The sequence below is a fragment of the Streptomyces sp. NPDC053048 genome, from assembly GCF_044547045.1.
In the GTDB taxonomy this organism is placed as follows: domain Bacteria; phylum Actinomycetota; class Actinomycetes; order Streptomycetales; family Streptomycetaceae; genus Streptomyces.
In genome coordinates, this window is record NZ_JBITZS010000009.1 from 55,947 (window position 1) to 284,820 (window position 228,874).

195 protein-coding genes, 1 tRNA gene, 2 pseudogenes and 1 riboswitch (1 of these 199 running past the window's edge) are annotated in these 228,874 nt (G+C 72.5%); of the genes and pseudogenes, 85 read left to right on the top strand and 113 right to left on the bottom strand.

Annotated elements, in window-relative coordinates; translation table 11 throughout:
- Positions 1-222: 222 nt before the first annotated feature.
- Positions 223-1,638 carry an amidase gene (locus ACIG36_RS24040; protein ID WP_399932288.1) on the bottom strand — a complete coding sequence of 472 codons (1,416 nt, stop codon included), beginning with the start codon at positions 1,636-1,638 and terminating at the stop codon, positions 223-225.
- Positions 1,639-3,574: 1,936 nt separating this feature from the next.
- Between ACIG36_RS24040 and mycP the strand changes: the two genes are divergently transcribed.
- The 7 genes from mycP (at position 3,575) to ACIG36_RS24075 (ending at position 12,937) form a co-directional block, all read left to right on the top strand.
- Complete coding sequence (gene mycP / locus ACIG36_RS24045; RefSeq protein WP_399931371.1) at positions 3,575-4,777, top strand: type VII secretion-associated serine protease mycosin; 1,203 nt, start codon at positions 3,575-3,577, stop codon at positions 4,775-4,777.
- A gap of 70 nt (positions 4,778-4,847) precedes the next feature.
- Positions 4,848-5,285, top strand: a complete 438-nt coding sequence (locus ACIG36_RS24050; RefSeq protein ID WP_399931374.1) for an SseB family protein — start codon at positions 4,848-4,850, stop codon at positions 5,283-5,285.
- Positions 5,282-5,854, top strand: coding sequence for a hypothetical protein (locus ACIG36_RS24055; RefSeq protein ID WP_399931377.1), 573 nt, complete (start codon positions 5,282-5,284; stop codon positions 5,852-5,854). Before ACIG36_RS24050 ends, ACIG36_RS24055 begins: the two co-directional genes overlap by 4 nt.
- Before the next feature lie 15 nt (positions 5,855-5,869).
- Entirely contained in the window at positions 5,870-10,690 is a 4,821-nt protein-coding gene (locus ACIG36_RS24060) for a putative T7SS-secreted protein (RefSeq protein ID WP_399931380.1), read from the top strand.
- Positions 10,687-11,043, top strand: coding sequence for a hypothetical protein (locus tag ACIG36_RS24065; protein ID WP_399931383.1), 357 nt, complete (start codon positions 10,687-10,689; stop codon positions 11,041-11,043). The genes ACIG36_RS24060 and ACIG36_RS24065 overlap by 4 nt, the downstream gene beginning before the upstream one ends.
- Before the next feature lie 128 nt (positions 11,044-11,171).
- Positions 11,172-11,735, top strand: a complete 564-nt coding sequence (locus tag ACIG36_RS24070; protein WP_399931386.1) for a GNAT family N-acetyltransferase — start codon at positions 11,172-11,174, stop codon at positions 11,733-11,735.
- A gap of 11 nt (positions 11,736-11,746) precedes the next feature.
- Positions 11,747-12,937 carry a DUF1266 domain-containing protein gene (locus ACIG36_RS24075; protein WP_399931389.1) on the top strand — a complete coding sequence of 397 codons (1,191 nt, stop codon included), beginning with the start codon at positions 11,747-11,749 and terminating at the stop codon, positions 12,935-12,937.
- A gap of 12 nt (positions 12,938-12,949) precedes the next feature.
- Here the strand turns inward: ACIG36_RS24075 and ACIG36_RS24080 are convergent, their stop codons facing one another.
- A complete protein-coding gene (locus ACIG36_RS24080; protein WP_399931392.1) occupies positions 12,950-13,591 on the bottom strand; it encodes a GNAT family N-acetyltransferase in 642 nt (213 codons plus the stop codon).
- 358 nt (positions 13,592-13,949) lie between these two features.
- Between ACIG36_RS24080 and ACIG36_RS24085 the strand changes: the two genes are divergently transcribed.
- Together ACIG36_RS24085 and ACIG36_RS24090 are read left to right on the top strand one after the other, a co-directional pair.
- Complete coding sequence (locus tag ACIG36_RS24085) at positions 13,950-14,333, top strand: PadR family transcriptional regulator (protein ID WP_399931395.1); 384 nt, start codon at positions 13,950-13,952, stop codon at positions 14,331-14,333.
- On the top strand, positions 14,330-14,911 hold the full coding sequence (locus tag ACIG36_RS24090; RefSeq protein WP_399931398.1) for a hypothetical protein: 582 nt from the start codon (positions 14,330-14,332) through the stop codon (positions 14,909-14,911). The genes ACIG36_RS24085 and ACIG36_RS24090 overlap by 4 nt, the downstream gene beginning before the upstream one ends.
- Positions 14,912-15,161: 250 nt before the next feature.
- Here the strand turns inward: ACIG36_RS24090 and ACIG36_RS24095 are convergent, their stop codons facing one another.
- From ACIG36_RS24095 to ACIG36_RS24105, 3 genes are all read right to left on the bottom strand, one after another.
- Positions 15,162-15,677: an RICIN domain-containing protein gene (locus ACIG36_RS24095; protein ID WP_399931401.1), complete on the bottom strand. Its 516-nt coding sequence runs from the start codon at positions 15,675-15,677 to the stop codon at positions 15,162-15,164.
- A 108-nt stretch (positions 15,678-15,785) separates the two neighbouring features.
- The gene (locus ACIG36_RS24100; RefSeq protein WP_399931404.1) at positions 15,786-16,211 is read right to left on the bottom strand and encodes a DUF6255 family natural product biosynthesis protein; all 426 of its coding nucleotides are present in this window, start codon (positions 16,209-16,211) and stop codon (positions 15,786-15,788) included.
- On the bottom strand, positions 16,097-16,426 hold the full coding sequence (locus ACIG36_RS24105; RefSeq protein WP_399932345.1) for a hypothetical protein: 330 nt from the start codon (positions 16,424-16,426) through the stop codon (positions 16,097-16,099). The genes ACIG36_RS24100 and ACIG36_RS24105 overlap by 115 nt, the downstream gene beginning before the upstream one ends.
- A gap of 120 nt (positions 16,427-16,546) precedes the next feature.
- Between ACIG36_RS24105 and ACIG36_RS24110 the strand changes: the two genes are divergently transcribed.
- Both ACIG36_RS24110 and ACIG36_RS24115 read left to right on the top strand, forming a co-directional pair.
- Positions 16,547-17,380: a helix-turn-helix domain-containing protein gene (locus tag ACIG36_RS24110; protein WP_399931407.1), complete on the top strand. Its 834-nt coding sequence runs from the start codon at positions 16,547-16,549 to the stop codon at positions 17,378-17,380.
- The gene (locus ACIG36_RS24115) at positions 17,370-17,642 is read left to right on the top strand and encodes a DUF397 domain-containing protein (RefSeq protein WP_399931410.1); all 273 of its coding nucleotides are present in this window, start codon (positions 17,370-17,372) and stop codon (positions 17,640-17,642) included. Before ACIG36_RS24110 ends, ACIG36_RS24115 begins: the two co-directional genes overlap by 11 nt.
- On the opposite strand, the gene ACIG36_RS24120 is transcribed toward ACIG36_RS24115, so the two are convergent.
- A complete protein-coding gene (locus ACIG36_RS24120) occupies positions 17,626-18,204 on the bottom strand; it encodes a hypothetical protein (RefSeq protein WP_399931413.1) in 579 nt (192 codons plus the stop codon). The genes ACIG36_RS24115 and ACIG36_RS24120 overlap by 17 nt on opposite strands.
- Positions 18,205-18,390: 186 nt before the next feature.
- Here ACIG36_RS24120 and ACIG36_RS24125 point away from each other — a divergent pair, with 186 nt between their 5' ends.
- Both ACIG36_RS24125 and ACIG36_RS24130 read left to right on the top strand, forming a co-directional pair.
- Positions 18,391-19,905, top strand: coding sequence for an alpha/beta hydrolase (locus tag ACIG36_RS24125; protein WP_399931415.1), 1,515 nt, complete (start codon positions 18,391-18,393; stop codon positions 19,903-19,905).
- Between the two features lie 18 nt (positions 19,906-19,923).
- On the top strand, positions 19,924-20,532 hold the full coding sequence (locus tag ACIG36_RS24130) for a flavodoxin family protein (protein ID WP_399931418.1): 609 nt from the start codon (positions 19,924-19,926) through the stop codon (positions 20,530-20,532).
- A gap of 15 nt (positions 20,533-20,547) precedes the next feature.
- Here ACIG36_RS24130 and ACIG36_RS24135 read toward each other — a convergent pair whose 3' ends face one another.
- The 8 genes from ACIG36_RS24135 to ACIG36_RS24170 form a co-directional block, all read right to left on the bottom strand.
- On the bottom strand, positions 20,548-20,766 hold the full coding sequence (locus ACIG36_RS24135) for a hypothetical protein (RefSeq protein ID WP_399931421.1): 219 nt from the start codon (positions 20,764-20,766) through the stop codon (positions 20,548-20,550).
- A 73-nt stretch (positions 20,767-20,839) separates the two neighbouring features.
- Positions 20,840-22,432, bottom strand: coding sequence for a methylmalonyl-CoA mutase (locus ACIG36_RS24140; RefSeq protein WP_399931424.1), 1,593 nt, complete (start codon positions 22,430-22,432; stop codon positions 20,840-20,842).
- A 181-nt stretch (positions 22,433-22,613) separates the two neighbouring features.
- Entirely contained in the window at positions 22,614-23,678 is a 1,065-nt protein-coding gene (locus ACIG36_RS24145) for a hypothetical protein (protein WP_399931427.1), read from the bottom strand.
- Complete coding sequence (locus ACIG36_RS24150) at positions 23,678-24,325, bottom strand: RNA polymerase sigma factor (protein WP_399931431.1); 648 nt, start codon at positions 24,323-24,325, stop codon at positions 23,678-23,680. Before ACIG36_RS24150 ends, ACIG36_RS24145 begins: the two co-directional genes overlap by 1 nt.
- A gap of 34 nt (positions 24,326-24,359) precedes the next feature.
- Entirely contained in the window at positions 24,360-25,484 is a 1,125-nt protein-coding gene (locus ACIG36_RS24155; RefSeq protein WP_399931434.1) for a DUF4328 domain-containing protein, read from the bottom strand.
- Between the two features lie 306 nt (positions 25,485-25,790).
- On the bottom strand, positions 25,791-26,357 hold the full coding sequence (locus ACIG36_RS24160; protein WP_399931437.1) for a hypothetical protein: 567 nt from the start codon (positions 26,355-26,357) through the stop codon (positions 25,791-25,793).
- Between the two features lie 119 nt (positions 26,358-26,476).
- Positions 26,477-28,579 (bottom strand): glycosyltransferase, encoded by a 2,103-nt coding sequence (locus ACIG36_RS24165; protein WP_399931440.1) that lies wholly within the window; start codon positions 28,577-28,579, stop codon positions 26,477-26,479.
- A gap of 156 nt (positions 28,580-28,735) precedes the next feature.
- Positions 28,736-30,382, bottom strand: coding sequence for a glycoside hydrolase family 20 protein (locus ACIG36_RS24170; protein WP_399931443.1), 1,647 nt, complete (start codon positions 30,380-30,382; stop codon positions 28,736-28,738).
- A 311-nt stretch (positions 30,383-30,693) separates the two neighbouring features.
- Here ACIG36_RS24170 and sdhC point away from each other — a divergent pair, with 311 nt between their 5' ends.
- From sdhC to ACIG36_RS24195, 5 genes are all read left to right on the top strand, one after another.
- Positions 30,694-31,074 (top strand): succinate dehydrogenase, cytochrome b556 subunit, encoded by a 381-nt coding sequence (gene sdhC / locus ACIG36_RS24175; RefSeq protein WP_399931446.1) that lies wholly within the window; start codon positions 30,694-30,696, stop codon positions 31,072-31,074.
- An 8-nt stretch (positions 31,075-31,082) separates the two neighbouring features.
- Positions 31,083-31,559, top strand: coding sequence for a succinate dehydrogenase hydrophobic membrane anchor subunit (locus tag ACIG36_RS24180; protein ID WP_399931448.1), 477 nt, complete (start codon positions 31,083-31,085; stop codon positions 31,557-31,559).
- Between the two features lie 32 nt (positions 31,560-31,591).
- The gene (gene sdhA / locus ACIG36_RS24185; protein ID WP_399931451.1) at positions 31,592-33,346 is read left to right on the top strand and encodes a succinate dehydrogenase flavoprotein subunit; all 1,755 of its coding nucleotides are present in this window, start codon (positions 31,592-31,594) and stop codon (positions 33,344-33,346) included.
- Complete coding sequence (locus ACIG36_RS24190) at positions 33,346-34,113, top strand: succinate dehydrogenase iron-sulfur subunit (protein ID WP_399931454.1); 768 nt, start codon at positions 33,346-33,348, stop codon at positions 34,111-34,113. Before sdhA ends, ACIG36_RS24190 begins: the two co-directional genes overlap by 1 nt.
- A gap of 172 nt (positions 34,114-34,285) precedes the next feature.
- A complete protein-coding gene (locus ACIG36_RS24195; RefSeq protein ID WP_399931457.1) occupies positions 34,286-35,074 on the top strand; it encodes an alpha/beta fold hydrolase in 789 nt (262 codons plus the stop codon).
- Between the two features lie 66 nt (positions 35,075-35,140).
- Here the strand turns inward: ACIG36_RS24195 and ACIG36_RS24200 are convergent, their stop codons facing one another.
- Positions 35,141-35,611 carry a peptidoglycan-binding protein gene (locus ACIG36_RS24200; RefSeq protein ID WP_399932292.1) on the bottom strand — a complete coding sequence of 157 codons (471 nt, stop codon included), beginning with the start codon at positions 35,609-35,611 and terminating at the stop codon, positions 35,141-35,143.
- Positions 35,612-35,984: 373 nt separating this feature from the next.
- Here ACIG36_RS24200 and ACIG36_RS24205 point away from each other — a divergent pair, with 373 nt between their 5' ends.
- On the top strand, positions 35,985-37,148 hold the full coding sequence (locus ACIG36_RS24205) for a cytochrome P450 (protein WP_399931460.1): 1,164 nt from the start codon (positions 35,985-35,987) through the stop codon (positions 37,146-37,148).
- Positions 37,149-37,365: 217 nt separating this feature from the next.
- On the opposite strand, the gene ACIG36_RS24210 is transcribed toward ACIG36_RS24205, so the two are convergent.
- The 4 genes from ACIG36_RS24210 to ACIG36_RS24225 all read right to left on the bottom strand — a co-directional run bounded on the left by ACIG36_RS24210 (position 37,366) and on the right by ACIG36_RS24225 (position 40,331).
- The gene (locus tag ACIG36_RS24210) at positions 37,366-38,631 is read right to left on the bottom strand and encodes an APC family permease (RefSeq protein ID WP_399931463.1); all 1,266 of its coding nucleotides are present in this window, start codon (positions 38,629-38,631) and stop codon (positions 37,366-37,368) included.
- Positions 38,628-38,786, bottom strand: a complete 159-nt coding sequence (locus tag ACIG36_RS24215) for a hypothetical protein (RefSeq protein ID WP_399931465.1) — start codon at positions 38,784-38,786, stop codon at positions 38,628-38,630. Before ACIG36_RS24215 ends, ACIG36_RS24210 begins: the two co-directional genes overlap by 4 nt.
- 136 nt (positions 38,787-38,922) lie before the next feature.
- Positions 38,923-39,813, bottom strand: coding sequence for a hypothetical protein (locus tag ACIG36_RS24220; RefSeq protein WP_399931468.1), 891 nt, complete (start codon positions 39,811-39,813; stop codon positions 38,923-38,925).
- Between the two features lie 182 nt (positions 39,814-39,995).
- Entirely contained in the window at positions 39,996-40,331 is a 336-nt protein-coding gene (locus ACIG36_RS24225; RefSeq protein WP_399931470.1) for a hypothetical protein, read from the bottom strand.
- Between the two features lie 121 nt (positions 40,332-40,452).
- Between ACIG36_RS24225 and ACIG36_RS24230 the strand changes: the two genes are divergently transcribed.
- A complete protein-coding gene (locus ACIG36_RS24230; protein WP_399931473.1) occupies positions 40,453-41,295 on the top strand; it encodes a Scr1 family TA system antitoxin-like transcriptional regulator in 843 nt (280 codons plus the stop codon).
- Positions 41,280-41,618: a DUF397 domain-containing protein gene (locus tag ACIG36_RS24235; RefSeq protein WP_399931476.1), complete on the top strand. Its 339-nt coding sequence runs from the start codon at positions 41,280-41,282 to the stop codon at positions 41,616-41,618. The genes ACIG36_RS24230 and ACIG36_RS24235 overlap by 16 nt, the downstream gene beginning before the upstream one ends.
- A gap of 106 nt (positions 41,619-41,724) precedes the next feature.
- Here the strand turns inward: ACIG36_RS24235 and ACIG36_RS24240 are convergent, their stop codons facing one another.
- Complete coding sequence (locus ACIG36_RS24240; protein WP_399931479.1) at positions 41,725-42,465, bottom strand: alpha/beta hydrolase; 741 nt, start codon at positions 42,463-42,465, stop codon at positions 41,725-41,727.
- Positions 42,466-42,849: 384 nt separating this feature from the next.
- Positions 42,850-43,107: a hypothetical protein gene (locus tag ACIG36_RS24245; RefSeq protein WP_399931482.1), complete on the bottom strand. Its 258-nt coding sequence runs from the start codon at positions 43,105-43,107 to the stop codon at positions 42,850-42,852.
- A 507-nt stretch (positions 43,108-43,614) separates the two neighbouring features.
- Between ACIG36_RS24245 and ACIG36_RS24250 the strand changes: the two genes are divergently transcribed.
- Both ACIG36_RS24250 and ACIG36_RS24255 read left to right on the top strand, forming a co-directional pair.
- Positions 43,615-43,884: a hypothetical protein gene (locus tag ACIG36_RS24250; RefSeq protein ID WP_399931485.1), complete on the top strand. Its 270-nt coding sequence runs from the start codon at positions 43,615-43,617 to the stop codon at positions 43,882-43,884.
- A 205-nt stretch (positions 43,885-44,089) separates the two neighbouring features.
- On the top strand, positions 44,090-44,518 hold the full coding sequence (locus tag ACIG36_RS24255) for a hypothetical protein (protein ID WP_399931488.1): 429 nt from the start codon (positions 44,090-44,092) through the stop codon (positions 44,516-44,518).
- 22 nt (positions 44,519-44,540) lie between these two features.
- Here the strand turns inward: ACIG36_RS24255 and ACIG36_RS24260 are convergent, their stop codons facing one another.
- Together ACIG36_RS24260 and ACIG36_RS24265 are read right to left on the bottom strand one after the other, a co-directional pair.
- Positions 44,541-46,106: an ABC transporter substrate-binding protein gene (locus ACIG36_RS24260; RefSeq protein ID WP_399931491.1), complete on the bottom strand. Its 1,566-nt coding sequence runs from the start codon at positions 46,104-46,106 to the stop codon at positions 44,541-44,543.
- Positions 46,107-46,247: 141 nt separating this feature from the next.
- Entirely contained in the window at positions 46,248-46,529 is a 282-nt protein-coding gene (locus tag ACIG36_RS24265) for an SCO4848 family membrane protein (protein ID WP_399931495.1), read from the bottom strand.
- On the opposite strand from ACIG36_RS24265, the gene ACIG36_RS24270 reads away from it, so the two are divergent.
- A complete protein-coding gene (locus tag ACIG36_RS24270) occupies positions 46,429-48,036 on the top strand; it encodes a D-alanyl-D-alanine carboxypeptidase family protein (RefSeq protein ID WP_399931498.1) in 1,608 nt (535 codons plus the stop codon). The two genes, ACIG36_RS24265 and ACIG36_RS24270, sit on opposite strands and share 101 nt — an antisense overlap.
- Positions 48,037-48,049: 13 nt before the next feature.
- Here the strand turns inward: ACIG36_RS24270 and ACIG36_RS24275 are convergent, their stop codons facing one another.
- The 3 genes from ACIG36_RS24275 to trpS all read right to left on the bottom strand — a co-directional run bounded on the left by ACIG36_RS24275 (position 48,050) and on the right by trpS (position 50,730).
- On the bottom strand, positions 48,050-48,937 hold the full coding sequence (locus ACIG36_RS24275; RefSeq protein ID WP_399931501.1) for a YihY/virulence factor BrkB family protein: 888 nt from the start codon (positions 48,935-48,937) through the stop codon (positions 48,050-48,052).
- A gap of 95 nt (positions 48,938-49,032) precedes the next feature.
- Positions 49,033-49,629: a 2'-5' RNA ligase family protein gene (locus ACIG36_RS24280; RefSeq protein ID WP_399931504.1), complete on the bottom strand. Its 597-nt coding sequence runs from the start codon at positions 49,627-49,629 to the stop codon at positions 49,033-49,035.
- Positions 49,630-49,716: 87 nt separating this feature from the next.
- A complete protein-coding gene (gene trpS / locus ACIG36_RS24285) occupies positions 49,717-50,730 on the bottom strand; it encodes a tryptophan--tRNA ligase (RefSeq protein ID WP_399931507.1) in 1,014 nt (337 codons plus the stop codon).
- 124 nt (positions 50,731-50,854) lie between these two features.
- Between trpS and rocD the strand changes: the two genes are divergently transcribed.
- Positions 50,855-52,060, top strand: a complete 1,206-nt coding sequence (rocD, locus tag ACIG36_RS24290) for an ornithine--oxo-acid transaminase (RefSeq protein ID WP_399931509.1) — start codon at positions 50,855-50,857, stop codon at positions 52,058-52,060.
- A gap of 15 nt (positions 52,061-52,075) precedes the next feature.
- On the opposite strand, the gene ACIG36_RS24295 is transcribed toward rocD, so the two are convergent.
- Both ACIG36_RS24295 and ACIG36_RS24300 read right to left on the bottom strand, forming a co-directional pair.
- Positions 52,076-53,278, bottom strand: coding sequence for a glutathionylspermidine synthase family protein (locus tag ACIG36_RS24295; RefSeq protein ID WP_399931512.1), 1,203 nt, complete (start codon positions 53,276-53,278; stop codon positions 52,076-52,078).
- A gap of 10 nt (positions 53,279-53,288) precedes the next feature.
- A complete protein-coding gene (locus tag ACIG36_RS24300; protein WP_399931514.1) occupies positions 53,289-53,654 on the bottom strand; it encodes a hypothetical protein in 366 nt (121 codons plus the stop codon).
- A gap of 266 nt (positions 53,655-53,920) precedes the next feature.
- On the opposite strand from ACIG36_RS24300, the gene ACIG36_RS24305 reads away from it, so the two are divergent.
- Both ACIG36_RS24305 and ACIG36_RS24310 read left to right on the top strand, forming a co-directional pair.
- Entirely contained in the window at positions 53,921-55,417 is a 1,497-nt protein-coding gene (locus tag ACIG36_RS24305; RefSeq protein WP_399931517.1) for a flavin-containing monooxygenase, read from the top strand.
- Complete coding sequence (locus ACIG36_RS24310; RefSeq protein ID WP_399931520.1) at positions 55,414-56,814, top strand: MDR family MFS transporter; 1,401 nt, start codon at positions 55,414-55,416, stop codon at positions 56,812-56,814. Before ACIG36_RS24305 ends, ACIG36_RS24310 begins: the two co-directional genes overlap by 4 nt.
- Here the strand turns inward: ACIG36_RS24310 and ACIG36_RS24315 are convergent.
- Together ACIG36_RS24315 and ACIG36_RS24320 are read right to left on the bottom strand one after the other, a co-directional pair.
- Positions 56,774-57,961, bottom strand: coding sequence for a cytochrome P450 (locus ACIG36_RS24315; protein WP_399931522.1), 1,188 nt, complete (start codon positions 57,959-57,961; stop codon positions 56,774-56,776). The two genes, ACIG36_RS24310 and ACIG36_RS24315, sit on opposite strands and share 41 nt — an antisense overlap.
- Before the next feature lie 110 nt (positions 57,962-58,071).
- Positions 58,072-59,493 carry a PLP-dependent aminotransferase family protein gene (locus ACIG36_RS24320; RefSeq protein WP_399931525.1) on the bottom strand — a complete coding sequence of 474 codons (1,422 nt, stop codon included), beginning with the start codon at positions 59,491-59,493 and terminating at the stop codon, positions 58,072-58,074.
- Between the two features lie 47 nt (positions 59,494-59,540).
- Here ACIG36_RS24320 and ACIG36_RS24325 point away from each other — a divergent pair, with 47 nt between their 5' ends.
- The gene (locus ACIG36_RS24325) at positions 59,541-60,053 is read left to right on the top strand and encodes a carboxymuconolactone decarboxylase family protein (RefSeq protein WP_399931528.1); all 513 of its coding nucleotides are present in this window, start codon (positions 59,541-59,543) and stop codon (positions 60,051-60,053) included.
- Between the two features lie 55 nt (positions 60,054-60,108).
- On the opposite strand, the gene ACIG36_RS24330 is transcribed toward ACIG36_RS24325, so the two are convergent.
- From ACIG36_RS24330 to ACIG36_RS24385, 12 genes are all read right to left on the bottom strand, one after another.
- Positions 60,109-61,083, bottom strand: coding sequence for an ABC transporter substrate-binding protein (locus ACIG36_RS24330; RefSeq protein WP_399931530.1), 975 nt, complete (start codon positions 61,081-61,083; stop codon positions 60,109-60,111).
- A 1-nt stretch (position 61,084) separates the two neighbouring features.
- Positions 61,085-63,106, bottom strand: a complete 2,022-nt coding sequence (locus ACIG36_RS24335; protein WP_399931533.1) for an ABC transporter permease — start codon at positions 63,104-63,106, stop codon at positions 61,085-61,087.
- Entirely contained in the window at positions 63,103-64,257 is a 1,155-nt protein-coding gene (locus ACIG36_RS24340) for a glycine betaine/L-proline ABC transporter ATP-binding protein (protein WP_399931536.1), read from the bottom strand. The genes ACIG36_RS24335 and ACIG36_RS24340 overlap by 4 nt, the downstream gene beginning before the upstream one ends.
- The gene (locus ACIG36_RS24345) at positions 64,254-65,789 is read right to left on the bottom strand and encodes a GMC family oxidoreductase (protein WP_399931539.1); all 1,536 of its coding nucleotides are present in this window, start codon (positions 65,787-65,789) and stop codon (positions 64,254-64,256) included. The genes ACIG36_RS24340 and ACIG36_RS24345 overlap by 4 nt, the downstream gene beginning before the upstream one ends.
- 85 nt (positions 65,790-65,874) lie before the next feature.
- Positions 65,875-67,383, bottom strand: a complete 1,509-nt coding sequence (locus ACIG36_RS24350) for an aldehyde dehydrogenase family protein (RefSeq protein WP_399931542.1) — start codon at positions 67,381-67,383, stop codon at positions 65,875-65,877.
- Positions 67,384-67,539: 156 nt separating this feature from the next.
- Positions 67,540-68,439 carry a hypothetical protein gene (locus tag ACIG36_RS24355; RefSeq protein ID WP_399931545.1) on the bottom strand — a complete coding sequence of 300 codons (900 nt, stop codon included), beginning with the start codon at positions 68,437-68,439 and terminating at the stop codon, positions 67,540-67,542.
- Between the two features lie 13 nt (positions 68,440-68,452).
- Positions 68,453-69,001, bottom strand: coding sequence for a hypothetical protein (locus tag ACIG36_RS24360; RefSeq protein WP_399931548.1), 549 nt, complete (start codon positions 68,999-69,001; stop codon positions 68,453-68,455).
- Positions 68,998-70,590 (bottom strand): hypothetical protein, encoded by a 1,593-nt coding sequence (locus tag ACIG36_RS24365; protein ID WP_399931551.1) that lies wholly within the window; start codon positions 70,588-70,590, stop codon positions 68,998-69,000. Before ACIG36_RS24365 ends, ACIG36_RS24360 begins: the two co-directional genes overlap by 4 nt.
- A 241-nt stretch (positions 70,591-70,831) precedes the next feature.
- A complete protein-coding gene (locus ACIG36_RS24370) occupies positions 70,832-71,821 on the bottom strand; it encodes a malate dehydrogenase (RefSeq protein WP_399931553.1) in 990 nt (329 codons plus the stop codon).
- 178 nt (positions 71,822-71,999) lie between these two features.
- Positions 72,000-73,124, bottom strand: coding sequence for a helix-turn-helix domain-containing protein (locus ACIG36_RS24375; RefSeq protein WP_399931555.1), 1,125 nt, complete (start codon positions 73,122-73,124; stop codon positions 72,000-72,002).
- 460 nt (positions 73,125-73,584) lie between these two features.
- Entirely contained in the window at positions 73,585-74,487 is a 903-nt protein-coding gene (locus ACIG36_RS24380) for a helix-turn-helix domain-containing protein (RefSeq protein ID WP_399931558.1), read from the bottom strand.
- Positions 74,484-75,290: a helix-turn-helix domain-containing protein gene (locus ACIG36_RS24385; protein WP_399931562.1), complete on the bottom strand. Its 807-nt coding sequence runs from the start codon at positions 75,288-75,290 to the stop codon at positions 74,484-74,486. Before ACIG36_RS24385 ends, ACIG36_RS24380 begins: the two co-directional genes overlap by 4 nt.
- 327 nt (positions 75,291-75,617) lie before the next feature.
- Here ACIG36_RS24385 and ACIG36_RS24390 point away from each other — a divergent pair, with 327 nt between their 5' ends.
- Positions 75,618-76,058, top strand: coding sequence for a hypothetical protein (locus ACIG36_RS24390; RefSeq protein ID WP_399931565.1), 441 nt, complete (start codon positions 75,618-75,620; stop codon positions 76,056-76,058).
- Between the two features lie 155 nt (positions 76,059-76,213).
- Here ACIG36_RS24390 and ACIG36_RS24395 read toward each other — a convergent pair whose 3' ends face one another.
- The 3 genes from ACIG36_RS24395 to ACIG36_RS24405 all read right to left on the bottom strand — a co-directional run bounded on the left by ACIG36_RS24395 (position 76,214) and on the right by ACIG36_RS24405 (position 79,043).
- A complete protein-coding gene (locus ACIG36_RS24395; protein ID WP_399931568.1) occupies positions 76,214-77,437 on the bottom strand; it encodes an NADP-dependent isocitrate dehydrogenase in 1,224 nt (407 codons plus the stop codon).
- Between the two features lie 174 nt (positions 77,438-77,611).
- Positions 77,612-78,184 (bottom strand): DUF3017 domain-containing protein, encoded by a 573-nt coding sequence (locus ACIG36_RS24400; RefSeq protein ID WP_399931570.1) that lies wholly within the window; start codon positions 78,182-78,184, stop codon positions 77,612-77,614.
- A complete protein-coding gene (locus tag ACIG36_RS24405) occupies positions 78,174-79,043 on the bottom strand; it encodes a bifunctional methylenetetrahydrofolate dehydrogenase/methenyltetrahydrofolate cyclohydrolase (protein WP_399931571.1) in 870 nt (289 codons plus the stop codon). Before ACIG36_RS24405 ends, ACIG36_RS24400 begins: the two co-directional genes overlap by 11 nt.
- A gap of 138 nt (positions 79,044-79,181) precedes the next feature.
- On the opposite strand from ACIG36_RS24405, the gene ACIG36_RS24410 reads away from it, so the two are divergent.
- Positions 79,182-79,775, top strand: coding sequence for an RDD family protein (locus ACIG36_RS24410; RefSeq protein WP_399931574.1), 594 nt, complete (start codon positions 79,182-79,184; stop codon positions 79,773-79,775).
- Between the two features lie 98 nt (positions 79,776-79,873).
- Here ACIG36_RS24410 and purH read toward each other — a convergent pair whose 3' ends face one another.
- Positions 79,874-81,427, bottom strand: coding sequence for a bifunctional phosphoribosylaminoimidazolecarboxamide formyltransferase/IMP cyclohydrolase (gene purH / locus ACIG36_RS24415; protein ID WP_399932296.1), 1,554 nt, complete (start codon positions 81,425-81,427; stop codon positions 79,874-79,876).
- Positions 81,428-81,507: 80 nt separating this feature from the next.
- Positions 81,508-82,125 carry a phosphoribosylglycinamide formyltransferase gene (purN, locus tag ACIG36_RS24420; protein WP_399931577.1) on the bottom strand — a complete coding sequence of 206 codons (618 nt, stop codon included), beginning with the start codon at positions 82,123-82,125 and terminating at the stop codon, positions 81,508-81,510.
- A gap of 252 nt (positions 82,126-82,377) precedes the next feature.
- Between purN and ACIG36_RS24425 the strand changes: the two genes are divergently transcribed.
- Positions 82,378-83,139: a hypothetical protein gene (locus tag ACIG36_RS24425; RefSeq protein ID WP_399931579.1), complete on the top strand. Its 762-nt coding sequence runs from the start codon at positions 82,378-82,380 to the stop codon at positions 83,137-83,139.
- 873 nt (positions 83,140-84,012) lie between these two features.
- Here the strand turns inward: ACIG36_RS24425 and ACIG36_RS24430 are convergent.
- From ACIG36_RS24430 to ACIG36_RS24455, 6 genes are all read right to left on the bottom strand, one after another.
- Complete coding sequence (locus ACIG36_RS24430; protein WP_399931582.1) at positions 84,013-85,854, bottom strand: DUF6350 family protein; 1,842 nt, start codon at positions 85,852-85,854, stop codon at positions 84,013-84,015.
- 360 nt (positions 85,855-86,214) lie between these two features.
- Entirely contained in the window at positions 86,215-87,099 is an 885-nt protein-coding gene (gene sucD, locus ACIG36_RS24435; protein WP_190064657.1) for a succinate--CoA ligase subunit alpha, read from the bottom strand.
- Between the two features lie 20 nt (positions 87,100-87,119).
- The gene (gene sucC / locus ACIG36_RS24440) at positions 87,120-88,298 is read right to left on the bottom strand and encodes an ADP-forming succinate--CoA ligase subunit beta (protein WP_399931584.1); all 1,179 of its coding nucleotides are present in this window, start codon (positions 88,296-88,298) and stop codon (positions 87,120-87,122) included.
- A gap of 285 nt (positions 88,299-88,583) precedes the next feature.
- Entirely contained in the window at positions 88,584-89,807 is a 1,224-nt protein-coding gene (locus tag ACIG36_RS24445; protein ID WP_399931587.1) for a VWA domain-containing protein, read from the bottom strand.
- Positions 89,808-89,827: 20 nt separating this feature from the next.
- Positions 89,828-92,203: a DUF5682 family protein gene (locus ACIG36_RS24450; RefSeq protein ID WP_399931589.1), complete on the bottom strand. Its 2,376-nt coding sequence runs from the start codon at positions 92,201-92,203 to the stop codon at positions 89,828-89,830.
- Positions 92,200-93,294 (bottom strand): AAA family ATPase, encoded by a 1,095-nt coding sequence (locus ACIG36_RS24455; RefSeq protein WP_399931592.1) that lies wholly within the window; start codon positions 93,292-93,294, stop codon positions 92,200-92,202. Before ACIG36_RS24455 ends, ACIG36_RS24450 begins: the two co-directional genes overlap by 4 nt.
- Before the next feature lie 133 nt (positions 93,295-93,427).
- On the opposite strand from ACIG36_RS24455, the gene ACIG36_RS24460 reads away from it, so the two are divergent.
- Together ACIG36_RS24460 and ACIG36_RS24465 are read left to right on the top strand one after the other, a co-directional pair.
- The gene (locus ACIG36_RS24460; RefSeq protein WP_399931594.1) at positions 93,428-94,831 is read left to right on the top strand and encodes an SWIM zinc finger family protein; all 1,404 of its coding nucleotides are present in this window, start codon (positions 93,428-93,430) and stop codon (positions 94,829-94,831) included.
- A 96-nt stretch (positions 94,832-94,927) separates the two neighbouring features.
- Positions 94,928-96,601 carry a DUF5691 domain-containing protein gene (locus ACIG36_RS24465; RefSeq protein WP_399931597.1) on the top strand — a complete coding sequence of 558 codons (1,674 nt, stop codon included), beginning with the start codon at positions 94,928-94,930 and terminating at the stop codon, positions 96,599-96,601.
- Between the two features lie 123 nt (positions 96,602-96,724).
- On the opposite strand, the gene ACIG36_RS24470 is transcribed toward ACIG36_RS24465, so the two are convergent.
- A complete protein-coding gene (locus tag ACIG36_RS24470) occupies positions 96,725-97,138 on the bottom strand; it encodes a cobalamin B12-binding domain-containing protein (RefSeq protein ID WP_399931599.1) in 414 nt (137 codons plus the stop codon).
- Positions 97,139-97,516: 378 nt separating this feature from the next.
- Between ACIG36_RS24470 and ACIG36_RS24475 the strand changes: the two genes are divergently transcribed.
- Entirely contained in the window at positions 97,517-98,413 is an 897-nt protein-coding gene (locus ACIG36_RS24475) for an esterase/lipase family protein (protein ID WP_399931601.1), read from the top strand.
- A gap of 197 nt (positions 98,414-98,610) precedes the next feature.
- Positions 98,611-100,296, top strand: coding sequence for a peptidoglycan DD-metalloendopeptidase family protein (locus ACIG36_RS24480; protein WP_399931603.1), 1,686 nt, complete (start codon positions 98,611-98,613; stop codon positions 100,294-100,296).
- Positions 100,297-100,341: 45 nt separating this feature from the next.
- Here the strand turns inward: ACIG36_RS24480 and pcrA are convergent, their stop codons facing one another.
- Positions 100,342-102,837, bottom strand: coding sequence for a DNA helicase PcrA (pcrA, locus tag ACIG36_RS24485; protein ID WP_399931606.1), 2,496 nt, complete (start codon positions 102,835-102,837; stop codon positions 100,342-100,344).
- A 94-nt stretch (positions 102,838-102,931) separates the two neighbouring features.
- Positions 102,932-103,285 carry a hypothetical protein gene (locus tag ACIG36_RS24490; RefSeq protein WP_399931609.1) on the bottom strand — a complete coding sequence of 118 codons (354 nt, stop codon included), beginning with the start codon at positions 103,283-103,285 and terminating at the stop codon, positions 102,932-102,934.
- Between the two features lie 272 nt (positions 103,286-103,557).
- Between ACIG36_RS24490 and ACIG36_RS24495 the strand changes: the two genes are divergently transcribed.
- On the top strand, positions 103,558-104,628 hold the full coding sequence (locus ACIG36_RS24495; RefSeq protein ID WP_399932299.1) for an NlpC/P60 family protein: 1,071 nt from the start codon (positions 103,558-103,560) through the stop codon (positions 104,626-104,628).
- Between the two features lie 48 nt (positions 104,629-104,676).
- On the opposite strand, the gene ACIG36_RS24500 is transcribed toward ACIG36_RS24495, so the two are convergent.
- The 4 genes from ACIG36_RS24500 to ACIG36_RS24515 all read right to left on the bottom strand — a co-directional run bounded on the left by ACIG36_RS24500 (position 104,677) and on the right by ACIG36_RS24515 (position 109,570).
- Entirely contained in the window at positions 104,677-105,792 is a 1,116-nt protein-coding gene (locus ACIG36_RS24500; RefSeq protein ID WP_399931612.1) for an alpha/beta hydrolase, read from the bottom strand.
- Between the two features lie 94 nt (positions 105,793-105,886).
- A complete protein-coding gene (locus ACIG36_RS24505; RefSeq protein WP_399931614.1) occupies positions 105,887-106,570 on the bottom strand; it encodes a LuxR C-terminal-related transcriptional regulator in 684 nt (227 codons plus the stop codon).
- Positions 106,567-107,847, bottom strand: a complete 1,281-nt coding sequence (locus tag ACIG36_RS24510; protein ID WP_399931617.1) for a PspC domain-containing protein — start codon at positions 107,845-107,847, stop codon at positions 106,567-106,569. Before ACIG36_RS24510 ends, ACIG36_RS24505 begins: the two co-directional genes overlap by 4 nt.
- Positions 107,848-107,929: 82 nt before the next feature.
- Positions 107,930-109,570 (bottom strand): protein kinase, encoded by a 1,641-nt coding sequence (locus ACIG36_RS24515; protein ID WP_399931620.1) that lies wholly within the window; start codon positions 109,568-109,570, stop codon positions 107,930-107,932.
- A gap of 146 nt (positions 109,571-109,716) precedes the next feature.
- Between ACIG36_RS24515 and ACIG36_RS24520 the strand changes: the two genes are divergently transcribed.
- Both ACIG36_RS24520 and ACIG36_RS24525 read left to right on the top strand, forming a co-directional pair.
- Positions 109,717-111,135, top strand: a complete 1,419-nt coding sequence (locus ACIG36_RS24520; protein WP_399931622.1) for a PspC domain-containing protein — start codon at positions 109,717-109,719, stop codon at positions 111,133-111,135.
- Positions 111,122-111,376, top strand: coding sequence for a hypothetical protein (locus ACIG36_RS24525; protein WP_399931625.1), 255 nt, complete (start codon positions 111,122-111,124; stop codon positions 111,374-111,376). Before ACIG36_RS24520 ends, ACIG36_RS24525 begins: the two co-directional genes overlap by 14 nt.
- On the opposite strand, the gene ACIG36_RS24530 is transcribed toward ACIG36_RS24525, so the two are convergent.
- The 5 genes from ACIG36_RS24530 to guaA all read right to left on the bottom strand — a co-directional run bounded on the left by ACIG36_RS24530 (position 111,369) and on the right by guaA (position 116,596).
- Complete coding sequence (locus ACIG36_RS24530; RefSeq protein WP_399931628.1) at positions 111,369-111,860, bottom strand: DoxX family protein; 492 nt, start codon at positions 111,858-111,860, stop codon at positions 111,369-111,371. The two genes, ACIG36_RS24525 and ACIG36_RS24530, sit on opposite strands and share 8 nt — an antisense overlap.
- Positions 111,861-112,014: 154 nt before the next feature.
- Complete coding sequence (locus tag ACIG36_RS24535; protein WP_399931631.1) at positions 112,015-113,031, bottom strand: Ig-like domain-containing protein; 1,017 nt, start codon at positions 113,029-113,031, stop codon at positions 112,015-112,017.
- 176 nt (positions 113,032-113,207) lie between these two features.
- Entirely contained in the window at positions 113,208-114,014 is an 807-nt protein-coding gene (locus tag ACIG36_RS24540; protein ID WP_399931633.1) for a class II aldolase/adducin family protein, read from the bottom strand.
- 246 nt (positions 114,015-114,260) lie between these two features.
- The gene (locus ACIG36_RS24545; RefSeq protein ID WP_399931635.1) at positions 114,261-114,812 is read right to left on the bottom strand and encodes a carboxymuconolactone decarboxylase family protein; all 552 of its coding nucleotides are present in this window, start codon (positions 114,810-114,812) and stop codon (positions 114,261-114,263) included.
- 179 nt (positions 114,813-114,991) lie between these two features.
- Positions 114,992-116,596 carry a glutamine-hydrolyzing GMP synthase gene (guaA, locus tag ACIG36_RS24550; protein ID WP_399931637.1) on the bottom strand — a complete coding sequence of 535 codons (1,605 nt, stop codon included), beginning with the start codon at positions 116,594-116,596 and terminating at the stop codon, positions 114,992-114,994.
- 314 nt (positions 116,597-116,910) lie between these two features.
- On the opposite strand from guaA, the gene ACIG36_RS24555 reads away from it, so the two are divergent.
- Positions 116,911-117,198, top strand: a complete 288-nt coding sequence (locus tag ACIG36_RS24555; protein ID WP_399931639.1) for a chorismate mutase — start codon at positions 116,911-116,913, stop codon at positions 117,196-117,198.
- Between the two features lie 570 nt (positions 117,199-117,768).
- Here the strand turns inward: ACIG36_RS24555 and ACIG36_RS24560 are convergent.
- The 4 genes and pseudogenes from ACIG36_RS24560 to ACIG36_RS24575 form a co-directional block, all read right to left on the bottom strand.
- Positions 117,769-119,550: a GMC oxidoreductase gene (locus ACIG36_RS24560; RefSeq protein WP_399931642.1), complete on the bottom strand. Its 1,782-nt coding sequence runs from the start codon at positions 119,548-119,550 to the stop codon at positions 117,769-117,771.
- Between the two features lie 16 nt (positions 119,551-119,566).
- Complete coding sequence (locus tag ACIG36_RS24565) at positions 119,567-121,180, bottom strand: succinic semialdehyde dehydrogenase (RefSeq protein WP_399931645.1); 1,614 nt, start codon at positions 121,178-121,180, stop codon at positions 119,567-119,569.
- A gap of 58 nt (positions 121,181-121,238) precedes the next feature.
- Positions 121,239-122,874 (bottom strand): annotated as a pseudogene (locus ACIG36_RS24570) (serine/threonine-protein kinase).
- Between the two features lie 52 nt (positions 122,875-122,926).
- The gene (locus ACIG36_RS24575) at positions 122,927-124,525 is read right to left on the bottom strand and encodes a serine/threonine-protein kinase (RefSeq protein WP_399931647.1); all 1,599 of its coding nucleotides are present in this window, start codon (positions 124,523-124,525) and stop codon (positions 122,927-122,929) included.
- A 140-nt stretch (positions 124,526-124,665) separates the two neighbouring features.
- Here ACIG36_RS24575 and ACIG36_RS24580 point away from each other — a divergent pair.
- Positions 124,666-124,738, top strand: a tRNA-Arg gene (locus ACIG36_RS24580).
- Between the two features lie 139 nt (positions 124,739-124,877).
- Positions 124,878-126,056, top strand: coding sequence for a winged helix DNA-binding domain-containing protein (locus tag ACIG36_RS24585; protein ID WP_399931649.1), 1,179 nt, complete (start codon positions 124,878-124,880; stop codon positions 126,054-126,056).
- 36 nt (positions 126,057-126,092) lie between these two features.
- Here the strand turns inward: ACIG36_RS24585 and ACIG36_RS24590 are convergent, their stop codons facing one another.
- Both ACIG36_RS24590 and ACIG36_RS24595 read right to left on the bottom strand, forming a co-directional pair.
- A complete protein-coding gene (locus ACIG36_RS24590) occupies positions 126,093-127,397 on the bottom strand; it encodes a M64 family metallopeptidase (RefSeq protein ID WP_399931652.1) in 1,305 nt (434 codons plus the stop codon).
- A gap of 132 nt (positions 127,398-127,529) precedes the next feature.
- A complete protein-coding gene (locus tag ACIG36_RS24595; RefSeq protein ID WP_399931655.1) occupies positions 127,530-128,861 on the bottom strand; it encodes an alpha/beta fold hydrolase in 1,332 nt (443 codons plus the stop codon).
- A gap of 78 nt (positions 128,862-128,939) precedes the next feature.
- On the opposite strand from ACIG36_RS24595, the gene ACIG36_RS24600 reads away from it, so the two are divergent.
- Positions 128,940-130,322: a helix-turn-helix domain-containing protein gene (locus ACIG36_RS24600; protein WP_399931658.1), complete on the top strand. Its 1,383-nt coding sequence runs from the start codon at positions 128,940-128,942 to the stop codon at positions 130,320-130,322.
- Positions 130,323-130,365: 43 nt separating this feature from the next.
- On the opposite strand, the gene ACIG36_RS24605 is transcribed toward ACIG36_RS24600, so the two are convergent.
- The gene (locus ACIG36_RS24605; RefSeq protein WP_399931661.1) at positions 130,366-131,211 is read right to left on the bottom strand and encodes a DUF4344 domain-containing metallopeptidase; all 846 of its coding nucleotides are present in this window, start codon (positions 131,209-131,211) and stop codon (positions 130,366-130,368) included.
- Between the two features lie 188 nt (positions 131,212-131,399).
- Between ACIG36_RS24605 and ACIG36_RS24610 the strand changes: the two genes are divergently transcribed.
- Positions 131,400-132,065 (top strand): response regulator, encoded by a 666-nt coding sequence (locus ACIG36_RS24610; protein WP_399931664.1) that lies wholly within the window; start codon positions 131,400-131,402, stop codon positions 132,063-132,065.
- A complete protein-coding gene (locus ACIG36_RS24615; protein WP_399931667.1) occupies positions 132,062-133,216 on the top strand; it encodes a sensor histidine kinase in 1,155 nt (384 codons plus the stop codon). Before ACIG36_RS24610 ends, ACIG36_RS24615 begins: the two co-directional genes overlap by 4 nt.
- A gap of 67 nt (positions 133,217-133,283) precedes the next feature.
- Here ACIG36_RS24615 and ACIG36_RS24620 read toward each other — a convergent pair whose 3' ends face one another.
- Positions 133,284-133,658, bottom strand: coding sequence for an STAS domain-containing protein (locus ACIG36_RS24620; protein WP_399931670.1), 375 nt, complete (start codon positions 133,656-133,658; stop codon positions 133,284-133,286).
- Between the two features lie 385 nt (positions 133,659-134,043).
- Here ACIG36_RS24620 and ACIG36_RS24625 point away from each other — a divergent pair, with 385 nt between their 5' ends.
- Together ACIG36_RS24625 and ACIG36_RS24630 are read left to right on the top strand one after the other, a co-directional pair.
- The gene (locus ACIG36_RS24625) at positions 134,044-134,610 is read left to right on the top strand and encodes a sigma-70 family RNA polymerase sigma factor (RefSeq protein ID WP_399931673.1); all 567 of its coding nucleotides are present in this window, start codon (positions 134,044-134,046) and stop codon (positions 134,608-134,610) included.
- Positions 134,607-135,782, top strand: a complete 1,176-nt coding sequence (locus ACIG36_RS24630; protein ID WP_399931675.1) for an anti-sigma factor family protein — start codon at positions 134,607-134,609, stop codon at positions 135,780-135,782. The genes ACIG36_RS24625 and ACIG36_RS24630 overlap by 4 nt, the downstream gene beginning before the upstream one ends.
- A gap of 33 nt (positions 135,783-135,815) precedes the next feature.
- On the opposite strand, the gene purU is transcribed toward ACIG36_RS24630, so the two are convergent.
- The 4 genes from purU to ACIG36_RS24650 all read right to left on the bottom strand — a co-directional run bounded on the left by purU (position 135,816) and on the right by ACIG36_RS24650 (position 140,903).
- Positions 135,816-136,679, bottom strand: coding sequence for a formyltetrahydrofolate deformylase (purU, locus tag ACIG36_RS24635; RefSeq protein ID WP_399931677.1), 864 nt, complete (start codon positions 136,677-136,679; stop codon positions 135,816-135,818).
- Between the two features lie 48 nt (positions 136,680-136,727).
- Positions 136,728-137,171 carry a hypothetical protein gene (locus tag ACIG36_RS24640; RefSeq protein WP_399931680.1) on the bottom strand — a complete coding sequence of 148 codons (444 nt, stop codon included), beginning with the start codon at positions 137,169-137,171 and terminating at the stop codon, positions 136,728-136,730.
- A 105-nt stretch (positions 137,172-137,276) separates the two neighbouring features.
- A complete protein-coding gene (locus ACIG36_RS24645) occupies positions 137,277-138,908 on the bottom strand; it encodes a hypothetical protein (RefSeq protein WP_399931683.1) in 1,632 nt (543 codons plus the stop codon).
- A 606-nt stretch (positions 138,909-139,514) separates the two neighbouring features.
- On the bottom strand, positions 139,515-140,903 hold the full coding sequence (locus tag ACIG36_RS24650) for a transcriptional regulator (protein WP_399931686.1): 1,389 nt from the start codon (positions 140,901-140,903) through the stop codon (positions 139,515-139,517).
- A gap of 352 nt (positions 140,904-141,255) precedes the next feature.
- Here ACIG36_RS24650 and ACIG36_RS24655 point away from each other — a divergent pair, with 352 nt between their 5' ends.
- The 3 genes from ACIG36_RS24655 to ACIG36_RS24665 all read left to right on the top strand — a co-directional run bounded on the left by ACIG36_RS24655 (position 141,256) and on the right by ACIG36_RS24665 (position 144,530).
- Positions 141,256-141,924: a bifunctional DNA primase/polymerase gene (locus tag ACIG36_RS24655; protein ID WP_399931688.1), complete on the top strand. Its 669-nt coding sequence runs from the start codon at positions 141,256-141,258 to the stop codon at positions 141,922-141,924.
- Between the two features lie 198 nt (positions 141,925-142,122).
- Positions 142,123-142,914, top strand: a complete 792-nt coding sequence (locus ACIG36_RS24660) for an ABC transporter ATP-binding protein (protein ID WP_399931691.1) — start codon at positions 142,123-142,125, stop codon at positions 142,912-142,914.
- The gene (locus tag ACIG36_RS24665) at positions 142,911-144,530 is read left to right on the top strand and encodes a transporter (protein WP_399931693.1); all 1,620 of its coding nucleotides are present in this window, start codon (positions 142,911-142,913) and stop codon (positions 144,528-144,530) included. Before ACIG36_RS24660 ends, ACIG36_RS24665 begins: the two co-directional genes overlap by 4 nt.
- Positions 144,531-144,596: 66 nt before the next feature.
- Here ACIG36_RS24665 and ACIG36_RS24670 read toward each other — a convergent pair whose 3' ends face one another.
- From ACIG36_RS24670 to ACIG36_RS24680, 3 genes are all read right to left on the bottom strand, one after another.
- Positions 144,597-146,012 carry an FAD-dependent monooxygenase gene (locus ACIG36_RS24670; protein ID WP_399931696.1) on the bottom strand — a complete coding sequence of 472 codons (1,416 nt, stop codon included), beginning with the start codon at positions 146,010-146,012 and terminating at the stop codon, positions 144,597-144,599.
- Between the two features lie 127 nt (positions 146,013-146,139).
- Complete coding sequence (locus ACIG36_RS24675) at positions 146,140-147,048, bottom strand: alpha/beta fold hydrolase (RefSeq protein ID WP_399931700.1); 909 nt, start codon at positions 147,046-147,048, stop codon at positions 146,140-146,142.
- Positions 147,049-147,518: 470 nt separating this feature from the next.
- Positions 147,519-148,211: a metal-dependent transcriptional regulator gene (locus tag ACIG36_RS24680; RefSeq protein ID WP_399931703.1), complete on the bottom strand. Its 693-nt coding sequence runs from the start codon at positions 148,209-148,211 to the stop codon at positions 147,519-147,521.
- A gap of 165 nt (positions 148,212-148,376) precedes the next feature.
- Here ACIG36_RS24680 and ACIG36_RS24685 point away from each other — a divergent pair, with 165 nt between their 5' ends.
- Positions 148,377-149,132: an SIS domain-containing protein gene (locus tag ACIG36_RS24685; RefSeq protein WP_399931706.1), complete on the top strand. Its 756-nt coding sequence runs from the start codon at positions 148,377-148,379 to the stop codon at positions 149,130-149,132.
- Positions 149,133-149,160: 28 nt separating this feature from the next.
- Here ACIG36_RS24685 and ACIG36_RS24690 read toward each other — a convergent pair whose 3' ends face one another.
- Positions 149,161-150,525: a PAS domain-containing protein gene (locus ACIG36_RS24690; RefSeq protein WP_399931709.1), complete on the bottom strand. Its 1,365-nt coding sequence runs from the start codon at positions 150,523-150,525 to the stop codon at positions 149,161-149,163.
- 410 nt (positions 150,526-150,935) lie between these two features.
- Positions 150,936-151,610: a pyridoxamine 5'-phosphate oxidase gene (gene pdxH, locus ACIG36_RS24695; protein WP_399932300.1), complete on the bottom strand. Its 675-nt coding sequence runs from the start codon at positions 151,608-151,610 to the stop codon at positions 150,936-150,938.
- Positions 151,611-152,027: 417 nt separating this feature from the next.
- Between pdxH and ACIG36_RS24700 the strand changes: the two genes are divergently transcribed.
- The gene (locus ACIG36_RS24700) at positions 152,028-153,128 is read left to right on the top strand and encodes a citrate synthase 2 (RefSeq protein WP_399931712.1); all 1,101 of its coding nucleotides are present in this window, start codon (positions 152,028-152,030) and stop codon (positions 153,126-153,128) included.
- 182 nt (positions 153,129-153,310) lie between these two features.
- Here the strand turns inward: ACIG36_RS24700 and ACIG36_RS24705 are convergent, their stop codons facing one another.
- On the bottom strand, positions 153,311-153,949 hold the full coding sequence (locus ACIG36_RS24705) for a TetR/AcrR family transcriptional regulator (RefSeq protein ID WP_399931715.1): 639 nt from the start codon (positions 153,947-153,949) through the stop codon (positions 153,311-153,313).
- 204 nt (positions 153,950-154,153) lie between these two features.
- On the opposite strand from ACIG36_RS24705, the gene ACIG36_RS24710 reads away from it, so the two are divergent.
- The 5 genes and pseudogenes from ACIG36_RS24710 to ACIG36_RS24730 all read left to right on the top strand — a co-directional run bounded on the left by ACIG36_RS24710 (position 154,154) and on the right by ACIG36_RS24730 (position 158,302).
- Entirely contained in the window at positions 154,154-154,915 is a 762-nt protein-coding gene (locus tag ACIG36_RS24710; RefSeq protein ID WP_399931718.1) for a hypothetical protein, read from the top strand.
- Positions 154,916-154,999: 84 nt separating this feature from the next.
- Entirely contained in the window at positions 155,000-155,731 is a 732-nt protein-coding gene (locus ACIG36_RS24715) for an SDR family oxidoreductase (protein WP_399931721.1), read from the top strand.
- Positions 155,732-155,796: 65 nt separating this feature from the next.
- The gene (locus tag ACIG36_RS24720; RefSeq protein WP_399931724.1) at positions 155,797-156,783 is read left to right on the top strand and encodes a DMT family transporter; all 987 of its coding nucleotides are present in this window, start codon (positions 155,797-155,799) and stop codon (positions 156,781-156,783) included.
- A gap of 110 nt (positions 156,784-156,893) precedes the next feature.
- Positions 156,894-157,118, top strand: a pseudogene (locus ACIG36_RS24725) (aldo/keto reductase); the annotation flags it as partial.
- Between the two features lie 155 nt (positions 157,119-157,273).
- On the top strand, positions 157,274-158,302 hold the full coding sequence (locus ACIG36_RS24730) for a hypothetical protein (protein ID WP_399931727.1): 1,029 nt from the start codon (positions 157,274-157,276) through the stop codon (positions 158,300-158,302).
- A 27-nt stretch (positions 158,303-158,329) separates the two neighbouring features.
- On the opposite strand, the gene serC is transcribed toward ACIG36_RS24730, so the two are convergent.
- Positions 158,330-159,448, bottom strand: coding sequence for a phosphoserine transaminase (gene serC / locus ACIG36_RS24735; RefSeq protein ID WP_399931730.1), 1,119 nt, complete (start codon positions 159,446-159,448; stop codon positions 158,330-158,332).
- A gap of 132 nt (positions 159,449-159,580) precedes the next feature.
- On the opposite strand from serC, the gene ACIG36_RS24740 reads away from it, so the two are divergent.
- The 7 genes from ACIG36_RS24740 to ACIG36_RS24770 all read left to right on the top strand — a co-directional run bounded on the left by ACIG36_RS24740 (position 159,581) and on the right by ACIG36_RS24770 (position 170,437).
- The gene (locus ACIG36_RS24740) at positions 159,581-162,415 is read left to right on the top strand and encodes an FAD-binding and (Fe-S)-binding domain-containing protein (protein ID WP_399931733.1); all 2,835 of its coding nucleotides are present in this window, start codon (positions 159,581-159,583) and stop codon (positions 162,413-162,415) included.
- Between the two features lie 69 nt (positions 162,416-162,484).
- Positions 162,485-164,209 (top strand): acyclic terpene utilization AtuA family protein, encoded by a 1,725-nt coding sequence (locus tag ACIG36_RS24745; protein ID WP_399931736.1) that lies wholly within the window; start codon positions 162,485-162,487, stop codon positions 164,207-164,209.
- Positions 164,206-165,810, top strand: coding sequence for an acyl-CoA carboxylase subunit beta (locus ACIG36_RS24750; RefSeq protein WP_399931739.1), 1,605 nt, complete (start codon positions 164,206-164,208; stop codon positions 165,808-165,810). The genes ACIG36_RS24745 and ACIG36_RS24750 overlap by 4 nt, the downstream gene beginning before the upstream one ends.
- The gene (locus ACIG36_RS24755) at positions 165,794-167,935 is read left to right on the top strand and encodes an acetyl/propionyl/methylcrotonyl-CoA carboxylase subunit alpha (RefSeq protein WP_399931742.1); all 2,142 of its coding nucleotides are present in this window, start codon (positions 165,794-165,796) and stop codon (positions 167,933-167,935) included. The genes ACIG36_RS24750 and ACIG36_RS24755 overlap by 17 nt, the downstream gene beginning before the upstream one ends.
- Positions 167,932-169,083, top strand: a complete 1,152-nt coding sequence (locus ACIG36_RS24760) for an acyl-CoA dehydrogenase family protein (protein WP_399931745.1) — start codon at positions 167,932-167,934, stop codon at positions 169,081-169,083. The genes ACIG36_RS24755 and ACIG36_RS24760 overlap by 4 nt, the downstream gene beginning before the upstream one ends.
- 17 nt (positions 169,084-169,100) lie before the next feature.
- The gene (locus ACIG36_RS24765) at positions 169,101-169,832 is read left to right on the top strand and encodes an enoyl-CoA hydratase family protein (RefSeq protein ID WP_399931747.1); all 732 of its coding nucleotides are present in this window, start codon (positions 169,101-169,103) and stop codon (positions 169,830-169,832) included.
- Positions 169,820-170,437: a TetR/AcrR family transcriptional regulator gene (locus ACIG36_RS24770; protein WP_399931749.1), complete on the top strand. Its 618-nt coding sequence runs from the start codon at positions 169,820-169,822 to the stop codon at positions 170,435-170,437. Before ACIG36_RS24765 ends, ACIG36_RS24770 begins: the two co-directional genes overlap by 13 nt.
- A gap of 1 nt (position 170,438) precedes the next feature.
- Here ACIG36_RS24770 and ACIG36_RS24775 read toward each other — a convergent pair whose 3' ends face one another.
- The 8 genes from ACIG36_RS24775 to ACIG36_RS24810 form a co-directional block, all read right to left on the bottom strand.
- Positions 170,439-170,699 (bottom strand): DUF397 domain-containing protein, encoded by a 261-nt coding sequence (locus ACIG36_RS24775; protein WP_399931752.1) that lies wholly within the window; start codon positions 170,697-170,699, stop codon positions 170,439-170,441.
- Positions 170,677-171,534, bottom strand: a complete 858-nt coding sequence (locus ACIG36_RS24780; protein WP_399931754.1) for a Scr1 family TA system antitoxin-like transcriptional regulator — start codon at positions 171,532-171,534, stop codon at positions 170,677-170,679. The genes ACIG36_RS24775 and ACIG36_RS24780 overlap by 23 nt, the downstream gene beginning before the upstream one ends.
- Before the next feature lie 116 nt (positions 171,535-171,650).
- Positions 171,651-172,640: an aldo/keto reductase gene (locus tag ACIG36_RS24785; protein ID WP_399931757.1), complete on the bottom strand. Its 990-nt coding sequence runs from the start codon at positions 172,638-172,640 to the stop codon at positions 171,651-171,653.
- 198 nt (positions 172,641-172,838) lie between these two features.
- Entirely contained in the window at positions 172,839-173,420 is a 582-nt protein-coding gene (gene thpR, locus ACIG36_RS24790) for an RNA 2',3'-cyclic phosphodiesterase (protein ID WP_399931759.1), read from the bottom strand.
- Positions 173,421-173,483: 63 nt separating this feature from the next.
- The gene (locus ACIG36_RS24795; protein WP_399931761.1) at positions 173,484-174,854 is read right to left on the bottom strand and encodes an MFS transporter; all 1,371 of its coding nucleotides are present in this window, start codon (positions 174,852-174,854) and stop codon (positions 173,484-173,486) included.
- 27 nt (positions 174,855-174,881) lie between these two features.
- Positions 174,882-175,331: a MarR family winged helix-turn-helix transcriptional regulator gene (locus ACIG36_RS24800; protein WP_399931763.1), complete on the bottom strand. Its 450-nt coding sequence runs from the start codon at positions 175,329-175,331 to the stop codon at positions 174,882-174,884.
- A gap of 68 nt (positions 175,332-175,399) precedes the next feature.
- Positions 175,400-176,977, bottom strand: a complete 1,578-nt coding sequence (locus ACIG36_RS24805) for a serine/threonine-protein kinase (RefSeq protein ID WP_399931766.1) — start codon at positions 176,975-176,977, stop codon at positions 175,400-175,402.
- A gap of 200 nt (positions 176,978-177,177) precedes the next feature.
- Positions 177,178-178,656: an NCS2 family permease gene (locus tag ACIG36_RS24810; protein WP_399931770.1), complete on the bottom strand. Its 1,479-nt coding sequence runs from the start codon at positions 178,654-178,656 to the stop codon at positions 177,178-177,180.
- Positions 178,657-178,877: 221 nt separating this feature from the next.
- Here ACIG36_RS24810 and ACIG36_RS24815 point away from each other — a divergent pair, with 221 nt between their 5' ends.
- The gene (locus tag ACIG36_RS24815; RefSeq protein ID WP_399931773.1) at positions 178,878-179,150 is read left to right on the top strand and encodes a DUF2530 domain-containing protein; all 273 of its coding nucleotides are present in this window, start codon (positions 178,878-178,880) and stop codon (positions 179,148-179,150) included.
- Between the two features lie 628 nt (positions 179,151-179,778).
- The gene (locus tag ACIG36_RS24820; RefSeq protein WP_399931775.1) at positions 179,779-182,139 is read left to right on the top strand and encodes an HAD-IC family P-type ATPase; all 2,361 of its coding nucleotides are present in this window, start codon (positions 179,779-179,781) and stop codon (positions 182,137-182,139) included.
- Positions 182,140-182,478: 339 nt separating this feature from the next.
- Here ACIG36_RS24820 and ACIG36_RS24825 read toward each other — a convergent pair whose 3' ends face one another.
- Together ACIG36_RS24825 and ACIG36_RS24830 are read right to left on the bottom strand one after the other, a co-directional pair.
- Positions 182,479-185,694: a sacsin N-terminal ATP-binding-like domain-containing protein gene (locus ACIG36_RS24825; RefSeq protein WP_399932303.1), complete on the bottom strand. Its 3,216-nt coding sequence runs from the start codon at positions 185,692-185,694 to the stop codon at positions 182,479-182,481.
- A gap of 507 nt (positions 185,695-186,201) precedes the next feature.
- The gene (locus ACIG36_RS24830) at positions 186,202-187,089 is read right to left on the bottom strand and encodes a DUF3027 domain-containing protein (RefSeq protein WP_399931778.1); all 888 of its coding nucleotides are present in this window, start codon (positions 187,087-187,089) and stop codon (positions 186,202-186,204) included.
- A 326-nt stretch (positions 187,090-187,415) separates the two neighbouring features.
- Between ACIG36_RS24830 and ACIG36_RS24835 the strand changes: the two genes are divergently transcribed.
- From ACIG36_RS24835 to ACIG36_RS24850, 4 genes are read left to right on the top strand one after another with little or no spacing between them, the layout of a single operon-like run.
- The gene (locus ACIG36_RS24835; protein WP_399931781.1) at positions 187,416-188,870 is read left to right on the top strand and encodes an MFS transporter; all 1,455 of its coding nucleotides are present in this window, start codon (positions 187,416-187,418) and stop codon (positions 188,868-188,870) included.
- Between the two features lie 26 nt (positions 188,871-188,896).
- Positions 188,897-189,373 carry a DUF2771 domain-containing protein gene (locus ACIG36_RS24840; protein WP_399931784.1) on the top strand — a complete coding sequence of 159 codons (477 nt, stop codon included), beginning with the start codon at positions 188,897-188,899 and terminating at the stop codon, positions 189,371-189,373.
- An 11-nt stretch (positions 189,374-189,384) separates the two neighbouring features.
- Positions 189,385-190,116, top strand: a complete 732-nt coding sequence (locus ACIG36_RS24845) for a futalosine hydrolase (protein ID WP_399931787.1) — start codon at positions 189,385-189,387, stop codon at positions 190,114-190,116.
- Positions 190,113-190,964, top strand: a complete 852-nt coding sequence (locus ACIG36_RS24850) for a 1,4-dihydroxy-6-naphthoate synthase (RefSeq protein ID WP_399931790.1) — start codon at positions 190,113-190,115, stop codon at positions 190,962-190,964. Before ACIG36_RS24845 ends, ACIG36_RS24850 begins: the two co-directional genes overlap by 4 nt.
- 65 nt (positions 190,965-191,029) lie before the next feature.
- Here the strand turns inward: ACIG36_RS24850 and ACIG36_RS24855 are convergent, their stop codons facing one another.
- Positions 191,030-191,413 (bottom strand): cold-shock protein, encoded by a 384-nt coding sequence (locus ACIG36_RS24855; RefSeq protein WP_399931793.1) that lies wholly within the window; start codon positions 191,411-191,413, stop codon positions 191,030-191,032.
- Positions 191,414-191,640: 227 nt separating this feature from the next.
- Between ACIG36_RS24855 and ACIG36_RS24860 the strand changes: the two genes are divergently transcribed.
- Positions 191,641-191,889, top strand: coding sequence for a hypothetical protein (locus ACIG36_RS24860; RefSeq protein ID WP_399931796.1), 249 nt, complete (start codon positions 191,641-191,643; stop codon positions 191,887-191,889).
- Here the strand turns inward: ACIG36_RS24860 and ACIG36_RS24865 are convergent.
- Positions 191,856-192,512, bottom strand: coding sequence for an HAD family hydrolase (locus ACIG36_RS24865; RefSeq protein WP_399931799.1), 657 nt, complete (start codon positions 192,510-192,512; stop codon positions 191,856-191,858). The genes ACIG36_RS24860 and ACIG36_RS24865 overlap by 34 nt on opposite strands.
- A gap of 145 nt (positions 192,513-192,657) precedes the next feature.
- Between ACIG36_RS24865 and ACIG36_RS24870 the strand changes: the two genes are divergently transcribed.
- Genes ACIG36_RS24870 through ACIG36_RS24880 form a run of 3 tightly spaced genes read left to right on the top strand, consistent with a single transcriptional unit; the run spans position 192,658 to position 195,574 of the window.
- The gene (locus ACIG36_RS24870) at positions 192,658-193,689 is read left to right on the top strand and encodes a FecCD family ABC transporter permease (RefSeq protein WP_399931802.1); all 1,032 of its coding nucleotides are present in this window, start codon (positions 192,658-192,660) and stop codon (positions 193,687-193,689) included.
- The gene (locus tag ACIG36_RS24875) at positions 193,686-194,756 is read left to right on the top strand and encodes a FecCD family ABC transporter permease (RefSeq protein ID WP_399931805.1); all 1,071 of its coding nucleotides are present in this window, start codon (positions 193,686-193,688) and stop codon (positions 194,754-194,756) included. Before ACIG36_RS24870 ends, ACIG36_RS24875 begins: the two co-directional genes overlap by 4 nt.
- Complete coding sequence (locus ACIG36_RS24880) at positions 194,753-195,574, top strand: ABC transporter ATP-binding protein (RefSeq protein WP_399931808.1); 822 nt, start codon at positions 194,753-194,755, stop codon at positions 195,572-195,574. The genes ACIG36_RS24875 and ACIG36_RS24880 overlap by 4 nt, the downstream gene beginning before the upstream one ends.
- 19 nt (positions 195,575-195,593) lie before the next feature.
- Here the strand turns inward: ACIG36_RS24880 and ACIG36_RS24885 are convergent, their stop codons facing one another.
- Complete coding sequence (locus tag ACIG36_RS24885) at positions 195,594-196,532, bottom strand: hypothetical protein (RefSeq protein WP_399931811.1); 939 nt, start codon at positions 196,530-196,532, stop codon at positions 195,594-195,596.
- A 143-nt stretch (positions 196,533-196,675) separates the two neighbouring features.
- Here ACIG36_RS24885 and ACIG36_RS24890 point away from each other — a divergent pair, with 143 nt between their 5' ends.
- The gene (locus ACIG36_RS24890) at positions 196,676-199,126 is read left to right on the top strand and encodes a helicase-associated domain-containing protein (RefSeq protein ID WP_399931813.1); all 2,451 of its coding nucleotides are present in this window, start codon (positions 196,676-196,678) and stop codon (positions 199,124-199,126) included.
- Positions 199,127-199,162: 36 nt separating this feature from the next.
- Here ACIG36_RS24890 and ACIG36_RS24895 read toward each other — a convergent pair whose 3' ends face one another.
- From ACIG36_RS24895 to ACIG36_RS24905, 3 genes are read right to left on the bottom strand one after another with little or no spacing between them, the layout of a single operon-like run.
- Entirely contained in the window at positions 199,163-200,653 is a 1,491-nt protein-coding gene (locus tag ACIG36_RS24895) for a PTS transporter subunit EIIC (RefSeq protein WP_399931815.1), read from the bottom strand.
- A 50-nt stretch (positions 200,654-200,703) separates the two neighbouring features.
- A complete protein-coding gene (gene murQ, locus ACIG36_RS24900) occupies positions 200,704-201,639 on the bottom strand; it encodes an N-acetylmuramic acid 6-phosphate etherase (RefSeq protein WP_399931818.1) in 936 nt (311 codons plus the stop codon).
- A 43-nt stretch (positions 201,640-201,682) separates the two neighbouring features.
- On the bottom strand, positions 201,683-202,588 hold the full coding sequence (locus ACIG36_RS24905; RefSeq protein ID WP_399931821.1) for a MurR/RpiR family transcriptional regulator: 906 nt from the start codon (positions 202,586-202,588) through the stop codon (positions 201,683-201,685).
- Positions 202,589-202,651: 63 nt separating this feature from the next.
- Here ACIG36_RS24905 and ACIG36_RS24910 point away from each other — a divergent pair, with 63 nt between their 5' ends.
- A complete protein-coding gene (locus ACIG36_RS24910) occupies positions 202,652-203,014 on the top strand; it encodes a hypothetical protein (RefSeq protein ID WP_399931824.1) in 363 nt (120 codons plus the stop codon).
- Positions 203,015-203,032: 18 nt separating this feature from the next.
- Complete coding sequence (locus ACIG36_RS24915; protein WP_399931827.1) at positions 203,033-203,308, top strand: DUF4031 domain-containing protein; 276 nt, start codon at positions 203,033-203,035, stop codon at positions 203,306-203,308.
- On the opposite strand, the gene ACIG36_RS24920 is transcribed toward ACIG36_RS24915, so the two are convergent.
- Positions 203,287-204,555: a Cmx/CmrA family chloramphenicol efflux MFS transporter gene (locus ACIG36_RS24920; protein WP_399932306.1), complete on the bottom strand. Its 1,269-nt coding sequence runs from the start codon at positions 204,553-204,555 to the stop codon at positions 203,287-203,289. The two genes, ACIG36_RS24915 and ACIG36_RS24920, sit on opposite strands and share 22 nt — an antisense overlap.
- An 84-nt stretch (positions 204,556-204,639) precedes the next feature.
- On the bottom strand, positions 204,640-205,284 hold the full coding sequence (locus ACIG36_RS24925) for a hypothetical protein (protein WP_399931830.1): 645 nt from the start codon (positions 205,282-205,284) through the stop codon (positions 204,640-204,642).
- 58 nt (positions 205,285-205,342) lie between these two features.
- On the opposite strand from ACIG36_RS24925, the gene ACIG36_RS24930 reads away from it, so the two are divergent.
- On the top strand, positions 205,343-206,041 hold the full coding sequence (locus ACIG36_RS24930) for a copper homeostasis protein CutC (protein WP_399931833.1): 699 nt from the start codon (positions 205,343-205,345) through the stop codon (positions 206,039-206,041).
- Positions 206,042-207,017: 976 nt separating this feature from the next.
- Here the strand turns inward: ACIG36_RS24930 and ACIG36_RS24935 are convergent.
- The gene (locus ACIG36_RS24935) at positions 207,018-209,096 is read right to left on the bottom strand and encodes a HelD family protein (RefSeq protein WP_399931836.1); all 2,079 of its coding nucleotides are present in this window, start codon (positions 209,094-209,096) and stop codon (positions 207,018-207,020) included.
- A gap of 280 nt (positions 209,097-209,376) precedes the next feature.
- Here ACIG36_RS24935 and ACIG36_RS24940 point away from each other — a divergent pair, with 280 nt between their 5' ends.
- Positions 209,377-209,517 (top strand): hypothetical protein, encoded by a 141-nt coding sequence (locus ACIG36_RS24940; protein ID WP_399931839.1) that lies wholly within the window; start codon positions 209,377-209,379, stop codon positions 209,515-209,517.
- A gap of 23 nt (positions 209,518-209,540) precedes the next feature.
- Here ACIG36_RS24940 and ACIG36_RS24945 read toward each other — a convergent pair whose 3' ends face one another.
- From ACIG36_RS24945 to thrC, 5 genes are all read right to left on the bottom strand, one after another.
- Complete coding sequence (locus ACIG36_RS24945; protein ID WP_399931842.1) at positions 209,541-211,187, bottom strand: DNA repair helicase XPB; 1,647 nt, start codon at positions 211,185-211,187, stop codon at positions 209,541-209,543.
- Between the two features lie 184 nt (positions 211,188-211,371).
- A complete protein-coding gene (groL, locus tag ACIG36_RS24950) occupies positions 211,372-212,994 on the bottom strand; it encodes a chaperonin GroEL (protein ID WP_399931845.1) in 1,623 nt (540 codons plus the stop codon).
- A 406-nt stretch (positions 212,995-213,400) separates the two neighbouring features.
- A complete protein-coding gene (locus ACIG36_RS24955; protein WP_005486335.1) occupies positions 213,401-213,607 on the bottom strand; it encodes a cold-shock protein in 207 nt (68 codons plus the stop codon).
- Between the two features lie 435 nt (positions 213,608-214,042).
- Complete coding sequence (locus tag ACIG36_RS24960) at positions 214,043-214,318, bottom strand: MoaD/ThiS family protein (RefSeq protein ID WP_399931847.1); 276 nt, start codon at positions 214,316-214,318, stop codon at positions 214,043-214,045.
- A 68-nt stretch (positions 214,319-214,386) separates the two neighbouring features.
- Complete coding sequence (thrC, locus tag ACIG36_RS24965) at positions 214,387-215,712, bottom strand: threonine synthase (protein WP_399931850.1); 1,326 nt, start codon at positions 215,710-215,712, stop codon at positions 214,387-214,389.
- Positions 215,713-215,729: 17 nt separating this feature from the next.
- Positions 215,730-215,872: riboswitch (SAM riboswitch) on the bottom strand.
- A 219-nt stretch (positions 215,873-216,091) separates the two neighbouring features.
- Between thrC and ACIG36_RS24970 the strand changes: the two genes are divergently transcribed.
- Both ACIG36_RS24970 and ACIG36_RS24975 read left to right on the top strand, forming a co-directional pair.
- Positions 216,092-217,039 (top strand): glucosyl-3-phosphoglycerate synthase, encoded by a 948-nt coding sequence (locus ACIG36_RS24970; RefSeq protein WP_399932309.1) that lies wholly within the window; start codon positions 216,092-216,094, stop codon positions 217,037-217,039.
- 41 nt (positions 217,040-217,080) lie between these two features.
- Positions 217,081-218,556: a trehalose-6-phosphate synthase gene (locus ACIG36_RS24975; RefSeq protein ID WP_399931852.1), complete on the top strand. Its 1,476-nt coding sequence runs from the start codon at positions 217,081-217,083 to the stop codon at positions 218,554-218,556.
- 8 nt (positions 218,557-218,564) lie between these two features.
- Here ACIG36_RS24975 and otsB read toward each other — a convergent pair whose 3' ends face one another.
- From otsB to ACIG36_RS24990, 3 genes are all read right to left on the bottom strand, one after another.
- The gene (gene otsB / locus ACIG36_RS24980; protein WP_399931854.1) at positions 218,565-219,404 is read right to left on the bottom strand and encodes a trehalose-phosphatase; all 840 of its coding nucleotides are present in this window, start codon (positions 219,402-219,404) and stop codon (positions 218,565-218,567) included.
- Positions 219,405-219,479: 75 nt separating this feature from the next.
- Complete coding sequence (locus ACIG36_RS24985; protein ID WP_399931857.1) at positions 219,480-219,740, bottom strand: DUF3263 domain-containing protein; 261 nt, start codon at positions 219,738-219,740, stop codon at positions 219,480-219,482.
- A 10-nt stretch (positions 219,741-219,750) separates the two neighbouring features.
- Positions 219,751-221,013 (bottom strand): ABC transporter substrate-binding protein, encoded by a 1,263-nt coding sequence (locus tag ACIG36_RS24990; RefSeq protein WP_399931860.1) that lies wholly within the window; start codon positions 221,011-221,013, stop codon positions 219,751-219,753.
- Positions 221,014-221,217: 204 nt separating this feature from the next.
- Here ACIG36_RS24990 and ACIG36_RS24995 point away from each other — a divergent pair, with 204 nt between their 5' ends.
- The 5 genes from ACIG36_RS24995 to ACIG36_RS25015 all read left to right on the top strand — a co-directional run bounded on the left by ACIG36_RS24995 (position 221,218) and on the right by ACIG36_RS25015 (position 226,466).
- On the top strand, positions 221,218-222,141 hold the full coding sequence (locus ACIG36_RS24995; protein WP_399931863.1) for an SIS domain-containing protein: 924 nt from the start codon (positions 221,218-221,220) through the stop codon (positions 222,139-222,141).
- 194 nt (positions 222,142-222,335) lie between these two features.
- On the top strand, positions 222,336-223,334 hold the full coding sequence (locus ACIG36_RS25000) for an ROK family protein (RefSeq protein ID WP_399931866.1): 999 nt from the start codon (positions 222,336-222,338) through the stop codon (positions 223,332-223,334).
- A complete protein-coding gene (gene nagA, locus ACIG36_RS25005) occupies positions 223,334-224,488 on the top strand; it encodes an N-acetylglucosamine-6-phosphate deacetylase (RefSeq protein WP_399931868.1) in 1,155 nt (384 codons plus the stop codon). Before ACIG36_RS25000 ends, nagA begins: the two co-directional genes overlap by 1 nt.
- Positions 224,489-224,607: 119 nt before the next feature.
- A complete protein-coding gene (locus tag ACIG36_RS25010) occupies positions 224,608-225,522 on the top strand; it encodes a 1-phosphofructokinase family hexose kinase (RefSeq protein WP_399931871.1) in 915 nt (304 codons plus the stop codon).
- Between the two features lie 95 nt (positions 225,523-225,617).
- Positions 225,618-226,466, top strand: a complete 849-nt coding sequence (locus ACIG36_RS25015) for a class II fructose-bisphosphate aldolase (protein WP_399931873.1) — start codon at positions 225,618-225,620, stop codon at positions 226,464-226,466.
- Here the strand turns inward: ACIG36_RS25015 and ACIG36_RS25020 are convergent.
- A complete protein-coding gene (locus ACIG36_RS25020) occupies positions 226,463-227,410 on the bottom strand; it encodes a CBM35 domain-containing protein (RefSeq protein WP_399931876.1) in 948 nt (315 codons plus the stop codon). The genes ACIG36_RS25015 and ACIG36_RS25020 overlap by 4 nt on opposite strands.
- Before the next feature lie 143 nt (positions 227,411-227,553).
- On the bottom strand, positions 227,554-228,874 hold the 3' portion of the coding sequence (cdgB, locus tag ACIG36_RS25025; RefSeq protein WP_399931880.1) for a diguanylate cyclase CdgB. Its footprint extends 434 nt past the window's final position; the window shows 1,321 of its 1,755 coding nt (coding positions 435-1,755); its start codon lies beyond the right edge, outside the window; it ends in the stop codon at positions 227,554-227,556.

Below are 228,874 nucleotides of genomic sequence, written 5' to 3' on the forward strand. Positions count from 1 at the left end.
GTTTCCGGCTGAACCCACAGCGAACACAAAATTCACCCGCTTGAGTGAGCTGCCTGGGCGAAACGGCCTTCGACTCGCCCGCCGCTGTACTGCAGCGCCGACAGGTGGTCCAGCCGCCCGCGGTCCTCACAGTGTGGCCGGGCTCGCGCCTGAGGCGGCGTCCTTGCTTTCGAAGGCGCCTACGCCGCACCGGTCCACGTCACGAGGTTCTGACACGGATTCTCACCGTGCAGGCGGGCCGGGCCATTTCTCGTACCACTGCTGATCGGCCTCGAGTTGGGCGGCGAGTGAGATGAGCAGTGGCTCGCTGCCGTCGGGCCCGAGGAGCTGGGCGCCCATGGGCAGGCCGGTGGCGGTGAGGCCGGAGGGCACACTGAGGGCGGGCCAGCCCAGGACGTTCCACGGCCAGGCGTACGGGCAGGCGGCGATCATGCGGGCGTTGGTGTCGCGGCTGCCGATGCCGGTCAGGTCCCCGGTGCGCAGGGGCGGTACGGCGGTGGTGGGGGTGAGCACGGCGTCGAAGCGCCAGAACATCTCGCCGATCCGGCGGCGCAGCGGCGCCTCCGCCGCCCGAGCGGCGCGCAGCGCGCCGCCGCCGAGCAGCCTTCCACCGCGTACGTTGACGCGCGTACGGGCGTCCAGCAGCGCCTGGTCGGGGACGCGCTCGGCCCAGTCGCGGACGCCGGCCATGGAGCGCGGCACGAAGGTGAAGCCGATCGGCCCGTAGCGGGGGTCCTCCTCGACCACGTCGTGGCCCAGGACCTCGAGGCGTTCGGCGACGCGGAGGGTGGCGTCGCGGACGACGGGGTCGAGCCAGTGCCGGACGGCGGCGAAGGCGGGGCGCAGCGACAGCGCGATCCGCAGCCGCCGCCGTGGTTCGTGTCCGGCGGCGGCGAGGATGTCGACGGGGGGCGGCCGGTGCAGGTCGCCGGAGTGCGAACCGCTGGCGGCCTGGAGGAGGAGCGCGGCGTCGGCGACGGTGCGGGCCAGGGGTCCGTCGCAGGTGATGCCGCGGAAGGCTTCTCGGTAGGGCCAGGTGGAGATGCGTCCGCGCTGGGGTTTGATGCCGACGAGGTGCGTCCAGGCGGCGGGTATGCGGATGGATCCGGCCCCGTCCGAGCCGAGGGCGGCGGGCACGAGCCCGGCGGCGACGGCCGCGGCGGAGCCGCCGGACGAGCCGCCGGGACTGTGCTCGAGGCTCCAGGGGTTGCGGGTGACGCCGAAGGCGGGGCCGTCGGTGACGGGCCATTGCCCGAGTTCGGGGGTGTTCGTCTTGCCGACGACGATGGCGCCGGCGGCACGTAATCGCCGTACGGCCTCGCTGTCGGCCCGCTTGGGGGCGAAGTCGCCGGGGCACCCGAAGGCGGTGGGCTCGCCGGCCACGTCCATGTCGTCCTTGACGGCGAGGGGTACGCCGAGGAGGGCGGCCCGTTCCCCGGCGGCGAGCCGCTTGTCGGCCTCGTCGGCCTCCCGGAGCGCGGCCTCGGCCCGTACCCGCCGGAAGGCGTTGAGGGTGGGCTGCGTATCGGCGATGCGGCGCAGGGACCGCTCGACGAGCTCCCGCGAGGAAACCCGCCGTTCGGCCAGCGCCCGCACCTGCGCCCCGAGCCCTTCGAAGTCTCCCCGCTCCCCGCTCATGAAACCGGTCACCCGAGCCCCTTCCGCTGCGCTCGAACACACGTTAACGGGACGTGAGTTGCAGGGACACAGGGCAGGGGGTCGGTGGGATGTGAGGTGTGTGTCACGAGGTGTGTGTCATAGGGCGTCAGTAGGCTGTGACGGGGAGTGAAGAGGGGGGAGCGTTCGATGACCACTATGCCGACTACTACGCCGACCACTACGCCGTGGGGGCAGGGGCAGGGGGGCGGGACATCACCGGGTCGGGCGATACAGGGCCCGGGGATACAGGGTCCGGCGCTGCCGAGGCCGTCGTCGAACGGGCTGATCATCGCGTCGGACTTCGAGTCGAAGTCGCTCGAGGAACTGCGGGCGATGGTGGAGCACGCGGACGTGGCGCGCACGAGCCGGATGTCGGCACGACTGACGGCCGCGGCGACGCTGATCACGCAGGTGGGTGACGAGCTCAAGCGGCACATGTCGGAGGTGACGTGGGAGGGCGAGGCCGGTGATGCCTTCCGCGCCTGGGGCGCGGACATGGCGAACGCGACGCTGCGCCTGGGCGAGCTGAGCGGCAGCGCGGGGGCGTGGATGCTGCGTGCGGCGTCGACGCTGTCGGAGGTGAAGTCGGCAATGCCGGCACCGGGCCCGTCGGCGGAGGCACGGGCGACGCTGGACGCATACGCGTACGCGCGGGCGCACTCGGGGCAAGTGGGGCAGGTGGGGACGGTTGCTTCGCCGCTGACGCCGGACGGGGGCGGGAACGGGGGCTTGCAGCAACCGTCCGGCCCGACGCAACGCGAGGCGTACGAGGCCCAGCAGCGCCTGGAGGGCGACAGGGCGGAGGCGGCCCGGCTGATGCGGAAGCTTGCGGGGTCGTACGCGTGGTCGGCACATCAGATGGGGGTGGCTCCGCGGCCTACGTTTCGGCCTATGCCGGATCATTTGGTGCCGCCGCCCGCAGGGGAGCGTGACGGCGTCACCGTCGAGCCCGGCTCGGTAGGCGCTGGCTCGCCCACACGGGCAGGCAGTGCGCAGCAGCCTGATGCGCGCTCAGCCACCTACAGCGAAGGCCCGGCTCAAGCCAGGCCTGATTGGGATCTACCCGCTCCATCGGTCAGCATGCCGGAACAGCGGCCAAGTCGGACGAACACCATGATCGATGGCGGTGCAGCACTGCCTCAGATGCCGCCTCCGGGCGGGGCACCAAGCCTCCCGGGAGGTGGCGGAGGTGCTGACACCGGACCAGCCCCCTTCCCGGGATCCGCTGTACCGCCGATGCCCACGGGCAGCACGGATGTGTCACGCGGCCGAGGAGGTCCTCATGGCCTCCCCGGCGCAGGCCGATCCGTAGTTCCGGTTCCCGGCCATGCGTCCACTGGTCCGGGCGCCGGGACGACCGGCAGGTACCCCAGTGCTGGTGGACGGAGCCCGGGGCTGCCGCATGACGGCATCGTCGGTGGACGTCCTGTGCCACGCCCCACGGGGCAGGTCGGCGGCGGCGTTCCCCGGGGCACGGTAATCGGGACTGAGCCGACGCAGGGGCAAGCGCGTCCCGCCATGGGCCCCCTTCCCGGCGTCGCAGGACCTCCGGGAACCGCCGGCGGCGGGGCCGGTCCTCGAGTCACGCGGCGTGTGGCTTCCGAACCCGGGGGAATCGTCGGGGGCCGTCCCCAGCAACGTACCGGGGAGGCCGGCGACCGGCCGTTCACTCCGGGTGGGGCAGGACTTGTACGCGACACACCGCAAGTCGACGGTGCCCGTGGGAGCCACTCCGCGCACAGCAACACCGTGCCCCCGCAAGCAGCGCACGGCACAGCCCCACAGCACGCGCGACGCAGTCAGCGTCCCGGCTATCTCGTCGAGGACGAGGAGGCCTGGTCGTACGGTAACCGTCGCGTGGTACCTCCGGTGATCGACTGAGCTCATGCCGAAGCGAGGAACAAGAGGACAACGCATGCGTGACAGCGGTAGCGCGGGAGTCGGCAGAAAGGCAACCGTTCTCACGACCCTGACGGTTTTGCTGACCTTGGGGACCGCGGCGCAAGCCGACATTCGATCACGCCAGTGGCATCTCGATGCGATGAAGGCGGAAGAGATGTGGCAGACCAGCAAGGGAGAAGGAGTTACGGTTGCCGTCATCGACACCGGGGTAGAGGCCACACTGCCCAACCTCCGTGGCAGGGTCCTCGAAGGACGGAACTTCTCCGCTCGGCCGGGTGGCGCGCAAGTCGACCCGCACAACCATGGGACACGTATCGCCGAGTTGATTGCCGGCACTGGTGCCGGTGAGCACAAGGCGTTCGGCTTGGCGCCGGGAGCCGTGATCCTTCCGCTACGCGTCGCAAGCGGCACCGACTCCGCCAATGCGGCAGCCGCCGCGCAGGCCTTCACCGAGGACGTCAGCGCTGCGGTCCGCTACGCGGCCGACTCTCAGGCACGCGTCATCAACATCTCAATGGGCACACGCACGTCGAGCGAACAGCTCGCGGAAGCCATTCGTTATGCAAATGCGAGAGGCAAGCTCATATTTGCCAGCGTCGGAAACAGTGGCGACAAAGCAAACGAAGTCGAATACCCGGCAGCGCTGCCAGGCGTAGTCGGTGTCGCAGCCGTAAACCGTGCGATCAGCGCAACGGAGGAGTCCCAGCGCGGACAGCAGGTGGACCTTGCCGCACCCGGCGAGGACATGGTGGCTGTCTGCGCAAACGGAACCGACATCTGCGTAAGCCACGGCACCAGCGACGCCACCGCCCTGGCCTCCGCCTCCGCCGCGCTCGTCTGGTCGGCACACCCCGACTGGACGGCCAACCAAGTGCTCCGCGTCCTCATCAACACCGCCGGCGGGCCCAAGAGCGGTGAGAAGCGCAGTGACACGATCGGCTACGGCGTGGTCCGCCCCCGCATCGCCCTGCAGAACCCCGGCGACCCCGGCCCCGCCGACGTCAGCCCACTCCCCGAGCTCGCGGCAAAGCCGCGCCCCACCCCGTCCCGCGCCACAGGCGGCATGACGCGAGCCGACACTGACAAGGACTCAGAGTCCGCCAACGGCGGCACCGTACTCGTGGCGGCCGGCGTCGCCACCGCCATCGCACTGGCCGCCGGAGCAACGGTGCTCGCCGTGCGACGGCGCAAGGCAGCGGCGGTCCCACCCAGGTAGGTGTTACAGGCGTTACCCTCCAACGCACCCATTTCCTCCGAAGGTCGACAACACGATGACGCCTGCCCTCTTGAACGAGATCGACGCGCTGTACGCGGAGGCGGCCCGCCCGGCCGCGCTCATCGGTGAGTTCCGCCGTACCCCGGTGCTGGTCCCCCTGGACGAGGCAGGCGGCCTGTGGTCGGTGGAGTGGGACGGCATCCGCTGGCTGTGCGCGTTCTCGGACGAGACCGCGCTGGCGCGGTTCGCGGTGGCGCGAGGGCTGACGGCCGAGGGGGCGTGGGAGTACCGGTCGGTGCTGGGTGCCCGACTGCTGGACGTGGTGGTCCCGGCCGTGGACGGCCCCACGGGCGTGGCACTCGACGTCGGCGGCGAGCGGCCGGCGCTGTTCCCGCCGGTGCGCGGCATCGTGCCGGACGAGGTGGCGCTGGACGCCGAGATGAATCGTTTCTCCACCCAGAACCAGAACAACGAGGCCACGACCGACGAGAAGGAAGGGCACCGGTGAGCGGAGGCAAAGGCGGCATACACGCCGGCAAGGACGCCCTGGACGGCGTAGCCAAAGGCATCAACGGAGCGATCGGCGAGCTCAAGGAGATCGGCACCGCCGGCTCCGCGGCAGTCGGCCGCGGCTTCGCCGACCTCGCACTCTCCGGCGTGGAGACGGGCCACGACGGCCTGACGGCCGCCTTCAAGACGTTCTGCGAGCGCTGGGAGTGGGGGGTCCGGGCGCTCGTCCAGGACGGAAGCCAGTTCGCGGAGCGCGTGGGTCTGGCCGCCGGTTACTACCAGGAGGCCGACCGGTACGTGAAGGACACGGTCAAGGTCGTCGCCAACGCATCCTTCGGCAACCCGCACCTGACGGAGGAGCAGGTCGAGGGCATGCGCATGAAGGACGTACTGGCCGACAACCCGGTCACGCAGATACGCGACGCCGACTACAGCGGCGACTCGTTCGCGAAGACGGCCAAGGACGCCAAGGAAACCTGGTCGAGGACGGCGAAGGACATCGACGGCACCCCGAACACGGCGGGGCTGGCAGTCCACCTGGGCAGCAAGATCGAGGACTACGACTAAATGGGCAACGAGTAAATGGGCAACGACGTCTGGGACATCGCCGCCAAGGCCGTCAACAAGGTGGGCGCGGCGGCCGAGGAGACCTTCGACAAGGGGAAGAAGGCTCTCGGCGAGGCCGTCGACAAGGGCACGGACGTCGCCGCGGCCGGACTGCACAAGGTCGGCGCGGACGACGCCGCCGACGCGGTCGAGCACTGGGGCGACCGCACCGCCTCCGATCTCGGCGCACATGTGCGCGAGCATCAGCTCGGCGAGACCGACAACCCCAAGGAGCTCGTCCGCGGCGACGCCAAGCAGATCGACGCCGCCGCCAAGCACCTGCGCAATTTCCAGAAGGCCTTCGACACCACACACACCGCCCTGCTCAAGGTGCGGGCGACAGACGGCTGGAAGGGCGAGGGGGCGGACGCGTTCACGGCGAAGTTCGTGGAGCAGCCGAAGAAGTGGGCCGAGGCGGCCGACGCGTGCGAGGCCGCGGCCGGTGCGCTGGAGGCGTACGCCCACACCGTCACCTGGGCGCAGGGCCAGGCGAAGGAGGCCATCCGCCTCCACAAGCGTGGCAGGGACACCGAGAGGAAGGCCGTCGAGGCGTACAACCGCCAGGTCGACGCCTACAACGCCTCCCTCGCCGAGGCCGCCCGCAACTGTCAGGCCCCCGGCCCCGCCCCCACCAAGCCGAACAATCCCGGCAAGTCGGACTTCGACGAAGCCGAGCGAATCCTGGCCGAGGCCCGCAAGCAGCGCAACACCGCGGCGGGCGAGGCGAAATCAAAGGTCGACGCGGCCGTCACGAACGCCCCGCAGAAGCCGTCCTTCACCAACCGCATGAAGGCGACCACCGCCGACCTGCGCGACGGCGGCGCGGTGGAGGTCCTGCACGTGGGCGGTGGCGCACTGCGCGCGGTGACGGACATGACGAAGGCGGCCCGCAGCCTCAACCCCTCCGACCCCTACAACCTCTCCCACCCCGCCCAGTACCTGAGCGCCGTCTCGAACGCCACCGCCGGGATGCTCTCCCTCGCCTCGCACCCCGAGCGCGTCCCCGCCACCCTGGTCGGCGAGGGCTGGGGCAAGGACCCGTCCGAGGCCGGCGGCCGCCTGGCCGGCAACGTCGCCCTGGCCCTCCTGACGGGCGGCGGCAGCGCCGGCGCCGCGGCCGGCGAACGCGCGGCGATCGCCGGGGCCCGGCGGGGCGCGATCGAAGGGGCCGAGGGAGCGGCGGCCAGGACCGGGGCCGCGGCCAGATCCGAAGCCAGATCCGGAAGCAGATCCGGAGGCAGCCCCGGAGGCAAGGAAGCCGCCTCCAAGGAAGCCGCCTCGGCGGAGAAGCCGCCGACCCCCGCACGCCAGTCGGCCAACGAGAACCCGAAGGGGAACACGCGCGACGAACAGTCCGTGTGCGCGGACGGCACGGACCCGGTCGACCTGGCCACGGGCCACATGTACCTCCCGCAGACGGACGTACATCTTCCCGGTTCGCTGCCGCTCCGCTTCTTCCGTCAGGTGCGGTCGAACTACCGGGCGGGCCGCTGGCTGGGCCCGTCGTGGGCCGGCACCGCGGACCAGCGCCTGGAGATCGACGCGGAGGGTGTCGTCTTCGTCTGCGAGGACGGCATGCTCCTCGCCTACCCGCACCCCGCGCCCGGCGTCCCCACCCTCCCGGCGGACGGCCCGCGCTGGCCGCTGGAGCGCACGGTGGACGGCGAGTACGTCGTCACCGACCCGCTGCGCGGCCTGACCTGGCACTTCGCCCCGTACGACGACGAACTGGCCCTGCTGGAGCAGATCACCGACCGCAACAGCCACTGGATCACCTTCGAGTACGCGGCGGACGGCACCCCCACCGGAATCACCCACGACTCCGGCTACCACATCCGCATCACCACCGACATCGACACCGGCCGCATCACCGCCCTCCACCTGGCGGACACGGAGCTGGTCCGCTACGGCTACACCGACGGCCATCTCACCGAGGTCTTCAACTCCTCCGGCGCCGCGCTGCGATTCGCGTACGACGAGCACGGCCGCGTCACCTCCTGGACCGACCGCAACGGCAGCAGCTACCGCTACGCCTACGACGACCGCGACCGCTGCGTGTTCGAGTCCGGCGTCGACGGCCATATGCGGGCCGTCATCGAGTACGGCGATCCGGACCCGGAGTCGGGACAGCGCGTCACCAGCGTCACGGACGCCCTCGGCCACACCACGCGTCACGTCTTCAACGACGCCCTTCAGCACATCGCCCGGACCGACCCGGCCGGCGCGGTCACCCGCATGCGCTGGGACCGCTACAACCGCCTCCTCTCCCACACCGATCCGCTCGAGCGGACCACGGAGTACCGCTACGACGACACCGGTCGGCTGACGGCCGTCGTACGCCCCGACGGGCGCGCGGCCACGGCCTCGTACAACGACCTCGGCCTGCCCGAGACGGTGACGATGCCGGACGGATCGGTCTGGCGGCACACGTACGACTCCACGGGCAACCGCATCTCGACCACGGACCCCACGGGTGCACTCACCCGCTTCACGTACGACAGCCACGGCCACCCGACCTCGGTGACCGACGCCCTCGGCAACACCTCGCGCCTGCGGTGCAACGCGGCCGGGCTGGTGACCGAGGTGACCGACCCGCTGGGCGGGCTGACCACCTACCGCCGCGACGCCCTCGGCCGGGTGACGGCCGTGGTCGACGCGCTGGGCGCGACGACGCGCATGCGGTGGTCGGTGGAAGGAAAGCTTCTGCGCCGGGTCGAGCCGGACGGTGCGGAGGAGACGTGGACGTACGACGGCGAGGGCAACTGCACGACGCACACCGATGCGCTGGGCGCGACGACGTCGTACGAGTACACCCACTTCGACCTGCTCGCCGCGCAGACGGGCCCGGACGGGGTGCGTCATGAGTTCACGCACGACGCGCTGCTGCGGCTGACGCGGGTCACCAACCCGCAGGGACTGACGTGGGAGTACGCCTACGACGCGGCCGGCCGCCTGGTCGGGGAGACGGACTTCGACGGCCGCGGCCTGCGGTACACGCACGACGCGGCGGGCCGGCTGACGGCCCGGACGAACGCCGTGGGCCAGACGATCACCTATGAGCACGATGTGCTCGGCCGGGTGGTGGCGAAGGACGTGGCGGGCGAGGTCACGACGTACGCGCACGACGCGGCGGGCCGTCTGCTGGAGGCGGTGGGTCCGGACGCGACGCTGGTCTACAGCCGGGACCGGCTCGGCCGGGTCAAGTCGGAGACAACGAACGGCCACACGCTGGCGCTGACGTACGACGGCGTGGGACGCAGGGTGCGCCGGGTGACGCCGATGGGCGCGACGAGTGAGTGGACGTACGACGCGGCGGGCCGCCGCACGAGCCTGTCGGCGTCGGGGCACATGTTCGACGTGGAACACGACGCGGTGGGGAGGGAGATCGCACGCCACTTCGGGAACGACGTCACGCTGCACCACGGGTGGGACGAGGCAGGCCGCCTGACGAGTCAGCGACTGACGTCCGGAACGACGCCTCTGCAGACCCGCTCCTTCACGTACCGCCGTGACGGCTACCTGACGGCCGTCAACGACCGCACGTTCGACGTGGACGCGGCGGGGCGGGTCACGGCGGTGAACGCCCCTGGCTGGCAGGAACGGTACGCCTACGACGAGGCGGGCAACCAGACGCACGCCACCTGGCCCACGACCCACCCGGGCAAGGAGGCCCAGGGCTCCCGCGACTACACGGGCACCCGCATCACGCGCGCGGGCGGCATCCGCTATGAACACGACGCGCAGGGCCGCGTGGTCCTGCGCCAGAAGACGCGTCTCTCCCGCAAACCGGACACGTGGCGCTACGAATGGGACGCGGAGGACCGCCTGCGGGGTGTGACCACCCCGGACGGCACGAGATGGCGCTACCTGTACGACCCGCTGGGCCGCCGCACAGCCAAGCAGCGCCTGGCGCCGGACGGCACGGTGGCGGAACGAACGGACTTCACGTGGGACGGCCCGACTCTCACCGAACAGACGACGGTCTCGGCCACCCTCCCGAACCCGGTCACCCTCACCTGGGACCACGACGGCCTGCGCCCGGTCGCCCAGACGGAACGAATATCGTCGGCGGACGCCGCGCAACGCGAGATAGACAGCCGCTTCTTCGCCATCGTCACCGACCTGGTGGGCAGCCCGACGGAACTGGTCGACGAGCAGGGCGACATAGCCTGGCGCACCCGCTCAACCCTGTGGGGCGCCACAACCTGGCCGAAGTCCAGCAAGGCCTACACCCCTCTCCGCTTCCCAGGCCAGTACTTCGACCCGGAAACGGGCCTCCACTACAACTTCCACCGCCACTACGACCCGGAGACGGCCAGATACACGTCCCCGGACCCACTGGGGCTGGCACCGGCGCCGAACCCGGCGGCTTATGTCGACAACCCACATACGTGGTCGGACCCGTTCGGGCTGGCGCCTTACCACGAACGGGATGGGTCAGATGGGCCGGCCAATGCGGCTAACGGCGAGCGATTGCGGCAACAACTGCGCGAGGAGGCAGGACCCGTAGGGTCGATACAAGGCATCGAAGACATCATGGACAATCCGCAAGTGCTCAGCGGCGGGGTGACTCCCGATGAGGTGCGCGGCGCTCTGGTGAATAGGCCGGGTTGGCGTGAGGAAACCCTAGGAAAGGGCGATCACGCAGGCCAGGGATGGGTGCTTCGCGAGTACACAGAACGCGGCCATGAAACCGGCCGAATGCTCCGATGGCATCCCGGCGGAGGGCATCACGGAGATGGAGCATACTGGCGAGTGAAGGGATGGGAAGGCGATTTGGGAGGCATTATCCGATGACCGAAGAGCACCGGGCGGAAATCGCAGTAAGGCTGCTAAAAAAGGCACTCGAGCTGCTGGCTTCGGACGCAGAGGCGCAGACTCGATATGTGCATCACCTGCGCATCGATCCAGATGAAATGGCGTTGGAGTTCGACGACGCTTTCCGGCGCGTCGTCGGCCTCTCAGACATGGGCCTTCTCCCGGACAGCGTACTGACGACAGTCCTCCCAATTGACGAACATTTGCAGCGAATGACCGGTTCGCGGCCGGAGGTCTGGACCGTAGCCGGCCTGCAGAATTCTCCGGACTGGCAAGAGCTGCGCTCACTCGCCAAGGAAGCAATGGAGGACATCTCGGCTATGGAGGTGTAGCAAGCACGAAACCTCCAGCCTCACAGCGGGGAGATGCGGACCGCTGCTGGCTGACCACCTGCCACTTGTGAGCAGATCGACACGGCCAGGCAATGGCAGCGCTACGCCCCGCCCCGCACACTCACTGGATGCGTGAAGTGATCGAAGCCTTCGGGCTGACCCTGCGGCCCTGGGGCGGCGACGACGCCGCCTCCGTCGCCGACGCCTACACCGAGCCCCTAATGCGGTGGCAGGCGCCGCAGCCCGTCGAATCCGTCGACGATGCGCGGGAGTGGATACGGACGCGGTCCCGGCAGTGGAAGAGCGGGGAAGCCTACGCCTTCGCCATCGTCGACAGCAGCGGCATCACGCTCGGCAACGTCACCATCGGCGCCGTCGATCGGCGGCATTCCACCGGGTGGGTCTCCTACTGGACCACCGCCGCCGCCCGCGGGCGTGGCATCGCCACCCGGGCCTGCCGGGCCGCCTCCCGCTGGGCCTTCGACGACCTCGGGTTGTTCCGGCTCGAGCTCGGGCATCGGGTCAACAACCCCGCCTCCTGCCGCGTCGCCACCGCTGCCGGCTTCGCCGCCGAAGGCATGCAGCGGCAGAAGCTCCTCTACGACGGGGTCCGGTACGACGTCGAAACGCATGCCCGGCTGGCCACGGACCCGGAGCCGGGCGACCCCTCGGTGGCCCGCCCCACCCCTTAAGGTTGCCGATCATGGGGATACCGGAGCCGGCGACGGCGCCATCGTGGGCGGCGCCCAGTGAGGTCGAGCAGCGGCTGTACGAGGCCAAGGGGCGGGGCGACTGGGGGGCGTACTTTGATGTGCTCGCCGGCGCCAACCTCTACCACGCCATGTCCCGCGCCTTCGCCGACGCCAACCCCGGAAAAGTCCGGGCCGGCGTCTACTGGGAGCCCCGCATGGGGGTCGAGTGCTACGCCTACTTCACCCAGGGCATGCTTCCCGCCCCCGTCGAGGATCCCGTCTTCTATTCCGACACCCTCGACGAGCTCGTCGACTACTGGCCCCGCCCCGACGCCTGGCTCGCCGTCAACCCCGGCACGCCCTGCGAGGCGTTCTTCCCCGCCACTCCCGCGCACCGCGCCGTGTGGAAGGAGCACGCCGACCGTGCGCCGCAGACGCCGCCGAAGGCGGTGCGCACGCTGTGGGTCGGCGGGCCGTTGCACGGGCCCGTCGCCCATGGGCTGGCCTGCGGCGCGTTCCTGATGGTGAACAACAACGAGCCGTGGAACGCGATGGCCTACCACGGACACGGCTACACCACCGAGCTGCGGACCCTCGAACGCTGGTGGGGCGTCACCGATCGCGCCAAGTGGCAGGAGTATCTCGAGGAACTGCTCCGCGGCGAGATGGTCAGCTCGGTCTGGGAGTTCGTTCTCGAAGTTCGGCGCTCCATCGGGCGACAGTACGGCGGTCCCGTCGAGGTCGCGCACTGGCGCGAGGTCACCGAGCGCGTCATGCGGCGCAACGCCGCCGAGTCCCCCTCGCCCACCAACCCGGACGCCGAGATCGCGCGCGTCCAGCAGCTCATCGGGCGCATCACCCGCTACGAGGCCCGCTTCCGCGCCGACGGGCTCCTCGCCGACGGCAAGTACGTCCGCTCCGTGCTCGCCTGGGACTACGGGCGCGCCTCCGGAATGGCCCGCTGGGGCGTGGGGGCGCGGTTCGGCAGCGTGGCCGAGGCCGAGGCCGCCGTCATCCGCGCCGGACGCGTCAGTCAGGCCACCTACAACTCCTGGGCGGACTTCTCCGCCGGCTACGTCCTCGGCCGCTGCCTCCACTTCGACGACGAGGAGTTCGGCAACTGGTACCAGGGCGTCCTCGAGGCCCACCGCCTGCTGTTCTCCGACCCGCAGAGTCCCTGGTTGAACATTCCCTGGAAGTAGCCCGTCCGACGGTCACACCCCGAACAACCCCAGGCACCCCTCCAACCCCTCCACCCGCACCGGAACCCTCCGGTGCTCCTCCCACGACGCCCGGTCCAGCCGCAGTCGCCGGAACGTGCGTGCCTCACCCCGCACCGCCGCCCTCAGCAACCCGTCCGGGCGGTAGCCGAGCTTGCGTGAGACGGCCAGCGAGCGCGTGTTCTCCGCCGTCGCGGCCGAGGTCACGCACACGGCCCCCAGGCCCTCGAAGGCCAGGTGGGCCACTGCCGCACGCATCTCCGTGCCGATGCCGCGGCCCTGGTGGGGCAGGCCGAGCCAGGAGCCTGTCTCGGCCTCGCGCGTGATCGCGAAGTCGGACGCGGTCAGGTCCTGCCGGCCGACGACCTCGCCGTCGCACAGCACCGCCAGGCTCAGCGTCCACCGCTCCGGGCTCCACTCCGCGACGGTGCCGAGTACATGCTGGAACGTGGCGCGGGCTCGCCCCTCGGGCGTGGTGTCCGTCCACGGGACGATGAACGGCATCTCGGCCGCGTCGTGAACACCGCCGGCGGCCACCGCCGCCAGTGCGTCGAGCGTCGCCACATCCGGAAGGCGCAGCTCAAGGCGCGGCGTCGTGATGCGCAGCCCGTACAGGGGCCAGAAGCGCGTGTCCATGAAGAGAGGGTGCCGAACGGACCGCGACCGGGTCGAACGGATTACGCGGAACGGTGGGGTGGCCTTGGCCCAGGCGCCGTGGCCACCCCGACCGCATGGGCATCGCCGGGTACCGCGACAGTCCACGTCGATGCCGGCTACATCAGCACTCGTATAGCGGCTCCCTCCGGTAGAGCCCCCCGCACGTGATGTCAAGAGGACTTGCCGGAGAACGACGTGGATAGGCCTCTATGTCGACATATTCATACCTTTGGATCAGAGATCGCCCGCCGGGCGCCCCACCGGCCCGCCACCGACCCCATACCTTGCGCCGCAAGTATCTTGCGTCGCATAACAACGACCCACTACCTTGTACCGCATGACAAAGGAGCCGCCCGCCACCGGCGACCAGCGACGCACTCAGCTCCTGCGCGGCGTGCTCGACCTGTGCCTGCTGTCGCTTATCGCCGAACGCCCCCGGTACGGGTACGAGTTCGTGGAAGCGCTGGCCGGTAACGGGCTCGAGCTCGTCAGCGAAGGCAGCATCTACCCGCTGCTCGCCCGCATGGAACGAGCGGGAATCATCTCCTCCTACCGCGCCCCGTCCGCCAGCGGCGGCGCCCCGCGCAAGTACTACCGCCTGACCGCGGCCGGACAAGCCGAACTCGCCACCGGCCGCGCCGTCTGGCACGCCTTCACCGGGCACGTGACCCGGATCCTGAACGACGACACCGAATCCATCACGGGGGACAGCACGCCATGACGAACGCCGCCATGACGAACGAGCGGATACTCGCCGTCTGCCGCAGCAATTGGGAGTACCGAGGCATCGACGAGGCCTCCGTCCGCGAAATGATGGACGAGCTCTCCGCGCACCTGGAGGACGCGGCCGCCGCCGGCCGGACGCCGCAGGACGTCGTCGGCAACGACGTCAAGGCATTCGCCGCGTCCTGGGCGCGCGCCCGCGCCTCGTTCCCCCGCCGCGCGCTGCGCACGCTGTCGCTCGCCTGCTGCATGATCGGCTGCGTACTGCTGATCTCGTGCCTGGTCCACTGGACGGCTCACCTCCCGGTGACCGCCGACCGCCTGGTCTTCTACGCCGTCCTCACGGCCGTCACGGTCACGTGGGAGATACGACGCGGCACCCTGGGCCTGGCCGGAAGCTGGGGAATCGCCCTCGTCGCCGGTCTGCCCGCCGTACTGCTCACCAACTGGCTGGCCGGCGACGAGGCACTGTTCACGCTCCCCCTCTGGTTCCTCCCGGTGCTCCTGCTCCCCGGTATCCCCTACCTGATCGCCGACGAACGCGCCAAGAAGGCCACCGAGCCCGCCACCGACTGACGGCTCAAAGGGCACCTGTGGCGGCTTCGAGCAGTGGAGTCAGCGCGGTGCCGACGAGGCGCATGACGGCACCGAGGGGCTGGGTGACCAAGAGCAGCATGATGTCTCCTTGCACGGTGGTGAGTTGGTTCCGGCAAGGGCTTCCCCGGGCTTGATCACTCCAGACGTGTCCTCCCCCGTACGGGGTGCGCTGTATCGATACTCCGCCCCTTAGTTCGGCATCACCTCGGGCCTGGGGTCAAAAGACACGTCAGGTGGTGTGCCACTGCTGGTGAGAGCCCAGGTTGCAGTCCCACATGATGACGGAAGCCCCATTCCACCAGTTGGCGTTGCCGATGGTCAGGCACCGGTTGTACACCGGGTTGCGCAGCCGGGCGCCGTCCCAGACCCACTGCTGCGGGGCTCCGCCGTAGCAGTCCCACATGTTGAGAGCGGCGCCGTTCTCGGCATTGCCCGCGACGACGTCGAGACACTTGCCGTTGAGGTCGCTGCGGATCGTCAAGCCGTCCCAGTACCAGCGCTCGTTCGAGCCTCCGTGGCAGTCCCACATGCCGACCAGCGCGCCGATGCCGGCGTTGCCCGCTCTTATCTCCAGGCATCTGTTGTTCATGTTCGAGGCGATCATGAATCCGACCTTGACCCGCGGCTTGGCGGGCTGATCCGAGGCCGCAGACGAGGCTGAGGCCGGGGTCGAGGTCGCGAAGAGGGCGACCAGCCCCAGCCCCGCGGCCGCCAGCAGCGATCCCAACCGTCGTGACGTACTCACAGGTACCTCCAAGGCGGGTGCACGTGCTTTCGTCGTCGTCGACGCTACGAGCCGGAGCCCGCCGCCGGTGAGACGAAATCGCGCCTCCCGCCTCACCGGTTACGCGCTTCAGGTCGCGAAGCAGGCCCCGTGCGCAGCCCGGCACGTGCGCCGCCGCAACGGCGACCACGACGGCCTGGGCAGATCCGCCTCCTTCCGCCCCCACCGGATACCGCGCGGCAACCGCTCCGCCACGAACCGGGCTGCCGCCCGGTCCCTCGCCAGCAGCGCGGCAGGGCTCGGCTTGATCGTTTCCGGCAGTCCTGGGGGCCGGAGAGCCCCGTAATCCTCGAACCGGCGCGTCCCACACCTGTCGCAGCGCCAAACGCCGTCCGCGCCCTGCGACCACCCCGCATGATGCGGGCAGTTACGAACCGCGCTCACCACCCGTGCACCTCCCGCACATGCCGTCGCACCGCGACCGTCGCCTCCACGGCCGCCCACTTCTCCCCACCATCCACAGCCCGCCGCTGAGCAGTCCGCAGCACCACACACTCCGCGCACCCCACGGCCGCCTCCCGCTCCGCACGCGTCGCCAGCCGCAGCCACTTCGGCGGCACCTCCCACTCCCGCCCACCACCCGGGTGCCTCAACTGCACCCGAGGCCCCACGATCCCCATCACCTGGGCCAGCGTCCCGCTACGCGTGTCGATGACGTACGAGCCTTCCCGGTACGTCATCGCCTCCTGCGGGGTGGTGTTGTCGTGCACGTCCGTTCCCTTCGGGCTTCGTTCTTTACAGACTGTGCCCAGATGGTTGCCGTGCGGGGTTAGTCTCCGGAAGGGGGTTCAGCCCTCCAACGCCGCCGTCAAGACCGGGAGTTAGCCACTATGGCCAAAGACGCCAGTGCACAAGGACCGTCCATCGCCCGGAAGGCCTACGGAGAAGAGCTGCGGATCCGTCGCGAGGCCGCGAACCACACCCAGCAGTCGCTCGCCGACGCCGTCGTCTGCTCGCCGTCGATGATCGCCCACATCGAGGCCGGGCGGCGCAAGCCGCGCGTGGAGGACGCCCGGCGGCTGGACAAGGAGCTGGGGACGGACGGTTTCTTCGAACGCTTCCTGCCGACGCTGAGCCCATCGCGATTCGCCGCGCACTTCGCGCCGCTGGTGGAGCTGGAGAAGCAGGCCACCTGCATTCGGGAACACGGGGCCGCCCTCGTCCCCGGTCTCTTGCAGATCGCACCCTACGCTCGCTCGGTCTTCCGCATGGGGCTGCTGAATGTGACAGCAGCAGAGGTTGACAAGCGAGTTGGAGAGCGGCTGGAGCGAGCGCACATTCTCGCCGATCCGGGAGGACCGGCCATGTGGGTACTTCTTGACGAACATGTGCTGCGCAGGGTGGTCGGCGGACGGGCCGTCATGGCCCAGCAACTGCGCCACGTTGCGCAGCTCGCCGAGAGCGGTCGCATCCGGCTGCATGTGCTCCCCTTCAGCATCGGCAGCCATGCGCTCACCTCAAGCCCGTTGTCCCTGTACACGTTCGACGACGCCCCTCCCTTGGCGTACGTTGAGGGTGTCAGGACGGGACAGGTGTACGACGACCCGGCGAGGGTCGCTCAGTGCCGAGCCGCCTACGACCTCGCACTGGGTGATGCGCTCTCCTCCCAGGCGTCACTGGCCCTTATCACTTCAGTCGCGGAGGAATATGAGCATGCACTCTGAGAGGCCCATACCGGAGTGGCGCAAGTCGAGCTACAGCGGTGCGGGGGACGACGACGGCGGCGACAACTGCCTCGAAGCCCTGGCAGCGTGGCACAAGTCCAGCTACAGCGACGTCGGTGACGACCAGGGCGGCGACAACTGCCTCGAGATCAACGACCTCTCCCTCACTCACATCCGCATCCGCGACTCCAAGCACCCCCAAGGCCCCATCCTGACGCTCCCCTCGTCAAGCTGGGCCACCCTGCTCACCGCCCTACGGTAGGTGGCCCTGCGGTAGGTGGCCCCGCGGTGAACCGCTCGACCATCTCGTTCAGCCGGTTCAGCTCCCGCCGTGCCGCCTCCACGTGGCCCAGGTCCAAGGCCATCGTGGCCCGCCCCTGTACGTACCAGAGGTCCTCGCGCTCCTGCGCCGCGAGCCCGGGGAGGCGCGTCAAGGTCGTCGCCCTGAGGCCGAGGGACATCCGGAGCAGGCCCAGGTCGTCGTCCCGTACCTTCACGCTCAGCTGGTCGCGCACCTCGTCCTTGACGTAGTCGCGGACCTGCGAGTCGGCATCGCTCGGGCGCGGTGCGCGCGGGTAGTGGGGGTGGTCGGCCCATTCCGCCGCCTCGGACTCCAGGTCGGCCAGGCAGCGGCGCGCCACGTCGAAGCTGTCGTCCTCGAGCGACTCCCGCACGATCTCCACCGTGTCGGCCAGCGCCTCCCGCGCCTCCGCGTCCGTGCGGTACCGCGGTCGCGACGCCAGGAAGCTCGCCAGCACGTCGACGCGCTTGCTCACCTCGTTGCGCTGCCACGTCTTCTCCATCAGGCGGCAGATCCGTGCCAAGTCGTCACCCTTCCATCCCGTACCCGGCCCGCCGTCCGGCGGCGGCCCCGCACCCTACCCCAGCCATCCGCCCCTGACCTGCGAATTTCCGCCCCACCCTGACGTCACCCCGGGGTGCTGCCCCCACCGCCCCTAGGTGGCTCACCGGATAGCCACACGCACCCCGCCCCAACCACCATTGCTCCCATGGCACTTACCGCACTTACCGCATCTCTCACCAAGCGCAAAGCCCTTCTGCTCACCCTCTCCACCGCCGCCGTGGCCGCCGGCCTCGCCGCCCCGGCACAGGCCGCAGGACCTGCCGCACCCGCCCTCACCTGGAAGCCCTGCCAACCCGGCTCGGCCATCGAGTGCGCCTCCCTCCCCGTCCCCCTCGACTACCGCAAGCCCGGCGGCCCCCACCTCGACCTCGCCGTCTCCCGCCTCCGTACCGACCGGCCCGACGCCCGGCGCGGCACGCTGCTCGTCATAGCCGGCGGGCCCGGCAGCTCCGGCAACGAGAAGCTGGCCAGGAAGGGGGAGGAACTGCGCAAGGAGACGCGCGGCGCCTACGACATCGTCTCCCTCGACCCGCGTGGCGTCGGCGGCAGCACGAAGGCCGACTGCAAGCTCGGCGAGGACGACCTCGAGATCACGCACCTGCGCGCCTGGCCGGAGCCCGACGGTGGCATCGGTGAGAACGTCACCCGGTCGCGCCGCATCGCCGAGGCCTGTGCCCGCAACGGCGGTGAGACCATCCGCTCGTTCTCCACCGCCAACGAGGTCCGCGACATCGACCGCTTCCGTCAGGCGCTCGGCGAGGACAAGCTGTCCGCCTGGGGCTCCTCGTACGGTACGTACGTCGGGGCCGTGTACGCGCAGAAGTACCCCACCCGCACCGACCGTTGGGTTCTCGACAGCAACGGTGACCCCGACCCGCGCCGCGTCGAGCGCGGCTGGCTGGCGAACATGTCGGGCGCGGCCGACGACCGGTTCCCGGACTTCGCCAAGTGGGCCGCCGACCCCGCCCGCGACGCAAAGCACCGCGTCGCGGAGCGGCCCGAGGACGTACGGCCGCTGTTCCTCTCCCTCGCCGCGAAGCTCGACCGCGTCCCCGAGCGCGCTGCCGACGGTACGGACCAGCTGACCGGCAACCGGCTCCGCCAGGCGCTTCAGATGGCGCTGTACAACGACAACGCCTTCCCGCGTCTCGCCGAGCAGATCGTCGCCGCCCGCGCGGCCGGTGACCGGCCCCTCCCCTTCCAGCCCCTGCGCGTCTCGTCGACCGAGGCCGCCGTCCAGTTCGGTGTGCTCTGCAACGACGTGCGCTGGCCGCGCTCGCTCCCCGACTACGCCCGTGACGTGGCCGTCGACCGTGCCCGGCACCCGCTCACGGCCGGCATGCCGGTGAACGTGACGCCCTGCACCTTCTGGCCGTACGACCCCACCGACAAGCCCACCCGCATCACGTCCGAGGGCCCGTCCAACGTCCTCATGGTGCAGAACCTGCGCGACCCCGCCACCCCGCACCGCGGCGCGCTGAAGATGCGCGAGGCGTTCGGCGACCGGGCGCGGATGGTCTCGGTCGACGCCGGGGGCCACGGCGCCTACCTCGGCGGCGGCAACGCGTGCGGCGACGGCGCCGTCACCGAGTTCCTCACCACCGGTCGGCGTCCCGCCCGCGACGTCCTCTGCACCGCAGCCGGAATGGACACGAAGTGATCGCAGTTGTACGCGGTCATGACCGACGCGAACGAAACGAACAACACGAACGACACGTACGATCCTGAACAGCCCGGCACCAACCGGAAGTTCCTCTTCCTCCTCGGCAGCGCCCGCCACGACGGCAACACCGAGACCCTCGCCCGCCAGGCCGCCGCCCAGCTCCCCCCGAACGTGGAGCAGCGGTGGCTGCGGCTGCGCGACGTCCCGCTGCCCGCCTTCGACGACGTCCGGCACACCGGCGACCGTCCTCTCCCCACCGGCAACGAACGGCTGCTCCTCGACGCCACCCTCGAGGCCACCGACCTCGTCATCGCCTCACCGCTCTACTGGTACTCGGTCTCGGCCGACACCAAGCTCTACCTCGACTACTGGGCCGGGTGGCTGCAGCTGCGCGAGGAGCTGCGGTTCAAGGCCGGGATGCGCGGCAAGACCATGTGGGCGGTCACCGCGATCAGCCACGACGACTCGTCGAAGGCCGACCCCCTGCTCGGAACGCTCCGCCTCTCCGCCGAGTTCATGGGCATGCGCTGGGGCGGCGGCTTGATCGGCCACGGCAACCGGCCCGGCGACATACACGCCGACACCACCGCCCTCACCGCCGCCAAGACCTTCTTCGCCGGGTAGCGGTAGCGGCAGCGGTCAGAACAGCTGCTGCTGCCCGTCCATCGGCGGCTCCTCCGGGTCGAACAGCCGCGGCTCCGTCGCCAGCAGCGGCGCCGAGCGGCGCGAGCCGGGGCAGGAGACCAGCTCGTACGAGAACGCGGGGCGGCGGCCCGGCGGGTCGTGGCGGGCGAAGCGGCCGCCGACGACCGCGATCTCTCGGGTGCATACGGGGCAGGCGCGGCGGGGTGAGGACATACCTCCCAGTGTCCCCCACCCCACCGACAGCCCAGCACGCTCCCATCGGAATGCCTGCGCCAGGAGGCTTCCGTCAGAACGCCTCCGTCGGCTCGTACGAGCCCCACACCTCCCGCAGCGCCCCGCACACCTCTCCCACCGTGGCCCGCGCCCGTAGCGCGTCCTTCATCGGATGGAGAACATTCCCCTCCCCCGTCCCCTCCGCCGTCTTCCTCAGCTCGCCCAGCGCCGCCGCCACCGCGCGCCCGTCCCGTTCCTCCCGCAGCCGGGCCAGCCGTTCCCGCTGCCGGACCTCGATGAGCGGGTCCACGCGCAGCGGCTCGTACGGCTCCTCCTCCGCCAGCTGGAAGCGGTTGACGCCCACGACCACGCGTTCGCCGGTCTCCGTCTCCTGCGCGATCCGGTACGCGTTGCGCTCGATCTCGGCCTTCTGGAAGCCCTGCTCGATGGCCGCCACGGCACCACCGCGGTCCTCGACCCGCCGCATCAGGTCGAGGGCCGCCTCCTCGACCGCGTCCGTCAGCGACTCGACCACATAGGAGCCGGCGAACGGGTCGACCGTCGCCGTCACGTCCGTCTCGTAGGCCAGCACCTGCTGTGTGCGCAGTGCCAGGCGGGCGGCCTTGTCCGTCGGCAGGGCGATCGCCTCGTCGAAGGAATTGGTGTGCAGCGACTGCGTGCCGCCCAGTACCGCCGCCAGGCCCTGCACGGCGACGCGCACCAGGTTCACCTCCGGCTGCTGGGCCGTGAGCTGCACGCCCGCCGTCTGCGTGTGGAAGCGCAGCATCAGCGACTTGGGGTTGCGCGCACCGAACTCCTCGCGCATCACCCGTGCCCAGATGCGCCGGGCCGCCCGGAACTTGGCGACCTCCTCCAGCAGCGTGGTGCGCGAGACGAAGAAGAACGACAGCCGCGGCGCGAAGTCGTCGACCTCCATGCCCGCCGCCACGGCCGTGCGGACGTACTCGATGCCGTCCGCCAGCGTGAAGGCGATCTCCTGCGCGGGCGAGGCGCCGGCCTCGGCCATGTGGTAGCCGGAGATGGAGATGGTGTTCCAGCGGGGGACCTCGGCCCGGCAGTACCGGAAGATGTCGGCGGTCAGCCGCAGCGAGGGCTTCGGCGGGAAGATGTATGTGCCGCGGGCGATGTACTCCTTGAGCACGTCGTTCTGGATGGTGCCCGTCAGCCGCTCGCCGGGCACCCCCTGTTCCTCCCCCACCAGCTGGTACAGCAACAGCAGCAGTGCCGCCGGAGCGTTGATGGTCATGGAGGTGGAGACCTCGTCGAGCGGGATGCCGTCGAAGAGGACCCGCATGTCGTCGACGGAGTCGACGGCCACGCCGACCTTGCCGACCTCACCGCTCGCGATCGGCGCGTCAGAGTCGTGGCCCATCTGGGTGGGCAGGTCGAAGGCGACGGACAGGCCGTGCGAGCCGTGCTCGATGAGCTGCCGGTAGCGGGCGTTGGACTCGGCGGCGGTGCCGAAGCCCGCGTACTGGCGCATGGTCCAGGGGCGGCCGGTGTACATCGTGGGGTACACGCCCCGCGTGTACGGATACGCGCCCGGCTCGCCGAGCTTCTCGGCGGGATCCCAGCCGGCGAGGGCTTCGGGGCGGTAGACGGGCTCGATGGGCGGTCCGGATTCGGTCGACCGGGGCTCGGTCATGGGGTGCCTCCCGCGCGCTCCTTGGCGGAACCTCCGCTTCGGACTGTAGCGCCGCGGAGGGGCGAGGAGTGGGGGGCGCGGGCAGAGCCGGGGGAAGAGCCCCGCCCGCGCCGATGCGCAGAGCCGACGGTATGGGGGGAACTCCGGCTCGTGCGCAGCCGATGACCAGTCGGCTCACTCCCTACAGCGCCGGTGTCCCCGAAAACGTCACACCAGTGGCCGACAGGGGGTCCGGGGTGCTCGTGTGCAGGCGGCTGCGGGAGCGCGGGAGGCGTGGAATGTCCCGCTTGTCGCCGTCGGCGCCGCCCAGGGAGTCGTCCTGTTCGTCGCCGTCGAGGGCGCCCAGCAGCCGCTCGCAGTACGTGCGGACGGCCGCCGCGCCCTCGCCGGCGCTGCGCTCGAGGGTGCGCAGCCCCTCCTCGTCGAGGCCCTTGCCGCCGGGCAGCCGCTTTCCGTTCGTCAGGAACTCGCGGCACAGGCGGGCGGCCCAGGTCTGGCCGGTGCTGCCGGTGCTCTCCTCGCCCTTGCCGGTGCCGCTGGTCCTGCCGCCGTCGGTGCCGGTGCCCGGGGTCGCCGAGGAGCGGCCGGGGCCGGTCTCCTTGCCGCCGGGCGCGGAGGGGGCGCCCTTGCCGGGCTTGCCGGAGCCGTGCGGCTGCGGGCTCTCGCCGGGGCGCCTGCCCTCGGTCGCGCCGGGGGCGGGGGTGGCGCCGGAGTACGGGCTGTCGGGGCCGAGCGTCCGGGTGCCCGACCCGTCGGCGGCGACCACGCTCTTGGAAGGGTTCGGTGCCTTGGCGGCGCGGCCGAAGGGGCTGGGCAGGACGCCCGCACCGGCGGCGACCGCGACGCCGCCCACCGCACAGCCGGCCAGGGTGAGCGCCAGCACGGTTCTCATGGGGCGGTTCAGGAACGAGCGGATGGCACCGACGGTCCTGCCGGCAGCCGGCGAAGCCGCCGATGCCGGCGTAGGCGCCGACGATGCGCGCGCTGCGCGGAATGCCGCTACCGCGGCCTCCTCGCCGGGCAGCGGGACATCATCGGAAACGGGCCCGGAAACGGGCGCGGGGACGGCGAGGGAACGGAGCGCCGCCTCGAGCCGTTCGGCCACGATCCCGGCGTCCGCCGCGTCCTTATCGGCGTTGTCGCCGCCCATGTCGTTCTCGCTGCCGTGACCGGCGACGGAACCGCCGCGCAGCAGCCGCTCCACGGCGTCGTCATCCAGCCAGTCGTACCGGTGGTCGTCCGCCATCACATGTCCTTCTGCGTCCGCGCGCGCAATTGCGTCACACCGGCAGAAGCGTTCGATCCGCTCGTGCCGGTACGTGGCTGCCGCTGTCCGGGAGTCGTGTCGCCGCCGACCAGTTCGGCCAGTCGGCGCAGGCCGCGGTGCGCGGCGGTGCGCACCGCGCCGGGGCGCTTGCCCAGCACTCCGGCCGCGCTCTTGGCGTCGAGGCCGACGACCACGCGCAGCACGACGGCCTCCGCCTGGTCCTGCGGGAGCTGGGCGATGAGGGCAAAGGTCTGCCCGGTGCCGAGGGCCTCCAAGGCCTCTCCGGCGGTGTCCGCGTCGGCGGCCCGGCTCGCGAGTTCGCTCTCGTCGCCGCCGATGGCCGGTCGCCTGCCGCGCATGCGTATGTGGTCGAGCGCGCGGTTGCGGGCGATACGGGCCGCCCAGCCGCGGAACCGGTCGGCGTCACCGGTGAACCGCTCGATGTCGCGGGCTATCTGCAGCCACGTCTCCGAGGCCACGTCCTCCGCTTCGGCGTCGCCGACCAGCGTGCGCACGTACCCGAGGAGGCGGGGATGCACGGCCCGGTAGACCATGCGGAATGCCGTCTCGTCCCCACCCTGTGCCGCGCGCACCGCGACGGTCAGCTCAGCGTCGTCCCCCTGCACGCTCTCATCCTGCACCACGCACCGTGCCCATGGTTCAGGAGCCTGCCGGCCCGCTGCCGAAAGGATTCTGCGGGGGCTGCGCGCCCGGCGGACCGTACGGCGCCGACCAGCCCTGAGCCGGGGCACCGCCCGGCATGCCCGGGGCACCCGGCACACCCGGAGCAGCCCCGTACGGCATCCCACCGTAGGGCGCAGCCCCGTACGGCATCCCGCCGTACGGCGTCCCACCACCCATGGGCGGGGCGGCGGCCGGCGGACCGGCCACCGCGCGCTGCTCCTGCATCTGCGTCAGCTGCCGCACGACGAGGATGGCGAGGACTCCGGCGGCCGCACCCAGCAGCATCGCCAGCCCGCTGATGGTGAGGGCGTTCTTCAGCCCGTCCGCCGCGTCCTCCCAGCCGGTGCGGTCGAGCGTGCCGGACCGGAACTTCTGCTTGGCGTCCGCCTTCGTCGTCGCCTCCATGCCCATGCCGACGAAGCTGACGACGGTCGACGCGATCCACAGCGTCCACCACGCGTTGAGCAGCCCCTTGGGCGCGCTCTGCGGTCCGGCCGGGGCACTGGCCCGGTAGATGTCGTTCGCCATCTGCTTGGGGAACCAGAGGCTGACGACCGGCGTGAACCACGAGCCCACCGCCCAGCCGCTGCCGAAACGGTGCGTGCCGGGCGCGAAGACCTCGGCGTTGAGCCGGGTCCGGCGGAACCAGATGACCCACAGCACCGCCGTGACGATGCCGATGAGGGCGCCGACGACGGTCATCGCCAGGTCGAAGTCGTCCGCCGCGTCGGCCTTGTCCATCGTGGCCTGCGAGATGCCCTCGTCGAGCATCGCCTGGATCGCGCTGCGCTGCTGCCCGATCGCCGCGAGCGACAGCAGGGACACCAGGACCGACGCGCCGAGCAGCACGATCACGGCGATCCGGACACCACGCCGCAGGTCGACCCCGCCGACCGGCATCGGCACGGGCATCCCCATCGGTGGGGCCATCGGCATCCCCGTCGGCGCGGCCATCGGTGCCGCCGTCGGCGCCCCGGCGGCCGGGTACGGGTACGCCGGTGCCGCCGGCTGCTGCTGGGCCGGCTGCTGGTACGCGCCGCACGCGGCGCACCGGCCGTCCGGTCCCACAGCGGTGGCGCGGCACTGACCGCACGGATACATCTGTCTGACCCCCAGGGTGACGGCCCGGATCCCGGCCGCAGGGAAAACGTCTACGAGCGGGTGATACTACGCGGCCCCGCCGACACCGCCGCCGGCCTGCGCCTACCCATCGGTATCACTCGTGGGTGAACCGGTCTTCGCCCCGGCGTTTGCCTCGGTGTGACGAATTTTCGATTCCCGGCGCTGTAGGAAGTGCGTGCCTCACCAGGGTTCGCAGCGGACGGGCGGCCGGGGCCTCTCCTGTGGGGGGTGGCGGCCCCGGCCGGCCTCCGTCCGTACCGCATCACGGTCAGCCTCACCGACCGGCTACCGATCGGCCGGCTGCTCCACCGTCTCCACCATCCCCAGCCGCGCGAGCAGTTCGTGGAAGAGGTTCTCGACCAGCGGCTCGGGGTCGGCGGCCAGTACTCCCGCCAGTTCGTCCGCATCCGCCGCGTGTCCGGCCGCCGCCGCCCAGGCGGCGCAGTGGGCGGCCGCCGCCTCGGGGGTGGGGAAGAGTTCGTCCAGGCCGAGTTCGGTGTCGGCCATGTAGCGGGCGAGCGGGGTGCGGCCCAGGCAGGCCGACCAGCCGGCGTCGTCGGCATCATCGCCCGGCCGGTGTGTGCCGCCGATGACCGCGCAGTCGCTCTCCATGACGTAGGCGGCCAGTGCCGGTGCGCCGGTCTCGTCGGCGAGCGCGCGCACCAGCGCGTCCACTCCGGCGGGCTCGGGCGGGCCGGGGTGCGTCCACAGCCGCCAGCCACCGGCGAAGGTGCGGACCGTGCGGACCGTGCGATCCGGTCCCGGACACCCGCGGTCCGAGGCGAGGACCGGACACTCGGCGAGTGCCCGGTCGCCGCCCCGGCCGACTAATAAGTAGCCCCAGAAGCCCATGAGCGCTCTCCCTCTGTCTGTTTCTGACTTTTTCTGTCCGCGAAACAAACGGCTCTGGGTCTTACAGCGCGCCAGGCTTCTCTTGCGTCACACCAGCCACGGTCGGCCGGCGGACCTCGTCACGCGTCGTCGCTCTCCACGTCCTTCACCGTCACCGTCAGATCGTTCGTCACCGTGAAGTACGGACGCAGGCGCACCGCCCCGCGCGTCACCGCCGGGAAGGTGTCGATGCCCTTGCGGTCGGCGAAGTCGCCCGCCAGACGGCCGAGGCGCACCAGCGCGGCACCGGCCGCCGGGCGGACGTACAGGTCCCACAGGTCCTGCTCCTCCTCGGTGCGGACCCGGCGGCTCATCGGCTCGTGCGGCAGGAAGCCGGTGCCGTTCTCGACGGGCGCCCGGACGTCGCCGGTCTCGCCGTCGCCGCCGCGCAGACGGGCGATCAGTTCGGCGCCCTCGGCCAGCGTCGTGTGCCCGGCGGCCGCGAGGGTGACCATCGTCCCGTCCTCGCTCACCCGCACCTCCACCGCCTCGACGTGGTGGGGGCGCAGCCAGGTGCGGACGGCCAGGAAGCCGTCGCTGGTCCCGTAGGGCACCCAGGCGGACACACCCTTGTCCGTCTGCTGGAGGGGCAGGCCGAGCAGGGCCTTCTGCTCGACGAGCACGGCCGCCAGCCGGCGCCGCGACTTGTCGCCGGAGCGTTCGACGTAGGTGTCCCAGCGGCCCTCGGACATGACGTGCGCGCCGCGCTCGATGCGGGCCTCGACCCACTGGCCCGGCTGGGGCCGCTGCGGCGGCAGCGGCACCCGCACCGCCTCCTTGCCCTTGCTGCCCCGGTGGCGCAGCAGGACGTGGGTGTCGGCGGCGGTCAGCTGCTCGGCGCGCAGGCGGACGAGCAGGGAGCCGTCGGCGTCGACCGCGCAGCGGGCGTCCGGGTGGGTGACGTCGCCCTGCGGGGCGGGGGCTGCGGGCCGGCGCTCCTTGCGGCCGACCCCGAGCAGGCCGCGCAGGAGACCGCCCTTCAGCCCGCCCTTCTTCGCCGCTCCGGCGGTTTCGGCGATGATGCCGGGCCGCAGTTCCTCGAACAGCTCCTCGTAGCGCTGGGCGATGGCGGACGGTTCGTACCGGTGTGCGGAGTTACGGGCGGCCGCGCCCAGCCTCGCGCGCAGCTCGGCGTCGCCGGTGAGCCTGAGCAGGGCGTCGGCGTAGGCGTCGACGGCGTCGGAGTCGTCGAGCGGCACCAGCAGGCCGTCCGTGCCGTCGGTCAGGATCTCGCGAGGACCGTAGGGGCAGTCGGTGGCGATGACGGGCAGCCCGGCGTGCATGGCCTCGACGATCGTCATGCCGAAGGACTCGGCGTCGGAGGCGACGGCGGCGACGGCGCCCTTGGACCATTCGGTCTCGATGGGCGAGCGGGCGCCCATGAGCGTGATGCGCTCGTAGAGGCCCAGCTGCTCGATCTGCTTGCGCAGCTTGGGCTTGGCGGGGCCGCGGCCGTAGATGCGCAGGTTCCAGTCGGGGCGTTCGCCGGCGACCTTGGCGAAGGCGGCGATGAGGCGGTCGTAGCGCTTGACGCCGACCAGGCGGCCGGCGGAGACGATCGTCCTCGACGTGCCGTCGGAGGGGGCGGCGGCCGGGGCGGGGACGGCGTTGGGGATGGAGAGGATGCGGGCGTGGGCGCCGGGCAGGGCGTCGCGGTAGTGGCCGGCGTCGGCCTCGGAGACGGTGGCGAAGGCGTCGAGGGCGGCGATCGCCGGGTCCATCACGGCGTGCAGCTCGGGTACGTGGGCCTCGTGGGTGAGGTGTTCCTGGCCCAGGCGCAGGTAGGGGCGGTCGGCGCCGTAGCGGGCGAGGTAGCCGATGAGCTTGGGGCGGGTGGCGATGACGACGTCGGCGTCGGTGACGGCGAGGTGGGCGGCGACGCGGTGGTCGGTCAGGGCCGTGGCGGCCATGCGGCCGTTGTCGATGCGCTCGTCCCGGAAGAGCTCGCTGGGCTGCTGGTTGAGGGGGTCCTCGTGCTCGTCGTGCTCGGTGCCCTCGCGCAGGTCGACGAGGGGGGTCAGGCGCACCCGGGGGTCGATGGCCAGCTCGGGCTCGTCCACGGGCCGGTTGACGCTGATGATCCGTACGTCGTGCCGGTCGGCGAGGGCGGCGGCGAGGTTGACGGTCGAGCGGATGGTGCCGCCGATGCCATACGCGTTGTGCAGCAGGAATTCGATCTTCATCGGGCCCTCGTTCAAGTGCGCGTTCCAGGCGCGGCGCGCGGGCGCGCACACCGCCGTACAGCCGCGAGTGCGCCGCGTTGCGCTCCGCAAGCTTCACATCCGGAGGTTAGGGCATCTCCTGGGACGCGTCCGATGCGTCGGGCCGGGCCCTTCGGCTCAGCGGCGCACGCGACCGGCCAAAGCGGAGAAATCGGCCCATGTCCGCTGCGGTACGGCCGGGTCCCACAGCCGCTGGGCCACGGCGGCCAGCGGCAGCCGGATGCCCGCGGCGACCTGCTCGGCGCTCTGGGCGGCGGGCCGGTCGCACCACACGGCGAGCCGGCCGCCGGGCACCCGGTCGGCGCCGGTGGGCCCGGTGGGGACGGGCTCGGTGCCGCGCAGCACGGCCGGGGACCACTGCCGGTAGATGCGCTCGCCGGTGGGGTAGCGGAACTGGTTGGGCTCGCCGAGTACGTAATAGAGGTACTCGTCGTTGAGGTTGACGACCGTGCGTCCCTCGTTCAGGTACTCCTGGGGAGGACGCGCCCCGAGTTCCTTGCCCGTCCAGTACTCGACTTGGATGGATTTGTCGGGCGCGATGACCCCGCCCCGGAAGAATCCGTCGTTCCAGGCCTTGGGCGTCTTGCCGAAGGAGCGCACGAGCGCCGCCCGCTCGTTGAGCCAGCCCGTCGCCAGGTCCTGCACGCGGCCGCGGGGGCCGTACTTCTGCAGGGCCAGCCGGGCCAGCGCCGGGTAGGAGGCCTCGGGGTTCCTCGCCATCAGCGCCTGGTACTCGTCGGAGCCCAGGTGGAACCAGGGGCCGGGGAAGAGGGGCGCGAACTCGCGGATCAGGTCGTCGACGATGCGGGCGGACTGCGGATTGGCGACGTCGACGGCACCCCGGGCGGCCCTGCCGGAGGCGTCGCGCAGCTGGAGGGCGGGGTGGGCGGCCATGACGGCCCCGAGGTGGCCGGGCGAGTCGATCTCGGGGACGACGGTGATGTGCAGGGCGCGGCCGAGGTCGACGATGCGGCGCAGCTCGGCCTTGGTCAGGTGCTGCGGGGAGACGACCTCGGGGTGCGAGGAGGACTCGATGCGGAAGCCCTGGTCGTCGGAGAAGTGCAGGCCGAGCTGGTTGAGCTTGAGGTCGGCCATCTCGCGCAGCCGGGCCTCGATCCAGCCCGCGCTGAAGTGCTTGCGGGCGATGTCGAGGTTGAGGCCGCGCTGCGGCCGGTCGGGGCCGTCGCGCAGGACCCCCTCGGGCAGGCCGCCCGCGGTGCGCACGGCCTGGACGAGGGTGCGGGTGCCGTAGAAGACGCCCGCGTCGTCCGGCGCGGTCACGGTGGCGCGGCCGCCCTGGACGGCCAGCTCGTAGGACTCGGGGCCGCCGGTCTGGCCCTCGCGCACGGCCAGCTCGACGTCGCCGGCGCGGGCGGGCCCGGCGGCGGTGGTCAGCCGGAGGTCGGCGGCGAGCCTGCGGGCCTCGTCGGCGGCGGGCCCCTGGGGGTCGGCGACGACGCGGGCGCCGGGCGCGGGCCGCCAGCCGGGGCCGGGGCGCTGGTTGTAGGTGCGTACGGAGGGGACGGTGGCGGGCTTGCCGGGCGGGACGGGCGCGCGCGGGGTGGCGGCGGGGGCGCCCGGGGAGACGGAGGAGGGGGCGTCGGACGCCTGGGCGGAGCGGGCGTCGTCGCGTCCGGGGCGGTCGCCGGAGCCGTCGCGGGGACAGCCCATGAGGGTCATGGTCGCCAGGAGGGCGCAGGCGGCCACGGTCCCCCGAATGGCCGAAGCGCGGGAGATCCTTGCGGGGCCTTGCGTCCGTCCCATGGAGCAAACCTCCTCTTTAGCGCCTTCAAGGTGCTTTAAGGGCGAAGATATTGCTTTTCCTCCCCAGTACCCCCATGTCGCAACCGGACACGCCGGTACTTTCCGGACAAGGTTCCCGGCGTGGACCAGGAGGCCTAGGCCGTACGTGCCTGTTTGATCACACCTGCCCACCCCGGGGGACCGAACCGACAAGGCGTCGCTACGATGGCCAGGGCCGGTGGACCGTACCCGGCCGGGCCCGACCGACAGTGCAGTCCTATTGGGTAGAAGACTGGCGGCCAGCCCCAATCCCCGCTCCCGGAGGGTTTTCCGTGCCGGCTGGAACGCTGTACCGCGGCCGGGAAGGCATGTGGTCGTGGGTGGCTCACCGAGTCACCGGCGTCCTCATTTTCTTCTTCCTGTTCGTGCACGTCCTCGACACCGCTCTCGTCCGCGTCTCGCCCGAGGCGTACGACGACGTCGTCGCGACGTACAAGACGCCCATCGTCAACGTGATGGAGTACGGCCTCGTGGCCGCCATCCTCTTCCACGCGCTCAACGGCCTGCGGGTCATCGCCGTGGACTTCTGGTCCAAGGGACCGCGCTACCAGAAGCAGATGCTCTGGTCCGTGGTCGGTGTCTGGGCCGTACTGATGGCAGGCGCCTTCTACCCCGTGCTCCAGCACACGCTGCGCACGCTGTTCGGGAGCTGAGACGCGAGATGTCCGCTGAAACCACCCCCGCCGTGAGCGACGCCGGCGACGTGTCGCTGTACGACGTCGACAACCCGGCTCCGGTCATCGAGGCGCCGCGCAAGCGCACCAAGAAGACCCCGAAGTCGACCCGCACGAACTTCGAGCTGTACGGCTGGCTGTTCATGCGCCTGTCCGGCATCGTGCTCGTCGTCCTGGTGCTCGGCCACCTGCTGATCCAGCTCGTCCTCGACGGCGGCGTCAGCAAGATCGGCTTCGCCTTCGTGGCCGGCCGCTGGGCCTCGCCGTTCTGGCAGGCCTGGGACCTGATCATGCTCTGGCTCGCCATGCTGCACGGCGCGAACGGCCTGCGTACGGTCATCAACGACTACGCGGAACGGGACAACACCCGCTTCTGGCTGAAGATGCTGCTGTACACCGCCACGGTGTTCACCGTCCTGCTGGGCACGCTGGTGATCTTCACCTTCGACCCGAACATCCGCTAGGCCACGGGCTGAGGGACTGAGGTAACCCACTCATGAAGATTCACAAGTACGACACGGTCATCGTCGGCGCCGGCGGTGCCGGCATGCGCGCGGCCATCGAGTCGACCAAGCGCAGCCGCACCGCGGTGCTCACCAAGCTCTACCCCACCCGCTCCCACACCGGCGCCGCCCAGGGCGGCATGGCCGCCGCCCTCGCGAACGTCGAGGAGGACAACTGGGAGTGGCACACCTTCGACACGATCAAGGGCGGCGACTACCTGGTCGACCAGGACGCCGCCGAGATCCTGGCGAAGGAGGCCATCGACGCGGTCCTCGACCTCGAGAAGATGGGCCTGCCGTTCAACCGCACCCCGGACGGCACCATCGACCAGCGCCGCTTCGGCGGTCACAGCCGTAACCACGGCGAGGCCCCGGTCCGCCGGTCCTGCTACGCCGCGGACCGCACCGGCCACATGATCCTCCAGACGCTGTACCAGAACTGCGTCAAGGAGGGCGTGGAGTTCTTCAACGAGTTCTACGTCCTCGACCAGCTGATCACCGAGGTCGACGGCGTCAAGAAGTCGGCCGGTGTGGTCGCCTACGAGCTGGCCACCGGCGAGATCCACGTCTTCCAGGCCAAGTCGGTCATCTACGCCTCCGGCGGCACCGGCAAGTTCTTCAAGGTGACGTCCAACGCCCACACCCTGACCGGTGACGGCCAGGCCGCCTGCTACCGCCGCGGCCTGCCCCTGGAGGACATGGAGTTCTTCCAGTTCCACCCGACGGGCATCTGGCGCATGGGCATCCTGCTGACGGAGGGCGCCCGCGGTGAGGGCGGCATCCTCCGCAACAAGGACGGCGAGCGCTTCATGGAGAAGTACGCGCCGGTCATGAAGGACCTCGCGTCCCGTGACGTCGTCTCGCGCTCCATCTACACGGAGATCCGCGAGGGCCGCGGCTGCGGTCCCGAGGGCGACCACGTCTACCTCGACCTCACCCACCTGCCGCCGGAGCAGCTGGACGCCAAGCTCCCGGACATCACCGAGTTCGCGCGGACGTACCTGGGCATCGAGCCCTACACGGACCCGATCCCGATCCAGCCCACCGCGCACTACGCCATGGGCGGCATCCCGACCAACGTCGAGGGCGAGGTGCTGGCCGACAACGACACCGTCGTCCCCGGCCTGTACGCCGCCGGCGAGGTCGCCTGCGTCTCGGTGCACGGCGCCAACCGCCTGGGCACCAACTCGCTGCTCGACATCAACGTCTTCGGCCGCCGCGCCGGCATCGCCGCCGCGGAGTACGCGCAGAAGGCCGACTTCGTCGAGCTGCCGGAGGACCCGGCGCAGCTCGTCGTCGACCAGGTCGAGAACCTGCGCGCCTCCACGGGCAAGGAGCGGGTCGCCCAGCTGCGCAAGGAGCTGCAGGAGACCATGGACGCCAACGTCATGGTCTTCCGCACCGAGCAGACCATCAAGACGGCCGTCGAGAAGATCGCCGAGCTGCGCGAGCGCTACAAGAACGTGTCCGTCCAGGACAAGGGCAAGCGCTTCAACACGGACCTTCTGGAGGCCATCGAGCTGGGCAACCTGCTCGACCTGGCCGAGGTGATGGCCGTGTCCGCGCTCGCGCGCAAGGAGTCCCGCGGTGGTCACTACCGCGAGGACTACCCCAACCGCGACGACGTCAACTTCATGCGCCACACCATGGCGTACCGCGAGGTCGACGAGGACGGCAAGGACTCGATCCGCCTCGACTACAAGCCGGTCGTCCAGACCCGCTACCAGCCGATGGAGCGTAAGTACTGATGGCTACCCCGACTCTCGAGAAGGCCGACGCCGGGGCCTCGGCCTCGGAGGTCTCGCCGTACATCACGGTCACCTTCCGCATCCGCCGGTTCAACCCGGAGGTCTCCGCCGAGGCCACCTGGCAGGACTTCGAGGTCGAGATCGACCCGAAGGAGCGCGTCCTCGACGGTCTCCACAAGATCAAGTGGGACCTGGACGGGTCGCTGACCTTCCGTCGCTCCTGCGCGCACGGCATCTGCGGCTCCGACGCGATGCGCATCAACGGCAAGAACCGCCTCGCGTGCAAGACGCTGATCAAGGACATCAACCCCGCCAAGCCGATCACGGTCGAGCCCATCAAGGGCCTGACGGTCCTGAAGGACCTCGTGGTCGACATGGAGCCGTTCTTCCAGGCGTACCGCGACGTCATGCCCTTCCTGATCACCAAGGGCAACGAGCCGACGCGCGAGCGCCTGCAGTCCGCCGAGGACCGCGAGCGCTTCGACGACACCACCAAGTGCATCCTGTGCGCCGCGTGCACGTCCTCGTGCCCGGTGTTCTGGAACGACGGCCAGTACTTCGGCCCGGCGGCGATCGTCAACGCGCACCGCTTCATCTTCGACTCGCGTGACGAGGCGGGCGAGCAGCGCCTGGAGATCCTGAACGACAAGGACGGCGTGTGGCGCTGCCGCACGACCTTCAACTGCACGGACGCCTGCCCGCGTGGCATCGAGGTCACCAAGGCGATCCAGGAGGTCAAGCGAGCGCTGATCACCCGGCGCTTCTGACCCTTCGGATCGTTCGGCCTTCGGGTCGTTCGGCCGTTCGGCATTCACGGCGAGGGCCCGCTTCCCACCTTCGGGTGGGAAGCGGGCCCTCGCCGTGTTCTACCGGGTACCGGGTACCGGGTACCGGTGGGACTTGACCTTGACATTGATGTCATGCGGCAACCTCGTGCCCATGACGCAGACGCAGATTCCCGCACTGTCCACCACGGTCACCGGCTCCGGCCCCGGCCTGCTCCTCGCGCACGGCGCGGGCGGCAGCATCGAGGGCAACTACGCGCCGATCCTTCCGGCCCTGGCCGCCCGCCACACCGTCGTCGCCCCCGACTACCCCGGCTCGGGCGGCACCCCGCGCGTGACGGGCGAGCTCACCGCGGACGCCCTCGCCGACGCGATCGTCGCGGAGGCGGACCGGGCCGGGCTCGAGACGTTCACGCTGATCGGGTACTCGCTGGGGACGCTGGTCTCGGTACGGGCCGCCGCCCGCCACCCCGAGCGGGTGCGGGGGCTGGTGCTCACGGCCGGACTGGCCCGTCCGGACAACCGGACCCTGGCCTCGCTCGACCTCTGGCAGAAGCTGCTGGCCGACGGCGACCTGCAGGCCTTCGCCCGCTTCGTCGCGCTGTCCGGCTTCAGCGAGACGTTCTACAACGCCGTGCCGCGCGAGCAGGTCGGCGCGTTCCTCGACCTGCTCGCCGCGGGCGTCCCGGCCGGCGCGTCCGAGCAGGCGGGCGCCGTCCGCACCGCCGACACCACCGGCGACCTCGCGGGCATCTCCGTCCCCACCCTGGTCATCGCCCCGCTCCAGGACACCCTCGTCTCCCCCGCCAACTCCCGTTACCTGGCGGACCACATCGCCGGCGCCGAGTACGCCGAGATCGACACGGGCCATGTACCGATGGCCGAGCGGCCGGAGGAGTGGGAGAAGCTGATCACGGACTTCCTGGGGCGGCACGGATTGTGAGGCGGTGTCAGGTGGTGCAGCGGTCGAGCGGCGCGCGGTCAGGGGCAGCGCGCCGCTCGGCAGCGGTCAGCTTCGGGAGTCGAAGCCCGGCTTCCCGTTCGCGAACCGCTTGAACGCGGCCTTGGTTCCCGATCCGGCATCACCGTCGATCTCGCCGGTGTAACCCCAGTGGGTCTTCAGCAGCCGCTGCAGCGCCTTCACCGTTCCGCTTCCGACTATTCCGTCGATTTCGCCGGTGTAACCCCAGTGCTTCTTGAGGCCGCGCTGAAACGCCTTCCAGCTCTCGGTGCCCAGTTTCCCGTCACGCTCGCCGGTGTACCCGTGGTGCTTCCTCAGCCAGTCCTGCACCTTCCTGGCTTCATCGGCATTCAGCCCGAGGTTGACCACCGCGAACGGGACGGCGGCCTCGGCGCTCACCGCCGGCTTCGCGGCCGGCTCCGCCGCGAAGGCGGCGCCCGCACCGGCCAGGGTTCCGGCGGCGATTCCGACGACGGTGGTGACACTGACGAGAGTCCTCGTCACAACATTCGGTCGCATTTCGTTCCTCTTCGGGGTCGTGGGCGGCACTCGACGCGACTCGCACGCGATCGTTCGTCCGTCGCGTCGATGTCACGAACAGAAGCTATCCGTGGGCCGTCCGGCCGTCGTCAACCGCTGAGTTGACCCTCGCGAAGCCGACAACCGGCATCCGTCTCCATCAGCCGTGGTAGCGGCAGTGGTTGTACAACTCTCGTGGTATTCCGGACCGTTTCGAGCTCAGCGCAGCATGAGAAACGTTGGGCCATGCGGGTGGTGTCGCGCCGAAACGCTACCCAATGGCATGAAAAAAGCGGAACTTTCCAATCAGTGGGCCTGAACGGCCCGTCGGTTGTGCTGGACAGCGCCTGGCGAACGGCCAGGGAGGTGCTCGATGAGCATGGTGGAGATGCTCAGATTCCGCCGGGATCCGCTGGGGTTCGTCGAGGAGTTCTCCCGCCGCAGTCCGTCAGGCGTGTTCCGGCTTCCGTGGGGCGCCTGGTGCGTCGGCGATTCGGAACTGGCACTCGCGGTGCTGCGCGATCCGGCCTTCAACAAGGGGATGGCCCCTTTCTTCGGCGACCTGTTGCCCTCACGTTCCGCCCAGGTCGACTTCGGTCACGCTGTACGCAACCTGGTGCGCGCGCGTATGCCCGAGTACCGGGACAACATGGCCAGGGCAGTGGCCGAAATGCCCGCCGTCAGTCGGTGGCCGGCAACCGGGACGGTGCTCGTGTACCGGTCCACGGCGGATCTGCTGCTGTATCCCCATGCCTCGCCGACGTTGCGTTCGTCGATGGAACAGGCCGTACGCGTCGGCACGTTGATCCGCGCGCCCCACATGTGGCAGCGCGCACGGGTGGAAATGCGGCGCCCGAAACTGAAGCCGGCCGTGATCGAGGAAGTGACGGCCCGCCGAAAGGAGGGCATTCCCGCCGGCGAGCCACGAGACCTGCTGGATCTTCTGATCCGCGCGTGCCCCGACGAGATCACCAGTGATGCGCTGGCAGACCTGTACTTGCTGATGTTCCTGTCGATCGTGGGAACTGTCGGCCACTCGGTGGCATGGTCGCTCCTGCTGGCCTGCCTCCACAGCACACCGGATTCCTCGTGGCCATGGCCCGCCGACTGGATCGTCCGCGAGGCCGCACGGCACCGTCCGGTGGTCTGGATGGTCGGCCGCTCGGTACCACGCCCCACCGAATTCGCCGGGGTGCCCTTCCAGCGCGGCGCGATCCTGTCCGTCAGCCCCTACCTCCTGCACCACGACGAGGACCGCTGGACGCTGCCCGGCCTGTTCCGGCCCGCCCGCTGGGCCGAACCGGGTGAACACGGCCCCTACCTTCCCTTCAGCACCGGCCCGTTCACCTGCGCCGGCGCGGCCGTCGCGCAGGCGATGATCACCGATGCCGTGGCCGCCCTCGCCAACCGTGCACGCCTGACCGTCACGGGCGGCGACCTGCGCCCGTTCGTGACCAACGCCGCCATCTGTCGGCCCTTCGCTCTCCACCGCACCACCACAACCCGGTGGAGACCCGCGCACAAGGGAAGGAGGTGAACGACCGTGATCGCTGTTATTCGCCGCGTCGTCAAGAACACGCCGGCGTACGACTGGTACTTCGTCGGAATGAACTGGTACATCGCTGGTTGATACAGCACCAATTGAGGTGACCTGCACGCCGCACGACAGGGCGTGCAGGTCACTTGCCAGAGCTCCTTCTTGGAGTGTCCGTCGCATATGGCGACGTCCGACCGCGGCCGGGCGCCGCGCGGCCTCAGGGCGCGGCGTTCCGCGCGGTGTTCCGTACGGCGTAGACGGCCGCCCCCGCCGCCAGCACCGCCGACCCGGCGACGACCGAACCGGCCGGCAGGGTGAAGGCCAGCAGCAGACAGCCCATCAGGCCCACGACCGGGACGGCACGCGGCGGGCGGCCCTCGGCCGGGCTGAGGGTCCAGGCGGCGGCGTTGGCGATGGCGTAATAGACGAGCACGCCGAACGACGAGAACCCGATCGCCCCGCGCAGATCGGCCGTCCCGGCGAGCACCGCGACGACCGCGCCGACGGCGATCTCGGCCCGCTGCGGAACGCCGAAGCGCGGATGGACGGCGGCCAGCGCGTGCGGCAGGTGCCGGTCCCGGGCCATGGCGAGCGTGGTCCGGGAGACGCCGAGGATCAGCGCCAGCAGCGAACCGAGCGCCGCGACCGCCGCCCCCGCCCGCACCACCGGCGCCGACCACGCGGCACCGGCGGCGGTGACGGCCTCCGCGAGCGGCGCGGCGGAACGGGCGAGCCGATCCGGGCCCAGTACGGACAGGACGGCGACGGCCACCGCCACGTACACCACCAGGGTGATGCCCAGCGCCAGCGGAATCGCCCGCGGAATGGTCCGCGCCGGGTCGCGGACCTCCTCCCCCAGCGTCGCCACGCGCGCGTACCCGGCGAAAGCGAAGAACAGCAATCCTGCCGCCTGCGGCACGCCGCCCCAGTCGGCGCCCTCGCCGCCGGTGATGCCGGTTCCGGTTCCGGTTCCGGTCAGGCACAGAACTACGACAGCGGTGAGGACGGCCAGCACCACCGCCACGATCAGGCGTGTGAGCCACGCGGACTTCTGGACGCCCGCACAGTTGAGCACCGTCAGCGCCACCACGGCCCCGACAGCCACCGCGTGCGCCTGCGCGGGCCAGACGTACGAACCGACCGTCAGCGCCATCGCCGCACACGACGCGGTCTTGCCGACCACGAAGCCCCACCCCGCCAGGTAGCCCCAGAACGGGCCCAGCCGCTCCCTACCGTAGACGTAGGTGCCGCCGGAAGCGGGGTAGCGGGCGGCGAGCCGGGCGGAGGACGTGGCGTTGCAGTACGCCACCAGGGCGGCGAGGGCGAGGGCCGCGAGGAGGGCCGATCCGGCAGCGGCGGCGGCCGGGGCGAGGGCGGCGAAGACACCGGCGCCGATCATCGCGCCAAGGCCGATGACCACCGCGTCCGTCGTCCCCAGACGCCGCCGCAGTCTCGTGCCGTCCTCGGCCGTTCCTCCGCTCACTCCCGGTCCGCCGAGGTGCCGTCCCCGTCGTAGCCGACAGTGTTGGCGGCCTGCTCTTCTTCGGTGATCTCCGTGGCCCATCCCTCGGGCGGCTCCTGGTACGGGCTGCAGGCCCCGCAGGCGGCACACGTCCACCGGCCGTGAATGCCGTGCACGACAGCCCCACAGCCCGCGCACGTGTCGGTCGTGTAGTACGGCGGCTCACCCGGCGAGGCGGGAGAAGGCCACGGATGTTGGTCCATGCCCTCAGACTGCCACGGGCGGGCGCACGACGGGCGGTCTCGTGCGCCGTCAGGCGCTGCTCGCGCCGAGACTCAACGCTTCGCGGACCATGGCCATGCCGCGCCGTGTCGCGGCGACGGCGCCGGAGGTGTCGTCGCCGGGCGGCGCCCCCGCGGCCTGCTCGCAGCGGCACTCACGGCACGCCGTCTCCTCCGCCAAGGGCCGGAACAGCCGGCCGCAGCCGCCGGAGCAGGCCTGAAGCGGCTGGGGTGGGGCGACGGGCGGCACGGAGGCCGGGGCCGCCGGATCCGGCATCTTGCGCAGCAGCCGATCGCGGAGGATCCCCTTGGCGGACCGGACCTGAGCGGGAAGCCCCGCGGTCAGGTCCTCGCGCATCTGCCCGAGGGACACCCCGCGCCGGAGCCATTCCGCTGCCAGCGGGGCGAGTTGGGCGACGTCACGGCTCGACAGCCGCAAGCGACGGTCCCCCCGCGTGACGGCGACGAGCGCCTGCGCGCCGCGTTCGGCGAGCGGATCGTCGCCGACGGGCTGGAGGGGAGGGTGGGTCGTATTCTCCCCCTGGTTGTCTTCAGGGGTTTGATGGCCGACGGCCGGGCCCTCCGGCTCACCGACAACCGGTTCCGGAGCAGTCGGCGGAGCAGGCGGCGACCCACCGGGGCGCACGGACGTCGCCTCCTCGGGGGTGAGAGGCGTGTTCGAGACGAGCTGAGTGGTACGCCACCGGCCACCGGGGCCTTGCTCGCGCCACTCGTGGAAGTAACCCTCGGCGATCAACTCCCGCTTGGCTCGCATGAAGGCGGCCTTCTTGATCCCGGCGCGGCGGGCGGCCTCTGAGAGGGAGATATCGACGTCCGAGGGGAGGGAGAGCGAGTAGAGGAGGAGGTGGATGGCGTTGGAGGAGAGCCGGGGGTGACGGATGATGTCGTACGGAACTTGCATGAAGTACCGCCTGGGGCCGTTAGCATGCTGGTGCATCTCGTAGAGGTCCGATCTCCGCGTGGGTGTAGACCCCCTTCACCGGTGGCAGCCGGGGTTGGGGGTCGCTTGTGCGTAAACGTAGTGGACGCGCAAGCCTGAACGAACGGCTCCGGACCTCCAACACCCGTACGATTGAAGTTCGTTCAGGAGTGCAACCTTCGCTGGTGCTGGCCCATGCTCCATGCGAGCGCGGCGGCCCCTTCCCGATCGCCCGCGCGCTGGGCGGTGGCCCAGTCCCGCTTGATCGTCCGGCACTCCTCGCAGGACTGCGGCCTGTTCCGTCGCGCCGGATAGGCCTTGAGCGCATCGGTGATCAGCCGCGCCTCGTCCTCCCGCAGCGCGCTCAGGAACGTCACGTACGCCTGCCCGTAGGTCGGCGGCTCGGGCACGACCTGTACGGAGTACCCGTGCGTGCGGAGTGCGTCGTGCAGCTCGACGGCCACGCGGGCGGCGGTCTGGCGAATCGTCTCTGAGTCCATGGGCTCGATACCTCGGTCGTGTTCTGTACGTTCCGGATTCGGTTCCCAGCCTCGAGGTAGGGAGCTACGCTCACCAGGGGTAACGGTTTTCGGCCTTACAAAGCGAAAACGGGTGACAACGGTGCCACCACCGAAGGAACTTGACCCGTCGGCGTCATTGGCAGCGCTGTACGGGACGAAGCTGCGCAAGCTGCGCGTACGGGCGGGCTGGACGCAGCGGGAGCTGGGGGCTCAGGTCCCCATCGCACACAACAGGATCGCCCAGTTCGAACTGGGCAAGGAGACGCCGCCCAAGGACATCTCCGACCGCCTGGACAAGCTGCTGGGGGCGGACGGCGATCTGACCGACCTGTGGTTTCACGTCGACCGCTTCCCACCGACCGACGCGTTCCTGAAGTACCGGGAGTACGAGGCCAAGGCGATTGCGGTGCACAAATACCTGGCGCACCATATTCCCGGCCTGCTCCAGACCGAGGCCTACGCTCGGGAGGTAATGAGCAAAGAGCTGCCTTGGTTCACTGCGGACGAGGTCGAGGAAAAGGTCGCTGCGCGACTCGCCCGACAGGCCATCCTCGAGAGGGCTTCCCCTCCCCTGTACTGGGTTGTACTCGATGAGACCGTGATCCGTCGTTCGGTCGGCGGACCTGCTGTCATGCGGCAGCAGTTGGCACACCTGCTGGAGGCATCAACCGCCCCTAACGTCGAGGTGCAGGTGCTGCCGTTCGCTGCCGGCTGCCACGCTGCGATGGGCGACTCCGTGACCTTGTTGTCGTTCGACAACGCTCCCGACGTGGCATACCTCGAAGGTGGCGCTTCCATGACGCGGCTGGTCAAGGAGCGCCGGGCAGTGGCGAGACAGTCGCATCGTTATGATCACGCGCATGCAGCGGCGCTCTCACCGGCCCTCTCCAGCAGATGGATCGAAAGAGCAATGGAGGAATTCGGCACATGCGAGCCAACCTGAGCAACGCCGTCATTTGGCAAAAGTCGAGCTACAGCAACCCCGACGGGGGCGCGTGCGTCGAGGTGGGCGAGGCCGCATGGCGTAAGTCCAGCTACAGCAACCCCGACGGGGGCGAATGCGTCGAGGTGGGCGAGGCCGCATGGCGTAAGTCGACGTACAGCGCAGGCCAGGAGGACTGCCTGGAGGTGGCCGACAACATACCCAGCGGCACCGCCCCTGCCCCGGTCCCGGTCCGCGACAGCAAGCGTCCGGCCGGCCCTGCCCTGCTCTTCCAGGCCGAGGCCTGGTCCGCGTTCGTGGCGACCGTGAAGAAGACGCGCTAGCAGCTGGCGGTCCACGTGTGGGCCTCGGCAGCCTCCGGTCGGCCTGAGAGGCGGCCGATGTCAAGAGGGGCGTTCACGCCCGGAATCACGCTCAGCTACCTGCTGGTCAGGCGGCGTTGCGGGCTGCTTCTTCGATGAGGTCGGTGACCGGGCCGGGCTGGGAGGCCAGCGAGGCGTGGCTGGCGTCGAGTTCGATGGTCTTGCGGGGGTTCATCCGCTGGGCCATGCGGCGTTCGTTGTCGGGGTGGATCATGCGGTCGGCGGTGGAAACCTGGTACCAGACCGGCTTGGCACGCCAGGCCGGGGCGGTGACGGTGTCGCCGAAGGTCGAGCCGAGCGGGGCCTTCTGGGTGACCGCCATGACCAGGGCCTCGTCCACGGACAGGTCCTGGGCGAAGCTCTCGTGGAACTTGTCCTGCTTGATCCACAGGTAGCCGTCGGAGTCCGGGGCGAGGTTCTCGAACGCGGCGGGCGGCCTTTCCTGGCTGATCTGCCCCGGGCTCTCGCCCGTGTCGGGGGCGAAGGCGGCGACGTAGACGAGCCCGGTGACGTTGGACAGGTCGCCCGCCTCGGTGATGACCGCGCCTCCGTAGGAGTGGCCGACCAGGAGCACCGGGCCATCGATCTGCCGGACCATCTTGCGGGTGCGTTCGGCGTCGTCGGCCAGCGAGGTCAGCGGGTTCTCCACGGCGTGCAGGTCTGTGAAGCCGCGCTTGTTCAGCTCGATGATGACCTGGCCCCAGTGGGCGGCACCGCCCCAGAAACCGTGCACCAGAACAACCGCCGGCTTGCCCGCCATCGCCATCACACCAATCCGCTCGCCCCCTGCTCCGGTCTGCCGTTCCACGCTAAGCACACCAGGGCCAGGGCGCGAGCGCAGACGACTGGCACCGCGCGTAGGCCGCGCAGATCAGCTCCGGCGAACGCCCAGATCCTCACGGCCGGCTCCTTCACCGCCGCCTCCAGCCGCCCCAACGACATCCTCATCCGCTGGAGCAATGGCAACTTGAGCTACTACCCCGGCGTGGATGCGAACGGCACGCACGGCGAGGTCCAGCTCGTCGGCTGACCGGCCGCTGAAGGACGGAAGGGCCCTGCTGGAACCGGACGGCAGGGCCCTTCGCTGTCGGGCGGCACTGCTCATCCTTCGGCGCGTCCTCACGGCATGCGCAACAGAGCTACGGAATCGCGCTCCTGCACCGTCTTCCACACTCGGCGAGGCCGACGGACGTCAGACCATCCATAGCTGACGGACCGACTTGCCGTCACGGGACTTGAGCAGAACCTCGCTGCCGTTCGCCGTCTCCCGTTCCACGAGATCCAGCAGGGCCACCGCGCGGCGGATGGTCTCCGTGATCGAGATGCCCTTTTGCTCCTTGTACCATCGGAGCTTCGTGGCTGTCTCCGCGTTGATGTTCACGCTCAGCCGAGTGATCTGCGTATCGGTCGTCGCCGCCGTGGTGGGCGTGTCGGTCGAGTTCTCGGGCATGCCAGGGCTCCCAATTCGAAGGTTCACGAGACCCGGGCACAACGATGTTCGGGCTCCACCCACCCCGTCCAACAGACTTGGGTCACCCCGAACAGATACGTGCGCACGAGTCGACATCCATTGCCGCACACATGAACGAGGCAACCCCATTGCCCCGTTCGGGCGTGGTCTCCCCCATGAACAACCACAGCCACCACGGCACCGGCGGTCACGCCAGCCGGCTCGGACTTCACAGGGCAGCTAAGTGACCCATCAGACCATTCCCTTCAGCCGGACTGGACCTAACGCGTTCCCTCACGCTCCCACCGAAGACACTCCATGTCAAGCGAATCTGCATGTAATGAGCCTTGGATGCAGTCAGGATGTGCTGAGGATACACATCCGATGTGGATTTTGTACTGAGCGCGGTCACACCAGATGCGGTAGACTGCCCCAGGCAACGCTTGGGGGTATCTGCGGCACCGTCATCCCTTCGCCCTCGGGCGAACCTCGGAGGGGGCACCACGCGTGAGGATCTGCGAGAACGCCACGGTGGGGGGCTACCTCACGCCCTTCCACGAGTGGCACAACGCCTGTCAACTGCTCCAGGTACACCAACCCGCCACCGACGTCGGGGCGTTCATCGGCCCGAACGACCCGGACCCCTCCCTGAACGGCGAAGTGCTGCTCCGGGAGGAGGAAATGCCGCTTCCCGACGTCGAGACGTGGAAGATCGGGCCCCCGATCCCCGTCTGCCACTGCGTCCCCGGCCAGCGAAAGGAATGCGGCCACGCATGACGGAACCGCCTCGACTGCCCCCGCACGACGACGAGTTATGGGAGGACGAGGCGCCTTCCGCCGACGTGCCCGTCTGGACGCTCGGACCCCCGACCCCCTGGCCGCCGCCCGATCAGCAAGCCCCCCTCCCCCGGCAAGCCCCTGCTCGACCCGCTCACGAAGCCCCCGAAGCTCCCCAAGCCCCCGAAGCAGAGAGATGATGCCCGTGCCGAACGCTGGACCGGACGATCTGATCGAGGACGAGATGCCCGACGGCCAGGGCCTCGACACCGGCTTCCTCCGGGAGCTCATACCGGCCTCACCGGCCTCACCGGCCGCACCGGCCCCTCCGGCCGGCCGCACGCTCGGGGAGTTCGAGGAGGACCTCCAGCCGAACACGACGGTCCGCGACGACCAGGTCGTGGGCTCGAGGGAACGTCGGATGCACGAGACCCGGCGCACCCTGGCCGTCGGGCTCCTATGGCTCGTCGGGCTCCTCTCCGGCATGCCCACCCTGGCCCTCGTCCTCGGCCACTGGACCCACTTCAAGAGTGACGACTACCGCGAGATCAGCCTCGTCATCACCCCGATCGTCGCGCTGGCCAGCGCCGCCTTCGGCTTCTTCTTCGCCAGCGACGAGCGCAACCGCTTCTGATCCACGCCACGCATCGCCCCCCTCACATCCGCTTCAGCCGCCACAGGCGCCACATCCCCGTCCCGTCCGACAGGTACTGCGTCCCCGAGATCGACTTCCGGCTCACCGCGTAGTCCTTCTTCTGCCACAGCGGCACCAGCGGTACGTCCTCGGCCACGATCTTCTGGATGCTGCGGAAGTCGGGCGAGACCCTGGCCCGCTGGTCCATCTGCTGGGTGGCGCGGATGAGGGATTCGATGCGGGGGCTCGTGTACCCCGTGTGGAGGGCGTTGCCGGCGCCCACCAGCGGGGTCGTGAACGTGTCCGGGTCGGGGAAGTCGGCCACCCAGCTGATGGTGTACGCGTCGTAGGCACCGCGCGCGTAGCCCTCCTGGAACTCCTTCCAGCCCACGTGGCGCGTCTCCACCCGGAACAGGCCCGTCGCCTCGAGCTGCTTCTTCAGCAGGGCCGCCTCCTGGTCCGTGGCCGCGCCCCTCGAGTAGGCGAGGCCGAAGCGGACCGGGACGCTCACACCCGCGCGGCGCAGCAGGCCCGCCGCCTGTTCCGGGTCGGGGTTGGGATAGGTGTCGTAGAAGGACGTCGTGTGGCCGGTGAGGCCCTGGGGGATGAGGGAGTACAGGGGTTCCACCGTGCGCAGGTGGACGTCCCGGGCGAGCGCGCTGCGGTCGACGATCGCGGCGATCGCCTGCCGCACCGCCGTCGTCCGCATCGGCGAGCCGTCGCGCAGGTTGAACACCAGCGCGCGCATGTTGGCCGCGGGTGTCTCGCTGACCCGGAAGGCCGTCTCCGTCGGCGAGAGCCCGGCCAGGTCGGCGGGCGGCAGCTGGCGGCCGACCACGTCGAGGGACTTGTCCTGCCAGGCCTGGCTCAGCCGGCCCGGGTCCGCGAAGTAGCGGACCGTCACCTCGCTGCCCGCCCGCTTCATCACGCCCTGGTAGCGCTTGTTGGGCTTCAGTTCGGCGGTCGCGCCCGTCGTATAGCCGCTCAGCACGAACGGACCCGAGCCGTCCACCTCGTCGCCTGCGCGCAGCCGGTTCGCCGGGTAGGTCTCGCTGTCGACGATCGAGCCGCCACCGGTGGCGATCTTGAACGGGAAGGTGGCGTCCGGCACCTTCAGCCGGAACGTCACCTTGTCGCCCGCCGCCGAGGCGTCCACCGACCGCAGGGTCTCCAGCAGGGACAGCGGACCCTGCTTGGACCTGATCCGCACGATGCGGTCGAAGGAGAACTTCACGTCCTCCGCCGTCAGCGCGTGCCCGTTGGCGAACGTCAGGCCCGGCCGCAGCTCGCAGACGTACGTGCGTAACCCCTCCCCCTCGAAGCCGCACCGCCGGGCCGCGTCCGGCACCGGGGCGCTGGACCCCGGCGAAAAGGTCAGCAGCGATTGGTAGATGTTGCTGTAGAGCGCCCAGGAGCCCGCGTCGTAGGCGCCCGCCGGGTCGAGGGCGCTGACCGTGTCGGTCGTGCCCACCGTGATCGGCCCTTGGCCGGATCCACCCCCCTCCAGGACCCCGCAACCCCCGACGGACCCCACCAGCAGCGCCGCCGCCAGGACTGTCGTTCCCACCCGAATCCGGACACCACGCATCGCCTGCGCCCCTCCCGCCCAGTGATGCGCATCACCGTAAACAAGCGAACGCGCGTACGTCCCGGGAATCGGCCAAGTGATCGCCAGCCGTGGTGCGGGAGGGCAGTGCGTACAGGCGGGGCGGGCCGCCCGGCCTGTCCGTTATGAGGTGCGCCGCAACGCCCGCACCCCACGCAACCCGATGATCCCGACAGCCGTCCCCAGAAGAAACGAGGTGATCGCGAGCAGCAGGTGCACCCAGAAGTAGCCGGTGGGCTCACCCGCGTCGTCGAAGGCGAGGCCGCTGCCGTCCTTCCAGAGGTTCTTGACGAAAGTGATCCAGATGAACCAGCTCCACACCCCGAAGGCGAGCAGGAACCAGGACACGGGACGCGAGAGGGTCGCGGGGGTTCGCGGGGCCGCTTCCCCGGAAGAATTCACCATGGGTTTCAGTATGCGTTTCCCCGCCCGCACTGGTCCTATCGGGTCCTCGACGCAGGCCGGCAGTGAGGCGCCGTCACAGGTCACGGGGCGTGGCGGTACGTTCACCAGCGTGCCGACGAAGACTTCGACTCCACCGCGTTCCGCCGCGCGGTACTCCGCGACGCGCCGCCGACGCCACCGCACGGTCACCACCGCCACGGCGCTGGCGGCCGGCGCCTCGCTGCTGCTCCCCCTGGCGACCGCCGCTCCCGTGCTCGCCGCCCCGTCCCCGAGTCCCAGCGCGAGCCCCAAGGCGAGCGCGAGCCCGGCGGACGGCAAGGGCAAGCCGCCCAAACGACCGCCCGCCAAGATGTCCACGGTGGGCGGCGAACTGCTCGGCAAACCCGGCACCCAGGTCCGCCTCGGCCCGGGGGCGCCCGCGCTCCCGGACGAGCTCAGCGGCGACTCGTGGCTGGTCGCCGACGCCGAATCCGGCGACATCCTGGCCGCCCACAACGCCCACTGGCGGCTGCCGCCGGCCTCCACCCTCAAGATGCTCTTCGCCGACACCCTGCTGCCGAGGCTGCCCAAGAACCAGCAGCACAAGGTGAAGCCCTACGAGCTCGAGGGCATGGGCGAGGGCAGCAGCGCGGTCGGGATCAAGGAGGACTCGACGTACTCCGTCCACGACATGTGGCTCGGGGTGTTCCTCCGTTCGGGCAATGACGCGGTGCACGTGCTGTCGTCGATGAACGGCGGCATCAAGCAGACCGTCAAGGACATGCAGGACCACGCGGAGAATCTGCAGGCCTTCGACACCAACGTCGTCACGCCCGACGGCTACGACGCCGACGGGCAGGTCTCCAGCGCCTACGACCTGACGCTGTTCGCCCGCTCCGGGCTGCAGAAGGCGGACTTCCGCGAGTACTGCTCGACGGCCGTCGCCCAGTTCCCGGGCGAGGAGAAGCCGGGCAAGAAGCGCGAGACGTATCCCATCACCAACACCAACCGCCTGCTCACCGGGCAGGGCGTGCCCGCCTACAAGGGCATGGCGGGCGTGAAGAACGGCTCCACCACCAACGCCGGCAACACCTTCACCGGCGTCGCCCAGCACGACGGCCGCAAGCTGCTGGTGACGGTCATGAACCCGGACATCAAGGAGCCCCACCAGATCTACAAGGAGACCGCGAAGCTGCTGGACTGGGGCTTCGAGGCCGCGGGCCATGTGAAGCCGGTCGGGGTGCTGGTGGCGCCCAAGAGCGGGGCCGACAAGTCCGGCGGCGGGAAGGGCGGCCAGGGCGGGCAGAGCGCCCAGGCGTCGGTGGCCGGTGGCGGCGGTGACGGCATGTGGACGGCCGTCGGCATCACGGGCGCGGCGCTGGCGCTGCTGGCGGCGGCCGGGTACGTCGTCAACCGCCGCCATCCGCTGCCCGCCCGCGTCGCCCGGCACCGCTCGCCGACGCCGGCCACCAAGCCCGACGGGGACAAGGGCAGCGACAAGGGCGGCGGGGAAAAGCCGAAGGACTGACCGCCCTGAGGGGCTACGACTCGCTGTGCCGCGTGTCCGCGTCGAGGAGGTCCGCCTCCTCACGGTCCGCGCCGGTGGCCGTCCACGCGGCACAGTAGAGCGTCAGCTTCGCCGTGAAGTTGATCCACAGCAGCAGCGCGACGGGCGTGCCGAACGCGCCGTACATGCTCTTGGCCGCGACCCCTTGCAGATAGCCGCTCAGCAGTAGCTTGAGCACCTCGAAGCCGACCGCGCCGAGCAGCGCGCCGACCACGAGCCGGCGGCGGGCGGGGAGCACACCGGGCAGGCGCGACAGGACGAAGCCCATCATCAGGAAGTCGGCGAGCACGGCGGCGCAGAACCCCGCGGCCGTCAGCAGCCCGCCGACGTCGCCCAGACCGGCCTTCTCGACCACCCAGCCGGCGGCGGCCGACGCGAACGCCGAGCAGGCGGCCGACAGCAGGAACACCCCGCCGAGGCCCACCAGCAGCGCCGCGTCCTTGAGCCGGAGCAGCACGGGGTTGCCGGGGTCCTCCTCGAGCTCCCACACCGCCCGCAGGCACTCGCGCAGCGAGCCCACCCAGCTGACGCCCGTGAACAGCAGCAGCGCGCCGGCCACGATCCCCACCGTGCCGGCGTTGTCGGTGAGGCTGCTGAGGTCGAGGCTGCCGGAGATGCCGGGCACCTGTTCGGTCAGCCGGCGCTCCAGGTCCCGCGTCTGCGCCTCGGTGAGTATCCCGGCGGCGACGGCCGCGCCCAGCGTCAGCAGAGGGAAGAGCGCGACGAAGCTCGTAAAGGTGATCGCCGCGGCCAGCCGGGTCCACTTCACCCGGTCGAGGGTCTCGTACGAGCGCCACGCGTGCGTGCGGGCCGCCTTCTCGATCAGCGGGCCGATCAGAGGGAGCCGGGTCAGCCAGTCCATGATCCACACCTACCATTCCGCGGGCAGGTGTACGCCTCACCCGGGCGGGTGGTCCCGAGCGCCGGGCCGGCGGCCCCGAGAGCCGGGGCCGTCCGTCAGAGGGACGGCGCCGGCGGGCGCGCCACGCCCGTCTGGCGGGGCACGGCCGGGGGTGAGCCGTCCACCTCAGTCCGTCCGAAAGGGAAATCCCGCTCCAGCCGCCAGACGCCGTCCGGGCCCTGCTCGTACAGCGCGAAGCCGTGGATCGTCCAGGCCGCCTCGTAGTCCGCGAGCTCCGCGTAGGCCCGATCCATGGCGTCCTCGGGGATGCCGTGGGCGATCGTGACGTGCGGGTGGTACGGGAACTGCAGCTCCCGGGCCACCGGCCCGGACGCGTCCCGCACCCGCTTCTGCAGCCAGGTGCAGGAGGCCGAGCCCTCGACCACGTTGACGAACACCACCGGCGACAGCGGCCGGAACGTACCCGTCCCCGACAGCCGCATCCGGAACGGCCGGCCCGCCGCCGCGACCTCGGCGAGGTGGGCCTCGATCGCGGGCAGCGACGAGGCGTCCACCTCCGTCGGCGGCAGCAGGGTGACGTGCGTGGGAATGCCGTGGGCGTGCGGGTCGCCGAAGCCCTCGCGGCGCTTCTGGAGGAAGCTTCCGTACGGCTCCGGGACCGCGATCGAAACGCCGAGCGTTACGGTCCCCACTGCGTTCTCCCTCCTGTGCGCCTGTCGTCCCCGTGGTCAGTGTGACGGCTGCGCCGCGTCCACTGCCAGATCACCTATCCGGATGGCTCAGTGCTTCGCGGGCAGGAAGCCCAGCTTGTCGTAGACCTGGGCCAGCGTCTCGGCGGCGACGGCACGGGCCTTCTCCGCGCCCTTGGCCAGGACGGCGTCCAGCGTCTCCGGGTCGTCCAGGTACTCCTGCGTCCGGGCCCGGAAGGGGGTGACCCACTCCACCATGACCTCGGCCAGGTCGGTCTTGAGCGCGCCGTAGCCCTTGCCCTCGTACTTCTGCTCGAGGTCGGCGACGGTGGTGCCGGTGAGCGTGGAGTAGATGGTGAGGAGGTTGCTGACGCCCGGCTTGTTCTCGGCGTCGAAGCGGATGACCGTGTCGGTGTCGGTGACCGCGCTCTTGATCTTCTTCGCCGAGACCTTGGGCTCGTCCAGCAGGTTGATCAGGCCCTTGGCCGTCGCCGCCGACTTGCTCATCTTGGCGGTCGGGTCCTGCAGGTCGTAGATCTTCGCCGTCTCGCGCACGATGTGCGCGGCGGGGATGCGGAAGGTCTTGCCGAAGCGGCCGTTGAAGCGCTCGGCGAGGTCGCGGGTCAGCTCGATGTGCTGGCGCTGGTCCTCGCCGACCGGGACGGAGTCCGCCTGGTAGAGGAGGATGTCGGCGACCTGCAGGATCGGGTAGGTGAACAGGCCGACGGTGGTGCCCTCGGCGCCCTGCTTGGCGGACTTGTCCTTGAACTGCGTCATCCGGGAGGCCTCGCCGAAGCCGGTGAGGCAGTTCATCACCCAGCCGAGCTGCGCGTGCTCGGGGACGTGGCTCTGGATGAAGAGGGTGCAGCGGTCCGGGTCCAGGCCGGCGGCCAGCAGCTGGGCGGCCGCGATGCGGGTGTTCGCCCGCAGCTCCTTCGGGTCCTGCGCCACGGTGATCGCGTGCAGGTCGACGACCATGTAGAAGGCGTCGTGGGTCTCCTGCAGGGCCACGTACTGACGGACGGCACCGAGGTAGTTCCCGAGGTGGAACGAGCCTGCGGTGGGCTGGATACCGGAGAGAGCGCGCGGACGATCAAGGGCCATGCCCTCATTCTCTCAGGTGCGGAACCGGACTCGGTTCAGCGGTGGGGATGCGGTGCGGAAAGCGGTGTAGAAAGACGGCAAGCAGCATGCCCGGACTCGCCCGACCGCAGGAACGGAGCACACGTTGACAGCCACGGAACGCAGCATCGCCGCAGCCGAGGAACACAGCGCGCACAACTACCACCCGCTCCCCGTCGTGATCGCGACCGCGCACGGCGCGTGGGTGACCGACATCGAGGGGCGCCGCTACCTCGACATGCTCGCCGGGTACTCGGCGCTGAATTTCGGCCACGGCAACCCCCGGCTGATCGACGCCGCCAAGCAGCAGCTCGACCGGGTGACGCTGACCTCGCGCGCCTTCCACCACGAGCGGTTCGCGGAGTTCTGCGCGGCGCTGGCGGAGCTGTGCGGCATGGAGATGGTGCTGCCGATGAACACCGGCGCCGAGGCGGTCGAGACGGCGGTGAAGACCGCGCGCAAGTGGGGCTACCGCGTCAAGGGCGTACCGGACGGCCGCGCGAAGATCGTGGTCGCCGACAACAACTTCCACGGCCGCACCACCACGATCATCAGCTTCTCGACGGACCAGGAGGCGCGGGCGGACTTCGGCCCGTACACCCCGGGCTTCGAGATCGTTCCTTACGGCGACCTGGCCGCGCTGGAGGCGGCGGTCGACGAGCACACGGTGGCCGTGCTGCTGGAGCCGATCCAGGGCGAGGCGGGCGTGCTGGTGCCGCCGGCGGGCTATCTGGCGGGCGTGCGGCGGCTGACGAGCGAGCGGAACGTCCTCTTCATCGCCGACGAGATCCAGTCCGGGCTCGGCCGCACCGGCCGGACCTTCGCCTGCGAGCACGAGGGCGTGGTCCCGGACATGTACGTGCTGGGCAAGGCCCTGGGCGGTGGTGTGGTGCCGGTGTCGGCGGTCGTCTCGTCCCGGGACGTCCTGGGCGTCTACCGCCCCGGCGAGCACGGCTCCACCTTCGGCGGCAACCCGCTGGCGTGCGCGGTGGCCCTGGAGGTCGTCGCGATCCTGCGCACCGGCGAGTACCAGCAGCGCGCGGCCGAGCTGGGCGAGCACCTGCACCACCAGCTGAACCTGATGGCGGGCGCCGGCTCGGTGACCGCCGTGCGCGGGCGCGGCCTGTGGGCGGGCGTCGACATCGACCCGCACAGCGGCACGGGGCGCGAGATCTCGGAGCGGCTGATGGAGCGCGGGGTGCTGGTCAAGGACACCCACGGCTCCACCATCCGCATCGCCCCGCCGCTGGTGATCTCCAAGGAGGACCTGGACTGGGGCCTGGACCAGCTGCGGGCGGTGCTGGCGGGCTGAACCGGCTGACGGGCCCTAGAGGATCACGTGCGGTACGAACCGCGCGTACTGGTCCGTGACCAGCCCCGACGACTCGCGGATGCCCAGGCCCGCCGACTCGTCCTCGACCACCCAGGCGCCGAGCACGACGTGGTTGCCGTCGAAGTCGGGCAGCGGGGCGAGCTCCTGGTAGCAGCAGGGCTCGTCCCGCACGACCGGGTCGGCGCCGGCGGCGTGGATCGTGACGCCCGCGCCCTCGCGGCCCAGCAGCGGCTTGGCCACGTAGCCGCTCGTACGGGCCAGTTCGCGCGGGCCGTCGAGGTAGGCGGGCAGCAGATTGGGGTGGCCCGGGTAGAGCTCCCAGAGGACGGCGAGCAGGGCCTTGTTGGAGAGCAGCATCTTCCAGGCGGGCTCGATCCACAGCGTCGAGCCGGTGCCGCCGCCGTTGTCGAGCGTCTCCAGGGCGCGCGGGCCGAACGCGTCGGTGGCCAGCCACTCCCAGGGGTAGAGCTTGAAGCAGGCCCTGATGAAGCGCAGCCTGGTGTCGACGAACCGGCCGGAGAGGTGGTCCCAGCCGATGTCCTCCATCGAGATGGCCTCGGTCGCGATCCCGGCCTGCTCGGCGGTCTCCTGGAGGTAGGCCACCGTCATCAGGTCCTCACCGAGTTCGTCCCCGGCGGAGTGGGCGAAGTGCAGGGGCGCGCCGGGCGGGAGCAGGGCGGCCTGACGCTTCCAGGCGTCGACCAGGCGCTCGTGCAGGGAGTTCCACTGGTCGGCGTGAGGAACACCGGCGAAACGTTCCTCCATCCAGAACCACTGCGGTCCCGCCGCCTCGACGAGGGAGGTGGGGGTGTCGGCGTTGTACTCCAGCATCTTGGCCGGGCCGCCGCCGGGACGTCCGTCGTAGCGCAGGTCGAAGCGCCCGTAGAGGGAGGGCAGTTCCGCGCGCCGCCGCCAGGACTCGGCGACCAGGGCCGCCAGGCGCGGGTCGGTGATGCCGAGGTCGGCGAAGCGGTCGTGCTCGACAATGTGCGCGGCGGCCGCCAGGCACATGGCGTGCAGCTCCTCGACGACCTCCTCCAGCGCCTCGATCTCGGGGAGGGTGAAGGAGTAGTACGCGCTCTCGTCCCAGTACGGGCGCAGCGAGCCGTCGGGCTGCCGGGAGAGGGGGTAGATCAGCCCCTGCTCCTCGACGGTGGCCTGCCAGCCGGGGCGGGGGGATATCCGGTGTCGCCGCATCGTCGTGCGCTCAGCCGCCGCTCGAGGACGAACAGCCGAAGCCGCCGCGGTCGACCGCCTGGCTCTTGCTGAAGGTGCCGCTGTCGGCGAATCCGCCCTTGGAGCCCGACTTGCCGGAGCCGTAGTACCAGCGGCCGGAGGAGCCGCCGCTCGATCCCGTCGACCCGGAGCCGGAACTGGAACTGGACGTGGTGCCGCCGCTCTTGCAGGCCTTGGAGTCCAGGACCTTGTAGCCGCGGTTGACGTCGTAGCTGTTCGGGTCCACGCACCGCTTGTCCGGCTCGGAGCCGCAGGCGGTGAGGGTGGCCGCGAGCACGCCCATGCCGCCGAGCACGACCGTGCTGGACCGCAGTCGCCTTTTTTCCTTTTGTGCCATGTGTGACGCCCCCGTCGCGAATGAAGTCCACACACCCTAAACCCCGGTTCGCCGCCGCCGGTTTCCGGCCGGTCCCGGGCTTGTCCCGGACCTGTCACGGTTTGGTGCTTCACCTCGCGCCGCGCCGCCGGTGGAGTGTGCGCCGCCGGTGGGCGCTGTCCGGGCGCCCGGGGACGGCTCCCGCGCGCGGGTTCGCGCCCTGACGGCGGCCCTCCGGTTGCCTCCACACTGAGCGCACCGGCCCGTAGCCGAGGGAGCGGAGCGCGATGTCTCCTCAGCCTGAGCACGCACAGGGTGCCCGTACGGGCAGGGATGTACGGATCGTCGTGATCGGCGCCGGACTCTCCGGCATAGGCGCGGCGGTGCGGCTGCGTCAGGAGGGCTTCCACGACCTCCTGGTGCTGGAGAAGGCCCAGGAGCTCGGCGGTACATGGCGGGACAACACCTATCCCGGATGCGCCTGCGACGTCCCGTCCGCGCTGTACTGCTACTCCTTCGCCCCCAACCCCGGCTGGAGCCGGACCTTCGCGCACCGGCGGGAGATCCACGACTATCTGCGGGCGACCGCCGGACGGTTCGGGGTCGCGGAGGCCCTGCGGTGCGGCGTCGAGGTGCTGCGGGCCCGGTGGGACGGGACCGGCGGCCGCTGGCGCCTGGAGACGACGGGCGGTCCGTACAGCGCCGCCGTGCTGGTCCTGGCCACCGGCCCCTGGCACCGCCCGCTGTGGCCCGACGTGCCGGGGCTCGAGAGCTTCGCGGGGCCGGTGGTGCACACGGCGCGGTGGGACCATTCCGTCGACCTCACCGGCCGGCGGGTCGCCGTCGTCGGGAGCGGTGCCTCGGCGGTCCAGGTCGTCCCCGCGATCCAGGAGCGGGCGGCGGCCGTCCACCTCTTCCAGCGCACCGCCCAGTGGCTGCTGCCCAAGCCCGACTTCCCGACCTCGCGCGCGTTCTCCTGGTGCCTGCGGCGGGCTCCCGCCGCCCAGCGCGCGCTGCGGGCGGTGCAGTACGGGGTGCAGGAGGGCTTCGGCTACGCCTTCCGGCACCCGGCGCTCGTACGGCCCCTGCAGGGCGCGGCCCGTGTCCACCTGCGCCTGGCGGTCCCCGACCGGCGGCTGCGCCGGGCGCTCACCCCGGACTACCGCCTGGGCTGCAAGCGGCTGCTGACCTCGAGCGACTACTACCCGGCGCTCGCCCGGCCGCACGTCCACCTGCACCCCACCGCTCTGGCCGCCGTGGAGAAGGACCGGCTGACCGGCGCCGACGGCACCAGGGCCGAGGCCGACGTCCTCGTCCTGGCCACCGGCTTCCGGATGGGCGAACTGCCGCTGGCCTCCGGCGTGCACGGCGCGGACGGCCGCACGCTCCACGAGACGTGGGGCGACGGTCCGCAGGCGTACCTCGGCACGTCCGTGGCCGGGTTTCCCAATCTCTTCCTGCTCCTGGGGCCCAATCTGCTGTCCGGTGCCAGCTCGGCCGTCACCGTCGTGGAGGCGCAACTGGCCTATCTGGCGGGGGCGCTGGCCCGCCTCCGCCGGGGCGGGCACGTCTCCTTCGACGTCCGCCCGGCCGTCCAGGCCTCGTACAACGCCGCCGTGCAGCGGGCCCTGCGCACCACCGTCTACAACTCCGGCGGCTGCTCGAGCTATTACCTCCGTTCCGGCGGACGCAACACCTTCTGCTGGCCCTGGTCCACGGGGCGGCTCACCCGCCGGCTGAGCCGCTTCGAGCCGGGCGACTACACCTGGTCCGGCGGACCGTGATCGTGCTGATGGTCCCGCTGATGCTGGTCCTGTTCATCGCGAACCTGGACCAGACGATCGTGGTGACCGCCGTCCCCAGCATCGGCAGGGACCTGCACGACCCGGCGTTCGCCCCGTGGATCGTGACCGGGTACATGCTGACCGGCGCGATCACCACGCTGGTCTTCGGCACGATCGGCGACCTCTACGGGCGCAAGAAGATCTTCCAGTTCTCCATCGTGGTCTTCCTGATCGGCTCGCTGCTGAGCGGCACGGCGCGCAGCGTCGCCGCGCTCAGCCTCTTCCGCGCGCTGCAGGGCATCGGGGGCGGCGGGCTGAACTCCCTGGTGATGGCGATCACGGCGGAGCTGGTGCCGCCGCGCCAACGGGCCAAGTACCTGGGGCTGCTGGGCGCGGTCGCGACCCTCGCGCTGGTCGCCGGACCGCTGCTGGGAGGCGCGTTCTCCGACGGCCTGTCCTGGCGCTGGATCTTCTACGTCAACCTGCCGATCGGCGTGGTGGCCCTCGTGGCGGTCCACACCAGGCTGCATCTGGCCCACCGCGTCTACAGCGGAAGGCTCGACGTCCTCGGTGCGGTGACGGTCACGGTGTTCACCACCTCCGTGATGCTGTTCACCACGTGGGGCGGCCACGAGTACGCCTGGACGTCGGGCGTCGTCCTCGGGCTGATCGCGCTCGGCCTGCTGTCGCTGGCCGCCTACCTCCGGGTGGAGCGGCGGGCGGCCGCACCGCTCACGCCGCCGAGCCTCTTCCGCTCCCCCGTCTTCGACCTGGCGGCGGCCCAGTTCCTGGTCTCCACGCTGGTGCTCGTCGTGGCGATGCTGTTCGTGCCGATGTTCCTGCAGAGCGTGCAGGGCAAGTCCGCGTTCACCGCGGGCCTGTACGAGATTCCGCTGCTGCTGGGCGTCGTGGCGGCCACGGCGGTGTCCGGCCCGCTGATCACGAGGACCGGCCGCTACAAGGCCTATCCCGTGGCCGGGTCGGTGCTGACGGGTGCCGCGATGTGGTCCGTCAGCCGCGCCGACGGCAGTACGGGCCCGGCCGCGCTGGCCGTGGCCCTGACCGTCGCGGGGGTGGGCATCGGCTGCTGTGTGCAGGTGGCCCTGCTGGCCGGGCAGAACGCGGTCGAGCAACGCCACCTGGGCGCCGCCACCGGCACCCTGAACTTCTTCAAGAGCCTCGGCGGGGCCTTCGGCGCGGCGCTGTTCGGCGCGATCCTCACCGCGGGCCTGGGGGCCGGGCAGCCGACCCCCGCCGAGCGCGTCGACGCCTTCCGGACGGTCTTCTTCTGGACGGTCCCCTTCATGGCGCTGGCCTTGGTCCTGGCCCTCGCGATGAAGGAGAAGCCGCTGCCCGTCACCACAGGACAGGAAGCGTCACCAGGCCGCCCCCGGTGAGCCGGTCCGTGTGCCAGGGCAGCGTGTCCGGCGGAGCCGCCGGCCGCAGGCCCGGCAGGCGGCACAGCAGCGCGCCGAGGACCACCTCGAGCTCGACCGTGGCCAGGGCCATGCCCAGGCAGGTGTGCGGGCCGTGGCCGAAGACGATGTGCGTGTTGTCGGTGCGCCGGATGTCGAAACGGTCGGGCTCCGCGCAGCACGCGGGATCACGGTGGGCGGCCCAGATGAGGGGCATCACGCCGTCCCCCCGGCGGATCGTCACCCCGCCGAGTTCGAGGTCGCGGCGCGCCACCAGGATGCGGAACATCGGTGCGCGCGGCTGGAAGCGGAACAGCTCCTGCACGGCGTCCGGGACAAGTTCGGGCGTCGCGCTCAGCGTCCGCCACTGATCGGGCCGGCGCGTCAGCTGCCAGACGGAGGCGGCGATCGCGGTGGCGGTGGTCTCGTACCCGGCGACGAGGACGGCGAGGGCGAGTTGGGTGAGCTCGGCGTCGGTGAACCGGTCCTCGCCCTCCCCCGGCGCCAGCCACTCGCTCAGCAGGTCGGGGCCCGGCCGCTCGCGCTTGGCCGCCAGGTGTTCGGACAGGTACGACAGCAGGGCAAACAGCGCGTCCATGGAGTCGTCCTGGCTCATGGCGCCGAACGTCGTCAGCCGGTCCGCCCACCGGCCGAACACGGCGGAATCGCTCTCGGGGATGCCGAGGATCTCGCAGATGACGGCAATGGGCACGGGGAACGCCACGCCCCGCACCAGGTCGCCCGGAGGCCCGGCCGCCACGAAGGCGTCGACGACCCTGCCGGTGATCTCCTCGATGCGGGGCCGCAGGGCGGCCACCCGGCGCGGCGTCAGCGGGCGGACCGCCAGCCGGCGCAACTGGGCGTGCGGGGGCCCGTCGAGCAGGAGCGTACGGTCGCGCAGGGCGCCGCCCGCCAAGGGGGCGCCCTGCGCCTCCGACTCCGGGTCGTAGGCGGTGATGTCGCGCGCCAGCAGCGGGTGGGCCAGCGCCGTGCGCACCTCGTCGTAGCCGGTGACGGCCCAGACCACCTCGCCGGTGGGCAGCCGCGTCCGGAAGACGGGCGCGCGGGGCAGCGGCAGCGGCCCGCCCGCGAAGTCCTGAGCCGGGAAGTCGCACACCTCTTCGCTCATCATTGCCCCCTGCTGCTCGCGTTTGCCCTGGTTTCGGCGGTCGGGGCAGCACTACCCAGCAGGAACGTTCAGGTACTCGGCCCCGAACGTTCGGCCGGCACGTTCCCGCCTCACTCCCCCGTCCCCGACAGCGTCCGCACCAGCGCGTCCAGGACACCCGTGAAGGCGTGGTCCGGCGGGGTGCCGTAGGCGGCGATCAGGCCGTCGCGGGCCGGCGGGGCCTCCGGGTGGCGGTAGCGGCTCAGGCCCTCGACGGCCAGGCCCTGCCAGGCCGCCGCCTTGAGCGTGCCGCGCTCGGTGCCGTCAGGCAGTTCGAGCACGGCGTGCAGGCCCGCGGCGATGCCCGTGACGCGGACGTGCGGGGCGTGCTCGGCGAGGACGGACACCAGCTGGTCGCGGCGGCGGCGGTAGCGCAGGCGCATGGCGCGCAGGTGACGGTCGTACGCGCCGGAGTCGATGAACTCCGCGAGGGTCAGCTGGTCGAGGGCGCCCGACTGGTACTCACCCATGCCCTTGACGGTCAGCACCTCGTCGACGAGGTCCTCGGGCAGCACCATCCACGCGAGCCGCAGGGCGGGGGCCAGGCTCTTGCTCGCCGTGCCGAAGTAGACCACCCGCTCGGGGTCCAGGCCCTGCAGGGCGCCGACCTGCTGCCGGTCGTAGCGGAACTCGCCGTCGTAGTCGTCCTCGAGGATCAGCCCGCCGGTGCGCGCGGCCCAGCCGACGACCGCCGCGCGCCGGTCCGGGTGCAGGGCCACGCCCATGGGGAACTGGTGGGCGGGGGTGAGCAGGACGGCCCGCGCGGCCTTGAGGGCGGCCAGGTCCTCGGTGCGCGTGCCGCGTTCGTCCAGGCCGAGCGGCGTCGTGCGCAGCCCGGCGCGGTCGATCACCTCGCGGTGGAACCACAGCCCGTACGACTCCACGCCCATCTCGCGCACCCCGCGCCCCCGCAGGACCCTGCTCAGGACCGCCAGCCCCTGCATGAACCCGGCGCACACCACGATCCGCTCCGGGGTGGCGCGCACGCCGCGGGCCCGTGCCAGGTAGTCGGCGAGGACGGCCCGCAGCTCGGGCCGCCCGGCCGGGTCGGCGTAGCCGAAGGCCGAGTTGGGCGCGGCGGTCAGCGCCCGGCGCGCGGCCGACAGCCAGGCGGCACGCGGGAAGGAGGCGACGTCGGCGGTGCCGGGCATCAGGTCGTACGCGGCCTTCGGCCGGGCGCGGGCGGGGCGCGGGCCACGGGCGGGAGCGCTCGCGCGCGGTGTCCCGGTGCGCTGTGCGACGCGGGTGCCGGAGCCCTGGCGGGCGGTGAGCCAGCCCTCGGCGACCAGGTCGCCGTAGGCCTCGGCGACGGTGTTGCGGGCGATGCCCAGGTCGGCGGCGAGGGTGCGGGAGGACGGCAGCCGGGTGCCCGGGGTGAGCCGGCCCGTCCGTACGGACTCCCGCAGCGCGCGGGTCAGGCAGGCGCGCACGCCACCGGGACCGGTGAGGTCGAGATGCAGGTCAGAGCCGGAAGTGGCCCACTTTTCCACCATGGAAATGGACCATACCGGTGGGCTACCGGATCCGTAGGGTCGTAGGCATGACGACGAACGAGAACACGAACACCACCGGCCAGTACGTGCCCGAGCACACCCCCCGCATGCAGCTGCCGAACCTGGCCCCCGACGTCTACAAGGCGATGATCAAGCTGGACTCGGCGGCCAACAAGGGTGTCGACCCCGTGCTGCTGGAGCTGGTGAAGATCCGCGCCTCGCAGATCAACCACTGTGCCTTCTGCCTGGACATGCACACCAAGGACGCCCTGGCGGCGGGCGAGAGCGTCGAGCGCATCATCCAGCTGAGCGCGTGGGAGGAGTCGAAGCACTTCTACACCGCGAAGGAGATCGCGGCGATCGAGCTGACCGAGGCGATCACCGTCCTGACGGACGGCTTCGTCCCGGACGAGGTCTATGCCAAGGCCGCCGAGCAGTTCGACGAGACCGAGCTCGCGCACCTCATCTCGGCGATCATCGTGATCAACGCCTGGAACCGCATCGCCGTGACCACGCGCGGCGTCCCGGGCCACTACAAGCCGGGTTCCCTGAAGCACTGATCGTCGAGCGGGAGGCGGCCGGAGGCAACAGGGGTGCCGCCGGCCGCCTGCCGTGCTACTTCAGCCAGGCCTTCCAGACGTCCGGGTGCTTCTCGACCCAGCGCTTGGCCGCCTCGTCCGCCGAGAGCCTGTCCTCGGCGATCATCTGCGCCACCTCGTTCTGGTCCGCCTTCGACCAGGTGAAGTTCTTCAGGAAGCGGGCCGCCTTGCCGCCCTTCTTCGTGAACTCGGTGTTCAGGAACTTCTTCAGCGGCGTCGTCGGATACGCGCAGTCGACCGTCGACGGGTCCTCCGCGCCCTTCTCGGCGCAGGCCTCGGTGTGCTCGGGGAGCTTCACCTCGACCATCGGAACCTCGTTGAACAGCCACTGGGGCTCGTACCAGTACGTCAGGAAGGGCTTCTTCTGCTTGGCGTACTGCTGGATCTGGGTGATCTGGGCGGCCTCGGAGCCGGCGAAGACGACCTGGTAGTCCAGGTTCAGGTTCTTCACCAGCGCCTTGTCGTTGGTGACGTAGGACGGCGAGCCGTCCAGCAGCTGCCCCTTGCCGCCGCTCTCCGGGCCGCGCAGCTGCGCGGCGTACTTGTTCAGGTTCTTCCAGTCCAGGACGTCCGGGTGGGCGTCGGCGAAGTACTTGGGCACCCACCAGCCGATGTGGCCGGTGACGCCGATACCGCCGCCGTCCGTGACGGTCTTCTTCTGCTTGACGTAACGCTTCTCCTGCTCCGGGTGGCCCCAGTCCTCCAGGATGGCGTCGACGCGGCCCTGGCTGAGGGCGTCCCAGGCGGGGACCTCGTCGACCTGGACGGTGTCCACCCGGTAGCCCAGCTCGTGCTCCAGCAGGTACTGGGCGACGGCCGCGTTCGCGCGGGCGCCGACCCAGGACTGCACGGAGAGGGTGACGGTCTTCGCGCCCGCCGCGTTGGCGTACGGCGAGGACTGCTTGGTCATGTCGGCCGCGCCGCAGCCCGTGGCCGTCGCCACGAGGGCGACGACGGCCGCGCCGGTGAGCACCTTCGTGCGCAGCAGCATCTCAGTCCTCCTTCGTCTTCGTCGGCTGTGTGACCCGGTCGAGCATCAGCCCCAGGCAGGCGATCGCCGTACCGGCCATCAGCCCGGTGGCCAGGTCGCCCTGCGCCAGGCCGAAGACCACCTCGTAGCCGAGCGCCCCGCCGCCGACGAGGCCGCCGATGATGACGACGGACAGCACCAGCACCACGGCCTGGTTGACCGCGAGCAGCAACTCCGCGCGTGCGAGCGGGAACTGCACGTGTCGCAGCTGCTGCCCGCCCGTCGCGCCCAGCGAGCGGGCCGACTCCAGGGCGGCCGGGTCGGCCTGCCGCAGCCCCTGGCTGACGATGCGGACGACGGCCGGCAGCGCGTAGACGATCGCGGCCGCGGCGGCCGGCGCACGGCCGATGCCGAAGAGGGCGACGACCGGGATCAGGTACACGAACTGCGGCATGGTCTGGAAGACGTCCAGGACCGGCCGCAGCAGCCGCTCCACCCGCGGGCTGCGGGCCGCGGCGACCGCGATCGCGATGCCCAGGACGAGCGTGACGGCCACCGCCGCCAGCACCTGGGACAGCGTGTCCATGGCGACGGTCCAGCGGCCCAGCACGCCGATCGCGGCCAGCGACAGGACGGCCGTCAGGGCGGTGCGCCAGGTGCCGATCGCCCAGGAGAGGGCGGCCACCAGGACCAGCGCGCCCCACCAGGGGAGGCCCTGGAGGCCGTCGCGCAGGGGGTCGAGGACCCAGGCGGTGTAGTGGGCGGCCCAGTCGGCGGTGCCGCCGAGGCCTGCGGGGAGGCCGGTGTAGAGGTGGTCGACCATCCAGTCCTTGGCGTTGTTGACCGGGGTCGCTATCGCGACGGTCCAGGTGTCGGGCCAGGACGTGCCCGTCAGGCGGCCGAGGGCTGCGACCGCCGCGATGGCTGCGGCCCACGTGGTTGCCGTTCGGGTGCGGGTCCGTTTCCGGTTGTGCCCACCCTCCCCCAGCCTTCGGCCGGGGGTGCCCCCATCGCCCTGCGGAACGACTGCCCACAACCGGCGCGGGGACGCCGAGCCCGCCGTCGTCCGGTCGAGGACGATCGCCAGCAGGACGATCGGGATGCCTGCTGCCAGGGCGCTGCCGACGTCGACCGTGGACAGGGCCTGGTAGACGCGGTCGCCGAGGCCGTCGGCGCCGATGACCGAGGCGATGACCGCCATCGACAGCGCCATCATGATGCTCTGGTTGACGCCCAGCAGCAGCTCGCGGCGGGCCAGCGGCAGCCGTGCCGTCAGCAGTCGCTGGCGGCCGGTGGCGCCCAGCGAGTCGACCGCCTCCAGCACGCCCTTGTCCGTGCCGCGCAGGCCCAGGGCCGTCAGCCTCGCCATCGGCGGGGCCGCGTAGACGACGGTGGCCAGCACGGCCGGTGCCACGCCGATGCCGAAGACCAGCACCACCGGCAGCAGATAGGCGAAGGCCGGCAGCGCCTGCATGGTGTCCAGCACGGGGCGCAGCGCCCGGAACGTACGGTCCGACAGCCCGGCCGCGAGGCCCAGCAGCGCGCCGACCGCGACCGAGGCCGCGACGGCGACGATCATCAGCGCGAGGGTGCGCATCGTCGGCACCCACATGCCCAGCAGCCCGCACACGGCGAACGACGCGAGCGCGGTCACGCCCGCCCGTACGCCCGCCAGCCGCCAGGCCAGCAGCGTGGCGCCCGCCGTGACACCGGCCCAGCCGAGGGCGAGCAGCACCACGTACACACCCCGCACCGCCGCGATGATGGCGTTGCTGATGTGCCCGAAGAAGTACAGGAAGAGCCAGTGGCTGTCGCGGTTGTCGATGATCCAGTCGTTGGCCCGGCCCAGCGGGCCGGCCAGGTCGACGGTCAGCGCGTCCGGCCAGGCGCCGCTGCCCCAGCGGGCCGCGGCGAGCGGCGCCAGCACGGCGGTGGCGGCGCCGAGCAGCAGCAGCTTGCGCGCCACGGGCCGCCGCCAGGCGGCGCGCAGCGGGCCCGGCGGCGCGGCCGCCTGGTGGGGGACGGTGGTGGTGACGCTGCTCATGCCACGGCCTTCTTGAGGGAGTGCACCCGGCCGGGTATCCGGTCGAGCCCCGCGACGATGTTCAGCAGGGACTTGAAGTCGACGATGCCCAGGCACCGTCCGGCGTCGACGACCCGGGCCGGGCCGCCGGTGCGGGCCACGGTCTCGATGGCGTCGGCGACGGTCGTCGCGGGGGTGAGCGCGGGCCCGGACTCGGCCTCGCCGGCGCTGCGCACCGGGCGCATGGCGCGGCGGACGGTCAGGACCTGCTCGCGCGGCACGTCCCGGACGAAGTCGCGGACGTAGTCGTCGGCCGGGGAGCCGACGATCTCCTCGGGGGTGCCGCACTGCACGACGCGGCCGCCGCGCATCAGGGCGATGCGGTCGCCGACGCGCAGGGCCTCGCTCAGGTCGTGGGTGATGAAGACCATCGTGCGGCCCTCGTCGCGGTTGAGGCGTACGACCTCTTCCTGCATGTCGCGGCGGATCAGCGGGTCGAGGGCGCTGAACGGCTCGTCGAACAGCAGCACCTCGGGGTCGGCGGCCAGGGCCCTGGCCAGGCCGACGCGCTGCTGCTGGCCGCCGGAGAGCTGGCCGGGGCGGCGGGCCTCCATGCCCGCCAGGCCGACCTTCTCCACCATCTCGGCGGCCTTGGCGCGGCGTTCGGCCTTGCCGACGCCCTGGATCTCCAGGCCGTAGGCGACGTTGTCGAGGACGGTGCGGTGCGGGAGCAGCCCGAAGTGCTGGAAGACCATGGCGGCCCGGTGCCGGCGCAGGTCGCGCAGGGCGCCCTTGTCCATGCCGCGCACGTCCTCGCCGTCGATGGCGATCGTGCCGGCGGTGGGCTCGATGAGGCGGGTGAGGCATCGGACGAGCGTGGACTTGCCGGAGCCGGAGAGGCCCATGACCACGAAGCACTCGCCGGGGCGGACGTCGAAGGAGACGTCGCGGACGGCGACAGTGCAACCGGTGCGCTCGCGCAGCTCCTCGGGGGACAGGCCGGCCAGCTCGCCGCCGGGCACGCGCTCGGCCTTGGGGCCGAAGACCTTCCACAGGTTGCGGACGGAGAAGACGGGCGGCCCGGCCGGGCCGTCCACCGTGGTCGTGGCGGCCGCGGCCGCCTGCTGCGCGTTCCTGCCCACTGGGCCGCCTCCGGTACTGGTGCCGTTCACTGGACGTCACCTCCGTTTTCGGAGCCTGCTGCAAGCAGTTCGGCGCACTTCTCCCCCACCATCAGCACGCCGATCATCGGGTTGACGGCCGTCATCGTCGGGAAGACCGACGCGTCGGCGATACGGATACCGTCCAGCCCGCGAATGCGCAACTGCGGGTCGACGACGGCCAGTTCGTCGCCGACGGCGCCCATGCGGCAGGTGCCGGCCGGGTGGTAGACGGTGTGGGCGACCTTGCGCGCGTACTCGCTGAGGTCCTCGTCCGAGGTGATCTCCGGGCCGGGGCAGACCTCGCGCTTGAGCCAGCCCGCCAGCGGCTCGGTCTTCGCGATCTCGCGGGCGAGGCGGATGCCGTCGACGAGCGTACGGGCGTCGTAGTCCTCCTCGTCCGTGAAGTAGCGGAAGTCGAGGGCGGGCTTGACGGCCGGGTCGGCGCTGGTCAGGTAGAGCCGGCCGCGGCTGCGCGGCTTGGGGATGTTGGGGGTCATCGACACGCCGTGCTCGGGCTTCTCGTAGCCCAGGCGCTCGGGGTTGTCGGTGAAGGGGATCTGGTAGAAGTGGAACATCAGGTCGGGGCCGCCCGCCGCCGGGTCGCGCTGCACGAACAGGCCCGCGTCGGAGTCCATCGCCGAGTTCTCGGGGATCGGGCCGTCCGTCTCCCACACGATGACCGACTCGGGGTGGTCGAGCAGGTTCTCGCCGACGCCCGGCAGGTCGTGGACCACGGGTATGCCCAGCGCGTCCAGGTCGGCCTTGGGGCTGATGCCCGAGTGCAGCAGCAGCCGCGGGGTGTCCACGGCGCCGGCGCACACCAGCACCTCGCGCCGCGCCTCGACGAGGACCTCCTCGCCGTCCTTGGTGCGCACCCACACGCCCGTGGCGCGGGTGCCGTCCAGCTCCAGCCGGTACGCCCAGGTCTCCAGCATCAGGTGGAGGTTGGGGCGGTCGAGGAAGGGGTGGAGGTAGGCCACCGAGGCGGAGGAGCGCCTGTTGTCCTCGGGGTGGTAGGCGAGGTCGAAGAAGCCCACGCCCTCGTGGAAGGGCTTCCTGTTGAAGCCCTCGACGCGCGGCACGTCGGCCGCCTGCAGCGCTGCCTCGACGAAGTCGCGGGCGATGGCGTTCCGGTCCTTCTCGTCCACCGGCACGATGTTGTTGCGCAGCCGGGCGAAGTAGGGGTCCATCGACTCCGCGTCCCAGCCCTCGGCGCCCGCCTCGGCCCACTCGTCCCAGTCGCCGGGCAGCGGCTTGAAGGAGATGAGGGTGTTGTGCGAGGAGCAGCCGCCCAGGACGCGGGCGCGGCTGTGCCGGATGTGGGAGTTGCCGCGCGGCTGCTCGGTGGTCGGGTAGTCGTAGTCCAGGTCGCCGCCGAGCAGGCCGAGCCAGCGGCGCAGGGTCAGGACGTCCTCGCGGCCGACGTCGGTGGGGCCGCCCTCGATGACGGCGACGCTCACGTCGGGGTCCTCGGTCAGGCGGGAGGCGATGACGGAGCCTGCGGTGCCGCCGCCGATGACGACATAGTCGTGGAGGGACATGATGGGGGTGAACTCCTTCTGCGGGCAGGAACGTTGCTGCGGCAACGTGCGCGGTGGCGCGGGGGCCGGGCGGTGTGCCGCGGACTCAGCCCGCGAACCAGCGCACCGGCTTCGGCTCGAGGTTCTGGTAGACGTGCTTGGCCTCGCGGTACTCGGCCAGTCCGGACGGGCCCAGCTCGCGCCCGACGCCGGACTTGCCGAAGCCGCCCCATTCCGCCTGCGGGAGGTAGGGGTGGTAGTCGTTGATCCACACCGTGCCGTGGCGCAGCCGGCCGGCGACGCGGCGCGCACGGCCCGCGTCCTTCGTCCAGACCGCGCCCGCCAGGCCGTACTCGGTGTCGTTGGCCAGCGCCACCGCCTCGTCCTCCGTGTGGAAGGTCTCGACGGTGAGGATGGGGCCGAAGGTCTCCTCGCGGACGACCTTCATCTCGCCGTGGCACAGGTCCAGCACGGTCGGCGCGTAGAAGTAGCCGGTCGCCGGACGGACGTCACTGGGCTCGGGGCGGCGGCCGCCGCAGCGCAGGGCCGCGCCCTCGGCGAGCGCGAAGGACACGTACGCCTCGGTCTTGGCGAGCTGCTGCGCGGAGACCAGCGGTCCGCACTCGACACCCTTCTCGGTGCCGCGCCCGAGCCTGATCCGCTCGGCGCGGCGGGCGAGTTCGGCGACGAAGCGGTCGCGCACGGACTCCTCGATGATGAGGCGGGAGCCGGCCGAGCAGACCTGGCCGCTGTGGATGAAGGCGGCGTTGAGGGCCTGGTCGACGACGGTGTCGAAGTCCTCGTCGCTCGCGCAGGCGTCGGCGAAGACGACGTTGGGGTTCTTGCCGCCGAGTTCGAGGGCGACCTTCTTGACGGTCGGCGCGGCGGCGGCCGCCACCTTGGTGCCGCTGGCGAGGCCGCCGGTGAAGGAGACGAGGTCGACGTCCGGGTGCTCGGCGAGCCGGGCGCCGACGGGGTCGCCCGCGCCGGTGACGAGGTTGGCGACGCCGTCCGGCAGTCCGGCCTCGGCCAGCAGCCGGACCAGGTGCACGGTGGACAGCGGGGTGACCTCGCTGGGCTTGATCACGAAGGTGTTGCCGGCGGCCAGGGCCGGGGCGATCTTCCAGCTGGCCTGCAGCAGCGGGTAGTTCCAGGGCGTGATCAGCGCGCACACGCCGACCGGCTCGTGCACGACGACGCTGTGCACGGTGTCCGAGCCGGCGTCGACGACGCGGCCGGGGCCCTCGGCCACCACCAGGTCGGCGAAGTAGCGGAAGGCGTCGCGTACGCAGTCGACGTCGATGCGGCCCTCTTCGAGGGTCTTGCCGGTGTCCCGGCTCTCGGTCAGCGCGATCTCCTCGCGGTCGCGCTCGAGGAGGTCCGCCACACGGCGCAGCAGCGCGGCCCGCTCGGCGACGGGCGTGCGCGGCCAGCGGCCCTCGCCCCCGTCGAACGCGCGGCGGGCGGCGGCCACGGCGGCGTCGGTGTCCGCCACGCCGCCCTCGGAAACGATGGCCAGCGTCGTGGCGTCCGCGGGGTCGAGGACCTCCCGCTGCGCGCCGGACGCGGCGCCGCGCCACACCCCGTCGACGTGGATGGTCTCGACTGACGACATCACTTGTGCCCTTGCCTTCCGGTGACGAACGGTCGCGTCGCCGGTGCGGACCGCGAACGGCCCGGCACCGGCAACGGGACGCCCCTAACCAGAGGGGGAGAACCTATGCCTCCTTTTTCACGAAGAGTGACGCGAGTCACTCTGAGTCGCTGCTGCCTAGCCCGAGCAGTAGCCGGTCGGGCAGAAGGAGCCCGTCACCGCCCGGTAGGTCTGCAGCGTCGTCGACCGGTCGTACCCGGGTCCGGCGACCAGCAGCGCGTATTTGCGCCGGTCGGGCGCGGTACGGGCCTGGAGGACGACGTGGCGGGTGGAGTAGTCGGCGTGGGTGTAGGTGTACTCGTACTCGCCGGCGTCCCCGCTCAGCCTGCTGAGGCGGATCTTCCGGTAGTCGCGGTACTTCGAGACGTACTTCTCGGTGGCCAGCAGGGAGTCGTACGGCGTCGTCTCCGGGCCCTGGAGCGCGAAGACCTGGATCAGGCGGCGGCCGTCGGACGACTTGTAGAACACGCTGGTCCCCTCGGTGCTGCGCGTCCACCCCGTGGGCACGTCCAGCCGGAATCCGGCGGGATCCACGGTGCGTACGTACCGGCCCGTTCCTGTGGTGGGGCCGGTGGTGGGACTCGGGGCGGGGGTGTAGCCGCCGCCCGACGTCGTGCCGGACGTCGTGCCGTAGGTGGAGCCGTACGACGATCCATAGGTCGACCCGTACGTGGAGCCGTAGGTCGATCCGGAAGAGGACCCGTACGTCGACCCGGACGAGGACCCGTACGTCGACGGGCCGGGGCTCGGGGAGGCGGTGGCGCTGGGCGTCCCGTAGATGCCGCTGTCGCCGTCGGGGTCGTCGTCGCCGCGTACGAGGGCCCAGATGCCGGTGCCGATGGCGGCGGCCAGCACCACGCCGGCGACCGCGCCGGCCAGGATCGACGCGTGCGAGGGGCCGGTGGGCGGTGGTTCGGGCGGGGGCGCGAGGGTCACCTCGGGCTCACCCGCGGAAGGTGTTGCTCCGGTCGGTGGTTCGTCCACCCACTGCTGCAGGTCGGCGTCCCAGTAGCTCATGTGCCTCGCCGCCTCACGTCAGTAACTGGCTGATCGCCTGGGCGACGGCGGCGGCGGACGCCAGCGCCCCGATGGCCGTGGCGCCGTCGGTCAGCAGCTCGCGCACCCGGCTCAGGCGCGCACCGCGGGTGCGGCCTTCCCGGCGGGCGTCCTCCTCCAGGCCCGTCAACTCGTCGTCGAGCTCGGCCAGCCGCTCGGTACGGGCGAACCGGGGCAGGTCCTGCCGCAGTTCCCCCACCGCCGTGAGCAGCTCGGGCGGGACCGTGAGCAGCCGGCGGGAGGCGTCGACCGCGCGGGCGTCCCGGCCGGTGGCGGCCGCGCCGCCACTCATCTCGCCGATGACGATGCCGCCGGGGCCCGGGGCGGGCACGGGCGGGACGGGGTGGTGCGTGCCCTCCTGCGGGGCGGGCGCACCGGTCCGTTCGGAGCGGTCCTCGGCCGTGGCGCCCGGACCGCTGGCGGCCGCGCCGCCGGTCATGCGGCCGATGGAGATGCCGCCGGAGCCACCGGAGCCACCCTCGGCGCCGGATTTTCCTCGTTCGTGCTGTTCGTCCGTCGTCATCGTCCCCCGCTTCCGGTGAGGTTCTTGGCCTCGGCACCCGCGCCCGTGGCGACGGCCCCGCCGCTCATCGAGCCGATGAAGATGCCGCCCTCACTGATCTGCACGATCTGCTGCTCGAACTGGTCCGTCTCGTAGCCCTGCGAGCGCAGGGCGTCGCGTACGCCGCTGGCGATCCGGTCCTGGACCGTCTTCACATAGCGGCTGATGTCCATCTCCTGGAACAGGGACACCTCCTGCACGCCGCCCATCTCCCGTACCGAGCCGGCGGGGCCGTCCGGCACCGCCCGCCGCGGATCGGCGAGCCAGGTGCGGAAGCCGGAGGCGGCCGAGCGCACCATGGAGATCGCCGCCGCGAATCCGGCGGCGGGCGCGGACAGCAGCGCGCGTACGCCGTCGCGCAGGATGTCGTCCTCGCCGCGCGACGCGATCACGTCGACCGCCCGGAACTCGGGCCGGACGGGCGCCAGGACGTGCGGGGCGACTTCCAGGACGAGCATCCCGCCCTGGGTGTGCACCCTGGCCAGCACGGAGACGACGACCTGCTCGTCCCACGCGCCGACGCGCACGCGCAGGAAGTAGCGGCGGGCCTCGCCGCCCTCGTTGACCGACTCGGCCAGGTGCCGCTGTACGGTCTGGTCGTCGTACGCCACGCCGGTCCGCCGCGGCCCGACGGGGAGGTAGACGAACTCCTCGATCTCCAGGTCCTTCAGCCGGTCCCGGCTGGTCGCCGCCGCGGCCTCGCGCAGCGCCTCGAGGCGGGGCCGGATCAGCTCGACGACGGTGCGCCCGGTGAAGGGCGCGGGCCCGCTCGCCGCGCCCTCGCGCTTCTTGAGCTCCAGCGCGAAGGACCACGGCTCGTAGGGCACGCCCATGCCGATGAACGGCCGGTAGGCGTCGTAGATCGTCAGCCCCGCGTACTGCTCGCGGTCGATGGACCGGGCGATGCGCTGGTGGTACGCGGTGGTGGGCATCGCCCGGGGCCGGGCGCGGAAGGCCTCGCGGCTCAGCTCGTTGCGCATCACCTCCGCCACACGCTGGCGGTGCAGCCACACGGGCAGCACCAGCAGCAGCGGGAAGATGACGCCGACCCAGTTGTTCGCCCCCTGGGACAGCGCCCAGAAGGTGAACACCCAGTAGCCGAGCGTCAGCAGGGGCAGCCCCACGGGCAGCAGCGCGCGCAGGGCGGCATTGCCCTTGAGGGCCTGGCGCAAGGTGCGCTTGTCGACGACGTACGGGGCCGAGCCGCGCCCGGCGGCGGCGTGCGCGGCCCAGTGCACCAGACAGACGACGGCGTAGGCCGCGGACCAGATCGGCACCGGCACCCCTTCGGGGGTGGACGCCCAGTCGACGGCGATGAAGCCCACCCACAGGGCGAGCAGGAGCAGTGCGGTCAGCGTGTCCTGACCCCGGGCGCGCAGCGCGTGTGCGAGCACCGGCACGACGTCCACGCCCAGCGAGGGCGCGATCGGTCGTTCTTCATGTTCCACCAGCTCTTCGATGACCCGGCGGCGGAACTCGATGTCGAGGTAGGTCCCCGCGCAGAGTAACCGTGTGGCCTCTGTCGGGGACTCGTGGGCGGACTGACTCATCTCGATCCCCCGATCCGTCGAACTCGCTTTCGGTTACACGAGTTGACGTATTTTCGGAAGACCTCAGAATAAGCCACGGGGGCCGCGGGTGACCCCTGTCGTCCCGAGACTGTTCGCCGGATCGGACCCTCGTCGCACACGCGAACGCCCCCGGCGGCTCATTGGCCGCCGGGGGCGTTCGCGTGTGCGATCAGGCGATCGGATCAGTGATCGGATCCGATCCGGTCAGGTCACGCTCCGGTCAGATGAGGCCGAGGCCGCGGACCGCGTCGCGCTCCTCCTCGAGCTCCTTGACCGAGGCGTCGATGCGGGCGCGGGAGAACTCGTTGATCTCCAGGCCCTGGACGATCTCGTACTTGCCGTCCTTCACGGTGACCGGGAAGGAGGAGATGAGGCCCTGCGGGACGCCGTAGGAGCCGTCCGAGGGGATGCCCATGGAGGTCCAGTCGCCGTCGGCGGTGCCGTTGACCCAGGTGTGGACGTGGTCGATGGCGGCGTTCGCGGCCGAGGCGGCCGAGGAGGCGCCACGGGCCTCGATGATCGCGGCACCGCGCTTGGCGACGGTCGGGATGAAGGTGTCGGCCAGCCACTGCTCGTCGTTCACGACCTCGGCGGCGTTCTTGCCCGCCACCTCGGCGTGGAAGATGTCCGGGTACTGGGTGGCGGAGTGGTTGCCCCAGATCGTCAGGCGGCGGATCTCGGAGACGGCGACGCCGGTCTTCTTGGCCAGCTGCGAGATGGCGCGGTTGTGGTCCAGACGGGTCATCGCGGTGAAGCGCTCGGCCGGCACGTCCGGGGCCGCCGCCTGCGCGATGAGGGCGTTGGTGTTGGCCGGGTTGCCCACGACGAGGACCTTGATGTCGTCCGCGGCGTGGTCGTTGATGGCCTTGCCCTGCGGCTTGAAGATGCCGCCGTTGGCCTCGAGCAGGTCGCCGCGCTCCATGCCCTTGGTGCGGGGGCGGGCGCCGACCAGCAGCGCGACGTTGGCACCGTCGAAGGCCACGTTCGGGTCGTCGGTGATCTCGATGCCGCGCAGCAGCGGGAACGCGCAGTCGTCGAGCTCCATGGCGGTGCCCTCGGCGGCCTTCAGGCCCTGCGGGATCTCCAGCAGGCGCAGCTTGACCGGCACGTCCGCGCCGAGGAGGTGACCGGAGGCGATGCGGAAGAGCAGCGCGTAGCCGATCTGACCGGCCGCGCCGGTGACGGTGACATTGACGGGAGTGCGGGTCATGGCGATCTCCTGCTGCGAACTGAGGTGGGTGTCCCTGCCCAGGTGTGTCGATCTCTCTTGGTGTCAAGAGATCCGGCGCCAGGCTATCCGACCGCGCACCCCCCGCACCGCCGACCCGGTGTGGGACGCCTCACCGTCGCCCCGCCGTCACCTCACCGCCGCCTCGCCGCCCGGACGCTCAGCCGGTGGGGCCCGGCCGCGCCGACGCCGCCGGGCGCGGCACCGTGCAGCCCTTGCGCCCCGACATCAGCGCCGCGCACGCCGACGCCTGGCCCGGGTCCGTCACGGCGATCATGCGCGTGTGGCCGTCGGCACCGCGGTCGACCGTGCCGCTCTCCGTCCGGGACTGTCCGCCGGTGGTGCTTATGCGCAGAATGTCCCCCGGCGCGGCCTGGGTGATGCGGGCCCAGGCGGCACCGCAGACCTTGCTGTACCGCACCTCGAGGTAGGAGGTGCCGACCGTCGCCGAACCGGCCGTGGTGGCGTGGCTGCCGCCGCAGCCCATGGTCTCGGGGTCCTTTCCGGCGCAGTCGCCGCCGGAGCACTTCACGCCCTCGGGCACCTGGGCGGCCGGGCTGTTCACGCTCGGCGTGGCCACCGCCCCGTGCGCGACCTTGCCCTCGTCCCCCGCCCCGAGCAGCAGCACGCCCGAGGCGACGACGAAGAGGGCACCCACGGCGCCCACGGTGAACAGCACGGCGTTGCGGCGGGTGCGCCCGGAGTCCCTGGGGGGAGCGAGGGGGATCGCCTTCTCCCGGACGTCCGGCGACTCGCCGGGCGGCCTGGACAGACCCGGCAGGGGTGTGGCCTCAGGACCGTCGGTGGGCCCCGCGGATGCGGGGCCCGGCCTCGGCTCGCCGCCCTGACGCCCGTCGCCGGTCTCCCGCGCCGCGGCACTCTCGCTGCGCAGGGCGGTACGGATCCTCCCCGCCGCCCGCTGCCCCTCCGCCTCGGGCGACGGCCCGAACTCGCCCAGCGCCGCGCGGGCCTCGGCGACCCTGATGGCCTCCATCGTCACGTCGTGCCGCAGCTCGGAGCGGCTCCAGGCCCGTTCGGCCAGCTCCCACAGCGTGCCCAGATGCCCGACGTCGGTACCCGTGGCCTCGGCCAGCGCCTCCGCCGCCCCGCGCGGCGGCAGCAACCGGCCGTTGAGGTAGCGCTCCCAGGACGTCTTGCTGTAGCCGGTGCGGTCCGCGACGGCGGCGATGCTCAAGCCGCTGCGCTCGACGAGTCTGCGCAGCTGTTCGGCGAACTCGCGCACCTGCGGATCGAGTTCTTCCGGTAGCGCCCTCCAACGAGGCATTGCCCTCCCCCTGTCCCCCGGTACGAGCGGTCGTCTTCCCCCACGTGGCCGGGCGTCCCTGCACAGCCTCGTCATCGGCTACCCACGGGGATGCCCGAAAGCAGCATGTCAGTTCCCAATGGGGCGGCGCACGGTGGCATTTGAGGTTGATCAAGCTCTCGGGGCGCACGCCCCTGGGAGCGCGTCCGGCGCCCCCGCCCGCCGACCGCGCGCCCACCGCGCGTCACCGCTCGGTGACGCGCCTCGCCGAGCTGATACGGAAGGGCGACCTCGTACCGGAACGGTCACCTCCGCGCCACAGGGCCGCTGCGGGCCTTGATCACGTCTCTCGCGGTCATGATCCTCGACGGTGAACGGCGGCCCGTCCTCCCACGGGGGTGGAGGACGAGCCGCCGGCTCTCCTCCACCCCGTTACTACCCATTTGCACGGTTCCATACGCTGCCCTTCGCGCGGCAGCCGTCACCCGCCGCGCGTGGAGGGGGACATGGACGCCGGCGGGGCGAAGCATTCCGGCTCCCCGCCGTCGGCGAGCCTGAGGCAGACCCGGGCCCGGTAGGGCTCCTTGGTCGCCGTCATCGAGGTCACCAGATACATCTCCGTGTCCCGCTGGCTGGCGGCCTTCACCTCCTTGGTGTCGGAACCCGGCAGCAGCAGCTCCACCCGGTCGCCCAGGCGCAGGGCCGTGCCCTTGCCCCAGACGGTGCCGCACGTCCTGTTGTAACGGAGCTCGAGCCGCTGCCCGCCTGCCGTTCGGCGCTTGAGCAGCGTGACCGTCTCCGTGATGCACCCCATCTCCGTGGGGTTCGCCGCCTCGCACTGCTCGTCCCTGCAGGCGGGCTCCCACGTCTGCGGATAGGGGGAGGTGGCGGCAAGCCTGTCGGGCTGCCGGTCGCCGGACGCCGTCCACCCGCCCGTCAGGAAGAGCGTCACGGTCACGGCCACCACGACCACGGCGGCGCCGGACAGCACGTACGCCCTTCTGGCGCGGGCGAACGCCCGCCACGGGCTGTCGTCCGCTGCGTCCCTGGGCTCTTCGGCCTCCCCGGCCGACTCCGGTGCCCCGGTTGCTCGTTCGGCACCCGCGGCTGCAGGAGCCGAACCGGAACGTCCGCTCCACGCCTGCTCCGCCAGCTCCCACAAGGCCAGCAGCCGCCCGGACGGCTCGTCCGCCAGCCGGCACAGCGCGTCCACCGCCTGCCGCGGCGGCAGCTTCTTGCCGTTGAGGTAGCGCTCCCACGACGACTTGCTGTACGGGGTGCGCTCGCCGAGCGCGGCGAGGCTCAGCCCCGTGCGTTCCCTCAGTTCGCGCAACTCGGCGGCCAGCCGGGCGCACTCGACCGGAACAGGCCGTTCACCACTCACCGGCGCAGCTCCCCCCAGGTGTCCGGCCCGACGATGCCGTCGACCACCAGGCCGCGGTCCTTCTGGAAGGCCTGGGCGGCCTTCTTGGACCGCTCGCCGTAGGAGCCGTCGGGGATGCCGGGGTCGAAGCCGTGGTGCTTCAGCAGGCACTGGGCCTCGAGCACCTCCCAGCCCGAGCTCTTGAGGTCCATGAGCGTGGTGCGGGTCGCGCTGTACCCCGCGCCCAGCTGCCCGTCCCGCCGCTCCACGTCGCACGCCCGCGCACGGCCCTGCACGAAGACGAAGGGGGTCTGCGCGTTGCCGGCGGGGGCCTTGGCCTTGTCCCCGGCCCCGTCGTCCTGCCACGGCTTGGTGACCAGCAGCACCGCGACCAGGGCGGCCGACAGCGCGACGACGGCCCCGGCGAGCACCCAGGTCGTCAGCCGGGCCCGCTCCCGGACGGGCTCGTCCGGGCCATCCGGGCGGTCCGGCTCGTCCTCGCCCACCCCGTCGGCCATGTCGTCGCCCAGGTCGTCGTGGTCGCCGAAACCGTTCTCCTCCGGCCATGCCTCGGCCGCGACCTCGTGGAGCACCAGCAGCCGGGTGGTGTCGCCGCCGCACACCCGCGCGAGCTCCTCGACGGCCTCGCGCGGCGGCAGCTGCTTACCGTTGAGGTACCGCTCCCAGGACGAACGGCTGTAGGAGGTCTTGGCCGCCAGTGAGGCCAGGCTCAGCCCACTGCGGTCCTTCAGTCTTCGGAGCTGTACGACCAACTGCCGCACTCGCTCGTCGAGCGATGCGGGTAATTCCTTCCAACGCGGCATGTTCCACCCCATACGCGTCACAAAGCCCGTGAGGCGGCGAGCCTCCTATGCCGCACATGATGGCGAGGCACGCCCACCGGTTCCGCTCGCCGCGGGCGGCGACCGCGACTTCCGGCCACCGCCGGTGCGGGCACGCCGTCCCACGACGTCGTCGTGGGACCCGCCGTCTCCGCAGGTCACGGGGTGGGACGTCCCAGCTTGACCCAACTCCCGGGGATTGCCTGGCGGATGCAGAAGTGGCGCATCAGAGTCAGTCCTGCAAGCCGGGCGGCGACGCGGTCCACCCCGCGTCGCCGGCCGTCACCACAACGGGGAGGAACCGAACCCATGAACATTCGCAGGAGCGTCGTCGCCGCGACCGCGACCGTCATGCTGGGCAGCGGGCTCGCGATGGCGGCCCCGGCCACGGCGGCCCCGGCGGCCCCGGCCGCGGACAGCGTCTCGGCCCAGGTCCAGGACAGCTGGACCAAGGTCTGGCAGTCCACCATCTCCGGCGACTACATGGCGTCGCACGGCAAGTGGTACTCGCAGGGCTACAAGCAGCCCAACGGGAGCAGGATGGCCCGGGGCGTCTTCACCTGCTGGGGCGGCGGCGAGGCCACGCTGACGGTCTGGAACATGGACACGGGCAAGAAGGGCAAGAAGACGCACCGGTGCGACGGTGTCCGGCACCACACGCCGGTCGTCGGCTACCAGAACGGCGAGACCGTCAAGCTCCTTCTGAAGGGCAAGAAGAAGACCAGGGTGGAGGCGTGGGCCGGCCGCTGAGAGCCCGGCCTCGCGGCCGCCGCTGAGCGGCCGTGACACCCCGGCGGCCCGTCCTCTCACGGGGGAGAGGACGGGCCGCCGTCACGCGCGCGTGGCCGCGCGAACGGTCACACGTACGCGGCCGCGAACGGTCACGCGTACGCGGCCGCGAACGGTCACACCGGCGCGGCCATCTCCCGTTCCAGGCCGGCCTCCAGCGCCTCCAGGAACTGCTCCGTCGTCAGCCACGGCTCGTCCGGGCTGACCAGGACCGCCAGGTCCTTCGTCATCCGGCCGCTCTCCACCGTCGCGACGCACACCTTCTCCAGCGTCTCGGCGAAGCGGACCACCTCGGGCGTGCCGTCCAGCCTGCCGCGGTGGGACAGGGCCCGGGTCCAGGCGAAGACGGAGGCGATCGGGTTGGTGGAGGTCTCCTTGCCCTGCTGGTGGCGGCGGTAGTGGCGGGTGACCGTGCCGTGCGCGGCCTCCGCCTCGACCGTGCGGCCGTCCGGGCTCATCAGGACGGACGTCATCAGCCCCAGCGAGCCGAAGCCCTGCGCCACGATGTCGGACTGGACGTCGCCGTCGTAGTTCTTGCAGGCCCAGACGTAGCCGCCGGGCCACTTCAGCGCCGCCGCGACCATGTCGTCGATCAGGCGGTGCTCGTACGTCAGGCCCCTCGCCTCGAACTGCGCCCTGAACTCGGCGTCGAAGACCTCCTGGAAGAGGTCCTTGAACCGGCCGTCGTACTTCTTGAGGATCGTGTTCTTGGTGGACATGTAGACGGGGTAGTCCCGCGACAGCCCGTACCGGAACGAGGCGCGCGCGAAGTCGCGGATCGACTCGTCCAGGTTGTACATCGCCAGCGCGACCCCGGGGCCCGGGAACTCGTACACCTCGAGCTCGACCGGCTCCGGGCCGTCCTTCGGGGTGAAGGTCATGGTGAGGGTGCCCGGACCGGGGACCTTGAGGTCGGTCGCGCGGTACTGGTCGCCGAAGGCGTGGCGGCCGACGACGATCGGCTCGGTCCAGCCCGGGACCAGGCGCGGCACATTGCGCATGATGATCGGCTCGCGGAAGATCACCCCGCCGAGGATGTTGCGGATGGTGCCGTTGGGCGAGCGGTACATCGCCTTGAGGCCGAACTCCTCGACCCGCGCCTCGTCCGGGGTGATCGTCGCGCACTTCACCCCCACGCCGTACCGCTGGATGGCGTGGGCGGCGTCGACCGTCACCTGGTCGCCCGTGGCGTCACGGTGCTCGATGCCCAGATCGAAGTACTTCAGTTCGACGTCGAGGTACGGCAGGACCAGCCTGTCCCTGATGACCTGCCAGATGATGCGGGTCATCTCGTCGCCGTCGAGCTCCACGACGGGGCTGGCAACCTTGATCTTGGTCATGGGCCGGAACGTCCCTCCGCGCTGGGGTCTCCCGCCGGGAGACAGGGCGCCGCCCCCGGCCCGCGGGACGGCACCCCCACGGGACGGGGAAGGATCATCTCGCCGTCAAGGTACTCGACGGCCGACGCCCCGGCGGGGCGGCCGGACGCGCCCGTCCGGGCGTCACCGCACGCGTCACTGCACGGTGAAGTGCAGGACGTCGTCCAGGAACGGGATCTTCAGCCACGCGTGCGGTTGCGCCATCAGGGCGAGGAGGACAATCGCCGCCCCCAGCCCGCCGTACGTGAAGATGTCCGTGAAGCGGGACCGCACGGCCAGCATGCCCACGTCCGGCAGCGCCCAGCGCAGCACCGCCCCGCCGATCATGGCCAGCCCGATCAGGAGCGTGCCCACCCGGAACGCGTCGAAGGCGACGACCAGCAGGCCCAGGCCCGTGACGCCCAGCACCGCCAGCAGCGGCCACTGGCGCGCCGGCGCCGGGGCGTCCCCGGGCGCGGCCCGCCCGCCGCCTTCGGGGCGGGCGGTGTCCCGGGTGACCTGCGGGGGGCGGCGCGACGACCGGCCGGGCTTACCGGCTTCCGGCTCGGACGTCCTACCGGCCTCCGGCTCGGATCCCGGCTCGGATGCCATATCGGCTTCCGGCCCGGACGCCTTACCGGCTTCCCGCCCGGCGTGCGGCCCGTCCGGCCCGTCCGGCCTGTCCGGCCCGTCCGGGCCGCCCGGCTCCACGGGCGACTCAGCCGGCATCGGCGATTCCGGCTGCGCGCTCGGCGGCCTCGACCACGTTGACCAGCAGCAGCGCCCGGGTCATGGGGCCCACGCCGCCCGGGTTCGGGGAGATCCAGCCCGCGACCTTGGCCACGGCCGGGTCGACATCGCCCATGATCTTGCCCTCGCCGTCACGGCTGACGCCGACGTCCAGGACGGCCGCGCCCGGCTTGACGTCCTCCGGCTTGATCAGGTGCCCGACACCGGCCGCCGCGACGACGATGTCGGCCTGGCGCAGCTGCGCCGAGAGGTCACGGGTGCCGGTGTGGCAGAGGGTGACCGTGGCGTTCTCGGTCTTGCGGGTCAGCAGCAGGCCGATCGAGCGGCCGACGGTGATGCCGCGGCCGACGACCACGACGTGCTTGCCGTTGAGCTCCACGCCGTGGCGGCGCAGCAGCTCGATGATGCCGTTGGGGGTGCAGGGCAGCGGGCCGGTCTCGTTCAGCACCAGGCGGCCCAGGCTCATCGGGTGCAGACCGTCGGCGTCCTTGGCCGGATCCATCAGCTCCAGGACGCGGTTGGTGTCGATGCCCTTGGGGAGCGGGAGTTGGACGATGTAGCCGGTGCAGTCGGGGTTGTCGTTGAGCTCGCGGACGACCGCCTCGATCTCCTCCTGCGTGGCGGTCTCCGGCAGCTCGCGCTGGATCGAGCCGATGCCGACCTCGGCGCAGTCACGGTGCTTTCCGGCCACGTACCACTTGCTGCCGGGGTCTTCGCCGACGAGGAGGGTGCCGAGGCCCGGCGTGACGCCCTTGGCCTTCAGCGCCTCCACGCGGGTGGTGAGTTCGGACTTGATCGCGGCCGCGGTGGCCTTGCCATCGAGAATCTGGGCGGTCATGTGCCCATCCTCGCGGATGGGGCGGTGTTGGTTCCACTCAGGTCACGCGCTCACGTTCCTGAACGCCCGGCACGGTCGTACGACGGTATGCCTACGATGACCGCCGCAGAGATCGCGCCACGCCGCCGAAGGAACCATGTGATCATTCCGCCCCCGAACCAGCCCGGCCAGTACCCGTCCTACCCGTCCCAGCCGCAGCAGCCCTACGGCTACGGATACGGCCCCGGCCAGGGCCCGTACGCCATGCAGGACCCGTACGCCGCCCCGCAGCGGCCGCCGCTGGCGGAGTGGGGCGCGCGGGTGTGCGCCAACCTCGTCGACGGGCTGATCGGCGCGGCCGTCCCGATCGTCGGGTTCATCGTCGCCGGCGTCATGATGGCGATGGCGACGGACTGCAGCCCGAGCGGCCTGTGCCAGCGCGACGAGGGCCTGGACGCGGCCGCGTCGGTCGTCTGGATCCTCTCCGTGGTCGCCGCGGTCGCCGCCCAGGTGTGGATCATGTACGCGCAGGGCAGGACAGGTCAGTCGCCCGGCAAGAAGGCGCTGCACATCGCCGTGCTCCGGGAGCGCGACGGCATGCCGATCGGCTTCTGGATGACGTTCGTGCGCAACCTCTGCCACTTCTTCGACGGCATCACCCTCTACCTCGGGTACCTGTGGCCGCTGTGGGACCGGAAGCATCAGACGTTCGCCGACAAGATGGTCGGCACGGTGGTCGTCCGGACCCGCTGACCGCGCGTGCCGCCCGCCGCGGAGGCCGCGCCCCGGGGAGTTCCCGGGGCGCGGCCTCCGTGTTCGTCTGCCGTGTTCGTCTGCAGAAGAAGAACCCGTCAGTGGAAGAAGTGGCGCGTGCCGGTGAAGTACATCGTCACGCCCGCCGCCTTCGCGGCCTCCACGACCTGCTCGTCACGGACCGAACCGCCCGGCTGGGCCACGGCCTTGATGCCGGCCGCCGTCAGCACCTCGAGCCCGTCCGGGAAGGGGAAGAAGGCGTCCGAGGCCGCGTACGAGCCGCGGGCGCGCTCCTCGCCCGCACGCTGGACGGCCAGCTTCGCGGAGTCGACGCGGTTGACCTGGCCCATGCCCACGCCGACCGTCGCGCCGTCCTTGGCCAGCAGGATGGCGTTGGACTTCACCGCGCGGCAGGCCCGCCAGGCGAAGGCCAGCTCGGCCAGCTCGTCGGCGGACAGCGCCTCGCCCGTGGCCAGCGTCCAGTTGGCCGGGTCGTCGCCCTCGGCCTGCAGGCGGTCGCGCTCCTGCAGCAGCATGCCGCCCTCGATCGGACGGGCCTCCATCGGCTGCTGGGGGGCGTCGGGGCAGCGCAGCACGCGGATGTTCTTCTTGCGCGCCAGCACCTCGACGGCGCCGTCCTCGTAGGCGGGGGCGACGATGACCTCGGTGAAGATCTCGGCGACCTGCTCGGCCATCGCCACCGACACCGGGCGGTTGACGGCGATCACGCCGCCGAACGCGGACAGCGGGTCGCAGGCGTGCGCCTTGCGGTGCGCCTCGGCGACGTCCGCGCCGACCGCGATGCCGCACGGGTTGGCGTGCTTGATGATCGCGACACAGGGCAGGTCGCCGTGGTCGTGCGCGGCACGGCGGGCGGCCTCGGTGTCGACGTAGTTGTTGTAGGACATCTCCTTGCCGTGCAGCTGCTCGGCGTCGGCGAGGCCGCCGCCCCCGCTGACGTACAGCGCGGCGGGCTGGTGCGGGTTCTCGCCGTAGCGCAGCACGTTCCTGCGCTCGTAGGTGGCGCCCGCGAAGGCCGGGAAGCCCTGGCCCTCCTCGTCGGCCGCGTAGCCGGCCGCGAACCAGTTCGCGACCGCGACGTCGTAGGCGGCCGTGTGCCGGAACGCCTCGGCGGCCAAGCCCTTGCGGGCGGCGAGGTCGAAGCCGCCGTCGGCGACGGCCTTGAGCACGTCGTCGTAGCGCTCGGGGTTGACGATCACCGCGACGGAGGGGTGGTTCTTGGCCGCGGCGCGGACCATCGAGGGGCCGCCGATGTCGATCTGCTCGACGCACTCGTCGGGCGTGGCACCCGAGGCGACGGTCTCCCGGAACGGGTAGAGGTTGACGACCACCAGCTCGAACGGCTGCACGCCCAGCCCGTCGAGCTGCTCGCGGTGCGCCTCGAGGCGCTGGTCGGCGAGGATGCCCGCGTGCACGCGCGGGTGCAGGGTCTTCACCCGGCCGTCCAGGCACTCGGGGAAGCCGGTCAGCTCCTCGACCTTGGTGACCGGGACGCCGGCGGCGGCGATCCGGGCGGCCGTCGAGCCGGTCGAGACGAGCTCGACGCCGGCGTCGTGCAGGCCGCGGGCCAGCTCCTCCAGGCCGGTCTTGTCGTAGACGCTGACCAGCGCCCGGCGGATGGGCCGCTTCATGGCCTCGGCGGCCTGGGCAGCCTCGGCGGCCTGGGCGGTCGTACCTGTGGCGGTCGTACCTGCGGCGGTACCTTCGGCGGTCACGAGATCCGTACCTTTCGTCCCTCAATGCGATAGCCGTGCCGGGCCAGACGCCCCACGACTTCGACGAGCAGCTGTCGCTCGACTTCCTTGATCCGCTCATGGAGAGCGGCTTCGTCGTCCTCGTCCCCGATCTCGACCACGCCCTGGGCGATGATCGGGCCGGTGTCGACGCCTTCGTCGACGAAGTGGACGGTGCACCCGGTCACCTTCACGCCGTACGCGAGCGCGTCGCGTACGCCGTGGGCACCGGGAAAGCTGGGGAGCAGGGCGGGGTGCGTATTGACGATCCGCCCGCCGTAGCGCGCGAGGAATCGCTTCCCCACGATCTTCATGAAGCCCGCGGAGACCACGAGGTCCGGCTCGTACGCGTCCGTGGCCTCGGTCAGCGCCTGGTCCCAGGCGTCGCGCGTGGGGTGGTCCTGCACCCGGCAGACGAAGGTCGGCAGCCCGGCGCGCTCGGCGCGCTCGAGGCCGGCGATACCGCTCCGGTCGGCGCCGACGGCCACGACACGGGCTCCGTAGCCGTCCGGGTCGGCGGCGATGGCGTCCAGCAGGGCCTGCAGGTTCGTACCCGAACCCGAGACGAGCACGACGATGCGGGCGGGGGCAGCCACAGCAGGGCCCTTTCTCGCGGGTGGCGCGGTTTGTATGGTCGTACGAGACCGAAGGGTCGCCGAATACGGGGGACTCTACGAAGCCGCCGACCGCCAGCAACGATACCGGCACACGTCACCGCCCCCACGGGACGGGGGCGGGCCCGGAAGGTAGCGTCGGGAACCGGACCCGGCGGGCGGCGCGGGAAAACCGGGCGCGGCGCCGTACGCTCGAGGTGCAGGACGACGAACCAAGGGGAAGACACACTCCACATGCCGGACCGACGCCGCCACGCGGCTCACCGCCCTTCGCTGCCCGCCACCGCCGTCGTGGTGCGCGAGCGCCAGTCGCCGCCGTCCGCCGCCCCGGAGGAGCGGGACAACCCCTTCGCGGCGCCGCCCAAGGGGCAGCCGGACCGGCCCTGGCAGCCGCGGACGCCCTCCGGCGGCGGAGAAGGTGACGGCGAGGGCGGTCCCGGTCCCGGCCAGGGCGGCGACCAGCGGCCGGTGTGGGGCAGCCAGTGGAGCAGCCGGCAGCCGGGCCGCCAGGACGGCGGCTGGGGCGGCGGCCAGGGCGGCGGCGGAGGCCAGGGCCCCGGCGGCGGCCCCGGAGGCGGGCTCCGCTGGGATCCCACGGATCCGGCGCAGCGCCGTGCCCGCTATGCCCTGCTCGCGGGCATGTGGGGGTTCTTCTTCGCCCTCTTCAGCATTCCCCAGGTGGCGCTGCTGCTGGGCGCGCTCTCCCTCTACTGGGGCGTCAGCTCCCTGCGCGCCAAGCCCAAGCCGCGCGACCCGGACTCCCCCGCCCCGGCGGCCACCCCTGCGGGCGGCTTCCGCCCGCAGACCACGGCGGCGGTGAGCGGCCTGGTCACGGGCGGCCTCGCGCTGGCCATCGTCGCGGCCACGTTCGCCTTCCACCTCGTCTACCGCGAGTACTACACGTGCGTGGACGACGCCCTGACCCAGACCTCACGGCAGGCGTGCGAGAACCACCTGCCGAAGCAGCTCCGTCCGCTGCTGGGCAACCAGGACTGAGGGGCGGGCCGGCCGCGCCGGCCGGGGGCCGGGGGGCCGGGGCGGACGGGCAGGTGTGCTGGGCGGGCCTACGGGCGGACCGTCAGGCGTACGGACGTGCGGGCCTGCCGGCGTGCCGGCGTGCGTCCGCACGCGGCGGGACGCAGCCGAGCGAGCGGCTCCGGCGGAGCGGGCAGACCCGGCGGCCGGGGAACATGCGGCTCCGGCTGGACGGCCGGGGCCCGGCGGAGCGTACGGCTTCGCCGGGACAGCCGGGGCCCGGCGGAGCGGTATGGCTCCGGAACGGCCCAGGGCCCGGCAGAGCGTACGCCTCCGGAACGGCCAAGGCCCGGCCGGCCGTACGGCTCCGGAACGGCCAGGGCCCGGCCGTACGGCTCCGAAGCAGCCAAGGCCCAGCGGGCCGTACGGATCCGGAACGGCCAAGGCCCGGCCGGCCGTACGGCTCCGGAACGGCCAAGGCCCGGCAGGCCGTACGCCTCCGGAACGGCCGGGGCCCGGCGGGCCGTACGGCTCCGAAGCGGCCAAGGCCCGGCCGGCCGTACGCCTCCGGAACGGCCAAGGCCCGGCCGTACGGCTCCGAAGCAGCCAAGGCCCAGCGGGCCGTACGGATCCGGAACGGCCAAGGCCCGGCCGGCCGTACGGCTCCGGAACGGCCAAGGCCCGGCAGGCCGTACGCCTCCGGAACGGCCGGGGCCCGGCGGGCCGTACGGCTCCGAAGCGGCCAAGGCCCGGCCGGCCGTACGCCTCCGGAACGGCCGGGGCCCGGCGGGCCGTACGGCTCCGGAACGGCCAAGGCCCGGCCGGCCGTACGGCTCCGAAGCGGCCAGGGCCCAGCGGGCCGTACGGCTCGGAAACGGCCAGGGCGGCGAGCCCTCAGCGGTCGTCCCTTGCCGGCAGGGTCAGGTCCCGTGGGACGAAGTCCGGCATGAGGCCGCCCCCGGAGTCCTTCAGCGCCGCCCACCGCACCCGGCGGGACGCCGCGTCGTGCCACGCCGGCACCGGCGCCTCGGCGAACGCCGCTCGGGCGGGGCGGCTCGAGGAGCGGGGCTTGCGCCGCGCGCCCTTGCGCCGCCGCGGCTTCCACCAGCGGCGGCGGCCACCGCGGCGCGGCGTCGCCGCCGACGCCTCCGGCTCGCGCTCGCTGTGCGGCGCCGGCATCACGGGCAGCGTCTCCGGTTCGTAGGCCACGGGCTCCGGCGGCAGCGCGGGCGCCCCGCCCACGCCGAAGCCGAACCACGCCGCCACCGCCCGCCACCAGGACCGCGACGGCTCGTGGTGACCCGGCTGCTCCGCACCGGTCCCGGCGGAAGCCGCGGCCTCGGACGGGACGCCGGGCGCGGACGACGCGGCATGCGCGGTCGGCGCAGTCGGTGCGGTCGTGGCGGTCGTGGCGGCTGCAGCGGCCGGTGCGTCAGGCACTTCCGCCGCGGCCGGCGACGCCGACTCCGCCGGCGGTCCCACCGCCAGCCCCAGCAACTCCCCCACCCGCCGCCACCCCGTGAGCCCCGACCCCTCGCGCACCGTCGCTCCCAGCCGCCACCGCACCAGCATCGCGCCCGGCAGCCCCACCGCGGCCGTGCAGGCCGCCGCGGCCGCGCCGGTGCGCCACCAGCGCGGGCCGAAGCCCGCGAGCGCGGCGTTGCCGAGTGGCCCGGAGGCCGCGTACGCGAGCACCGTCATCACCACCCCGCACAGCAGCGCCCCCAGCACCGCCGTCACCGCCGAGTCCAGCCAGCCCGGCAGCGGGGCGGAGTCGTCGCCGGGCCGTCGGCGCACGGAGGCGAAGGCCACCGCGACGCCCGCCGAGGCCGCCAGCGCCGCCCCGGCCGCCAGCACGAACGGGCCCGCCTCGCCGGGCGACGGCACAGCCGCCAGCAGCGGGAAGCGCGGCACCAGAGGCAGGCCGGGTGCCGCCACGAGCGGCGCGACGACGCTGCCCGCGCCGACGGTGAAGCCGGGCCCGAGCCCGTACGCCACGGCCCAGATCATGGCGTTGGGCAGCAGGGCGGCGCTCAGCAGCCCGACCGCGATCCGGCCCGACCAGCGCGGTGCCAGCTGGGTGAACGCATCCTCGGCCACGCCCGCGTGCAGGGCCAGTGACACCGCGACCAGCAGTGCGCCGCCGCCGAGCAGCACGACGGTCGCCGCGGCGGCGGCCCGTACGACGCCCGCCAGGTGGGCGCCGGTGAACCAGCGCCGGACGGCCTCCGGCACCGCCCGTTGCACGGACGGCGGCGCGGGCAGCCCGGGGCGTCCGGCCGCCGTCCACACCCCGGCCGCGATGAAGGCGCCCGCGACCAGCGGCAGATACAGCAGCACGCTCAGCGGCGCCGGCCGCACCGGCGCCGACCACGCGTACAGCACGGCCGCCAGGGCCACGAGCAGGTAGCCGCCGAGCATGGCGGTGAACGCGGTGCGCGGCGCGGGCCCCGGATCGTCGGGCGGCGCCCCCTCGGCGGGCTCGAGCGCGTGCCGGGCGGCGCGGTAGAGCAGGGTGCACGGCACCAGGGTGAACAGCAGGGGCGTCAGGCCGATGGGGACGGGCTCACCGGTGACCGCGTCGTCGCGCACGAGGTCGGCGCCGTGGGCCAGCAGCCAGAGGTCGGCCGCCACGCGCAGCGCGCTGGCGGGGCCGCCGTCCGGGTACGGGGAGGTGATCCACAGCGCCAGCACGACCATGGCGAAGGCGCCCAGCCCCAGACCCGCGGCGAGCATCCCGCCGAAGAACACCGTGCTCGTCGCGGACGGCCCGCTCACCGCGGGCCGCTCGCGCGACGGCGACAACGGCGAGGGCGGGGGCGACGACGACGGCGAAGACGGCGACGACGGGCCGTGATCGGCGTAGTGGCTCACGGGGCCATGCTGCCAAGAACGTGGCTTTTGTGTGGGGAGTTGTCACATGCCCGTCGTGTCGTTTGCGCCGGATGTATGCGCTTGTGCACCTGTACGGGCGTGTGGGCCCGCGGCCCCGCGCAGGCGGACAGCGGCGCGACGCCCGCGGGATACGGGCGTGGGCCCGCACCCCGAAGGGTGCGGGCCCACGTCGTGGAGCCTTGGCATCCGCCTGAGGTGGCGTCAGCCGGCCAGCGCGGCGCGCGCGAGGCGGGCGGTCTCGGACGGGGTCTTGCCGACCTTCACGCCCGCGGCCTCCAGGGCCTCCTTCTTCGCCTGGGCGGTGCCGGACGAGCCGGACACGATGGCGCCGGCGTGGCCCATCGTCTTGCCCTCGGGCGCGGTGAAGCCGGCCACGTAGCCGACGACCGGCTTGGTGACGTTGGCCTTGATGAAGTCCGCGGCCCGCTCCTCGGCGTCGCCGCCGATCTCGCCGATCATGACGATCAGGTCGGTGTCGGGGTCGGCCTCGAACGCGGCCAGGGCGTCGATGTGCGTGGTGCCGATGACCGGGTCGCCACCGATGCCGACGGCGGAGGAGAAGCCGATGTCACGCAGCTCGTACATCATCTGGTAGGTCAGCGTGCCCGACTTGGACACCAGACCGATGCGGCCGGGCTTGGTGATGTCGCCCGGGATGATGCCGGCGTTGGACTGGCCCGGGGTGATCAGACCGGGGCAGTTCGGGCCGATGATGCGGGTCTTGTTGCCCTTGGACTTGGCGTACGCCCAGAAGGCGGCCGAGTCGTGGACGGCGATGCCCTCGGTGATCACGACGGCCAGGCCGATGCCGGCGTCGATGGCCTCGACCACGGCGGCCTTGGCGAAGGCCGGCGGCACGAAGACGACGGTGACGTCGGCGCCGGTCTTCTCCATCGCCTCGGCGACGGAGCCGAAGACCGGGACGGCCGTGCCGTCGAAGTCGACCTCGGTGCCGGCCTTGCGCGGGTTCACGCCGCCGACGATGTTGGTGCCGTCACCCAGCATGAGCTTGGTGTGCTTCATGCCCGTGGCACCGGTCATCCCCTGGACGATGACCTTGCTGTCCTTGGTGAGGAAGATAGCCATGGTTGTGGAGTCCTCGTCCCTTACTTAGCCGCAGCCAGCTCGGCGGCCTTGTCGGCCGCGCCGTCCATGGTGTCCACGCGCTGCACCAGCGGGTGGTTGGCGTCGGACAGGATCTTGCGACCCAGCTCCGCGTTGTTGCCGTCGAGGCGCACGACCAGCGGCTTGGTGACGTCCTCGCCCTTGTTCTTGAGCAGCTCGAGGGCCTGGACGATGCCCTTGGCGACCTCGTCGCACGCGGTGATGCCACCGAAGACGTTGACGAAGACGGACTTGACGTCCGGGTCGCCGAGGATGATCTCGAGACCGTTGGCCATGACCTCGGCGGAGGCGCCGCCACCGATGTCGAGGAAGTTGGCGGGCTTGACGCCGCCGTGGTTCTCACCGGCGTAGGCGACGACGTCGAGGGTCGACATGACCAGACCCGCGCCGTTGCCGATGATGCCGACCTGGCCCTCGAGCTTGACGTAGTTCAGGCCCTTGGCCTTGGCGGCCGCCTCGAGCGGGTTGGCCGCGGCCTTGTCCTCGAGCGCCTCGTGCTCCGGCTGGCGGAAGTCGGCGTTCTCGTCGAGCGAGACCTTGCCGTCGAGGGCGATGACGTCGCCATTGGCGACCTTGGCGAGCGGGTTGACCTCGACGAGGAGCGCGTCCTCGGCGACGAAGGTCTTCCACAGGGTCACCATGACCTCGGCGACCTTCTCGGCGACCTCGGCCGGGAACTTCGCCTGGGCGACGATCTCGCGGGCCTTCTCGATGGTGACGCCCTCGTTGGCGTCGACCGGCACCTTGGCGAGCTTCTCGGGGGTCGTCGCGGCGACCTCCTCGATGTCCATGCCACCGGCGACGGAGGCCATGGCCAGGAAGGTGCGGTTGGTGCGGTCGAGGAGGTACGAGACGTAGTACTCCTCGAGAATCTCCGGAGCGGTCTCGGCGATCATCACCTTGTGGACCGTGTGGCCCTTGATGTCCATGCCGAGGATGTCCGTCGCGCGGGCGACGGCCTCGTCCGGGGTGCCGGCCAGCTTCACGCCACCGGCCTTGCCACGGCCACCGACCTTGACCTGGGCCTTGACGACCGACTTGCCGCCGAGACGCTCGGTCGCGGCGCGCGCCCCCTCAGGCGTGTCGATGACTTCACCGGCCAGCACCGGTACACCGTGCTTGGCGAAGAGGTCCCTCGCCTGGTACTCGAACAGGTCCACGCGCGTCCGTCCCTTTTCCATGGATATCGCGGTTCGTTGTCTGCGCGGGCGTGCCGCGGGGCGGCGTGAGGACGCGATCTCCGCAGAGGTCCGGGGGTAGTCCCCCGGGATAGCACGGGCGAGGGCGGCACACGTTCACCGTTGACGCGGCATGTCCGTCTCGCAGGTTATCCCCGTGGGAGGGAGGTCCCTAAATCGCAGGTCACACTCTGGCCGTGATTACGCTCACAGAACGGGTCACGATCCGCTACCGGGCCCGTACGCTCCCGGGCGCCCGGCGGCGGGTCAGGCCGCCGCGTCGGGCACCGGCAGCGGGCGCTTCTCGAGGGCGGCCGCCATCACCTCGGGGAAGAGGTCCGGGGTGCAGGCGAAGGCGGGCGCGCCGAGGGCGGCCAGCGCCGCCGCGTGCTCCCGGTCGTAGGCCGGAGCGCCCTCGTCCGACAGGGCGAGCAGGGTCACGAACTGCACCCCGGACGCCTTCATCGCGGCGACCCGCTTGAGCATTTCGTCGCGTATCCCGCCCTCGTACAGATCACTGATGAGGACGACAACGGTCTCGGCCGGCCGGGTGATGCGGGACTGGCAGTAGGCGAGCGCGCGGTTGATGTCCGTGCCGCCGCCGAGCTGGGTGCCGAAGAGCACGTCGACCGGGTCGGTCAGCTGGTCGGTGAGGTCCACGACGGCGGTGTCGAAGACCACCAGCCGGGTCCGCAGGGCCTGCATGGAGGCCAGGACCGCGCCGAAGACGGAGGCGTAGACGACGGAGGCGGCCATCGACCCGGACTGGTCGATGCACAGGATCACCTCCTTCTTCACCGCCTGGGAGGCGCGCCCGTAGCCGATCAGGCGCTCGGGGACGACCGTGCGGTATTCGGGCAGGTAGTTCTTGAGGTTGGCCCGGATGGTGCGGTCCCAGTCGATGTCGCGGTGCCGGGGGCGGCTGACGCGCGCCGAGCGGTCCAGGGCGCCGCCGATCGTGGCCCGGGTACGGGTCGTCAGGCGCTTCTCGAGGTCCTGGACGACCTTGCGGACGACGGCCCGCGCGGTCTCCTTGGTCGTCTCGGGCATCGCCTTGTTGAGCGAGAGCAGCGTGCCGACGAGGTGGACGTCGGCCTCGACGGCCTCCAGCATCTCCGGCTCGAGCAGCAGGGCGGACAGCCCGAGCCGGTCGATGGCGTCGCGCTGCATCACCTGAACGACGGACGCCGGGAAGTACGTGCGGATGTCCCCCAGCCAGCGGGCGACGTTCGGCGCCGAGCCGCCGAGCCCGGCCCGCCGCGGGCCGGAGCGCCCGCCGCCGTCGCCCGGACGACCGGAGCCGTAGAGCGCCTCGAGGGTGCGGTCCATGGCGGCGTCGGTGCCGGCGAGCGCGCACCCGGTGCCGTCGCCGCCGCCCTCGCCGCCGAGGACCAGCCGCCAGCGGCGCAGCCGCTCGGCGGCCGGGTCGGTGGTGAGGGCGGCGGGGGGTGAGGTGGTGGATGCGGTGCCGGTCGAGCTGGTGGGTGTCATGGGTGTCGTCGTGGCCATGGTCATCGTTCCGTTCCCCCTGTGTGTGCCATGCCCAGCAGCAGGCGCATCGTCGGCAGCACGGCTGCCGCGCGTTCCTCGTCGAGGACGGCCCCGAAGCCGCCCGCCGCGCCGCCGCCCGTCGCCGTTCCCGCCGCGCCGGGACCGCCCCGGCGGATCTGTTCGCCCAGCGTGCGGCGCACTCCCGGCTCGAACGCGGCGAAGGTGCGGCGCAGCAGGGGCAGTACGTCCGTGAAGGCGCCGGCCGGGACGCCGGTCAGCCAGGTGTCGACGAGGGCGAGCAGCCGCTCGTCGTGGACGAGCAGCATGCCGCCGGAGCCTCCGCTTCCGACGAAGCCCTCGATCCAGACGGCCGCTTCGGCCGGTTCCGTGCCGGGTGAGAGGGCGAGGCCCATGAGGCGGGCGGCCTCCTCGTCGGCGAGCCGCCCGTCGTCGAGCAGCAGGCGCGCGGCCCGTCCCCGGATTCCGCCGGGCAGCCCGTCCCGTTCGGCGAGCACCTTCAGCACCGCGGCCCAGCGCTCGCGCATGCCGGGCCCGGCCGGGTCGCCCGGTTCACCGGGCGACGCGCCGGCCTCCGCCAGGAGGGCGACGGCCTGGTGCACGGCGTCCACATGAGTGCGCATCTGTGCCGCCGCGTCCGTGTCGAGGCCCGAACAGGCTGCGGGCAGGCCGACGAAGACGCGTTCGGCGAGGCCCGCGGCCACGTCCGCGAGGGCGGCGGTGTCCGTGCGGCGCACGTCGCCGTAGCGGACGGAGCGGACCAGGGCGGGCAGGGCCTGGGCGAGGTGGCCGACGTCGGAGTCGAGCGCGGCGCGGTCGGCGAGGGTGCGCATCACGACGGGCAGGGCGTCGGGGAGCCCGCCGAGCAGGCACTGCTCGGCGAGGGCGGTGACGTCGGCGAGGGCGGTGGCCCCGAGCGCCAGGGACTCCGCCTTGGCGGTGGCCGCGCCCTCCACCGTCGTGCCCCACACCCCGGCCTCGGCGAGCCGTACGGACAGCTCGGGCTCCCAGCACAGCCGCCAGGTCTCACGGAAGGTGCCGAGCCCGGCGCGCGAGCGCGTCGGCTCGCCCCAGTCGACGCCGAGCAGACGCAGCCGGTGCAGCAGCCGGCTGCGGGCGGCGTCGGTGTCCTTGCGGAGGTCGAATTCCCAGTCCTTGAAGGCGGCTTCGGGCTTGAGGCGCAGGGTGCGCTGGAGGCGGGTGAGGTCGCGCTGCAGGGGCGAGGCGGGGGCGGAGTCGGGGACCTCGCCGAGGGCGTCGCCGATGACGAGCCGGTCCTGGACGAGCGCGAGCGGCACGTCCGAGCCCTCGCACATCACCGCGCGGATCGCGTCGGTGGTCTCCCCCAGCCCGGCGAGCGGCCGGCCGCGCATCGTGGCGAGCGTGTCCGCGAGGCGGACGGCCTCGATGACGTGGGCGGAGGACACGGAGTGGTCCTCGGCGCGCAGCAGCCGCGCGACCTCGGTCATCCAGCGCTCGACGGGCCGGTCGGGGGCGCGGAAGAGGTGCCCGTACCAGCCGGGTGAGGTGATCCCGGCGCCGTAGCCGCTGCGGCGGGCCAGCCGCCGGTGGGTCCAGGGCACCCAGCCGATCTCCGTCTTGACCTTGGGCAGCCCCTTGAGGGCCTGCCGGTCGGCGGCCACGGTCCGCTTGGCGGTGAGGGCGGGGACGTGCCAGGCGCCGCAGACGACGGCGATGGCGTCCCCGAACTCGCGCCGCGCCTCGCGGAGCCGGAGCCGCATGTGTGCCTCGCGCACGGTGTCCCGCTCGGCCCCGGGGCCTGCGTCGGCGGCGTTCTCGCCGAAGGCGGCCCGCAGTTCGGCCATGGCCTCGGCGATGGCCTGGAACGGGGCGAGCGCGTCGCCGCCCGCCGGGCCGCCGGCGCGGCGGTGCTCGACGGCGTCCTCCCACCACATCTCGGGGTCGTCGTACCCGGCGGCCGCGGCGAGCGCGGCCAGCGGGTCGAGGCGGGGTGCGGCGGGCTCGTTCTCCTCGCCGTCGTCCTCCTCCGGCGCGGATTTCTCCTCCGGCGCGGCGTCGTCCCGTTCGCGCAGCGCGAGCGTGTTGGCCGCGGGCAGGTCGATGAAGCGGACCGGCACCTCGTGCTCGAGGGCCCAGCGGATGGCGGCCCACTCCGGGGAGAACTCGGCGAAGGGCCAGAACGCGGCCCAGCCGGGGTCGTCGGCGGCGTGGGCGAGCAGCGCCACGGGCGGGCGCATGCCCTCGTCCGCGGCGAGGTGGACCAGGGCGTCCGCCTCGGGCGGCCCCTCGATCAGCACCGCGGCCGGCCGGTGCTGCTCGAGCGCCGCCCGCACGGACCGGGCGGAGCCCGGCCCGTGGTGGCGGACCCCGAGCAGCACCGGGGCGGGCGCGCTCACGCCGACACCTCGCGGCAGGCGCGGTAGAAGTCCTTCCAGCCGTCGCGCTCGCGCACGACCGTCTCCAGGTACTCCTGCCAGACGACACGGTCCGCCGCCGGGTCGCGGATCACCGCGCCGAGGATGCCGGCGGCCACGTCACCGGCGCGCAGCACGCCGTCGCCGAAGTGCGCGGCGAGCGCGAGGCCGCCGGTGACGACGGAGATGGCCTCGGCCGTGGAGAGCGTGCCCGAGGGCGACTTGAGCTTGGTGCGGCCGTCGGTGGTGACGCCGTCGCGCAGCTCGCGGAAGACGGTGACGACGCGGCGGATCTCGTCGGTGCCGTCGGGCGCGGCGGGCAGGTCGAGGGAGCGTCCCAGCTGGTCGACGCGGCGGGTGACGATGTCGACCTCCGCCTCGGGGGTGGCGGGCAGCGGCAGCACCACCGTGTTGAAGCGGCGGCGCAGGGCGCTGGAGAGCTCGTTGACGCCGCGGTCGCGGTCGTTGGCGGTGGCGATCAGGTTGAATCCGCGCACGGCCTGCACCTCCTCGCCCAGTTCGGGGATGGGCAGGGTCTTCTCGGACAGGACGGTGATCAGGGTGTCCTGGACGTCGGCCGGGATGCGGGTGAGCTCCTCGACCCGGGCGGTCATGCCCTCGGCCATGGCCCGCATGACGGGGCTGGGCACGAGCGCCTCGCGGCTGGGCCCGTGGGCCAGCAGCCGGGCGTAGTTCCAGCCGTAGCGGATGGCTTCCTCCGCGGTGCCGGCCGTGCCCTGCACGAGCAGGGTGGAGTCGCCGCTGACGGCGGCGGCCAGGTGCTCGGACACCCAGGTCTTGGCGGTGCCGGGCACGCCGAGCAGGAGCAGGGCGCGGTCGGTGGCCAGGGTGGTGACGGCGACCTCGACGACTCTGCGCGGGCCGACGTACTTCGGTGTGATGACGGTGCCGTCGGGCAGGGTGCCGCCGAGCAGGTAGGTGGCGACGGCCCACGGCGACAGACGCCAACGCTCGGGCCTGGGGCGGTCGTCGGCCGCCGCCAGTGCCTTCAGCTCGTCGGCGAAGGCGTCCTCCGCGTGCGGTCGCAGGGCTTCGGTCTCGATTCCGGGCACGGTCACAAGTCCCCCTCGTCGTGCAGTTCCGGGTTACGTGGACCACCCTGCACCACCCCACTGACAATCCCGCCCGGCGGGATGAATCCGCAGGTCAGGGCGATTGTCAGTGGGGGGTCCTAACGTCGTCGGCATGAATCGCCAGGGGGAACGCTGGACGGCGGAGCAGGTGCTCGCACTGGCTCCTGACGCCGCATCACGCAAGGCGGGCGCCAAGCTCGCGGCGCCCGGCCCGTGGTCGGGCTCGGGCGCGCACACGGACGGGGACGCGAGCGCGGTCTGGGGTGAGTGCAAGGGCAGCGGCAGCAAGCCGTACCGGACGGTCGTGGATCTGACGGGGCAGGACGGTCCGGGCTTCCACTGCAGTTGCCCGAGCCGGAAGTTCCCGTGCAAACACGCGCTGGGTCTGCTGCTGTTGTGGACGGAGGGGGAGGCGTCGGTGCCGTCCTCGGCCGGTGGCCCGCCCGACTGGGCGGGGCAGTGGCTGGAGCGGCGCCGACAGCGGGTCGAACGGGCGGCGGGCGCGGGGCCCGGTGGGGGCGGGGCGCAGGCGCCGGCGGACCCGGAGGCGGCGCGCCGCCGTGCCGAGCGGCGCGCGCGGCGGATCGCCGAGGGCGCCTCGGAGTTGGAGCAGCGGCTGGCCGATCTGCTGCGGGGCGGGCTCGCGTCCGTCGAGGGGGCGGGGTACGGGCAGTGGGACGAGACAGCGGCCCGCATGGTCGACGCGCAGGCACCGGGACTGGCCGCGCGTGTACGGGAGTTGGCGTCGGTTGCGGGGGCCGGGTCCGGGGCGGGGACGGACTGGGCCTCGCGGCTGCTGGAGGAGTGCGCCCTGCTGCACACCCTCAGCCAGGGGTATCTGCGGGTGGAGCGGCTGCCGGAGGCGCTGGCCGCGACGGTCCGCACGCGGGTGGGCCTCACCTCGGACGCCGCCGGCCTGCTGGCCTCGGTCCCGCCCGTGCGGGACCACTGGCTGGTGCTGGCCCAGCGGGACAGCAACGACGGCCGCCTGGTCACGCGCCGCATCTGGCTGCACGGCAGGAGTACGGGCCGGATGGCGCTCGTCCTCTCCTATGGGGCGGCCGGGCGCGCGCCCGAACTCTCCCTGCCCGTGGGCCTCGCCCTCGACGCCGACCTCGTCTTCCACCCGGCCGCCCGCCCGCTGCGCGCGGTGCTGGGCACCCGGCACGCGGCGCCCGCGCCCAGCCCCGCCCCGCCGCCGGGCGGTGACACGGCGGCGGCGCTGGGCGCCTACGGCGAGGCGCTGCGGGACGATCCGTGGCTGGAGAGCTGGCCGGTGATGCTCTCGGCGGTCACTCCGGTGCCCGACGCCGGGGGCAGCGGCTGGCAACTGGCCGACGCGGACGGCGAGTCGGCGATACCACTCGATCTACGCGGTGGCGGCGGTGGTGACGGTATGGGGCTGTGGCAACTGACGGCCATATCCGGCGGGAGGCCGGTGCCGGTCTTCGGCGAGTGCGGCCACCGCGGCTTCACTCCGCTGACGACATGGGAGCCGGAGCCGGTCGCGCTCTGACACGCGCCCGGCGCGACCCGCGCGGCGCGCGCCGTTCGTCCGCCCGCGCCGTTCATCCGCCCTCGGGGGCGGCCACCGCACACGAAGGGCAAGCTCATGACCAGTACCACCCTCACGGGTTCCGCCGCCTGGGACGACCTCGTCACCACCGCCCTGCTGGGCACCGAGCGGCGCACGGTGCCCGTTCCGTCCCGGCCGGGGCAGGACGCCGCCGGGGCGCTGCTCGACGCGGCCGCGCTGCGGACCGTGCAACGGCGGGCGGCGCTGCTGCCGGTCCCCTCGCGAACGCCACCCGAAGCAGCGCCGGGGGACGACCGACCGGCCCTGCCGCAGGCGGCGCGGCGGCGGCTGGCCCTGCTGCTCGCCGACCGGGCCGCGCCCGGCGGCGGAGGCCGCCGGGGCAGCGCCCCCGATCTCACCGAGCTGCTGCCCCAGTGGCTGGCGGCCGCCAACGAGCACGGCTACCGGGCCCCGGCGGCCCTGCTGCCCGCACTGCTCGAGGCGGCTCGGGCCCGCAGCGATCTGCGGCCGGCGGCACTGGCCCTCGGCGGGCCGCGGGCGCTGTGGCTGGCCCGGCTCAACCCGCAGTGGAAGTACGCGCTGCGCGGTTCAACCACCGGCAGCACTCCGGGGGCGGCCGCCGTGGGCGCCCACGATCCCGAGGGCGAGCAGCGCGTCTGGCAGGAAGGGCTGTTCGCCGAACGGGCCGCGCTGCTGGCGGCCGTGCGGCGTCGCGATGCCGGCGCCGGGCGGGAGCTGCTGGCGTCGACGTGGGCGAAGGAGCGGGCGGAGGACCGGCTGATGTTCCTCGACTCCCTGCGCGCCGAGCTCTCACCCGCCGACGAGCCCTTCCTGGAGCAGGCGCTGTCCGACCGCAGCCGCAACGTCCGGGCCACGGCGGCGGAGCTGCTCACCGGACTCCCCGGGTCCGCCCTCGCGGACCGGATGGCCGGGCGTGCCCGCGCCTGCGTGGCGCTGGACCGCACCCATGGCTCGGGGCCGCGCGTGGTCGTCGAGGCGCCCCACGAGTGCGACGGCGCGATGCAGCGGGACGGCGTGGTGGCCAAGCCCCCGTCCGGGCGGGGTGAGCGGTCGTGGTGGCTGAGCCAGCTGGTGGAGGCGGCGCCGCTGGGCATCTGGTGCGAGCGGCTGGGGGTGGGCCGCGCGGCGGAGGCCGTGGCGCTGCCGGTCGCCGACGGCTGGCAGCCGGACCTGCACGCCGCCTGGTGCCGGGCGGCCGTCCGGCAGGGCGACGCCGAATGGGCACGGGCCCTGCTGGGCCCGGCCACGTCGCCGCCCGCCCCGGCGAGCTCGTCGTGGCTGGACCCGGCGAAGCTGCTGTCCGCGCTGCCGGCCGGGGAACGGGCCGGATGGGTGGCGGAGTTCGTCGCCGCGCACGGCCTGTCGGAGGCGTTCCGGCTGCTGGGGGTGTGCGCGGTTCCGTGGGCCGAGCCGCTGGGCCGGTCGGTGGTGGACGCCCTGGACGCCGCACGGGAGGCGGGCGGCTACCCGTGGAGCTTCAGCGGGGTGATGGGCCTGGCCGAGCGCTGCCTGGACCCGGCCCAGGCCGACCGCCTGGAGATACTCACTGCCGTCCCCTGCGACCCGGCGGACGACGGCGCGTCGGGCGGCACGGGGGAAGGCACGGCGGGCGGCGCGTCCACCGGCGCGGCCGGCTACTGGACGGAGGCGTTCCAGCGCCTCGTCGGCACGCTGCGCCTGCGCGCGGCAATGCGGGCGGAGCTCGCCGGAGAGCGGGAAGTCGGATAGCCGGGTAGTCGGGTAGTCGGGTAGTCGGGTATCGGGCTGTCCGGACAGCCCGCACGGCCGGGACGCGCCCCGCGCCCGGCCGACCGTCCCGGCCCCCGGCCGTCCAAGGCCCGGCCGGAGGCCCTACGCTCCGGCCGTCTGGCGGACGTTGGCGTTGACCCACTCCACGATCGACGTGGTCGTCGCCCCCGGGGTGAAGATCTCCGCGACGCCCTGCTCCTTGAGCGGCGCGATGTCCGCTTCGGGGATGATGCCGCCGCCGAAGACCTTGATGTCGGCCGCGTCGCGCTCGTGCAGCAGCTCGATCACCTTGGCGAAGAGCGTGTTGTGGGCTCCGGAGAGGATGGACAGGCCGATCGCGTCGGCGTCCTCCTGGATCGCGGTGTCGACGATCTGCTCGGGCGTCTGGTGGAGTCCGGTGTAGATGACCTCCATGCCGGCGTCGCGCAGGGCCCGCGCGATGACCTTGGCGCCGCGATCATGCCCGTCGAGCCCCGGCTTGGCCACCACCACGCGGATCGGACCGGTCACTCCCATCACTGCCTCCATGTACGAGCCGTCAGCCGGCCGCGAGGTCCCCGCACCCAGGGGGCCAGGGAATGTGAACGAACGTTATCTCCAGCATCCCGCAAGCGGCCGTTTCGCGGTGGGGAGCGAGGGGGAAATCACACGTGGGACACCACGTTCGCTACGCACCGCTCCCGCACCCCGCGCCTCACGGGCCGCACAGGACCCGCTCCGACCCCGGCGCCGGCCCTGGGAGCGGCCGCGAGGGGAGCCGCGACGAGGCCTCCGCACCACTGCGCCGACAGCCGCCCGGCGCAGCGGTGCGGCCGGGCCGCGCACAGCTGCCCGCGAGGGCACACGGGGGAAAGGGTCGCCTCATCTGTGTGCCGTTCGGGAGGTCGGTCGGCCATGGGGGCCTTGCCCTTTCTCTGCACCCTCTTACGCCCTTGCGCTCTTGTGCGCCCCTCGGCCGCGCTGCTGCGGTCCACGGTGCTGGAGCTGGCGATCCTCACCGCGCATCTGCTGATCTATCCCACCGGCATCACCCAGGAGCGCCGCCCGCCGCCCCGGGCCGTCCCGGCACCGCCACCCCCCACGCCGGGAACGCCGCAGCCGACGGAGGCGCCGGGCGCGGCGGACCCGTCCGACACGCCCGGCGCGCCGCCTGTCCCCCATTTGCCGGTGCTCCTCCTGCACGGCTTCATCGACAACCGCTCGGTGTTCGTCCTGCTGCGCCGCTCACTGCGCCGGCACGGCTGGCAGCAGGTGTGGTCCCTCAACCACTCCCTCCTGACCTGTGATCTCCGCACGGCGGCCACGATGCTCGCCCGCCACGTCGAGGAGGTCTGCGCCAGCACGGGCCGGGAACGGGTCGACATGGTCGGCCACAGCCTGGGCGGCCTGATCGCCCGCTACTACGTCCAGCGGCTCGGCGGCGACGCGCGTGTGCGCACCCTCGTCACGCTCGGCACGCCGCACGGCGGTACGCGTGTGGCGCCTTTCATGTCGGCTCATCCACTGGTGCGGCAGATGCGCCCGGATTCGGACGTCATCGCGGAACTGGCCGAGCCGGCCCCGCATTGCACAACGCAATTCATCAGTTTCTGGAGCGACCTGGATCAGATCATGGTGCCCGTCGAGACCGCGCGTATCGATCACCCGGATCTGTCGGCGCGGAACGTCAGGGTGAGCGGCGTGGGGCATCTCGCCCTGCCCGTGCACGGGGCGGTGGCGGCGGGCATCCGCCAGGCCCTGACCACGGAAGAACCGGTGGCAGGTGCGCCGGGCGCCGCCTCGGTGGCCTGAGCCCGCGGCCACCGCGTCCGACAGCAACTCGAACGCATTTCGAACGTCGAGTCGACGCGCCGGTGCCCTGTACGCCGAAAGGCGGCTAAATGCCCGGACCTCCACCACACGAAACGTGATGAAGATTGTCGTTGCCGCATACCGCCGGGTACAGTCGCCGCTAATTCTCCTGCTGCCAAGGCGAAATGGAAGTGGTGGTGAACGACCGTCACCCGCAGGCGGGCCCGGCTCAGTCCGTTCCCGCTCCCGATGCCTCCTACGGGCACGGGCACTACACGTCGTACGAGCAGCAGGCCTCCTCGCAGGGCCACGCCGGGTACGACGGCTACGGCACCACCGGGCAGTGGGACACTTCCGGACAGTGGGGCACTTCCGGTCATTGGGACACCAGTGGCGGCCAATGGGGCGTCACCGGGCAAACCCAGACCTGGGACTTCAGCGGCTACGACCTCGGCGGCCAGGACGCCACGGGACAGCACTTCACCGGTCAGCAGCACACCGGGCACCAGCACACCGGCCGGCACGACTCGGGGCACCACGACACAGGGCACCACGACTCGGGCCAGTGGAACACGGCGTCCGCCGCCTCCGGCTGGGGCCAGGACACCGGTGCCTGGAGCACCGCCGGCCCGGCCACCGGTTCCTACGACACCGTGCAGTGGGACACCGGCTCCCACCACCAGGCGTGGGACGCCTCCGGCCAGTACCCCGCCGCCCAGGACTGGAACGCCTCCGGCCAGGACTGGAACACCGGTCCCTCCGGCCAGTGGGACATCAGCGCGCAGCAGACCCAGGCCTGGGACACCAGCGCCTACGCGGCGATGGACGAGTCCCCCGCCGCCCAGCACACCCCGACCCTCATGGTCGACCTCTCCGGCGCCGACCTCGGCCAGATCCCGGCTCAGGGCCAGGGCGAGGCACCCGACGTCACCGCCAGGGCCCAGTCCGTGGCCAACGCCGAGACCCGGGCCATGTTGATCATCGAGGAGCCGGAGGCGGCCGGCACGCCGGAGAGCGGGCCGGACGACGAGCCGGAGCACCTCCCGGCGGACGTCCCGGCACAGGCCCGGCCGTACGAGGACGACGCGCCCGGCGCACCCGGCCACGGCCACGGCCGCGCCAGCCGCCGCAAGGGCGCCCCGGCCCCCACCCGCGCCGGCTACCGCCCCCGCCGCAAGGCCCTGCTGACCGTCGCCGTGCCCTCGGTCGCCGTCATGGGCGTCGCCGGCATCGCCGCCGCGTCCGTCATGACCGGCGGCGAGAAGGGCACCCCCAAGACCACCACCGCCGCCGCCTCCGCCCCCGACACCTCCGTGAAGCTCTCGGCGGCCAACAGCAAGCTCGACACCCAGCTCGCCGGCCTCAGCCGGGGCGCCGACGACTTCGCCAGCCGGGCCAACCGCACGCAGGAGCGCATCGACCTCAAGGCCCGTCAGGAGGAGGAGCGCAAGCGCAAGGCCGAGGAGGCCGCCAAGAAGGAGCGCGAGCGGCCGAAGTTCGCGCTGCCCGTCGCCCAGCACGGCCTCAGCGCGATGTACGGCCAGGCGGGCGTCAACTGGATGTCGGCGCACACCGGCATCGACTTCCCCGTCGCCTACGGCACGCCGGTCATGGCGGCCACCGACGGCACGGTCCGCACCCAGTACAACGTCGCCTACGGCAACATGGCCATAGTGACGTCAGCCGACGGCACCGAGACCTGGTACTGCCACCTCAGCAGCACCAAGATCCGCTCCGGGCCCGTCAAGGCCGGCGATGTGATCGCCTACTCGGGCAACTCCGGCAACTCCACCGGACCGCACCTGCACTTCGAGGTGCGCCCCGGCGGCTCGGCCGTCGACCCGCTGACCTGGCTGCGCAGCCACGGCTACGACCCGACGTGACCGGAAGCCGGTGCGGGAACCCCGCACGGGCCCGACGGACACGCCCTAGAGCTTCTCCACCGGCGCGTACCGCAGCAGCAGCCGCTTCGGCTTCTCCTCGCCGAAGTCGACCGTGGCCTCGGCGTTGTCACCACTGCCCCTGACGGCGATGACCGTGCCCAGGCCGAACGAGTCGTGCGTGACCCGGTCCCCGATGGCGAGCGCCACCACCGGCCGGTCCTTGGCCCGGCGCGTCGCGAACCCTCCCCCAGACTCCGTCCGGGAGGTGCCCCCAGGCCCCGCCTGGGCGGCGGCACCGCGCGACGAGCCGAACCCCGACGAGAAGCCCGCCGTGACGCCCGACCCGGCGCCCAGCGAGGACACCGACGGCGTCGCGGGCCCGGTGCGCCGCCAGGTGAGGTACTGGTCGGGGATCTCCTCCAGGAACCGCGACGGCGGGTTGTAGGCGGGCTGTCCCCAGGCGCTGCGCATGCTCGCCCGGGTCAGGTAGAGCCGCTCGCGGGCGCGCGTGATGCCCACGTACGCCAGCCGCCGCTCCTCCTCCAGCTCCTTGACCTGCCCCAGGGCGCGCATGTGCGGGAAGACGCCGTCCTCCATGCCGGTGAGGAAGACGACGGGGAACTCCAGGCCCTTGGCGGTGTGCAGCGTCATCAGGGTGACGACGCCGGAGCCCTCGGTGTCCTCGTCGGGGATCTGGTCCGAGTCGGCGACGAGGGCGACCTTCTCCAGGAAGTCGGCCAGCGTGCCCGGCTCCTCCCCCTCGCGCTCCTGCTCGAACTCCAGGGCGACGGCGGCGAGCTCCTGCAGGTTCTCCACGCGGGTCTCGTCCTGCGGGTCGGTGGACGCCTGCAGCTCGGCGAGGTAGCCCGTCCGCTCCAGCACGGCCTCGAGCACCGTGGCGGGCCCGGCGCCCGACTCGACGATCGTGCGCAGCTCCTCCATCAGCGTGTTGAAGCGCTTGACCGCGTTCGCCGAGCGGGCGGCCATGCCGTACGCCTCGTCGACGCGGCGCAGCGCCTGCGCGAAGCTGATCTTCTCGCGGAGCGACAGGGCGTCGATCATGGCCTCGGCGCGCTCGCCGATGCCGCGCTTGGGCACGTTGAGGATGCGCCGCAGCGGCACGGTGTCCTCGGGGTTGGCGAGCACCCGCAGGTAGGCCAGGACGTCGCGGACCTCCTTGCGCTCGTAGAAGCGCACGCCGCCGACGACCTTGTAGGGCAGGCCGACGCGGATCAGGATCTCCTCGAACACACGGGACTGGGCGTTGGTCCGGTAGAAGACGGCGACGTCGCCGGCCTTCGCGTCCCCGGTGTCCGTCAGCCGGTCGATCTCGTCGGCGACGAACTGGGCCTCGTCGTGCTCGGTGTCGGCCACGTAGCCGGTGATGGCGGTGCCCGCTCCGGCCTCGGTCCACAGGTTCTTGGCGCGGCGGTTCTGGTTGCGCTCGATGACGGCGTTGGCGGCGCTGAGGATCGTCTGCGTGGAACGGTAGTTCTGCTCGAGCAGGATGGTGGTGGCGTCCGGGTAGTCCTCCTCGAACTGGAGGATGTTGCGGATCGTGGCGCCGCGGAAGGCGTAGATCGACTGGTCGGCGTCACCGACGACGCACAGCTCGCCGACGCCCTCCTCGCCGGTGTTGTCCGCCGTGCCCACCAGCTCCCGTACGAGGGTGTACTGGGCGTGGTTGGTGTCCTGGTACTCGTCGACCAGGACGTGCCGGAAGCGGCGGCGGTAGTGCTCGGCCACGTCCGGGAACGCCTGCAGCAGGTGGACCGTGGTCATGATGATGTCGTCGAAGTCCAGCGCGTTGGCCTCGCGCAGCCGGGACTGGTACATCACGTACGCCTCGGCCAGCGTCTTCTCGAAGCCGTCGGCGGCGCGCGCGGCGAAGGCCTCCTCGTCGACGAGCTCGTTCTTGAGGTTGGAGATCTTCGCGCTGAAGGACTTCGGCGGGAACTTCTTGGGGTCGAGGTCCAGGTCGCGGCAGACCAGGGCCATCAGCCGCTTGGAGTCGGCCGCGTCGTAGATCGAGAAGGAGGACGTGAAGCCCAGCTTCTTGCTCTCCCGGCGCAGGATCCGCACGCACGCACTGTGGAAGGTCATCACCCACATGGCGTTGGCGCGCGGGCCGACGAGCTGCTCGACGCGCTCCTTCATCTCGCCGGCGGCCTTGTTGGTGAAGGTGATCGCGAGGATCTGCCCCGGGTGGACGCCGCGCGCGCCCAGCAGATGAGCGATGCGGTGCGTGAGCACGCGCGTCTTGCCGGAGCCGGCGCCCGCGACGATCAGCAGCGGCGAGCCCGTGTGCACCACGGCGGCGCGCTGCTGGTCGTTCATCCCCTCCAGCAGTGCCGCGGGGTCCACGGCGGGCCGCACGGCGCCGTCGCGGTAGTACGCCTCCCTGGGGACGGGTACGTCGAAGGCGCCGCCGAACAGGTCGTCCGGCAGCGGTTCGGGGGCCGCGTCCTCCAGGGGCGGCGGGTGCTCCTCGTCGGAGGGGGCCAGGTCCGCCAGGAAGCTGTCGTCAAAGAGGCTGCTCATCGCCTCCCGAGTCTAGGCGGCCGCACTGACAGCCGGTCCCGGATCCCGCCAACAGTGGCCTCGCCCACAAGGGGCGACCGTCACGCGCGCGTGGTCACACCCACATCACGGCGACGAAGACGTTCGCGATCGTCAGCGCGCCGACCGCGCCGAAGACGGGGGTGGGCACCTTCTCGTCGTCCCGCTTCACATAGACCAGGCCCAGGATGACGACCAGCAGCGCCAGCTTCAGGCCGAGCTTGACGTTGTTGAGCGTGTGGTCCTTGGCCTGGTGGAGGCCGACCAGGGCGACGCCGGTGACCAGCATGGTCAGGGCGCCGTGCAGCATCGCCGGGACCATGCGGGCCTCGCCCCGGCCCATGGCCTTCATCTGGGTCAGGAAGCCGCCCAGCAGGGAGGCGATGCCGATGATGTGCAGGCCGACGACGGCGTGAATCAGTACGTCCATGCCGCCGACCCTAGCCGGGGCCATAGCAGCCCCCGGCGGACAGGTACGGAAGGAACACGGCTTCGATCAGCCCGTGGCCGCATCCCTCCCTACGGGCAGGGAACGCCCGGCCACGAGCAGTCACCGAACAACCGAATTGGGGCAATAGCGGTCATGGCCGTTTCCCGGTGCGCCTGAGGCCTAGCGTCCTCCTCCAGACGGCGGTGGCCCGCCGCCCCCTCGTGCGGGCCATCGCCGGGCACCAGCCGGACCGGAAGGAAGTGACGGCGATCGTGGCGTCCCACCGAAAGCCCAGGTCGAGCCCGCTCGCCGGCGGCCCCGCCCGCACCGCGGCGACCCTCGTCCTCGCGGGAGCCGCCACCGCGACCGCCCTCGAGGGCACCGGTCACGCCGACCCGGCCCGCACCCCCGCGCAGGCCAGGGCGGAGATCGCCCGGTACCACCAGCAGGCCGAGGTGGCCACCGAGAAGTACAACGGCGCCAAGGAGCGGACCGACCGGGCCCGCGCCGCGCTCGACCGGCTGCAGGACGAGGCCGCCCGCCGCACCGAGCGCCTGAACGCCGCGCGCAACGCCCTCGGCTCCTTCGCCACCGCCCAGTACCGCGAGGGCGGCATGCCCGCGGGCGTGCGGCTGCTGCTCTCGGGCAACCCCGACCGCTACCTCGAGGGCGCCGCGCTGGCCGACCGCGCGGGCGACCGGCGGGCCGGCGCGGTGGCCCGGGTCCGGCAGGAGCTGCGCGGCGTCCAGCAGGTACGGACCACCGCGGACGCCCGGCTCTCCGAGCTCCGGCGCGAGGAGGCCGCCCTCGCCCGGCACAAGCGCGTCATCGAGACGAAGCTCGACCGGGCCGAGGAGCTGCTGCGCGAGCTGCCCCGGGAGGAACGCGCGGCCGTCGAGGCCGGGGAGGGGGCGGCGGGCGCGGCCGGCTCGGCGGCGACGAAGGCCGTGGACGGGGCGACCGCGCCCGTGCGCGGCCCGGCCCCCGCCGTGTCGGGGCGTGCCGCGCGGGCCGTCGCCTTCGCCTACTCCGCGATCGGCAAGCCGTACGTCTGGGGGGCGACCGGCCCGTCGGGGTTCGACTGCTCGGGGCTGACGCAGGCGGCGTGGCAGGCGGCCGGGGTCTCCCTGCCGCGCACCACCTACACCCAGATCAACGCCGGGCACCGCGTCGCCAGGGGGCAGCTCGCCCCCGGTGACCTGGTGTTCTTCTACCCCGGCATCAGCCACGTGGGCCTCTACATCGGCGGCGGCCGGATGATCCACGCCCCGCATCCCGGGGCGCCGGTGCGGATCGCGCCGATCGACGAGATGCCGTTCGCGGGGGCGTCCCGGCCGGCGTGACCCTACGAGGAGGCGTCGCTCAGTAGGTGACCTGCCTCAGCAGGTGCCTCAGTAGGTGACCTGCTTCGTCAGCCACTTGAAGACCTCCGGGACCTGGCGCCGCCACACGGCCGTGCCGTGGCCGCCCGCGCCCGCCGGGATCATGCTCACGTGCACGGTCGTCGGCGCCTTGGCCGCCTGCTTGATCGCCAGACCGCCCTGGTAGCCGTCGCCCTCGGCGCCGGAGAGGAACAGCGCCACGTGCGGCGGGGTCGTGGCGCGCTGCAGCATCTTCAAGGGGTTGTTCGCCTCGCGCAGCTCGGGCGTCCTGGCGGTGAGCGAGCCGGGCTCGCCGATGGGGTCGTTGTAGCCGGACAGGCTCACTCCCGCCCGGTAGCGGTCGGGGTGGGCGACGGCGAGCTTGGTGGCGCAGTGGGCGCCGGCGGAGTAGCCGGCGACGGCCCAGCCGTCGGGCTTCTCGGAGGCCCGGAAGGTGTCGGTGACCATCTTGCGGACGTCGACGCTGAGCCAGGTGTCCGCGTTGACCTTGCCCGGGGTGTTGGCGCACCCGGTGTCGGTGTCGCCGAGCAGGGTGGTGCGCGGCGCCACGACGATGAAGGGGGCCACCTCGCCCTTCTCCATCAGCGGCTTGAGCTGGGTGTTGACGTCGAGGGTGCCGAACCAGGCCTTGGCCGAGCCGGGGAAGCCGGGCAGCACCTCGACGACGGGGAACTTCCTGTCCTTGTACGCCGGGTCGTCGTACTGCGGCGGCAGCCAGACGTAGACCTCGCCCTCCACACCGGATATGCGGCCCTTGAGCCGGGTCTCCTGGACGCCGGGGCCCATGCGCCTGTCGGAGGCGGGCTTGAACTTCTGCACCACCTTCGGCTGCTCGTCCACCGCCTTGCCGCCGGTGCCGTCCGGCCCGAGGTCGGCGGCCTCCTCGACGTGGTCGCCGGTGCCGAGGAGGTCGGCCCAGGTGTCGAAGAGGCCGTTGGAGTTGTTGACGATCACGAAGACCATGACGATCGAGGTGACCTGCGCGAACAGCAGCATCACCAGGCGCGTGAGCTGCCGGACGAGCCGGGGCCCCCGGACCCTGCCCCACAACGTGAGCGGCAGGGCCAGGGCCACCACGACCAGGGCGATCGTGGTCAGGAAGAAGGGGGTTCCCGTCAGGCTCATCGGGCTGCGGCTCTCGTTTCGGGTGCTGTGCTTCTCGCCTGTGTCTAGATGGCGAGGAGCGCCCGGCGGTTCCGCACGGCCGGCCGGGCCCCCGTCACACCAGCCGGCGCGCCGTCGCCCACCGCGTCAGCTCGTGCCGGTTGGACAGCTGCAGCTTGCGCAGCACCGCGGACACGTGCGACTCGACCGTCTTCACCGAGATGAAGAGCTGCTTGGCGATCTCCTTGTAGGCGTAGCCGCGCGCGATCAGGCGCAGCACCTCGCGCTCGCGCTGGGTGAGCCGGTCCAGGTCCTCGTCGACGGGCGGCGCGTCCGTGGACGCGAAGGCGTCGAGGACGAAGCCCGCCAGGCGGGGCGAGAAGACCGCGTCGCCGTCCTTGACCCGGAAGACCGCGTCGATCAGGTCCGCGCCGGTGATGGTCTTGGTGACGTAGCCGCGCGCCCCGCCCCGGATGACGCCGATGACGTCCTCGGCCGCGTCGGAGACCGACAGGGCCAGGAAGCGGACCGGGGCCTCCTTGTCGGCCATCAGCGCGGCGCTGCGGCGCAGCACCTCCACCCCGCCGCCGCCGGGCAGGTGGACGTCCAGCAGGACCACCTCGGGGCGGGTCGCAGCGATGACGGTGACCGCCTGGTCGACGTCGGCGGCCTCGCCGACGACCTCCACCCCCGTGCGGTCGGTGGCCCCGATCTCGGCCTGCACGCCGGTGCGGAACATCCGGTGGTCGTCCACCAGCACCACCCGTACGTGACGCTCCGGAACCTCTTCGGTCGTCATGACGTCTTCTCCGCCCTCTCCATCTCCAGCTCCACTTCCGTCCCCCCGCCGGGCACCTGACGCAGCCGGGCCGTGCCGCCGTTGCGCTGCATCCGGCCGATGATCGACTCGCGGACGCCCATCCGGTCGTCCGGCACCGCGTCGAGGTCGAAGCCGGGGCCCCGGTCGCGCACGGAGATGAAGACCGTACGCCCCTCGACCTCGGCGTAGACCTGCACGGCGCCGCCCTCGCCACCGTACTTGGCCGCGTTGACCATGGCTTCGCGGGCGGCCTGCAGCTGGGCGCCCAGCCGTTCGTCCAGGGGGCAGTCGCCGACCACGACGACCTCGAGGGGGACGCCGTGGTGGTCCTCGACCTCGGCGGCGGTGGTCTTGACGGCCTCCGCCAGCGTCCTGGGCTCCTCGGCCTCGTCCTTGCCGCGGCCCTCGGGGTTGTAGAGCCAGTTGCGCAGCTCCCGTTCCTGTGCGCGGGCCAGCCGGGCGACCTCGCGGGCGTCGTCGGCGTTGCGCTGGATCAGGGTGAGGGTGTGCAGGACGGAGTCGTGGACGTGCGCGGCGACCTCGGCGCGCTCCTGTGCCCGGATGCGCATGGTCCGCTCCGCCGACAGGTCCTGGGTCATCCGCACGACCGAGGGGCCCGCCAGCAGGGCTATGCCGACGAGCACGGCCAGCGAGGCCTGCAGGACCGTGCCCAGGTGTTCGGCCGAGCCCTGGAGGACGACGATGCCGGTCGCGCCGACGCCCACGAGCAGCACTCCGGCCGCGCCGCGCGCGAGGGGCAGGACGCGCTTGCGGCGGCCGACCTCCATCCAGTGGGCGCGGCGGGCGTTGTCGGCCTGCCGCCAGACGAGGGCGACGCCGGCGCCGATGAGGACCAGCGGCCAGATGTAGGCGTTGGCACGGCCGAGGTGGAGCCGGTCGAGGAAGACGGCGGCGCTGATGACGACGGCGACGAGCGCGAAGACCTGGCCGCGGTCGAGCCTGCGGAGGAACGGCCGCCGCCATCCGCCGGCAGGGGCCTCCACGGCCGTCCTGCGGGGGTCCTCGACGCCTCCGACGCCCAGGGGCACCACGAACCAGAACACGGCGTACAGCAGGGCGCCCATGCCCTGGGCCATCAGCAGTGCCAGGAACACCAGCCGCACCCAGGACACCGGTACGCCGAGATGGCCGGCGAGCCCGCGCGCCACGCCGCCGAGCATCCGCCCCTCGGCACTGCGGTAGAGCTTGCGCAGGGGCGGGTCGTCGGGGTGCTGCGTCGGTGCCGGGGCGGTCATGGAACCGATCGTCACACGCGCGTGCCCGGCCCGGCATCAGGGTCGTCCCTGAGGACACCCGGGGACCGGGTGCGCGCGGCGGTCAGGGACGTCCCGCCGGGCGGAAGCCGTCGCGGACCACGTCGAAGATCCGCTTGTGCCGGTCCCAGTCGGACTTGGGCGCGGACAGGTAGATGGCGTACTCCTTCTCGCCCGGCGTGCCGAACCCGAGGTCGGCGGCCCGGAACTCGCGCTCGCGGCCCTTGAAGGTGAACTCCCAGATCGCGGCCGGCTGCCCCCGGTAGGTGGTGTTCTGCATGCGCAGCTGCTTGTAGCCCGGCAGTTTGCCCTCCGCCACGGACTTGGCCTCGTCGTCCTTCCAGCGCTGGAGCGGGTCGGTGCTCGCGAGGTCGAGGACGGAGATCCGCAGGCCGACCAGCCCACTCGGGTCGACGTAGACGCTCTCGTCGCTGTCCCTGACCACCGTGCGCCGCCACCCGTCGGGGACGGGGAAGGAGACGCCGACCCCCTTCTCCTCGACCAGGTGGTAGCCCTTCGGGACGGCCGGGTATGTGGGCGCCGTCGCGGACGGGGTCGTCCGGGCGGGGGCCGGCGAGGCGTCCCGCCGGGTGGAGGGCGCGGCCTTGTCGTCGGTCGTGCCGTCCTCCCCCAGCATCAGGAAGGCGCCGGCCGCCAGCCCGGCCACCACGACCACGAGCGCCGCGCTGCCCCACAGCGCACGGCCGCGGCCCTTGCGGGCCCCTGCCTCCGGGGCGGCGACGGTCACCGTCGGGCCGGTGGGAGCGAGGGGCTCGGGCACGGTCGCGGTCTCGGTCCGCTCGTGCCGCTCCGGGCGCGTGGGGGGCTCGGGACGCTCGGGCCGGGCAGCGGCGGCGGCCACCGGGGCGGTGCGGTGGACCGCCGTGTCGGGCTCGGCGGCGGGCTCGCGCAGGATCTGCTCGACGAGCTCGGCCGGGGGCCGCAGGGCAGGGTCCTTGGCCAGCAGGGTCTCGATGAGCTTGGTCAGCGGGCCCGCGTTGCTCGGCGGCCGCAGCGGGTCCATGGCGATCGCGTAGGCCGTCTCGACGGCCGTGTCCCGGCGGAACGGGGGACGGCCCTCCAGCGCCTGGTAGAGCGTGGCGCCGAGCGCCCACAGGTCGGAGGCGGGGCCGGGTTTGGCGCCCTTGACCCGCTCGGGCGCGATGTAGTCGATCGAACCGACCATCTCGCCGGTCTTGGTCAGCGTCGAGGTGCCGCTGGAGTGGGCGATGCCGAAGTCGGTGAGGACGACCCGTCCGTCGGCGCCGAGGAGGACGTTGCCGGGCTTGACGTCACGGTGCAGCACGCCCGCAGCGTGGGCCGCGCGCAGGGCCGCGATCATGGAACGCCCTATGCGGGCGGCCTCGTCGGGGCCCACGACGCCCCTTTTGAGTACATCGCCCAGGGTCGTCGACGGGACGTACTCCATCACGATGCAGGGCAGACCGCCGTCCTCGACCACATCGTGGACGACCACGACATTGGGGTGGTTGATGCGGGCCGCGCTGCGCGCCTCGCGGCGGGTGCGCTCGTAGAGGGTGGCGAGCTCGTCCTCCTCCAGACCCGGGTTGACGTGCAGCCGCTTGACCGCCACCTGGCGGGCCAGCAGTTCGTCCTCGGCGCGCCAGACCGTGCCCATGCCACCGCGGCCGACCCGCTCGACGAGCCGGTACCGCCCGGCGATGAGCCGACCTGTCTCAGGCACTGCCCCGTGCACCGCACGCTCCTCCGGTTCCCCCGCTGGTGTTCGACGCGCCACACCCTAACCGGCCGGATCTCGGGGTCGGTCTCAGGGAACGTCCAGGGTCGCCACGGATGCCGCACAGGCGTTCCGGTTGACACCATGGGCCCATGACCGACGCACCCCCCGCCGAACACGACGCCGTCCCGCCGCTGCGGCGCAGCCGCGAGCACAAGATGGTCTCGGGCGTGTGCGGCGGCCTGGGCCGCTTCTTCGACATGGACCCGGTCGTCTTCCGCGTGGTGCTGGGAGTTCTGGCCGTCACGGGCGGGCTGGGGCTGATCGCGTACGGCTTCGCCTGGCTGCTGATCCCGCTCGAGGGCGAGGACGAGAACGAGGCCCGCCGGATGCTGTCGGGGCGCGTCGAGGGGGCGGCGCTGACGGCGGTGCTGTGCGCGCTGGTCGGCTGCGGCCTATTCCTTTCAATGCTCAACAACAGTGACGTGATGTCATTCGCCCTGATGCTGACGATCGCCATCAGCGGCGCGGCGTACTGGTCGCGGCACCGGCAGCCGGAGCCCGCCGAGGACGAGCGGCCGGACGACCGGACGGGCAGCCGGACGGACAGCTGGGCGGACGGCCGGGCGGACGGCCGGACGGACACGGGCGCCGACAGCACGCAGAAGCCCCAGAAGCCGCACAAGACCCACCGGCCCCACAAGACCATGGAGGCCCCGCCGGAGACCCAGGCCCCCCCGGCCCCCGGCGCCCCGTCCTGGTGGCGCGACCCCGTCAGGGACGCCCCGGCCGCCGCACCGGCGGCCGCCGGCACCGGCCACCTGTGGGGCCCGGACGACAGTCCGGCCCTCGCCGCCGGCCACGGCGGCCCGGCGGCCGCCCGCGAACGCTCCCCCCTCCCCTCACGACCCGTCACCGGCCGTCCGCTGGGCGGCTGGACGTTCCTCCTCGCCCTGGTCGCCCTCGGCCTCGGTACCGGCCTGACCTGGCATCAGCAGCCACTGGGCACCTCCCTCGAGATCGGACTGGCCTGCGCCCTGGGCGTCTTCGGCCTGGGCATCACGGTGAGTTCGCTGTACGGGCACACGGGCGGCGGCACCGTCGTCGCCGCTGTACTGACCGGCGCGCTGCTGACGGGCGCCGCCGCGCTGCCGAAGTCGGTCACCGCCGAGTGGACGCGCACCACCTGGCGGCCCTCCGCCGCCGCGGATGTGCGCGACCACTACGAGCTCGGCAGCGGGGTCGGCGTACTGGACCTCACCGGGGTGCGCTGGCCCCGGAGCGGGCCCGGCGCCGGCACCGGCACCCCACCGGCCGCCGTGACCGCCGAGGTCGGCGCCGGGCAGCTCAGGGTCGTCCTGCCGCCCGACATCACCGCGGAGCTGGACATCGAGGTCGGCGTCGGCGACATCCAGCTGCCGGGCGAAGGCCGCGACGACATCGACGTCCAGCCCGGCGGCGGCAAGCGCCTGACCCTGGGCCCGGCCCCCGGACAGCCCTCGCACGGCACACTCAGGCTCGAGCTCAAGGCCGGTCTCGGCCAGGTGGAGGTGACCCGTGCGACGGCATGACTTCGACCCGGGCAAGCTCGTCATCGGGCTGGTCCTGCTCGGCGGCGGACTGGCCTATCTGGCGGCGGCCGACAGCCGCGTGCACTTCCCCTCCTATCTGCTGCTGCCCGTCATGGCGGCCGGCCTCTGCGTGGCCGGCGTGGTCTCCTCCCTCGCCTTCACCGTCCGCCGTCACCGCACGCGCGGGGCCGACCCGGCGGCCGGCCGCCCCCGCGACGACCGGCCGGACAGACTCAGCTGACCGGCACGCCCGCCAGGGCACGCGCCCGTCGCCGGCGGTACCGGGCCGCGTCCACCGATATCAGCGGCGCGCCCGCGATGACCAGCGGCAGCCAGGCCATGAGATAGGCCAGGTCGTTGCCGTAGTAGTAGGGAGTGGCCGCCCAGCTGACGGTCAGCCACAGGGCGAGCGATATCAGCGCGCCCCCGGCCGCCGCGACGCGCGCGAACAACCCCAGCAGCGTGCCCACGCCCACCGCCAGCTCCCCCAGGGCCATCGCCCACCCGAAGCCCCCGGGGCTGCGCAGCGCCAGATCCACCAGCCCCGGAACTCCCGCCGTGTCGCGCGCCGAACGCATCAGCTCGCCCAGCGAACCCGGCCCGTCGGCCGCCAGGAAGGCGGGGTCGGTGAGCTTGTCGAGCCCCGCGTAGACGAAGGTGACGCCGAGGAAGATCCGCAACGGCAGCAGCGCGTATCGGCTCCGCCGCCCTTCCGCTTCCTCCATGCCCGCCTCTTGTGACATGCCGTCCACCCGCCTCCCGTGTCGCCGTCATTCGACGATACGTCCGCGAGCGAAAACGCGTTCAGCCCTGTGGACAACCCCCGCCATGCGTGGCGGGGGTTGTCCACAGGGCTTGCGCGTCGGAGCGTACGCGTACTCAGCCGCCGCTGCGCAGACCCAGCGCGCTGCCCTCCAGCCACTGCTGCCAGGTCAGGTTCCAGTCGCCGTATCCGTTGCCGAAGTGGTCCATCGGCTTGGGCTTCCCGCTGCCCACGACCTGCACGACATCGCCCTTGCGGCTCAGCCCGTACAGCCACTTGGCGTCGTCGGTGGACATGCCGATGCAGCCGTGGCTGACGTTCTCCTTGCCGAAGGACTCGGCGTTGTCGGGCGCGGCGTGCACGTACTCGCCGCTGATCGTCTCGCGCATGCTGTAGTCGTACGAGCCGTAGAATCCGTCGGGGTGGTTGCGCGGGATGCCGATGGAGAGCGAGTCCATGACGACCCGGCCCTCCTTGGCGAGGATCGTCTTGACGCCCGCGCGGGTGCCGAAGCCCTTGCCCTCGTCACCGCCGCTGATCGCGATGGTGCGCAGCGTCGTGCCGTTGCGGACGACGGTCATCCGGTGGGTCTTGAGGTCCACGGTGTTGACCATCGAGTCGCCGATCGTGAAGGAGATGGTGCGGTTGCCGACGGCTGCGGTGCCCTCGGCGAGCTTCACGCCCCCGAGCTTCGCGTCGAGGGTGACCTTGGTGCCGGCGGGCCAGTACTTCTCGGGGCGGAAGTGGACGCGGGTGTCGCCCTTGGACTCGTTCCAGTGCCAGGCACCGGCGATCTTCGGCGAGGTGGAGACCTTCAGGCGCCCCTCGATCCCGGCCCGCAGTTCCTTGGCGACCTTCTGCTGCTTGAAGACGATCGCGATCGGCTGGCCGACGCCGACCGTCTCCCCGCCCGCGGGGGCGATCTCGGGGCGTACCGCCTTGGCCGCGTCAGTGAGCATGACGGCCGGCGGGGCCGGCTTCTCGGAGACCGGGGCGGCGGACGCCGGGGGCTTCGACACGGAGGACTTCGCGGGCCGCTCCTCGGCCTCGGCACCGCCGCCGCACGCCGTAACGGCCAGGCCGGTCAAGGCGAGAGCGGCGGACAGCCCGAGGCAACGGGAGAGGCGGCGCATGGTTCTCCTACCGGTGGTTTTCTTCCAGACATGGCAGAGCCGGAGCGGCGACGCTCCGGCTTTCCACCATCGTAAACAGGGCAAATCCACCCCGACCACGGCCGGAAGAACGAGCGACCCCCGCCGAAGGGCGGGGGTTCGCACAGGACCGAGGTCTCAGCCCTGCTCAGCCGGACTCAGCCCAGCAGCTCCGGCTCACTGCGCGTGATCTGCTGGTACAGCGGCTGGTAGTTGATCCACGCCACCAGGTCGCTGCCGAGCTGTTCGTACGTGTGCGCCGCGCTCGCCGCGTCGATGGGCACCGGCTTGCCCGCGGCCTTCGCCGCCAGCTGCACCTGGCAGGAACGTTCCATCGTGATGAACCACCACGCCGCCGCGTCCACCGAGTCACCGACGGTCAGCAGTCCGTGATTGCGCAGGATGACGGCCTTGTGCGGCCCGAGCGCGGTGGCGATCCGACGCCCCTCCTCCTCGTCCACCACCACGCCCGTGTAGTCGTCGAAGAGGGCGTGGTCCTGGTAAAAGGCACAGACGTCCTGGGTGATCGGCTCCAGCAGCTCCCCCAGCGCGGACAGCGCCCGCCCGTAGGTGGAGTGGCTGTGCGCGGCGGCCACCACGTCGGGCCGGGCCTTGTGGATCTGCGAATGGATCGCGAACGCCGCCTGGTTGACGTGGTAGCGCCCCTCGACGACCTGCCCCCGGTCGTTGACGAGGATCAGATCGCTCACGGTGATGTGCTTGAACGACATCCCGAACGGATTGACCCAGAAGTGATCCGTGAACTCCGGATCCCGCGCGGTGATGTGCCCCGCGACCCCCTCCTCGAACCCGAACCGCCCGAAGAGCCGCAACGCCGCCGCGAGCCGCTCCTTGCGGTGGCGTCGCTCCTCCTCGACCGAATCGTGCTGCGGCGGCATGGCGAAGTGGAGCCGGTCGGTGGGTATCGGTTCGGGGGCGGTGGCCTGTGACTCGGGCTGCGGCATGGCGGCTCTCCTCCGGCTGATCCGTGGCTACGGGTCGGAAGCTACCGCTGGGTACGGACGGAGGCCATAGCTGGAGCACGCCATTGCTACCAGCCAGAAATGCGGGATCCCGGCCTCTGCATACAACTGGGGCTTGCACCTGCGGTCCCGTTCTTCCGAGTCCGGCATCACTCGCGGCAGGGCGGAACGCCACCGCCTCCGCTCAAACGAAGGAGCGAAGCCGGCGGCGTTGACCGTACAAACGAATCATCCGCCCCCGCGCGAAACGGCCCCGTACCCGTGCTCGACGATCAGCTTCGCCGACTGCTCGTAGACCGCCGGGTCGGTCGGCGGGACGGAGGCCAGGCCGTCGACGTAGCGGTTGTACATGCAGAACGCCGCCGCGATCAGGACGGTGTCGTGAATCTCCACATCCGTGGCCCCGGCCTCGCGCGCGGCGGCGACGGCCTCGTGCGTCACCGCGCGGCCGCCCTGGCGGACGAGGTCGGCGATGGTCAGCAGGGCGACGAGCTTGTCCGTCAGCCCGGAGAAGTCGTGGTCCTCCACCACCCTGCGCACCGCCTCCCGGCCGCCCTCGAGCTGCCGGCCCGCGAGCGCGGCGTGGGAGCCGGTGCAGAACTCGCAGCCGTTGCCGCGCGAGACGTACGTGGCGATCAGTTCCCGCTCGCCGCGCGACAGCGAGCCCGGCGAGCGGAGCAGGATCTCCGCCAGTTCGTTCAGCGGCCCGGCTGTCTCCGGGCGGAAGCGCATGAGGCTCAGGATTCCCGGTGCGTCGTTGCCCACGTCGATGTGCGGCACGAGGCCCCCTCTCGATGTCGATCCCCTCGAGAGCATGGCGCGGGCGGGCTGCCGGGGTCTTCTTCGAGGATGCCGAGCAGAGGGCGAGCGGGCGCACGGGCGGGCGCATGCGACAGCGGCCGCGCCCCCTCGGGGCGCGGCCGCTGTTCACGCGCGCGTGGAGATCACTCCCGCACGGACTACTCCCACTCGATCGTCCCCGGCGGCTTGCTGGTGACATCCAGCACCACGCGGTTCACGTCGGCGACCTCGTTGGTGATGCGGGTCGAGATGCGGGCCAGTACGTCGTACGGCATGCGCGTCCAGTCGGCCGTCATGGCGTCCTCCGAGGACACCGGGCGCAGCACGATCGGGTGGCCGTAGGTGCGGCCGTCGCCCTGGACGCCGACGGAGCGGACGTCCGCGAGCAGCACGACCGGGCACTGCCAGATCTCGCGGTCCAGGCCGGCCGCCGTGAGCTCCTCACGGGCGATGGCGTCGGCCTCGCGCAGCAGGTCCAGGCGCTCCTTGGTGACCTCGCCGACGATGCGGATGCCCAGGCCCGGACCGGGGAAGGGCTGGCGCTGGACGATCTCCTCCGGCAGACCGAGCTCCTGGCCGACCATGCGGACCTCGTCCTTGAAGAGCTGGCGGAGCGGCTCGATGAGCTTGAACTCCAGGTCCTCGGGGAGGCCGCCCACGTTGTGGTGGGACTTGATGTTGGCCGTGCCCGTGCCGCCGCCGGACTCGACGACGTCGGGGTAGAGGGTGCCCTGGACGAGGAACGCGACGTCCTCGCCGCCGGCCGCGCCCTCGGCGACGATCTCGGCCTGGGCCTGCTCGAAGACGCGGATGAACTCACGGCCGATGATCTTGCGCTTGGTCTCCGGGTCGGAAACCCCGGCGAGCGCGTTCAGGAAGCGCTCCTGCGCGTCGACGACCTTCAGCTGGACGCCCGTCGCGGCGACGAAGTCCTTCTCGACCTGCTCGGTCTCGCCCTTGCGCATCAGGCCGTGGTCGACGTAGACGCAGGTCAGCTGCGATCCGATGGCCTTCTGCACGAGCGCGGCGGCGACGGCGGAGTCCACGCCGCCCGACAGACCGCAGATCGCGCGCTTGGTGCCGACCATCTCCTGGATGACGGCGACCTGCTCCTCGATCACGTTGCCCGTGGTCCAGGTCGGCTCGATGCCCGCGCCGCGGTACAGGAAGTGCTCGAGGACCAGCTGGCCGTGCGTGGAGTGCATCACCTCGGGGTGGTACTGCACGCCGTAGAGCTTCTTGGCGTCGTTCTCGAAGGCGGCGACCGGCACGACGTCCGTGGACGCGGTGACGGTGAAGCCCTCGGGGGCGGCCGAGCAGGCGTCGCCGTGCGACATCCACACCGACTGCTCCTCCGGCGTGCCCTCGAAGAGGGTCGAGCCGGCCTTGGTGACGTGCAGGGGCGTACGGCCGTACTCGCGCGCACCGCTGTTGTCGACGATGCCGCCGAGCGTGGTGGCCATCAGCTGGAAGCCGTAGCACATGCCGAAGACGGGGACGCCGGACTCGAAGAGACCGAGGGCGTCGTCCAGGCGCGGGGCGCCCTCCTCGTACACCGACGAGGGGCCGCCGGAGAGGATGATCGCCTTCGGGTTCTTGGCGAGCATCTCGGCGACGGGCATCGTGCTGGGCACGATCTCGCTGTAGACCCGGGCCTCACGGACACGGCGGGCGATGAGCTGGGCGTACTGCGCACCGAAGTCGACAACGAGCACCGGTTCCGCGGTGTTGTCGTGGGCGGCGGCGGGGGGTGCTGCTGACACGGGAGCGGCCTTCCGGCGATCGGAGGTGGGGGTCTGTATTTGTCGATTCTACCGGGGCGTGGGTGCTTGCTTTTGTCTCACCATCCGAATGCGCATTGGCCCCGGGGCCGCTTCCGGGCCATACTGTCCGCCATGCGCAAGCTCCCGACCTTCGTCTTTACCTATGGCACCGGCCCGTCCGGCTGCCATGGTCGTGCTGCTTGAGCCACTGACAAGCGACTTCCCAGGCGCCCCGGGCCGACAAGGCCCGGGGCGCCTGTCGTTTTTCCCGGGTCCGTCGGCTCCGGGGGCCGCGCCCCTTTGGAGAAACACACATGAGCGCCAAGACCGCCGCCAAGCCCGCCGCCCGCACCGCCGAGGCCGCCGGAGTGATCACCGACGCCCGCGCGCGGATCGACGATCTCGACGGCCGGATCATCGGGCTGGTGCAGGAGCGGATGGCCGTCTCGGCGGTGATCCAGCGCGAGCGCATCGCCTCCGGCGGGCGCCGGGTGAACCTCGCCCGCGAGATGGAGGTCCTCGGCCACTACAGCGACCAGCTCGGCCGGCCCGGCACCGCCCTGGCCATGACCCTGCTCGAGCTGTGCCGGGGTCGCGTCTGAGTCCGTTCAATAACCGTTCACCGGCCGCACCCGAGTTCGGCCGCCGTCACCCGTACGGCGCGTGACCGCGAACTGATCATCTCCGTTGATACCGGTGTCGCGCCAGCCAGGAGCGGCCCTCCGAAATCCACGCGTGGCTTCCGTCCCTGTTCATCGGGCGCCCGGCAACGACAGGGCGGATCCGCCGGAGTGTGAGACGCGCGAGCACGCGCGTCGTGGGACCTCACTTTGGCGGCGAGGCGACCGGTCAGCAGGGGACAGCAGCCCGGCCGCCACCCAAGGGACGGTCGGTTCCAGGGACGCCTGGAACCGACCGTATCCGGTCGAAACGGTTGCGCCCGGAGCCGGGTATCCCGCACGATGCAAAGGGAACACGAGGACACGCCAAACCCCTTGTCCCGTACCGCCATTGGTTCAACCACCGAAAGCCCGCGGCGCTCCCCCCGGCGCCGCTCCGCGGCACCGACCCTGCCCTGACCTCGGTGCCGGCAGTCAAGGGCCCCGAGGCCGCCCGCAGCCCCCGCGGAACCGGCCCGGGGCCCTTCGCCGTGCAGGAGGCCCGTGAGCCCGCTACGGCCCCTCCGGCGCCCTCGGCGGCACCTCCGGTACCGGCAGCAGCGGCAGCCGCAGCGCCGCGAAGGCGTCCTTGGGCACGGCCGGGTGCAGGGGCTCGATCGCGGCCAGCCGCCGGTACGGGCTGCCCTGCACCGGACGCCGATCCGTCTCGCCCTTGTTCGGCCAGAACGACATGGCCCGCTCCGCCTGCGCCGTGATCGTCAGGGACGGGTTGACGCCCAGGTTCGCGGAGACGGCCGCCCCGTCGACCACCGAGATGCCCGGATGCCCGTACAGCCGGTGGTACGGGTCGATCACGCCCCGCGACGCGTCGGGGCCGATGGGGCAGCCGCCGATGAAGTGGGCGGTGAGCGGGGTGCCCATGAGCTCGCCGACGTTGCTGCCCGGATAGCCGTTGATCTCCCGGGCGATCAGGCCGGCCGCCTCGGCGGCCGCCGGGATCTGCGTCGGGTTGGGCGCCCCGTGCCCCTGCCGGGCCGTCAGCAGGCCCCTGCCGGGACGTCTGGTCCGCCGGTAGGTGGTCAGGGAGTTGTCCAGGGACTGCATCACCAGGCCGATGATCGTCCGCTCCGACCAGTGATGGTTGGAGAGCGAGAGCAGCAGCTGCACCGGATGACGCGCGCAGCGGGCGGCGAACGCCAGCGCGCGCGGCGCGCGCGTGCCCACCGGCACCTGCAGGATCGACAGGGCGCCCATGGCGTTGGAGCCCCGGCCGTAACGGACCGGTTCGACGTGGGTGTCGGCGTCCGGGTGGAACGAGGACGTGATCGCGACGCCCCGGGTGAAGTCGGGCTCGCCGCCGTGCGCCCGGCGGTAGCGGCGGACGGTGGTGCCGGCGCCCACCAGCGCCTCGGAGTTCGTACGGGTCAGCACCCCGAGCCGGCCGGAGATCCGCGGCAGCAGGCCGCGGTCGCGCATGGTGTGCAGCAGCGTCTGTGTGCCGTACGTACCGGCCGCCAGCACCACCCGCTCCGCGCGCAGCACCCGGGGGCGCGCGGTGCGCCGCCGGTCGGTGGGCACGGTCAGCACGCGGTAGCCGCCGTCGCGGTGCTCGGTGACGGCCACGACCGTGGTCATCGGCCGGATGACGGCCCCGGCGCGCTCGGCGAGGTGGAGGTAGTTCTCGCCCAGGGTGTTCTTCGCCCCGTGCCGGCAGCCCGTCATGCACTCGCCGCACTCCCGGCAGGCCCGGCGGGCCGGGCCCGCCCCGCCGAAGTAGGGGTCGGGCACCTCCTCGCCCGGCCGCGCCCGCACCGTGCCGTCGCCGTCGCGGCCGTCGCCGAAGAAGACCCCCACCGGCGCCATGTGGAAGGTCTCCCCCACGCCCATCCGCTCGGCCGCCGCCTTCAGGTGGACGTCAGAGGGCGTCATGGTCGGGTTGAGCCGCACGCCCAGCATGCGCCGCGCCTGCTCGTAGTACGGGCCCAGCTCCCGCTCCCAGTCGGTGATGCCGGCCCATTGCGGGTCGTCGAAGAAGGCCTTGGGCGGGACGTAGAGGGTGTTGGCGTAGTTGAGCGAGCCGCCGCCCACGCCGGCGCCCGCCAGCACCATGACGTTGCCCAGCAGGTGGATGCGCTGGATGCCGTAGAGGCCGAGGGCCGGCGCCCACAGGTAGTTGCGCAGGTCCCAGGAGTTCCTGGGCAGGCTCTCGCGGGTGAAGCGGCGGCCCGCCTCCAGCACACCGACGCGGTAGCCCTTCTCGGTCAGCCGCAGGGCGGCGACGGAGCCGCCGAACCCGGAGCCGACGACGATGACGTCGTAGTCGTACGGTGCCACCACAGCCTCCGTCGGATCAGCGCACCCGCAGTGCCTTCAGTACCCGCAGCCCGCCTGTCATCACGCGCGCGTACCGCTCGTCGTCCATCCCGAACGCCGGTCCCAGCGGCAGGAGGCGCTGCTGGGCGACCGTCTGCGCCTCGGTGTACTTCAGGATGCCCTCGGCGCCGTGCCGCCGCCCCAGGCCCGAGTCGCCCATGCCGCCCATCGGCGCCCCGACGCTGCCGTAGGCGGCGGCGTACGCCTCGTTGACGTTGACGGTCCCGGCCCGCACGCGCGCGGCGACGGCGCGGCCGCGCCGGCCGTCCCTCGTCCAGACGCTCGCGTTCAGGCCGTACGGCGTGGAGTTGGCCCGCCGTACCGCCTCGTCCTCGTCGTCGAAGCGGTAGACGGAGACCACCGGGCCGAAGGTCTCCTCCGTGCAGACCGCCATGGGCGGCTCGACGCCCTCCAGAACGGTCGGCTCGTAGAACAGCGGCCCGACGTCCGGCCGGGGCCTGCCGCCGGTGACGACGGTGGCGCCCTTGGCGACGGCCTCGTCCACGTGCCGGGTGACGGTCTCGAGCTGCTGCCGCGACACGAGCGAGCCCATGTCGGCGCCGTAGGCCAGGGCCGTGCCCAGCCGCAGCGCCCTGGTGCGGGCGGCGAAGCGGCGCAGGAACTCGTCGGCCACGGAGGAGTGGACGTACAGCCGCTCGATGGACATGCACAGCTGACCGGCGGACGAGAAGCAGCCGCGCACCGCGCCCGCCACGGCCCTGTCGAGGTCGGCGTCGCGCAGCACCAGCATGGCGTTCTTGCCGCCGAGTTCGAGGCTGGCGCCGATGAGGCGGTCGGCGGCGCCCCGCGCGACCTCGCGGCCGGTGCGGGTGGAGCCGGTGAAGGAGACGTAGTCGGCGTGCGCGACGACGGCCGGGCCGACCACGGGCCCCTCGCCGAGCACGATCTGCCAGACGGCCTCGGGAAGGCCGGCCTCGACGAGGAGGTCGCGCGCCCACAGGGCGGTCAGGGCCGTGCCGGTGTCGGGCTTCATCACGACGGCGTTGCCCGCGACGAACGCCGGCAGCGCGTCGCCGGCGGACAGCTCGAGCGGGTAGTTCCAGGGCGAGATGTGCCCGATGACGCCGCGCGGCCGGCGTAGTTCGGTTGCCTTGGTGAGGACCGGCAGCACGCCGAGCCGGCTCCTGGGCCGCAGGTAGGATGCGGCCGCCCGCCCGTAGTGCCGGGCGACGACGGCGACCGCCTGCACCTCCTCGTGGGCGTGCAGCCGGGTCTTGCCGGTCTCCAGCTGGATCAGGTCCAGGATCTCCGACTGGCGGGCCAGCACGAGGTCGTGGAAGCGCAGCAGGACCTCCGCCCGCCGGCGCGGCGGCGCCTCGGCCCAGGCGCGCTGCGCGTGCCGGGCCCGCGCGAACGCGGTGGCGACGTCATCGAGCGTGGACTGCGGCAGGTCGGCCAGCTTCCGCCCGGTGAAGGGCGTGTGGCCGGCCGTGGTGCCGCCGGAGCTCACCACCGCGCGCGTGAGGCGGGCGACGAGCTCCGGGGTGACGACATCGGCTGCTGTGCGGGTGCCCGCCGGGGCAACCGGGTTGCCACCGGCGACTGTTCCAGTGTCCTGCGTGTCCGTCATGCGGGTGAGCGTATGACGGCTCGGACGCTTTGGGTACCTGCCGGTAACCCCGAATGCGTCACTGGTCCTGGATTTTGAGGTGCTTGAGGACGGTGTCGAAGAGCTTGTCGCCGTCCTTGCGGCTCTGGCCGGCGGCGGGCATCCGCACCTCGAGCAACCAGGCGGTGTTCCCGGCCTTGTTGACGATGGCTTGCGTGCGCCACGCACGCTTGGGGTCCTTCTCGTTGTCCCCGGACTTGCGGAAGACGGTGACCACTTCGGCCGCCTCCATGCCCTGATGGGCGGAGACCTTGGTCGTGGTCGACTGCGGGTCGTTGACCGAGGTCGCGTCGCCCTTGCCGGCCTTGCGCTGGTCGGCGATGCGCTGGACCTCGGTCTCGGCGGAGGCGACGTCCTTCGGCTGCCAGTCCGAGACGTTCTTGCTCCGCTTCTCCTCCGTCTCGCGGGTGAGGTAGAGGGAGAAGACGCCGCTGGGGTCACGGAAGGCCACCCAGCCGTCGTTGGCGTTCACCTCCTTGACGTAGTCCTCGGGAACCGCCAGGGACGCCTTGACGATCTCGGGTTCGTCCCGGACCTTCCAGTGCAGCGGAATGGCCGGCCCTACCGCGAACGGGTTGACGACGAGCAGCGTCACGGCGGTGGCCACGGCCACCACGCCGACGCCGAGCCCCCACTGCGCCTTGCGGTTGCCCGACAGCACCGGCGGCACCCACTTGCTGCCCGCCGGGCGGGCGCCCGCCGGGGCGAACACCGGCTGCTGCGGCGCCGGCGGCCGGACGACGGACTCCAGCGCGTGCCGCACCTGCGGGGCCGTCGGGCGGGCCGCCGGGTCCTTGCTCAGCAGCTGCATGACGATCCCGGCGAGCGCCCCCGCGCCGTGCGCCGGTGTCTGCGGCTCCGCCGACAGGATGGCCTGCATCGTCGTGCGTGTTGGAGCGGCGGAAGGGCGACATGCCCTCGGCCGCCGCGTACAGCACGACGCCCAGCGACCACAGGTCCGACTCCGGGCCGGGCCGCCGGCCCAGCACCCGCTCGGGGGCGACGAACTCCGGCGAGCCGACGAACGCCCCCGTCTCGGTCAGGCCCTGCTCGCCCTCGATCGTCGCGATGCCGAAGTCGGTCAGCACGACCCGGTCGTTGCGCCCGAGCAGGACGTTGTCGGGCTTCACGTCGCGGTGCAGCACCCCCGCCTCGTGCGCGGCCGTCAGCGCGCCCAGCACGGCGAGCCCGACGCGGGCCGCCTCGCGCGGGTCCAGGGTGCCCTCGGCAAGCTGGTCGGCGAGGGAGCGCCCGCGCACCAGCTCCATGACGATCCACGGGCGGCCGTCCTCGACGACCACGTCGTGCACGGTGACGACGGACGGGTGGTCGATGCGGGCCGCGGCGCGCGCCTCGCGCTGCATGCGCTGGTACACGTTCTGGCGCATGGTCTCCGGCACGTTGTCCGGGACGCGCGGCTCCTTGACGGCGACGTCCCGGTCGACGACCTCGTCGCGGGCCTTCCAGACGGTGCCCATGCCGCCGTGGCCGAGGCGGGACGTCAGGCGGTACCGGCCGCCTATGAGCCGCCCGGCACCCGGGTCGGGGGCGGCGGCGGTGTGCTGCGTGGGTACGTACGGATTGCCCGCCGGCGGCGTCGGCGGCTGGAGATCGTAGCTGGTGGGCCCGCTCGCCCATCCCCCGTGGTTCGTCATGGCCCCATCATTACCAAGCGCCGTACCCGGGCCGCACCTCGAAGAGCGGCGGTCAAGGGGATGAGACCGGCTTCGTCCTGACAAAGGTGGACAGCGCGGTGTCGAAGTACCGCCGGCCCTCCGACGTCCGGCCCGCCGGCGAGGACACCCACACGTCGTACATCTTGTCCCCCTCGTCCCAGGCGAGGTCGTAGGTGTGCCGGGCGCCGGTGGGAGCCTTGCCCGAGCCCGCGTCGAAACCGTCCCAGCTGAACTCCCAGGACGCCGCCCGGTGCCCCTTGTGCTCGGCGCGCTCCACCTTGCCGTCGCGGTAGCCGGGGTAGCGGTCCGGGGCGAGCGCCGCGGAGCTGCGCATCACACCGATCGGGCCGCCCTCCTGCACGTCCTGGATCAGCACGCCGATGCGGAACTCCTTGCCCGCCGAGTAGTAGAAGACGCGCGGCGGTTCGAAGGAACGGATGAAGCCGTCGGGGACGGCGAGCGCGAAGCCCGCCGGGTCCTGGACGGAGTGGTAGCCGGCGGGCGCGGTGACGGACGCGCTGGCCGGCGGATCGGGCGCCGGCGGCGGCTTGGTGAGCCCGGCGGTGACGGTCCCGCCGGGCCGCGCGTCGACCCGGCCGGTGGAACCCGTCCCCCGGTCGATCAGCAGCGCGGCCACGCCCGCCCCCATGCCGGCCAGGGTCACCACTGTGACCGCCGCCAGCAGGGCCGTACGCGCCCGCAGCCCGGCCGGGGCCGCGGCGGGCGGGGCGGGCGCAGCGGGGACGGCGGGGACGTCCGTACGCGTCGGCGTGTACCGCTCCGGGACGGCCGGGACGCTGCCGGTGTCGAGATAGACGCGCAGCAGCCGCTCCGCGTCGTCCGCGCCCATGCGGCGGGCCGGGTCGCGCTCCAGCAGGCCCTGGACGACCGGCAGCAGCGGCCCGGCCGCCTCCGGAGGGCGGATCTCGTCGTAGACGACGGCGTGCAGGATGCCGCCCAACGAGTCGCGGTGGAAGGGCGATTCGCCGTTGAGGGCGGTGCACATCAGGACACCCAGCGACCACAGGTCCGACTCGGGCCCCGCGCGCCCGCCCGACATCCGCTCGGGAGCGGTGTACTCGGGCGAGCCGACGAACGCCCCCGCCTCGGTGATCGTCGTGGCCCCCGACACCTGGGCGATGCCGAAGTCGGTGAGCACCACCCGGCCCGTCGCCGCCTCCAGCAGGACGTTCGGCGGCTTGATGTCCCGGTGCAGCACCCCGCGCGCGTGCGCCGCGCGCAGCGCCCCCAGCATCGCCACGCCGATCCGGGCGGCCTCCGGCGGCGTGACCGGGCCCTCCGCCGAGAGCAGCCCGGACAGCGAGCGGCCGTCGATCAGCTCCATCACGATCCAGGGACGGCCGTCCTGCTCGACGATGTCGTGCATGACGATCACGTTGGGGTGTCTGATCAGCGCGACCGCGCGGGCCTCGCGGAGCATCCGGTCGTACTGGACCTGCGCGGCCTCGGGCGACTGCTGGTCGTCCACGTGCAGCTCTTTGACCGCCACCTCGCGGGCCAGCAGTTCGTCGGTGGCCCGCCAGACCGTGCCCATCCCGCCGCGCCCGATCTTCCGGACGAGCCGATACCGCCCGGCGATGAGACCGCCGTGTGCAGCGAAGGTGCCCATAACCACATCTTGCCCCACGACGTGGGGCCGAGCCGGGCTCGTACCGGCCGCTTCACCCTGGGCGCGCAAGAGCACCGGAACATTTCATGTACAGTTGTTCCCGCAACGCCGACCGGATGGCCGAAAACCTCCGGGGCCGAGCGCTCGTAGCTTAACGGATAGAGCACTTGACTACGGATCAAGAGGTTGCAGGTTCGAATCCTGCCGAGCGCACACTCCACGAAAGGGAGCCGGATCACGATCCGGCTCCCTTTCCGCATGTGCGGCCGCTCGCATCCGGCCGCTCCGGCTTCTCGCCGACTGCCTGCCATATAGGACAGGATCCGGCCGCCTTCCCCTCTACGGTCGTCCCATGACCACCGCCCCGCGCATCGCCGACGAGCAGCGCCGCGCCCGCCTCGCCCACCGCCACCTCCTGGCCCCCGGCCACCGCGCCGCCACCGTCGAGGACGTCGCCGACGCCCTGGTCGCGCTGCACGCCAGCGACCCGGCGACCGTCCACCTCTCCGCGTGCGCGCGGCTCGCCGAGCCCTCGCACCGGGAGGTGGAGCGGGGGCTGTACGAGGACGTGACGCTGGTGAAGCTGCTCTCCATGCGGCGCACGCTCTTCGCGGTGAGCACGCGGGTCGCCCCCTGCGTCGGCTCCTCCACCGCCCGCGCGATCGCCCAGCGGGAACGGGTGACCCTGCTGAAGGTGCTGCGGCAGCACGCCGAGGGCGGCGAGCCCTGGGACGAGGACCGGCTCGCCGCGGCCGAGCGGGCGACGCTCGAGGCGCTGGCCGCGCGCGGCCAGGCGACGACGAGAGAACTGGCCGGGGACGTCCCCGCGCTCCGGGAGACGCTCCTGATGTCGCCCGGCAAGCCGTACGAGGGCCGCCAGAGCGTCGGCAGCCGGGTGCTGCGGCTGCTGGCCTCGGACGGTCATGTGCGGCGCGGCCGGCCGCGCGGTTCGTGGACGAGCAGCCTCTATCCGTGGGCCGCGGCGCCCCCGCTGCCGGAGCTTCCGGTGCGCGAGGCGAAGGCGGAGCTGGCGCGCCGCTGGCTCGCCTCCTACGGGCCGGCCACGGAGGCGGACCTGAAGTGGTGGACGGGCTGGTCGCTGCGCGACACCCGGGCGGCACTGGCGGACGCGGGGGCCGTGCCCGTGCGGCTCGCGGCGGGCCCCGGCCTCGCGCTGCCGGACGACCTGGAGGACGCCGGGCCCACCGGGGACTGGGCGGCACTGCTGCCCGGCCTCGACCCCACCGCCATGGGGTGGCGGGTGCGGGACTGGTACCTGGACCCGGGGCACGTGCCGTTCCTCTTCGACCGGGCGGGCAACATCGGGCCGACCGTGTGGTGGAACGGGCGCGTCGTCGGCGGCTGGGCGCAGCGGGCGGACGGCGAGATCGTGTGGCGGGCCCTGACGGACGTCGGGCGCGACGCCTCCGCCGCGATCGCGGCGGAGGCCGGGCGGCTGTCCGCGTGGGTGGGCGAGGTCCGCGTCACACCGCGCTTCCGCACGCCGCTGGAGCGGGAGCTGGTCCGCTGAGCCCGGGTCCGCCGGGCGGTCATCGCCCGGCGGGCGTCAGCGGGTGATCTGCCAGGACACCCGGCCCGTCAGCCGCTTGGCGGCCTCCGGGTCGCGAACGGCGTCCGTGCGGTCGACGGCCACCGCCGTCAGGGTGTGCGGGCGGCCGTCGGCGGGGACGCCGAGCGTGCGCGGGACGACCGAAGTGCGGCCCCGGGCGGCGCGCGCCTCGCGGCCGTCGACGTACCAGCGCACCTCGGTGGTCGCCACCGGCAGCCGCACGCCGACGCGCTGCCCGCGGCCGGCCGTGTCGCCGTCCGAGCCGGGGGCCTTGGTGAGCACGCGCGCGTGCCGGTAGAAGCCCGCGATCATCGCCTCGCGTCCGGGCAGGTTGAACTCGCGCCCCAGCGAGCGCATGATCGAGTTCTCGGTGGGGCGGTAGAGGCCCTTGGGGTAGTAGCCGCCGCCCTCGTACGTGCCGACCGTGCCGCCGTCCGGCGAGGTCTCGCCGATCCAGCGGTGCCACTTCCGGCGCTGCGCGGTCATCCGGTCGGCGTCGAGTGTGCTGGTGTTGACGTCCGCCGGTTCGGGGCCGGTGTAGGTGCCGTACTCGTCGTACTGGTACTCGTCGGCGAGCTTGCCCAGCGAGTGGCCGGTCTCATGGACGGCCACCTGGTCGGACTTGTCGTGGTCGGAGGAGGCCGTGGCGATGCCGTCGTAGCCGACCTGGGAGACGACGTCGTTGTAGCCGGCGCCGCCGTACTTGGCGGAGTGGGACAGCACCACCACCAGGTCGGCGGCGGGCGCCTTGGCGGCGTACGACTCGACCCTGGCGGTGTCGACGCACAGCAGCCGCTCGATGCCGTCGCAGTAGAAGCCGGAGCGCAGGGCGGTGTCCTTGACCACTCCCTGGACGGGGTCGCCGGAGACGCCGGAGTCACGCGAGACGGCGTCGACGGCCCAGACGTTGAACAGGCCCCGGTAGGACGCGTAGGGCTCGACGGCCGACATCCTGGCCCACTTGGTGCGCACGGCCGCGTGGAAGGCGTCCTGCTGGGAGGCGGTGTAGCCGTCGCCGATGAAGACGACGTCGAGCTTGGTGCCCACGGGGCCGTTGTTCACTACCGGAGTCACCTTGCCGTCACCCTTGACCCAGGGGCGCAGGGGGTGGGCGGTGCCGGTGGGGGCGGGGACGGTGGTGTGGCGGGGGTGGCCGCCGGGTTCGGTGAAGTACTCCACCCGCTGGGTGGGTTGGGGACGCGGAGGCGGGCCGTCCGGTCTTGCGTGGGCGGTCGCCGTGGTGCCGGCGGCGAGGACGACCAGGGCGGCCGCGCCCGCCGCGAGGGATATTCGTCGGTGCATGGGGGGTTTCCTCCCGAAACCGAAACCCGCCTGTTAAGTGGCGAGTTAAGTCGCGTTAAGGTGCCGCTCAACGTAGAGGCTCGGGAGGTTCATGACAATGGATGCCGCGCGAGTGATGGCCGAAGTGCCGCCTCAGGCCTCGTCGTCGGCGAGCCGCAGCAGCCGGTCCAGCACCACGCGGCCGCTCGCCCGCAGGCCGTCGTGCTCGTACTCGTCCGTCACCCAGGTCCGCAGGCCCGCGACGGCCCGTGCGGTGCTCAGCGAGTGCCCGGTGTCGACGTACAGGTCGTCGTGGTAGACGGCGGCGGCCACCGGCACGGTGGTGCGGGCCAGGCGCGCGGCGTCGTACAGGGGCGTCCAGCCCTTGCGCTCGGCGAGGAGTTCGGCGGTGTGGCGCAGCGGGCGCAGGGCGGCCTGGGTGCGCAGCATCCAGGGGTGGACGGTCTCGCCGGTGAACAGGAAGCGCCCGCCGGCCTCGAAGTGGCGTTCGAACTGGGGGAATTCCGCGCGTATCCGCTCGGCCGACCAGTGCGTCGCCCGTCCGTCCTGGGCATAAATGGCCTCATGGAGGATGGTGTAGAGAGGGCTGGCGGCGCGCGAGAGCACCGCCGCGGCCTGTTCGGTGAAGGCGTCGGACAGGCGCGGCCCGCCCGCCGTCGGCACGAAGGCGTCCTCCAGGAGGTAGTGCAGCCGGTGCGAGCCGTCGCCGGTGCCCAGCAGGATGCCGAGCTGCTGGAAGGCCTCGACGGTCAGCAGCGAGCCGTCCGGCAGCGTCTCCTCCCGCTCGGCCAGGTGCTCGGCGATGCGCCGGGCGGCGGCCTCGTCGCCGGGGTAACGGGCGTAGTGCGCGAGACTCTTGCGCTCCATGCGCGGATAGGCGGCGCGGTAGACGGCGTCCGCGTCGGCGTCCAGGGACGGCAGTCCGCCGGTGATGATCACCCGCTCGAGCCCCTCCGGGGCGAACGACAGGTAGGTGAGCGCGCAGAAGCCGCCGAAGCTCTGCCCGAGGACCGTCCAGGGCCGGCCGCCGGTCAGCCGGGGGCGGATGTACTCGCAGTCGCGGACGATGGAGTCGGCCCGGAAGTGGGCGAGGTAGTCCGCCTGGCTCTCCGGGGTGCCGCGCAGCGGCAGCGTCTGCCGGGTGGCGGGCGTGGAGCGGCCGGTGCCGCGCTGGTCGAGGAGGAGGACACGGTGGTCCTCCAGCGCGCGGTCGAGCCAGTTCTCGCGGCCCACGGGCCGCCCGGCGGGAAAGCCGGGGCCGCCCTGCAGGAAGACCAGCCAGGGCAGCCGCTCGTGCGCGCGGCTCGAGGCGACGACCTCCCGGCCGTAGAGGCGGATGCGCTCGCCGTCCGGTGCTCCGTGGTCGAGCGGCACGTCGAAGAAGCGGTCGGTGAGAACGAGTCCGGGCTGACGGAAGGTGACAGCCTCGTCCCCCGCCCGGGTGACCCCGGGCAACTTCGGCACGGATGACACGGTTACATCCTCACGTAAGCAGATTTACTGCACGGCTTGAATCACGGCGCAATGTACCGAGGGGCGGAAGTGGCCGAGAACAGCACCCACGGCATACGGGCGGACGAGCCCTCCGACATCGGCCGCCGCGTACTGCGGCTGCGTACCGAAAAGGGACTCACCCAGAAGCAGTTGGCGGAACCCGCCTACACGGCCGCGTACGTCTCCACCCTGGAGGCCGGCCGCGTACGGCCCTCCGAGACCGCTCTGCGGCACCTGGCGGGCCGCCTGGGCATCACCGTGGAGGAGCTCGCCACCGGCCGGCCGCCGCACCTGGCCACCGAGCTGCGGCTGCGGCTCACCGACGCCCGGCGGACCCTGGCCACCGGCGACGCCGAGGACGCCGCCGCGCTCTTCCGAGCCCTGCGCGCCGAGGCCGCCTCCCTCGGCCTGGTCACCGAGCAGTTCACCGCCCTGCTCGGGCTCGGCGACTGCGCGCTGGAGACCGGCGACCTCACCGACGCCCGCGACCTGTTCGCCGAGGCCGAGGCCCTGCTCTCCGACCAGCCGCTGCCGCGCCGCGTCCCGGCCCTGCGCGGCCGGGCCACCGCCCACCTGCTGGCAGGCGAACTGCGCTACGCCTGCTACCTGCTGGAGACGGCCGTCGACGAACTGAACGCCTCCGGCATGCACGACCCCGACGCCCTCCTGCTGCTGTACACCGCCTCCATCGCCCCCTACATGGACATGGGGGCACACGCGCGTGCCGCCCACGCGGCCGAGCTCGCCCTCGCCCTCGCCCCCCAGGTCGACAACCCCGCGCTCGTCGCCGGCATGCACCGGGGCGTCGCCCGCACCCTGATCGCCGAGGGCCGCATCGCCGACGCCGACGCCTCCCTGGCCAAGGCCCAGGAGCTCTACCAGCAGCTGCACATACGGACCGAACTGGCCCACTGCCACTGGATGCGCGGCTACGTCCACGCCCAGGACGGCAATCTGCGCAAGGCCGAGACCGAACTGCGCACCGCCCGCGACATGCTGGCGTCCAAGCGCGCCGCCCTGTTCACCGTGCAGGTCGAGGTCGAGCTGGCCGACGTGCTGCGGCGCAGGGGCAAGGCCGCCGAGGCCGAGGAACTGCTGCGCCCGCTGCTCGCCCCCACCGCGCTGGGCGCCGAGCGCGGCGCCGTCCACGCGGGCGGCGCGCACCGCCTACTGGGCCTCATCGCCGAGGAGCGCGCCGACACCGAGGCCGCCGAGGAGCACTACTGCGCGGCGCTGTCCCTGCTGGAGCGCACGGGCGCGGCCGGCGACCTCGCCGACCTGTGCCGGCTGCTGGGCGACCTGCTGCGGCGCACGGGCCGCACGGAGGCCGCCCTGGACGCGTACCGCACGGGGCTGGGCCACCGGGCCGCGCCGGGCACCACCACATTGGGGCCCGCCCCCACCGCGCCGCCGTCCTGGCCGCGGCCGTAGCCCGCTGTGGACCGCCGACCGGCCCTCCCCTCACGGGGGCCGGTCAGCGGTCGTTCGTGTGCGACGCGAGCAGCTGGTCCCAGCCGCGCCGCAGATCCCGGTGCTCCTCCTCGCACAGCTCGGCGCGCTCCTTGGTGAGCCGCTTGCCGTCGACGAGGCTCCGGCGCTCCCTGGCCCGGTCCCGCCGGGGCGCGGAGCCGTAGAGGTAGCAGCGGTAGTTGGCGCTGCGGACGGCGTCCGGGGCGTGCTCGTCGGAGGGGTCCGCGTCCGCCGGGTCGCTCTCGCGCGCGTACTGGTCGTAGTTGTCGGCGGCGGCCAGCAGCGCGGCCCGTCCCGCCTCGCCCTGCCGCAGCAGGCGGTACGCCGCGAACTGGTCGGCGACGTCCTCCTCACGGCCGGTGAAGGGCAGGTTCAGCTTGTCGATGAGGGCGTGGGCGGCCTCGTGGTACAGCGTCTCGGTGACGACCCCGGCCGTGCGCCCCGCGGGGTCGGCGTCGCCGTCGGCCTCGAACATCGAGCGCACCTCGCCGATGAAGCCGTAGCACAGCACGATGCGCCCGCCTGCCGGGTCGTACTCGGGGATGTCGTCCTTCTTGCAGGAGCGGCCCACGATCTCCACCGGCTCCGGCAGCCGCACGGCCTTGTTGAGGTCCGCCGCGACCTTCTCCGGCAGCCCGCGGCCGCGCAGGAACGCGCGCTCGTCGGCGTCGCCGCCCCGGGGGGCCTGGTAGGAGACGGACAGGCCGCCGCGTGTGGGGGGCGCGGCGGCCTGCGACTGGGTGCCGCAGCCGGTCGCGAGGGCGGCCGTGCAGACGCCGGCGGCGACGAGCGCGCGGGCGCGCCGCGCTCGGGCCGGAGTCCGGGGGCCGGTCCCCGCATGGTGCAGCATGGACTGCACTCTGCCGGTCGGATCACCCGAAGGGAATCCACCGTGAGTCCAGGACCACCCCCGCCGGTCGGCGGGGGTGACCGGGCCCAAGGGTGGGAGTCCTCGACTCCGCTTTTCCCCTCCGGTGCGGCAGGCTGGAGGGGCCAGGGCGGTCAGGGCCCCGGTGGAACAGGGAAGAGGTACGGTCGGTGATCCGTGTTGCGGTGGTGGACGACGAACAGCTCGTCCGGTCCGGGCTGCGGATGATCCTGGGCACGGCCCCGGACATCGAGGTCGTCGCGGACTGCGGTGGCGGCCAGGCCGTGGACACCGTGCTGCTCGGTGCGCCCGACGTCGTGCTCCTCGACATCCGGATGCCCGACGTCGACGGCCTGACCGTGCTGCGCCGCCTGCGCGCCCTGCCGCACCCGCCCGCCGTGGCCATGCTCACCACCTTCGACGCCGACGAGTACCTGGCCGCCGCGCTGCGCGGCGGCGCCGCCGGCTTCCTGCTCAAGGACACCGACCCCGAACAGCTCGTCCGGGCCGTGCGCACCCTCGCCTCCGGCGGCAACGTCCTCGACCCCGGCGTGACCCGCGCGGTCATCGGCGGCTACCTCGCCGCCGACGCCGGGGCCACGGCCGCCGAGGCGGTCCAGGCGCTGACCCCGCGCGAGCGCGAGGTGCTGGCCCTGCTCGGCGCCGGCCTGGCCAACCCGCAGATCGCCGAACGGATGGGCCTGGCGCCCAGCACCGTCAAGGACCACGTCCGGGCGGTCCTCGGCAAGCTGGGCGGCCTCAACCGGGTCCAGGCCGCGATCGTGGCCGACCGGGCGGGACTGGTCGCGGCGCGCGAGCAGCGGAGCGGGCGATGAAGCCCGCCGACGCGCCCCCGCCCGCCCGCCTGCCCGCTTCCCTGCCCGCCTGGCTGCCGTCCTGGGCGCCGGTGGTGCTGCCCGCGCTGATCGCGGCCGCGGACGCCCTGCTGGTCAACGGCGCCGACCCGAGCACGGAGCTGGGCGTGTCGCTGCTGGCGGCGGTGGCCCTGCTGTGGCGGCGCCGGTTCCCCGCCACCGTCTTCGCGGCCACCCTGCCGGGCATGTACCTGGCGTACGTCTGGATCGCGCCCATGATCGCCCTGTACACGGTGGCGGCCCGGCGGCCCGACCGGTGGCTGCTGGGCACGGCCGGGCTGCTGATGGCCGCCGCCCAGTTCGTGCCCTACCCCGTCTCGGACCTACCGCTGACGGACCGCCGCCAGCTCGCCGTCAACCTCGTCGACGCCTTCGTCGTGGCGGCCACCCCCATCGCGCTGGGCCTGCTCACCCGCACCCGCCGCGAACTCGCCGACCGGCTCGAGGAACTCACCCGCAGCCGGGCCCGCGAGGACCGGCTGCTCGCCGACCGCGTCCTGGCCACCGAGCGCGCCCGGCTCGCCCGCGAGATGCACGACGTCGTCGCCCACCAGGTCAGCCTGATCAGCCTGCAGGCCGGGGCCGTGCAGATCAGCACCGAGGACACCCGGGCCCGCGCCGGCGCCCGCACCATCCGCGAGCTGTCGGTGCGCACCCTGGACGAGCTGCGCCACATGGTCGGCATCCTGCGCGCGGCCGGCGCCGACACCGAGGAGCTCACCCCGCAGCCGCGGCTGGCGGACCTGCCCCGGCTGATCGAGCTGAGCGCGCTGGACGTCGCGTTCGAGGACGCGTGCGACCGGGAGACCGTGTACTCCGAGGCCGTCGAGCGGGCCGCGTTCCGCACGGTGCAGGAGGCGCTGACCAATGTGCGCAAGCACGCGCCCGGGGCGAAGGTGACGGTGCGCGTCGCCGGGGACGGTGCCGGCGGGCTGCTGGTGGAGATCCGCAACGGTCCGGCGGACGCGGCCGTGCCGGCACCGGAGCTGCCCGGCGGCGGTCACGGCCTGGTCGGGCTGCGCGAGCGGGCCCAGAGCCTCGGCGGGACGCTGGAGGCGCACCCGACGCGGGAGGGCGGCTTCCTCGTGCGGGCCCGCCTGCCGCGGGAGTAGCACTCGCCGCGGGAGCAGACGGCCGACGGTCCGGCAGCCGGCGTCTCCTACGCGGAGAGCGGGCCGGCTACGCGGAGAGCGGGCCGGCCGTCTCCTCGGTGGCGCTGTCGAGGTCCGGGTAGACGTCGAAGAGGCGGCGCACGCCCAGCGCCGCGAGCACCCTGTTGACGTGCGAGCCCTCGACCGCGCCCTGGGCGGGCAGGATCAGCCGCAGCCGCCCCTGACAGGAGCGCATCAGGCGCCGGGCGGCGATCAGCACCCCCACCCCGCTGGAGTCGCAGAAACGCACTTCGCCGAGGTCGAGCACCAGACTCCGCCGACCGTCCGCGACAGCGTCGTGCACATGCTGCCGGACGGAGGGTGAGGTCACCAGATCCATCTCGCCGCAGACCTGGAGCACGGCCCAGTCCCCCTGCTCGTGCTCCAACACCTTCAACGTCACGCGCTCGAGCCCCTTCACTCGGTCTGTCGTTCCTATGGAATGGACCCTTCCGCGGTGTGGCTGCCTGGCGCTTCCCCCGTGGGGCGCCGCGTGAAACACCGCAGTCTCGGACGCGGTACAAGCCGACCACTGTTGAGCCTATGCCCAGCTCGAACGCCGAATCCCCCTAGATCCGGTCACACCCGCATAACACATCGGCACATTCGGCCACGTACGATCGGTACCGATCGCGCAGATCGACCCAAAGTGACGGTGGCAATACCATGCGCTGCAGGGGCCCGGCGGGTGCTTCCCGGGTTTCGCCCCAAACGCTCGTGCGCTGTCGGACCCGGCCGATACATTCGGTGACAAGGGCGTACAGCAGTACGTACGGAGGGGGCCGAGCATGACGACCGACGCACCACCGCGCTGGGACCGCAAGATGCAGCAGCGGCTCGCCCACGGCGAGGCCGCCGCGCTCGGCGAGCTCTACGACCGCTTCCCCTCCCTCGTGCACGGTTTGGCCCACCGCATCCTCGACGACGAGGCGGGCGCCGACCGCGTCACGCGCGAGGTGTTCTCCCACGTCTGGGAGCACCCCGAGGAGTACGACCCCCGCCAGGGCCCGCTGCGCTCCTGGATCGCCGGGCTCGCCCGCCGGCACGCCGTCAGCCGGCTGCGGCGCACCCACGACGACGGCGAGCGGTCGGCCGCCGAGATCGAGGAGAAGGTCCGCGCCGCCTCCGCCGCCGCCCGCGCCGACTACATCGTCACCTCCATGCCCGCGCCCCTGCGGGCCGCCCTGGACCTCGCCTACTTCCGCCGCCTGGACTACCGCCAGACGGCCGCCCGGCTGGGCGTCACGGAGGACGAGGCCCGGCGCAGGCTCCGGCTCGGTTTACAGCTGCTGTCGACCGCCCACGACGCGCCCCGCGCGGTCTCGCCGCCCGGCGGTGAGGCGGCGGTGCGATGAGCACGGCACCCCGGCCGGACGACGACGGCGCCGCGCGGACGTCCCCCGCGCGCGTGCCGCGAACGCGCGCCCCGCGCTCCCACCCGGTGCTCAAGTCACTGCTGGGCGCCTGGGCGCTGGCCGCCTGCTCGGCCGAGGAGACCGCCGCCGTCGAGAGCCATCTCACCGACTGCGCCGGCTGCGCGGAGGAGGCCGTCCGGCTGCGCGACGCGGTCGCCCTGCTGCACCCCGAGGACGGGCTCGACCTCGACCCCACCCTGCGCTCACGGGTGCTGGCGGGCGCCCTGGTGCGCCGGCCCGCCCGGATCCCCGTCCCCGGCTGGGCCGCGCCCTACGAGGCGGAGACCGCCCGCCTCGACGCCCTGCTGCACGACATCGGCGAGACGGAATGGCACACGCCGGTGCGCCTCAACCGGCCCGACGGACGGCGCTCCCCGGAACGCGACATCACGGTGGCCGGCGTCATCGGCCACCTGACGGCCGTGGACGGCATCGTGGCCGAGGCCCTGGGCCTGGCCGGGGCGCGCGAGCCGGCGCCCGCCGACGGGCCGGACGAGCACGGCCGGGCCCACGAGGCGGAGTGTCCGGGCGAAGCGCCGCCCTCGCGGATCCACGCGGCCTGGCGCGAGCAGGGCCGCTCGCTGATACGGACCGTCTCCTTCGGCGGCGGCCGCGTGGCCGGCCTGACGGTGGAGTACGGGCCCTTCGGCCTGCCGCTGCGCGACGCCCTCCTGGAGCGCGCGTTCGGCTGCTGGGTGCACGCGGGGAACATCGCGGACGCCATCGACTACCCGTACGAGCCGCCGTCCTCGCCGCACCTCCACGACATGATCGACCTCGCGGCCCGGATGCTGCCCACCGCCATCGCCGGGCGGCGCCGCGCGGGCCTGGCCCCGCCGCCGCGCACCCTCGTCGCGGCCGGTACGCCGGGCCGCGCCCTGCACCTGGAGATCGAGGGACGCGGCGGCGGCCACTGGTACATCGCTCTCGACTCCCCCGGTGCGATCGGCAGCCGGGAGGGCGAGGTCGCCCATGTGGCGCTCGACGGCGTCGAGTTCTGCCGGCTGGCAGCGGGCCACGTCGCACCGGAGGAAGCTGCCGCGGGCTCCCTCGGCGACGCGGAAGCGGTGCGCGACGTCCTGTACGCGACGGCGTCACTGACGCGCATCTGACGCAGATCGACACGCGTCCGACGGGCCTGGGTCCTAGGCGAAGACCACCGTACGGGTGCCGTTGAGCAGCACCCGGTGCTCGCTGTGCCACTTCACGGCACGCGCCAGCGCCTGGCACTCCACGTCGCGGCCGATGGCCACCAGCTGCTCCGGCGTCACCTCGTGACCGACGCGCTCGACCTCCTGCTCGATGATCGGGCCCTCATCGAGGTCGGCGGTGACGTAGTGCGCGGTGGCACCGATCAGCTTCACACCCCGCGCGTGCGCCTGGTGGTACGGCTTCGCGCCCTTGAAGCTCGGCAGGAAGGAGTGGTGGATGTTGATGATCCGGCCGGCCAGCGCCTTGCAGAGGTCGTCGGAGAGGACCTGCATGTAGCGCGCCAGCACCACCAGCTCGACGTTCTCGGCCTGCACGAGCTCGAGCAGCTTCGCCTCGGACTCGGCCTTGTTCTCCTTCGTCACCGGAATGTGATGGAAGGGGACGCCGTAGGAGCCGACGAGCTCGGCGAAGTCGGTGTGGTTGGAGACGACGGCCGCGATCTCCACCGGGAGCGCCCCGATCCGGGAGCGGAAGAGCAGGTCGTTGAGGCAGTGCCCGAACTTGGACACCATCAGCACGATCCGCATCTTCTCGTCCGCGCGGTGCATCTGCCAGTCCATGGCGAAGGAGTCGCCGATCGCCGCGAAGCTGGCCCGCAGCTTCTCCAGCGTCACCGGCTCGTCGGCACTGAAGTGCACGCGCATGAAGAACAGGCCCGTGTCACGGTCACCGAACTGCCGGCTGTCCTCGATGTTGCAGCCGGTCATGAAGAGATAGCTGGACACCGCGTGCACGATGCCCTGCTTGTCAGGACAGGAGAGGGTGAGGACGTACTGGGCTTGCTGTTCGGTGGCCATAGCCCAATAGCGTCGCACACCCGCGGCCCCCTCATGACCGCCGGGCGCTCAGACCCTGGTCAGCTGCGCCAGGACGTCCAGCGAGCGCGGCGGCACGTCCGGATCGTCCCCGTCGCCCGCCGCCAGCCGGACGTGCGCCTCGCGGGCCGCCCGTACCGCCTCCGCCCAGCCGTGGTGCTCCAGGTACGCCGAGACCGGCGCGTCCGCCCCCACCTGGTGCATGATCCGCAGGACCCGCAGCACGGCGACGTCGACCAGCGCGGCCTCGCCCGAGTCCCGGAAGACCGTGCCGACGTACTTCTCCGCCGACCAGTTGTCCAGCCAGGTGTCCTCGACGAGCCGGTAGACGGCGTCGGTCACATCCCCGTACCCCTCGCGGCCCGCGAGCCAGCACTCCCGCTGGAAGACCGGGTCCGAGAGCATGTGCAGCGCCGAGCGCACGTTCGTACGCCAGCGCCACCACGGCATGTCATTGAGCGGCATACCGTCCATGGTGGTCGAGCGGCGGCCGCGACGGGAAGACTTCTCTGAACCCTGCACAGCAATCGATCGTACGTTCCCGTCCGGCGCCCCGCCCCGCCGGGCCGGGACGAAACCTCACAGCTGTGTCCACTCGCGCTGCGTCAGCCCGAACTTCCTCGCGATCGGGTTCCACAGGTCGGCCGCCTTCTTCTTCGCGGCGGTCGCCTCCTTGCTGGCCCGGTCGCCGGCCGCGCTGTCGCGCGTCGGGCGGGCGTGGCCCTTCACGCAGCCCTTCTTGCCCTCGACCTGGTCCGACCAGTCCGCGTAGTACTTGTCGGCCGCCGCCGACTGCTGCCACGCCCGCTTGAGCTGGGCCGTCAGCTCGGCGTGGTCGGGCAGCTTGTCCACCGGGGTCCGGCCCAGGCGCTCGACCAGCTCGTTGCGCTGCTTCGCCGCGCCCTTGAGGGCGGACTCGGACTTGTCGAGGTCCTTGCAGTCCTTGATCGAGTCGACGGCCTTGACGACGGCGTCACGGCTCTTGTTGCTGTCCTTCAGCAGGTTGTCCAGCGCCTTGGCCTGCGCCTCGACCGCCGGGTCGGCGGACTTGGACGGTGCCGCGGTGCTCGGGGCGGGCGTCGGCTCCCCGGCCGAGGGGGAGGGGGCCGCACTCGCCACGGCGGCGTTCTGCGGGGCGTCCTGCGGACCGTCTCCCCCACCGCCGCTGAGCAGTGCCCCGGCACCCAGACCCGCCACCGCGCAGCCCGCGACGACGGCCGTGATCAGCACGGCGGGCTTCTTGCGGCGCGACGGCTGCGAGCCGTGCGGGGCCTGCGGGCTGTGGTGCGCGTGCGGGCCGTGCGGGCCGTGCGGGCCCTGGGGGCCGTGCGGCGCCGGCGCCGGGGCCGCCTGCGGCGGCTTCGCCCGCCGCCGCCCGGTCGCGGCCTCGGGCGTCACCTCCGCCGGTACGGGCGGGAGCTGCTGGGTCGGCGTGGCGGCGCGGAAGAGCGTGTCGAACTCGGCGGGCGGAGGGCGCTCACCCGGGTGTGCCATCACCGTGAAGGGCGACGCGCCGCCGGGGGCGGGGGTGACGGGGGCGGGGCTGCCCGGCGCGCCGCCGACGGGCGGCATCAGGGCGGTGGCGGCGGAGTCGCCGGGGGCGGCCGGCGTGTTGCCGACCGGCGGGAGGACGGTCGTGGCCGCCGCGTCGCCGGGGCCCGGGGTGTTGCCGACGGGCGGCAGGACGGTCGTGGCGGCGAAGTCGCCGGGACCCGGGGCGCGGTGGGCGCCGGGGACGACGGGCGGCAGGAAGGCCGTCGCCTCCGCGTCCACGGACGGGGGCGGCGGGGCCGGGGTCTCGTCCTCGTTGACCACCGGCGGCAGGTACTGGGTGGCCGGGGCGTCGTCGTCGGCCGGTCCCGGCCGGCCGGGCGGGACGACGAAGGGCGGTGCGGTCACCGCGCCGCCGCTCACAGGCGGCAGGAAGGCGGTCGCCCCGTCGTCCGGCGAACGCATGGGCCCGGCGCCGCCGACGGGCGGGAGGAGGGCCGTGGCGTCGGCATCCGACGGGCGCACCGGCGCGGCGGCACCGAAGCCCGCACCGCCGACGGGCGGCAGGAAGGCCGTGGCCTCCGCATCGGCCGAAGGGGACGAAGGGGGTGCCGCGTGGCGGCCACCGGGCGGGGGCCGCATCAACTGCGTGGCCTCGGAGGCCGATTCCGGCACCGGGCCGGGGGCCTGGCCGAGTCCCTGGCCGGGGCGGCCGGGCACATCCCGTATCTCCCCTATATCGCCCACATCGCGTATGCCGGGTATGGAACCGCCCGGAGGAGGCACCGGAGGCGCCGGCGGCATGGGTGGCACGGGCGGCACCGTTGGCGCGTACGGGGCAGCGGGGGCGGCGGTGAACGGCGTTGACGGAAGGGGCGTTCCCGGCAGGGGGGCCGCGCCCATCGGCGGGAGGTACCGCGTGGCCTCGGAGTCACCGCCCGGGGAGGTCTCCGCGGGAAGCTCGGCGCCGGGGCCCCAAGGGGCGCCAGGCAGGGGGGCGGCAGGCCGTGCGGGGGGAGCCGCGGGGCGCTGCGGCTCGTTTCCCTCTCCGCTCTGCGTCACCGGGACTCCTCAGGCTGTAACGGGACTTACGCAATCGGCCGCTCACGGTACCGGGTCGCCCCGGCGCTCGGCCACGCACCGCCCGTTCAGCCGCTTCCGGCGGCAATCGTCCCAGGTCACAGCAGGTTCGCGGCAGGTCGCGGCAGGTCTGCGGGCACCGCGGGGGCCTCCCGTGGTCCCCGGGCACCCCAGGCCGCGGAGTGGCCGTCCGGTCATCGGCGGCACCGACGTGCCCGACCGGACATCCGGGCCTGGGGCACTTCCCTACGCCGCCTGCATCTCCATCCGTGTCCCGAACTCCCTCACCACCGGCTCGTCGCGGTACGGCTCGAGCCGCTGCTGGAAGTCGTCCAGGTACTCCGCGCCCCGGTTGGAGCGCAGCGTGCCCAGCAGTTCCAGGGCCCGGGTGCCGGTGACGCAGGCCTCCTCCACCTCGCGCTGCTGGACGTGGGCCGTGGCCAGCAGCAGCAGATCGATCGCCCGGCGCCGCACCCGGCCCGTCGGATGGACGGCCAGCGCGTCCTCCGCGTGCCGCCGCGCCGGTTCGGCCTGGCCCAGATCACGGTGACAGTGGGCCAGTTCGTCCGAGAGGTAGGCCCGGTCGAAGTGACGGATCCACGGCGGGTCGTCGCCGGAGTCCTGGCCGTTGTCGGCGGCCTCGAGCCGGGAGACGGCCCGGCTCGCGACCACCTGGCAGGAACGCGCGTCGCCGAGCAGCGCGTGCCCGCGGGCCTCGGCGGCGTAGAACATCGCCTCCGCGCGGGGGGTGACATGCCCCCGCGCCCCCTCCTGAGCGGCCTTGGCGAGCTGCGCGATCTCCCTGGGGTTGCCCAGGGACGCGGCGAGGTGGCTCATGCTGGCGGCCAGCACATAGCCGCCGTAGCCGCGGTCGCCCGCGGCCTGGGCCAGCCGCAGCGCCTGGATGTAGTAGCGCTGGGCGAGTCCGGGCTGGCCGGTGTCGACGGCCATGTAGCCCGCCAGCTCCGTCAGCCGCGCCACGGCCGCGAACAGGTCGCGTCCGACGGCCTCCCGGTACGAGCCCGCCAGCAGCCCGGAGACGACGCTGTTGAGGTAGTGGACCACCACGGGACGCACGTGCCCGCTGCCGTAGCGGTGGTCGAGCTCGACGAGCGCGTCCGTGGTGGCCCGGACCGCCTCGACGTCCGACGGGCCCACGCGCGCCCCCGCGCTCCGGGCGACCTGCGGGTCGGCGGCGGTGATCAGCCAGTCGCGGCTGGGCTCGACCAGCGCCGAGGAGGCCACCGACGTCCCGCTGAGGAAGTCACGGCGGCCGACGTCGCTGCGCCACAGCTCGCAGACCTGCTCGATCGCGCCGAGGACGGTCGGGGAGAACTGCAGCCCGACGCCCGAGGCGAGGTTCTTGCCATTGGCCATACCGATCTCGTCGATGGTCACCGAACGGCCCAGCTTGCGGCCCAGCGCCTCGGCGATGACCGCCGGCGCCCGGCCCCGCGGCTGCTGGCCGCGCAGCCAGCGGGCCACGGACGTCTTGTCGTACCGCAGGTCCAGACCGTGCTCGGCGCCGCACATGTTGACCCGGCGCGCCAACCCGGCATTGGAACAGCCGGCTTCCTGAATGAGCGCCTGCAGCCGTTCGTTCGGCTGCCGCGCCACGAGTGGCCGTGCGGCCATGCTCAACCCCCAGAGACTGCTATGCGATCGCGATGTGGTCCCCGTCGCGGTCCGCTTCCTGGTCCGCTTCGTGGTCCGCGTCGTGCGGACCGACCGTTCCGGCTGTGAACCCCTTCTCCTGTGATCTTTGCCCCCCTGATATGCCGAGAATGCAGGACTTGCCGGTATTGGCATCAATAGCGGCAATGACCTGGTCAGTCACACGCCGCCCAGGTGGCTACCCCTTCGCGGCGGCGAACTTGTCCCTGCGCCCCCGCACATGCATCCGTGCGCCCCGTGTGCTGTTACCGGCAGGTGCGAGGAGCCTGTGCCAGAGCCGTAACCCCTGGTGACAAGGGCAGTTGAGCTGGGCGTGGAAGAGACCATCGGAGTAGCGGCCCCGCATATCCCCCAACAGCGCGGTGAGCGCGTGCTGGACGCGGCGGCGAGGTATGCGGAGGACCGGCACTGGGACGTTTTCCCCGGCACCTGGCTGGAGGCGAGAGGCGGCCGGGAGCACTGCTCCTGCGGCGAGCCCGCCTGCCCGGCGCCCGGCGCGCATCCCGCCCGGCCCGACTGGGCGACGCAGGCCACGGGAAGCGCGTCCACGGCGCGGCGCATGTGGACGAAGCAGCCCCGCGCCTCGATCCTGCTGCCCACCGGCCGCACCTTCGATGCCCTGGACGTCTCGGAGTCCGCCGGGTTCCTGGCGCTGGCCCGCATGGAGCGCATGGAGATCCAGCTGGGGCCGATCACGTGCACCCCGTTCCGGCGGATGCTGTTCTTCGTCCTGCCCGGCGGCGCCGTGAAGGTCGCCGACCAGGCCCGCAAGCTCGGCTGGGCGCCCTCCACCCTCGACCTCGTGGCCCGCGGCGAGGGCGACTACGTGGTCGCTCCCCCCACCCGCATCGGCAGCCGCGGCCCGGTCCAGTGGGCACGCCAGCCCACCGCCGCCAACCGCTGGCTCCCCGACGCCGAGGAGCTGGTCAGCGCGCTCGCCTACGCCTGCGGGCGCGAGGCAGCGATGGCCCGCGGCCGCTGACCGGAACGGCCGCCGGGCATCTGTCCGAACCCCCCGTCACGCACCGGTCCGGTACCCGGCCGAACATCCGCCACCGAAAACTGCTGACATTCGTCACCTCCCCGCCCTTCGCGTCCCCCCTATGGTGGATCCGGGGGGCGGGGCTGTTTCTTCGTTCGTCCCCCAGGCACCGCATCACGGGGATGAAGGAAGAGCACAGTGGAAGCAGTGGGGCAGGGCGCGGCACCCGCGGTCCGTATCGACGGCCTGTGGAAGAGGTTCGGCGAACAGGTCGCGGTCGCCGGAGTCGATCTCGAGATCCCGGCGGGGCGGTTCATCGGCCTCGTGGGCCCCAACGGGGCGGGCAAGACGACCACCCTGTCCATGGTCACCGGCCTGCTGCGCCCGGACTCGGGCCGCGTCCTGATCGGCGGCCACGACGTCTGGCAGGACCCGGCCGCGGTCAAGGCCCGCATCGGTGTACTTCCCGAAGGGCTGCGGATGTTCGAGCGCCTGTCCGGGCTCGAACTCCTCGCGTACACGGGCCGGCTGCGCGGCCTGCCCGGCGACGAGGTCGACAAGCGGGCCGCCCAGCTCCTGGAGGTCCTCGACCTCGCCGGCTCGCAGCACAAGCTCGTCATCGACTACTCCACCGGCATGCGCAAGAAGATCGGCCTGGCCGCCGCGCTGCTGCACAACCCCGAAGTCCTCTTCCTCGACGAGCCGTTCGAAGGCGTCGACCCGGTCTCCGCCCAGACCATCCGCAAGGTGCTCGAGCGCTACACCGCCTCGGGGGCGACGGTCGTCTTCTCCAGCCACGTCATGGAGCTGGTGGAGTCCCTGTGCTCCTGGGTCGCGGTGATGGCCGGGGGCCGGATCCGCGCCCACGGCCCGCTCGCGGACGTCCGTGGCGACGCCCCCACCCTGCAGGACGCCTTCCTCGAACTGGTCGGCGTACGCGGCGCGGCGGACGGCGACGGCCTCGACTGGCTGGGCGGCGGCGCCCGATGAGCACCGCGTCCGCCCCCTCCGGGTCCGCTCCCTCCACCACGGCGGTCTTCGTCCGGCTGAAGCTGTCACTGCTGCGCAACGGCCTGCGGCAGTCCGCCGGGCGCAAGGCCGTGTGGATCACCTCCGTCGTCCTGGTCTCGCTCTACGCCGCGCTGCAGCTCCTCGGGCTGATCGTGCTGCGCGGGCACGCCCACATCGGTGCCCTGGCCGTGTGCATGGCGGCGCTGCTCGCCTTCGCCTGGGCGGTGGTGCCGCTGTTCTTCCCCGCCGGCGACGAGACCATGGACCCCACCCGGCTGGTGATGCTGCCGCTGCGGCCCACCCCGATGATGGTGGGCCTGCTGGCCGCGTCCCTGGTGGGCATCGGCCCCGGCTTCACGCTGTCGATGCTGACCGGCGCGGTGATCGCCAGTGCGCACGGCGCCGCGGCCTTCGCCGTCGGCGTCCTGGCGGCGCCGCTGGCGCTGCTGGTCTGCCTGGCCCTGGCACGGGCCGTCGCCACCGCCAACGTCCGCCTGCTCACCAGCCGCAAGGGCCGTGACCTGGCACTGCTCAGCGGCCTGATCATCGGCGTGGGCGGTCAGCTCGTCAATCTCGGCATGCAGCGGCTCAGCGGCGCCGGAATGGGCCGGCTGGAGCCGGTGGCCGACGTACTGCGCTGGATACCGCCCGGCTCCGCGCTGGACGCCGTGCGGGCCGCGAGCGAGGGCTCCTACGGGCGGGCCGCCGCCGGGCTGGCCCTGACGGCGGCCGCGCTCGCCGCCCTGCTGTGGTGGTGGCAGCGCAGCCTGACGAAGGTGATGACCTCGCCCGACTCCTCCACCATCGGGGCCGCGACGACCAGGCCCGGCAAGGCGCCTACGGGCGGCAAGGGCCTGGCCGGGCTGCTGCCGGCCGGGCGCACGGGCGCCGTCATGCACCGCTCGCTGCGCTACATATGGCGGGATCCGAAGACCAAGGCGTCCTGGGTCTCCGGCCTCGCGGTGGGCGCGCTGGTGCCGGTCGTCAACGCGGCGCAGGGCGCGGAAAGCGTCTGGTTCGCCCTGTTCGCCCCGACCATGCTCGGCCTGCAGATGTACAACCAGTTCGGGCAGGACAGCTCGGCGTTCTGGATGGTGCTGCAGACGATCGGCTCCCGGCAGGACGCCTACGCCGAGCTGCGTGCCAGGGCGCTGGCCTTCACCCTGATATCCGTGCCCTATGTGACGCTCGTGGTCACCGGCACGGCGGCGTTCACGGGTAAGTGGTGGGACTGGGCGGAGGTGCTGGGGCTGTCGCTGGCCCTGCTGGGCGCGCTCTTCGCCACCGGGGCGCTCGCCTCGGTGCTCGCCCCGTACTCGATACCGCAGGACAGCGGCTTCAAGAACGTCGCGCCGGGGCAGGGGGCCCTCGCCTGGTTCGGGATGCTGGGCGCGCTGGTGGGTGCCGTGCTGTGCGCCCCGCTGGGCGCCCTGACGATCTGGCTGCACATCGCGGGGGCACACGGCCTGCTGTGGATCCTGCTGCCGCTGGGCGCCGGCTACGGCGTGCTGACGGCCTGGCTGGGACTGCGGCTCGCCGCGCCCCGGGCGGTGGCACGGCTGCCGGAGATCCTCGCGGCGGTCAGCAAGGGCTGACCCGGGGGCGGCGGGCTCGGCAGCAGGCTCGGCGGCCCCAGCGGCCCCGCCGGCCCACCGGCCCGGTCACTGCTCGAAGGCCCGCTCCACATAGCCGTCGGGGCGGACGAGCAGGGTGGTGCGGAGGGGGTCGGCGCGGGTGACCGTGGTGACGCCCTCCTCGTCCTTGCCGTCCACGCCGCGCGGCAGGACGCGGACGTAGGTGCCGGCGCGCAGCGCCTCGTAGAGGCGTGACGGGCCGTCGGCCGTCTCCGCCAGCGGCAGGTCGGGGGCGCGGTGGCCGATGAGCGGGTGGGCGCCCGGCGGGGCCGGGTAGCTGATGCCGATGCCGGAGATGAAGCCCACGCCCCGGTCGGTCACGAAGGGCGCGCGGAGGGCGGCGCGGCCGACCACGTTGCGCAGCGCGCGGGTGACCGGGCTGGCGGCCAGGACGGTGCGGACGAGGGTGCCGCTGACGCGCAGCACCATCGTGCCCACGGGGTGGCGCTCGTCGTGGTAGGTGTCGAGGAGCCGGTCGTCGCCCCGCCCGTCGAGGGCGGCCGCCAGCTTCCAGCCGAGGTTGGCGGCGTCCTGCAGGCCGGTGTTCATCCCGAGGCCACCGGCGGGCGAGTGGACGTGCGCGGCGTCGCCGGCGAGGAAGACGCGGCCGTCGCGGTAGCGCGGCACCTGGCGTTCGTCGCTGTGGAAGCGCGAGGTCCAGCGGGGTTCGCGCATGCCGAAGTCCTTGCCGAAGGCGCCGCGGACGACGTACCGGAGGTTCTCGAAGTCGACGGGTGCGCTCGAGGGCTGGTCGGCGCCGCGCTCCCAGGCGATGACGCGGAACCAGCCGTCGCCGAAGGGGGCGACGAAGGCGAAGCCCTCGGCGGTGCCGTTGAAGGCGGGCACCTCCTCGGGGGCGGCGTCCATGCGCACGTCGGCGAGCATGACCGACCGCAGGACGGCCCGGCCGGGGAACGGCATCCCGATGGCCTGGCGGACGGCGCTGCGCACCCCGTCCGCGCCGACGGCGTAGCGGGCGCGCAGGGTGCCGGTGGCGCCGCCCTCCTCGGTCGGCTCGATGTCCACGTCGACGCCGTCCGGGTCCTGGCGCAGGCCCGTCACCCGTGCCCCGCGCCGGATCTCGGCACCGGCGGCGACGGCCCGTTCCTCCAGCAGCGCCTCCAGTTCGTACTGCGGGGTGATGAGGACGCCCGGGAAGCGGGTGTCGATCCTGCTCAGGTCGAGGCGGGTGTTGCCGAAGAGGCGTACGCCGGGCACGAAGGTGCCGGTGGCGATCAGTCGTTCGGCCAGCGCGCGGGCGTCGAGGACCTCCAGGGTGCGGGCCTGGACGGCGAAGGCCCGGGTGAGGTTGGACTCCTGGGCGCGCTTCTCCAGGACGACGACGCGCACTCCGGCGGTCGCGAGATCGCCCGCCAGCAGCAGGCCCGTGGGGCCGGCGCCGACGACCAGGACGTCCGCTGAGGTTTCGGTACGTGGGGACATGACTGCTCCCGAGGTCCGGCTGCGGTGTGGCTGCGTACTGCTGCCCGTACTGCCAGTGGACACCCGGCACCAGGATTATGTCAACGGTCGTTGAATTAAATCGGGCATGCCGTCCACTACCCCCGGCCTACGCCGGCACGGCCGCCTCCAGAAAAGGCTCGGTGACCCGGCGCCAGCCGTCGGGCCGGTCGTAGTGGATCAGGTGGCCCCCGTCCGGGACCTCGGCGTAGCGGCCGCGCGGCAGGACCCGGACCATCTCCTGGGCCTCGGCCCGGCCCAGCGCCCCGTCCAGCCCGCGCACCACCAGGGCCGGGCACTCCACCAGCGCCAGCTCCTCCCAGTGCGCGTCATGCGCGTAGCCCTCCCGGGCCTGCAGCATCTGGCGGCGGAAGAACAGCGGGCGCCAGCCGTCGGCCCGCTCGGCCATCACCTCGGCGTAGAAATCACCACGGGCGGGCACGGGGCGCTCCAGCGTCGGGTCGTCCTCGCCGAACCACCTGCGGACGTCCGCGAGCGTCGCGAAGGGCACCGGCCAGGACTTGAACCACTCGCTCCACTCGCGCTGGGTGGCCGCGCCCAGGGCGGAGGCCCGCATGTCGGTGATGACCAGGGCCCGGACGAGGTCGGGCCGGCGGGCGGCCAGCTGCCACGCGGTGAGGGCGCCCATGGCGTGGCCGATGAGGGTGACGGGCGCGAGGCCGAGCTGCTCGACCGCGGCCTCGGCGTCGGCGACATATGCCTCGCGGGCGTAGGGGCCGCCGACCGGCTTGTCGCTGCGGCCGTGGCCCCGCTGGTCGAGGGCGACGGTGCGGTAGCGCCCGGAGAGCCAGCGGGCGGTGTCCGCCCAGTGCGCCGCGCGGCCCAGCAGGCCGTGCAGGAGCAGCACCCCGCCCTCGCCGCAGCGCCCGGATCCGTCGTCCCGGCCGGCGCAGCGACCCGCGCGGCGGCCCGTGCCGCCCGCCTTCGGCGGTTCGGCGAACTCCCAGGCGGCGAGCCGTACTCCACCGCTACCGGTCACTTCGATACGCCGCACCATGAGCCCTGGCACCCCCTCGTCTTCCCCCGAGCAGCCCAACCCTATGGAACTTCCATTCGAATGAACCGTTGTCGCGCGCAACACCCCTCGTTCGAGTGACCGGGCGGCAGGATTGACCGCCTGTGCCAAGGGGAGGAATCGACCTGGGCGCGGACCGCTCGGGGAAGAAGGTCCGCGAGGCGCACCCTGGGAGCTCGGGGCTCCGGGTCGCCACGGGGGAAAACGGGGAGGTGGGGCCCCGGCTGCCCGTGAGGGCGCCGGGGCCCTTTTCCGGTCCGGTCGCCCGTCCCCCGGCCGCCCGCCATCCGATCCCCTCCCCCGGCCGCTCGGCGCGCATATGCGCATCGGCACTCAGCGCCAGCGTGTCACGCCTCGGGCCCGAGCGCGCCGATTCCGTCGCGGCTCGGCAGGTTTACGTAACCGGCTGTACGTACCCGGCGCGGCCGGGTGTTCCCCGGCGTCGAGGCCGGTCAGCGCTTGGCGACGAAGACGTGGGAGGCGATTTCGGAGGCCAGCTCCGCGGCCTCACCACTGCTGCCCACCATCACCCCACCGGGCGACTCCGTCACACTGACCACAGCCCCCGGCTGGACGCCCGCGCGGCGCAGCGTGTACATCAGCTGGGCGTCGGTCTGGATCGGCTCGCCGATGCGGCGGACGACCACGGTCTTGCCCTCGGTGCCCGGCTCCAGGTCCATCAGGCTGACCATGCCGTCGTTGAGGAACGGGTCCGACTCGGACTTCTCGCCCAGCTCCTCCAGGCCCGGGATGGGGTTGCCGTACGGCGACTCGGTCGGGTGGCGCAGCAGCTCCAGCACCCGCCGCTCCACGGCCTCGCTCATCACGTGCTCCCAGCGGCAGGCCTCGGCGTGCACCTGCTCCCACTCCAGGCCGATCACGTCGACGAGCAGGCACTCGGCGAGCCGGTGCTTGCGCATCACGCGCGTGGCCAGCCGACGGCCCTCCTCGGTCAGCTCCAGATGCCGGTCGCCCGCGACGGAGACCAGGCCGTCCCGCTCCATGCGGGCCACCGTCTGGCTCACCGTCGGGCCGCTCTGGTCGAGCCGCTCGGCGATGCGGGCGCGCATGGGGACCACACCTTCCTCTTCCAGCTCAAGGATGGTGCGGAGATACATCTCCGTGGTGTCGATCAGTCCGGACATGCGGTGCCCCTCGAATAAGTCGTGCGCTGGCCCTGGACTCAATTCTGACGCATGCCACCGACAACGGGGCCGCGCACGCCGCCGCCCGCGCCCCCGTATTGACAGGGCCCAGGTCGAGACCGCAACGTGACGTCGAGCCGAACCGAGCCAAGGAGCCCCGCAGCGATGAGCGAGAACAAGCTTGCCGGGCAGTTCTTCGACGCCGCGATCGCCCTGCTGCGCCGGGTGCGCGACGAGGAGGACGAGCGCATCGCCGCCGCCGGGGCCGCCCTCGCCGACACCGTGGCGGACGGCGGCCGCCTCTTCGTCTTCGGCGCCGGCCACTCCTCGCTCGCCGCCCAGGACGTCGTCTACCGGGCGGGCGGGCTCGCCCTGATGAACCTGCTGGCCGTGCCGGGCGTCGTCGGCATCGACGTCATGCCCGCCACGCTCGGCAGCGCCCTGGAGCGCGTGGACGGGCTGGCCGGGGCCGTCCTGGACACCAGTCCCGCGCAGCCCGGCGACGCACTGATCGTCATCTCCCTGTCCGGGCGCAACTCGCTGCCGGTGGAGATGGCCATGAACGCCCGCGCCCTCGGCCTCAAGGTCATCGGCATCACCTCGCTCGCCTACGCCGAGCACACCCGGTCACGGCACGTGTCCGGAACGTTCCTCAAGGACCACTGCGACATCGTCATCGACACCAAGATCGGAACGGGCGACGCCGAGCTGTCGGCCGACGGCATCGCGGCACCGTTCGGCCCCGCGTCCACGGTCGTCGGCAGCGCGGTGGTCCAGGCCGTCGTGGCCACGGCCGCCGGCGAACTCGCCGCACGGGGCATCGACCCGCCGATGCTGCGCTCGGGGAACGTCGACGGGGGCCACGAGTGGAACGGCCGGGTGCTGAGCGAGTACGGGGACCGGATCTTCTTCCGGCACTAGGGGGTGTGCGGGCCCGCCCCGCGACTCCCTACCCCGCCACCGCCACCGCCAGGTCGATCGAGGCGGCGACGCGCGAGGCGATGTCCTCCGCGTAGATCGCGTCCGACCGGTCGAACGCCCGGCGCGACGCCCCGCGCAGGAACGTCACCACCCCCACCGTCCGCCCCCGGCTGCGCAGCGCCGTCGACAGCGCGTGCCGCGTGCCGTCGGGCCACTTGCGGGCCGCCGCCCAGCCCTCGCTGCGGTCCGCGGCCGCCCGTACCGACCCGCAGCGCTCGACCGCCTGCAGGGCCGGGTGGCCGTCCATGTACGGGACGGGGAGCCCGCCGCCGGCGGAGCTCTGGCCGGGCGTCCCGGCGGGCGCCGTCGCCGCTCGGATCAGCCGGATGGGCCCCTCCGGATCGGCCTCGGGGTCCGGCAGCAGATCGATCAGGGCGTGGTCGGCGAAGCCCGCGAGGGCGAAGTCCATGTAGAGGGCCGCGGCCTCCATCGGGTCCTCGCACTCGGCCACGGCCCGCCCCGCGCGGTGCAGCTGACTGCCCCGGAACCGCAGCCGGGCGCTCTCCTGTTCGGCCAGCCGCGTCTTGGTCACGTCCAGGAACAGCCAGGCCACCCCCAGCGGCACCGGCTCCTCCACCAGCGGGGTGGCCAGCCGCAGGAAGCCGCTGCGCCAGCAGCGGCGCTCCGCCGTCGCCGCGCCGCTCGCGTGGTCGCGCACCGTCACCCACAGCTCGGTGGGCGCGGGCGGCGCCCCGGCCGCCAGTACGTGCTGCAACGCGCCCTCGAGCTCCTCCATGCCCTGGTCAAGCAGCTCGCCCAGGGGGCGCCCGAGCAGCGCCGCGCGACTGGTGCGCAGCAGCCGCGCCGCGTGCGCGTTGGCCAGGGCGGGGCGCAGGTCCGCGTCGACGAGCACCACGCCCCACGCCGAGGCCTCGCCGAACAGCGCCTCGCTCAGCGCGACCGACCGCTCGAGGTCGATCTGCGTGTGCACCTCGCTGAACGCGCAGTACACGCCTGCCGGACGGCCGTCCGCGCCCGGCACGGCCGAGGACTGGACGCGCACCAGCACCCGTCCGCCCTCCTTGGTGAGCAGCGCGAACTCGTCCACCTGCCGCCGGCCCGGCGCCTTCATCACGCCCAGCAGCCGGCCGGTGATCTCCTCCGCGTCCGCCTCGCGCACCGCCCAGCCCGCCAGGCCCCGCCGCCCGACGGCCTCCCGCGCGGACCAGCCGAGTATCCGTTCGGCCTCGCGGTTCCAGTGGGTGACCGTGCCGTCCGCGTCGAACGCGCACAGTGCGGCGTCCATGCCGTCGAGAAGGGCCGCGAGGAGGTCGTGGTCGTCGCCGTCCGCCGCTCCCTGACGGGCGGGACCGGACTGGTGTGGAGCGGTCACGAGGTACCCCCTGCTGGACGCGTCTGCGGGTGAAGCATGCGCTGCATGTCCTGCACGAGCGGCATTCAACTCGACACCGGCGGGCACCACACCGCGTTCGGTGAAATCCATGCGCGGAGAAATTCGCTTGTCCCTCCCGGAACGCCTTCCTAGGCTGTGCCGTACACGAGAAGGGAGGTGGTTCGGGACATGATTTCTTTCCGGACGCGTGAGGTGACTGCGGGCTAGCGCCCGTCGTCGCGCACAGCGCAACGCCGGCCCCGCCGGCCAATCCCAAGCAGTCACCCGATCCGTGGGCCGCCGAGTCGTCCGCTCGGCCCGTCGCCCCTGCGTGCCGCAGGGGGATGGAGCAGGCCCACGGATCGTCTGCGTTCAGGGGACCTGCGAGCCGGGGGCCCGGAGGGTGCCCGCTACGGGCACAGCCGCTCCACCCGCCAGCCCTCGTCGCCCTCGCCGTCGGTGCGCACGTACCGCAGCCGGTCGTGGAGCCGGTTCGCCCGGCCCTGCCAGAACTCCACCGTCGACGCCGTCACCCGGAAGCCGCCCCAGTGCGGCGGTACCGGCACCGGCTCGCCCTCCGGGTAGCGGGCCGCCATCCGCTCGTACGCCGCGTCCAGCTCGGCGCGCGAGGCGGCCACCGCCGACTGCTCGCTCGCCCAGGCGCCGATCTGCGAGCCGTAGGGGCGGGAGCGGAAGTACACGGCCGTCTCCTCGCGGGAGATCCGTTCGGCCGTGCCCGTCACCACCACCTGCCGGGCGAGCGGGTACCAGGGGAAGAGCAGCGACACATGGGGGTTGGCCGCGATCTCCCGGGCCTTGCGCGAGCCGTAGTTGGTGTAGAAGACGAAGCCGCGCTCGTCGTAGCCCTTCAGCAGCACGGTCCGCGAGCTGGGTCGGCCGGACGCGTCCGCCGTGGAGACCACCATGGCGTTGGGCTCGTGCAGCGCCTCCGCGGCCGCCTCGGCGAACCAGCGCGCGAACTGCCGGTACGGGCCGGGCGCCAGGTCGGCCTCCGCGACGCCCTCGAACTGGTAGTGGGCGCGCATCGCGGCCAGGTCGTGCTCGTGCTCGAAGGCGTCGGGCAGGGAGCCGCCGGGCTCGGAGGCCCCGGGACGGGGATCGTCGGTGCGGGCGTCGTCGGTGTGGGACACGGCCACATCTTGCAGGACCGGACGGGCCCGGAGAAGTCCCGGACCCCGCGTTGTGCCCCGTGGCACCCACCCGTAACCCTGCCGGCCCCGGAAGGGCGGTGTGCCGGACATCACCTTCCCCCGCAGGCGGCGAACCCACCGAAATCACCAGGCGAACGGCCGTGGCACGGGATGCCACCCGCTATCGTGTCCGGCCCGGAGACGGCACCGCCTTTCTGCGGTGGCCGGGTGAACCACCGGGTGAAATACCGCCGCACGGGGCATGACCGCTTTTGACCGGGACGGACCGCGAGCCGCGCACACGGGCCCGGTCGGCAGTCGCGTGTCGAACACATCATGAGGAGCCGCCTGATGTCCGACTTCGTACCCGGACTCGAAGGAGTCGTCGCGTTCGAGACGGAGATCGCCGAACCCGACAAGGAAGGCGGCTCGCTCCGCTACCGAGGCGTCGACATCGAGGACCTGGTGGGCAACGTCTCCTTCGGGAACGTCTGGGGCCTGCTGGTCGACGGCTCCTTCAACCCCGGCCTGCCGCCGGCCGAGCCCTTCCCCATCCCCGTCCACTCCGGCGACATCCGCGTCGACGTCCAGTCGGCACTGGCGATGCTGGCCCCCGTGTGGGGCCTCAAGCCCCTCCTCGACATCGACGAGGCCACCGCCCGCGACAACCTCGCGCGGGCCGCCGTGATGGCCCTGTCGTACGTCGCCCAGTCGGCCCGCGGCCAGGGACTGCCGATGGTGCCGCAGAAGGAGATCGACAAGGCGGAGACCGTCGTCGAGCGCTTCATGAAGCGCTGGCGCGGCGAGCCCGACCCCCGGCACGTCAAGGCCGTCGACGCCTACTGGACCTCGGCCGCCGAGCACGGCATGAACGCCTCCACGTTCACCGCCCGCGTCATCGCCTCCACCGGCGCCGACGTGGCGGCGGCGCTCTCGGGCGCGGTCGGCGCCATGTCCGGCCCGCTGCACGGCGGCGCGCCCTCCCGCGTGCTCGGCATGATCGAGGAGATCGAACGCACGGGCGACGCCGTCGCCTACGTCAAGGGAGCGCTCGACCGCGGCGAGCGCCTGATGGGCTTCGGCCACCGCGTCTACCGCGCCGAGGACCCGCGCGCCCGCGTGCTGCGTCGTACGGCCGAGGAACTGGGCGCGCCGCGCTTCGAGGTCGCGCTGGCGCTGGAGAAGGCCGCGCTGGAGGAGCTGCACAACCGCCGTCCCGACCGGGTGCTGGCCACCAACGTCGAGTTCTGGGCCGCCATCGTCCTGGACTTCGCGGAGGTGCCCGCGCACATGTTCACGTCGATGTTCACGTGCGCCCGTACGGCGGGCTGGAGCGCCCACATCCTGGAGCAGAAGCGCACCGGCCGTCTCGTGCGGCCTTCGGCGCGTTACGTCGGCCCCGGTCCGCGCGATCCGCGCGAGGTCGAGGGCTATGCGGACATCGTGGGCTGAGCCGGCCCCTGACCGGAGAGAACCGGTCGACGTCCGAAGAAGAATTTCGCGCCGGCCCGCAAGAGGCTCGGGGGACTCGGCGCAACAGCCGCTGACATCCCCGCGACCGTTCCGGTCCGCGGGGCCCAGCGGTGCCCCCCCCTGGAGGCAGAAGCCTCCGCACCGCCACGACGTAGGGCAGTTCAGTTCCGCGCGGCCCCCTCGGCGCCGGCGGCGCCTCGCGCGCCGTCGGCGCACACCGCGTCGACCAGGGTCCGCCCGTACCCCACGAGACTCTCCCTCAGCCGGGCCCGGCCCTCCGGAGTGCACGACTCCGACCCCGCCATCAGGCGTCGCTGCTGTTCGGCCACGAACGGCCAGGACGCGACGGCGATCAGCGACAGGAGCAGGTGGGCGGCCTCCCGGGGGTCGTCGATGCCGAGCACACCGGCGAGCTTGCGGCCCTTGCCGAGGTAGTAGGCCTCCCGTTCCTCCTGGCCCGGGAAGTCGTTCGCCCCGTAGTGCAGGCCCTCCCAGGCGATCAGCCGCGCCAGGTCGCTGCTGCGCGCGTGGTAGTCGAAGACGACCCCGACGTACTCCCGCATCGCCTCGATCGTCTCGGGGATCGGGACCTGTTCCGCGAGGTCCTTGTAGGTATCGCTGATGACTGCGGCGAACATGCCCTCCTTGCTGCCGAAGTTCGGATAGATGCGCTGTTTGTTGACGCCCGACAGCTCCGCGATGCGGTCGACGCGGGCGCCGGCGATGCCGTGTTCGGCGAACTCCGTCCGCGCCGCGTCGATCAGCTTTCGACGCGTCAGCTCAGATCTGCTTGTAGACACGGATCAAGTATAGAGACCAAGCAACCATCTAGTTGGTTCAAAGGGAGGGTAAAGAACCAACCAGATGGTTGCACTGGCCTGGTTTCGCCCTCTACCTTGATCGTCATCGGCCGGTTTCAGCCACAACTGCCCTGCGAATCCAGGGTCGTGACCTGTCAAGGAGCCTTCGATGCCCCCGCAAGGTCTTCGCCGCCCAGCGAAATCATGGACGCCAACGGCGACTTCGTCGTCATCGGCCGGATCAACCGGGCCGACGGCCCGGCCTGGGGCAGCGCGGTGGTCTCCGCCGACAGCCCGCTGCCCCCGCTGGGCGAGGACCTCCCGTACACCGTCGTCCGGGAACTGCCCGCGGAGCTCACCGAGGAGGACCGGGACACCGTCCTCTACACGCTGCCGCTCCCGCTGCCCTGCAACAACTACCCGATGCTGTTCGCCCCCGAGCAGCGGCCGGACGCGCACAGCGTGCAGCGCCCGAGCTATCCGCTGCACGGGGCGCCCATCCCGGACCTGCGGCAGGAGGACGGCCCGCGCCTGCGCGAGCCGATCACCCTGGGGCAGTGGGTCAAGGCACGCGGCCAGCTCGAGGTGACGCTCTCCGCGGACCGGCGCAGCGCCACCTTCGCGTTCGCCTTCACCGGGCTGATCCCCAACAGCCTCTACACGGTCATGTCGCTGCGCGAGCACGACCTCGACCCGGCGGGCCCGACCCGGCCGGGACCGCTCGGGGTGCCCAACGCGTTCATCAGCGACGGCCACGGGATGGCCCACTACCAGGCCACGCTCCCCAACCCGTTCCCGGCGGCGGGCACCCCGGGCGCCAACCGGGTGATCAACGTGGTTGTGCTCTGGATGAGCTACCAGCAGAACTACGGCGGCGCGATCGGGCACTTCGGGCTCGGCGGGGACATCCACGCCCAGCTCAAGCTGCGCGGCCCGCACTTCCAGGAATTCACCACCCGGGACTGAGCCGGCCCGGCGCCGGCCCCCGCCCGGGGCCCCGCACGGGCCCCGGGCCCGCACTCCACAGCACCACAGCAGCAGAGGAAGATCATGAGCAAGCACCAGGGGCGTACGGCCCTCATCACCGGCGCCGACCGGGGCATCGGCCTCGCCCTCGCCCGCCGGCTCGGCGCGGCCGGCGCCAACCTCGTCCTCCACTCCAACAACGGGGAAGGACTGGCCGCGGCGGTACGCGAGGAGGGCTGGTCCGACGAGCAGGTCCTCACCGGTGTGCTCGACGTCGCCGACGCCGAGGCCGTCGAGCGCGCGGTGGCCGCCGCCACCGACCGCTTCGGCCGCGTCGACTACCTGCTGAACGTCGCCGGCATCGTCCACTTCGGCGGCATCGCCGCCTGCACGGTCGAGCAGTGGCAGCAGACCCTGCAGACCAACCTCACCGGCTACTTCCTGATGGCGCGCGCCGTGCTCCCCGGGATGCGCGAGGCCGGCTCCGGCACGATCGTCAACATGTCCTCGATCTGGGGACGCCGTCCCGCGCCCGGCACGCTCGCCTACTCCGTCTCCAAGTTCGGCGTCGAGGGCCTGATCAAGTGCCTGGCGGAGGAGGCCCGCCCGTGGGGCGTGAAGGTCTCCAGCCTGGTCCTGGACAAGGTGGACACCGGCTTCCGCGACGGCATGGCCGAGCACATCAGCTACGACGCCGAGCAGCGCGAGCGCATGATCGGCGCCGACGATGTCGCCGACGCCACCATGACGATCCTCGACAGCTCCGACCGCGCCCACCCCTCCTCCATCGAGCTCGACGCCTGGCGCTGGGTCTAGAACTCCTTCCCCCGCTCGCCCCCCCCGCGACGAACCTCTCCTCCCCCGCGACGAAAGAAATCCCCGTGTCCGACTCCAAGACAACCGCCGGTGTCCTCGGCGGCATCACCACAGCCCTCGCCTGGGGCGGTATGTTCGCCGTCGCCCAGTCCGCCTACCACCACCTCGACCCCTTCCACCTGACCGCCGCCCGCTTCACGCTCGGTGCCCTGATCTTCCTGGTGCTCCTGGCCGTCCGGGAGGGCAGGAAGTCCTTCGACTACGAGGGCAAGCTGGGCAAGCTCTGGCTGCTGGGCACGGTCGGATTCGCCGGCTTCAACCTGCTGACGTACGTGGGCCTGAAGAGCATGCCCGCGCAGAGCTCCTCGCTCGTCGTGGCGACCATGCCCCTGGTCACCGTGATCGTGCTGTGGATCCGCACCAAGAAGGCCCCCGCCCCGGTCGCCCTGGCGTTCGTGGTGCTCGCCCTGCTCGGACTGACCATCGTGCTCGGTAACGGCAACCCGCTGAGCGTCTTCTCCGGCGGCCTCGGCAAGGGCGGCCTGCTCACCCTCGCGGGCGTGATCTGCTGGGTGGTGTACACCACCAGCGCCGGCCAGTTCCCCGGCTGGTCGCCGCTGCGCTACACCGCGCTGAGCTGCCTGCCCGGCACCATCAGCATCGTCGCCATCACCGCGGTCAGCCAGGCCGCCGGCTGGACCGGCAGCTTCGGCGTCAGCGACTACACCGACGCCTGGTGGCAGATCCTGTACGTCGCCATCCCCGCCACCGCGGTCGGCATCCTCACCTGGAACATCGCCATCCGGAACCTCGGTCCGGCCAACGGCGTGCTGTTCATCAACCTGGTGCCGATCACCGCCTTCGTCGTCTCGGCCTTCCTCGGCCACACCCCGACCGCCGCCGAGATCACCGGCATCTGCATGGTCATCGCCTCCCTCGTCGGCGCCAACATCGCCACCCGGCGCCACGCGGCCCGCGCCGCGGCCGCCGTGACCCCGCCGGCACCGCGGACCACCACGCCGGCCACGCCCGCCGGAGCCACCTCCAACTGACCGGCCGGCCCGGACCGTCGGGGGCGGGACCACCCCCGTGCCCCGCCCCCGACACCACCGAGACCACCCGACAGCGGCCCCACAGACACAGACAGCGGGAGAGAACACACATGGAACACCGTGAACTGGGCGCGGCCAGGCTCCGCGTCTCCGCCGTCGGCCTCGGCTGCATGGGCATGTCCGCCTTCTACGGGCCCCGCGACGAGTGCGCCGCGATGGAGACCCTCCGCCACGCCCTCGACCTCGGCGTCACCTTCTTCGACACCGCCGACGCCTACGGCGCCGGCCACAACGAGCGGCTCCTGGGCCGCGCCCTGCGGGGCGCACGCGACCGGGCCGTCATCGCTCCTGATGTCCGCCTTCGGGGGAGGCATGTCGATCGGCAGCACCCTCCTGCGCTGGTCCCGCTGAGCGGGCGCGTACGGACACCCGGGTGTGGCGCGGGGGCGGGTAGCGCCACCGCGCCGCACCCGGATGGCAGGCTTGGCCCATGCGTCCATTCCTCCCAGCCCTCGGAATCGCCGCGCTGCTCGCGCTGCCCGCGGCCCCGCCCGCCGGAGCGGCACCCGCGGCGGACGGCGGCGCCGCCTCCGCCTTCACCATCCAGGACCCGAGGATCAAGGAGTCCAGCGGCCTCGCCGCCAGCCGCGCCCACAAGGGCGTGTACTGGACCCACAACGACAGCGGCGACGGCGCGAACGTCTTCGCCGTGGACAGCCGTACGGGCCGCACCGTCGCGACGGTCACGCTCAGCGGCGTCAAGGCCCGCGACGTCGAGGCCGTCTCGGTCGGGCCCGACGGCAACATCTACCTCGGCGACATCGGCGACAACATGGGCGGCACCTGGCCCGAGGTGTGGATCTACCGCTTCCCCGAGCCGAAGACGCTCCAGGACACGGCCGTCACCCCCACCCGCTTCACCGTCCGCTACGCCGACGGCCCGCGTGACGCGGAGTCGCTGATGGTGCATCCGAAGACCGGCCGGGTCTACATCGCCAGCAAGAAGCGCTCCGGCAAGGGCGCCCTCTACGAGGCGCCCGAGCAACTGTCCGCGGACGGCGTGAACACCTTCCGGCGTGTCGCCGACATCAACGTGTGGGCGACGGACGGCGCGTTCTCCCCGGACGGCAGCCGCCTCGTCGTCCGCGGCTACTTCGAGGCCCGCGCCTACCGCTGGACCGACAACCGCCCCGAGGAGATCGGCCGCCCCGCCGTGCCGCTGCAGCGGCAGGGCGAGTCCGTCACCTTCAGCCCGGACGGCCGGTACCTGATGTACGGGACGGAGGGCGCCGCCAGCCGCGTCACCCCGGTCGAGCTCAAGGACGACCTGCTGCCCGACAGCGTGTCGCAGGACGGCTCGTCCGACTCCGGCAAGGGCGGCGACCCGGCCGACGACAAGGCCTCCGGCACGGGCGGAGCCGAGAGCGACCGCACCCTCGCCATAGGCGCGGGCACCCTGGCCGTCGCGGCAGCGCTCGCCTTCGTCCTGCGATGGCTGCTGCGACGACGGACCAGGTGAGCCGGGCCGTCCGACCGGCGGTACGGACTACAGCCGCTCGATGACGTAGTCCACGCAGGCCGTCAGCGCCTCGACGTCCGACGGGTCGATCGCCGGGAACATCGCCACGCGCAGCTGGTTGCGGCCCAGCTTGCGGTACGGCTCGGTGTCCACGATGCCGTTGGCGCGCAGGACCTTGGCCACCGCGGCCGCGTCCACGTCCTCGGAGAAGTCGATCGTGCCGATGACGGCCGAACGCTGCGCCGGGTCGGCGACGAACGGGTTCGCGTACTTGGAGGCCTCCGCCCAGCCGTACAGGGCACGGGCGGACGTCGCCGTGCGGCGGACCGCCCAGTCCAGGCCGCCCTGGCCGTTGATCCACTCCAGCTGCTCGTTCAGCAGGAAGAGCGTGGCCAGGGCCGGGGTGTTGTACGTCTGGTTCTTCAGCGAGTTGTCGATCGCGGTCGGCAGCGAGAAGAACTCCGGGATGTGCCGGCCGGACGCGTGCACGCGGGCCGCGCGTTCCAGGGCCGCCGGGGAGAACACCGCCAGCCACAGGCCGCCGTCGGCGGCGAAGGACTTCTGCGGGGCGAAGTAGTAGACGTCGGTCTCGGCGATGTCCACCGGCAGCCCGCCCGCACCGGACGTGGCGTCGACCAGCACCAGCGCGCCCTCGTCGGCGCCCTCGACGCGCCGCAGCGGCGCCGCGACACCGGTCGACGTCTCGTTGTGGGTGAACGCGTAGACGTCCACGCCCGCCTCCGCCCGCGCCTGCGGGTGCGTACCCGGCACGGAGGAGACGACGCTCGGCTCCGCCAGCCACGGCGCGCTCTTCGCGGCCTTGGCGAACTTCGACGAGAACTCGCCGAAGCACAGGTGCTGCGACTTGGACTCGATGAGGCCGTGCGTGGCGATGTCCCAGAACGCGGTCGAGCCGCCGTTGCCGAGGATCACCTCGTAGCCCTCGGGCAGGGAGAACAGCTCGCCGATGCCGGTGCGCACCTTGCCGACCAGGTCCTTGACCGGGGCCTGGCGGTGGGACGTGCCGAGCAGGGAGGTTCCGGTGGCAGCCAGGGCACTGAGCGCCTCGGTCCGCACCTTGGACGGGCCCGCGCCGAAGCGACCGTCGGCGGGCTTGATGTCAGCGGGGATCTGGATATCAGCCACGGACGCAGCCTAGTGCGTAACCGGAGGTCAGGGGGTGCCGGTCCACCGGATGAGATGCGGTTCATGCGCGGGGCGGCGCACCGCCCCGCGCCTTCTGTCCGCATGACGCCCGCTGCGCGCAGTATGGCCCTCATGGGTGTGAGCGAGGCACTGGAACGGGCCCTGCGCGCCGTGGTGCGCGGCGAGGTGGCCTTCGACGCCGGGACACGGGCGCTGATGACCATGGACGCGTCGAACTACCGACGCGTCCCCCTCGGTGTCGTCGCCCCGCGCGACGCCGACGACGTGGCCGCCGCGCTCGCCGTGTGCCGCGAGCACGACGTGGCGGTGGTGCCGCGCGGGGGCGGGACGTCCGTCGCCGGGCAGGCCACCGGCGAGGGCGTGGTGCTCGACTTCACCCGGCACATGAACACCATCACGGCCGTCGACGCCGACACCCGTACGGCCGTGGTGCAGCCGGGCGTCGTGCTCGACACGCTGCGGGCCGCCACGCGCGCGTACGGGCTGACGTTCGGACCCGACCCGTCGACGCACGGACGGTGCACGCTCGGCGGAATGATCGGCAACAACGCCTGCGGCGCGCACTCCGTCGCCTGGGGCACCACCGCCGACAACGTGCGCGGCCTCGAGGTGCTGACCTACGACGGCCGGCCCTGCGCGCTCGGCCGCGGCCTCGACGGGCTGCCGGCCGGACTGGCCCGCGGCGTACGGGAACTGGCCGACGGCAACCTCGCCCTGCTGCGCACCGGCTTCCCCGAGCTGCCGCGCCGCATCTCCGGCTACGCGCTGGACGCACTGCTGCCCGAGCGGGGCACCGACGTCGCCCGCGCCTTCACCGGGAGCGAGGGCACGCTCGGGGTGCTGACCGAGGCGACGCTGCGGCTCGTCGCCCTGCCGGGCGCCCGTGCGCTGGCGGTGCTCGGGTACCCGGACGAGAGCGCGGCGGCGGACGCGGCGCCCGCACTGCTGCCGCACAGGCCGCTGACGGTCGAGGGCATGGCCGCCGATCTGGTCGTCGCGGACGTCGCCAGGCTGCTGCCCAAGGGCGCGGCCTGGCTGTTCGTCGAGGTCGGCGGCGCGACGCCCGCCGAGGCGGCGGCGCGGGCGGCCGCACTGTGCCGGGCGGCTGTGACGGACGGCGCGGCCGGGCACGCCGTCGTCGAGGAGCCCGCGGCACAGCGAGCGCTGTGGCGCGTACGGGAGGACGCGGCCGGGACCGCCACCCGGCTGCCCGACGGCGGCGAGGCCTGGCCCGGCTGGGAGGACTGCGCGGTCCCGCCCGACCGGCTCGGCACCTATCTGCGCGACTTCCGGGCCCTGTTGGACCGCTACGGGCTGCGGGGCGCGCCTTTCGGCCACTTCGGCGAGGGCTGCGTGCACGCGCGCGTGGACTTCGACCTGCTGAGCCCGGACGGCGTGCGCCGCTACCGCGCGTTCTCCGGCGAGCTGGCCGACCTGGTGGTGGCGCACGGCGGCTCGCTGTCCGGCGAGCACGGCGACGGCCAGGCGCGGGCCGAGCTGCTGCCGAGGATGTACGGAAGCGAGGTCGTACGGCTCTTCGAGCGCTTCAAGGACCTCTGGGATCCGGCGGGCGGCCTCAACCCGGGCATGCTCGTCCGCCCGTACCGGATCGACGAGAACCTGCGCTTCGACGCCCTGACGCGGCGCGGGCCGGTGGACGTCGCGTTCGGCTATCCGGGTGACGGCGGGGACTTCACGGCGGCGGTCAGGCGGTGCGTCGGGGTCGCCAAGTGCCGGGAGACGACGGCCGGTACGGGCGTGATGTGTCCCTCGTTCCGGGTGACAGGCGAGGAACGGCACTCCACGCGCGGCCGGGCCCGGCTGCTGCACGAGATGCTGGCGGGCGAGGTGGTGACGGACGGCTGGCGGTCCCGGGAGGTGCGGGAGGCGCTGGACCTGTGCCTGGCGTGCAAGGGGTGCCACAGCGACTGCCCGGTGGGTGTCGACATGGCCACGTACAAGGCCGAGTTCCTGCACCACCACTACGCCGGGCGGCTCCGTCCTGCGACCCACTACGCGATGGGATGGCTGCCGCTCTGGCTCCGCGGCGCGGCGGCACTGCGTGCCGCACCCCTGTTCAACGCGGCGGCCGGGGCCCGGCCGCTCGCGGCGGTGGCGAAGCGGGTCGCGGGCATCGACCCACGGCGGAGCATCCCGGCAGTGGCACCGGAGCCTTTCACGCGCTGGTGGCGGCGACGGGACGGCGCGGCGGCAGACACGGCCCGAGGGCGGCCGACCGTTGTGCTGTGGCCCGACACGTTCACCAACCACCTCACCCCGGCCGTGGGCCGCGCCGCCGTGGCCGTCCTGGAGGACGCCGGGCTGCGCGTGACCGTCCCGCCCCGAGCGGTGTGCTGCGGGCTGACCTGGATCTCCACCGGCCAGCTCGACCGCGCCCGCACGGTCGCCCGCCGCACACTCAACGCCCTGGCACCCGCCCTGACCGCCGGCCTGCCCGTCGTCGGCCTCGAACCGAGCTGCACGGCCACCCTCCGCACCGACCTGCCCGCACTGCTCCCCGACGACCCGCGTGCCGGACAACTCGCCTCGCTGGTGCGGACCTTCGCCCAGGGCCTGGAGGAATTCGCGCCGAAGTGGCGGCCGCCGCACGTCGACCGGAGGGTCGCCGGGCAGACCCACTGCCACCAGCACTCCGTCCTCGGGGACGAGGCCGAACGACGGCTGCGCGAACGCGCCGGCCTGCGAGGGGAGCTGAGCGGCGGCTGCTGCGGCTTGGCCGGCGACTTCGGCTTCGAACGCGGCCACTACGACGTCTCCGTCGCCTGCGCGGAGGAACAGCTGCTGCCGTCCCTGCGTGCGGCGCCGGACGGCACGGTGGTGCTGGCGGACGGGTTCTCCTGCCGCACCCAGATCGCCCAACTGGCGGGCCTGCGGGGGCGGCACCTGGCGGAAGTGCTCGCCGACGCGCTCGGGGGCACGGCCTGAGCGCGCCCCGTCCGAAAACGATGCAAGCACGCTTGCTTGTTTTCCCGGCCGCTGCCACCCTGCCGTGCCATGCCCCGATCCGTACTGCGCATCGGCAACGCCTCCGGCTTCTACGGCGACCGCTTCGACGCCCTCCACGACATGCTCACCGGCGGCCCCCTGGACGTCCTCACCGGCGACTACCTCGCCGAACTCACCATGCTGATCCTCGGCAAGGACCGCCTGAAGGACCCCCGCCGGGGCTACGCCCGCACCTTCCTGGACCAACTGGAGCAGGGGCTGGGCCTCGCCGCCGAGCGTGACGTCAAGCTCGTCACCAACGCCGGCGGCCTCAACCCCGCCGGCCTCGCCGAGCGGATCCGCGAACTGGCCGACCGCGTCGGCGTGCCGGTCCGCGTCGCGTACGTCACCGGTGACGACCTGCTGGGTGACGGCAACGGGGACGGCGAGGGCCGGTGGGGTGGCGGTGTGCTCACCGCCAACGCCTACCTGGGCGGCGCGGGCATCGCCGCCTGCCTGCGGGCCGGCGCGGACGTGGTGGTGACGGGCCGCGTCACCGACGCCGCCCTCGTCACCGGACCGGCCGCCGCCCACTTCGGCTGGGGCGCCGAGGACCTCGACGCGCTGGCGGGCGCCGTCGTCGCCGGACACGTCCTGGAATGCGGCGCCCAGGCCACCGGCGGCAACTACGCCTTCTTCGGCGAACACGACGTGCGCCGCCCCGGCTTCCCCCTCGCCGAGATCCACGCGGACGGCTCGTCCGTCATCACCAAACACCCCGGAACGGGCGGCGCGGTCACCGTCTCCACGGTCACCGCGCAACTGCTGTACGAGACGGACGGCGCCCGCTACCTGGGGCCGGACGTCACGGCTCGGCTCGACAGCGTACGGCTCACGCCCGACGGGCCGGACCGGGTCCGGATCGACGGCGTGCGCGGCGAGGCACCCCCGCCCACCCTCAAGGTCGGGCTGACCCGGGTCGGGGGCCTGCGCCACGAGGTCGTATTCGTCCTGACCGGCCTCGACATCGAGGCCAAGGCCCGCCTCGTGCGCACCCAGCTCGACGACGCCCTCGCCCGCCACCGGCCCGCCGAGGCCCGCTGGACCCTCGCCCGCACCGACCACGCCGACGCGCCCGTCCAGGAGGCGGCCAGCGCCCTGCTGCGGCTCGTCGTCCGCGACCCCGACCCGGCGGTGGGCCGGGCCGTCGGCGCCGCCTGCGTCGAGCTGGCGCTCGCGAGCTACCCCGGCTTCCACCTTGCCGCGCCGCCTGGCAAGGGGACGCCGTACGGGGTGTTCGAGGCGGTGTACGTGGACGCGGGTGCGGTGCCACATGTGGCGGTGCTGCCGGACGGAACGCGGGTGCCGGTGCCGATGCCGGTGCCGACGGCTGCGGCACCGGCGGAGTCCGGCCACGCGCGCGTACCCGACGCGGCGCTCCCCCCGCCGCTGCCCCCGGGGCCCACGCGCCGCGCCCCGCTCGGGCTCGTCGCCGGGGCCCGGAGCGGCGACAAGGGCGGCGACGCCAACGTCGGGGTCTGGGTCCGCGCCGACGACGCCTGGCGGTGGCTCGCGCACGAGCTGACCGTCGAGCGGTTCCGGCAGCTGTTGCCGGAGACGGCGGATCTCGTCGTCGAGCGGCACGTCCTGCCGAACCTCCGGGCCCTGAACTTCGTCGTCCACGGCCTGCTCGGCGAGGGCGTCGCCGCCCACGCCCGCTTCGACCCGCAGGCCAAGGCCGTGGGCGAGTGGCTGCGGGCCCGCCATCTGGAGATACCGGAGGTGCTGCTGTGACCGTCCTGACGTCCGCCCTGGACACGTCCGGCGCCGAGTACGCGGCCCGCCGTGCCGCCATGCTCGACAAGCTCACCGCCGTCGAGGCCGAGCACGCCAAGGCCGTCGCCGGTGGCGGCGAGAAGTACACCGCCCGCCACCGGGCGCGCGGCAAGCTCCTGCCCCGCGAGCGCGTCGAGCTGCTGCTCGACCCCGACACCCCCTTCCTCGAGCTGTCGCCCCTCGCCGCGTGGGGCAGCGACTACGCCGTCGGCGCCTCGATCGTGACGGGCATCGGTGTCGTCGAGGGCGTCGAATGCGTCATCACCGCCAACGATCCGACCGTGCGCGGCGGTGCCAGCAATCCCTGGACGCTGAAGAAGGCCTTACGGGCCAACGAGATCGCCCGCGTCAACCGGCTACCTCTCGTCTCGCTCGTGGAGTCCGGCGGCGCCGACCTGCCCAGCCAGAAGGAGATCTTCATCCCCGGGGGCGGGCTGTTCCGCGATCTGACCCGGCTGTCCGCCGCCGGGATTCCCACCGTCGCCGTCGTCTTCGGCAACTCGACCGCCGGCGGCGCGTACGTACCCGGCATGTCCGACCACGTCGTCATGGTCAAGGACCGCGCCAAGGTCTTCCTCGGCGGCCCGCCGCTGGTGAAGATGGCCACCGGGGAGGAGAGCGACGACGAGTCGCTGGGCGGAGCCGACATGCACGCGCGCGTGTCGGGGCTCGCCGACCACTTCGCCATCGACGAGGCGGACGCGCTGTGGCAGGCACGGCGGATCGTCCGACGGCTCAACTGGCGGCAGGCCGGGGCGCCTCCGGGTGGCGGTTCGCCGCCGCCGCCGCTTTACGACGAGGACGAGCTGCTCGGCATCGTGCCCGGCGATCTCAAGGTGCCCTTCGATCCCCGCGAGGTCATCGCCCGCGTCGTCGACGGCTCCGACTTCGACGAGTTCAAACCGCTGTACGGGCCGAGCCTGGTGACCGGGTGGGCGCGGGTGCACGGCCATGCGGTGGGGGTGCTCGCCAACGCTCGCGGGGTCCTCTTCAGCGCTGAGTCCCAAAAGGCCGCCCAGTTCATCCAGTTGGCCAATCAGCGAGATGTCCCTCTGATCTTCCTGCACAACACCACCGGCTACATGGTCGGCCGCGACTACGAGCAGGGCGGCATCATCAAGCACGGCGCCATGATGATCAACGCCGTCTCGAACTCCCGGGTGCCCCACCTGTCCGTGCTGATGGGCGCCTCCTACGGCGCCGGGCACTACGGGATGTGCGGGCGGGCGTACGACCCCCGGTTCCTGTTCGCCTGGCCCAGCGCGAAGTCGGCCGTGATGGGGCCGCAGCAGCTGGCCGGGGTCCTGTCGATCGTCGCGCGGGCCTCGGCCGAGGCGAAGGGCCAGCCGTACGACGAGGACGCCGACGCCGGGCTGCGGGCGGTGGTGGAACGGCAGATCGAGGCCGAGTCGCTGCCGCTGTTCCTCTCCGGGCGGCTGTACGACGACGGGGTCATCGATCCGCGCGACACGCGAACGGTGCTCGGGGTGTGTCTGTCCGCCGTGTGCGGGGCGCCCGTCGAGGGCGTGAAAGGGGGGTTCGGTGTCTTCCGGATGTGACACGTCTTCGATCTCATCGGTACTCGTCGCCAATCGCGGGGAGATCGCCTGCCGGATCTTCCGAACGTGCCGGGAACTCGGCATCGCCACCGTCGCCGTGTACTCGGACGCCGACGCCGACGCGTTGCACGTCCGCCAGGCCGACGCGGCGGTGCGGCTGCCGGGGGTGGCGGCCACCGACACGTATCTGCGCGGCGACCTGATCGTCGCCGCCGCGCGGGCGGCCGGGGCCGACGCCGTGCATCCCGGGTACGGGTTCCTGTCGGAGGACGCCGGGTTCGCGCGGGCCGTGGTGGACGCGGGGCTGGTGTGGATCGGGCCGCCGGCCTCGGCGATCGAGGCCATGGCCTCGAAGACGCGGGCGAAGTCGCTGATGGGGGGTCGGGTTCTCGATCCGGCGTCGGTCACGGAGGCGGACCTTCCGGTGCTGGTGAAGGCGGCGGGGGGTGGGGGTGGGCGCGGGATGCGCGTCGTCCGCTCGTTGGCCGCCTTGCCCGGGGAGCTGGCCGCCGCCCGGTCGGAGGCCGCCGCCGCCTTCGGGGACGGCGAGGTGTTCCTCGAGCCGTATGTCGAGGGCGGGCGGCATGTGGAAGTGCAGGTGCTGGCGGACGCGCACGGTGGGGTGTGGACGCTGGGGACGCGCGACTGTTCGCTGCAGCGGCGGCACCAGAAGGTGATCGAGGAGGCGCCGGCGCCGGGGTTGCCGGACGGGGTGGAGGGGGAGCTGTGCGCTGTATCCGTTCGCGCTGCGCGCGCCGTCGGGTACGTGGGCGCCGGGACCGTCGAGTTTCTGGTCTCTGCCGAGGGGCGGGTTCAGTTTCTGGAAATGAATACGCGGCTGCAGGTCGAGCATCCGGTGACGGAAGCCGTGTACGGGATCGATCTGGTGGCCCTGCAGGTGCGGGTCGCCGAAGGCGCTCGCCTGCCGGGCGAACCGCCTCGGGCTGACGGGCATGCTGTCGAGGCTCGGCTGTACGCCGAGGATCCCGCGCGGGGGTGGCGGCCGGGGACGGGGGTCGTACACCGGCTGTCGGTCGGCCGCGGCGCCGTGGGTGCGGCCTCCGTGGGTGCGGCCTCCGTGGGTGCGGCCGAGGTCGCGTCGTGGGGCCGGCGCCGGGGCCTCCGGGGCGGGGGTCCGGGATCGTATATTTACGGGCCCGGCACCCAGGATCCATTGCTCGACCCCGCATTGGGCCCGCAAATACACGGCAGCATCCCGGACCCCCGCCCCGGAGTCCCCGTCACCTCCCGTCCGTTCGCGGCTGCGGGCGTCCGGGTGGACACCGGGTTCGAGGACGGTGACCGGATCGGGGTCCACTACGATCCGCTGCTCGCCAAGGTCATCGCCTGGGCGCCGACGCGGGAAGAAGCCGTACGTCAGCTGGCCCATGCGCTGGAACGCGCCCGTATTCACGGGCCGGTCACCAACCGTGAGCTGCTGGTGCGCTCGCTTCGTCATCCGGAGTTCGTTCGGGGGCGCATGGATACCGGGTTCTACGAGCGGCATCTCGGCGAGCTGACCGGGAGCGGTGGAGATGTGCGGCTCGCTGCGCTTGCGGCTGCTGTCGCGGATGCTCAGGGGCGGTCCCGGTTCGGTGGGTGGCGCAACGTTCCTTCGCAGCCGCAGGTCAAGCGTTACCGGTCGGAGCCGGACGGTGAGGAGTGCGAGATCCGGTATCGGCTGGGCCGGGAGGGGCTGACGGCGGAGGGGTTCGCCGGTGTGCGGCTGCTGCATGCGGCGTCCGATCATGTGGTCCTGGAAGCCGGTGGTGTTCGGAGAACCGTCGACGTGGCCGACTACGGAAGGCAGGTCTTCGTCGACATTCCGGAGGGTGGTTCGTACGCCCTCGTTCCCCTGGCGCGCTTCCCTGATCCCGCTGCGAAGCGCACCGAGGCCGGTTCCCTGCTCGCCCCCATGCCCGGGACCGTGATCCGTATCGCGGACGGGGTCGCCGAAGGCGAGTTCGTACGGGCCGGGCAGCCGCTGTTGTGGCTGGAGGCCATGAAGATGGAGCACCGTGTCGTCGCGCCTGTTGATGGGGTGATCGGCGCGTTGCGCGTGGGCGTCGGGCGGCAGGTTCAGGTGGGGGAATCCCTTGCTGTGATTCATGAGGAGGCGTCGTGATCGAGTCCGATGAGAATCGATCTTTGCGGGCTGCCGTCGCCGGGCTGGCCCAGCGGTACGGGCGGGAGTACTTCGCCACTGCTGTGCGCGAGGGCAAACATGCCGACGAGTTGTGGGCGGAGGCCGGCAAGCTCGGCTATCTCGGGGTCAACCTCCCCGAGGAGTACGGCGGTGGGGGCGCCGGAATCGCCGAACTCGCCATCGTGCTCGAGGAACTGGGTGCCGCCGGGTGCCCGCTGCTGCTGATGGTCGTCTCCCCCGCCATCTGCGGCACGGTCATCGCCCGCTTCGGCACCGACGAGCAGAAACGGACCTGGCTGCCCGGCCTCGCGGCGGGCACGGTGAAGATGGCCTTCGGGATCACCGAGCCGGACGCCGGTTCCAACTCGCACCGGCTCACCACCACGGCCCGGAGGGAGGGCGCGGGGTGGGTTCTCAACGGTCGCAAGGTCTTCATCTCGGGTGTCGACGTCGCCGATGCGACGCTGGTCGTGGGGCGGACGGAGGACGCCGGAACGGGCCGGCTCAAGCCGTGTTTGTTCGTCGTGGAGCGTGACGCTCCGGGGTTTGGGAGGCGCGAGATTCCCATGGAACTCGCCTCCCCGGAGAAGCAGTTCGAGCTGGTGATGGATGATGTGCGGCTGCCTGGGGACGCGCTGGTCGGTGACGAGGACGCCGGGCTGCTGCAGCTCTTCGCCGGGCTCAACCCCGAGCGCATCATGACCGCCGCGTTCGCGATCGGGATGGGCCGGTACGCGGTCGCGCGGGCCGTCGAGTACGCCCGTACCCGCCACGTGTGGGACGAGCCGATCGGCGCCCATCAGGCCGTCGCCCACCCGCTCGCCCAGTCGCACATCGAGCTCGAGCTGGCCCGGCTGATGATGTACGAGGCCGCCCGGCTGTACGACGCCGGTGACGACGCGGGCGCGGGCGAGGCCGCCAACATGGCCAAGTACGCGGCCGCCGAGGCGGCAGTGCAGGCCGTCGACCGAGCGGTCCACACGCTCGGCGGCAACGGCCTCACCAAGGAGTTCGGGCTGGCGTCGCTGATCACGGCGGCGAGGGTCGCGCGCGTCGCCCCGGTCAGCCGGGAGATGATCCTCAACTACGTCTCGCACCGGACGCTGGGGCTCCCCAAGTCCTACTGAGAGAAGGAGGCTTACGGATGACGCTGGTCCGCACCGCGCACGAGCGCGGCATCACCACCCTCACCCTGGACTCCCCGCACAATCGCAACGCCCTGTCCGCCCGCCTCGTCGGCGAGCTGCGGGAGGGAATGGAAAAGGCCGGTGACGATCCGGGGGTACGGGCCGTCGTCCTCGCTCACACGGGCAACACCTTCTGCGCGGGCGCCGACCTGACCGAACCGACCCCGACCGGGCCGCTCGAGCTCGCCGGACTGATGAGGTCGATCGTCGCGCTGGGGAAGCCGGTGGTGGCCGACGTGCGGGGGCATGTGCGGGCAGGAGGGCTGGGGCTGGTGGGGGCATGCGACATTGCCGTGGCCGGAGAGTCCTCGTCGTTCGCCTTCACGGAGTCGCTGCTCGGCCTCGCACCCGCCGTGATCTCCATACCGCTGCTCCCCCGCCTCGACGCACGGGCCGCCGGACGCTACTTCCTGACCGGCGAACGCTTCGGCGCGCGGGAAGCGGCGCGGATCGGCCTGGTGACGGACGTCGGGGACGACGGTCTCGGGCCGGTGTTGGCCGGGCTGCGGCGAGCGTCGCCCCAGGGGCTCGCCGAGTCCAAGCGCCTGGTCACGGCGGAGGTCCTGCGCGCCTTCGACCGCGAGACGGACGTGCTGGCCAGGCGATCGGCACGGCTGTTCGCCTCAGCGGAGGCCCGGGAGGGCATGGCCGCGTTCCTGGAGAAGAGGGATCCCGCGTGGGTGCTGTGACCTCCCCCAAGCAGGACCGCAGCCGGGTGACGAGGCAGCGCCTGTTGGAGGCGGCGATCACCTGTCTGGCGGAGTACGGCTGGGCGGGCTCGACAGTGGCCGTCGTCGCCGAACGGGCGGGCGTCTCGCGCGGCGCCGCCCAGCACCACTTCCCCACCCGCGAGGACCTCTTCACTGCGGCCGTCGAGTACGTGGCAGAGGAGCGCTCGGCAGCGCTGCGCTCACTGGTCGGCACGGCGGGGTGGATCGTCGGCCCAGCGCGCCGGTACACCGTCCTCACCGGGCTCGTCGACCTGTACACCGGGCCACTGTTCCGCGCCGCCCTGCAACTGTGGGTCGCGGCCTCGAACGACCACAGCGGCCTCCGGGCCCGCGTGACGGAACTGGAGGCCCGCGTCGGCCGCGAGGCCCACCGCATGGCCGTGGAACTGCTCAACGCGGACGAGAAGCGGCCCGGCGTACGCGAGACCGTCCAGGGCTTCCTGGACATGGCCCGGGGACTCGGCCTCGCCACGCTACTGACGGACGACAGGGCGCGGCGTGAGGGTGTGGTGCGGCAGTGGGTGGAAATTCTGGAGGGGGTCTTGGACGGCCGAGACGGCTGACCTACGCCGAAAGGTGAGCGACGAACGCTGCCCACGATTGGGTGGGGAAGAGGAGGGCGGGGCGGTGGGTCGCCTTGCTGTCCCGGACGGGGACTATGCCGGGTATGTTGTCGGCGACTTCGAGGCAGTTACCACCGCCCTTCTCGTCCCCGCCATTGCTGTAGCTGCTCTTGTGCCAGATGGCGACCTCTACGCAGTTGTTCTGACCGGTCTCGTCTCCGGCACCGCTGTAGCTGCTCTTACGCCAACTCGCCGTGTTCATGTGCGAACTCCTCCGCTACCGATTCGATCAGAGACAAAGACTCGGCCGGTGGCAGCGCAACGCTTCTAGCAAGCTCGTAGGAGCGTTCGCACTGAGCCACCATCGCCGGATCATCCAGCAGGTTTCCGCTCCGGTGGCCTTCGCTGTACGCCACCGAAGGCGCATCCTCAAAGGTCATCAGAGTCAACGCGCCATCCACCACGGGATGGCCCGCTTCGAAGGGCAACACTTGCACGCCGATCCGGCGCTCGCGTGCCAGCTTCGAGATGTGCATCAACTGCTCGTGCATTACAGCCGAGCCACCGAATTTGCGCCGGATGACGCTCTCGTCGAAAACCGCCCACCACAACAGCTCCGTTGGCCGGTCAAAGATGCGCGCTCGCTCGAGCCGGGCAGTCACCCGCGCTTGGATGTCGTCTTCCGGGGCAAAGGGGTGGCTGCCCACGAACACTGCACGCGCATAGGCAGCGGTCTGCAGCACACCCGGAACGAAGGTCGCCGCATACTCACTGATCGTGGTGGCCAGCCCATAGAGGTACGCCGCATCCGCAAACCACTCCGCATGCGGTGACGCATTGATCAGCTCCACGCACATCCGCGCGAAGAACCCGTCCGTCCCCAGCTCGACGTCGATCCTCTCCGCGACGTCCAACTGCGGCTTGCGCACACCGGTCTCGAACTGCCCGATGTAGGACCCCGAGCAGAACACCCGTCTGCCCAGCTCCTGCTGCGTGAGCCCGGCTGCCTCCCGCCGCCGCTTCAGCTCCGTGCCGAAGAACTCCCAGCCCACCCTGGACTGTCCGTACCGTCCCGTCCAAGCGGAATCCTTGGCCACGGCGTAACTCCCCCTTGATACAGGCGCGTTGTGGCGCGCATCGCTCTTCCCGAGCCTAGCCCCGCACCACAACGCGCTCTGTACAGTCGGTGAAAAAACCGACGCTCTCCGTCAGCTCACCAGGCGAACGCCTCCGGCGAGGGGCCAGGACCCGGGAAGATCTCGTCCAGCGAGGCCAGCAGCTCCGCGCTCAGCTCGAGCTCGGCCGCGCGCAGGGCGCTCGTCAGCTGCTCCAGGGTCCGGGGGCCGACGATCGGGCCGGTGATGCCGGGGCGGGTGAGCAGCCAGGCGAGGGCGACCTCGCCGGGGGCGTGGCCGTGCTTGTCGAGCAGGGTCTCGTAGGCCTGGATCTGATCGCGGACGGCCGTGTTGGCGAGGGCTTCGGCCGAGCGGCCGGCGACCCGGCGGGCGCCCTCGTTCGACTTTTTGATCACGCCGCCGAGCAGGCCGCCGTGCAGCGGCGACCAGGGGATGACGCCGAGGCCGTACTCCTGGGCGGCGGGGATGACCTCCATCTCGGCGCGGCGCTCGGCGAGGTTGTACAGGCACTGCTCGCTGACGAGGCCGAGGCTGCCGCGGCGGGCGGCGATCTCGTTGGCCTGGGCGATCTTGTACCCGGGGAAGTTCGACGAACCGGCGTAGAGGATCTTGCCCTGCTGGACCAGGACGTCGATGGCCTGCCAGATCTCCTCGATGGGGGTCAGCCGGTCGATGTGGTGGAACTGGTAGAGGTCGATGTGGTCGGTGCGGAGGCGCTTGAGGCTGCCGTCGACGGCCCGCCGGATGTTCGCGGCGGAGAGGCGGTCGTGGTTGGGCCAGTCGGCGCCGTCCGGGCCCATGTTCCCGAACACCTTGGTGGCGATCACGACCTTCTCGCGCCGGCCGCCGCCCTTCTCGAACCAGCTGCCGATGATCTCCTCGGTGCGTCCCTTGTTCTCGCCCCAGCCGTAGACGTTCGCCGTGTCGAAGAAGTTGATGCCCGCGTCCAGCGCGGCGTCCATGATGGCGTGGCTGTCGGGCTCGTCGGTCTGCGGGCCGAAGTTCATGGTGCCGAGGACGAGCCGGCTGACCTTGAGTCCCGTGCGTCCGAGCTGCGTGTACTCCATGCCCCCTTACCCAACGCCTTCGAGCGCGCTCCATGCAAGACCGACCCGCCCGGGGGCGGGTGCGTCACGGGAGGGCACGGGCGGGGGGGTCACCTCACGGCGGCCACCACGGCGACGACGACGAGCATCACGGCGAGGGCACCGGTCATGATCCGGTTTCTGGTCTTCGGGTCCACCCCTCGAGCGTAACCGGAGCGGTCAGGGAGCCCGCCGGGTGCCCAGGGGCCAGGAGGTGAGGGTCTCGTAGCGGGGGCGCTCGCCGGGGACGCCGGAGGCGGGCAGGTGGCTGCGGACGAGCTCCACCCGCTCGGCCCACCAGCGGCGGCCGCGGAACTCCGCGAGCTCCTCCGCGTAGGGCCGGAGGTTCACGTGGCCGGTGGTGCGGGCGAGGGTGAGGTGGGGGCGGAAGGGCTTGGTGTCGGTCATGTGCACGCCGGACCGGCGGGCGCCGGCGACGGTGGAGCGGGCGAGGGCGCCCAGGGTCTCCACGGAGCCGGTCGCGCCGACCCACAGGATCCGGTCGCCGAAGCGGCCGCCGCCGGCGAAGCGCAGCTCGTGCGCCGGGTGGCGGTGGGCGGCGCGGGACAGGCGCTCGTCCAGTTCGGGGAGCAGGGCCTCGTCGACCTCGCCGAGGAAGGCGAGGGTGAAGTGCCACAGGGCGGGCGGGGTCCAGCGGAGGTGGCCGTGCCGGTCGGGCAGGGCGGCGCGCAATTGCGCCACCTCGGCCGCCAGTTCGTCGATCGCGGATTCGGGGGGCACCACCGCGGCGAACAGTCGCATGGGGCCAGTGTCCCCCGGGTGGGACGTACGGCGGATGACCGCCCGGGGGACACGCCTGACGGGTCAGGCGGCCGTGGCCACGGCTTCCCGCTCGGCGGGGGCCTCGCGCGGCACGAAGGCCACGTGGGGCCGTCCCCGTCGCAGGCCGACCTTCAGGCGCAGGCCGCCCGCGCGGGCCAGTGCGACGCCGATGCCGGTGGCCGCCAGGGCGGAGACGACGCCTCCGGCGAGGAAGCCGACGCGGGGGCCGTGGACGTCGGTGATCCAGCCGACGAGGGGAGCACCGAGGGGCGTACCGCCCATGAACACCATCATGAACAGGCTCATCACCCGTCCCCGCATGGCGGGATCGGCCGCCAGCTGAAGGCTCGAGTTGGCGGTGACGTTGATCGTCAGACCGCACATGCCGATCGGTACGAGCAGGAGCGCGAACACCCAGAACGAGGGCGCGAGCGCGGCTGCGATCTCCAGCAGCCCGAAGAGGGCGGCGGCACCCACCAGCATCCGCATGCGCGAGGTGCCCCGGCGGGCGGCGAGCAGCGCGCCGACCAGCGAACCGGCCGCCATCAGGGTGTTGAGCAGGCCGTAGGTACTGGCGTCGGCATGGAAGACGTCGTTGACGAACGCCGTGAGCCAGATGGAGAAGTTGAAGCCGAAGGTGCCGATGAAGCCGACCAGCACGATGGGCCAGATCAGCTCCGGCCGTCCGGCCACGTGCCGCAGGCCCTCGCGGAGCTGGCCCTTGCCGCGCGGCGCGGGGTCGGCCTTGTGCAGCTCGGCGGTGCGCATCAGCAGCAGGCCGGCGATGGGGGCGGCGTAGGACAGCCCGTTGAGGAGGAACGCCCAGCCGCTGCCCACGGCGGTGATCAGCACACCGGCGACGGCCGGACCGACCAGCCGGGCGGACTGGAAGTTGGCGGAGTTGAGGCTGACGGCGTTGCGCAGGTCGGCCGGTCCGACCATCTCCGAGACGAACGCCTGCCGGGCGGGGTTGTCGACGACGGTGACCAGGCCGAGGGCGAAGGCCATGAGGTAGACGTGCCAGACCTCGACGTGCCCGCTGAGGGTGAGCGCGGCGAGCCCGAGGCCGGTGAGGCCCATGGCGGCCTGGGTCATCAGCAGCAGCCGTCGCTTGGGCGAACGGTCGGCTATGACGCCGCCGTAGAGCCCGAGGAACAGCATGGGCAGGAACTGCAGTGCCGTGGTGATACCGACGGCGGCCGAGGAGCCGGTGATGCTCAGGACCAGCCAGTCCTGGGCGATGCGCTGCATCCACGTGCCCGTGTTGGACACCACTTGGCCGGCGGCGAAGAGCCGGTAGTTGCGGATGCGCAGCGAGCTGAACGTGCCCCCCTTGGTGTGCAGGGAGGTGGTGCGTGCGTCGTGGTGGCGGTTCGGTGCGGGGGCGGAGTCTGCTCCGTGTCCCGAACTCAAAGTGGGTTCGCCTCCTTCTCGGTTCGCTTACAGGTGCGCGAGCTTCTCCAGTACGGGCGCGGCGGCGCGCAGCGTCGCCCATTCGTCCTCGTCCAGTTGCCCGGCCAGTTCGGTGAGCCAGGCGTTGCGCCTGCGCCGGCTCTCCTCGAGCATGGCTTCGGCCTGCTCGGTCTGCCGGACCACCTTCTGACGGCGGTCCTCGGGGTGCGGCTCGAGCCTGACCAGCCCCTTGCCCTCGAGCAGCGCGACGATGCGGGTCATCGACGGCGGCTGCACATGCTCCTTGCGGGCCAGCTCGCCGGGTGTGGCGGAGCCGCAGCGGGCGAGCGTGCCCAGGACCGACATCTCGGCGGGGCTGAGCGACTCGTCGACCCGCTGGTGCTTGAGCCTGCGCGACAGTCGCATCACGGCCGACCGCAAGGCGTTCACGGCGGCGATGTCGTCTGGATCATCGAGGGTGCGGGACAGGTCCGGCATGACAATTAGATTAACTCATTACTTGCCCTAATGAAAGTGGCGCGGGTGGCCACTGAGCCGGATGCCCGTCACCACTCCCCCGTCGTCACCCCGTGTTTCCCGTACGCCGCGACCGTGTTCTTCAGATCGAGTCGGCGCGGGCCGGGCAGCGGGCCGAGCACGCACACGGGTACCCAGGGGGCCAGGAGGGGCAGGGGGCCGGTGCGGCAGACGTCCGGCAGATCCGCGTGGACCGGCCATCCGACGGGGCGGTACAGGACTGCGGGTGCCTTGAGCTTCCGCCGCCCGTACATCCGCAGGTGGAGTGCGAGAGGACGGTGTTTGCACACGGCCGCGTCGGTGTAGCGGACGTCGACCCCTGCGATCGCGGTCCATGGAATGTGCTGGGTGCCGGAGGGATCGCGCGTCGTGATGCCGTCCTGGTCGATACGCAGGGTTCTGGCCCGCATGCTCTTCCTCAGCTTCCGCCGCGGCAACCAGCCCTTGTGCCGCTCCACCGCGCACAGCACCGACAGTGCGGCCAATCCGTACAGGATGACCACCGCACCCAGGGGGCCGTTCGAGGCCATCGTCACGACACCGAACATGCCGCAGATTCCTGCTGCCCACGCACCGAACAACGTCAACGCCCCTTCGACGGCCCTGTCGTACTCACTGAACTCGCTGACGTCCTCGTCTCCGGTCCAGGACTCCTCGAAGTGCCCCGCCGGTCGGGGGACCGACCCGGTGGTGGACGGGTCGGGCGACGTCGTCCCGAACAAGGGGCGCAGCAGGTCGAGCGCCTGGGGCAGGTTCTGCGCAGCGAACCGCCACACCGCGTTCCCCTCCTCCCCGGGACACGGGGCGTGCAGGAGGGCGAGGGCTTCGGGGACGGTGGGCCGCGCGGTGGGGTCCTTGGCGAGCAGTGCGCGGATGAGCGGGGCGAGCCTTCCGGCACGGAGCGGTGGCGGCGGGTCCTCCAGGGCCACGGCCGCCATGGTGGCGGTGGGCGAGTCACGCAGGAAGGGGGAGACGCCCTCGACGACTCGGTACAGGGTCACTCCGAGGGAGAACAGGTCGCTCGCCGGAGTGCTGGGGGTGCCGCTGATGCGCTCGGGGGCCATGTACTCCAGGGAGCCGACGACCGAGCCGTCCACGGTCACCTGGGTATCCGCCGAGTGCGTGGCGATACCGAAGTCGGTGAGCAGAGTACGGCCGTCGGTGGCCAGCATGACGTTCGCCGGCTTGACGTCACGGTGGACGACGCCGGCCCGGTGGGCCGCGTCCAAGGCGTCGAGGAGCACATCGGCGAGCTCGGCGGCCTCGGCCGGCGGCAGCGGCCCCTGACGCAGCCGGTCCTCCAGCGATCCCCCGTCGACCAGCTCCATGACGATCCAGGGCCTGCCGTCCTCGATGACGACGTCGTAAACGGTGACGATCGCCGGGTGGTGGCGCAGCCGGGTGGCGTTGCGGGCCTCCCGCTCGGCGTACTTGAGGCGCCTGTCCCGCTCGTCGGGACGGGCGGTGGAGGGGAGGCGGACTTCCTTGACGGCTACGGCGGTGCGCAGCAGATCGTCGTGGGCTTCCCAGACCCGGCCGAAGCCGCCCTCGCCGAGTGTGCGGACGAGCCGGTAGCGGCCGGCCACCTGCCGTTGTTCGCCGGTCATGGTTCAGGCCGGATCCGTGCGTGGGCGCTGCGCGCGGGTGATCGAGAATGCCTCAGCCATGAACATAGTGTGATGAAGTGTCAAGCTGATCGGAAGAGCGTGGACGGCAACTGTCCGCGGCCCCGCCGAACGAGCCGAGGGCGGCCCGGCACGAAGCCGGGCCGCCCTCGGCGGTGTCGAACGTCTACTCGGTCAGAGGTCTACTTGATGCCGAGCATCTGCTCGATCGGGTCGAGCATGAAGTAGACGAGGAAGCACAGCCCGACCACGTTGAGCAGCCAGGGGATCTCGCGCGCCCGCTTGTCGGCGATCCGCAGCAGGATGAAGGCGAGGACGCCGACGCCGATGCCGTTGGTGATCGAGTAGGTGAACGGCATGGAGATGATCGTCAGGAACGCGGGGATCGCGATCGTGAAGTCGCTCCAGTCGATCTCCTTGACGTTCGAGGCCATGATCAGGAAGCCGACGACGACCAGGGCGGGGGTGGCGGCCTGGGCGGGCACCACGGTGGCCAGCGGGGTGAAGACGAGGGCGAGCAGGAAGAGCCCGCCGGTCATCAGGTTGGCCAGGCCCGTACGGGCGCCCTCGCCGACGCCGGCCGTGGACTCCACGAAGCAGGTGTTGGCGGACGCCGAGCCGGCGCCGCCCGCGGCGACGGCGACACCGTCGACCATCAGGATCCTGCCCATGTTGGGCAGCTGGCCGTCCTTGTCGGTCAGCCCGGCCTCCTCGCCGACGCCGATGATGGTGCCCATCGCGTCGAAGAAGCCGGACAGCAGCACGGTGAAGACGAACAGGCAGCCGGTGAGCAGGCCGACCTCGTGGAAGCCGCCGAAGAGGCTGACGTCACCGATCAGGCCGAAGTCGGGGGCGCCGACGACACTGTCGGGCATCTTCGGGACGCTCAGGCCCCAGCTCGCGTCGGGGATGTCGGCGAGCGTGTTGATGACGATCGCGGCGACCGTCATCGCGACGATCCCGATGAGGATCGCGCCGCGCGCCTTGCGGACGAGCAGGACGAACGTCAGCGCGAGACCGGCCACGAAGACCAGCACCGGCCAGCCCTGCAGCTGCCCTCCCTGGCCGAGGCCCAGGGGGACGGTGGTGTGGGCGGCGTCGGGGTTGCGGGTGACGAACCCGGCGTCGACCAGGCCTATCAGCGAGATGAACATGCCGATGCCGATCGCGATCGCGCGCCGCAGCCCGCCGGGTATCGCGTCCATCACCCGCTGCCGCAGCCCGGAGGCGACCAGCACCATCAGCACCAGGCCGGCCAGCACGACCATGCCCATCGCGTCCGGCCAGCTCATCTTGGGCGCGAGCTGGAGCGAGACGACGGCGTTGATGCCGAGGCCGGCGGCGCAGGCGATGGGCACGTTGCCGATGGCGCCCATGAGGACGGTGGTGAGCCCGGCCATCAGAGCGGTGGCGGTGACGAGCTGGCCGTTGTCCAGCTGGTGACCGAACTTGTCCTGGCCGGCCCCGAGGATGATCGGGTTCAGCACGATGATGTAGGCCATCGCAAAGAACGTCGCCAGGCCGCCGCGCAGCTCGCGGGCGACGGACGAACCCCGCTCGGTGATCCGGAAGTACCGGTCGAGGGCGTTCTTTCCGGCGGGCGGCACGGGCGACGACGCCTGCTGGGCGTCGTCGACGGCGGAGGTGGCCGAGGTGGGCATGAGGGGACCTCAGTCGTACGGGCCTGGGGTTGGCCAGGGGAAACAAGCAAAAAGGATCTTGAGCTGGCCCTTGTTTGGATGATCAAACAAAAGCGTTCAGTCAAATCCGGTTCGATTCAGTATGAATAAACAAACGCCGAATGGCTATCTCCGCGCGTAGACCCCTGTGGCACCAAGGGCTCCGCCGCAGCCCTCGAACAAGGACGCACTAGGCTTGCGCCATGACGAAGTGGACGCCCACGCACGAGGCACCCGAGCCCCTGGAAGGCCCTGTCGTCGCCACCATCACCGGGGGCACGATCGTGTGGTTCGTCCTCTTCCTCGTCCAGTTGCCCTTTTTTGGGTGGTACCGGGACGAGGGGCTGCTGTGGTGGCTGTGGACGTGCGCGGCCGGCGGCGGCCTGGGCCTGATCGGCATCTGGTACGTGCGGCGGCGTGACGCGGCCCTCAAGGCTGCCGCCACCGGTTCCGACCAACCTCGCGTTTCCGGCTGACCGCCGTCTGGGGTGCCGCGCCGCGCCTCCGGCGCGGGTTTCCCCCACCCACCGCCCGATTGCCCGGAACGGGCCTCTTGCCGATCCTGGGTGCGGCCCGGTGGTCAGGGGCGGGGGCCGGGGGCTCCGGAGGGTATTCCGGAGTCGGATATTTACGGGCCCGTTGCCGTCCGGCGCATTGAGTGCCCGGAACTTGGGCCCACAAATATCCGGCAGCACTCCGGAACACCCTCCTCCGCCCCCGGCCCCCTCGCGCCGTCGGCCCCCTTGCCCTCGCCGGGGCAGCTGCCCAAGTGCGGGCCGGTGGGTGGGCACAAACCAGCGGCCTGCAGCCAGCGAACGGGCGGAGGGCAAGCCCACCCCCACTCCCCCACCGGCCCGCACGGTGGACCGGCGGGAGGGACCGGGGCCTACCCACCCACCGGCCGTCACCCGGCGTACGGACGGGAGGGGCCGGGGCGGGCTGGGACGGGCCCTGGCAGGGGCGTAAGGGTTATTTGCGGCGTCGTTCCGGGTCAGCCCGACGCAGGACAGGGGCCGTAAATAATCCAGCCCCAGAAGGGCCCGGCCCAGACCGACCCGGCCCCGCCCCACAGCGCACCCCCAGACACGCGGCTACGGTCGAACCATGAGCGAAGCGTCCCCGCCCGCCGCAGGCCTCACCAGCAACGAGGTCGCCGAACGCATCAACCGGGGCGAGGTCAACGACGTCCCCGTGCGCTCCTCCCGTTCCACCCGCGACATCGTCCGGGCCAACGTCTTCACCCGCTTCAACGCCATCATCGGCGTCCTCTTCCTGATCATCCTGATCGTCGGCCCCATCCAGGACGGCCTCTTCGGCTTCGTCATCATCGCCAACACCGCCATCGGCATCGTCCAGGAGCTCCGCGCCAAGAAGACCCTCGACTCCCTCGCCGTCATCGGCGAGGCCAGGCCCACCGTCCGCCGCGACGGCACCGCCACACCCGTCGCCACCGGCGAGATCGTCCTCGGCGATCTCATCGAGCTCGGCCCCGGCGACAAGTGCGTCGTCGACGGCGAGGTGCTCGAGGCCGACGGTCTCGAGATCGACGAATCGCTGCTCACCGGCGAGGCCGACCCGGTCCTGAAGCAGCCCGGGGACAGGGTGATGTCCGGTTCCTTCGTGGTCGCCGGCAGCGGCGCCTTCACCGCTACCAAGGTCGGCCGCGAGGCCTACGCCGCGCAGCTGGCGGAGGAGGCCTCCCGGTTCACGCTCGTCCACTCCGAGCTGCGCACCGGCATCAGCCAGATCCTCAAGTACGTGACCTGGATGATGGCCCCCACCGCGATCGGCCTGATCATCAGCCAGTCCGTCATCGAGGACCGCGACTGGAGGGAAGCGGTCCGCCGCATGGTCGCCGGGATCGTGCCGATGGTCCCGGAGGGCCTGGTGCTGCTGACCTCCGTGGCCTTCGCCATCGGCGTCATCCGGCTGGGGCGCAAGCAGTGCCTGGTGCAGGAGCTGCCGGCCATCGAGGGTCTGGCCCGCGTCGACGTGGTCTGCCTCGACAAGACGGGCACCCTCACCGAGGGCGGCATGGACGTCAGCGAACTGCGCGTCCTGCCCGGCGCCCGCGCCGACGAGACGTACGTGCGCCGGGTGCTGGGCGCCCTCGGGGAGTCCGACCCGCGCCCCAACGCCAGCCTCCAGGCCATCATCGACGCCTACCCCGACGGCAGCGGCTGGCGCTGCACCGACTCGCTCCCCTTCTCCTCGGCCCGCAAGTACAGCGGCGCCACACTCGTCACCGAGAACAGCAACAGCAACTGGCTGCTGGGCGCCCCTGACGTCCTCCTCCCCTCCGGCGACCCCACGCTCACCGAGATCGACGACCTCAACGCCAAGGGCCTGCGCGTCCTGCTCCTGGCGCGGGCCGACCGCGCGTTGGCGGACCCGCGCGTCACCGAGGACGTACGTCCCACCGCGCTGGTCGTCCTCGAGCAACGGCTGCGCTCGGACGCGGCGGACACCCTGCGCTACTTCGCCGAGCAAAACGTTTCAGCAAAGGTGATCTCCGGCGACAACGCGGTCTCCGTCGGCGCGGTCGCCGGCAAACTCGCCCTGCCCGGCGCGGACGCCCCCGTGGACGCGCGCCGGCTCCCGGCCGAACGGGACGCCATGGCCGGGGAACTCGACCGGGGCGCCGTCTTCGGCCGCGTCACGCCCCAGCAGAAGCGCGACATGGTCGCGGCCCTCCAGTCGCGCGGCCACACCGTCGCCATGACCGGCGACGGCGTCAACGACGTACTGGCCCTCAAGGACGCCGACATCGGCGTCTCCATGGGCTCGGGCTCCGAGGCCACCCGGGCGGTCGCCCAGATCGTGCTGCTCAACAACAGCTTCGCCACGCTGCCGTCGGTCGTGGCGGAGGGCAGGCGCGTGATCGGCAACATCACCCGCGTGGCCACGCTGTTCCTGACGAAGACGGTCTACTCGGTCCTGCTGGCCGTCCTCGTCGTCTGCACCCGCGTCCCCTACCCCTTCCTGCCGCGCCACCTGACGCTGCTGTCCACGCTGACGATCGGCGTGCCCGCCTTCTTCCTGGCCCTGGCGCCCAACAAGGAGCGGGCCCAGCCGCACTTCGTCCGGCGCGTGATGCGCTACGCGATCCCCTCCGGGGTGATCGCGGCGGCGGCCACCTTCGCCGTGTATCTGCTGGCGCGCCATTACTACGCGGGGGCGGGCGCGCTGGGGGCCGAGACGAGCGTGGCGACGCTCACGCTCTTCCTGACGTCGATGTGGGTGCTGGCGATCATTGCGCGGCCGTACACGTGGTGGCGGGTGGCGCTGGTGCTGGCGATGGGGGCGGGGTTCGTGATCGTCCTGCTGACGCCGTGGCTGCAGAGTTTCTTCGCGTTGCGGTTGGTGGGGGCGACCATGCCGTGGGCGGCGGTGGCCGTTGCCGGGTTGGCGGCCGTCGCTTTGGAGTTCACCTGGCGGTGGGTGAGCCGCCGCTTCCCGGCGTGATGGGGCCCGGCCCCGTGCCCGAGCCCGCTGCGCCGGGTACGGGGCCAGTTCCGGGTGCGGCCCGGTGGGTGGGTTTGTGCCCACCCGTTCCGCCCTGCGGAACGATTGCCCACAAACCGGGGGCGGAGGCGACTGCCCACAAACCGGCCCGCAGCCGACGAGCGGACGGGAGGGGCCGGGGCGGGCTGGGACGGGCCCTGGCAGGGGCGTAAGGGTTATTTGCGGCGACCTGCCGGGTGAGCTCAACACGTAACCCGAGGCCGTAAATAATCCAGCCCCAGAAGGGCCCGTCCCAGACCGACCCGGCCCCGCCCCACAACGCACCCGCACCCGCACCCGCTAGTCGAACCACCGATCCCGCGCCAGTTCCTCCGTCCGCGACGCATCCTCCAGCAACGCCGCCGCCTCGAACCGCCGCGCCCACGCCCCCGCCGCCCAGGCCAAGCCCGCGGCCACGCCTTCCAGCGTCGCCGCGTGCAGCACCCCGTCCGGCCCGTAGCGCCAGTCCAGCTCGACGCCGCCCACGACGAGCTCCTCGTGCTCGACGTACGTCTCCGGCGCCCCCGGAAGCAGCACCCGCACGCCCTCCGGAACCTCCCTGACCTCGCCCTCACCCAGCGGCCCCCGCGTCACCACCGCCTCACTCAGCCGCCGCACCTGCAGCAGCTCCGCGAGCTCCCCGGCCCGGTCCGGCCGCACCGGCAGCAACGCGACGCCCGCCGCCAACGGCAGCAGATCCGGAGCGTCAGCGACCACCGCGTCCCCGGCGTCCACCACCCGCACCTCCCCGTCCACGACAGCCCGCAGTTCGTCCGGCAGCGTCACCTCCGACGGATCGAGATCGGCCAGCGCCCCGTACAGCGCGTGCAACTGCGCCGGCGCCACCGCCCGTTCCGGATCCGCCAGCCGCCCCAGCAGCTCCGCCGCGCCCCCGGGCTCGTCCAGCAGGGCGGCCACGGAGGTCCGTACGCCCAGGGCACGCAGCACCTGCTCGTCCGCGAGACCGGCCGCGTCCGCCGCCTCGTAGAGACCCGCCAGCAGCGGATCGCCGCCCTCCACGCGCAGCCCGGCGGGCCGCCGACCGTCCAGGACGGGGTGGCCGCGCAGCCACCACGCGGCGTACGGGCGCACGGACTCGGTCGTGCCGTCCGGCAGCAGCACCCGTACCGGCGCGGTCAGCGCGTCCCGCAGCGGCGGCCGGGACAGCAGCGCCAGGGCCTCCGGCCAGGCGTCGTCGTCGACGAGGTCGAGGTCCCGGACGGCCACGATCTCCGTCGCGACGGGCGGGACGGGCGTGTCGGGCAGCCGGTCCAGTACGTCCTCGCACCACACGTCGACGGCGTCCAGCAGCCCGACGTCGTCGGGCTCGGCGAAGTCGCCGTCGCGCGGCTCGAGTTCGTCGGGATCCAGGACGACATCGGTCGCCCGTACGAGCGCGAAGTCGGCCAGCACGCCGACCGCCGTCAGCGGCTGCTCGCCCCACCGCTCGACGAGCTCGGCGTCGCAGGCGGCGAGCTCGCCGGGGCGGATGACGCGTTCGAAGGGGCTGCCGGGCAGGACCAGTTCCCCGGCCGGGGCGAGCTCGCCGTCCTCGTCGGGGAGGGCAAGGGCGGCCAGCCAGGGCTCGTCGCCGGGGACCAGGTCGGCGTCGCGGACGAGCGTGAGCACGACGTCGACGAGGGCGTCGGCGTCCAGCCCCTCCTCGTCCCAGACGTCCTCCGCGTCCAGCGAGGCCGCCACCGCCGCCCGCACCTGGGGCGTCGTCAGTACGGCCCGCGGCGAGCTCGGCGTGGCGCCGAGCTTCTCCAGCAGCGGGTGGGCGGCGTCCGGGTGGGCGACCTGCAGGCCCAGGCGCGAGAGCCGCTCGGACCCCGCCGCGTCCGCGGCGGGGAGCAGCACCCGGCGCGGCCCGATGGCCGTGCGGCCGTCCGCGAGGGGCACGGGCAGGCCGGTCAGCCGGTCGGGGTCGACGCCGGCGAGGCTGTCGTAGAGCCGCCACCACCAGCTCGCCGGGCGCTCGGCGCCGGCGAGACGGTCGATGGCCTCACCCAGCGGCACCCGCGTCACCCCGAGCGCACGCAGCTCCTGCCGGCGCTCGAGCCCCGCGGGCAGCAGGTTGGGGAACAGCTCGCCCAGCACGGCGACGGTCTCGGCCCCCGCCCCCTCCACGATCTCGGCGTACACGGGCCGCAAAGCAACACGCTCACCGTCGTGACCGCTCGGCGCCCCGCCGTCGTCCCAGGTCTGCGTGGCCGCGTCGGGGCCCTGAGTCCACGGGATGCCCTCGATGCCGCCGCCCTCGGCCTGCGGCAGCTCCCGCACCTCGGCGCCCGAGGCGGCACTCGGCAGGAACGGCACGCGCGGCAGCAGCTCCAGCACCCGCCGCCGCAGCTCGGCGTCCAGGGCGCCCGTGGCCAGCGGCGCGGGGACGAGATCGAGGGTGCCGGCGGAGACGGGATGCCACTCCCGAACCAGATCCGTATAGACGGCTGCGGCGCGCTCGGTGAGGAAGTCCGTGAGCGGGCCGGGGGCCGTGTGGCGGCGCGTGGGCTCCAGCGGGAACGTGGCGATCAGCAGGCCGGGCAGGCCCAGCGGCTCGTCCGTGGGGGTCGGGGCGTGCACGACGGGCGCGGTGCGCGGCCGTACGGGGGCGCCGTCGGCGCCCACGGGAACGGCCCAGGTGACCGACCAGTGCGGGCGCAGACGCTCCTCGACGGGCCGGTCGGCGAGCAGCCCGGCGTCCAGCCGGCCTCCGGCGCTCTCCACCCGCCAGCGGGCCGGCCCGGCGGCACGGGCCGAGTCCTCGATGACGACGTACGGGCCCTCCTGGCGGCGCGTCAGGATGCGCTCGGCGCCGTCCGGCGTCTCGACGACGACCTCGGCCAGGCCGGGCAGGGTCAGCAGCAGCGCGTCGTCGATCCGGGCGAGCAGACGCTGGGTCAGGTCCTCGGCGGCGCCGTCCCGCAGCGGCAGGACGACGACGGTGTCGTACCCGTCCGGGGCCGAGCCCTCGGCCGGGAACGGAAGCCGGAGCAGTGGCACGTGGCCCTCGCGGCGGCGGATCTCGCCGCCGAGCCCGGGGCTGCCGGCGGCGACGCCCTCGGTGAGGGCGCGGGCCTCGGCGAGGGACCAGCGCACGCCGCCGGTGCGGCCGACGAGGGCGGGTTCGTCGCTGACGGCGAGCACGGCGGCGAATCCGACACCGAAGCGGCCCACGGCCGCCGCGGTCCCGCTCTCCTCCCGCTTCGCCGATGCCCGCAGCGTGGACAGGGACTCGACGCCCGTGGCGTCGATGGGCACGCCGGTGTTGGCGGCGGCGAGGGTGGCGGGCCGGCCTTCGGTGGCGGCGCGCAGCGTGAGCCGGAGCCGCCCGGGGACGCCGGCGCGGGCCGCCGCGTCGGCGGCGTTCTGGGCGAGCTCGACGACGAGGCGGTCGCGGTAGCCGCCGAGGGCGAGGTCCTCCTCGGCGTTGGCGTCCTCGCGGAACCGCGCGGGTGAGGCCACCCACGCGTCGAGCACGCCACGCCGCAGGCGCGCGGTCCCGAACGGATCCATTCCCGTGCCGGTCACGTCTCGTCGTCTCCCTGTGCGGTGGCCACTGCGTTCTGCCGTGAACGTACAGGGTGCGAGGGTGCGGGTTCGTTGTGGGGCGGGGCCGGGTCGGTCTGGGCCGGGCCCTTCTGGGGCTGGATTATTTACGGCCTCTGGTTACGTGTCAGGGTCACCCGGCAGTTCGCCGCAAATAACCCTTACGCCCCTGCCAGGGCCCGTCCCAGTCCGCCCCGGCCCCTCCGGCCGCCTGCTACCTGCGGGCCGGTGGGTGGGCACAAACCGGCCGACGGCCCGCAGTCGGCGAACCGGCGGGAGGGGGCCGGGGGCGGAGGAGGGTGTTCCGGAATGCTGCCGGATATTTGTGGGCCCAAGTTCAGGGCACCCTGCACAGGAGACGGCCACGGGCCCGTAAATATCCGATTCCGGAATACCCTCCGGAGCCCCCGGCCCCCGCACCCGGCACCCGGCACCCGGCACCGGAAAAACCGGCACCGGAAAAACCCGGCACGGTCAGGCGTGCCCCAGATCCGCCTCGTCCTCGCCCTCCGGCGCCTCCCGCAACGGAAGCTCGTCCACCAGCGTCTCGTCCACCACCGGCGCCGCCGGCCGCGGCGCCTTCGGCATCACGGCCGCCTCCGAGTGCCCCCCACACCCGTACGCCAGCGACACCACATGCCCGTCCGCCGGCCCGAACTCGTTGCCGCAGATCCCGAACGCCTGCCCGAGCGACCCCCCGATCGGCACCAGGAAGCCGCAGCTCACGCACGACGCCGGCGCCGCCTGCGCCATCGCCGTCTTGGGGCCGTGCGACTCGTCCCACCGGTCGGCGGCGGTGTGCAGCCCGTACCGCGAGAGCACCCGGGCACGGCGCATGCCCAGCTCCTCGGCGAGGGCGGTGACGGAGCCGCGCGCGGGCGCGGTCGGCTGGGCCGAGGGGGGGCCGGCGGAGACGTCGGCGTCCTCCGCGTCCGCGAGCTCGGCCATCTCCTCGGAGAGGACGGAGTTCGGCGGCGGCTCCTCCTCACCGGACCAGCCGGGCTCCAGCCGCAGGTCGTCGGCCTGGGTGGGCAGCAGGTCGCCGGGGCCCATGTCGCCGGGGCGCAGCCGCTCGCTCCAGGGCACCCATTCGGGTGCCAGGAGCGCGTCGGGGCCGGGCAGCAGGACGGTCTCGTCGAGGGTGACGTTCTTGGCGCGGGAGGCGCGGGCGACGGTGACGGCCCAGCGCCAGCCCCGGTAGCCGGGGTCGTCGGAGGCGAAGTAGTGCGTGACGACACGGTCCCCGTCGGCGACGACCTCGACGTGGTCGCCGACCTTCCCGGGCAGCGCGGCTTCCTCGGCCGCCGTCCGGGCGAGTTCGACCGCCTCGGCGCACAGGCGGTCCGGGGTACGGCTTCGCATCGCAGCACTCACAAGAATCGATTCTCTCTTCCACGCCGTCTCACGAGTGCGCCAGCCGAACGGTCGGGGCGGCGGACGGAGCGGACCGGAGGACCGCGTCGACGTCCGCGCCCGAACGGCCTCGGGCGCACCTGTCATCACCCATTCTGCGGGATCTGGACTCGGGGTGCGGCCAAAGCGGCGGCCGGTGGCGCGCTACGCACGCTACCCCGCGCGGCCGCCCGGGGGATACCCGGGCTTCGGCGAGCCCCCGACGAGGTGCCGGGCGCGCCCGGTGGATGCTTCGAAAGTGCCCTGCCCGGTGCCAGTTGGGGCAGTATGGCGTGGTGGGAGCCATCCGGTCAGCCGAAGGCGGTCCGCTCCGCCGTACGGCCCGGAGCGTCGGCCGGGTGCTCCGCGCGCCCTTCACAGGGGCCGCCCGGGGGGTACGCAGAGCGACGCACGCGCACGGTGCGGGCGAGTCGGGGCTGGGCAAGCTGATCGAGCTGCACGCCGTGAATTCGGCGGGTGATGTGCTGATCACGATCGCGCTGGCGTCCACGGTGTTCTTCTCGGTGCCCACGGACCAGGCCAGGGGGCGCGTGGCGCTGTACCTGGCGGTGACGATGGCGCCCTTCGCGCTCCTGGCGCCGGTGATCGGGCCGCTGCTGGACCGCGTCCCGCACGGGCGGCGCGCGGCGATGGCGGGGGCGATGCTGACGCGGGCGCTGCTGGCGCTGACGATGTCGGGGGCGGTGGCGACGGGCGGGCTGGAGCTGTATCCGGCGGCGCTGGGCGTGCTGGTGGCGTCGAAGGCGTACGGGGTGGTGCGCTCGGCGGTGGTGCCGCGGCTGCTGCCGCCGCGGATCGCGCTGGTGAAGGCGAATTCCCGGGTGACGCTGGGGGGCCTGCTGGCGACGGGACTGGCGGCCCCGCTGGGTGCGGGGCTGCATCAGCTGGGGCCGGCGTATCCGTTGTACGGGGCGTGCGCGGTGTTCGCGTTCGGTACGTATCTGTCGTTGTCGCTGCCGCACAAGGTGGACTCGGCGAAGGGCGAGGCGCGGGCGCGGCTGACGGCGGACGGGCACCGGCAGCATCCGCCGCGGCAGCGAAAGGCGTGGGCGGCACGCGGGCGTGCCGGGCGTCTGGGGAATGCCGGGCGCCTCGGGCGCACGCGGCGTGCCCGGCGCGACCGGCGCGCGCGGCCGGGGCTGCGCACGGTGGGTGCATCGGTGCTGCACGGTCTGCAGGCGAACGGGGCGCTGCGGATGCTGTCGGGGTTCCTGACGTTCTTTCTGGCGTTCCTGTTGCGGGTGCATCCGCTGGGTGGGCTGAGTCCGGCGTTCTCGCTGGGTGTGGTGGCGGTCGCGGCGGGTGCGGGGAACGCGCTGGGGACGGCGATGGGGGCGCTGCTGCGTTCGCGGGGCCCGGAGAAGATGATCGCGCTGGTGCTGTCGGTGGTGCTGGGGACGACGGTGGTCACGGCGGTGCTGTTCAGCACGTTGTTCGTGGTCGTGGTGGCGGCGGTGGCGGGGATCTCGCAGGCGCTGGGGAAGCAGTCGCTGGACGCGCTGATCCAGCGGGACGTGCCGGAGGAGGTCCGTACGTCCGCTTTCGCCCGTTCGGAGACGCTGTTGCAGATGTGCTGGGTGGTCGGTGGGGCCATCGGCATCCTGCTGCCGCTGAACGGTGTGCTGGGCATGGCGGTGGCGGCCGGCTTCCTGGCGCTGGGGGCGGCCACTGCCGTACGGGGCCTGCTGGCGGCCGCGCGGCGCGGCTCGCCGTACCCGCGCGTGGCGTGAGCCGGGGGGCCCGATAGCCTGCCCGCATGACCGCTGCGATTTTCCGGGGCAAGCGCCGCCGCGCCGCTGCCGCCGTCGGTGCCGTGACCTTCGGGCTCATCGCCCTCTCCGCCTGCGACAAGCCGACGCCGCTGGCGACGGTGACCGTCGGTTCGACCACGGTGACCTCCGAGGCCGCCTGCTACGAGGACGGCGACGCGCTCGCCAACGACAAGATCCTCGGCTGCATGAAGGAGAGCTCCGGCAAGACCGTCAAGGCGGCCATGGAGGACAAGGTCCGCTTCGGCGTCGACCCGAAGATCGCCGAGGAGGGCTGGACGATCTTCATCAACGGCCAGCCGGCCGAGCAGGAGCCGAACAAGAAGACGTACCGGACGATTCCGGCGAGCGCCTTCTTCGCCGGCGGCCAGGGCGGCGCCACGAAGGAGACGAAGGTCAGCCTCGTGGAGACCGCCTCGGGCAAGGCGCTGGGCGTCTGGAACTTCACCCTCGAGCGCGACTGACGGCGCCGCTGATGCGTGTTCTCGTCGTCACCGCCGTCACGGCGGAACGCGACGCCGTGACGGCCGCGTCCGGGCCGCCCCCGGGGGAGGTCCGGCTGCCCGGCGGCACCCTGCTGCACCGGGTGAAGCCGGGCAATGCCGACGGTCCGGTGCTCGACGTGCTGGCCGCGGGCGTCGGTCCGGCCGCCTCGGCGGCCGGCGCCGCGACGGCGCTGACCGCCGCCGCGCTGACCGGTGAGCCCTACCAGCTGGTGATCGCCTCCGGCATCGCGGGCGGCTTCGCGCCGCGCGCCGGGCTGGGCGCGGTGGTGGTCTCCGACGCGATCGTGGCGCCCGACCTGGGCGCGCAGTCCAGCGACGGCGGCTTCCTGTCGCTGTCCGAGCTGGGCTTCGGCGTGATCGAGCACCGGGTGCCCGAGCCGCTCGCGCGGCGGGTGGCGGAGGCGACCGGCGCGGTGCGCGGCGAGGTGCTGACGGTGACGTCGGCGACGGGCACCGCCGAGCGGGCCGCGGAGCTGACGGCGCGCCACCCGGACGCGGTGGCCGAGGGCATGGAGGGCTTCGGGGTCGCCGAGGCGGCGGTGGCGCACCAGGTGCCGGTGATCGAGCTGCGGACGGTCTCCAACGCGGTGGGACCGCGCGACCGGGGCACGTGGCGGGTCGGCGAGGCACTGGCGGCGCTCACCGGCGCCTACCGCAGGCTCCATCCCGTACTGACCGGAGATCCGGAGGTTTCCCCGTGAGCGAGCCGGTGCGGATCGCCTATTCGCCGTGCCCGAACGACACGTTCGTCTTCGACGCCTGGGCCCACGGCCGGGTGCCGGGGGCGCCGCCGCTGGACGTCACGTTCGCGGACATCGACATCACCAACGGCATGGCCGAGCGCGGCGAGCACGATGTGCTGAAGGTGTCGTACGCGGTGCTGCCGTGGGTGCTGGACGAGTACGCGCTGCTGCCCTGCGGCGGGGCGCTGGGGCGCGGCTGCGGCCCGCTGGTGCTCACCCGCGAGGCGGCGCGGCCGGCGGATCTGGCGGGGAGGACGGTGGCCGTGCCGAGCGAGCGCTCGACGGCCTATCTGCTGTTCCGGCTGTGGGCGGCGGCCGAGGTGCCGGAGGGCGTCGGCGAGGTCGTCGTCCTGCCGTTCCACGAGATCATGCCCGCGGTGCGCGACGGCAAGGTGGACGCCGGCCTGGTGATCCACGAGGCCCGCTTCACCTACCGTGACTACGGGCTCGAGTGCCTGGCCGACATGGGCGAGCACTGGGAGAAGACCACGGGGCTGCCCATTCCGCTGGGCGCCATCATCGCCAAGCGGTCCCTGGGGGCGGCGAGGCTGCGGGAGCTGGCGGAGGCCGCGCGCACGTCCGTGCGGATGGCCTGGGACGATCCGGAGGCCTCCCGCCCGTACGTCCTGGAGCACGCGCAGGAGATGGATCCGGCGGTCGCGGACCAGCACATCGGGTTGTACGTCAATGAGTTCACCGCCGACCTGGGCGAGGCCGGCTACGCCGCGGTGCGCGGGCTGCTGACCCGCGCCGCGGCCGAGGGGCTGGTGCCGCCCCTCGGCCCGGACGCGCTCGACTTCGTGTGACCGTCCCGCGCTCGGCGTGACCGTCCCGCGCTCGCGGGAGGCCGGCGCTCGCGGAACGGCCGGTGCTACACGTCGAGCTGGTCGGCCACCGCGCGCAGCATGCCGGCGATCTTGGAGCCGTGGGCCTTGTCGGGGTAGCGGCCGCGCTCGAGCTGCTGGGTGACGTTCTCCAGGAGCGTGGTGAGGTCCTGGACGATGGAGGCGAGTTCGTCGGGCTTGCGGCGCTGCGCCGCCGCGACCGACGGGGTGGGGTCGAGCAGGATCACGGACAGCGCCTGGTCACCGCGCTGGCCTGCCACGACCCCGAACTCCACGCGCTGGCCGGGCTTGAGGGAATCGACCCCGTCCGGGAGCACCGAGGAGTGCACGAAGACGTCTCCGCCGTCGTCGCGGGAGAGAAAGCCGAAGCCCTTCTCGCTGTTGAACCACTTGACCTTGCCGGTAGGCACGTCTGTCCTCGTCCTCGTGTCTCGTCGGATACCGAAAAAGCGAAAAATCTGCAATCAACAGAAAAACTGCTCTGGATAGCACTACAGCGGGCCGCAAGACCCGCTACCCCCAAGGCTAATGGTCCCGGGCCCGGTGACAAGACGTCCTCGGGCCGTACCGCTGCGCGTCCGTTCCGATCGCCGTCATCCGGCCGCCATACCGCCGCCCATGGATCTACCCTGGTCAGGTGAGTAGCGAAACGCCCCGAGCCGGGGATCTGCTGGTACGGGTCGGCGCCGTCGTCTTCCTCGTGGGCACGGTGGCCACGCTGGCCACCGTCGCACCGCTGTTCCTGGGGGCCGATCCGCTGCCGCCCGCGGCGTACTTCGTGTGCATGTTGATGGGTGCCGGGTTCCTGATCGCCGGGGCCGGGGTGCTGCGCTCGATCGCCGAGCAGCGCCGTCAGGCGCGCGCGGCGGTGGACCCGGCGGCGTAGCGGCCGCGCAGCCAGGCGGGGAAGTCCGTCAGGCCGCCGTCCAGGACCACGTCGGCTCCCGCCGCGCGCAGCTCGGCCGCGGTGTACGGGCCGGTGGGCACCGCCACGGCCAGCGCCCCGGCTCTTCGCGCCCCGCGGACGTCCCCGATGTGGTCGCCGACGTAGACGGAGGCGCCGTGCTCGCGCAGGGCGCCCGCCTTGGCCTCGGCCCACAGGTCGCCGATGAGCTCGTCGGGCCGGATGTCCAGGTGCTCCAGATGGAGCCGGGCGTTCCGGGGGTTCTTGGCGGTGACGACGATGGCCCTGCCGCCCAGTTCCCGGATCGCGGCCAGGGACTCGCGGGCGCCGGGCATGGCGGGCGAGGGCAGGATGCCGTGCTCGGGGTAGCCGGCGAGGTAGACCGCGTTGGCGTGCTCGACGCGCTCCTCGGGGAACCAGTTGCGCAGCTCCTCCTTGAGCGGCGGGCCCAGGCGCCCGATGACGAGGTCGATGTCGATGTGGGTGCCGGTGGCGGCGACCAGCGCCTCGTACGCGGCCCTGATGCCGGGGCGGGAGTCGACCAGCGTCAGGTCGAGGTCGAAGCCGACCGTGAACCGGTGGCCGGTGCGCGGGAGCGGGGTCATGCCCCACATTGTGCCGCGCACCCCACCCGTACACTGAGGGCCGCCTTACCCAGGCTCGAACACACGACCATGGCTGGTTTCTTTCGGTTTCCCGTCGGTGTCCGTCGTCCGTTCGTTCCCTCAGCCGCCCGCCGAAGTGGAAGCAATGCAAGCCGCCGTCCCGATCAGCAGCCCCGGATCGTCCATGATCCGCCGCCGCGTCGGCTGGACGGCGGCCGCGGTCGTCGCCCTGCTCGTCGCGATCCTCCTCAGCCTCGCCGTCGGCAGCCGGCCGGTGGCGCCCTCCCAGGTGCTGCACGCGCTGCTGCACGACGGTGACGACAGCGCGACGACGATCGTGCGGAGCATGCGCCTGCCGCGCACGGCCGTCGGCCTGATGGTGGGCGCGGCCCTCGCGATGGCGGGCACGGTCATGCAGGGCGTCACCCGCAATCCCATCGCCGACCCCGGCCTGCTCGGCATCAGCCAGGGCGCCGCGCTGGGCGTGGTGCTGGCGATCGCGGTGGCGGGGGTGCACCACCCCGGCGACTACGTGTGGTTCGCCTTCGCCGGCGCGGCCGTGGCGTCGGTGGCGGTGTACGCGATCGCCGCGCGCGGCCGCGGCGGGGCCTCGCCGCTCAAGCTCGCGCTGGCGGGCGCCGCGCTCAACGCGCTGATCGTCTCCGTCATCAACGGCATCCTGACGACCCAGGCCGCGACGCTGGACGAGTTCCGCTTCTGGCAGATCGGCTCGATCGCCGGGCCCGGCAGCGACATGGCCCTGAAGATCTGGCCGTTCCTGCTGGCGGGCACCGTGCTGGTGCTGTCGGTGGCACGCGGCCTGGACGCGCTGGCGCTCGGCGAGGACGTCGCCAAGGGGCTGGGCCAGAACGTGGCGCTCGTGCGGATCACCGGCGGCATCGGCGCGACGGTGCTGACGGGCGTGGGCGTCGCGGCCGCCGGGCCCATTGCCTTCCTGGGCCTGGCCGTGCCGCACATCGTGCGCGCGCTCGTCGGCGCCGACCACCGCTGGGTCCTGCCGATGGCCGCACTCGTGGGGCCCGTGATGCTGCTGGGCGCCGATGTCATCGGCCGCATCCTCTACGAGGGCAGCGAGGTGCCCTCCGGTGTGATGACCGCGCTGATCGGACTGCCCTTCCTCGTCCTGCTCGTCCGCCGCAAGGCGGTGGCGGCGTGAGCGCGATACCGACTTCCACGAAGGGGGCGCGGCCCGCCGGGTACGCGCTCGTACGGGCCGGGCGGGCGTCGTTCCTGGTGCACCGGCGCGGCACGGCCGTCGCGCTGGGCCTGGCGCTGCTGCTGGCCGCCGCCTGCCTGACATACCTGTGCGTCGGCAAGACCTGGACCGCGCCCGGCGACGTGATCGACGTGCTGCTGGGACGGCCCTCGCCCGAGGAGTTCACGGTCGGCACCGCGCGGCTGCCCCGGATGACCGTCGGCCTGCTGGCCGGCGCGGCCTTCGGCGTGGCCGGGGCGCTCATCCAGACGGTGGCCCGCAACCCGCTGGCCAGCCCGGACGTCATCGGCGTCAGCCAGGGCGCGAGCGCGCTGACGGTCGGCGCGATGACCTACGGCGTCACCTCGCTGGCCGTCATGCCCTACCTGTCCGTAGCGGGCGGGCTGCTGGCGGCGGTGCTGGTGTACTTCTTCGCCTGGCGGGGCGGGCTGCAGGCCGCCCGGTTCGTCCTGGTGGGCATCGGTTTCGCGATCGCGCTGCGCTCGGTCACCCATCTGTTCCTGACCAAGGGCGACTATCTCGTCGCCCAGCAGGCGAAGGTGTGGATGACCGGTTCGCTGAACGCGCGCGGCTGGGACGAGGCGGTGCCGCTGGCGTGGGCGCTGCTGGCGCTGGCCCCGTTCGTGTGCTGGGCGGCGCGCGCGCAGCGCACGGTGTCCATGGACGACGACACGGCGACCGCGCTGGGCGTACGGCTGGGCCGGGTGCGGCTGGGTCTGGTGCTGGTGGGCGTGGTGCTGGCCTCGGTGGCCACGGGCGCGGCCGGGCCGGTGGACGGGGTGGCGCTGCTGGCTCCGCAGATCGCCCGCCGCATGACGCGCACCGCGCAGATCCCGCTGCTGTGCTCGGCGCTCATGGGCTCGCTCGTCGTGGTCCTGGCGGACCTGCTGGGCCGCAAGCTGTTCGAGCCGGTCGAGCTGCCGGTGGGCGTGCTGACGGCCGTCGTCGGCGCCCCGTATCTGATCTGGCTGATCGCCCGCAGCCGTACCGGAGGAAACGCGAGATGACCACCGAAGTCGTGGCCGGTGCCGGCGCCGGCCGGCTCAGCGCCCGTGACCTGACGCTCTCCTACGAGGAGCGCACGATCGTCGAGGGCCTGGACCTCGACGTCCCGGACGGCGAGATCACGGTCGTCGTGGGGCCGAACGCCTGCGGCAAGTCGACGCTGCTGCGCGCGCTGGGCCGGCTGCTGAAGCCCACGCGCGGCTCGGTGCTGCTGGACGGCGCGGAGCTCGCCCGGATACCCACCCGGACGATCGCACGGTCGCTGGGGCTGCTGCCCCAGACGCCGGTGGCGCCGGAGGCCATCACGGTCGCCGACCTGGTGGCCCGCGGCCGCCAGCCGCACCAGCGGTGGTGGCAGCAGTGGTCGGAGGAGGACGAGCAGGCCGTCGCCGAGGCCATGGCCCGCACCGACGTCGCCGAGCTCGCCGACCGCGCGGTGGACGAGCTCTCGGGCGGCCAGCGGCAGCGCGTGTGGATCGCGATGGCCCTCGCCCAGCAGACGGACCTGCTGCTCCTCGACGAGCCCACGACCTACCTCGACATCTCCCACCAGGTGGAGGTCCTCGACCTGTGCCGCCGGCTCAACCGCGAGCGCGGCCGCACGGTGGTGGCGGTGCTGCACGACCTCAACCAGGCGGCCCGCTACGCGGACCATCTGGTGGCGATGAAGGCCGGCCGGATCGTGGCGCGGGGCCGCCCGTCGGAGGTGGTGACGGCGGAGCTGGTGCGCGAGGTGTTCGGCCTGGAGTCGGTGGTGGTGCCCGATCCGGTGACGGGCGGTCCGCTGGTGGTTCCGGGGAAGCCCTGGGAAGCGGCGTAGCGCGTCACCGGGCCGAGGCTCAGCCCGGCTTGCGCGCCCGCCACAGGACGAACGCCGCCGAGGCGAGGGCCGCGGCCTTGACGACCACCGGCCAGGTGTCGGACAGCGCCGCCGCCATCTCCCCCTGCGGTATGGGGTCGCCCCAGCGCCCGTTGACGCGCCCCCACAGCCACAGGACCCCGCCCGCCACGGCGAGGCCCGGCACGCCGATGACCGCCCACTTCGACTCGGTCTGGGTCAGCCGGCGGGTGACGTAGGCCAGGGCCCAGCCCGCCACGAGCACGAGCCAGTTGCCGATGACGGCGCCGACGACCAGCAGGACGGCCACGAGCAGCAGCAGGGGGCTCATGGGGACGCCGGCGCGGGAGCGCCAGAGGCTGAAGCGCGGCTCGTCGGAGTCGCCGCCGTCCTCCTCGTCCTGCGCGCCGCTGGTCCTCTTCCCCGCCTCCTCCCGCGGGCCGGCTTCCGGCAGGGTGTCCGGCGCGGCAGGAGGCGGCTTGAGCATGTCGGGGATCTCGATGCCGCCCGTGAACCCGTGCACCGCGTCCCCGCCCGTGAACGCCGGCCCCGGCTCCACGCTCCACCAGTCGGGTTCGCCGCCGCCGCGCGGCCGCAGTTCCTCCTCGGTCGCCAGGTGCGGCGGCGACGCGGCGCCCGGGACGCGGGCGGCGGCCGGACGGTCGTCACTGCGCTGGACAGGCACCCGCCCGGCGCCCTCGGCGGCGCCCAGGAGGGCGTCCGCGCCGGCCACGGCCTCGGCGGGGGTGCCCAGGCCGTCGAGGATGCGCTGGACGGCGGCCGGGGTGTCGGCGGCCTCGGCGGCCCGGCGCCGCTCGATCTCGGCCCGCAGCCGGGAGACCAGGCGCATCCGCTCGCCGGAGGTCAGCGACTGTCTCTGGGCGAGGTCCCCGACCTTGCTCAAATAGTCGTAAACGAGCTGATCGCTCTCGATCCCCATGTGAACCCCCAAGCCCGTACGAGCCGCCGAACCCCACCGAAGGTACCGGTTTCCCCGCCCTCCGGTCCCGGCCCGCGGCCGGGCGGGGCGGAACCGGGTCCGAAGCCGGGGCCGATCCGCGGCGACCCGGTACCGTAAGCAGAATGACCACTTCTCGGGAGACCGGCGGCACGGGCGGCGGGACCGGCGCGGGGCCGCGCACGCTCGCCGAGGAGCTGCGCGGCCGCCCCGACGAGGACCTCGCCGGGCTGCTGCGCGCGCGTCCCGACCTGCTCAGCCCCGTGCCCGGCGACCTCACCCAGCTGGCCACCCGCGCCGCCACCCGGGCCTCCGTGCTGCGCGCGCTGGACCACCTCGACCGGTTCGCCCTGCAGGTCGCCGAGGCGCTCGCGGTGGCCCCGGACCCCTGCCCGTACGACACGCTGGCCGCCCTCATGACGGGCGATCCCGGGGCCGCCTCCGACGATCCGCGTATCGCGGCCGAGCTGCCGCGCGCCGTCGCCACCCTGCGCGAACAGGCCCTGATCTGGGGTGGCGAGGACCGGCTGCGCCTGGTGCGCACCGCCCGCGAGCTGCTGGCGCCCACGCCTGCCCGCCCCTCGCCCACCGGGCTGGGCCCCACGGTCGCCGAGGCGGTGACGGGCATGTCCCCGGGCCGGCTGCAGGAGATCATCGCCGCGGCGGGCCTGCCCGCCACCCACGACCCGGTGACGGCCGTCACCGCCCTGACCGAGCTGTTCGAGGACCGCACGCGCATGGCGGCGCTGCTCGCCCCGGCCCCCGACGAGGCCATGGCCGTCCTCGGCAAACTGCTGTGGGGCCCGCCGCACGGCACCGTGACGGCCGAGCCGGCCCCGCACCTGCGCTGGCTGCTGGACCGCGGCCTGCTGCTGCCCACGGCCCCCGGCAGCGTGGTGCTGCCCCGCGAGGTCGCCCTGCACCTGCGCGCCGGGCGCGCGCACCGCGCCCCCGAGCCGGTGGCCCCCGAGCCGGCCCCCGTGACCGAGCACAACGCGCGCGTGGTCGACGCGACCGCCGCCGGACAGGCCTTCATGGCGCTGACGACGGTGGAGGAGCTGCTGAAGGAGTGGGAGAGCGCGAGCCCCCTCGTCCTGCGGGCGGGCGGCCTGAGCGTGCGGGACCTCAAGCGCACCGCGACCGTCCTCGACACGACGGAGGCGAACGCGGCGTTCTGGGCCGAGCTCGCCCACGCCGCCGGCCTGCTGGCCTCCGACGGCGACGTCGACGAGCGCTACGCCCCCACCCCCGCCTACGACGACTGGCTGCTGCTGCCCGCCGAGCAGCGCTGGACGGCACTGGCCACGGCCTGGCTCGCGGCGACGCGGACGCCGGGGCTGGCCGGCGAGAAGGACGCCAAGGGCCGGACGCTGGCCGCGCTGGGCCCCGACCTGGACCGCGGCCCCGCCCCCGAGGTCCGCCGCCGCGTGCTGGACCTGCTGGCCGGTCTGCCCGCCGGCGCCTCCGTCCCGGCGGAGGCGCTGCTGGCCCGGCTGTCCTGGGAGCGCCCGCCGCGCTCCGCGACGGACGACCTGCGCGCGCGGCTGGCGATGTGGACGCTGGCGGAGGCCGAACAGCTGGGCGTCACCAGCCGGGGCGCGCTGGCCGCGCACGCCCGCACCCTGCTGAGCGACCCCGCGGCCGCCGCCGCCGAACTCGCCCCGCTGCTGCCCGAGCCGCTGGACCACGTCCTGCTGCAGGCCGACCTGACGGCCGTGGCGCCCGGCCCGCTGCGCCGTCCGCTCGCGCAGACGCTCGCCGTGCTGGCGGACATCGAGTCCAAGGGCGGGGCGACCGTCTACCGGTTCACGCCCGAGTCGGTACGCCGCGCCCTGGACGCGGGCCGCACGGCGGCCGACCTGCACGCCTTCCTGGGCGCGCACGCGCGCACTCCCGTGCCGCAGCCGCTCGCCTACCTCATCGACGACGTGGCGCGCCGCCACGGCCACCTGCGGGTGGGTGCCGCGTCCTCGTACGTGCGCTGCGACGACGAGGGCATGCTGGCGGAGATCCTGGCCGACCGGCGTTCGGCGCCGTTGCGGCTGCGCCGCCTGGCGTCGACCGTGCTGGCCGCGCAGGCGGCGCCCGACACGCTGCTGGAGGTGCTGCGGGTGATGGGCTACGCGCCCGCCGCCGAGTCCGCCGAGGGCGACGTCCTGATCACACGCGCCGACACCCACCGCACGCCGCCGCGCACACCTCCCGTGCCGGTCCCGGAGGGTCCGCCGGTGCCCGACGCCACGCTGCTGGGCGCGGCCGTCCGCGCCATCCGGGCCGGTGACATGGCGTCCACGGCACAGCGCAAGCCCGTCGCCGCCCCGGCCCCGGCGGGCGGCGGCCTGCCGCGCACCACGTCGGCCGACACGCTGGCCACGGTGCAGGCGGCCGTGCTGACGGGCGCCGCCGTGTGGATCGGCTACGTCAACGCGGACGGTGCCGCCAGCCAGCGCGTCATCGCCCCGATCCGGGTCGAGGGCGGCTTCGTGACGGCGTACGACCACACGGCCGACGAGGTGCGCACCTATCCGCTGCACCGCATCACGGGGGTGGCGGAGCTGGCGGACGACCACGTGTAGACGGCCGCGCGCAAAGGCCTTGCGGCGGAGGGAGGTTCAGCCGGTCGCCGCTTCCTTCTCCGCCGCCTCCGCCGCCGCCATCTCCCGGCTCACGCCGAAGAAGTACGTCGCCGCGAAGCCCACCGCGTACCCGGCGAGCAGTCCGGCCCCGTAGACCGCCACGGCCCGCCACGGTCCCTGACCGCCCGTCAGCAGGGGGAACAGCGCCCAGCCCGAGGGCCCGATGGCCGTCGCACCGCAGCTGGCGCCCAGCTGGTGGAACAGTCCGACGAGGCCGCCGCCGAAGGCGCCGCCCACGCACGCGGTGACGAACGGGCGCCCCAGTGGCAGCGACACGCCGTAGATCAGCGGCTCGCCGATGCCCAGGACGCCGGCCGGGAGCGCCGAACGGATGACCCTCCGTACGGAGGTGTTGTGCGACAGCCGGACGTACACCGCCAGGGCCGCGCCCACCTGCCCGGCGCCCGCCATCGCGAGGATGGGCAGCAGGACCGTGTGGCCCTGCTCGGCGATGAGCGTGGTGTGGATGGGGATCAGCGCCTGGTGCAGGCCCAGCATCACCAGCGGCAGGAACAGACCGCCCAGCACGAAGCCGGCCGCCGCGCCGCCGCTGCTCAGCAGCCAGTCCGCGAAGTGCCCGATGGCGCCGGAGACCGCGCCGGCCGCGTACATCAGCCCGTACAGCGTCACCAGCCCCGGCAGCAGCACCGTCACGAACGGCGTGACCAGGACGTCCACCGCCTCCGGGACGACGCGCCGGCAGCCCTTCTCCACGTACACCGCCAGCAGCGCGGCGCCCAGCGCGCCCAGCACCCCGCCCTGCCCCGGCGAGAGCTCGAGGCCGAACGCGGACACCTGACCGACACCCGGATGGACGACGACGGCCGCGACGGCCCCGCCCAGGACGGGCGTGCCGCCGAACTCCTTGGCCGTCTGATAGCCGACGAACACCGCGATCAGGGACATGAAGCCCCCGGCGATCGCGGTCAGGGCCGGTACGAGCGCGGGGGCCAGGCGCAGGTTGGCGAGCAGGCCGGCGAGGCCGGCGACGATGCCGCAGCCGATCAGGGCGGGGATCAGCGGGACGAAGATGTGCGCGACGCGGCGCAGCAGGAGTTTGAACGGGGTGGCGTTGCGGGCGCCGCGCTCGGCCCGCAGGGCGGCGCCGCGCCCGGCCAGCGACTCGCCGGTGAGGTCGTTGCCGGTGAGGCCTTCGGCCGCGACGAGGCGTTCGAGCCGGGGCGCGACCCGGGCGACGGTTCCCGGCCCCAGCACGATCTGGAACGACTCCGCGTCCTCGACGAGCCCCAGGACGCCCGGCAGCGCGCGCAGCGCGTCGGCCCGGACCAGGGAACGCTCCCGCACCTCCACGCGCAGCCGGGTCATGCAGGCGGCGACGGAGGCGACGTTGCCCGCGCCGCCGAGCAGGGGCAGCAGCGCGGCGGCCGTCGCGCCGTACTCGTCGCCGCCCGCCGGATCGCGCGCCGGATCGCGCGCCGGTTCGTCCGCCGGTTCGTCTGCTGGCATGAGGCCTTGCTTCATCGCGTCATCAGAACATGACGCCAGGTGACGCTACGTCAGCCACACGCCGAACGCAGGGCGGCGCGCAGATGACCGTCCGACTCCTTCAGCAGGCGGGCCGCCGTGGGCCCGTCGACCTCGCCCAGAAGGACGAGGATGGCGTTCTTCACCTCGCCGTCCGTCGCGGCCAGCGCGGCCTCGATCTCGCTGTCCGCCGCGCCCGTCGCGAGCGCCACGATGCGCCGGGCGCGGGCGCGCAGCTTCTCGTTCGAGGCGCGGACGTCGACCATCAGGTTCCCGTACGTCTTGCCGAGCCGGATCATCGTGATGGTCGAGAGCATGTTGAGGACGAGCTTCTGCGCCGTGCCCGCCTTCAACCGGGTGGAGCCGGTGAGCAGTTCGGGCCCCACGACGACCTCGATGGCGTGCTCGGCCGCCTCCCCCAGCTCGGAGCGGGCGTTGCAGGCCAGCCCGATGGTCAGGGCGCCTGCGGCACGGGCGTGCCGGACGGCGCCGACGGCGTAGGGAGTGCGGCCGGAGGCGGAGACGCCGACGACGGTGTCGTCGGGCCCGATGCCCAGCGCGGCCAGGTCCTCGCCGGCCAGCGCGTCGCTGTCCTCGGCCCCTTCGACGGCCGTGACCAGTGCTTCGGGCCCGCCCGCTATCAGGCCGACGACCTGCGCGGGGTCAGTGTTGAAGGTGGGCGGGCACTCGCTGGCGTCCAGCACGCCCAGCCGCCCGGCGGTGCCCGCGCCCGCGTACACCAGCCGGCCCCCGCGGGCCATGCGGTCGGCGGTGGCGTCGATGGCGGCGGCGATCTCGGGCAGCCGTTCGGCGACGGCGGCGGCCACCGTCGTGTCCTCGGCGTTCATGATCTTGGCGATGGCCTGTGTCGGCAGCCGGTCGATGTCGGCGAGGTCGGCGCGGAACGCCTCGGTGGTGAGCGTCGCCAGCTGGGCTCGGAGTGCGGCGAAGGCGGCGGTCGAGGTCATGGGCGGGCGGGCTCTTTCCGTCGGAGTGGGTGTCCGTGGGGAATCAGCGCCGGTCGCGCGGGGCGTGCCGGTGCGCCAGCGCCTCGTAGGAGGCGGACAGGGCCGGTGCCGCGCTGTCGTACGTGCGCTGCGCGACGCCGATGAACAGGCAGTCCACCACGAGGAGCTGGCTGGTGCGGCTCGACATGGCCGCCGGCCGCAGCTCGCTCTCCCGGGCGGAGGACGTGGTGAGGATGTGGTCGGCGTACTGGGCGATCTCGCCCTCGGGGCGGCCGGTGACGGCGACGGTCGTGGCGCCGTGCTCGAAGGCGACCCGCAGCGGTTCGATGACGTCGGTGGTGCGCCCGGAGTGGGTGATGGCGATCGCCACGTCCCCGGGCCGCAGCTGGACGGCGTTGGTGACGGCGAGGTGGGGGTCGGCGGGCGCGTGGGCGATCAGGCCGATGCGCAGCAGCTTCTGCACGAGGTCCTGGCCGACGAGGTTGGAGGCGCCGATCCCGTAGACGTCGACGCGCCGGGCGGCGGCGAGCGCGCCGACGGCCGATTCCAGCGCGGCCGTGTCGAGGGCGGCGGCCGTGTCGGCCAGGCACTGCGCCTCTTCCTGGGCGAGCTTGGCGACGACGCGGGCCAGCGGGTCGTCCACGGCGATGTCGGCGGTGACGGCGGGCGCGCGGCCCGCGGCCTGTTCGGCCGCGAGAGCGGCGAGGGCGAGGCGCAGGTCGCGGTAGCCGGGGTAGCCGAGGGCGCGGGCGGTGCGCACGACGGTGGCCTCGCTGGTGCCGGTGCGTTCGGCGAGCCCGGTGACGGTGAGGGCGGCGGAGCCGGCCGGGTCGCCGGCCACCGCCTCGGCGACGCGCTGCATGGAGCGCGTCATGGAGGGCGCGAGCGTGCGGACCTTGGAGGCCAGTGCGGCCGGGGAGCCGAAAGTTTCCTTCGCTGTGCCGCTCACACGGGGAAAGGTATTTTCGGGCCGGTGTGCCGTCAACCCTCCGCGCCCCCGACAATGGGTCGTATGGAGCTCGAACAGGCACTGCACGCGGCACGGGCGCTGGTCCTCGCCGACCTGGTCGCGGGCGACGTGGCGGAGGCCGATGTCGTCTCGCTCGTCGAGGACGCGATCGCGCACCGGCGTTGGTGGGTGGAGCAGTGGCCGGAGGGCGCGGGGTTCCTGGCCGGGCTGGTCGCCCAGGACGTCCAGGACGCGCTGCTGGAGCGGCACGGCCGCTGGCCGCTGTGCCCGGTGTGCACGGAGAGCGGCGATCCGCACGCGCTGGAGGTCGAGCCGGAGCTGGGCCCCGACCCGCATTGGGCGTGCACGAAGCAGACGGTGCTGGTGGCGCGGGTGGGGTCGCTGGCGTCGGCCCTGCGGCGGTGACGCGGCGATGACGGCGCGATGACGCTCTACATCGACCCGCCCAACTGGCCGGGGCACGGCCGCATGTGGTCGCACCTGGTCAGCGATGTGTCGTTCGACGAACTCCACGACTTCGCGGCGCGGCTGGAGGCGCCGCCGCGCGCGTTCGACGGCGACCACTACGACATTCCGTCCACGTCGTACGAGGCCGCCGTCCGGCTGGGGGCGCGCGAGGTGAGCAGCAAGGAGGTGGTCCGCCTCCTGCGGGAGGCGGGCCTGCGGCGCCCCAAGCGCTACTCGCCCCGGGCGGGCTGAACCAGGGGCAGGGCGGCCGCGCCGGCGGACGCATCGACGGCCTTGTCGGCGGACGCATCGGCGAGCCCGTCCGCGGACCGGGCCACGACGCGCGAGGCACCGTGGTGCAGACGCGAGGCGACGGCCGTCGTGCCCACGGCCAGGGCGGCGAGCGCCGCGGCCAGCCAGGCCACCGCCGGGTAGCCCCAGCCGGCGGCGATGACCAGGCCGCCGAGCCACGGGCCGAGGGTGTTGCCGATGTTGAACGCGGCGGTCGTGGTGGCCCCGGCCAGCGTGGGCGCGGCGCCCGCGACGTTGAACATGCGCGCGTTGAGCGCGGGGGCCGTCATGAAGGCCGTCACGCCCAGCAGCACCGCCAGCACCACGGCCGCGGCCGCCAGGTGCGCGGTCACCGCGAGCAGGGCGAGGACGACGGTGGATGCCGCGATGCCCAGGTACATCGTCCCGAACAGGTGCGCGTCGGCGATGCGTCCGCCGATGGTCGTACCGATCAGCGCGCCCACGCCGAAGAGGCCGAGCACGCTGGGCACCCAGCTCTCCTTCAGCCCGGCGGTGTCGGTCAGCAGCGGTGCGAGGTAGGAGAAGAGGCAGAAGACGGCGGCGGCGTTCAGCGCGGTGGTGACCAGCGCGAGCCAGACCTGCCGGTCGCGGTAGATGGTCAGCTCCTTGCGCAGCCGCGGCGCGTCCTCGCCGGTGGGCGAGGCGGTGGCGGGTACGAGCAGCAGCACGCCCACCAGTCCCAGCGCCGACAGTCCGGCCACCGCCCAGAACGCGGCCCGCCAGCCGGCGTGCTGGCCCAGGAACGCGCCGGCCGGCACGCCCGCGATGTTGGCGATCGACAGCCCGCCGATCATCACGGCCATGGCGCGCGCCCGCGCGCCCACCGGCACGAGCGAGACGGCCACGGCCGCGCCCACGGCCCAGAAGCCGGCGCACGCCAGTGCGCTCACCACCCGGGAGGCGAACAGCACCCCGTACGAGGGCGCGAGCGCCCCAGCCACCTGGCCGAGCCCGAAGACGGCCAGCAGCGCCACGAGCGTCGTACGCCGCGGCAGCCGCAGCGTCGCCGCGGCGAGCACGGGCGCGCCGACCACCATGCCGATCGCGAAGGCGGACACCAGCAGTCCGGCCTGGGGTATGGAGACGCCCATGTCGCGGGCGAGGGGCTGCAGCAGCCCCGACAGCATGAATTCGGAGGTGCCGAGGGCGAAGACGGAGAGGCCCAGGACGTAGACGGCGACGGGCATGGACGTACGGGTGGGGGGTGCTGACGGCATACCCATAGCCAGCAAGATCACCAACGGGGCTATTCCCCGCCGCCCGGCGCCGTCTCAGCGGGTGAGAAGGTCCAGCTCGGTGGCGAGGTTGCGGCGGGCGAGCAGTTCCCAGCGGTCGTGGCCGAGCGGCGTGCGGAACAGGCGCGGCAGCCCCAGCAGCTGCCGCAGCACCCCGGCGCGCCCCTCGCGGAAGGCGTCGTCGGGCACGAAGGCGTACTCCTCGCGGACGGCGGCCGCGTAGGCCGCGTACTCCTGCGGCGTGCCGCCGAGCACGGCCAGGTCGGCGTCGCACAGCGTCTCGCCGTCGCGGTCACCGGCGTCGGGGTCGTGGGTGACGGTGAGCCGCACCAGCCGGGCGACCTCGGCGGTACGGGCCCGGTCCACGCCCAGCTCGGGCAGGGCGCGCTCGGCCAGGTGGGCGGAGCGCTCCTCGTTCTCCGAGCGGTCGGGGCGGTAGACGGCGTCGTGGAACCAGGCGGCGAGGCGGACGTTCTCGATGTCGTCGGCGTGCGCGGCCAGCGCGTCGAGGTGGCCCAGGACGGCGGCGAGGTGGGCGACGGTGTGATAGCGGCGGTGCGGCTCCGACCACCGGCCGAGCAGCTCGTCGGCGTACGGGCCGGGGTCCGGTTCGGAGGTGACGCGCACCTGGTCGACGGTCTGCTGCCAGCGGGCGCGGAGGTGCTCGGGCGTGACTGTCATGGGTCAATTGTGGAGTACGGCTTTATACGCGGGCTGCGGGTGTGGCAGGCTTTACTACATGTCTAGACCAATTCTTGAGGTGATCGCGCTCGGTCCCGAGGACGCGGTGGCGGCGGAGGCCGGGGGTGCGGACCGGCTCGAACTGGTCAGCGACATGGCCTCCGACGGCCTCACCCCGGACCTCGCCACGTTCACCGCCGTGCGCGACGCCGTCACCATCCCCGTACGGGTGATGCTGCGCGCCACGGACGGCTTCGCGGCGGGCGGCGCCGCCGCGCTCACCGCGCTGTGCGAGCGGGCGCGGGCGCTGCGGGCGGAGGGGGCGCGGGAGTTCGTCCTGGGCTTCCTCACCGACGACGGCCGGGCCGACCTGGCCGCCGTCACCGCCCTCGCCGACGCCGTCGGCCCGGACGCCCGGTGGACGTTCCACCGGGCCCTCGACCATGCGGCCGACCGCGACGCCGTCCGCAAACAGCTGGCCGACCAGCCGGGGCTGGACACGTACCTCACGGCCGGCTCGGCCTCTGGGGTCGACGACGGCCTCGCCACGCTGTGCGGCGAGGCCGCGCGGGGGGACGAGCCGGGGTACGAGCCGCGCATCCTGGTGGGGGGCGGGCTGAGGCTGAAGCATGTGCCGGTGCTGCGCGAGGCGGGCATCACGGCGTTCCACATCGGAGGGGCGGCGCGGCCGTCGGGGTGGGACGGGCGGGTGGACGCGACGGCGGTGCGGGGGTGGCGCGAGGCGCTGGACGGCTGAGGCCGGGACTTTCGGGTGCGGGTTGTGGTGGGTGCGGGGGCCGGGGGCTCCGGAGGGTATTCCGGAATCGGATATTTACGGGCCCGTGGCCGTCTCACGCATTGAGTGCCCGGAACTTGGGCCCACAAATATCCGGCAGCATTCCGGAACACCCTCCTCCACCCCCGGCCCCCTCCCGTCGTCGGCCCCTTGCCCTGGTCGATGGGTGCACACCCCGGGCCCCCGGGTACGGCTCGGTCCCGGGTACGGCCCGGCGGGTGGCACCCGCTCCCCGCTACCGCTGGGAGGTACCCCCAGCCCAGCGGAACGACTGCCCACAAACCGGCGGCAGGGGCACCCCACCCCACCCGACTGGGCACCGGCCCGACAGTTGGCGAACCGGCGGAGGCCAAGACCACCCCGTCTCCCCCATCCACCCCGGCGGGAAACCGGCGGCCCGCAGCCGGCGAACCGGCGTAAGGGAGACCCCACCCCCGCCTCCCCCACTCACCCCGGCGGTGGCCGGCCCGGCAGCCGGCGAACCGGCGGCACGGGCAAGCCCCTCCCCCACTCACCCCGGCGGAGGCCGGCCCGGCAGCCGGCGGACTTGCGGCAGGGGCAAGCCCAACCCCACCTCCCCTACCCACCCGGCGGGGCACCGGCCCGGCAGTCGGCGAACCGGCGGGAGGGGAGCCCAGCCATGGCCGGCCCCCACCCACCGGCCGGCAGGTGGCAGGCGACGGGAGGGGCCGGGGCGGGCTGGGACGGGCCCTGGCAGGGGCGTAAGGGTTATTTGCGGCGACCTTCCGGCCCACCTCTACGCAGGAGGGGGGCCGTAAATAATCCAGCCCCAGAAGGGCCCGGCCCAGACCGACCCGGCCCCGCCCTACAACGCACCCGCACCCGCACCCGAACCCGCACCCGCACCCGCACCCGCACCCGCACCCGCACAAGCCCACACCCGGCACACGGCCCCGCCCCCCGAACACGGCCCCGCTCAGCGCAGCGGCAACGGCAACGGCAACGCGTGCACCACCACCAGCCCCGACACCGCCCGCGTCAGCGCCACGTACAGCCTCCGCAACCCGGTCCGCTCATCCGGCTCCCCCGCCACCACCGCCCCCGGCTCGTCCAGCACCACATAGTCGTACTCCAGGCCCTTCGCCAGCGACGCCGGCACCAGCGTCAGCCGCGCCCCCGCCGACGTCTCCTCGCCCGGCGCGAGGTACGGCAGGCCCGCCGCCCCCAGCGCCTCCCCCAGCTCCGGAATCCGGTCGTCCGCCGCGATCAGTCCGACCGACCCCTCCCGCCGCAGTGCCTCCCGGCACGCGTCCACGACGGCCGCATTCACCACGGCCGCGTCCGCCCCGCCGGCACCACCCACCCGTCGCACCTCGAAGTCGCCCCGCGACTCCCGCACCGACGTGGCCGCCGCCAGCCCCGGCGCGATGTGCGGCAGCAGCCGCGACGCGTACGCGATCACCTCGCGCGGCACCCGGAAGCCCTGCGTCAGTTCCTCCACGCGCGCGTCCTGCTTGCCCAGGTGGGTGAGGGCCTCCGCCCAGCTCCCGGTCGCCCACGGTGTCGTGCCCTGCGCGAGGTCGCCCAGGATCGTCGCCGAACCGGTCGTGCAGCGCCGACCCACCGCCCGGTACTGCATGGGCGACAGGTCCTGCGCCTCGTCGAGCACCACATGGCCCAGCGAGGGCGTACGCGCCACGAGGTCGGCGGCCTCGTCGATCAACACCGCGTCCGCAGCGGACCACTTGGCGGTCCGCGGGCTACGGGCCGGCCGCACCCAGAGGATCTCCCCCTGCTCCTCCTCCGACAGCACCCCGTCGGCGTGCTCCGCCAGGAACTCCGCGTCCGACAGCAGCCGCAGCACCAGCCTGATCGGATCGACGGCCGGCCAGAGGGACTTGACCGCCGCCTTCACGGCCGCGTTGCGCGCGACCGCGTCCTGCACCCGGTCGTCGGGGGCCTCGCCGGCCTCCTCCATCCGTACGAGCACCGCGTGCGCGATCCGCTGCGGCAGCGCCTCGCGCGCCGCGCCGTAGCGGATGTCGCGCTCGAGCAACTCCCGCACCATCTCCTCGATCTCGTACGCCGGCACCCGCCAGCGCCGCGCGCCGCGCACCACGACCACCGGCTCCACCGGCATCGTCACTCCCGACCGCACCGCGCGCCGCAGCACCTCGGCCATGCGGGCGTCGCCCTTGATCCGGGCGGCCGCGGCGGAGTCCGTGCCGCGCACCTCCACGTGCGCGACCAGGTCGTCGACGGTCGCCTGGGCCACGTTCAACTCGCCCAGGGCGGGCAGTACTTGCTCGATGTAGTGCAGGAAGGACCGGTTGGGTCCGATGACGAGCGTGCCGGTGCGGGCCAGCCGATCGCGGTGGGCGTAGAGCAGATAGGCGACCCGGTGCAGGCCGACCGCCGTCTTGCCCGTCCCGGGGGCGCCCTGCACACACACCGTGCCGCCGATCCCGGCGCGCACGATCTCGTCCTGCTCGGGCTGGATCGTGGCGACGATGTCCCGCATCGGGCCCACGCGCGGCCGCTCGATCTCGCTCTGCAGCAGCCTGCTCGCGTGCTCGCCGCCGGAGGCGTCGGTGAGGTCCTCGTCCTCGTAGGCGGTCAGCTCACCGCCGGTGTAGCCGAAGCGGCGCCGCAGCCCGACCCCCATCGGCTCCTTCTTCGAGGCCCGGTAGAACGGCTGCGAGACGGGCGCCCGCCAGTCGATGACCATGGGGTCGCCGGCGGCGTCGTGGACGTGCCGGCGCCCGATGTAGAACCTCTCGTCCTCCGCGCCCTCCGCCAACTCCCCGCCGGGAGCGTGCAGATAGTCGAGGCGGCCGAAGAACAGCGGGGTGTGCGCGAGGTCGGCGAGGGCGGTGATGCGGTCCTCGATCTGCCGCTCGAGGACGGCGGCGTTGACCCAGTTGGCGGTGACGTCCTTGATGTCGAGGGCCTCGACGTCGGCCCGCATGGCACGCAGGGCGGCACGGGACGAGGTGAGGTGGGCGCGCTCGCGCTCGAGGGGATCGTTCGCGTTGGTCACGTGTGGCGCGGGCACGGCGGGGCCTCCAGGCGTACGGCGGAACGAGCGGAAGCCGCCGGTTTCCGACCGGACGGCGGCGCTCCCGTATGCGTGGCGGGAGGCGGCGGGAAGGGGCGAGTCTAGTCAGCGGGGCGGTGGCGGCGCGAACGGATTTCGCCGGTGCCCCCAGGGGGTCTCGGGGTCGGCGTCCACCTTCCGTAGGGCACGCCATGATCCTCGGGTCGTACGCCCGCCCCCGCGCGTTTACACCGGCAGGCCGATGCCCGGGGCGGGCGCGCAGACCATCATGGAACACATGACCACAGCGACCGTCACCCCCGACACCACCCCCGCAGCCTCACCCCTGAGCACGGCCCTGCGCGCCATCAAGGCCTTCGCCGGCGCGGCCGTCAGCGTCGTCGTCCTCGGCGAGTACGCCGACAAGCGCAAGGCCTGAGAACGGGCGCGGGGCCCGGCCCCTTACGCCCCCTCCCCCGCCAGCAGCTCGTCCGCGTCCACGATCCGGTACGCGTACCCCTGCTCGGCCAGGAAGCGCTGGCGGTGTGCCGCGAAGTCCTGGTCCACCGTGTCGCGGGCGACGACCGAGTAGAAGCGCGCCTCGTGCCCGTCGGCCTTCGGCCGCAGCACCCGGCCCAGCCGCTGCGCCTCCTCCTGGCGCGAGCCGAACGTGCCCGACACCTGGATGGCGACCGTCGCCTCCGGCAGGTCGATGGAGAAGTTGGCGACCTTGGAGACCACCAGCACCGAGATCTCGCCCGCCCGGAAGGCGTCGAAGAGCTTCTCGCGCTGCGCGTTGGTCGTCTCGCCCTTGATGACGGGCGCGTCCAGGTGCTCGCCCAGCTCGTCCAGCTGGTCGATGTACTGGCCGATGACCAGCGTCTGCTCGCCCCGGTGCTTGGCGACCAGCGCCTCGGTGACCTTCCGCTTGGTGGCGGTCGTCGAGCAGTAGCGGTACTTCTCCTCCGTCTCGGCCGTCGCGTACGCCAGCCGCTCGGAGTCGGTCAGGTTCACCCGGACCTCGACGCAGTCGGCCGGGGCGATGTAGCCCTGCGCCTCGATCTCCTTCCAGGGCGCGTCGAAGCGCTTGGGGCCGATGAGGGAGAAGACGTCCGACTCCCGGCCGTCCTCACGCACGAGCGTCGCGGTCAGGCCCAGCCGCCGCCGCGCCTGCAGGTCGGCGGTGAACTTGAAGACGGGCGCGGGCAGCAGGTGCACCTCGTCGTAGACGACCAGGCCCCAGTCGCGGGAGTCGAACAGCTCCAGGTGCGGGTAGATGCCCTTCCGCTTGGTCGTCAGCACCTGGTAGGTGGCGATGGTGACCGGGCGGATCTCCTTCCGCGTGCCGCTGTACTCGCCGATCTCGTCCTCGGTCAGCGAGGTCCGCTTCACCAGCTCGTGCTTCCACTGCCGCGCGGAGACGGTGTTGGTGACCAGGATCAGCGTGGTCGCCTTGGCCTGCGCCATGGCGCCCGCGCCGACGAGCGTCTTGCCCGCGCCGCACGGCAGGACGACCACGCCGGAGCCGCCGTGCCAGAACCCGTCGACGGCCTGCTTCTGGTACGGGCGCAGCGCCCAGCCGTCCTCGCGCAGCTCGATGGGGTGCGCCTCGCCGTCCACGTACCCGGCGAGGTCCTCGGCCGGCCAGCCCAGCTTGAGCAGGGTCTGCTTGATCTGGCCGCGCTCGGAGGGGTGCACGGCCACGGTGTCGGGGTCGATGCGGGCGCCGACCAGCGGCTGGATCTTCTTGGAGCGCAGGATCTCCTCCAGCACCGGCCGGTCGGTGGTCTCCAGGACCAGCCCGTGCGTGGGGTGCTTGATCAGCCTGAGCCGCCCGTAGCGGGCCATGGTCTCGGCGATGTCGACGAGCAGCGCGTGCGGGACGGGGTAGCGGGAGTGGCTGACGAGCGCGTCGACGACCTGCTCGGCGTCGTGCCCGGCGGCCCGCGCGTTCCACAGTCCCAGCGGGGTCACCCGGTAGGTGTGGATGTGCTCGGGCGCCCGCTCCAGCTCGGCGAACGGCGCGATCGCACGGCGGCACGCGTCCGCCTGCTCGTGGTCCACCTCCAGCAGCAGGGTCTTGTCGCTCTGGACGATCAAGCAGGTCACTCATACCTCCACTACCGGGCCCGGCCGAACCCTCGCGCGAAACTCCTCAGTCTACCGGCCGGGGGGCGAAAGCGGGCTGCCGTCGCTCACGGTGACACAACGCCCGAGGGCGGCACCCCGGTGGGGGTGCCGCCCTCGGTGCCGTGGTGAACGGCGGGAACAGCGATCCGTTGGGAGCGACGGATCAGAAGTCCATCTCACCGCCGGGCATGCCGCCCGGAGCGGCCGCGGCGGCCTTCTCCGGCTTGTCGGCGATGACGGCCTCGGTGGTCAGGAAGAGCGCGGCGATGGACGCGGCGTTCTGCAGGGCGGAGCGGGTGACCTTCGCCGGGTCGATGATGCCCTCGGCGATCATGTCGACGTACTCGCCGGTCGCGGCGTTCAGGCCGTGGCCCACGGAGAGGTTGCGGACCTTCTCCACGACGACGCCGCCCTCGAGACCACCGTTGACGGCGATCTGCTTGAGCGGGGCCTCCAGGGCCAGCTTCACAGCGGCGGCACCGGTGGCCTCGTCACCCTCGAGCTCGAGCTTCTCGAAGACCGAGGAGGCCTGCAGCAGGGCCACGCCACCACCGGCGACGATGCCCTCCTCGACGGCAGCCTTCGCGTTGCGGACGGCGTCCTCGATGCGGTGCTTGCGCTCCTTGAGCTCGACCTCGGTGGCGGCACCGGCCTTGATGACGGCCACGCCGCCGGCCAGCTTCGCCAGGCGCTCCTGCAGCTTCTCGCGGTCGTAGTCGGAGTCGCTGTTCTCGATCTCGGCGCGGATCTGGTTGACGCGGCCCTGGACCTGGTCGCTGTCACCGGCACCGTCGACGATGGTCGTCTCGTCCTTGGTGATGACGACCTTGCGGGCGCGGCCGAGCAGGTCGAGACCGGCGTTCTCCAGCTTGAGGCCGACCTCCTCGGAGATGACCGTGCCACCGGTGAGGATGGCGATGTCGCCCAGCATGGCCTTGCGGCGGTCGCCGAAGCCCGGGGCCTTGACGGCGACGGACTTGAAGGTGCCGCGGATCTTGTTGACGACCAGCGTGGACAGGGCCTCGCCCTCGACGTCCTCGGCGATGATCAGCAGCGGCTTGCCGGACTGCATGACCTTCTCCAGGAGCGGCAGCAGGTCCTTGACCGAGCCGACCTTGGAGTTGACGATCAGGATGTACGGGTCGTCCAGGGACGCCTCCATACGCTCCATGTCGGTGGCGAAGTACGCCGAGATGTAGCCCTTGTCGAAGCGCATACCCTCGGTGAGCTCCAGCTCCAGACCGAAGGTCTGGGACTCCTCGACGGTGATGACGCCTTCCTTGCCGACCTTGTCCATGGCCTCGGCGATGAGCTCGCCGATCTGGGTGTCGGCGGCGGAGATGGAGGCGGTGGAGGCGATCTGCTCCTTGGTCTCCACGTCCTTGGCCTGCTCGAGCAGGGCGGCGGAGACGGCCTCGACGGCCTTCTCGATGCCGCGCTTCAGCGCCATCGGGTTGGCACCGGCGGCCACGTTGCGCAGACCCTCGCGGACCAGCGCCTGGGCGAGGACGGTCGCGGTCGTCGTGCCGTCACCGGCGACGTCGTCCGTCTTCTTCGCGACCTCCTTGACCAGCTCGGCGCCGATCTTCTCGTACGGGTCCTCGAGCTCGATCTCCTTGGCGATGGAGACACCATCGTTGGTGATCGTGGGGGCGCCCCACTTCTTCTCGAGGACGACGTTGCGGCCCTTGGGGCCAAGGGTGACCTTGACGGCGTCGGCGAGCTGGTTCATCCCGCGCTCGAGACCGCGCCGTGCCTCCTCGTCGAACGCGATGATCTTGGCCATGTGAAGTGGTCCTCCCAGGACGGGGTGGAGACTGCTCCGGACCGCGCTGGCGCCCGCGACGGACGGCCCGGTCGCCCCGCGGTTCCTTGCCCCGCTTGGCTCGCAGACCTCACCGACGGTCCAAATCTGTCACTCTCACCAGGAGAGTGCTAAGCCCAATGATTAGCACTCGACCCACCCGAGTGCAAGCGGTCCACGTCGACTCAACCCAAGGTGGCAGCGGGGGCACCTCCCAGCGTTGGCTGGGGGCGCAAGCGACTCGGGACATCCCACGTCCTGCCCAGCTTTGCGCCCGCGCATGCACGCGACACGCGACACGCACGGGCGCACGCGCGAGGGGCCCGCACCTTCTGGTCGGAAGGTGCGGACCCCTCGGCAGCCGTATAGCCGGGTCGATGCGTCGCGATCAGCCGGCGGCCAGCCTCACCATGTCCGCCTGCGGCCCCTTCTGGCCCTGCGAGATCTCGAACTCGACTCGCTGCCCCTCCTCGAGGGTGCGGTAGCCGTCCATCTGAATCGCGCTGTAGTGGACGAAAACATCCGCACCACCGTCGACCGCGATGAAGCCGTACCCCTTCTCCGCGTTGAACCACTTGACGGTGCCCTGAGCCATGCCTAACTCCCCTATTACTGGCCCTTGCACAGGACCGCACTTCGCGGACCCGGGTCAGACCTCACCCCCAGACAGGTTGGAGGTGTGCGCCGGAACGCGTCGACCGCGGCTGAATGTATCTGCACGGATGCCGTCTGCAACAGGTCACTCGGACGAGAATTCCAGGTGCGGCCGATCGGTTATTCGTACCGATTTCCGCAGCTTCCCGGGCAAGTCGGACCGGGCATAACGCAACCAACCCGACAAATCGCGCAGGTGTTTCGCGCACAACTTGACGGGTTCTCATATGCGTTCGGTGGTGACACCGGCGGGGGAACGCCTCAACTGTATCGCGGCTCAACAGGCGGAATCGCCCCGTCCGTTTTACGGGCGGAGCGATTCCGGGGAAATCTGCAGGAACCCTGAGAAAGCCTCAGGCCATTGATCGGCGTCCGGTCAGCCGCCGGCGACCGCGGGAATGATCGACACGCCGGCCCCGTCGGGCGTGGCCGCGGCCAGCCCGCCCTCGAAGCGCACGTCGTCGTCGTTGACGTACACGTTGACGAACCGCCGCAGCTTCCCGGCGTCGTCGAGGACGCGGGCGGCGATGCCCGGGTGGTTCGCCTCGAGCGAGGCGATGACCTCCTGCAGGGTGCCCCCCTCGGCGGAGACCTCGGCCTGCCCATTGGTGTAGGTGCGCAGGATGGTGGGAATGCGAACGGAAACGCTCATGGTGGAGTCACCCTTCGGGAAGCGGAAGAGGCGGAAGAGAAAGAAGGAATGCTGTGGGCCCGCGGACGTCAGCGGCCGGCGAGCCCGGCGGCGCGGAACGCCTCCAGCGACGGCCGGATGGTCGCCGTGGGCCCGGCCGCGACGGCGTCGAGCGTCTTGAGCCCGTCCCCCGTGTTGAGCACGACGGTGGTCAGCGAAGGATCGAGCACCCCGCTCTCCAGCAGCTTGCGCGTCACGCCCACCGTGACCCCGCCCGCCGTCTCCGCGAAGATCCCCTCGGTGCGGGCGAGCAGCTTGATCGCGTCCACGATCCGCTCGTCGTCGACGTCCTCGACGGCGCCGCCCGTGCGCCGGGCGATGTCGAGCACGTACGGACCGTCCGCGGGGTTGCCGATGGCGAGGGACTTGGCGATCGTGTCCGGCTTCACCGGCCGGACCACGTCGTGGCCGTCCTTGTACGCGCGGGAGACCGGCGAGCAGCCCTCCGCCTGGGCGCCGAAGATCCGGTACGGGCGGTCCTCGACCAGGCCCAGCGCGATGAGCTCCTTGAGCCCCTTGTCGATCTTCGTCAGCTGTGATCCCGACGCGACCGGCACCACGATCTGGTCCGGCAGCCGCCAGCCCAGCTGTTCGCAGATCTCGTACGCCAGGGTCTTCGAGCCCTCCCCGTAGTAGGGGCGCAGGTTGACGTTGACGAAGCCCCAGCCCTCGCCGAGCGGGTCGCCGATGAGCTCGGAGCAGAAGCGGTTGACGTCGTCGTAGGTGCCCTCGATGCCGACGAGGTCGCCGCCGTAGACGGCGGCCATGACGACCTTGCCCGCCTCCAGGTCGTGCGGGATGAAGACGCAGGACGCGAACCCGGCACGGGCCGCGGCCGCGCCGACGGCCCCCGCGAGGTTGCCGGTCGACGAGCAGGACAGGGTGGTGAAGCCGAAGGTGCGGGCGGCCTCGACGGCGATGGCGACGACGCGGTCCTTGAAGGAGTGCGTGGGGTTGCCGGAGTCGTCCTTGATGTACAGCCCGCCGGTCACGCCCAGTTCGGCGGCGAGGTTGTCGGCCTTGACGAGCTGGGTGAAGCCGGGGTTGAGGCCGGGCCGGTCGGCGACGTCGGCGGGGACGGGCAGCAGCGGCGCGTAGCGCCAGATGTTCGGCGGGCCGGCCTCGATCCGGGCGCGCAGTTCCGCCGCTGCGCGGGGCCCGCCGGCCGGGAGCTCGTAGGCGACCTCGAGCGGGCCGAAGCAGGAGGCGCAGGCGAAGACGGGGCCGAGGTCGAAGCGCTCGCCGCACTCGCGGCAGGAGAGCGCGACGGCGGGGCCGAAGGCGCCGGAGGCTGATGTTTTCGAGTCGGCTCCGCCGACGGGGGAGGTACGACTTTCAACGGCTTGGACAGCCATGGAGGCGAGGCCCTTTCTCCTCATCTTCCTCGCGGCGAACCTCGCCACGAGACGGAATTGGCACCTTCCCCGCCGGGAGCCTCGCGTCTGATGACCGAGACCGGCTGGAGGGTTGCCGGGGCTTCAACGGGCCGTGTCCCTCTGCCCCTCTGGATGAGCGGTATGGCGCTGGGCATGGCCCAGGCGTTTGTTCGCGCGACGACCCCGACATGCGACGGCTGTCCGCGTTGTTCAAGACTGTAACGGAAGGGGTGGCCGAGTTGGAGGGCCGTCCGCACCGCGAGACGCGTCACAGGGCGCGCTGATACACGCGATACAAGCGAGAGAACCGATGCGAGCCGATACGGGCCCGCACATGCCGATGCAAGGAGTCGTACAGGTGCTGGAAGAGGTGGAGCGCTGGCTGGCCCGGCGATCCTGGTCCGCAGCCGACCGTCCGCTCGACCAGCTGCTCGACGCGAAGGCCGCGACCGGCCTGACCGTCAGCGTCGTCCTGCCGGCGCTCGACGAGGAGGCGACGGTCGGCGACATCGTGGCGACGATCCGCCGCGAGCTGATGTCGGACGCCGTGCCGCTGGTGGACGAGCTGGTGGTGCTGGACTCCGGTTCCACGGACCGCACCGCCGAGGTCGCCGCGGCGGCCGGGGCCCGTGTGGTGCACCGTGACGAGATCCTGCCCCGGCTGCCGGCGCTGCCGGGCAAGGGCGAGGTGCTGTGGCGGTCGCTGCTGGCGACGAGCGGTGACGTCGTGTGCTTCGTGGACGCGGACCTCAGGGACTTCTCGCCCGCGTTCGTGTCGGGGATCGTCGGTCCGCTGCTGACCGATCCGGACGTGCACTTCGTCAAGGCGATGTACGACCGCCCGCTCGGCGAGGCGCCGGGCCAGGGCGGGCGGGTGACGGAGCTGGTGGCCCGGCCGCTGCTCAACCTGCACTGGCCGCAACTGGCGGGCTTCGTGCAGCCGTTGGGCGGCGAGTACGCGGCCCGCCGCGAGCTGCTGGAGCGGCTGCCGTTCCCGGTGGGGTACGGCGTCGAGCTGGGCCTGCTGGTGGACGCGCTGCACACGGTGGGCCTGGACGCGCTCGCCCAGGTGGACGTGGGGGTGCGCAGGCACCGGCACCAGGACGGCCGGGCGCTGGGCCGGATGGCGGCTGCGATCTACCGCACGGCGCAGCTCCGGCTGGCCCGCGGCCATCTGGTGCGTCCGGTGCTGACCCAGTTCGAGCGCACGGCGGAGGGGTTTGTGCCGCGTACGTACGCGGTGGACACGGAGGAGCGGCCTCCGATGGCGGACATACCGGAGTACGCGCAGCGGCATGCCGCGTAAGCGTACGTTTGAGCGGTTCTTCCGGGGGCAAGGCTGGCGTCATGGTCGTTGAGCACACGGACACCGCGCCGGGCCTCGCCCCCGCGCCGATCGTCGTGGCCTCGAACCGGGGCCCCGTCTCGTACCGGCGGGGCGCGGACGGCTCGCTCGTGCCGGGGCGGGGCGGCGGCGGGCTGGTCTCGGGGCTGAGCGCCATAGGCCTGGACGCGGGTGCGGTGTGGGTGTGCGCCGCGCTGGGCGACGGCGACCGGGCGGCGGCCCGGCGCGCGGGCCGAAGACTCGACGCGGCCGACACCGGCGGCCACCGGGTGCGGATGCTGGACATCGACGAGCGGACGTTCGCCGCCGCGTACAACGGGGTGGCCAACTCGGTGCTGTGGTTCGTGCACCACCTGCTCTGGCAGACCCCGCTGGAGCCGTCCTTCGACGCGGACTTCCGGGCGCAGTGGGCGGCGTACGAGGCGTACAACACCGCTTTCGCGGACGCGATCGCCGAGGAGGCGGCCCCCGGTGCCTGTGTGCTGGTGCAGGACTACCACCTGACCCTGGTGCCGGGCCTGTTGCGCGTGCGCCGCCCGGATCTGCGGATCGGGCACTTCTCGCACACCCCCTGGGCGCCGCCGGACTACTACCGGCTGCTGCCGGACGACGTGGCCGAGCAGGTGCTGCGGGGTGTGCTGGGCGGCGACCGGGCGGCGTTCCTGACCAGGCGCTGGGCGGAGGCGTTCGCCGCGTGCTGCGAGCGGGTGCTGCCCGGCGCGGAGGTGGTGCGCGAGGACGGGGTGGCGACGCGGGTGCTCTTCGAGGGGCGCGAGACCCGGCTGGGCGTGCACGGGCTGGGCGCGGACGCGGACTTCCTGCGCGAGCGCGCGCACCGCCCGGACGTCGAGGAGCGGCTGGCGGCGCTACGGCGGCAGATCGGGCCGGGCCGCCGGACGATCGTGCGGGTCGACCGCACCGAGCTGTCGAAGAACATCGTCCGCGGTCTGCGCGCCTACCAGCGGCTGCTGGAGGACCGCCCGCAGTGGCGCGGCAAGGTCGTGCACATCGCCTTCGCCTATCCCTCGCGGCAGGATCTGCCGGTCTACCGCGACTACATGGCCGAGGTCGCCCGGCTCGCCGAGGAGATCAACTCCACGTACGGCACGGCGGACTGGCAGCCGGTGGCCCTGCAGATGGAGGACGACTTCCCCCGGTCCCTGGCCGCCTACCGGCTGGCGGACGTGGCGCTGGTCAACCCGATCCGCGACGGCATGAACCTGGTCGCCAAGGAGATCCCCGTCGTCTCCGACCACGGCTGCGCGCTGGTGCTGTCGCGGGAGGCGGGCGCGGCGGCCGAGCTGGGCGACGAGGCGATCCTGATCAACCCCTACGACGTGGAGGCCACGGCGCGGGCGCTGCACATCGCCCTGCTGATGGACCCGGGCGAGCGGGAGGAGCGGACGAAGCGCCTGGCGGCCGCGGCGACGGCGCTGCCTCCGGCAAGGTGGTTCCTGGACCAGCTGGGGGCGCTCTAGGGGGTGTCTCAGCCGGTCTTCTCCGCCAGCCCCTCCACCAGCCCCACGACACCGGCCGGGCCGTCGACGACGAGGTCGGCCCGTTCGGCGAGCGCGGCGACCTCGGCGCTGCCGCTGCACACGAGGGTGCCGGGCAGGCCCTCGGCGCGCAGCTTCTCGACGGCCGCGTAGGCGGCGAGGTCGCCGAGGTCGTCGCCGGCGTACAGGACGGAGCCCGCGCCGACTTCGCGGACGTACTGGGCGAGGGCGACGCCCTTGTCCATGCCCGGCGGGCGCAGCTCGAGCACCAGGCGTCCGGGCTCGACGATCAGTCCGTGGCGGGCGGCGAGGTCGCCGAGCGGGCCGCGCAGGGCGTCGAAGGCGGCCTGGGGGTCGTCGGCGCGGCGGGTGTGCACGGCGATGGCACGGCCCTTGTCCTCGACCCAGGTGCCGTGCCAGGCGCCGGACGCGTCGAGCACACCGGGCAGTTCGCCCTGGACGGCGGCGACGCCCGGGTGGGGGGCGGGGGCGCGCACGGTGCCGGTCACGGCGTCCCAGCGCTCGGCGCCGTAGTGGCCGAGGACGACCAGGTGCTCCAGGCCCGCGACGCCGGCGAAGCCGCCGAGGCGCACCGCGACGCCGGCCGGACGGCCGGTGATCACGGCGACGGAGCGCAGGCGGGGCGCGAGGCGGGAGAGGGCGGGCACGGCGCCGGGGTGGGCGCGGGCCCGTTCGGGGTCGGGCACGATCTCGGCGAGGGTGCCGTCGAAGTCGAGCGCGATGACGGCGTCCGCGGGTCGCGCGAGCAGTGCGGCCAGTCCGTCGCGGCCGGCGGCGGTGACGGGTTCCGGGAGGGGGTGGCTGCCCATGCGGCCGACCCTACCGGGGCGCCCCGCGCCGGGGCGGGCAGTTGTACGGGTTGGTACGTGCGGGCCCGGCGGCGGTCAGCGGCGGGCGCGGCGCTCGTCGCGCAGGCGGCGCAGCCGGTTGACGGTGACGGGGTCGTGGGCGAGGGCGCGCGGGTCGTCCAGGAGGGCGCCGAGCAGCTGGTAGTAGCGGGTCGGCGTGATGCCGAGCCGCTCGCGGACGGCGCGTTCCTTGGCGCCCGGTCCCGGCCAGCTCTGCCGTTCCAGGGCGAGCACGGCGCGGTCCTGTTCGGACAGGCCGCCCGGCTCGCCCCGGTTCTCGTCGGTTCCGGCGTTCATGCCGCCAAACCTAGCGGTCCGTGCTGTTGGCGAGCTCCGTGGCCAGCGCCTCGCGCTGGATCTCGCCGAGGACGGCGGCGGGGTCGCCGCCCTTGCGCACGGTCGAGCCGATCTTTTCCTTGATCGTCTTGCTGACCGAGGCCCAGGAGGTCTTGTTGGCGGGGTAGAACTCGGCGTTGGTCAGCTGCTGCAGGAACTGCCACAGGTCGCTGTTGGCGCGGCTCTCCTTCATCGCCTCGGCGGCGCTGGTGGTCACCGGCAGCAGCTTGTACTCGGTGGTGAAGGACAGCACGTTGTCCTTGGTGAAGACGTAGTCGAGGAAGGTGCCGATCTGCTCGCGGTGGCCGTTCCGCTTGAACGCCATCATCCAGTCGGCGACGCCCATCGTCGACTTGGACAGGCCCTTGACGCCCGGCAGCGGCGCCATGTCGAAGTCGATGCGGCCGGCCCTGGCCTGCTGCATCAGGGTGGGGTGGCCGTTGAGCATGCCGACGTCGCCCTTGCAGAAGGCGTCGAAGACCTCCTGGCGGTTGGTGCGGGCGGGGTCGCCGGAGCCGGCGAGGCCCTGGCCGACCAGCTCGTCGCGCAGCCAGGTGAAGGCCTTGATGTTCTCCGGCGAGTCGAGGGAGTAGCTGCCGTCCTGGTTGGTGTAGCCACCGCCCGCGCTCAGCATCCACATCATCGTCTCGGCGGGTGCCTCCTCCGGGCCCAGCGGCAGGCCGAAAGGTATCTTCACGCCGATGGCCTTGAGCTTCTTCGCGGCGGCCTGGATCTCGTCCCAGCTCGTGGGGGCCTTGGCGATGCCGGCCTTGGCGAACAGCTTCTTGTTGAAGAACAGCAGGCGGGAGCTGGAGACGAACGGGATGCCGTACTGCACCCGGTGCACCTCGCCGGCCTTGGCGATCGACGCCATGAAGTCGGCCTGGGTGGGGATGGAGAGCATCTGGTCGGCGCTGTAGAGCTTGCCGGTCGCGGCGAAGTCGGCGTACGCGCCGATCTGCGCGATGTCGGGGGCCTTGCCGCCGGCGACCATCTCGGCGACCTTCTTGTCGACCTCGGTCCAGCTGTAGACCTCTACGTCGATCTTGATGCCGCTGTGTTCCTTCTCGAACTCACGGGCGAGGTTCTCCCAGTACTTGCGGGAGCTGTTCTCCTCCTTGTCCCCGTAGTCGGCGGCGACCAGCTTCAGCCGCTTGTCACCACCGGGGGTGTCGGTCCCGCACGCGGTCAGCACCGGTGCCAACGTCGCCGTGGCGGCACTTGCCGCCGTCATGCCCAAGAACCGCCGCCGCTGCACTACTGCTACCCACCTTGTGGTTCGTGTGTTCGTCCCGTGGAGACCGTGAGTCTCTCCCGCGCGCCACCTTACGGTCTACGTTTCCGGCGTTGCGCTTCGGTATCGCCGTAGGGCTCTTCCCCCAGGTCACGGGCGACTGCTATGCACGGGACGACACAAGATCGCACCCAGAGGAGCAGCATGAAGCCTTCCCTCACGGCCCGCGAACTGTCCACGCAGCCCGACGCCTGGCGCCGGGCGGCGGCGACCGCACCCGGCACGACGGGCTTACCGCGACCGGGCGAGCGGGTGGCGGTGACCGGCTGCGGCACGTCCTGGTTCATGGCGCAGGCGTACGCGGCACTGCGCGAGGCGGCGGGCCAGGGCGAGACGGACGCGTTCGCGGCGTCGGAGTTCCCGGTGTCCCGCACGTACGACCGCCTGGTGGTGATCACCCGCTCGGGAACGACGACGGAGGTACTGAACCTGATCGAGGAAGTGGGCAAGCGCCGAAAAGTCTTCGCACTGACGGCCGACCCGAACAGTCCCGTCATGCGATCGGGGGCGGAGGTGGCGGTACTGGACTGGGCGGACGAGGAGTCGGTGGTGCAGACGCGCTTCGCGACCACCGCGCTGGCGTGCCTGCGCGCCGGGCTGGAGGCCCACGGGGGACTGCCCGCCGGGGTCAAAACAGTGACGGAGGCGGCGGCCGATGCCGAGGCGGCACTCGCCGCGCCGCTGCCGGACGCCGCGCCGGCGGCGGAGCAGTGGACGTTCCTGGGCAGCGGCTGGACGTACGGGCTGGCGCTGGAGGCGGCCCTGAAGATGCGCGAGGCGGCCGGCGCATGGACGGAGGCGTACCCGGCGATGGAGTACCGCCACGGCCCGCTGGCGATCGCCGGCCCGGGCAGGGTGACATGGGGATTCGGCGAGCTGCCGCGGGGCCTGGCGACCGATGTGACGAGGGCAGGGGGCACGCTGCTCGGCGAGGACGCCTGGGGAGGCGAGGACCCGATGGCGACCTTGACGAGGACCCAACGCCTGGCGGTACGGGTGGCCGAGGCAAGGGGCTTGAACCCGGACGCACCGAAGAACCTGACGCGGAGCGTGATCCTGGCCCAGTGAAACGGACCCGCACCCGGCATCCGGCGGGAGGGGCCGGGGCGGGACGGCACCACAACGCACTCGGCCCGCACAACGCACTCGCCCCGCACAACGCACTCGCCCCGCACAACGCACCCGCCCCGCACAACGCACCAACCCGCACCCCACCGGCGAGTGGACTAGACCTTTCGCACCGGCCGGGCGAAACTACATGGGTGAAACACGTCATCGCCCTCGATGTGGGCGGCACCGGAATCAAGGCTGCCCTGATCGGCCCGGACGGCACGCTGCTGCACGAGGCCCGTCGGCCGACGGGCCGAGAGCGCGGCCCGGAGGCCGTCGTCGCCGGCATCCTGGACTTCGCCGCCGAGCTCCAGGAGCTGGGCCGGACCCGGTTCGGCGAGCCCGCGGTGGCCGCCGGCGCAGCCGTCCCCGGCATTGTCGACTCCGCGACCGGCACGGCCGTCTACTCCGCCAACCTCGGCTGGCGCGACCTGCCCCTGCGCGACGCCCTCAGCGCCCGCCTCGGCGGCATACCCGTCGCCCTGGGCCACGACGTGCGCACCGGCGGCGTGGCCGAGGGGCGCGTCGGCGCCGGCAAGGGCGCCGACCGCTTCCTGTTCGTCCCGCTGGGCACCGGCATAGCGGGCGCGATCGGCATCGACGGCCGCATCGAGGAGGGTGCCCACGGCTACGCGGGCGAGATCGGCCACATCGTGGTGCGCCCCGGCCCTGACGGCGAGTCGTGCGGCTGCGGCAGCCGCGGCTGCCTGGAGACGCTGGCCTCCGCGTCGGCGGTCTCCCGCGCGTGGGCGCGGGCGAGCGGCGAGGCGGACGCGGACGCCGCCGACTGCGCGAAGGCCGTCGCTTCGGGTGACCCGCGCGCGAGCGCGGTCTGGCAGCACGCGGTCGACGCGCTCGCCGACGGCCTGGTCATCGCCATCAGCCTGCTCGACCCGCGCACGCTCATCATCGGCGGCGGGCTCGCCGAGGCGGGCGAGACGCTGTTCACGCCGCTGCGCGCGGCGGTGGCGGAGCGCATCACGTTCCGCAAGCTCCCCCGCATCGTCCCGGCGGCCCTCGGGGACACCGCCGGCTGCCTGGGCGCGGGCCTGCTCGCCTGGGACCTGCTCGACCTCGCCGTGCCCACGCAGGCCACCTACTCACGGGCCTCCCACTCACCGGCCACCCACTCAACGGAGGTATCCCCCTGATGGTCGAACGAACGGTTCTCGCCGGCGCCCGCGTGGTGCTGCCGACCGGGGTGGCGGAAGGGGGCCGCGTCACGGTGGAGGACGGGCGCATCGCGCACGACGTGCCGGGCGAGTCGCCGACCCTGGACCTCACCGGCCACACGATCGTCCCCGGCTTCGTCGACATGCACCTGCACGGCGGCGGCGGGGCGTCGTTTTCCAGCGGCACGGCGGAGGAGGCGCTCACGACGATCCGTACGCACCGCGCGCACGGCACGACCACGATGATCGCCTCGACCGTCACGGGTGACCTGGACGACCTCGCCCGGCAGGCGGCGGTCCTCGCGGAGCTGACCCAGCAGGGTGACCTGGCGGGCATCCACTTCGAGGGCCCGTTCATCTCCGCCAACCGCTGTGGCGCGCACCAGCCGGAGCTGCTGCGCGACCCGGACCCGGCGGACGTGCGCAAGCTGGTCGACGCGGCGCACGGTGCGGCGCGCATGATGACGCTCGCGCCGGAGCTGCCGGGCGGCCTGGAGTCCGTGCGCATGCTCGCCGACCTCGGCGTGATCGCGGCGGTGGGCCACACCGACTCCACGTACGAGGCGACGCTCGACGCCATCGAGGCGGGGGCGACGGTCGCCACCCACCTCTTCAACGCGATGCCGGGGCTGCTGCACCGCGCGCCCGGCCCGGTCGCGGCGCTGCTGGAGGACGAGCGGGTCACCGTCGAGCTGATCAACGACGGCACCCACCTGCACCCGGCCGTCCTGGAGCTGGCGTTCGCGCGGGCGGGCGCGGACCGGGTCGCGTTCATCACCGACGCCATGGGCGCGGCGGGCATGAACGACGGCATGTACTTCCTCGGGCCCATGGGCGTCGAGGTCAGGGACGGCGTCGCCCGGATCGCCGACGGCCCGACGGCGGGCTCCATCGCGGGTTCGACGCTCACGCTGGACACCGCGTTCAAGCGCGCGGTGACCATCGACAAGCTGCCGCTCGAGGACGCGGTGCGGGCGCTGTCCACCAACCCGGCCCGGCTGCTGGGCCTGTCCGACCGGATCGGCTCGCTGGAGCCGGGCAAGGACGCGGACCTGGTGGTGTTCGACGGTTCGTACGATCTGGTGGGCGTCATGCGCCGGGGCGAATGGCTGGTTAGGCCTGAAGTGCGGTAATTTTTCCGCACGTTGAACAGCGGCTGCAGGTCAGGAGGTCTGGGCCTGCAGCCGCTGTTTTGGCATGATCGCTGGCGCGGTCGACACCCGGGTCGTCCCGGTCGAGGAGAGAGGCGCCGATGATCCTCACGGTCACGCTCAACGCCGCGCTCGATCTGACATATCGCGTCCCACAATTGCGCCCGCACACCTCGCACCGCGTCACTCGCGCCGCCGAACGCCCCGGCGGCAAGGGCGTCAACGTCGCACGGGTGCTGGCGGCGCTGGGCCACGAGACGGTGGCCACCGGCTTCGCGGGCGGCGCCACGGGCGACACCGTGCGCGGACTGCTGGCGGAGACCTCCGTCACCGACGAGTTCGTCCGCATCACCGGCACCACGCGCCGCACGGTCGCCGTCGTGGACGGCACGACGGGCGACACCACCCAGCTCAACGAGACGGGCCCCGACGTGACGCCCGCCGAGTGGGCCGCGTTCGACGACCGCTACACCCATCTCCTGCGCGACGCCCGCGCGGTGGCCCTGTGCGGCAGCCTGCCGCCGGGCGTGCCGGTGGGCGCGTACGCCCATCTCGTACGTGCCGCCCGTGCCCGGCGCGTCCCGGTGCTGCTGGACACCAGCGGCGAGCCGCTGCGGCGCGGCATCGCCGCCCGCCCGGACGTGGTCAAGCCGAACGCCGCCGAACTGTCGGCCCTGACCGGCACCACCGACCCCCTGCGCGCCACGATGGCGGCCCGCCGCCGGGGCGCCCACGCGGTGGCGGCGTCCCTGGGCCCGGACGGCATGCTGGCCCTCACCCCCGACGGCACCTGGCGCGCCACCCCACCGAAGCCCTTGCCGGGCAACCCGACGGGAGCGGGTGATTCGGCGGTGGCGGGCCTCCTGTCGGGCTGGTCGGACAACCTGCCCTGGCCGGACCGCCTGGTACGGGCGGTGGCCCTGTCGGCGGCAACGGTGGCGGCCCCGGCGGCGGGCGAGTTCGACGCGGGGGTGTACGAGAAGCTGCTGGGGAAGGTGAGGGTGGCCGAGGTCTGACGGCCTAATTTCAGCCCGTCCGGCGTTTGAGGACAAAGGGGGTCCGGGGCGAAGCCCCGGTTACGGGAAGGGGCGGGGTGGGGGAAAGAAACCCCATGACACTCACCCGCACCGCAGACCTCATGACCACGGGCAAAGCCGTAGCGGCCTTCAACGTCATCACCCTCGAACACGCCGAGGCCATCGCCACCGGCGCCGAGGCGGCGGGCGCCCCGGCCATCCTCCAGATCTCGGAGAACGCCGTGAAGTTCCATGGCGGTGACCTGGCCCCCCTGGCCGCCGCCACGGCCGCAGTGGCCCGCGCCTCGAGCGCCCGCCTGGCCCTGCACCTGGACCACGTGGAGAGCACGACCCTGCTGCACTCGGCCGCCGCCCACGACTTCAGCTCGGTGATGTTCGACGCCTCGAAGCTCCCCTACGGGGACAACGTCAAGGCGACGGCGGCAGCGGCCCGTTGGGCCCACGAACGCGACCTGTGGCTGGAAGCCGAACTGGGCCGCATCGGCGGCAAGGCGGGCGACGCCCACACCCCCGGCATCCGCACCGACCCGGCCGAGGCGGCGGCCTACGTGACCGAAACGGGCGTGGACGCCCTGGCGGTGGCGGTCGGCACCTCACACGCGATGACGGAACGCACAGCCACCCTCGACCACACCTTGATCACAGCCCTCCGCGCGGCGACGGGCGTCCCCCTCGTCCTCCACGGCTCGTCGGGCGTCCCGGAGTCCGAACTCCGCCGCGCGGTGGCGGCCGGCATGACGAAGATCAATGTGGGAACGGCCCTGAACACGGCGTTCACGCACGCGGTGAGGACCTACCTCGACACCCACCCCACGACGGTCGACCCCCGCAAGTACCTGGCCCTTGCCAGGGAGGCCATGGCTCGAACGGTGGCAGGGTTCTTGCGGACGGTCGGAGACTCCGGAAGCCGGGAGCAGTGCTAGCCCTCCGAGAGCCAGACCTGGTCGAGGTGGGACTCGCACGAGTTGCCGGACTCGCAGGAGAATTTGAGGACGTTGGTGCCCTTGTTGAGCGTCACCTGGACCCAGCTGGTGAACCAGCCGCGCTCCCAGTCACCCGGCTTGGCACCATAGTTCTTCATCTTTATGGGGGTGAAGGTCTTGTTGCCGTTCGCCCACGTGGTGAGGTTGGCGTCCTTGCCGGGTACGCCGTAGCGGAGGTTCAGCCGGTAGTTCCCGGCCTTCTCCACGTCCACGGTCCATTCGACGGCCGCGCCCGTCTGATTCATCCCGGTGATGTACGTCCCGCCGTCGGCCTGAGCACCCTGCACAGACTTCTCGGTGCTGGCGCCCCCGCTCAGGCGCAGGCTCGCGGCGTCGCGCTTCTGCAGGCCGTTGGCCGACGGGTTCTTGGGCGGGTCGCCCTTGTCGTTCTTCTTCTTCGACTCGTCGGGCTTGCCCGAGTCGTCCGTGACGACCTTGCTGCTGTCGCCCCCGGCCTGGGAGCCGCCCTTGTCGCCCGAGCTGTTCGTCATCACGGCGACGCCGATGCCACCGGCCACGACCAGGACGACGGCTATCGCCGCTATGAGCAGCCCGCGCCGCTTCGGCCGGTCACCCGCGCCACCGCCGTGACCACCGTGCCCGCCCGAGCGGGACGCGGCCGCGCCGCCCGGCAGGGTCTCGGGGGCCGAGTAGTGCGGGTTGGGCTGCGAAGCGGCGGCGCGCTGCGCGGCGGGCTGCTGGCCGTACTGGCGGGAGCCCACCGGACGTACCTGGTTGTACGACGTTCGGGGAACACCCGGCTGGCGGCCGGCGGTCTGGCCCTGGCCACCCTCGGTGGCCCCGTCTCCGCCCTCCGAGCGGTACAGGTAACCGAACGGGTCGTCGTTCTCCGGCGTCCCGGTGCCATTGTTACCGGCCGTCATCCCCTGTCACTCCCCACATGGTGTGCCCATCGGCGCCCACGCTCGTACGCACGGTCGGCGGCGGTGCCGCATCGGCGCAGCCTACCCCGACCCGGCCGGATCACGCCGTGGTCCAGACCGCACCAACAGGTGCAAACCCGCACTCACCCGGCGCGTCTGCCCGCCTTCGCGCGCGACCGTTTCTCGATGTACATCCGCTGATCGGCCGAGCGCAGCACCTCGTCGGCGGACATTCCGCAGCCCGCCCAGCCGATCCCGAAGCTCGCCCCGACCCGGACCGCCCTGCCGTCCACCCTTATGGGCGGAATGATCGCGTTCCGTAGCCGGACCGCGAGATCCTCCGCGTCGGCCTGCCCCAGCCCGTCGGCCAGCACCACGAATTCGTCACCGCCGAGGCGGGCGACCGTGTCGCCGTCGCGCACACCGTTGCTCAGCCGGTGGGCGACCTCGATCAGGACGGCGTCGCCCGTGTGGTGCCCGAACCTGTCGTTGATCGACTTGAAGCCGTCGAGGTCGCAGAAGAGGACGGCCAGCCCCTTCGTGCCGTCGGCGCCGTCCTCGTCGGGGGCGATGGTGTGCTCGTGGTGGTCGTACGGGCCGCCGGGCACGCCGCCGGCCACGCCGCCGAAGTCGTCGGGGACGTAGTCGGGCCCGGCGACATCGGCACCGAAGCCGTGCCCGTGCGGGCCGCTGTCCCGATGGGCGTGCCCCCCGTAGCCCGCCGCCGCCACGCCCGCGGCGCTCTCGACCTCGGCGAAGCCCTCGAGGTGGCCGTAGGGCCCGGACGCCGCCGAGTGCGTCTCGCTGCCGGGCGGCCGGGCGCACAGCCGGCTGCTCAGGCGGGAGCGCAGCTCGGCGCTGTTGGGCAGCCCGGTCAGCGAGTCGTGGCTGGCGCGGTGGGCGAGCTGCAGCTCGTGCCGCTTGCGCTCCTCGATGTCCTCGACGTGGGTGAGCAGGAAGCGCGGCCCGTCGGCGGCGTCGGCGACGACGGAGTTGCGCAGCGAGACCCAGACGAACGTGCCGTCGCGCCGGGCGAGGCGCAGCTCGGCGCGCCCGCCCTCGGCGGAGGTGCGCAGGAGGGTGCCGATGTCCTCGGGGTGGACGAGGTCGGAGAAGGAGTAGCGGCGCATCTGGGACGCCGAGCGGCCGAGCAGCCGGCACAGGGCGTCGTTGGTGCGGTGCAGCCGGCCGTGCTGGTCGCCGCCGAGTTCGGCGATGGCCATGCCGCTGGGCGCGTACTCGAAGGCCTGGCGGAAGCTTTCCTCACTGGCGCGCAGCGCCTGCTGCTCCCTTTCGAGCCGGACCAGGGCGCGTTGCATATTTGCGCGTAGACGAGCGTTACTGATCGCAATCGCCGCTTGCGACGCATACATCTGCAGCGCCTCGCGGCCCCAGGCGCCGGGCCTCCGGCCGTTGGTCGGTTTGTCCACCGAGATGACGCCCAGGAGCTCGCCGCCGGAGGGC

Excerpts from the sequence above, each read along its gene's own strand:
- ACIG36_RS24675 (WP_399931700.1), bottom strand. The coding sequence starts at position 147,048 with ATGGTGCGGCGTATCGAAGTGACCGGTAGCGGTGGAGTACGGCTCGCC.
- ACIG36_RS24870 (WP_399931802.1), top strand. The coding sequence starts at position 192,658 with ATGCAAGCCGCCGTCCCGATCAGCAGCCCCGGATCGTCCATGATCCGC.
- ACIG36_RS24320 (WP_399931525.1), bottom strand. The coding sequence starts at position 59,493 with ATGGTGGAAAAGTGGGCCACTTCCGGCTCTGACCTGCATCTCGACCTC.
- ACIG36_RS24465 (WP_399931597.1), top strand. The coding sequence starts at position 94,928 with ATGACCAGTACCACCCTCACGGGTTCCGCCGCCTGGGACGACCTCGTC.
- ACIG36_RS24350 (WP_399931542.1), bottom strand. The coding sequence starts at position 67,383 with ATGTCGTCAGTCGAGACCATCCACGTCGACGGGGTGTGGCGCGGCGCC.
- thpR (WP_399931759.1), bottom strand. The coding sequence starts at position 173,420 with ATGCGACTGTTCGCCGCGGTGGTGCCCCCCGAATCCGCGATCGACGAA.
- nagA (WP_399931868.1), top strand. The coding sequence starts at position 223,334 with ATGGTCGAACGAACGGTTCTCGCCGGCGCCCGCGTGGTGCTGCCGACC.
- ACIG36_RS24925 (WP_399931830.1), bottom strand. The coding sequence starts at position 205,284 with ATGACAGTCACGCCCGAGCACCTCCGCGCCCGCTGGCAGCAGACCGTC.
- ACIG36_RS24110 (WP_399931407.1), top strand. The coding sequence starts at position 16,547 with ATGGCCAAAGACGCCAGTGCACAAGGACCGTCCATCGCCCGGAAGGCC.
- ACIG36_RS24360 (WP_399931548.1), bottom strand. The coding sequence starts at position 69,001 with ATGACGACGGACGAACAGCACGAACGAGGAAAATCCGGCGCCGAGGGT.
- ACIG36_RS24300 (WP_399931514.1), bottom strand. The coding sequence starts at position 53,654 with ATGGCACAAAAGGAAAAAAGGCGACTGCGGTCCAGCACGGTCGTGCTC.
- ACIG36_RS24270 (WP_399931498.1), top strand. The coding sequence starts at position 46,429 with ATGAACCAGCTCCACACCCCGAAGGCGAGCAGGAACCAGGACACGGGA.
- ACIG36_RS24840 (WP_399931784.1), top strand. The coding sequence starts at position 188,897 with ATGACCGCTGCGATTTTCCGGGGCAAGCGCCGCCGCGCCGCTGCCGCC.
- ACIG36_RS24505 (WP_399931614.1), bottom strand. The coding sequence starts at position 106,570 with ATGACGACCGAAGAGGTTCCGGAGCGTCACGTACGGGTGGTGCTGGTG.
- ACIG36_RS24625 (WP_399931673.1), top strand. The coding sequence starts at position 134,044 with ATGACGACCGACGCACCACCGCGCTGGGACCGCAAGATGCAGCAGCGG.
- ACIG36_RS24365 (WP_399931551.1), bottom strand. The coding sequence starts at position 70,590 with ATGAGTCAGTCCGCCCACGAGTCCCCGACAGAGGCCACACGGTTACTC.
- ACIG36_RS24555 (WP_399931639.1), top strand. The coding sequence starts at position 116,911 with ATGAGCGCCAAGACCGCCGCCAAGCCCGCCGCCCGCACCGCCGAGGCC.
- ACIG36_RS24115 (WP_399931410.1), top strand. The coding sequence starts at position 17,370 with ATGCACTCTGAGAGGCCCATACCGGAGTGGCGCAAGTCGAGCTACAGC.
- ACIG36_RS24630 (WP_399931675.1), top strand. The coding sequence starts at position 134,607 with ATGAGCACGGCACCCCGGCCGGACGACGACGGCGCCGCGCGGACGTCC.
- ACIG36_RS24885 (WP_399931811.1), bottom strand. The coding sequence starts at position 196,532 with ATGGGGATCGAGAGCGATCAGCTCGTTTACGACTATTTGAGCAAGGTC.
- ACIG36_RS24070 (WP_399931386.1), top strand. The coding sequence starts at position 11,172 with ATGCGTGAAGTGATCGAAGCCTTCGGGCTGACCCTGCGGCCCTGGGGC.
- ACIG36_RS24710 (WP_399931718.1), top strand. The coding sequence starts at position 154,154 with ATGGACGCCAACGGCGACTTCGTCGTCATCGGCCGGATCAACCGGGCC.
- ACIG36_RS24125 (WP_399931415.1), top strand. The coding sequence starts at position 18,391 with ATGGCACTTACCGCACTTACCGCATCTCTCACCAAGCGCAAAGCCCTT.
- ACIG36_RS24910 (WP_399931824.1), top strand. The coding sequence starts at position 202,652 with ATGGAGCTCGAACAGGCACTGCACGCGGCACGGGCGCTGGTCCTCGCC.
- ACIG36_RS24245 (WP_399931482.1), bottom strand. The coding sequence starts at position 43,107 with ATGCCCGAGAACTCGACCGACACGCCCACCACGGCGGCGACGACCGAT.
- ACIG36_RS24160 (WP_399931437.1), bottom strand. The coding sequence starts at position 26,357 with ATGGGCTTCTGGGGCTACTTATTAGTCGGCCGGGGCGGCGACCGGGCA.
- ACIG36_RS24730 (WP_399931727.1), top strand. The coding sequence starts at position 157,274 with ATGCGTCCATTCCTCCCAGCCCTCGGAATCGCCGCGCTGCTCGCGCTG.
- ACIG36_RS24090 (WP_399931398.1), top strand. The coding sequence starts at position 14,330 with ATGACGAACGCCGCCATGACGAACGAGCGGATACTCGCCGTCTGCCGC.
- ACIG36_RS24260 (WP_399931491.1), bottom strand. The coding sequence starts at position 46,106 with ATGCGTGGTGTCCGGATTCGGGTGGGAACGACAGTCCTGGCGGCGGCG.
- pcrA (WP_399931606.1), bottom strand. The coding sequence starts at position 102,837 with ATGAGCAGCCTCTTTGACGACAGCTTCCTGGCGGACCTGGCCCCCTCC.
- ACIG36_RS24540 (WP_399931633.1), bottom strand. The coding sequence starts at position 114,014 with ATGCCGCAGCCCGAGTCACAGGCCACCGCCCCCGAACCGATACCCACC.
- ACIG36_RS24745 (WP_399931736.1), top strand. The coding sequence starts at position 162,485 with ATGCCCCGATCCGTACTGCGCATCGGCAACGCCTCCGGCTTCTACGGC.
- ACIG36_RS24680 (WP_399931703.1), bottom strand. The coding sequence starts at position 148,211 with ATGTCCGGACTGATCGACACCACGGAGATGTATCTCCGCACCATCCTT.
- otsB (WP_399931854.1), bottom strand. The coding sequence starts at position 219,404 with ATGGGCAGCCACCCCCTCCCGGAACCCGTCACCGCCGCCGGCCGCGAC.
- ACIG36_RS24460 (WP_399931594.1), top strand. The coding sequence starts at position 93,428 with ATGAATCGCCAGGGGGAACGCTGGACGGCGGAGCAGGTGCTCGCACTG.
- ACIG36_RS24085 (WP_399931395.1), top strand. The coding sequence starts at position 13,950 with ATGACAAAGGAGCCGCCCGCCACCGGCGACCAGCGACGCACTCAGCTC.
- ACIG36_RS24865 (WP_399931799.1), bottom strand. The coding sequence starts at position 192,512 with ATGACCCCGCTCCCGCGCACCGGCCACCGGTTCACGGTCGGCTTCGAC.
- ACIG36_RS24650 (WP_399931686.1), bottom strand. The coding sequence starts at position 140,903 with ATGGCCGCACGGCCACTCGTGGCGCGGCAGCCGAACGAACGGCTGCAG.
- ACIG36_RS24065 (WP_399931383.1), top strand. The coding sequence starts at position 10,687 with ATGACCGAAGAGCACCGGGCGGAAATCGCAGTAAGGCTGCTAAAAAAG.
- ACIG36_RS24220 (WP_399931468.1), bottom strand. The coding sequence starts at position 39,813 with ATGCAAGTTCCGTACGACATCATCCGTCACCCCCGGCTCTCCTCCAAC.
- ACIG36_RS24805 (WP_399931766.1), bottom strand. The coding sequence starts at position 176,977 with ATGACCGGCGAACAACGGCAGGTGGCCGGCCGCTACCGGCTCGTCCGC.
- sdhA (WP_399931451.1), top strand. The coding sequence starts at position 31,592 with ATGAAGATTCACAAGTACGACACGGTCATCGTCGGCGCCGGCGGTGCC.
- murQ (WP_399931818.1), bottom strand. The coding sequence starts at position 201,639 with ATGACCTCGACCGCCGCCTTCGCCGCACTCCGAGCCCAGCTGGCGACG.
- ACIG36_RS24615 (WP_399931667.1), top strand. The coding sequence starts at position 132,062 with ATGAAGCCCGCCGACGCGCCCCCGCCCGCCCGCCTGCCCGCTTCCCTG.
- ACIG36_RS24960 (WP_399931847.1), bottom strand. The coding sequence starts at position 214,318 with ATGAGCGTTTCCGTTCGCATTCCCACCATCCTGCGCACCTACACCAAT.
- ACIG36_RS24985 (WP_399931857.1), bottom strand. The coding sequence starts at position 219,740 with ATGAACGCCGGAACCGACGAGAACCGGGGCGAGCCGGGCGGCCTGTCC.
- ACIG36_RS24740 (WP_399931733.1), top strand. The coding sequence starts at position 159,581 with ATGGGTGTGAGCGAGGCACTGGAACGGGCCCTGCGCGCCGTGGTGCGC.
- ACIG36_RS24265 (WP_399931495.1), bottom strand. The coding sequence starts at position 46,529 with ATGGTGAATTCTTCCGGGGAAGCGGCCCCGCGAACCCCCGCGACCCTC.
- ACIG36_RS24235 (WP_399931476.1), top strand. The coding sequence starts at position 41,280 with ATGCGAGCCAACCTGAGCAACGCCGTCATTTGGCAAAAGTCGAGCTAC.
- mycP (WP_399931371.1), top strand. The coding sequence starts at position 3,575 with ATGCGTGACAGCGGTAGCGCGGGAGTCGGCAGAAAGGCAACCGTTCTC.
- ACIG36_RS24405 (WP_399931571.1), bottom strand. The coding sequence starts at position 79,043 with ATGACCGCCCAGATTCTCGATGGCAAGGCCACCGCGGCCGCGATCAAG.
- ACIG36_RS24930 (WP_399931833.1), top strand. The coding sequence starts at position 205,343 with ATGTCTAGACCAATTCTTGAGGTGATCGCGCTCGGTCCCGAGGACGCG.
- ACIG36_RS24565 (WP_399931645.1), bottom strand. The coding sequence starts at position 121,180 with ATGACGGACACGCAGGACACTGGAACAGTCGCCGGTGGCAACCCGGTT.
- ACIG36_RS25015 (WP_399931873.1), top strand. The coding sequence starts at position 225,618 with ATGACACTCACCCGCACCGCAGACCTCATGACCACGGGCAAAGCCGTA.
- ACIG36_RS24920 (WP_399932306.1), bottom strand. The coding sequence starts at position 204,555 with ATGCCCGTCGCCGTCTACGTCCTGGGCCTCTCCGTCTTCGCCCTCGGC.
- ACIG36_RS24295 (WP_399931512.1), bottom strand. The coding sequence starts at position 53,278 with ATGCGGCGACACCGGATATCCCCCCGCCCCGGCTGGCAGGCCACCGTC.
- ACIG36_RS24605 (WP_399931661.1), bottom strand. The coding sequence starts at position 131,211 with ATGCTGCACCATGCGGGGACCGGCCCCCGGACTCCGGCCCGAGCGCGG.
- ACIG36_RS24180 (WP_399931448.1), top strand. The coding sequence starts at position 31,083 with ATGTCCGCTGAAACCACCCCCGCCGTGAGCGACGCCGGCGACGTGTCG.
- ACIG36_RS24500 (WP_399931612.1), bottom strand. The coding sequence starts at position 105,792 with ATGAGCCTGACGGGAACCCCCTTCTTCCTGACCACGATCGCCCTGGTC.
- ACIG36_RS24640 (WP_399931680.1), bottom strand. The coding sequence starts at position 137,171 with ATGGACGGTATGCCGCTCAATGACATGCCGTGGTGGCGCTGGCGTACG.
- ACIG36_RS24060 (WP_399931380.1), top strand. The coding sequence starts at position 5,870 with ATGGGCAACGACGTCTGGGACATCGCCGCCAAGGCCGTCAACAAGGTG.
- thrC (WP_399931850.1), bottom strand. The coding sequence starts at position 215,712 with ATGGCTGTCCAAGCCGTTGAAAGTCGTACCTCCCCCGTCGGCGGAGCC.
- ACIG36_RS24670 (WP_399931696.1), bottom strand. The coding sequence starts at position 146,012 with ATGTCCCCACGTACCGAAACCTCAGCGGACGTCCTGGTCGTCGGCGCC.
- ACIG36_RS24385 (WP_399931562.1), bottom strand. The coding sequence starts at position 75,290 with ATGCCGCGTTGGAAGGAATTACCCGCATCGCTCGACGAGCGAGTGCGG.
- ACIG36_RS24080 (WP_399931392.1), bottom strand. The coding sequence starts at position 13,591 with ATGGACACGCGCTTCTGGCCCCTGTACGGGCTGCGCATCACGACGCCG.
- ACIG36_RS24395 (WP_399931568.1), bottom strand. The coding sequence starts at position 77,437 with ATGACCAAGATCAAGGTTGCCAGCCCCGTCGTGGAGCTCGACGGCGAC.
- ACIG36_RS24305 (WP_399931517.1), top strand. The coding sequence starts at position 53,921 with ATGTCTCCTCAGCCTGAGCACGCACAGGGTGCCCGTACGGGCAGGGAT.
- ACIG36_RS24530 (WP_399931628.1), bottom strand. The coding sequence starts at position 111,860 with ATGGAGGAAGCGGAAGGGCGGCGGAGCCGATACGCGCTGCTGCCGTTG.
- ACIG36_RS24715 (WP_399931721.1), top strand. The coding sequence starts at position 155,000 with ATGAGCAAGCACCAGGGGCGTACGGCCCTCATCACCGGCGCCGACCGG.
- ACIG36_RS24895 (WP_399931815.1), bottom strand. The coding sequence starts at position 200,653 with ATGCCAGCAGACGAACCGGCGGACGAACCGGCGCGCGATCCGGCGCGC.
- ACIG36_RS24225 (WP_399931470.1), bottom strand. The coding sequence starts at position 40,331 with ATGGACTCAGAGACGATTCGCCAGACCGCCGCCCGCGTGGCCGTCGAG.
- ACIG36_RS24940 (WP_399931839.1), top strand. The coding sequence starts at position 209,377 with ATGACCACAGCGACCGTCACCCCCGACACCACCCCCGCAGCCTCACCC.
- purU (WP_399931677.1), bottom strand. The coding sequence starts at position 136,679 with ATGGCCACCGAACAGCAAGCCCAGTACGTCCTCACCCTCTCCTGTCCT.
- ACIG36_RS24130 (WP_399931418.1), top strand. The coding sequence starts at position 19,924 with ATGACCGACGCGAACGAAACGAACAACACGAACGACACGTACGATCCT.
- ACIG36_RS24975 (WP_399931852.1), top strand. The coding sequence starts at position 217,081 with ATGGTCGTTGAGCACACGGACACCGCGCCGGGCCTCGCCCCCGCGCCG.
- ACIG36_RS24135 (WP_399931421.1), bottom strand. The coding sequence starts at position 20,766 with ATGTCCTCACCCCGCCGCGCCTGCCCCGTATGCACCCGAGAGATCGCG.
- ACIG36_RS24890 (WP_399931813.1), top strand. The coding sequence starts at position 196,676 with ATGACCACTTCTCGGGAGACCGGCGGCACGGGCGGCGGGACCGGCGCG.
- ACIG36_RS25020 (WP_399931876.1), bottom strand. The coding sequence starts at position 227,410 with ATGACGGCCGGTAACAATGGCACCGGGACGCCGGAGAACGACGACCCG.
- ACIG36_RS24775 (WP_399931752.1), bottom strand. The coding sequence starts at position 170,699 with ATGAACACGGCGAGTTGGCGTAAGAGCAGCTACAGCGGTGCCGGAGAC.
- ACIG36_RS24390 (WP_399931565.1), top strand. The coding sequence starts at position 75,618 with ATGAACATTCGCAGGAGCGTCGTCGCCGCGACCGCGACCGTCATGCTG.
- ACIG36_RS24915 (WP_399931827.1), top strand. The coding sequence starts at position 203,033 with ATGACGCTCTACATCGACCCGCCCAACTGGCCGGGGCACGGCCGCATG.
- ACIG36_RS24140 (WP_399931424.1), bottom strand. The coding sequence starts at position 22,432 with ATGACCGAGCCCCGGTCGACCGAATCCGGACCGCCCATCGAGCCCGTC.
- ACIG36_RS24845 (WP_399931787.1), top strand. The coding sequence starts at position 189,385 with ATGCGTGTTCTCGTCGTCACCGCCGTCACGGCGGAACGCGACGCCGTG.
- ACIG36_RS24785 (WP_399931757.1), bottom strand. The coding sequence starts at position 172,640 with ATGGAGTACACGCAGCTCGGACGCACGGGACTCAAGGTCAGCCGGCTC.
- ACIG36_RS24810 (WP_399931770.1), bottom strand. The coding sequence starts at position 178,656 with ATGCCCACCTCGGCCACCTCCGCCGTCGACGACGCCCAGCAGGCGTCG.
- ACIG36_RS24145 (WP_399931427.1), bottom strand. The coding sequence starts at position 23,678 with ATGGCGGACGACCACCGGTACGACTGGCTGGATGACGACGCCGTGGAG.
- ACIG36_RS24820 (WP_399931775.1), top strand. The coding sequence starts at position 179,779 with ATGAGCGAAGCGTCCCCGCCCGCCGCAGGCCTCACCAGCAACGAGGTC.
- ACIG36_RS24200 (WP_399932292.1), bottom strand. The coding sequence starts at position 35,611 with ATGCGACCGAATGTTGTGACGAGGACTCTCGTCAGTGTCACCACCGTC.
- ACIG36_RS24445 (WP_399931587.1), bottom strand. The coding sequence starts at position 89,807 with ATGACACCCACCAGCTCGACCGGCACCGCATCCACCACCTCACCCCCC.
- ACIG36_RS24315 (WP_399931522.1), bottom strand. The coding sequence starts at position 57,961 with ATGAGCGAAGAGGTGTGCGACTTCCCGGCTCAGGACTTCGCGGGCGGG.
- ACIG36_RS24275 (WP_399931501.1), bottom strand. The coding sequence starts at position 48,937 with ATGGACTGGCTGACCCGGCTCCCTCTGATCGGCCCGCTGATCGAGAAG.
- ACIG36_RS24685 (WP_399931706.1), top strand. The coding sequence starts at position 148,377 with ATGAGCGAGAACAAGCTTGCCGGGCAGTTCTTCGACGCCGCGATCGCC.
- ACIG36_RS24585 (WP_399931649.1), top strand. The coding sequence starts at position 124,878 with ATGACCACCGCCCCGCGCATCGCCGACGAGCAGCGCCGCGCCCGCCTC.
- ACIG36_RS24325 (WP_399931528.1), top strand. The coding sequence starts at position 59,541 with ATGACGACGAACGAGAACACGAACACCACCGGCCAGTACGTGCCCGAG.
- ACIG36_RS24370 (WP_399931553.1), bottom strand. The coding sequence starts at position 71,821 with ATGACCCGCACTCCCGTCAATGTCACCGTCACCGGCGCGGCCGGTCAG.
- ACIG36_RS24425 (WP_399931579.1), top strand. The coding sequence starts at position 82,378 with ATGCCGGACCGACGCCGCCACGCGGCTCACCGCCCTTCGCTGCCCGCC.
- ACIG36_RS24475 (WP_399931601.1), top strand. The coding sequence starts at position 97,517 with ATGGGGGCCTTGCCCTTTCTCTGCACCCTCTTACGCCCTTGCGCTCTT.
- ACIG36_RS24700 (WP_399931712.1), top strand. The coding sequence starts at position 152,028 with ATGTCCGACTTCGTACCCGGACTCGAAGGAGTCGTCGCGTTCGAGACG.
- ACIG36_RS24075 (WP_399931389.1), top strand. The coding sequence starts at position 11,747 with ATGGGGATACCGGAGCCGGCGACGGCGCCATCGTGGGCGGCGCCCAGT.
- ACIG36_RS24165 (WP_399931440.1), bottom strand. The coding sequence starts at position 28,579 with ATGAAGATCGAATTCCTGCTGCACAACGCGTATGGCATCGGCGGCACC.
- ACIG36_RS24430 (WP_399931582.1), bottom strand. The coding sequence starts at position 85,854 with ATGCTCGCCGCGGGTCTGGGGCTGGGCGCCTTCGCCATGGTCGTGCTG.
- purH (WP_399932296.1), bottom strand. The coding sequence starts at position 81,427 with ATGAAGCGGCCCATCCGCCGGGCGCTGGTCAGCGTCTACGACAAGACC.
- groL (WP_399931845.1), bottom strand. The coding sequence starts at position 212,994 with ATGGCCAAGATCATCGCGTTCGACGAGGAGGCACGGCGCGGTCTCGAG.
- trpS (WP_399931507.1), bottom strand. The coding sequence starts at position 50,730 with ATGGCCCTTGATCGTCCGCGCGCTCTCTCCGGTATCCAGCCCACCGCA.
- ACIG36_RS24205 (WP_399931460.1), top strand. The coding sequence starts at position 35,985 with ATGAGCATGGTGGAGATGCTCAGATTCCGCCGGGATCCGCTGGGGTTC.
- ACIG36_RS24995 (WP_399931863.1), top strand. The coding sequence starts at position 221,218 with ATGAAGCCTTCCCTCACGGCCCGCGAACTGTCCACGCAGCCCGACGCC.
- sucD (WP_190064657.1), bottom strand. The coding sequence starts at position 87,099 with ATGGCTATCTTCCTCACCAAGGACAGCAAGGTCATCGTCCAGGGGATG.
- ACIG36_RS24535 (WP_399931631.1), bottom strand. The coding sequence starts at position 113,031 with ATGCGCCGCCTCTCCCGTTGCCTCGGGCTGTCCGCCGCTCTCGCCTTG.
- ACIG36_RS24375 (WP_399931555.1), bottom strand. The coding sequence starts at position 73,124 with ATGCCTCGTTGGAGGGCGCTACCGGAAGAACTCGATCCGCAGGTGCGC.
- ACIG36_RS24955 (WP_005486335.1), bottom strand. The coding sequence starts at position 213,607 with ATGGCTCAGGGCACCGTCAAGTGGTTCAACGCGGAGAAGGGGTACGGC.
- ACIG36_RS24335 (WP_399931533.1), bottom strand. The coding sequence starts at position 63,106 with ATGAGCAGCGTCACCACCACCGTCCCCCACCAGGCGGCCGCGCCGCCG.
- ACIG36_RS24510 (WP_399931617.1), bottom strand. The coding sequence starts at position 107,847 with ATGACCGCCCCGGCACCGACGCAGCACCCCGACGACCCGCCCCTGCGC.
- ACIG36_RS24990 (WP_399931860.1), bottom strand. The coding sequence starts at position 221,013 with ATGACGGCGGCAAGTGCCGCCACGGCGACGTTGGCACCGGTGCTGACC.
- ACIG36_RS24825 (WP_399932303.1), bottom strand. The coding sequence starts at position 185,694 with ATGGATCCGTTCGGGACCGCGCGCCTGCGGCGTGGCGTGCTCGACGCG.
- ACIG36_RS24470 (WP_399931599.1), bottom strand. The coding sequence starts at position 97,138 with ATGGGAGTGACCGGTCCGATCCGCGTGGTGGTGGCCAAGCCGGGGCTC.
- ACIG36_RS24490 (WP_399931609.1), bottom strand. The coding sequence starts at position 103,285 with ATGGACGTACTGATTCACGCCGTCGTCGGCCTGCACATCATCGGCATC.
- ACIG36_RS24170 (WP_399931443.1), bottom strand. The coding sequence starts at position 30,382 with ATGGGACGGACGCAAGGCCCCGCAAGGATCTCCCGCGCTTCGGCCATT.
- ACIG36_RS24665 (WP_399931693.1), top strand. The coding sequence starts at position 142,911 with ATGAGCACCGCGTCCGCCCCCTCCGGGTCCGCTCCCTCCACCACGGCG.
- ACIG36_RS24520 (WP_399931622.1), top strand. The coding sequence starts at position 109,717 with ATGACCGACGCACCCCCCGCCGAACACGACGCCGTCCCGCCGCTGCGG.
- ACIG36_RS24155 (WP_399931434.1), bottom strand. The coding sequence starts at position 25,484 with ATGTATCCGTGCGGTCAGTGCCGCGCCACCGCTGTGGGACCGGACGGC.
- ACIG36_RS24040 (WP_399932288.1), bottom strand. The coding sequence starts at position 1,638 with ATGAGCGGGGAGCGGGGAGACTTCGAAGGGCTCGGGGCGCAGGTGCGG.
- ACIG36_RS24195 (WP_399931457.1), top strand. The coding sequence starts at position 34,286 with ATGACGCAGACGCAGATTCCCGCACTGTCCACCACGGTCACCGGCTCC.
- ACIG36_RS24590 (WP_399931652.1), bottom strand. The coding sequence starts at position 127,397 with ATGCACCGACGAATATCCCTCGCGGCGGGCGCGGCCGCCCTGGTCGTC.
- ACIG36_RS24765 (WP_399931747.1), top strand. The coding sequence starts at position 169,101 with ATGACGCTGGTCCGCACCGCGCACGAGCGCGGCATCACCACCCTCACC.
- ACIG36_RS24400 (WP_399931570.1), bottom strand. The coding sequence starts at position 78,184 with ATGCCGGCTGAGTCGCCCGTGGAGCCGGGCGGCCCGGACGGGCCGGAC.
- ACIG36_RS25010 (WP_399931871.1), top strand. The coding sequence starts at position 224,608 with ATGATCCTCACGGTCACGCTCAACGCCGCGCTCGATCTGACATATCGC.
- ACIG36_RS24355 (WP_399931545.1), bottom strand. The coding sequence starts at position 68,439 with ATGAGCTACTGGGACGCCGACCTGCAGCAGTGGGTGGACGAACCACCG.
- ACIG36_RS24880 (WP_399931808.1), top strand. The coding sequence starts at position 194,753 with ATGACCACCGAAGTCGTGGCCGGTGCCGGCGCCGGCCGGCTCAGCGCC.
- ACIG36_RS24330 (WP_399931530.1), bottom strand. The coding sequence starts at position 61,083 with ATGCTGCTGCGCACGAAGGTGCTCACCGGCGCGGCCGTCGTCGCCCTC.
- ACIG36_RS24345 (WP_399931539.1), bottom strand. The coding sequence starts at position 65,789 with ATGTCCCTCCACGACTATGTCGTCATCGGCGGCGGCACCGCAGGCTCC.
- ACIG36_RS24800 (WP_399931763.1), bottom strand. The coding sequence starts at position 175,331 with ATGCCGGACCTGTCCCGCACCCTCGATGATCCAGACGACATCGCCGCC.
- ACIG36_RS24815 (WP_399931773.1), top strand. The coding sequence starts at position 178,878 with ATGACGAAGTGGACGCCCACGCACGAGGCACCCGAGCCCCTGGAAGGC.
- ACIG36_RS24190 (WP_399931454.1), top strand. The coding sequence starts at position 33,346 with ATGGCTACCCCGACTCTCGAGAAGGCCGACGCCGGGGCCTCGGCCTCG.
- ACIG36_RS24830 (WP_399931778.1), bottom strand. The coding sequence starts at position 187,089 with ATGCGAAGCCGTACCCCGGACCGCCTGTGCGCCGAGGCGGTCGAACTC.
- ACIG36_RS24575 (WP_399931647.1), bottom strand. The coding sequence starts at position 124,525 with ATGGGCACCTTCGCTGCACACGGCGGTCTCATCGCCGGGCGGTATCGG.